This is a genomic window from Methanococcoides sp. DA23 (assembly GCF_057593895.1).
This window is the reverse complement of the sequence record NZ_CM172520.1, coordinates 747,750-978,435: the sequence shown is the minus strand read 5'-3', so window position 1 is coordinate 978,435 and position 230,686 is coordinate 747,750. Positions and strand designations below refer to the sequence as shown.

Here is a 230,686-nt window from a genome sequence, read left to right as displayed (position 1 = left end):
TCTTTTACTGGTGGCATTTGCAGCTATTCACAGCCTTACAGCAAGCCTTCCATTCAAAGGCATGATGTTGCGAATTATGGGTTCCGGGGCAGAAAGATATTATATGCTAGCATACAGCCTGATCTCAGTACTAACAGTATTGCCACTCGTATATCTGCTCTACAAATACCCGGGACCGATACTCTACATAATACCTTCTCCCTGGCGATGGCTCATGGTAGGTGGACAGTTGATCGGTGCACTCATTGGAGCCAGAGGTTTGCTAGATGCACCCCACAGATTCAAGATAAGAGCACAGTTATCTACACCAAATACTCCTGAAGCAGGTTCCCTGGATATTCAGGGCATTTTCCGATTCATAAGGGACCCTTTCCTGCTCTCAGGACTTATTATTATATGGCTTACCCCCTTTATGACCGTCAATCTACTCGTCATATACATTTTTTCCACCATATACGTGTATCTGGGTTCCCTACATGTGGAAAGAAGACTGGTGGCACGGTTTGGTGATGAATACCGGGAATACCAAAAAAGGGTCCACAGGATCATCCCTCATTTCAAAGGACAGTATTAAAAACGTATTGAACTTCTATTGACCTCCGACATTAAACACCAGCAACCTAGCTATTCAATAAGCTCAAATAATTATAGACACAACTATATTTATTGTATTCAGCCCACGTAAGAAACCAACATGAGCACCAAGACCAACTATTTCATCCGATCTGGAAGCATCTCATGGAGATCGAACCATATTGAAATCCTTCATAAATGAAATTTAATGGTTCATCCTTTTCCTGTAGAGCTATTGCATATATCATCGGCAGATAATGGTCAAGTGTCGGCACTGCAAGGGATGATCCTTCACCCATGTTCCAATGATCGATGAGATCTTTATGGTTCCTGTTGATCAAGTTCGATCTTACACTTTCATCAAAATTGACAGCCCATTCATAGGGTTCTGCATCAATGTCTTGAAAATCGATCAAACCCAGATTATGTACTATGTTACCACTGCCTATGATCAAAACTCCTCTTCTGCGCAATTGTCCAAGCTCAGCTGCCAGATCATAATGTTGCTGGATCAATTTCGGGTGCCATTCGTTGAAGGAATAGTCCAGGCTCATTTCAAATACGGGAATGTCGGCATTGGGATACATGTACTTTAAAACAGCCCAGGATGCATGGTCTATTCCCCACTCGTTATTACATTTAACCGGCGCCTTTTGCACAAGTTCCGTTACAAGTCTGGCTCCATCGGGTGACCCCTGACACGGATATTTAACCTTATAAAGCTCATCTGGAAATCCATAAAAATCATAGATAGTTCTTGGCCTTTCATTGCATGTGACACATGTACCATTTGTTAACCAATGTGCTGAAATGACCATTATTGCCCTTGGCCTTGGTAAATTCTTTCCAAGTTCTGTCAGTCTGTCTGTGAAACTATTTTTCAGAATGATATTCAAGGGCGAACCATGACCTATGAATAGAACAGGCATTTTCTCAGTTCCAGATAAATTTTCATTTATGCTCCCTTCCATTGTTTAACCCCAGTAAAATAGAAACTGCATTCTTTAAATATTTATTTCGACCGATCAATTGAGGTCAGTAAAGAGTTCTTTAAAACTGAATTATATAAACTATGCTTGAAAGAGCGGGATTTCAGAACCAATATTCACTATAATTAAGAAGAAGAACAAGACCTCAACAACTTAAGAGCCTGAAGAATATCAAGTTATTACCTTTAATGTGCAGAATTAATTGTGATCTTAGCTCATTAACCACCAAGATTATCTCTTATCAATAAGATGGGTCAGATAAATTCCACCGATTTTTACATTATAACCAGAGGTATAACGTGTCATTTGATAATTTAAATTTAATATTTCCGCTTCAGCGGGCATTGACCGAGGAAGGATATACAACCCCTACTCCGATACAGGAACTATCCATCCCCCATCTTTTGAATGGTAGGGACATGATAGGTATCGCTCAGACAGGTACAGGCAAGACAGCTGCATTCATATTACCGATCCTTCATAATATGTCTGCATCCCACAAGACAGTGAAGCCGAGAAGTCCACGAGTGCTCGTGCTTGCACCCACAAGGGAGCTTGCAGCTCAGATAGGAGATAGTTTTGCCACGTATGGCAAATACACCCGTTACAAGCATACAGTTGTATTCGGAGGTGTAGGGCAGACACCACAGGTAAAAGCTCTCTCAAAGGGTGTGGATTGCCTTGTAGCAACCCCGGGCAGACTACTGGACCTGATACAACAAGGCCACATCAGGCTTTCCAGTGTGGAGTATTTCGTCCTTGATGAAGCGGACAGGATGCTTGACATGGGTTTCCTCAACGATGTGAACAAAATTGTCGATATGCTGCCAAAAAAGCGTCAGTCCCTTTTCTTTTCAGCTACCATGTCCCCGGAGATATCCGCACTTGCCAGGAAGATGCTCAGCAATCCTGCACAGGTAGAGGTTACCCCACAGGCAACAACCGTTGAGCGCATAGAGCAGTTCATCTTTTTCGTGGATTCGGATAACAAGAACGAATTGCTTTTGCATTTACTAAGAGGCAAGCATCTGGACTGTGTCCTTGTATTCACACGTACAAAGCACCGTGCAAATAAGGTCACAGAGATGCTTAACAAGAACAATATCAATGCAGGCGCTATTCATGGCAGCAAGTCCCAGACCCACCGTACAAAAACACTTCAGAATTTCAAGTCCGGACAACTTCGTGTACTGGTTGCAACAGATATAGCTGCCCGAGGAATTGATATCGAGGACATATCACACGTGATAAACTATGACCTTCCGAATATCCCTGAAAGCTACGTGCACCGCATAGGACGTACAGCAAGAGCAGGAGCGGAAGGAACAGCTTACTCATTCTGTGCAGCTGATGAGCGTGATTTCCTTCGTGAGATCGAAAAGCTCACCGACATGGAGATAGAGGTCGCAGAGCATAGTTATCATTCCGAAAAGGCAAAGAATGCCACAGGTGACGACGCAAAGCCAGCTCCTAAGCAACAAAGAGGACGACCGGGAAGTGCAGGACCTAAAAGAGGCAGGGGCAAAAAAGGAGAAGGAAAAGGTAGAGGCAGTAAGAGTAGTACTGGCAATAAAGATAGTAAAAATAAGGGTGGAAGATCAGAGAACACCAATAAGGGCCAGGGTAAGAGTACTACCTCCAAGAAGAACTCAGGTCGAAATTCCGGTCGAGGCGCAGGTAAGCCCAAAAGCAGTCAGTAATTGAGCATTTTTTCAGTTCATGGATATATTCATGGGCTGAAAATGCCAATGTATGTTACTGACCTCATTCCAAAAAAAGAAAGTGATCTCAATGAGGTATATCATCCAGTTAGCCATAGTTCTTGCTATATGCTTTATGGGTGACATACTCCATGATTTCCTCAACCTCCCGATTCCCGGGAATGTACTGGGAATGATGCTATTACTGGTCTTTCTAATAACTGGAGTTCTCAAGCTATCCATGGTAGAGGATGTGAGCAACTTCCTGCTGAAGCATCTCTCATTTTTTTTCATCCCGGCAGCTGTAGGCCTGATTACCTCTTTCTCCATACTCGAAGGAAAATGGACTATCCTGCTGTTCATATCCATTATATCGACCTTCATCATTACAATTGTGACAGGTATAACAGTACAGATACTGATGAAAAGGAGACGAACTGTTGACTGAACTGATCTCTTATCTGGTGGGATCTCCGATCTTTGGCATAGGGATATCCCTACTAACATTCTATGCAGGCAGCCTTATCTACAAAAGGACAGGTTCCCCCCTGCTGAACCCACTTGTACTGAGCATGCTGATAATAATTGGCCTTCTGCTGAGCTTCCACATAACCTTTGATGATTACAACAGGGGAGGTCAATACATATCTTTCTTCCTTGGACCTGCCACTGTTATCCTGGCTGTACCCCTGTATAAGAAAATTGGCCTCCTTAAGGAGAATGTCATTCCAATAATTGCAGGGATCAGCGTAGGCTCTGCAGCAGGTATAGTAAGCATAATAGTCATGTGCAGGATGTTCGGGCTTGATGAGCTGTTGAGCATATCCATGATACCAAAATCAGTTACAACGCCCATAGGAATAGAGATATCAAACCAGCTTGGAGGTATACCATCCATAACTGTTGCAGCCATAGTCTTCACAGGAATAACAGGCGTTCTGATGGGACCACTGGTATGCAAATTGTTCAGAATAGACGACAAAGTGGCAGTAGGAATTGCCATAGGAACCTCGTCCCATGCCCTCGGTACGACCAAGGCAGTTGAGATGGGAGAGACCGAGGGAGCCATGAGCGGGATCGCAATTGGTATTGCCGGATTGGTGACCGTTTTCCTTGCTCCGATACTGGCTAAGGTATTGATGTGAGAGAAGTCAGTAGCTTTCAGATATTGTTTGAGGTCATTGAAACTGGATATGAAGGGATTTTGATCGTCATTCACCATTTCTAATCAAAGATGAGCTATTGAATTTGAGAGAACTAATAAACATATATATGGGGAAATAGTTGTTGAACAATGTTTTGTGGAATGCAAGCATGATAATTAAGAACCACACCTTTTTACCAAACTATCAAAAAGAGATATTCGATGAATCAACAAATATCGATCATCGAACCAATTTAAATCATTCATCATGTCGAAAAATCATTTCATTTTCTCGGACATAAATTTCATGCATTCGCTTGATTCCATTACAGGGAAACTATCGAAATAGCAGATATCCCTCCAAGGGAACATAGCAGCAGCATAAGCTTCAGCGTCCTCTGCATCATATACAAGGATGTGTCGGCAAGTAGATAGGTCCTCCCATTCACCGATAACCTTAATTCCTTCTGGATTTTCCCAGTTTGAAAAACGCTCTATAACTTCTTTCTGGTCCTTTGGCTCCCATGTGACTATGTCCATAAATAACATTTCTTAACACTCCCCTTTAATTCGCATATAGTTCATCGATTTGATCAATTACAACCGAAACCCCCTAGATTGCGGCTGAACCAGGTAAGGAAATTTCATGTCAGTTATCCCAAACCCACATAAAATAAAAACATTCTAACATATAGTCTTGTTGATGTAAAATATTTAGATGGTATTAAAAATTATAATTCAATGTATATTGAAATAAAAACCTTTTGAAATGAACAGGAAGGATATTGTTCAGAATAAACGACAAGGTAGCAGTGAAAATTGTCATAGGAACCTCATCCCATGCCCTCGGTATGACCAAAGCCGTTGAGATGAAAGAGACCGAGGGAACCATGAGCGGGATCGTAATTGGTATTGCCGGATTGGTGACGGTGTTCCTTGCTTCAATACTGGCCAAGCTCTTGATGTGAGATAAGTTAGTAGCTTTCCTATATTGTTCGAGGGATCTATCAAAGATATATATGTGGAAATAATCGTTAAAAAATAGATTGATCAACAAAATGTTGATCATGAACCAATTAAGATCATTTCATGTTTTCTTCTGCAAATTTTATAGCTTCTTTTGGATCCATTACAGGGAAACTGTCGATATAGCAGATGTCCCTCCAAGGGAACAAAGAGGCAGCATAAGCTTCAACATTCTCTACATCATATACCTGAACAATCCTACAGGTCGCGATGTCAAGCCATTGCCCGATCATCTTAATTCCCTCTGGATCTTCCCAGTTTTCAAAACGTTTGTGCATCTCTTCGTTGTCCTTTGGATCCCATGTAGTTATGTCTACAAATAACATTTCTTAACACTCCCCTTTAATTAGCATATAGTTCATCCATTTGATCAATTACAGCCGAACCCCCTAGATTACGGCTGAACCGGGTAACAGAATTTTATATCAGTTATCCTAAACCCACTTAGAAGAGAAACATTCTAACATATAATCTTGTTTATGTAAAATATTTAGATGGGATTAAAAATTATAATTCAAGGTATATTGAAATAAACCCTTTGAAATGAACAGGGAGGACAATATGCTTGTGTAGCAGATAGACAAAAAAATAGGGTTTCATTTGTCCGATCACATTATCCATATCTTCCTCCACATCAATTTTTACTATTACTTCATCTTCCTTTTTGTTACCAGGTTGTATATCAAAATTAATTAATAGGTTTAAAACATATTATTTATTACCGTGCCATAAATAGCACGGTGAGGCAGTGAATCAGAAGGTAGAACGCCATTGGGTATGAAAGCCCATAAATATTCAAAGTTTATTTGGCATTTGTAAATCCTTAAAAGGTCGACCTGAGACGGGGAGAATACAGTTGGGCAGGGTCGCCCAAAGATTGCCCGGTGCGGTCGGCAATTCGATCCCTGATCACTGCCATTAAATTACTTTTCTCACACATAAAGATCGAGAGTTATAAGTAACTCTAAAAAATCAAACTCCTAAAATTAATTATTAGCATCGCTTTTTTGTTTTGACATTCGCTTCAAACCATTCCTTATATTGTTGTGATTTCATCCGGCACATGATGATCAAATTTAGGTATGGACCGGAAATATCTCAATTTTGTAAGAGCTTGAGATTCGAATCATAGTAGTCTTACTAAATGGCGAGTATACAGTTAAATTCAAAAAAGTGAACTCAGCAAACTTATTGCAGTAATGAAGAAAATCCATTATTTGCCTGCGGAGAGGATTTGCCTTAAAATGAAGCATAATTGGATGTTTTTTATGTTTTAAGCTACTATTTAGAGTTTATTTACAATTTAGAGTTAATATATAATATTAAATTTGTATTAAACAAAATATATGCATTTATATAATTATTTATTATTTAATATTTGATTAATATTGTTTTTATCAATTTTAATCTGTACATTCATGAAATAATCTATTATAAGCATATATTTTTATCCTAAAAGTGCTTAAATTATGCCGAAATGTATCTTTTGACACAGTTCACAGATCAAGAGGGTAATGCCTGATGAAGAGTGAAGTAAAATACAATAACAGTAAAGACAAAAATAGGCCAAGATCACTTGGTCCGGTATCGCATCTGGAAGAACATGTAAATCCAGAATGGTGGAAAAAGATATTTAATTCTCTTTATCTTAAGACTGATTCGGACATGGTGGAAGATGCTTCCATAACCAGGCAAGAGGTCGAGACTTTCAAGACAATCCTCGACATAGCACCTGAAAGCCATGTCCTTGATCTGTGCTGTGGTCAGGGAAGACACTCCCTTGAACTTGTACGTAGAGGTTTCAGGAATGTGGAAGGTTTCGATAGATCACATTACCTCATCCAGAAAGCAAAGAACTCGGCGAAAAAAGAAGGTCTTGCTGCCAAGTTTAGGGAAGGTGATGCCAGAAAGACCCCATATGGCACAGATTCATTTGATTCCGTGATGATCCTTGGGAATAGTTTTGGTTACTTTGAGACCGCTGAAGAGGACCTGAGAGTTTTGCAGGAGGTCAGAAGGATACTAAAACCCCGGGGAAGGGTCCTTCTTGATGTTGCTGATGGTTCATACCTCAAAGATAACTACCATCCAAGGTCATGGGAATGGATCGATAAACACAATTTTGTCTGCAGAGAGAGATCTATCTCCCGTGATGACCAAAAGATGATCTCAAGAGAAGTCATTGTCAATGAAACATCAGGTGTTGTGGCTGATCAGTTCTATGCAGAACGTCTCTATACCGCAGAGACCCTCGTAGATCTTTTAGAAAAAGCAGATTTTACCAATATAGAAGTTATCGATTCCGTCAAGTATCAGACATTGAGGAACCAGGACCTTGGCATGATGGAAAAGCGTATCCTTGTCGCGGCATCTGCCCATAAAGAATGGACGGAGCTAAAGAAGAAGGTAAAAGAGCTTGATAAGAATGTCGTTGTGATCTTTGGTGACCCCAAAAAGCAAGATTTACTAAAGCCCTGCGGTATTTTTGATGAGGATGATCTCTACACCATTGACCAGCTAAAAGGGAATCTTAAAGATCTTAGTGGTTACTCGTTCAAATATCTGGATAACCACGATACGCTCATCTCCGATCTTTTAAAGTTTAAAGGAAAAATTGATTTCGTTTTCAACCTATGTGATGAGGGTTACAACAATGATCCAAGAAAGGAATTACATGTGCCTGCATTGATGGAAACTATCAACATCCCTTATACTGGCTCAGGCCCTCAATGCCTTGCTTTCTGTTACGACAAGTCACTCGTAAGGGGAATTGCCAAGGAGCTGGGTGTCGCGGTCCCTGAAGGAATGGTTGTAAAGGCTGAGGATAACCTGTTCAACCTCCCAATGGATTTCCCGGTAATCGTAAAGCCGAACTTCGGCGATTCAAGCTTTGGGCTCAACCAGCACAGTGTTTGTAACAGCCATGATGATGTGGTAAGGGCCATATATGAGATAAGGGAAGGTCTGGGTTATGATAAACCGATACTCATCGAAGAGTTCCTTACAGGAAAGGACCTGAGCATAGGCATCATAGGAAATCCGCCTGAAAACTATACAATACTCCCAATAATCCAGGAGGACTACTCTCAGCTACCCAAAGACATGCCCAGACTCTGCGGTTATGAGGCAAAATGGATCCCTGAATCACCTTATTGGAACATAAGGTCCGTGCCTGCAGATCTTCCTCCTGAAACAGAGGAGATCCTTATAGAGAGTAGCTTGAAGCTGATAAACAGGCTTGAGTGCAGGGATTATACTCGTCTGGACTGGAGACTGAACAGTGCAGGTATACCCAAACTCCTTGAAGTCAACCCTAATCCGGGTTGGTGCTGGGATGGTCATCTGGCTAAAATGGCAAAGATCGCAGGGATATCCTATGGTGAAATGATCGCACAGATACTGAATAGTGCAGATGAGAGGATAGTATCTTATAAGTGAGATCAATATGGCTCTCGGAATGATTTTAAGACCGGCATATACCGGTCTTAAAATCTTTTGCCATTCAATATTAAGCAGATGTTCCTTTTAAAAAATTATCCCACATATTCATAAGCTCGCATATATTTTTGATATATCGAGTCCTTTGTATGAGGGGGGACAAGTATAACACAGATTATCTTTATTTTATGGAATACACAACCTAATAATATAGGTGTATTTTTATTTTATAGGCTACAGTCAATGAAAAGTGACTGAAAGTATCCATATGATTCAATATCCATGTGCTTTTTTGTGCAAATTTTGGATGTCAAATTATAGATACTATTTTAAAGCCGAAACTTTACCCGTGGTTTTTCAATGGAAAAATACAGTAAGCAACAAAAAGAAATAGCAACAATGATAGATTCTGATGACTTTCTGGATAAGTGGAAAGATTGGAATTGGCAATTAAAACATTCAATTCGGGATATTGAAACTTTCGAGCGACTGCTTGGAATAAATTTTGAGCCACCTGAGAAAGAGAAGCTCAAAGAAACGCTGGAAAAATTCCCATTATCCATCACACCTTACTATCTATCATTGATAGATTCTGATGATTTCAGAAATGATCCCATTTTCCTCCAGGCATTTCCTTCACCTGAAGAACTAACTGTATCAGTGGACGAACTTGAAGATCCCCTTTCAGAAGATACAGATAGCCCTGTTGAAGGTATAACTCACAGATATCCTGATAGAGTTCTTTTCCACATAAGCAATGTTTGTTCCATGTATTGCCGCCATTGCACCCGTAAAAGAAAAGTTGGGGATATTGATTACATACCTGAAAAAGAGAAAATACTCGAGGGTATAGAGTACATTAGGAACACTCCCCAAATAAGAGATGTATTGCTTTCAGGCGGGGATCCTTTAATGTTGTCTGATGATTTTCTGGATTGGCTCCTTACTGAACTAAATAGCATCCCTCATGTGGAAGTGATCCGTATTGGCAGCAGGATGCCGGTTGTACTTCCATACCGAATTACAGATGAGCTTGTGGATGTTTTGAAAAAGCATCATCCTATCTGGCTAAATACACATTTCAACCATCCCAGAGAAATGACATTTTCATCCAGACAAGCGCTTAAAAGGCTTGCAGATGCCGGCATTCCTCTTGGAAATCAAACCGTACTGCTTGCAGGCGTAAATGATTGCCAGAGAATTATAAAGAAGTTGGTTCATAAGCTGGTCCAAAATCGTGTTCGTCCATATTATCTGTACCAATGTGATCTTTCAGAAGGCCTGTCCCATTTCAGGACACCCGTAGGCAAAGGAATAGAGATAATGGAAAATTTGATTGGCCATACAAGTGGGTTTGCAGTCCCTACTTATGTTATTGATGCCCCTCATGGAGGAGGAAAGATACCGGTCATGCCCAATTATATCATCTCCTGGTCGACAAATCGTGTTATCCTTCGCAATTATGAAGGTGTTATTACCACCTACAAAGAGCCGGAATCATACAAACAAATATATTGTGATCGAAATTGTGAAAAGTGCGATCTACAGCTTAAACTTGACGACGCTACAGAGTATAAGGGGATTGGCATTTCCAAACTGCTTGCGGATTATGATGACACCACAAGTCTTGTTCCTGAAGATAATGAGAGGATGGAGAGAAGGGTTTGAAGGATACTGTTGAGAAGATCGGTAACTCCATTATCCAGCATGGGAAGTATAATGATCGCATATATCTCATGAGATCGGATCCAGAAGACATACCTTCACTTCTGGATAAACTGGATGCTCTTGCAGAAAAGGAAAGCTATTCAAAGATATTCACAAAGGTTCCGGAATCTTACAAAGAACTTCTTTGTGATAGAGATTATCTTTGTGAAGCAACCATCCCACGATATTATGATGGGAAAGAAAATGCAGTGATAATGAGCAAATTCCTTGATGATAAGAGAAGCATTGACTGTTTGAATGAAATGCATGAAAATGTCATAATGACAGCTCTATCAAAAAGAAATGATCAACAGACCAATATTCCATCTGAATACTCGATCAGAATATGCGATAAAAGTGATATTGCGCAAATGGCCGATCTGTACAAGAAAACATTTGAGACATATCCTTTTCCCATACATGATCCCGATTACCTCTTAAGAACAATAGAGGATAATGTAGTGTATTTCGGAGCTTTCAAAGAAGAAAAAATTGTTGCACTCTCTTCTTCTGAAATAGAATACGGTCACTCGAATGTGGAAATGACAGATTTTGCAACATTGCCTGAATTCCAGGGAAAGGGCTTATCTTCATATTTGCTTAGAAAAATGGAAGATGAAATGAAAGCAAAGGGCATCAAAACTGCATACACAATTGCAAGAGCCAGCTCTTATGGAATGAATATTGTGTTTGCAAAATGCGGATATGAATATTGTGGAAGACTTGTGAATAATACCAATATATCTGGCAATATTGAAAGCATGAATATTTGGTATCGAAACATTCAGATCGATTGATATTTATTTATCGATCATCTTTTTTTCGTGTGAGAAATATCTCTTATTTCATTATTACAATTTAGTCTCCTTTTTTGTATTCATATTCGAGCCGTTCATAGTATTGTTGTGATCTCATACAACACATGATGATCGAATTTATGTATGGACAGTCAACATCTCAATTTTGTAAGAGCTTGAGGTCCGAATCATAGTAGTCTTACTAAATGTCGAGTATACAGTTAAATTCAAAAACATGAACTCTACAAACTTATATTAGGAAGAACTACAAATGTTCTTTGTTAATTGATATTAGCAAGGGATAGGGGGATGTGAAATATGCTCACATTAAAAGATTCCGTAACAATAGACCTACCTCCAGAAGTTATTTTGGAATGGCTTGATCATTTTTCAGAAAATTACACATCCTGGCATAAGGACCATATAAGTGCAAAATGGATCAAAGGGAAGAATTTTGAGAAGGGGGCGATCCTTTACGCTGAGGAATATCTCGACGGTAAACTGGAAAAATTAAGTTTTGAAATAACCAAATTCACAAAAGGTGAATTGATAGAATACAAAACCCTATTCCCACATTCCATTATTTGTCCATGCGGGTCTTTTTCCATAGAATCTCACAATAGTAATGGAAGTGTATTCACCGCCACCCTTTCTTTTCGATTTGGATGGTTGCTTTCAAAAATTGCTAAAAAAAGAGTTGATGCTATCAGGACACATATGAAAGAAGAGGGAGAAAATCTTAAAGAAATATTAGAAAAGTCAGGTAATTAAATCATTTTAATATTTTTATTTTTATTTATTTATTTTAATGTAACCAATGACACACCAAGAAATACTAAAAACCAACTTCTCAGGAAACTCGCCTGAAAATATATGAATTTGCTGTTTTTGTGTACCCTATTCCTTTCCCAAGTTTTTCGAGGTATTCTTTTGTTATCTGGATCTGCTTCTTCGGAATGAAATAGGATCCAAGGTTCTTTTCTGTGATGTGATAGTTACCATCTTTTACATAAACAGCAGCTATGAATTCATAATCATCATCTATGAATGCCATTCCGGCATCTCCGTGACTATTATTTGCAAGCAGGACCCCGCCTGTTCTCAGATATTTTTTACATGCCTGTGAAACAAAACCGGCATATTGTGAGATGAGTAGATCGTAACTCTTTTCTTTAAGATCAAGGGGTTGGGAATAATCAGACGATATGAAATGGAACACCGGATCCGTATCATAGGTCTTTTTCTTCGAGATCATATCAGCAACTGAGCTTTTTTGTTCAAAGAACTTCTTTGCTCGTTGATCACTATCCACATATACGACTTCAGAAATGAAAAAAGAAGGGGTTATATGAACAAAACTTCCCGGATAGAGAGCGTTATTAATGTTGAATCTGGATCTCAGGGATTTAAATAGATCTGCCCTCTCAAAATTATTGTCAACATAGAATTGTCTGTATAATCCTTGCACATCGACTTTCATATAGGTTATGAAGAGTTGTCATCTTATAAATTCGATCAGATTCTTTGAAGATCTATCTTTAATTTGAAGTCATGTCTCCATCATTGCCGTTTTTATGACCACGTCTGCTAGGACCTGAGAAGGATGTATCAATGGAACAGACACTTCTTCTTCAATTGAAACCAAAGAAAGTTCACTGCAACCAAGTATTATAGCCTCTGCCCCCTGTTCGGTCAGCGCTTCAATTACTTCTAAGATCTCGTCCCTTGAACTTCCAGATGTATATCCTGCTTTTATTCCCTGTTCACCATAAATTGAATTCATGACCTGCTCTTGTAGATCATCATCCGGAGTTAATATTTCGATCTCATTTATTGCTTCATGATATAGTCTGGTTTTCAGTGTGCCGGTAGTGGCCAATAAGCCGATCTTTTTAAGATCTGGAAATGCGTTAGAAATGTATGATGCCGTTTCTGAGATCATGTTTAGTATGGGTATCTTTGTGCTGTCCTGTAGTTCAGAATAAAAATAATGCATAGTATTACATGGTATTGCTATGAGCTCTGCACCAGCATTTTCTAAAATATGGATAGTTTTTTGTGCTTCAGCCACAGGGCTTTCCCCCATTCCAAGGATCGCTTGCGTACGATCTGGAATATTGGAGTTATTATCCACGATGATCCTTAAATGGTCCTGATCCTTCCTGGCAGGAGTGCTCTTGATCAGTTTCAAGAAAAAATATGCCGTCGATTCAGATCCCATACCACCTAAAATACCAACCGTTCTATCACTTGCTTTAGCTGTCATAATAACCCCCAAACTTCCCCTTTTGCCATATTTCCCAACTCGCCCAAATGCTTTAAGGAAAAATTAGATCTTGCAAAAGAAAGCTTAAATTAAATTTATGCCCATCCCAATGAACACAGTTTTAATTGGGCTATTAGCATAAATTGATTTGTATTTTTATCATCAACCACAAAAATACATTACCTCAATTTTCGAACCTATCTACTATATGTGAATTCAAACTAAAGGCCTCCAATGATCTCGAATTCTGCTTCAACCAGCATTCCGTGATGTCAACCACTTTTTCCACGGCATCCACTATTACGCTATCAGCAGTTGCTATTACTGCATGTGCTCCCACTTTCTTGAGATCGAGATCCACATGTTTGGAGGTCCTTGCATCTGCTTTGAATGTATGATCTTTGGACCTTTTGCGAATAAGCTCTGCAAGTATTCCACTATTGCTCATCTGGGAGTCAAGAAGGATGTTGGCTGACCTCACTTTCAAAGTCGAGAGTGTTGATAACATCTCATCGACTGCCATGCAAGTAGTATCCGTGATCTTGTGATTACTGAATATTCCACTTGTATCCCGCAGGAATCCATCGTCTGCAAGCCATAGGGGATTATTTTTGAGTGCGGTCTCTATGGTTATCAGGACATTATAGCCGTCAACAAAGACATCGCATCCTTTTAATTGGGAGCATTCGAGCTTCTTCTTGTTGCGTTGGTCTGCTCTTTTAGGTGAGAAAACAAGCCTTGTGAGTATTTGCCTTTCTGGTTCTGTTAATCGGTAATGGTTGCTCACAAAGGAAATTGCACTCTTTCTCTTATATCCTCTGGAGAGAAGATACCTTATGTCAATTGCAGGTTCTGAAAGCTTTTCTTTCAGCTGATCGGCTGGAAGTAATTGTCTATCAGACATTGCAAATAGTTTGCAAAGAGTAAGATTTATAGATGTCGCACACCAATCTATTATTTTGATGAATAGAGATGTTGATAGAGATGAGAATGACCAGCTTGGTGCAGAGATAGACCCTGCAGACCCATTGACTGAGCTCCAACTTCCAGAACCGGTCCTTACTGGCAACATTTCAATCGAACAGACCCTTACTCAAAGGCGGTCCGTTCGTTCCTATTCCAACAATGAGCTGTCTCTTTCGAATGTGTCCCAAATTCTGTGGGCTGCGCAAGGGATGACACAGGACATGTTCTTTAGGACAGCACCGTCAGCAGGTGCCCTTTATCCGCTTGAGGTATATCTGATCACTGGCAATGTAAAGGGACTGGACGTTGGTGTGTACAGATATCTTCCCTCCAGGCATTCACTGATACAGATCTGTGATGTTGACAGAAGGGATGAACTTTGCAGGGCTTCGTTGTCACAACCACATATAAGGGATGCTGCTGCGGCTGTCGTGATCGCAGCGGATTACTCACGCACAACGATAAAGTATGGAACACGCGGGATCAGGTATGTACATATAGAAGGGGGTTGCGCTGCTGAGAACATCTGTTTACAGGGAATGTCACTTGGCATTGGGACGTGTGTGACGGGTGCATTTGATGATGCGAAGGTTGCTTCTATCATTAATCTGCCAATCAATGAAGAGCCATTGCTGATATTGCCGATAGGGTATTTGTGACATCATACCTTACTCATGTACCTTATATACATCACTTCAATTTTATATATCATACAAATACTTTAAAACTTAAGCGATCCTATCTTACTATCGAAGCAAATACAGCACATCTTATCATTGAATATTCGCTGTAAAAAGATCGTTCCCGCTCGAACATTAAGATGATAAATAATACAACTCTAAAATGGAAGAGAAATATATAATTATATATTCTCTAACAAAAAAGGAAATGGGGCTTAGATGATCAATAGTGAAGATATCGAAACAATTATAAACAGCAGTCAAGCAGTCATATTCTTGTGGAGAACCGATGAGGACTGGACTGTTGATTTTGTATCAGAGAACATACTCCTATTTGGTTATGACATGGAAGAATTTGAGGATGGGAAATTAAAATATGCAGAAATAATCCACCCTGATGACATCGACCAATTAAAAGAGAATTTTTTAGAATATACTAACAAAAGCAAATGTGTGGGATTTACACGTCAGTATAGGATCATAACTAAATTCGGAGATGTACGCTGGGTCGATGAGAGATCACTGATAATACGAAATGAGAATGGAGATATAGATCACGTCCAGGGAATTATTTTTGATATCACAGAGAATAAAAGAACAGAAGAAGCACTACGTATCAATGAATTACGCCTGGAAACCCTTCTCAAACTTAATCAGATGAGTGCTCACTCAGTAAAAGAAATAATTAAATTCACACTTGAAGAAAGTCTCAAGATCACAGGAAGTGAATTTGGATACTTTGCATTGTTGGATCAATCTGAAGATATCCTTACAATACATTCCGTGGCTGGAACTGCGATCAAAAACTGCGATCTTAAAACAAACCAGCGAATTTATCCTGTTGAACAAAACGGATTATGGTGGGAAGCCATCAGACAAAGACAACCTGTAATTACCAACGATCCCCGTTCAAGCTCATCAAGAGGAATATACCCTGAAACGCACTTGGACCTTATCCGTCACATGAATGTTCCAATATATGACGGGCAGAAGATCGTGGCAGTCGTAGGAGTGGGAAACAAAAGGTCCGAATATGAGGATTTCGATGTTAAGCAACTGAAGCTGTTATTCGAAGATATGTGGAATATCATTCACCGTAAAGAACTGGAAGATGCCCTGAAATTGTTCTCGAAAGATTTTGAAAAAGCAAACAATGACCTGAGATCAATAAACAGCATCAAAAGGGAATTCATAGAGAGCAAGGAAGATCTATCCACTTTGATATGTGAAGGGAGTTTTGTAGAAAAAGAAACACTCAGGTCACTAAACGAGCAACAAAACAAAGCTGTGGAGATCGCAATAAAAAGCTCTGAAAAATTAAAGAGTATTGTTGATTCTTTATTATATGTAGACGTGGAACAATTTGGGAAGAAGAACTACAACCCATCCCAGGTAAATGTTCGTTCAATTCTTGAAAATGCTGAGATGAATGTTATTTTGAGGATCAATGAAAAGAACATAACATTAACAAAAAAAATACCTGATGAAATTACCACCATAACGGCTGATAAGGACAAAATTACAGAAGTACTTACACGAGTTATTGAAAGTCTTATACAGTTCATCCCTGAAAGCGGAAATATTAGCATTGAAGTATCTGAAGAAGATAATAATGTTAATTTTGACCTGAAAGATAATGGTTTTGGAATCCCGGAACCAATTATATCAAACCTGTTCATCAGATTTTACCAGATTCAAGAGGAAGACAGTTCTGTATCAAGCAAAGTTTATGAGGAGCTGAAATCAACGTTCTATCTGTGTAAAAATATAATAGAGACCCACGGTGGAGAACTCCGGGTCGAAAGCAAAGAAGGCCAAGGGACAGCAATTCACATCAGTTTGCCAAGAGATGAAACTTTATAAATATAACAATTGATTTAATTAATAATAAAGGGGTTTGCCATGACATCTGAATTAGTAAGTACTGTATTTTTATCAGAAAAAAGAAAAAAGATCCTTCTTATGCTGATGAGTGGACCAACCACAATAGACAATATAAAAGAATCACTTGAAGGTAGCACCAGCGCAATAATGGCTCAGGTAAAGATCCTTCTCGAACAGGGGCTTATTGAACAGAAAGGTGATGATTACAAACTGACCTACGTCGGACGAATTGTCCTTAAAAAAATAGCTCCATTGATTAAAACACTCAATGTACTGGAAGGGAACAAGGAATACTGGCGAAGCAGAGATCTAAGTGGACTTCCCGAATCATCTCTTGATAACATTGGAGACCTAGGAGAAGTGCTTATCCACGAACCGGATCTTAGCCATTTGTTCGAACCACCAAAACAATTGCTGCAAAGTCTAAAGCAAGCAGAAAACGTATTAACACTTTATTCATATTTCTGCCCTTCCTGTCCGTTAAACTATGCAGACCTAGGTAGAAGAGAAACAAACTTTACTCTCATTCTTACGAGATCAGTATACACAAGGCTAAAAGAGGAGTATGAAGAGCAATACAACACAATGATGCAATCAAAAAATTCAAGTTTGTATATTATTGAGGATGATGCAGCAAAACTGGGCGCACTTTCAATAACAGATGACCTTTTATTGATAGCATTTTTCAACAACGAAGGTGTATTTGACCATAAGAAATTACTTTGTTTCGAAGAAAGTGCACTTTCATGGGGAAAAGAGCTTTTCGAACATTATAAGCAAATTGCAGAAAAGATCAAATAAGCAAACTGGGATCCCCAGCATTTAAATTTGCTACATCTAATTATATTTTTCAAAAGCAGATATATGATCACGGTCGGAGCGGATCCGGCAAACTCAAATCATTTTTTAGCCGTGATCGCATTCTTACTTTTGATATTATCAACGCCATCATTTTTGTTCCTGCCTTTTTTTTTCACCACACCATAGTTCCTGAACATTGTGTCTTTGATAACTACAATTTGAATTGAAAATACACCATCGATAATACTACTGATAGCGATTTATTGTTAGAAATCGTTATAAGTATCTCAAATCGAATACTGTATATTAGTCAATAACACCGATCCAAAGATCATGTAATTGACACCACAAATCCTGGTGGTCATGGATGATATTTATGGACATATGAATAGCACCCTTCCCTGATCACCAGTACGAAGGAGGCATACTATGGAACAAAATGATGTGATCAATAATCTTACAGAAGCAGTTGTAACTGGCAAAAAAGATGATGCAATAAACTATGCAGAAAAAGCATTGGAACTGGGTATAGATCCATACATTGCAGTCATAGAAGGACTGGCAAAAGGTATGGAGATCATGGGAGAAAAATACGACAAAAAGGAAGCATACATGCCACAACTCATGATGGCATCAAATGCAATGTATGGTGGAATGGGCATTCTTACACCACATCTCAAAAAGGGAGAGGGAGAAAAATCAGCAGTTGTCATTATCGGATCAGTAGAAGGAGATGTTCACGATATTGGGAAGAATCTTGTAAAGACAATGCTGACAGCAAACGGATTTAATGCCGTGGACCTTGGAAAGGATGTAGAAATAAATGAATTTGCACAGGCAGCCATTGAGCACAAAGCAGATGTGATCTCTTTGAGCACCTTGATGACATCAACAATGGATAACATCGAAGCAACGATCAAACACATTCGCGACCAGGGTATCAGAGACAATGTAAAGATATTGATCGGTGGTGCACCTGTTACCAAAGCTTTTGCAGATGAAGTCGGAGCAGACGGAACTGCAACCGATGCCATGGAGGCTGCAAAGTTAGCAAAGGAGTTGATCACCGAACTGAATGATAACAGATGGAATTGAATTCGTTTGTTGATACTGTGATCCCAGAAGAAGGAATGTCGAGCAGATGACTACAGATCTGCCTGACATCCCTTCATCACCTTTAAAGGCACAAAATAATTAGAAAGATCAACAGACGATCCATTTCAATTTATAAAAGTTTGTTAGAAACAACGAAAGGATCATCGGTGTAAGATCAAGGAGTTCTGTTTATGAATGGATTACTTCCCCTGAGATACATTGAAAGCAAAAGCAGGATACTTGTCAATACTCCATTGTACTTTTGTCTGTTCATGCTTTTCACAATACTTGGCATTCTTGCATATTACATACTGACAAAAGATGAAATTACCCCTGCAATTATACTCTCTTTACTATGGATCGTTTTTTGGAAGAACAGCAAAACTGAAGGAAAAATATTCCTTGTGATAGCATCCGTTTTTGGTTACATACATGAATTATTGGGTGTACAATACGGATACTTCACATACCTCAGTGGTGCAATAGGAAATGTTCCGATCTGGATATTACCCGGTTATGGAACGATATTCTGGTCCTCCTACAATCTCTGGAAAATATTCGAAAAACAATATTCGAGATCCAAATGGTTCCATTTTACAGATCATTTTGTTATCTTAAGTTTTGTTCTGCTCATACTGGTAGACTACAGCTACTTTGATCTGACAAAGGACCCTCTAAACACATCTATTAAATTTGCAATTGTATTTATGCTGTTTAGGAATTTCAATATGCTAAGACTTGCATACTTTACAGGTTTCTTCACAGTCCTTACTGAAACTGCAGGAGAAACACTTGGAACATGGTCACATCCAACCTTTTCATTACTTTCCCTGATGGCAGGATACGTATTCCTTCTCTGGATATGCCTGTCACTGGCTGAAGTAATAGAAGCAAGGAAAGGAAAACATCATGGAAATTATCAACTGATAAATTGCATATCTGCATTGAAAGGATTTGTAAACGGACAGAAAGAATGGACAAAAAGAGAGGCAACTGCCGCATTTTTGTTAACATCATTCTATACTTTATCTTTGCTTGGGCTGACTGCAGTCTAAGAATTTTATTTTCCTGATAATGAGGAATGATCATGTGCTTGGAAATTCAACAGGTCTTTGAAATTCAAAAGAAGAATGCCCCCAACCTTGCACGAATGAATGCAGAGCAGCGGCTGGAACGTCTCAGACGCATCGAGAACTATCTTCAGGATGAGGAACGTTTAAGAGAGCTTTACAAAGCTATGTATAGCGATTTTCGCAAACCTGAAACTGAAGTAATAGCTACAGAGATCGGAATTGTTCAGGCACATATCAGTCATATAAAACGAAACCTTCACAAATGGATGAGAAATAAAAAAGTGCCCACGCCACTTCCACTTGTGGGAACAAGATCGCATATAAGATATGAGCCTAAGGGTGTTGTTCTTATCATAGCACCATGGAATTTCCCATTCAATCTTTCACTGGTGCCTCTTGTTTATGCCATTGCAGCCGGGAATACTGTCATACTGAAACCCAGTGAAATGGCTGCTCACACTTCAGCTTACATATCACTTATGGTGTATGAGCTATTTGACGAAAGTGAAGTCGCAGTTTTCCAAGGCAATGAATCAATTGCACAGGAACTCCTGGACATTCCTTTCAACCATATTTACTTCACAGGCAGCCCACGTGTTGGAAAAGTAATAATGTCCAGGGCTGCACGCCATTTGTCCAGTGTTACTTTGGAACTGGGTGGAAAGTCACCGGCAATCATCGATGAAACAGCAAATGTAAAGAAAATTGCAAAAAATCTTGTGTGGGCAAAATTTATCAATAACGGTCAGGCATGCATAGCACCGGATTATCTCATAGTCCATGAATCTGTCAAAGACTGTCTTGTAAAAGAGTTTGGAAAGGCATTGAACCAACTTTATGATCCGTCAGGAGATGGGATACAGAATTGTCCCGATTACTGCCGTATAATCAATGGTCATCACTACGATCGACTCCGTTCACTGTATAACGATGCATGTGAAAAAAATGCTCAAGTATTGTATGGTGGTGATTTTGATGATTCTGAACTTTATATTGCTCCTACATTATTAGACAATATTTCTGATGACATGAACATAATGCAGGAAGAAATATTCGGCCCTCTGCTGCCAATGATAACATACAGCAACAGGCAAGATGTGCATTCTATCATAGAAAACAACCCATCGCCATTAATTCTCTACATTGCTAGCCAGGACCAGGATAATATAGACTATTTTATGAACAACATTTCCTCTGGAAGCACTCTCACTAATGATTATATGCTCAGCTACAGCAATCCCCACCTACCCTTTGGAGGAATAAACAACAGCGGTATCGGAAAGACCCTGGGCTTCCACGGGTTTTTGGGATTCTCCAACGAGCGAGCAGTTATGCAGCGGAAATGGGGCTCAATGGGAATGTTATATCCCCCTTACACTGAAAATATCCAGAATATCTTAAAGATCGTCTACAGGTGGATGTGATCAAGATGGAACATCTGAACAATGATGGAAGGGAAGATGATCACAATGAAAGAACCGTCCTCATTACGGGAGGATCAAGTGGCATAGGGCTTGAGCTGGCAAAGCTGTTTGCTAAAGATGGTTATCAGTTGTTGCTAGTAGCAAAACCGGAAGAAGAATTGATCAATGCTCGCAAAATTCTGCAAAAGATCGATCCAGACACCCGAATCTTATTGAGATCAATTGATCTGTCTAAACCCGGAAGTTCACAGGAAGTCTATTCATTTTCAAAAGAGAACTGTTCCCGGATAGATGTATTGGTCAACTGTGCAGGATTTGGAACATACGGTTTCATAAATGATATAAACAGCCAGCGTGAGCACGACATGCTACACCTTCATGTACTGACACTCTACGACCTTACACGTCTGTATCTTAAAGACATGGTGGAACGCGATGAAGGTCACATCATAAATATGGCTTCCATATCGGCCTTTCAGCCAAATCCTAATTTTACGACATACGGAGCCAGCAAGAGCTTTGTCCTTCAATTTAGCCGCGGTCTGAATTATGAACTTCGGGAACGTGGTTCAAAAGTACATGTAATGGCGGTCTGTCCAACAGCGGTCAAAGGAACCGGATTCCAGAAAGCTGCCAGAATGGAGAAAACGAAAACTTTCAGTTCGTGGATGGCAACAACGCCTGAAACTGTGGCGCTCGATACCTACCGTTCAATGCAGAAAAAAAAGGACATGATCATACCGGGACGTGTTTTTCATTTGATACACATTATCGCCTCACGACTGCCGACAAAATGGGTGGTAAAACTTTCACGTTCTCAACTAAGAGAATAATAATCGCAAATTTGAAAAGAAGGGGAGTAAAATGGATGCAATAACAAAAGGAACAACAAATTGTATGGTTTGTGGTAATGACATTAGTTATCATGATCATACATGCAAAGCAAAATGCTATTATTGTGGAGCTGAAGAAGATACCTACATGTGCTGTGAAAGTGCACATTATGTATGTGACAAATGTCACAGCTCAGATGCATTGGAGATCATTGAAAGTGTTTGCATGAACACGGACCTGAAGAACCCGATACTGATCGCAGAAAAGATGATGGCGCATCCAAAAATACCGATGCATGGCCCTGAACACCACTCGCTTGTACCTGCTGCCCTTATAGCTGCATACCTGAATTTTGTAGGCCAAAAGGACGATGCCAAAATAATGGAAGGTATAAAGAGAGGGAAAAAAGTATCGGGAGGATTTTGTGGTTATCAGGGAGCATGCGGCGGAGGTATTGGAACAGGAATTGCAATAAGTGTTCTATTGAATGCTACACCACTAACCCCGAAAGAGCGTTCGCATGCAAACCTGGGAACTTCCAGAACATTGAAAGCAATTGCCGATGCCGGTGGAGCACGATGTTGCAAAAAAGCTACCAGGCTTTCTCTGAAGGAAGGGATGAGATATTTATCTGAACTATTTGGGATCAATTGGATAAATGAATTTGATACGAATGTTGAATGCCACTACACTCAATACAATGGACAATGTGACAAGGATTGTGTTTACAGGATAAGTGAACACAATAACTCATTTGTAATACCCATAGACACGAAAAACTGATCACTAAACACAATATGGATTGCAGACCTTTTTATCATTTTCGAAATTAACTTTATTTATTCCTATTTTTAATTGATATTTTTGGAACGGAACTAAAAAAAGTAAATTTTGCTCTCAAGCATTATCAGTTCTACTATCAGTTTTCAAAGAAAATACTTTTGTATAAATGACCGATGCGAGGATCCCACCTGCAAGTGGTCCGATCCAATATACCAGATGATCTGCCCAATGTCCCAGGACCAGAGCAGGACCAAATGTCCTTGCCGGGTTCATTGATGCACCTGTCAGACTTCCACCTACAATGATATCCAGGAATACAATAGCTCCGATGATGACTCCTGCATGCTTGGTCGAAGTTCTGTTATCTATAGCAGCTCCAAAAATAGTGAATACCAGCATAAAAGTGAGAATTGCTTCGATAATCGTGCCTGTAACGAAAGTTACATCTGATGCCAGAACTGTTGTTTCCAAAGTCATTCTTCCTGCATCTGAGGGAAATATATATGACAAGAAAACGCAGGCACCTATTGCCCCCATCAGTTGGGATACAATATAAGAGATAGTATTTTTCAGTTCAATTTGTCCTGTAACGAACAGCGAAGCAGTTACTGCAGGATTAATGTGGGCACCTGATATGTTTCCGATGGAATAGACTGCGATCATAACTATAATACCACATGCAGCTGCTATGCCGAAAATATCGAATGAACCGTGGAAGGGGAAATTCACATTTACTGAGCCAACGGCAACAAGCACCAGAGCGAATGTTCCTATAAATTCTGCCAGACTTTTTTCTATTGAATTTACCAAGAAAATCCCTCCATATTTTATGAAAGAACAAAAAATAACCTCGTAGTAAAATAAAAATGCTCATGTCTCCCAAAGGAGACAGAAAGCAACTCGACTGTTCTTGAGATGGATGAAATTGTCAGCTCAATTGCTAACTTTGTGATCATCCATCCTTTTCACATTCATTATCCTCTGGTCCAGAATAGCACCACAATCACATGATCCGTCATAGATCGCGGAAATATCACGTGTGCGATATCGTATTAGAGGCATGCACCTGCGCCTTAATGTAGTGACCACAAGTTCTCCCTCTTCCCCGGGGGGCAGGATCTCGCAGGTTTTTGGATCAATAACTTCTATCAGGAAATCAGGGTTATTCACATGTAAACCATCCTGCCCCTCACATTCAATAGCATTTGCCAGTCCAAGTTCTGTCATCCCCCACTGCCTGGCAGCCTTGCAGCCCCAAACACTTTCGATCACCATTCTCATGGTTTCAGTTAAAGGTTCAGATGAACAAATTATCTTTTTAATACCAAGATCCATTAGATCTTCGATCTTGTTTGCCGCTACTGAAAAATCATAGATGAACGATGATGTGCCGATAATTACGGTCGTCCCATGTTCTTTTATGGTGTTGATCTGGCTCTGTGCATCAACGGAATCATTTATCACAGAACGGAAACCTGCAAGATCACAGGCCCTGCTTAGAACAAGTCCGGGGTCCCAGGTTGCTGTTATTGTGGGATACATGATCTGCAAAGTGTCCTCATTGGAGTCCATTCCTGCCATCTTCAACCCGGAAATTACAGAATCAACGATCTCAAGCAACTCTCCCTGCGTATATGCTACTCTTTTTAACATATTTGTAGTTCCTGAACTTGTGAACTCACGGGCAATTTCCTTCCTGGAAACACAGAGAAAATGATAGGGATGGGATGCCAGTTGGTCCTGGTCGGTCAGAGGGATCTTTGCCAGATCTTCATATGTGTTTATCTGGGAGGATTCGAGACCTTCTTTTGCATACAGCTCCTTGTAGAACGGACTGTTCTCAGATGCATAATCCATCAGTTCCTTCAATTTCAGAAGTTTGTATGCTTTTATATCATCCCTGTCAAGATCTTGGCCATCAAACAGTTTTTTCAACTCTTTGTCTTTACCAATATCTTTTTTGATCTTAGCTACGCCCCACTGTTCCAATGGATTTCCATGTATGGTCTTTATTTTTCTGGAATCCAGCTTTCTTTTTGCTACATTCATTCGAATGGATGTACTGATCTTTTCAGGAAGATTCAATCTCATTACCTCCGTTACTATTATCAAATCACAACTTAAACTCCATAATTTCGATCAAAAAGAAATGGAGATATCAATCGTCCATTCCAATTACCTTGTTCTTGTTACGATACAGGAAATCACCATTACAATTGCTAAGATTGTAATTGCAAAAAGGGATCAGTTTTCCATCTTGTGTCACTACGTGTATGCAACAATTCTCAACACGTTCCTTTTCATATGACCACACATCCTGGAATGCCATTGTTGAAATGGTCAGGTATTTGTTCATGCTCATTTCAATAAAATCTGCCCAGCCACCGCTGGAGCGGCAGCAAGAGCTTTCCATGGGAATTGTTTCAAGTGAAATGGCATTATTCGGCTTTTCACAACAAGAGGACGAAACATCATTTTTACTGGCATTAGCCAACGATGTTTTGCTAAGAAGTTCACCACATGATGGCTTTGAAAGCGGTTGTTGATCCGGATTTGAACCTTTCCACCTACCCATTATCGATTTCTTGGTTTTGTTAGCAACATCTGACTTTGAGCTCATAGCACCCATTGATACATTTGTTAATGGTACAAATTTGTCATTATCAATAAGTGTTAGACAGGTTGCTCCACAGTGTGCGGTTGGCATCAAAGAAGGTGTGAAATTCTCTACTTTCAACTGCCCATCGGTTTGTGTCTCAATTTCTTCGAGCAATTCCAGAATTGTAGTCCTGCCTTCCATTTCAGCAGGAGACCTTCCGGAATAGAAGACCGGCTGGAAATGTACCCCTCTGACAGTTGGGACCTTTTGGCTTGCAAATTCGATTATCTTGCCAACTTCATGGAGGTTGTAGTTCTTTGCCACAAGAGGTACAAGTACAACCCCAATTCCGGCCTTTTCACATTTATTGATAACTTCAGCTTTTATATCAAACAGCTTTTTCCCGGTCCTCTGTAAATATACATCATCCGAAACACCATCAAATCCAAGATAAATTGCATCGATGCCTGCTGCTTTTATACGGTCGAAATAATCCTGGTCCCGGGCAATTCGACGACCATTGGTGTTCAGTTCAACATGTGAGATTCCAACTTCTTTTGCCATTTTGATGATTTCAGGCAGATCATTCCTTAATGTCGGTTCTCCACCGGAGATCTGAACACAGGTTGGTTCATTTGAACATGATCTTACTGCTTCGAACATTCCTCTTATCGTATCCATGTCCGGATCATTACTGGCATCAGATGTAGAATCTGCAAAACAATATGTACAGCCCAGATCACACCTGTCGGTTATTTCTACAATTGCAAGACAGGTATCCTGTTTGTGGGAGGGGCAGATGCCACAGTCATAAGGACAGCCTTTATTTACATCAGTCAAAGGTGCTTTAACTCTCGCCCGATCTACGTCGAAACACTCTTCCATCTTTAGGTAGTGGTCTACGTCCTTGGAAATGAGTGTAGTAAAACTACCATGTTCAGCACATTCTTTTTTAATGTATACTTTGCCATCCTCTACAAATTTGATACCCTCGATGGTCCTGAGACACTCAGGACAAAGGCTACCAACTGTACTAATTTGTTTCATCTTATCCCTCCCGGAGTTGTAGTTACACAGGTTTATCAGGCTCTTTTTTCTTCCAGGATGGATTCGGCTGTCTTCAGTGTCTTGGTAACGCCCTGAGTAATATAGATATCACCACATTTGGGGCAAACGATACCAGGCCCTGGTCTTGAAACATCCAGATAGGTCATATCAACATTCCTGTCCACTGCTTCTTCGTTACATTTGTGACAGGTCCATCCACTTTCGTCATCATATTCGACTTCAACGAAAGAACCACCGGTCAATCCGGCAACTTTCATCTTATGGGCATATGCGCTTTTCAGCTCAAATGCACCATTTGCGAGAGGAGAATAAACTGCATAGGTCGTCAGATTATCAGAATCGCCTCTTGCAATGAAAACTTCTCCGTCTGCATCCTTCAGTTTGTTACCACTGGATTCCGCACTCTCGATAATCTCCTGGATTTCTTCGATTCTAAACCCATTGTCTTTCAACAGGCTGTTCGTTTCATCAGATATATTTAGATCCATAGAATAACACTCCTTATCTTACCTTTTACACCATGTATTTCGAACATTAGAACTTCTCATATTTCCCGAAATCTTTTGCAGCTTTCACCAGTGCATGAACATTTCCAGGAGGAGCATTCGTTGGGCATTCACAGGAAGTTCCAATGATAAATCCTCTCGGACTATCCTTTCCTGCAAGGATCTGCTCTTTTGCCTGATCATATATCTGTTTTGGAGTACCACGATCTATCAACTTAGTATCAACTGTTCCAAAACAAGTACACCTGTTACCAAAGTGTTCGACAAGCTTTGATGCTGGGAAAATCTCATTACCGTCATATCCGATCTGAACAACAGTGAAAGGACTCATTGGAGCATCTTTCCATAGATCATAATCATCACTGTGATTTCCACAAAGGTGGTAATATATCCCAGGACCTGCACCTGCATTCATCATCTTTCGGACAGCTTTTGAGACTGGATTATAGCCGAATCTCTTGATCTGGTCCCTGTCCATCAGATCGCCACTTGCAATTACTGATCCTGTGATCATTACGTTTGCACCATAGCGGTTAGCTGTAGCTTTACAGGCATTTACCATGTGATCAGTAGCTTTGGATGTCAGCTTATCGACTAATTCAGGTTCAGTCATCATCCACATGAATACATCATCAATGGAAGCCCAATTTGTTGCCACTTCCATCGAGCCAGCCAGCTGAGTGATCGGAGCGAACATTTGAGGGAATTCATTTTTACATGTATCCAATGCTTCAAAATGTTTTGTCAGTGTAGGACCTTTTGCAAGATCTTCAGGGCTTAATACCTCAAAATTATCGACATCTGTAGCATCCTTTATTGGACGTTTGGTAATGCCTGGAGGTGCATTTGCCTGAACCTTCACTTTAGCTCCGTAATCTTCACCCCAATAATCCGCATAGAGGTAATGACCTACCGGAGTCACATCATACATTTCACATGTATGACAGACCATTCTCATTGCTTCTGCCGGATTTTGCCAAAAATAGCCAACGTTTTTCTTGAAAACGCTTGCTGCATGTGACAGAATTATCGGATCCACAATTATTCTTTCCGAGGGAGTATCTACAAACGGAGTAGTCCATAAATTCCCTGCATTTTCTAGCCAATCTTTATCCATTGGTGCATAATCTTCTGACGGCATGATTTTATCACCCAATATGTTTATATTTCGTATCAATAGTCTGAGTGGTAAATTTTTCCAAAGTTACCACTCACGATCACCGATGTTGTATCTTTCTTCGATCCATATCAATAGAATGAAGATGCTGTTCTATTGACTAATAATTGATATCTTACTGAGAACATATATAATAACCCGGAATTAGAAATCGACACTCCTCGCGTTGTCAAAGACCTGTTCCCGGTTCAAATTATGATCATTCAACAGCATGTATTCAGAAACTAAGCCATGTTAGAAAACCATCTGATGAAAAAAAATAACAGCTTTGATAATATCAAACCCATGAATACCTTAGGGTATAACATTTGGATCAATTGATCGATCTTATGAAAATAAAAAAACGAAAAAAGACAATATTACAAATATGCGGTCATAGTTTTGAATGTTCAGATAATGCACTCAAATCCAAATAATGTGATCAAAAGTTAATGTAATTTCATTCAGATATTTCTTGCAATCTCATTTGCATTTGTAATTGCCTTCCACAAATTTCCGGGTTCGCTTGAATCTCCTATAGAATATATTTCTTTAGCTGAATTCTCTTTCAGTAACTGGTTGAACAGGGAATTATTGGGTTTGCCGGAAGTTGCAAACAGAACAAGATCAGCATTTAGTTCCAGTTCCTCTACATTGCCAGGATCAAGATCTTTTTCAAACGGATTATTCACATTTTCAGGAATAAGTGCTTTCCATGGTGTATAGGGAGCTTTTCTACCTTTGTTCACAGCTAAATAGGCTTTATTTCCTGAAAAACGTATTACTTCCGAAGCATTATAAGCTTTGATAGGTGTTTTCAAGACATCGTCTTTTTTCCCGGAAGGTGAACCTTCTCCCATCATCATCCATAACATCTGGGATCTGTTCGCCATAACTGTCTTTGGGATCAGATCTTTGTTCTTCCCGACAACAACTACATTAAGGTCTTTTTCATAAGCAAGAGAATAGCCGACTTCACATCCCATAATTCCCCCACCTATTACCAGAACATCTTTCACACCATCCGGAATATCCATATCATTTTTAAGAAATTCGCGAACTTCTGCGTATCGGATACTTTCCAGACCTTCTATATTAGGTATTGAAGTTTCCAGTCCGGTACAACAAAGGATCACATCGAATTTATTGTTGATATCATCAGGAGTCACTACTTTATTGAATTCAACTTTAAGGCCATCCTCTATCAATAGATCGAGTTGAAACTGAAGATTCTCAAGGTAACGTCTGATATCATGTTTGATCCCCATTTTCCCGGCAAAATGAAGTTGACCCCCGATATGGTCCGTTTTTTCAAAAAGGGTTACATCATATCCTCTTTTGTGTGCGGTTATTGCAGCCTCACAACCGGCCGGTCCTGCGCCTATAACAGCAATTCTTTTCATAACATCCGTTCGGATCAATTTTTTGCAATCCTCAAAACCCGTATAGGGATTTACCGTACAGCAGGAATGACCGCCCATCTTGAACGATTCAATGCAGCCTTCCTGATCCCCGATGCAGTGTACTATTTCATTTACTCTTCCTTCCTTCACTTTCTTGGTCCAGTTAGGATCGGCCAGAAGGGGTCTTCCAAGCATAACATAGTCTGCCCATCCATTGTCCAGGACCTTTTCAGCAAATTCAGGTTTTCCCAGTTTCCCCACAGCTATCACTTTTGCATCGATGTTCTCTTTCCAGAAATAAGATCTCAATCTGCCAGCGAGTTCTTCAGCATAGATGGCATCATCAAAATATGCAGGAGGATGAGGCCAGAACCAGTTATCATAACAGCCTTTATCCACATCAAATGCATCCACTCCGGCCTCATGAAGTACTTTGCAAAATTCGAGCCCCTCTTCAATTCTGCGTTCCTTTCCACGAAATTGCTTTTTAAAAATTTCTTTACCATAACTTTCCTCTAAGGCCTGAGTAAGGTCGATCCTATATATTATGGGAAAATCTTCACCACATCTTTTTTTGATCTCCTTTACAACATCGATACCGAACTGGAACTTATTTTTGTACCTGCCTATCTTACGTCTGTTCCACGGATCAGAGGTTAGTTGGTCCATTAGGTAACCTTCATGTCCATGTATCTGGACACCGTCAAAACCAGAAACTTTTGCATTAACTGCACATTGACCGAAGCTTTTGACGATCTTTCTTATTTTTCTGTCAGATAGTGGAAAATGTGGGATCTGTGGAACGTAAAAATTCTTGTTAAATGAAGATGACCTTAAGACCTTCCCTTTCAAAGCAGGCTCAGGAGAACCAACCCTGCCAAGCCCGGCAGATAGTTGAATGAATATTTTAGAACCATAGGGTCTTACTGCAGAAGTCAAGTCCCTCCATCCCGAAAGACGAGTCCTTGAAGTGCCATCTATGCGTGGAAAATATGTAGTATCATTGTCTTCCGAAACGGTAGGGTCAATTCCAAAAGAGACGGGGACCAGACCCGTTATCAATAGACCGGTACCACCTTTTGCTCGCTCTCTATAGTAAGCGATCATCTTTTCCGTAGGACGCCCAATAGGATCAGCCATATTTATGTTGGCCATTGGAGCCATAATGACCCTATTCATCAAATTACATGTACCTATATTCGAAGGTTCGAACAATTTTTCAAAAGCCATCTGTTTCTTCCTACGTATTTTATGAAAATATAATTTGCACAGATATGTTTAAAATTAACTTCGAGGAAACGTGTTAGACGTAATATTACTTTGCATTGATCACTATTATATTAATGGTTTTGATTATATCAAAGGCTTTGATTCCCGAAGATGAGTCGTTATATATATCTCAACAAGCATTTTTTTCATTAGTGAATCATGTTTGTGAGGTAAAACAAATGGACATAGAAGAGAAGAAATTAATGGACGATATGAGTCGAGATGAAAGATATTCTGATGAATTAAAGCGAAGAGGAGTTAGTAAAAATCTGTTTGATGCGAACAGAATGATAACATGTCCGAAATGTGGAACATCTTTTAGTCTATTTTACTCAAGAGCAAAACTTTGTACCGGCTGTCCAAGTTCGATAACCGGATGTGAAAATGCACGTTGTACAAGTTGCGATAGTGAATTCCCATTGAATAATTTCATGTCTAAAAACTCTTCGAGGATAGCATCCAATTATATGGGATCTGTAGTACAACGTTATCAGGATACATTCGGATATAGTCCGTGGGAATGAAACATCATTTCCACAGTGCGAATTTATTATTAGACGAATCTGTAACAGAAGACTCGTCCTATTTTTATTTCAGTACACGCCCTTCAAAAACCCGGAAATGTATCACCTCCTCATATCTGATGAGAACTAACGTGCGATCGATATAGTCGAGGAGACAGACTTGAAGGTGTCTTGATCAGATAGAGCTTTAATTCAGATCATGACTTCGTCCTTTTTCTAAGAACTCTGCCTTATTGGCATATCATGGCCTAAGATGTTGATTTTGGATCGATGGCCAGAACAAATCAGGACTCCAGATCAATGTCTATAAAGGGGTATTTCAGTTACCGATGTTAGTAATGGTAGGAGTTCTGTATATCTGAAATAAGTTAACTATACTATCCCCTCAGTTCCATTAAAGTATAGTCTTAAGTAGAAAGGCTCTCAAATTATTAATTGAACATAGGGGGTATATAACTTTGCAAAAAGAAAAGGATAGTTCATCACTTCAGCCAGAACCACTACCTAATCCAGAACCGGAACCAGAACCTTCACCTGAACCAGTTCCATATCCCGAACCAACCAAAAAGCCACGGGATAAGAAGGATTGATCTAAATATCAGATATGGGGCAAAGACCTCTGTTTTAAAAGCTGAGATCATTGCTTACATGTAATGCTGTTGGAAAAAGCAGAGGTAATTTGAAGGTTTATAGCCATGATAAACAGAGTATATATTTCCCACTCAGAACAGGACAAAGGCCTGGCCCAGGAACTGGAAGATGCCTTGTTGGCGGTGAACCTGGAAAGCTTTTCATCTTCGCTCAACAAGGCCGAATCGCTCTCCGAGGCAGAGCTTATCAGCTTTGGTATTCGTCATTCGGACTGCATGATCGTCATTCTTTCAATGGATGGATTATTATCACCTAAAGTGAACCAGGAGATCGGTCTGGCTGTGGGTACGGATCAGTTGATCATTCCATTGTTAGAATACGGAGAGAAACTTCCGGTTTTAATAGGTCATCTGCCAGCCATAAGATTTTATAGGAATAACTATGAAAATGCACTGGGAGCGGTCATAAAGGACATCCGGCAGCTCACCAATCTGGAATGGCTGAAAATAAAATGTCCTCACTGCGGAGAGGAAATGACGCAGTACATAACGCCTCAGGAAGAAGTCGAGAAGGTTATTATCGAAGGTTCGGATCTTAAGACCATGTGCAGCTACTGTGAAAATGCTTTTTTCCTGGATCCAAGGACATTCAGACCTCGTTCCCCGGAAACTTTCTCACATGAGCATTCCGAATGAATGTTCTATCAATACTTTCAACCCCTTCAGATCAAACTATATCCTAATTTAGAGATCTCAACGAGCATAAAAATAAGGGTAAAATTACCCACAACCAACGGAACGATCATTTTACGGAATGGAAATCCCACTATTGCAAGTGCTATTGCGATCACATCACTTGGAAGAGGGGTCAATGAATAAAAGAAGATTAGCATCATAGTTATTCTGTCATCGATCCGTCCCATCCATTTTGTCAGGCGAAATATAGTACCTGCATATTTTCCCTTAACGCATTGCTTGCTTTTTGTACCCAGATAGTAGAATACCAGATCTCCAAAAGTAAGACCTAAGCTTGCAACTAATGCGATCCCGATCGAATTTACCCCTCCCAGAGCTATTGCTATCAAGGCCGTGTAGAATGTGGTGGAGGTTAATGTGGAAACTCCACCGATCATAGCCAGCAGGAAGACAAAAATGTAAACGTTGCGTACTCCCAGCCTTTCGACTATTTCTCCCGGAGGATGGTAAAAAAGTAGAATTGACCATGAAACTATGAATAGAACAATTAGCCCGAGTATCAGGATGTTCCTATTACCACCATGGTGAACAACTGTCCCAATTTCATGATCATCTCTTTTTGATGGGATCAGTGTTTCATTTTTTGCCTGCATTGAACCTCTAATAATTTGAACATTTCTATGTTGAGATCCTTTCTTTTTTATCCCGTGAAAAACATCTCTTATTCGATCATTAAAAGCTAGCATTGTTTTTAGCTACTTGTACAACTACACCAAAATATTTAGTACTTGTTAATCAGAATACAGTCATTTTCTTGTGTTTTTTGTTGGAAACATACACATGGACCTTATTATGATTAAATATATATAGGATCCTTCAGTTTTAGGAAAGAAGACCTAGACAAAGTCAGATCCTTTTTTGTTACCAGGTTGTATATCAAAATCACTTAATAGTTTTAAAACATATTATCTATTACCGTACCATAAATAGTACGGTGAGGCAGTGAATCAGAAGGTAGAAAGCCATTGGGTATGAAAGCCCATAAATATTCAAAGTTTATTTGGCATTTGTAAATCCTTTAGGTCGACCTGAGATGGGAGGATATAGTGGGGTAGGGTCGCCCAATGATTGCCCGATGAGGTCGGCAATTCGGCCCCTGATCACTGCCATTATATTATTTTTCTACTACACATATCAATTCGGTAGTCATAGGTAACTCAGAAAAACCACATTTATACAAATAATTGCCATTTTTAGTATTAATAGTATTTGGAACTCCAGCTTTAATTGCCTGTCCTGATACCAAAGAGATATTAATGAAAGTCCGAATTTGAAGGGATCGCAAAAGTAAAAGTGCTCCCTGAGCCCTCTTCACTATCAACCCATATATTTCCGCCATGCATCTCAACATATTGCTTAACCAGTGTCAATCCTAACCCTGTACCTCCATATTTTTTCGTAATTGAAGGATCAGCCTGTTTAAAGCTCTCAAATATTTCATCATGCATATTTTTGGGAATGCCTATCCCGCTATCAGATACAGAGATCTCCATCATATTATTATGATCAACCGCGTTGATCTATATACTGCCATTTTCAGGTGTGAACTTCAAAGAATTGCTTAGTAGATTATACATTATTTGTCTCATCCTTAGTTTATCAGCATACATTTCAATGCTTTCATACCGAGCTTGATTACAAATTTGAATGTTCTTTTTGTATGCCAGATGTTTTACCATCTCTTCGATCTCCATAAAGAAGATCGGTAAGCGTATCTTTTCATATTGAAGATAAGTTTTCCCATTTTCGATCTTAGCGAGATCAAGAATTTCATTCATCATTTCCAATAAATGCCTTCCACTGTTCAAGATATTTTCTGAATATTTGATCTCTTTTTCGTTCAAATTACCAAAGGGATTGGTATTTAGAAACTGCGAGAAGCCGATGATGGAATTAAGAGGTGTACGTAGCTCATGGCTCATATTTGCAATGAAATCTGATTTAATTTGGTTAGCTTCTTCAGCTTGTATCCTTGCATTTATCGCAATTTGAGTAATCTTACGTTCGGTAATATCCCTGGCGTCGATGATCACACAGGGATGACCATCATAGATGAATGACCTACTACTCAGTTCCACAGGGATCCTGGATCCATCTTTGTGAATGGCCTCTGTATCCAATATGAAAGATGTGTTATGTGATTGAACATTTTCATCATTGAGATCTTTTATTTTTAGAGGAGAAACATATAGATCGTGAATAGACATGTTCAATAGCTCACCCTTGCTATAACCCAGTGTTAATGAAGTTGTCATGTTTGCATTTACGATAGATCCATCCTCTTCAAAAATGACTATTGAACCATTGGAATTGTCAAAAATATCCTGAAAATTAGTACTAGATTCAGCTAATTTGAAAGATGCACTTTTCACCTCAAGATAAAGGAGATAGGAAAAAACAAAGAGAGAAGCTATTAAAAATATACCTGCTAAAGATAATTCATATATCCCATACTGATCATATACATTTAGTTCAAAGAAGATTTTTTCAAATAGATTAAATGTTGTAGAGATGATCCCAACAATTATGGTTAAAACTAAAATAATTAATATATCACGAACAACGATTTGTGGATTGTTATGTGTACCCATTGAATTTCCCAACAGCATATAGAGATATTATTATATTTATAATTATATGATGCTGTTATTCCATCCCTTTCACCAGAGTACACCCTTAACTAATTAATTTTAAATTTTCCGCTTCAAGCAAATTATGACCACAATCAGGAATGTACTTGGCTTTAGCAACTTCCCAGTTTACACTTCTATAAAAAAGATGCTCCAATCGCCTTCTTTATAACGAAGGTGTACTTTTATTAACGAATGGATTATGTCGGTTATTTCATTTATTCTTTTATCAAATTATTTGTTATTGTAAGCCCTATCACCGGAGTAATCACATTTATAACGCTAACCAATGGCTTGAGCTTAAGTGCAAAGAACGTAATTGCAAAAAAATCTGTTACATTGGCATTTTTTATTGCCTTATTCTTCATTATTACAGGAACCACGATCCTTGAGATTCTTGGGATCAGTTTTGATTCACTGAAAGTTGCCGGTGGCCTGTTACTTTTAATGGTAGCTTTTGATATGATGCATGCCAAGATCTCAAGACAAAGCATTACTGATAAAGAGATAGATGCATCCTATGAGCGTGAAGATATCTGGATCTTCCCAATTGCAATGCCTATACTGGCAGGTCCTGGTACCATAACAACAGCCATAATTCTTACAGAAAATGCGGAATTGGTTCAGCATAAATTGCTCATAACACTCGCAGTAGTACTAACCTATTCAATAGCCATGGTAACATTTCTCTTTTCCAGGAGAATACACAAAAAAATGGGATATAATGGAATGCTGGTGCTCACCAGGCTATTCGGTCTGTTCCTGGGTGCAATTTCAGTAGACATGATCGCCAGTGGGATCTGGGGACTTTATGTGAGCATGGCTTCATTGCCAGTTTGAACCTTTTCCTAATCTCTTTTATTTTAACTCAAAGTCTCTTTAGACCTTAAAATGTACCAGTATTAGTGTCGCTTTTAATATCAGATGCATCAGAGATCACATCCATACTATTAATTGGACCTGAATCATTTAGATTGAATCTGAACTTCACAATGAACATTACCAAGGATCATGCAAGGTCCTATAGAATATTGAAAACACTTGATCAAGTAGAATGTAGCTACCTTAATGAAACGCCAAAAATGATCCCACATAAGTGCTAATTGTCGTATCAATTTGAGTTAAAAGGAAAATGTAACATAAGGTTTTGAATCTCTTGCCCTGAATATATTCAGAAAGTATTATTAAGAAAATGTTTTACAGGAAAGCATTCCCTATGAACTGAAAGAAGCTCCATTGGAAATAAATGACTGATAGATCATTGGCCATTAAAAGAACTTTTATAATGTGAATAATATAAATAAAAGAGTAGTAAGGACAGATGTCCTTACTTCATTTCTTAATCTTCATTTTCATCTTTCCTTCTCTTCCAGATGACGATGAACAAACTACCCAGTATTCCTGCGATCAAAGGAATAAACCACCTAGAGCTTGTTGCCCTGCTTTCTGCAACTTCAATTGTATGATCCATATCTACTGGAAATTCCTCTTCGACATCATATTTCATATCGGTTTCCAGTTCTGTGACCATAAAGTCTCCATCATCTTTCTGCGGACTTACCGGAGGTTCTTCATGGTAATAGTTGAAACCACCACCACCGCCACTACCATCACTACTCGATTTTTTAAGACCTGTAGTGAAAGTACCGATCTTAGATGAATTATTGAATCCGAATATGTCGTAGCTTTCGACCTTGTAGTAATATAGTGTATTCTGCCCGAGGTTATCGAGTGTGATGCTATGGTCCACTGTTAATAGTGTTTTTGAAACACTCAGGGTCAGATCTGCATCCAGCCCATAGTAAACTGTGGAGTTTGCATTCTCGTTCGTATCCCATGCAATAGTTGCAGAATCATCAGATAGGGATGTTACGCCTACATTGGTTAGTTCCAGATCAATAGTATCGATACCATATATCGTCGTATCCGTCATCACAATATTTCCTGCAAAATCTTCAGCGCTTGCATTCAGGTAGTACATTCCTGATGGCAGTGATGTGAAGTTCACTGACAGGATATTCCCTGAATAAGATGTGGAATTGAACAGTCCTGTGCTATTGTACAGATTAAGGATGATGTTTGCTATTCCGAGATTGTCCGATGCTGTTACATTACTGAATATCCAGTCCTGCGGATGATTACCTTCTTCCAGTGTGGACGCATCAAATGTTATTTCAGGATCAGTTGTATCCAGCAATATTGCCCTTGTACCCGTATTGTTCACATTACCTGCAAGGTCCCAAACACTTGCGTTCATCTTATAGGAGCCATCAGCAAGGTCTGTGAAGTTAAAGGAATATGGAGATACATCTGAAGCACTGGAAGTGACCAGAACACTTTCATTGTACAGGTAGATAACAGAACTGTTGAGCAAGTTATCACTGAAACTGATATTGCCAAGTATCCAGTCCTGACTAAAATTACCTGCATCTGTTGTCCCATCATTGAAGCCTATCAACGGAATTGTGGTATCAATTGTAATGGTCAATGTTGAGCTGGTGTTGGCATTTCCCACCTGATCGAACACTGTAGAATTCAGGTAGTAGGTGCCATCAGAAAGTCCTGTGAAATTGTAGGTCAGGCTGTTACCACCTAATGTAGTGTTAGACCCTACCAGTGCAGTATCATTGTAAAGTGATATTGTCAGACTGCTAACTCCAGAACTGTCTGATGCTATGACATTGCCCAGGATCCAGTCTTGACTGAAGTTGCCTGATGGTGTTCCTGATCCATGGGTGATCGAAGGTTCAGCAGTATCCAGAAGAATTTCCCTCTCTATGTAATTGATGTTACCTGCAAGGTCCCAAGCACTTGCGTTCATTTTATAGGAGCCATCAGTAAGGCCTGTGAATTTGAAGGAATGGGGTGATACGTCTGAAGCATTGGAAGCAACCAGACCACTGTCGTCGTACAGTTGGATAGCAGAACTATCGATCCAGACATCACTGAAACTTATGTTACCAAAGACCCAGTCCCTGTTGTAGTTGCCTGCAACCGTGGCATCATCGTTGAAATCGATTAAAGGATCAGTGTTGTCTATTTTGATCTCAATGACATCACTTGTGCAGAGAAGTGAAACTGATTCATTCTCGCACGATTCCCATGTGATGTTATAGACACCATCTGCGAACAAATTGCTGTCAAAACCAACAGACAGAATATCCTGTGGAAGGTTATCATAAAAGGCAACGTTGCCTGTGATGTTGTTTAAGCTGACATTGGATACAAAAGCATCTCCGTTACTGTCAGTTATAGCAGCATTCACAAAGAATATGCCTGATATGCTGGCAGATGGTCCCGGTGCAATGATAGCTACATGGGGTGCTGTATTAACTTCGACAGGATTGCTCAAAAGGTATGGATAGCCGCCATTCTAAGAACTCGCTGCATCGTTGCAAAGGTTCCAGACCGAAGTGAAGTCCCAATCAGAATATGTAGATCGTGTCTTCATTTCAGCTGTCGTCTTGCCTGTACCACCAGCACTTGAAAGCTGACCAGAGGTTTGTTTATCCCAGTAACTTATGATGACAGAACCACCCTTATCCCCAACAAGGCCACCTACTTTAGAATCACCATTCACTTTACCAGCGGCATAACTATGAGTGATAGTACCATGATCAGAATGTCCAACAAGACCGCCGACTCGATCTTCACCAGCCACATTGCCGGTGGCATAGCTCTGAGTGATATCACCATGATCAGAATATCCAACAAGACCGCCGACTCGATCTTCACCAGCCACATTGCCGGTGGCATAGCTCTGAGTGATATCACCATGATCAGAATGTCCAACAAGACCGCCGACTCGATCTTCACCAGTCACATTGCCGGTGGCATAGCTCTGAGTGATAGTACCATAATCAGAATGTCCAACAAGACCGCCGACTCGATCTTCACCAGTCACATTGCCGATGGCATAGCTCTGAGTGATAGTACCAGAAGAATATCCAACAAGACCACCTACTCGATCTTCACCAGTAACTTTGCCGGTGACATAACTCTGAGTGATAGCACCACCAACACAATAAGAACTTCCAACAAGACCACCTACATAATTGTGAGCGTTAATATTGACATCTACCAAACCAACATTATTGATCTTGGAAGGTGATCTTATATATCCGAACAGTCCAACATGATCTTTGGAAGGTCTGTTAATATAAAGTTGGGTTATCTCATATCCCTGACCATCAAAAGTACCTTGAAATTTATTTGACTATTTTCCAATAGGCTCAAATCCTGCACCAGAGTTCCAGTTGATTGTACCACTGGCATCAATATCATTGATCAATTTGTAATTAGCCGACAGATGGCCACTTATGTTCTGAAGTTGATCAACTGTTGATATCTGATATGGGTTCCATTCAGTACCATTTCCTCCTGCAAATGGAGTTGCATTTGCGGTAAGGGACATCGATATAGCAATTAATAACAATAATGAACAGAAACCTATTTTATTCATATTTTCATTTAGTTTTTTCATAGTATTCCTTTCTAAATAAATTTATAAGATGATAAATATTAATCTATTATATTTATGTCCAAACATTATATATTATATTTAAACTTTTTTAATTTATGTTGGCCAATAAATGAAAAAAACAGCATTCAATCACATGAATATGGCAAGTCGAACTATGCAGCTGTTATAAATAAATTGCAAAAGTGAGCCGCGGTTGAGATGTTCTTTGATAAGAATTTCAAATGTAGTATACAAAATATAAAAAAGATTATCAGTTAAAGGATTACGAAAGTGTCATGAAGGGAATTCGCTATGATAGTGTTTCTGCGAAGACCATACGCAAATGGCATCTTAATTTTATGATTAAGGAAGGTGTTACCGAAAGTCTGGCAGACTTCATTCAAGGTAGAGCAGCAGTGACAGTTGGAAGTGCACATTATTTGAATAAGGTGCAGCAAGCGAAGGATGAATATTGCAGGATTAGGGAGAAGTTTTCCATATAATCAAAATGGAATGGGTTTAAATTTCACCTAGGGAAATGTTCTGGGTGGTACAGGAAGTATCCTAGAAGTATTTGAAAGACCCATTCGCCTGTACTACTAAGGTGTGCTCCAGCTACCATAGAAATATAAACCATCTGAATAAGGTCCAAAGGGCATCAGTGGAATACTCTAAGATAATAGATCAATTCCCAATATGATTGCACCTATCGAAAAACAAAATGTTATTCACTGAAATAAGATAGAAATACAAATAAAAATGAATTAAATCTTTGCTCACAGCTCTGGGATGTCACCGTGCCATAAAGAAAAATATTATTATATCACATATATAAATAAAAAAGAGTAGTAAGGACAGATATCCTTACTTCATTTCTTCATCTTCATCTTCATCTTTCCTTCTCTTCCAGATGACGATGAACAAACTACCCAGTATTCCTGCGATCAAAGGAATAAACCACATCGAACTTTTAACCCTGCTTTCCGCAACTTCATCTGTATGATCCATATCTGCTGTAACTTCCTCGTCCACAGGGAATTCCACTGCCATTTCAAATGGCAATACTACCACTGAGAATTCAGAGAATCCTGGTGTCATAACTGTGAAGTAGTAATATTCTTCATCTTCTGAAGAAGAAACAACATCAAGTACTTCCCAGTCAGTTGAATTATCACCACAATGGGTCACAATGGTGGTGGTCGGATCAAGCTCGTTCTGCTCATACCATACAACTGGGATACGAATGTGTATCAAAGCACTTTCAGTACTTCCGGGACTGTTAGTATCGATGGAAAAGAAACCATAGGTCTGTGCACCATTACCAATGAGCACCATTACATCGGATGGATCTTCCTAGGAGGAAGAGGAACTTTGCGTTATAATCACTTCCATTTCATCGACATTATTTATCATATCGATGTCCAGTCCTGTGACCATACAATCCACGCCCCCTGCGGAATCTGTTGTACTGACCTTTACCGTATCGCCTGCCTGAACGCTTCCTACATTTACTGCTTTTGTACCTTCGGAGAAAGTGCTACATGATTCATCATCACCCTCCGGGTTTTCCAGAGGTTCATCGAGGTAATAGTTCAAACCACCGCTACCGCCACTACTCCCACTAGTGGATTTTTTAATATCTGTAGTGAAAGTACCGATCTCAGATGAATTATTGAATCCGAACATATCGTAGCTTTTGACCTTGTAGTAATACAATGTATTCTGCTCGAGGGTATCGATTGTAATGCTATGGTCCACTGTAAATAGTGTTTTTGAAGCATTCAGAGTTAGATTTGCATCCAGCCCATAGTAAACTGTTGAGTTTGCGTTCTCATTCGTATCCCATGTAATAGTTGCAGAATTATCGGAGAGGGATACTACGCCTACATTATTTATTTCCATGTCAATAGCATCGATACCATACATCTTCGTATCCGTAATCACAATATTTCCTGCAAAGTCTTCAACGCTCGCATTCAGGTAGTACATACCTGATGGTAATGGTGTGAAGTTCACTGACAGGTTATTTCCTGAATAAGATGTGGAATTGAACAGGCCTGTGCTGTTGTACAGATAAAATGTGATGTTTGCTATTCCGATATTGTCCGATGCTGTGACATTGCCAAATATCCAGTCCTGCGGATGATTACCTTCTTCCAGTGTAGATGTGTCAAATGTTATTTCAGGATCAGTCATATCCAGAAGTATATGTCTGGTCTCGGTGTAATTCACATTGCCTGCAAAGTCCCAAACGCTTGCATTCATCTGATAAGAACCATCAGCAAGTGAGGTGAAGTTGTAGGAATTAGGTGATACTCCTGAAGTACTGGAATCAACCAGACCACTGCTGTTGTACAGGTAGATAGAAGAACTGTTGATCCAGGCATCACTGAAACTTATGTTACCAATTATCCAGTTCTGACTGAAATTACCGGCATCCGTGGTCTCATCATTGAAGGATATCACCGGCATTGTGGTATCCAGTGTAACAGTCAATGTTGAAGTGGTGTTGACATTTCCCGCAAGATCCTCTGCTGTGGAATTCAGGTAGTAGGTACCATCAACAAGTCCTGTGAAATTGTAAACTAAACTGTCACTAACTTCTGTGGTATTGGAATCTACCAATCCACTGATGTTGTACAGTGAGATTGTCAGACTGCTAAGACCATAACTGTCAATTGCAGTCACATTACCCAGGATCCAGTCCTGAGTTAAGTTACCGGATGGAGTTCCGACTCCGTGATCGATCACTGGCTCAGCAGTGTCAAGCAATATTGCCCTTGTCTCGGTGTAATTCGCATTACCTGCAAAGTCCCAAACGCTTGCATTCATCTGGTAATAGCCATCAGCAAGTGAGGTGAAGTTGTAGGAATTTGGTGAGATTCCAGAAACATTAGAACTGACCAGACCACTACTGTTGTACAGAGAGATAGAAGAACTGTTGATCCAGGCATCACTGAAACTTATGTTACCAATTATCCAGTTCTGACTGAAATTACCGGCATCCGTGGTCTCATCATTGAAGGATATCACCGGCATTGTGGTATCCAGTGTAACAGTCAATGTTGAAGTGGTGTTGACATTTCCCGCAAGATCCTCTGCGGTGGAATTCAGGTAGTAGACACCATCAACAAGTCCTGTGAAATTGTAAACTAAACTGTCACTAACTTCTGCTGTGTTGGAATCTACCAAGCCACTTGAATTGTACAGTGATATTGTCAGACTGCTAAGACCATAACTGTCAATTGCAGTTACATTGCCAAGAATCCAGTCCTGAGTGAAGTTACCGGATGGAGTTCCGACTCCGTGATCGATCATTGGCTCAGCAGTGTCAAGCAATATTGCCCTTGTCTCGGTGTAATTCACATTGCCTGCAAAGTCCCAAACGCTTGCATTCATCTGATAAGAACCATCAGCAAGTGAGGTGAAGTTGTAGGAATTAGGTGATACTCCTGAAGTACTGGAATCAACCAGACCACTGCTGTTGTACAGGTAGATAGAAGAACTGTTGATCCAGGCATCACTGAAACTTATGTTACCAATTATCCAGTTCTGACTGAAATTACCGGCATCCGTGGTCTCATCATTGAAGGATATCACCGGCATTGTGGTATCCAGTGTAACAGTCAATGTTGAAGTGGTGTTGACATTTCCCGCAAGATCCTCTGCTGTGGAATTCAGGTAGTAGACACCATCAACAAGTCCTGTGAAATTGTAAACTAAACTGTTACTAACTTCTGTTGTGTTGGAATCTACCAAACCACTTGAATTGTACAGTGATATTGTCAGACTGCTAAGACCATAACTGTCAATTGCAGTTACATTACCCAAGATCCAGTCCTGAGTGAAGTTACCGGATGGAGTTCCGACTCCGTGATCGATCACTGGCTCAGCAGTGTCAAGCAATATTGCCCTTGTCTCGGTGTAATTCGCATTACCTGCAAAGTCCCAAACGCTTGCATTCATCTGGTAATAGCCATCAGCAAGTGAGGTGAAGTTGTAGGAATGAGGTGATACTCCTGAAGTACTGGAATCGACCAGACCACTGCTGTTGTACAGAGAGATAGAAGAATTGTTGATCCAGGAATCACTGAAACTTATGTTACCAATTATCCAGTTCTGACTGAAATTGCCTGTATCCGTGGTCTCATCATTGAAGTCTATGAAAGGGACAGTGTTGTCTATTGTTATCTCGATAACGTTGTCCGCAGAGAGAAGTTCAGTTGACTCATTCTCAGAAGCTTCCCAGGTAATATTGTAGTTACCATCTGTAAACTGAGTGCTGTCAATTACAACAGAAAGGTTGCCCTGGAAGAGACCATCATAGGAAAGAACCTCAACTGAGGCATTGCTTAAACTAAAGTTGGAAAGGTAAGCATCACCATTGTTGTCAGTAACAGATGCATTTACGTAGAAACTACCAGAGATATTGGCATACGGCTCAGGTGCAATGATCGCCACAATGGGTGCTGTATTGATCGAATTGATATAAAACTCACTTATCTCAAAACCAGCAAAGTTCTCGTCTATTTGTACGAGGCTCTCATCGTCTTCCACTGTAACCCAGAGGTTGAAGTTGTATGATTCGCCTTGTGTCAGACCATCAGTAGTGAAATAGATGTAGGAGTTACCAATATCGGAGTTTGATACCAGATACCTTTCCTTCTTTGAATAGCACTCCGATATTTCAGTACAGTTGATGAAATATGTGGGTGTCTGTGATCCCGAATCTGAAGTGAAGGAACTGGTCATTGCGAGGAAATATCCAGTACCATTGTCGAGAATAACATTCTCAGTTGCCAGCAGATGGGTTCCTGATGAAAGAATGATGTTTGAAGTACTATCTGTGGAATCGTTTGAAACTGAGAAACTGGAAATTTCACTACCATTTGCATCTTTCAGATCGAAATCGAGAATTGTTCCGTTAACATCTGTATCAACAGAATTGCTTTGTGAGAAGATGCTGTAATTTGCAGCCATGGTCTCATTTGAATCCGCAAAGATACCGGAGACCGAACCCACATCATCACTATCCTCCATATACCTTGACCATGAGGGGGATAATACAGCAGAGTTCATTTCTTTATAGTAGTACTGAAGAGATGCTGCCTGTATTGATTCCAGAGTAAACTTGCCGATTACAAATGTTCCGGACTCAACCGTTTTGTTAACAGACCAATTGAATGAATCACTAAATGTAGAAGATGAATGAGTATAATCAACCTCTGTAAGCTGGTCCCTTACCTTATTCCCTTCTGCTGTGGTGAACTTGACAAGACTTATATCAATATCATTGACCTCCACAGCACCGTTTCCAGTCCTACTAAACTCGTATGTGATATTGTGGGTGCCAGGTGATGCAATGGAGAAACTGACAGGTTTTGTACCTGTGGACCCTTCATCGATATTAGACCTGTCTTTGCTGAGAGTCCTTATTTTCTCCTCAAGCACACTATCCCCATCTACAAGCACCTTGACCCAGACCTCATTGTCCTTTGCACCTGTAAGCTTCATAATGTTCATGGTGCTCATCAGTGTCAGATCGACATCCGACATAGAGGTGTTGAACTCCACATTGATGCCTTCAACATAGGTCGAGCTAGAGAACACGAAGTCAGTAGTGTTGAGGGGAACTGCGAGAAGAGAGGTTTTTGGCTCTGCAGGATTGCTAAAAAGGTACGGATAACCATCATTAGTACTCCCACCAATAGCCCAAACCGAAGTAAAATCCCAACCAGAATATGTGGATTGTGTTTTCATCTCAGCTGTTGTTTTACCTATAGCATCATCGGCACTTGTAGCTTGACCGGAGGTTTGGGTGTCCCAGTAGCTGTCTGTAACAGAACTAGGATCTACATTAATTCCGACAAGGCCACCTACACCGGTACTACCAGTAACGCTTCCGGTGGAATAACTCTGATTGATATCCCCACCAAAATTCAATCCAACCAATCCACCTATATTATCGTTACCTATCACATTACCAGTGGAATAGCTCTGAACAACCAGTGAAGGAGGCCAACCATAAGAGGTACCATCATTCAGGCCAACAAGACCACCCACATTATCGTTGCCTGTCACATTGCTGGCGGAATTACTCTGATAAACAGAACCAGCATTGTAACCAGTGAGGCCACCTAAATAATTGTTACCAATCACATAACCGTTTCCATAGCTCTGATTAATAGAACCATCGTTCTCCCCAACAAGACCACCTACAAAATTACTAATACCAGTCACATTACCGTTGGCATAACTCCGGGTGATATTTCCTTGATTTACTCCAACAAGACCACCTACTGTCTGAGAACCGGTAATATTGGCAGCTACCAAGCCAACATCATCAATTACTGCATCAAAGCTCGTATATCCAAAAAAACCAACAAATTCTGTAGTTGGTCTATTAATATACAGTCCAGTTATCTCATACCCCTGACCATCAAAGGTGCCTGCGAATTTATTTGAAAAGTTTCCAATAGGATCAAATCCTGCACCAGAGCTCCAGTTGAAGGTGCCACTAGCATTAATATCATTGATCAATTTGTAATTGGCTGACAGACTAGCATTCATGCCCTGAAGTTGATCAACGGTTGATATCTGATACGGGTTTCCGGCAGTACCATCTCCCCCTGCAAATGGAGTTGCAGTTGCAGGAAATGATATTGAGATCGTTATCGCTAATACCAGTAAACATAATAATGAGGGTTTAAGCTCAATTTTTTTAAAACATTTATAAAAAAGAATCATCTTGATCATCCGTTTTAATTACAATTATAATCGTATAAATTTTAAATACCATATAATAAAAATAATATATATTTTGTGAGCTTATTAAATTTGTGTAATTCAAATGTTAAAACAGTTGTATTTACATGAATATAGCTAGTAGAACTACAGCATTTAGAAATAAATAAAAATTTAAAGAGCTACGCTCAACACTTTACTAATAAGAAAACGAGACCATCAATTGATAATTTATAATCACAAAAACAAAGCTCTTCAACTCGAAAACCAAAAGAATAGAAGTGTGGTGGGCCCGATGAGATTCGAACTCATGATCCTCGCCGTGTAAAGGCGATGTCATAACCAACTAGACCACGGGCCCATTTGTGCAATTAACACATCATTATCCCTTCGCATGTAAGCAGTATGGGGGATGTGCAACTCCTTAATGGCATCAGTGGTATATAAGGTTTTCGTGGACAAGCAGGGATGTGCGTGAATTAATCCCAACCATTAATAAATAGTAGTGTATTATGATGAAATATGACCAATGAAGATGGAACAGATGAGATAAGAACTCAGAGCAAGCAGATAGAGGAGTTCAAGGTCGATCTCAACTACAATTCCCAGATGGGGCAGCTCCTTATATGGATGCCTGAGGGAGAACATGAGATGAGGGTTGTCGCAAAGGATAAGGAAAAGGGCCTTGAATGTGTTTTTGTCGAGATGCACCACAATGTTGAAGAGGGCAGAGAGGCCTATGAAAAACTTGACGATGCCCAGAAGATAAAAGACATGTTCGCCAGAACAGGCTTTGGGAAGATCTGCAAATAAATCTCAACTCAATACCTTAAATTACGACCGTTCACTACTATGTATCAACTACATTTTAATTGAATTCAAAAGCCAACGAGGGAGTCTCTCATATGCGAATAGGAGTTTACATCTGTCACTGCGGACTGAATATCGCAAGTGTCATAAACATGGATGCGCTGCACGAAAAAGTAGAACAGATGGAGGGCGTCGAACTTGTCAAGGACATACAGTTCATGTGTTCCGATGTCGGGCAGGATGCGCTCATGGACGATATTGAAGAGCACGACATCGACAGAGTACTCGTTGCCGCATGTACTCCAAAGCTTCACGAGAACACGTTCAAGAAAGTGCTGGAGCGGGCGGGGATCAATACCTATCTTCTTGAGATCGTAAACATCAGGGAACAGTGCTCATGGGTACACATGGACCATCATGATATGGCAACCCAGAAGGCCTTCGACCTCATCAAGATGGGGGTTGCCAAGCTCAGCCTTCTGGAACCTTTACAGATAAGGAAGACGAAAGCGAACAAGGACGTTCTCGTCATAGGTGGCGGTGTCGCCGGAATAGAAGCTGCCCTCACGCTGGCGGATTCCGGCACGCATGTCTATATGGTCGAAAAAGAACCCACCATTGGCGGCAAGATGGCATTGCTAAATGAGGTGTTTCCCACCAATGACTGTTCCATCTGCGTCCTCGCACCCAAGATGACCGATGTGCAGAACCACCCGAACATCGACCTGTTCACCTACTCCGAGATCAAGGACATCTCCGGGTCGGTTGGCAACTTCACAGTAAAAGGCATTCAGAACCCCAGATATGTGATCATCGACAACTGCAAAGGTTGTATCGATGAATGTTCAAGGGTGTGTCCTGTGGACATCTCCAATCCCTTCGACAGCGGTCTGGGGAAAACGAAGGCCATCAACATGCCCATACCGCAGGCCATCCCCCAAACAGCATTCATCAACAGCGATTACTGTGTGGGCTGCGGGCTTTGCAGACAGGCTTGCCCCGCAGATGCAATTGACTTTAACATGAAGGAAGAAGAGTTAAACTTCACCGTGGGAGCTGTCATAGTCGCAACCGGTTATCAGGGATTCGATGCAAAGCGCAAAGAAGAGTACGGCTATGGAGTATTCCCCGATGTCCTCACCAACATGGAACTGGAAAGATTGCTCAATGCTTCCGGTCCAACCCGTGGAAAAGTTGTCGTGCCCTCTACAAAGGAGACCCCTAATAAAGTGGCTTTCATACAATGTGTCGGCTCAAGGGACGAGACCGTTGGAAATCCCTACTGCTCACGCGTCTGCTGCATGTCCTCGATGAAGAACGCACAGATGATCAAAGAACGCTATCCTGACACCGAGGTCACCATTCACTATATAGACATACGTGCCGCCGGTGAGATGTACGAAGAATACTACATACGCTCACAGCTCATGGGTATCGACTTCATTCGCGGAAAAGTAGCAGAGATACAAAGAGACACCCAAGGGCAAATGTTGCTGAGATATGAGGATACCCTTGAATGCGCCGTCTGTGAAGAGAACTATGACCTTGTGGTGCTCGCAACCGGAATGGAACCCTGCGACACGACCGAGCCCATAGCTAGGACACTTAACCTCACAAAACGAACTGACAGGTTCCTTTCCATCGCACACCCGAAGATGCGACCTGTGGATGCACACATAAATGGAGTGTTCATCGCCGGTTGTGCCTCGGGACCAAAAGAGATACAGGTGTCCATTGCACAGGGGAGTGCCTCTGCAGCACGTTCCACACGCCTGCTTGCAAAGGGTGAGCTTGAGAATGACCCCTTCAGTGCATACGTGGATGACGAAAAGTGTATCGGCTGCCGTATGTGTGAGGACACCTGTAATTTCAACACCATCAGGGTAATTGACGGAAAAGCAGTGGTAGATGAGATCTCATGCCAGACCTGCGGCTCCTGCAGTGCCTCGTGTCCGGTGGATGCCATCGACATGCCCCACAGCACCGATGCCCAGATAAAAGCGCAGATCAGGGCAGCCCTTGAAGTAAAGGACGAGTTCCCGCTCATCATCGCCTTCCTTTGCAACTGGTGCAGTTACGCAGCATCCGACCTTGCAGGAACATCAAGGATACAATACCCCACCAACGTGAGGATAATCAAAGTGATGTGTGCAGGTCGAGTTGATCCCGACTTCGTTCTGGAGGCATTGCAGGGTGGAGCTGACGGTGTCATCGTTGCAGGATGTCGCCTTGGTGAATGCCATTACATCATCGGGAACTATGATGCAAAGCACAGGATGGAAAATCTCAAGGATGTGCTGGAGGAGATCGGACTCGACCAGAGAAGACTTCGTATCGAGTGGATCTCAGCCGCCGAAGGCGAGAGGTTCGCAAAGACCATCGAGGATTACGTGGATGAGCTGACAGAACTCGGACCGGTAGGTTCAGAGCTTCAGGGAGGAGATACGAATGAGTGATGAAGAAAAGTCCATGACCGTTTCAAAGGAAATGGACATCGAAGGAACTCACGTACTCTACAAACAGATATCCGACAGGTCCTCAAAGACACTCGACTATGATTACAAACGCTGTGTTGGTTGTGGCATCTGCGCAAGGATATGTCCAACCAAGGCCCTTGAGCTTGGCCCGATGAAAGAGATAGCCACAGGCCTTGATGCACCCCCGGTGATGATGGACCTTGAGAAATGTACATTCTGTTCGATGTGTGTCAACTTCTGTCCGGTGAACGCACTGGAAATGAGAAGCGAAGGGGACTTTCCGGAAGAGGACCAATACCCTCGCCTGGAACAGTTCGTCAGGATGAACGAGAAGTGTGTGCCATGCTCCCTTTGTGAGGCAACTTGTCCCGAAGATGCCATCGAACTGGAATACACCTTCCCGAAGAAAGAGGAGATCGCACCTCTGAAGGAAAATGCGGAAGGCGAGATAGAGATAGATACCGATAAGTGCAACCTCTGCGGTATATGTGCTCGTTTCTGTGATGCGTTCCTTATGCTAGAGAAGGACCCGACAGCGACCGACCCCATGCCTTTTGAACAGCTTATCATAGACGAGGATAACTGTGACTACTGTACGCTCTGCCAGGACATATGCCCTGAAGATGCCATCAGGGTCAAAGGCGAAAAGCCATGCGAAGCCCCTGAAGTATCAGGAAAGGTCACTGTGGATGATGCTAAATGCACCCGTTGTGGCTGGTGTGATGCAGTCTGTCCCTATGATGCGGTGGACATGCTCAAACCCTTCGAAGGCGACCTCGTGCTTGTCGAGAGCCACATCCAGAAATGCGATGCACAGGGCTGTCATGCCTGCTTCAACATCTGCCCCTCCCATCTTTGGTACGTGCCTGATGACGGAAAGAACATCGCGGCCGTGGAGGACCTCTGCACCTACTGCGGAGCATGTGTCAATGCATGCCCTGAGGATGTTATGAAGGTATTCCGCACAAAAGTAAGCCATACCGAGATCCCTGAAAGTCCCTGGGCCAACGAGTGGAAGGATGCAATCGGTTCCCTGCTGACAGAGGAGAGAAAGCACCCTGACCTCTCAAGGACCATTGAGGTAGAGAATGAGCCCATGAAGGAACATGTGGACATAGAGTTCCCCGAGGTCGATGAAAGGATGATGGAAGCGGTCTCGAAAAAACTGGAGCTTGCAAAAGATGCTCTTACTGACCCCAAGACCAGAAGGACACTTAACAAAGGGGAAGGCGATGACATCCACAAAGCTCTGAAGAAGATGAAGGATAAGGGGAAACTCTAACCCTCACCTTTATTATCGAAACAATACTTTTATAATGCCTTAGACGTTTTGTTGTCTAGATTATTACATCATTATTACGTTGTTATTACATTGATCATTGGTGATACTTTTATGAGCAGAAAGATCGACTACCGTGAACTTGGCTTAAAATGCGGACTTGAAATTCATCAGCAACTTGACTCTAAGGAAAAAATGTTCTGTAAATGCCCCACTACGATCCGCAACACGGATGAGTCGAACTTTGAGTTCTTCCGTTATTTGAGACCGACTGCAAGCGAGATGGGTGAGACGGACAAAGCAGCACTTGAGCAGACAAAGGTCAACAGGAAATACATTTACAAGGCCTACGATACCACATGCCTTATTGAAAATGATGAGGAACCACCAAGGGAACTGAACAAGGAAGTGCTTGATATTGCCCTGTCCATCTCAAAACTTATGCACATGGTGCCAGTGGAACAGCTCCACATGATGAGGAAGATCGTCGTAGATGGCTCGAACACCTCCGGATTCCAGAGGACAGCATTCCTGGCAAGTGGAGGATCCCTGGATACTTCTGAAGGCACAGTAGGAATTGACGTGCTCTGTGTGGAAGAGGAAGCCGCACAGAAGATAGAAGATGCTGGTGACTCCATAATCTATTCCCTTGACAGGCTTGGAATCCCCCTTGTAGAGATTGCCACCACCCCGGACATAATCTCCCCTTCACACGCAAGAGAAACCGCAGCTAATATCGGCATGCTGCTCCGTTCCACAGGAAAGGTCAAGAGAGGAATTGGGACCATAAGACAGGATGTTAACATTTCAATTGCAGAAGGAGCAAGGGTGGAGATAAAAGGTGTACAGGCACTCGACCTCATCGAGACCATCGTGGAAAGGGAAGTTGAAAGACAGGTCAACCTTCTCGAGATTCGCAGGTCCCTCAATGAGAGAAATGCCAGTGTTCATGATGAGATATTCGATGTGACCGAACTCTTCAAAGACACGGAATCGAAGGTCATCAAGAAGACGATAAAGAAAGGAAAGGTATTTGCTGTTCTATTGCCTGGTTTTGCCGGACATGTGGGAATGGAAGTACAGCCAGGAAGACGCCTTGGCACTGAATTCTCCGACCGTGCAAAAACATCCGGTGTTGGCGGCATATTCCATACCGATGAACTGCCAAACTACGGCATTACTGAAGAAGAGGTCACAGCACTGCGCGAATTCGTTGGTGCCGGCGAAAATGATGCAGTTATAATGGTGGCAGATAAAGAAAAGCGTGCCAGGGGTGCAATGGAAAGCGTACTTATCCGCGCCGCTGAAGCACTTGAATTTATTCCCGAAGAGACCCGAAAGGGGTTACCTGACGGGAACAGCGCTTATATGAGACCCCTTCCGGGTGCTTCAAGAATGTATCCCGAGACCGATGTACCACAGGTGGAGATAAGCCGCGAATATTTCGAATCGATCCCTGTACCGGAACTGCTTACCGAGAGAGCTAAACGTTTCAGCAAGGAATATGGACTTAATGGAGAGCTTGCGGAAAAGATCGCATATTCACAGGACCTGCCGCTGTTCGAAGAGCTTATCGCCAAATTCAGCGGGGACAAGATAATTACGGCCACGCTCATCGTTCGCACGATCACAGGCACGGTCTCCGAGCTTAAACGTGATGGTGTTGATGTCGAGAAGATCACAGATGAACACTTTAAGCAGATGTTCGAGGTCATAGCTTCAGGAGAGGTCGCTAAAGAGGCAATCGAGAAGATCCTACGCCATGTTGCTCAAAGGCCGAATTCCGTTGTAAAGGATTCACTGGAAGAACTTGGACTGACAGGGTCTGATACCGCCGAGATCGAAGCGTTCATTGAAAAGCTTGTGGAAGAAAGACAGGATTTCATTAACGAAAAGGGCGCTGGAGCAGTTGGACCACTCATGGGACTCGTAATGGGAGAGTTCCGCGGAAAAGTGGATGGTAAAGTTCTCAGCGAACTTTTGAGACAAAAGATTAATGAGTTCCTCAATGCATAATACTACTTATGGTGACGTGTATGCATAATCAGAGAAATTTGATTATCGGATCAGCAGTGATACTTTTTGTGGCATTATTGTCACTTCCTCTTGCAGGAGCGGTCACCGTAACGGATCATTACCAGCTTACCGAAGGTATCAATCAGGTAGCCCCTGCATGGAGTCCTGATGGCGATAGGATAGTATATTCTTCAGACCAGACCATCTGGACAATGAATACTGATGGCACGGATAAGAAAGAGATATATGATAGTATCGTATGGGATGGGGAACCCGCTTACAGTACCGATGGCAAGCGTATTTATTTTGCATCGGAGCATGTCAAGCCATACTCCCCTAGATTCATCGGCATCCATGTAATAGACATTGACGGACTGAAACGCACACAGATCACTAAAAATGCTGATATGAGAGCACCAGCTGTGAGTCCTGATGGTAAACAGCTCGCTTATCTATCAAAACTTTCCGGTAACTACGATATCTGGGTAATGGACATCGATGGAAGCAATCAAACGCAGATAACAGACTCTAATATCGATGAAGATGCACCTGCCTGGGCTCCTGATGGAGAACAGATAGTATATTCACTTGAAGGAAATATCTGGATAATCGACACAGGATCGAAGGTCCCAGCCATTCTGAAAGATAATTACTACAATAGCTACGACCCCGTTTTCAATCCCGAAGGAACTAAGGTGGCTTTTGTTTTAGAAACGAATGGTGCAAAGGATATCTACATGATGAACGCTGATGGAAAAAGAACGAAGCAACTTACTTTTTCAGATCAGGATGAGATAGACCCTGCATGGAGTCCTGATGGGAAAAGTATAGCATATTCCTCAAATAAAGCTGGTGAGTTCAATATATGGAAAATGGAACTTTTAATGACAGAATCAACCATTCCTGACGAACCTGAATATATTGAGGAGGAATACGTAGTAGATAATAAGAATCCCATCATTGACAATCCTATCATTGAAAAACTGGAAGACTTTGGAGAATCATCACCATTAGGACTACTTTTAACAGCTTTTGTTCTGGCTGTTGCACTAGTTATCATGATCACTATGCATTTCATGAAAAGGTTGTGAGGACAACTCATATCATTCATTTTTGTGCCCTCATTGAGGTTTATTAGCATACTATATCATTCTTTTTTAAAATTTTTCAATATCCATTATAATCATGCCAGAAATACAGTATAGATACATCTGGTCTTGGAAACGCAGCTGGATTCAACTTTAATTTTCATATTTATTTATCAGGATAAGCGATAGGTATATACATTTTCTTTATTGGAGCTTACAGAAAACATGGGAAGATCATTGTGTAAAGAAGTACGGAGATAAAGTAAAAGAGATGTAGTTCAAGGCATTGATTCACAACTTTAGCAGATATGCCAAAATTGTGTTTTAATTCATTTGAAAAGACCCACAGGACAAAAACACAAGTACATTTATATACTGACAGTATCTTTACGAAGCTCAGCTAACATTAATAAGATATGTCTAAAGGATGTATCTAATGGAATTAAAGAACATTACCATAGAGCACTTTAAAGGACCAGTTCCGAGTGATCTAAAGAAGGTTTTGTAGCAATTGTAGTACTTCCAATTGTCTTTGTAATGGCTTCTGGCTTGAAAGTGTTGATAGACCTTTATAAGGCCATCATTGGATGTATGCTTGTTTTTCCATTGATAATTCAAAGTATTTTATTTCCACATGAATATTCACAAGTTTTCACCATCCGGACCTACGTTTTTCGTAAAGCTCACCCAATTTATTCATTGGGTCTTCAATTTCGAGAGTTGGTGGAAATTACAGGTACATAGTAATTTTTAAAATGGGATGATTATGGCATTTATAGAAAAATTAAATAAAGATCAAGTAAATTTCAAAAATGAGGTCCTATCCGGACTGACGGTTTCATTGGCCCTGGTGCCTGAAGCTGTAGCTTTCTCAATTATAGCGAATGTCAGTCCATTGGTCGGACTATACTCTGCATTCATCATTGGATTAATAACCGCGATATTCGGTGGCAGACCGGGAATGATCTCGGGTGCCACAGGTGCAATAGCAGTTGTAGTTGTGGCCCTGGTGATACAACATGGAGTTGAGTATCTTTTTGCTGCTGTAGTTCTGATGGGAATTATCCAAATGACCATTGGAGCCTTGAAATTGGGTAAGTTCATTCGGCTTGTACCCCATGCTGTGATGTTCGGATTTGTAAATGGACTGGCCATAGTGATCTTCATGGCACAGCTTGCCCAGTTCAAGTTCAATGACATCAATGGGATAGAGCACTGGTTAGGTGGACAGGCACTTCTGATAATGTTAGGCTTTGTAGGACTGACCATGGCCATCATCTATTTGTTGCCACGTTTCACAAAGGCAGTTCCATCTTCACTGGCTGCGATCATAGTAGTTTCGGCCATTGTGATAATTTTCAAGATCCAAACAAGAACTGTTGGAGATATTGCATCAATTGCAGGCGGTTTCCCGGAGTTCCATTTGCCAATGGTACCACTGAACTTGGAGACGATAAAGATCATTTTCCCATATTCGCTCATAATGGCGTTGGTGGGATTGATCGAAAGTCTATTGACACTGACCGTTATCGATGAGATGACAGAGACCAGAAGCCGAGGAAATAAAGAAAGTGTTGCACAGGGTGCTGCCAATCTCGTTTGCGGTTTCTTTGGAGGTATGGGCGGCTGTGCAATGATAGGACAGAGTCTCATCAACATAAATTCAGGTGCAAGGAACAGGGCATCAGGTATCGTTGCAGCCGTTGGTCTATTACTTATCGTGCTAGTAGGTTCACCTCTTATCGAAAAGATACCAATGGCAGCATTGGTAGGTGTGATGTTCGTGGTTGCTATAGGAACATTTGAATGGGCATCATTAAAGATATTCAGAAAAGTGCCCCTTACAGATTTCCTTGTGATGGTGGTCGTTGCAGGTATAACCGTTATCTACCACAATCTTGCAGCAGCAGTGATCGCAGGTGTCATCATTTCCGCATTGGCCTTTGCCTGGGAACATGCCAAACTTGTGCGTGCAAGAGAGATGGTCGATGATAATGGGATCAAGCATTACGAATTCTTTGGCCCATTGTTCTTTGGTTCAGTTACTGAGTTCCAAACTAAATTCGACGTGATAAATGATCCCGATGAGATAATCATCGATCTCAAAGAATCAAGGGTAGTTGACCATTCTGCCATCGAAGCATTGAACAAGATCACTGAACGCTACGCCAAGGTTGGTAAAACGGTCCATCTGCGACATCTAAGCGAAGATTGCAGAGTACTGTTGGACAATGCATCTGCCATAATCGATGTCAATCACTGGGAAGACCCGCACTATAAGGTGCCTTCCGATATACTGGGATAAGGCGTTGTGGGTGGACTAAGTTTGCCCACAATAGATTAAAGTTAAATTCAAATTCTCTTTCAATAGGATCATGTCAGTTCGATGAGCATGGTCTGATCGAAAGACTCTTTTATCTTATTTTATTGCAGTTGTTCAAATTCTATGATCAGGATAGTTTTTATTAGCCCATTCGAAAATGGATGCTTCTATCAATTTTTTATTTCCTGCATCCATTCGTTGTCCATCTTATAATTGTAATTCAGATTGCGATCTGCATATTTGTCATATCTTCAGGGTTCAAGTGGTTTTTAATCTGTTTTTACATTTCTTATCTTTTTAATTTTAGAGATTTTCTTTCCAATTTTGAACATTACTTCATCGAGGCCGTTTCCTCCAAGTCTGTTTTTAGATAGCTTGCAAGATCATCACTGATACAGATTTTATCCGAAGATGGAAGTATATTTCATGGACTAGCGCATATTCTGGCATGTAAATATAATGTCTGAACGCTGCTCAGAGTAGTGGCAGCAGTATTGAAAAACATTTGTATTTAGACCAAAAATTTAAGTTGGTGTTCTCAAAATAAAGTATAAATACTATACAATATCATAAAGTAGTGTAATATGATCGTGGGGATACACCAGCCAAATTACCTGCCATATTTTGGCTTTTTTGATAAGATAAAAAAATGTGATGTATTCATTATCTATGATGATGCCCAGTTCAACAAGAGCGATTTTCAACACAGGAACCGGATACGCATATATCATGGTTGGAAGTGGCTCACGGTTCCGGTAGAAAAAACCCACATCCCAATTGATCAGATCAAGATAAATAATGATATTAAAATAAGTGGTATGGAATGGAGTGAAGCACATTTCAAAGAGATACACGAAAACTACAAAAATGCCCCTTATTATCACTAGTATAAAAGTGAAATTCAGGAAATATACGAACAACCATTTGATCATCTAATAGAATTGAACATGAAATTAATCGATTTTATTATAAGGTCTTTTGATATTGATACGGAGATCGTTTATTCAAGTGAGTTTGGTTTCAGTTCCAGATCTACAGAAAAGATTGTTGATCTTGTGAGGGAAGTTGGAGGGGATGCTTACCTCTCCGGATCCATGGGCAAGGATTACCTTGACTTTGGACAGTTCGGCGATAACGATATCCAAGTGTTGTTCCAGGAGTTTGAGCATCCTGTCTACCAGCAACAATATGGCGGATTCATACCGAACATGTCTGCAATAGACATACTACTAAACAAAGGTCCGAAAATCGATGAACATGCAAAAGAAACAAATTAAAACAATATTCTTTGGTAATAATCATCTTGTTTTAGATCATCTCATCAAAATAGCAGACTTAGTAAGCATTTTTTGCAGACCACAGGGTACAGACGACGATAATATATTCAAAATAAAAGAACTTGCAAAAGAGCATTCGATATCTGTCTACCAACCAAATAAGAAGGACCTATATAATTATGTTTCATATATAGAAAATTTGGACGTTGATCTTATCGTGGTATGCGGCTACAAATATATCATCCCAGAAGAGATATTTGAAATTCCAAAGTATAAAACGATAAACATCCATCCTTCTTATTTACCTGCATACAGGGGACAGCATGTCATCAATTGGGCAATAGTCAATGGGGAGAAAGAAACAGGTGTGACAATTCACTACATTGATAAGGATATTGATACAGGAAATATAATAGTGCAGAAGAAAGTTCCAATATTATTTGAAGATACTTCACTCACACTTTCTGACAATATATATTCTGAAGCATGTAAATTACTGGGATCTGTAATAGATCGGATTGTTTCTGGAGAAACACTCCATACCAAAAAACAGAATGATACAGAATCTACTTATTTTAAACCTCGGACTCCGGAAGACGGTCGTATTGACTGGAACATTGATGGGGTAGAGATCTATAATTTAATAAGGGCTCTTGTTAGACCCTGGCCAGGTGCATATAGTTATATTAAAGGTAAAAAAATTATCATATGGGATGCTAAATATGAAAAAAAATTGCTCAACTATGAACTTGGTAAGATAATCAATATATGTGATTCGACCCTAATAATATCTGTGAAAGGTGGGCAGTTGATAGTTAATGATTATGCAATTATCGATGAAAATGACAATATTATCCACTTAAGCATTGAAATTGGAAATGAATTAGAATAAAAGGAAGTAATAATAATGAAACCTACAATTCTTGCTATGGGTGCCCATCCTGATGACATGGAACTTGAAGCCGGCGGAACACTTGCCAAATATGCAAAGAAAGGATATAATGTAAATCTTCTTATCCTTACATCTGGCGGTTATACTGATATGAATGGAGTCAGCTATCAAAATGAAGAACTCAGGGAGGAGGCAAGAGAGTGTGCAAAGCTCCTTGGTATTAAAGAGCTTTTTTTCTTTGATCATCCCACCAAAGATCTTCGGGTAAGTGGTGAGGTCATAGGTCAGGTTGATGATCTTGTTGATCAGCTGCACCCTGATATTTTCATATCGCATCACCCATTTGACTCTCACCAGGACCATAAAGCTGCAGCTGAGATCATGTTTGCTGTATCCCGGCAGGGACGGGTCAGGAATGTGCTCAGTGGTTCCACTTTGCCATACCGTCCTAATGTTTTTGCTTTCAGACCTCAATTCTTTGTTGACATCAGCGAAACGATTGAAATTAAGCTGGATGCTATTCGAAGGTACAATTCGCAATATGAAAAGTTTGGAAGTGAAACCCTCACAGAACGTGTGAAGGCAATGGCAAAGACTCATGGCTGGGCTGTGAATTGTGATTACGCTGAATGCTTTGAGATCATACGAATGGATGACAGTCTATGGGTATAAGAGATTACATACTGATCACACCGTGCAAGGATGAAGAAGAAAGTCTTCCATAGCTTGCAGAATCTGTGATCGGTCAGGAAGTAAAACCTGTTTTCTGGCTTATTGTAGATGATGGAAGTACAGATCGGACTCCTGATATATTGCAGGAACTCGTTTCAAAGCATAATTGGATAAAGACCATAAGATTAAGTGAAGAAAAAAGAGACCTGGGAGTACATTTTGCTCATGTGTGTAGAATAGGTTTCAGTCATGCGATCGATCACTGTTTGGATAATAACATAGAATACGGCTATATTGGTCAGCTTGATGCAGATGTTATCCCTGAAAAGAATTATTTTGCATCGTTGATATCCGAGTTTGAAAGCAACAAGCTTCTTGGCATATGTAGTGGCCATATCGGAAATATTGTGAATGGTGATATAGTCTGGAGTAATATAGTAGAGGATCTGCCTTCAGGAGGGGCGCGTCTTTGGAGAAAAGAGTGCTTTGAAGATACGGAAGGATATCTTCTAACGTGTAGCCCTGACAGTGTATCAAATGTGAAAGCCAAATTAAAAGGATGGGATAGGAGACAGTTCTCGTATGTAAGTGCTGTATCAAGCAGACCATACGCAAGTGCAGGGGGACAATGGAGGGGGTACAAAATATTTGGTGCTAACAATTATTTTATAGGCTACAGTCCACTACATGGTTTCTTAAAAGGAATAACACTTCTATACAGCAAGAATGGCTATCACAAATCCGGCATAGGTATAGCTTATATATTGGGATATTTCTCAAAATATTTCAAAAGAGAACCTCGGATCGATGATAAAGAAGTTCTCGATTATTATCAGAATAAGAGGTTGAAGGAGATATTATGTTCAAAGGTATTCTGTAGAAGAACAAAGTGACACTTTTTGTACTACTCTGATTATTTCAGCGGATTGTTACATCAAACACTGAAACTGTTTTCTCCCCATAGTGAAAAGATCGAGACAAATACTATTGATTCGAGTGGATTTACGAGTGTCATTGTGGTTACTATTATGCTTGGATAACAGAAAGAAAGAAGATCAAAGGTAAATACCGTAGAAAAATGATATGGGAATTTGATGAGGAACTCTATCATAATAGAGATCTGGTAGAAACGAGGTTCTCTGTCCTGAAAAAAATATGGTGAAGAAGTTAGAGCAAAAAGTACTGGAATCAAATAAAAGAGATCAAATTCAAGTTATTAGTGCATAACCTTGACAGTATGTCAGAGTTATATTTATTGTTCAAATGAGAATTTCTACAGAGCCCTTTTTCTTATACTATCAACATTATTATTCAGAAGTTTCATATCAAGCAGTTCGAACTCTTAAGAAAAGTACATTTATAGTTTCAGGAACTTTCATCCCACCATGAGTGCAGGTAATACCAGAGCAAATATTAAAGTTGGAGCAAATGTAGGCATCGTCTTAAAGAACGATCAACGGTCCGGCAAAATAACTCAAGGCATTGTAAAGAGAATTCTGACCAAGTCGTCCACTCACCCTCACGGAATAAAGGTTCAACTGGAAGATGGTCAGGTTGGAAGGGTAAAAGAGATCAAAAACTAAAAAGAAGACCAAAAAATTGGTCAGATCGATAAGTTACATCAGTAACTTAGATCAGCATCTTCCCTCTTTGCCAGTCATTGATGATCTTGATTGCGATCCTCATTTCGTCCACTTCCCCACCCTTTTTAAGGCAATTACCCTTTAGACCGATGAGCCCTAAGACCTTTTCAGGATCATTATCCTTTATCTCTATATTATAGAACTCTTCAAGTACAGACTTATTATTATCACAGATGTGTGCAACGATCTTCATGGCCACTCCTATGGGATCATTCAGGTGAGTAGCATCTTTAACTCCAAGAAGACCCTGTCTGTACTCATCATTGTCACCAAAGGGTATGACACCAGGCGTATCAATGAAAACTATTCGGGAACCTGCCTTTACGATCTGTACTCCCTTTGTGTGTCCGGATATTGAAGACGTACCAGCTTTGTTCTTTCCGGCTACACCATTAATGACCGAGGATTTACCGGTGTTCGGATAACCAAGAGAACCGATCATAATATTGCGCCCCTGAATGTCGGCGATCTCAAGGATCTTATGCCTCAACATGGTCGTTCCATACCTTTCCTTACTGGAAACAAAGACCGTTGGTGCTACCTTTGATAAACGGGATTTAGCTTTCTGAAGAGTTTCCTTTGATACAAGATCACATTTGCTGAGAACTATTATCAGTGGCTTACCTGAACGCTTAACATCACGCTCAACCTCAGTGTTTCTAGTCTCATCCGGAAAACGAGCATCTACGACCTCAAGAAGGATATCGGCCTGCTTTATGACATCCTTTACCATCAACTTGTAACTTGCCATTACCTGTCTTACAACATTAGGCTATAAGGATGTGTTGAGAGGTTAGTCATATTTTCAGGTATTCTGGAGTAATGAATAAAAGATATGACCTCACACCATAACGCTTGATCACACTTCATTCAGTACCCCCTCGCTTGACCTCACTTTATAAAAGACAAGCTCAATCCTTTTTTGTCGGCCGAATATAACATCAATTCATCCCACCTCTTTTGCAGCTCACACAGATGCTCAAAGGGATCAATGTCGGGAATTGCATCAGTGATCACAAGCTCTATGTTCCTGAGAGCTTCTTCGCTTCCCACAGTATCCCCTTTTTCCAGATATTCTTCAGACAGCAACCTGCAGGACTTCCCGATCTTTTCTTCAAGATCATCACCAAGGAAACTTCCGGGATAACAGCTCAGATCATCCACAGCCAGTATACTCATCCCCTCGGTTTCTTTCTGGCTCATGAGCTTTGCCCGCTCATAGACAAACCTGTAAATATCCTCCCTTACCCTTTTCCACGTTGGATGGGATTTGGCAGGAGGCAGGTGCTTGATGGCTAGTTCGTTATCAAGGAGGAAGGAATGCCCGAACATTCTTGCATTTATGAGATAATCGATGTCCTCACCCCGTGGCACCATCGGATCGAAAGGAACTTTCATGAACAGATCCCGGTGAATTACCATATTCCCCCCAAAGACGAAAGGTGTATCCTTGAGCCTTGGGGATCTGCCTATAACCTCGTCAAAGGCTTCGTTCATGCAGATGTTCTTATCCCAGTATTTGGTCCAGGGATTTTCAGGAACCCCAACATGATAATCCCCGTCAGGCTGGAGATAGTAACCAGCAACAGCATTGATGAAGCTGCCCTCATGGTATTTTCCTATGAATTCCTTTGCCTTGGATATGAATTGCGGGTCTTCGAAAACCTCATCGTCATCGATAAGAAGTGCAACATCTGAGTCCATTATGTGTGGAACAAAAAGACACATGTTCCTTATGTTGGAATATCCCGTGAGTGAAAGCAGATCACAGTATTCCCCCATGCCATCCTTTTTCAATTCCTCATGTAACTTTTCCAGATGTGATGGTCCGAACATATGAACCTTGACATCAGCATTCGAAGAGGAACTGATGATATCCCTTACCTTCTGCTCGACCTGCTCCACGATCTCCATATTATTTGGAGCCGCCAGCACCACCAGTTCAAAATCCGTATCTTCAAGTATAGCCAGACTCTCGATAGCCCTCCCAAGCGTACCCTCAGAGTCCAAAGGCGTGGCATGATCATATACAGCATCCCCTTCAAGCCAGCCTACGCTACATTCCCTTCCCCAGTAACTGGGAATGACCATTGTTAGTTTCAAAATTATTTATCCCCCGATATTAATTTGTTTGAATACTAATAATATTTACGCTAAATTATAAGGTGATAAAATATAATTGCTTTTGTTTCTTGGTTAGTTTTATGTTTATTCTTAAATCTGACAAAATTGAATGAAATGGTAAAGTTAAGAGAAATAAGTACATTTATTCATTTACTTTATTTTTAAATAGTATTGGAACGTGTCGAAATAAGATGAGTCTGTTTGATGATATAGGAATAATAATTTTATCGGAGCCATTAGTCACATTTATAATGGGATTATTAGTCTCACTTTTACCTACTTATTTCGGATACCGCCTTTCAAATAAACACTGGCTGCTGCAAATGAATCATAAAAATTACAGTATTGAAAGAGGGTTTGATTTTGAAATTGCAGCACTTGGAGAACTTATTGAACCATTGTTAGACAAGTTTGAAAAAAATGGAACGTTAGGAAATGTTTACATGTTGAATGACATTGCTAAAGAAACGAATCCTGGTTTGAGTAAAGTTAAATCAGTATATGATAAAGATGGTTTATTTTTTTATTTTCGCAAAGAGATATATAATTTTGATGATGATTTAGTACGAAATTTTATTAAATTCTACGGAAATATACTTCAAGCAGATAAATATTACCAAATAATTTTAAATTCAAAGAATAAGGTTGAAATATTGAAGGTGCAGGATGATTTCATTCATCAATTGAAAGAAGCATTTACTCTAATTCCTAATTTACGTTCATCATTGAAAGTTTATACTAAAGAATAAACTCTTTTATGGCTACTAATTTTAACCTTCCTTCTAAAAATATCAAATATTAGAGATTTACAATTGTGCATTAAATGTAAATAATAGGGAACAGGTCTATTGATACAATCTAAAAGATATTGATGTATTTTTTACAATGGAGGAAATATTTTTGGAAAGAAAATCGGTTAGATCCTCAAATGTAAAATCAATAGGATATGATGAAGATGCTTGTATATTGGAAGTAGAGTTCAACAAAGGTTCTATTTATCACTACCATGGGGTTCCTCTTAAGCTTTATAATCGGCTAATGAATGATTCTTCAAAAGGAAGATTTATGAAAAACAAGATAAGATATAAGTACAAAAACAGTTGCATCAAAAAATAATTGAATCGTGAAGGGTACTTAATTTTTACATTCCTAATGTAGAACTGCTAAACTTAATAGTGGTGCTATTACTCGCGTTTATCTGCATTTATAGTTTATTTTTAACCGGAAGTCGTTTAAATTTAACATTTTCTCTTTTTGTCAAACTTGAAATTAGGAAAAAGAATTCTACAGATCTATTACTTAATATGTTCAGTTCGAGAATCATAATTAACTTAGCTATGTTTATTCGATCAAAAATAGGCTATGTAGAGTTCCAGATCATTGACTGAACCCTACTTTTAATTGTTCGATGCGGTTTTGTCTCACTTATTCCGTTGTGTCCTTACTCAATACACGTCCTGTCGCCTTTTCTTTCCTGCTTCTTGTCTCCGTTGCCATCTCTATATCCATGTCCAAGTCTAAGGGAGTTGTCATTGATACCATCACCATCTTCGTCTATGAAGTTATCACATACAACGTCACCATCTATGAAATTGTCACATACACCATCGGCATCTGCGTCTATGAAAGAGTTCATGCCTGCTCCCCTTTCCTGGCCTGCAGCCATGGCAGATACTGCTAAAAGACTGACCAACATGAATGCCACAGCAATCACACTAAATGTTTTTATTTTCATTATTTTACCTCTTTTTATATTCCTATTTGCATATTTCAAGGTCCTAGCTTCTCGTTTTTCTGGCGGTACATCCGGCCTGAACCTGCAATTTCCATATTATCAGGGGAAAATATAAACATACTTTATTTCATGAAACTTTTATGTATACTTTCAGGCAAAATAAATCATTTAATACTTTATTTTGAATTATATTGCTTTATCATCCTTTAGATAAATTTTTAAAAGGATTAATATGAATCCTCTTGAGAATAGGGTTTCTACAGAGCCCCAATTTCATCTGTAGGGACATCATACACCATTACAACCTCTGATACAAAGAAAAAAGATTAATGATCCGCGAGAGAATAATAAATGAGAAGAGCGAGAATGTGGAAACATGTCGCCCCCCTTAAAGTCAATTCAAATGAGATTCAATCTAAAGTTGATTCGATCTCGTGGACCCACTCGACCTCAACTCCAGCATTTGAATGATGTTTTTTGACGGCTTCTTTATTTGGTGCATCAACAACGCACCAAACCTTATCATCTTCCTTATTAAAGAAGATCTCATGATGCAATACCCCGAATTCATCCCTCGGCTCATTCTGCATTTTGCGAAGCATCTCTGGTGTCATAGACCCCATTTTATGTTGATCGATATATCTTGTCATTCCATTTCACCCCCCGTTCATGAAAGTGGGTATACTCTACCCCCAAAATTAATTTGAACTCTTGAAATATAGCAGTTTCGCTCTCACATTCTATTTTTTAAAAATATATTAACTTGATCAAAAATACAACTCGAAGATCATCGAGGCACATATATATTTCATCTGTCCCACTCCTCATCAAAATTTCCCACGACCCACCTATAAATAGACAAATTCATCATAACCCTTATAAACCATTCATGATATCTAATCGCAGGTTCAGATGATGAATGCGGTAATAGGATTAGAAGATGGAACGTTTTTAAAAGGTACCGGTTTCGGTGCTGAAGGTATCGTTTGCGGAGAGCTTGTTTTCACTACTCAGTACACAGGTTATGAGGAATCACTGACAGACCCTTCATATAGCGGTCAGATCTTGATGTTCACATATCCTCTTATCGGAAATTATGGGGTCAATGATGAGACCTTCCAGTCCGACGGTGTAAAGGCCGAGGGCCTTGTTGTAAGGGAAGCATGCCCGTCTCCAAGTCACCACCAATCCATGCGTAATATCTACAAGCTGATGGAAGATGAGGGTAAGCCCGGAATATCCGGAGTTGACACCCGTATGCTTACCATCGGCACCAGAGAGCATGGTACCATGCGCGCTGCACTTATCAATGGCAGTGACGATGGTGAAGAGGCTGTAAGGCTGGCGAGAGCGCAGCCGGATATATCCAGTCTCGACCTGATCTCAAGGGTTACCTGTAAAGAGCCCTACACCATAAAAAGTCAGGTCAATACCGGTGACAAGAAAAATGTCGTGCTTATCGACCTCGGAATGAAGAGGAACATTTCTACAAGTCTATTGAACAGAGGCATTGATGTTACAGTGGTACCAGCTACCACACCAGCTTCTGTAATTCAGGAATTTAACCCTGATCTTTTATTCCTGTCCAACGGACCAGGTGACCCACAGAACGCAACTGCAGCCATAGACGCAGTAAAAGAAATGGCAGGAACTGTTCCTATTGCAGGAATATGCCTTGGCCATCAGATCATTGCAAGGGCACTTGGAGCTGACACATACAAGCTCAAGTTCGGGCACCGTGGAGCAAACCAGCCGGTCAAGGACCTTGAAACAGGAATTGTACACATAACATCACAGAATCACGGATTCGCTGTGGAAGGAGATTCCTTCGATGACACCGATGTAACTGTCACACAGATCAACACCAATGACAGGACCGTGGAGGGCATCGAGCAAAAGGACCTCGATATATTCAGTGTTCAGTATCATCCAGAAGCACATGCTGGACCAAGAGATACAGAGAAGATCTTCTTTGGAAAAGTAATGAAAGCTATGGGAGGCAGGGTATAATGGCAAAACGAAACGATATAAAGAAGGTCCTGCTCATAGGCTCCGGTCCGATAATGATCGGACAGGCAGCAGAATTCGATTTCTCCGGAACTCAGGCTTGCAGGTCATTGAGAGAAGAAGGATACAAGGTAGTCCTTGTGAACTCAAATCCGGCAACCATCATGACAGATCCGGAAATGGCAGATGCTGTTTACATCGAGCCGCTTGAAGCAAAGATAATCGCCAAGATCATCGAGAAGGAAAGACCTGACAGCATCATTGCAGGTATCGGCGGTCAGACAGGCCTTAATCTCACAAGTGAGCTTGCTGAGATGGGTGTGTTCGAGAAGTTCAATGTCGAACTGCTTGGAACATCCCTTGAAGCTATCAAGAACACAGAGGACCGTGAGCTCTTCAAGAACAAGATGGAAGAGATCGGTGAGAAAGTGCCCAGAAGTGTGGCAGTATCCACACTCAAGGAAGCTGAAGAGATCATCGATGAGCTCGGATTACCCCTTATCATACGCCCTGCATACACCCTTGGAGGAGCAGGTGGCGGTATCGCATACACAAGAGAACAGCTTCTCGAGATATCCGAAAGAGGCCTGCGACGCAGCAGGATCAATCAGGTCCTCATCGAGGAAAGCGTTCTCGGATGGAAGGAATTCGAATACGAGGTCATGCGTGACTCCAACGATACCTGTATCGTTATCTGTAACATGGAGAACCTTGACCCAATGGGAGTTCACACCGGTGAGTCCATTGTGGTTACCCCTTCACAGACGCTTAACGATATCGAACACCAGATGCTTCGTACAGCAGCTATAAAGATCATACGTGCTCTCGACATTGAAGGTGGATGTAACATCCAGTTCGCTGCCAAGGACGGAGAATACAGGATCGTGGAAGTGAATCCACGTATATCAAGATCATCCGCTCTTGCTTCAAAGGCAACAGGTTATCCTATCGCAAGGGTCACAGCAAAGATCGCAATTGGAATGACACTTGACGAGATCCTCAATGATGTCACCAAGAAGACACCTGCATCCTTTGAACCTACCATCGACTACATTGTCACAAAGATCCCAAGATGGCCATTCGATAAGTTCGTCACCGCAGACAAGACACTCACCACCGCTATGAAGAGTACCGGTGAAGTGATGTCCATCGGACGTACCATCGAGGAATCCCTTCAAAAAGCTGTCAGGTCCCTTGATATCGACATGAAGTTCGGTAACAAGACCTGGGAACAGGCAGAGGTCATCACCCTTTTGAAGACCCCTACAAGCGAAAGACTGTTCGTTATCTTCCATGCACTCAATACCGGAATGAGCATAGAGGAAGTATCTGAGCTCAGTGGCATCGATGTCTTCTTCATCGAGAAGATAGACAACATAGTCAAGATGGAAAAGAAGCTTGCAGCAGAACTTTTCGCTGGTGAGCCGGACATCGCTCTCTTAACAGAAGCAAAACGAATGGGATTCACAGATGAACGCATCGGCCAGATGACAGGAAAGAGCCGTGAAGAGATCAACGATCTCCGCCGTGCTAACAACCTAACTTCGACCTACAAGATGGTCGATACCTGTGCTGCAGAATTCGCTGCAGAGACACCTTACTATTATTCATGCTATGAAACGATGTGCGAGGATGTACCAACCGACAGGAAGAAGGTCCTCATCCTCGGTGCAGGCCCTATACGCATCGGTCAGGGTATCGAGTTCGATTACTGTACTGTCCATGCTGTGACAGCTATCCGTGAAGATGGAATTGAAGCACATATCGTGAACAACAACCCTGAGACCGTTTCAACCGATTACGACACCTCCGACAAGCTGTTCTTTGAGCCGCTTACACTGGAAGATGTCATGAACATAATCGATCGTGAGAGACCCTATGGTGTACTGGTACAGTTCGGTGGACAGACCTCTGTCAATCTTGCACTACCTCTCCAGAAGGAACTCGCACGCCGCACTGATCTCGACACGATCATTATGGGAACATCCCCTGAGGACATCGATATGGCAGAGAACAGAGAAAAGTTCAACCTGATGATGAGCGAACTCGGTGTTGCACAGCCTGAAGCAGGCTATGCGACCTCACAGGAAGATGCTATCGAGATAGCCAACCGTATTGGATATCCGGTACTTGTCAGGCCATCATACGTACTCGGCGGACGTGCAATGGAGATCGTCTATGAGCAAAATGACCTTGAACGCTACATGAGGGAAGCAGTAAGGGTATCCCCTGAACAGCCAGTACTCATCGACGACTTCCTTGAAGGTGCGGTCGAGATAGATGTGGATGCGGTCTGTGACGGCAAGGACGTACTTATCGGCGCGATAATGGAGCACATCGAAGAGGCCGGCGTACACTCCGGGGACTCAGCATGTGTCATCCCGCCACGTTATCTTTCAGAGGAGACCCTCCAGACAGTACGCGAATACACACGCAAGATATCACTCGCACTCAACGTTAAAGGACTTCTCAACATCCAGATGGCAGAGCAGGACGGAAAGGTCTACGTGCTTGAAGCGAACCCTCGTTCCAGCCGAACCATCCCATTCGTATCAAAAGCAGTGGGACTTCCACTTGCCAAGATCGCTGCACAGGTCATCATCGGCCACTCCCTTGAAGAACTGGGATACGCACAGCAGGACGAGTTACCTGTCAAGCACTATTCCGTCAAGGAAGTGCTCTTGCCATTCGATAAATTGCCTGGAGCAGACCCAGTCCTTGGTCCGGAGATGAAGAGTACCGGAGAAGTAATGGGCATAGACTATGATTTCGGACGTGCTTTCTTCAAGGCACAGCTCAGTGCAGACAACCTGTTGCCCCTTAGCGGATATGTTTTCATGTCCATAAAGGAAGCAGACAGGGAAGAATTTGTTGAGATCGCAAAGAAGATGCAGGATGCCGGACTTAAGCTCATAGGTACCAAAGGGACTGCGAACTACCTGGCAGAGAAAGGTATCAACATGGAAGCGGTCATGAAGTTGCACGAAGGCAGTCCTAACGTCATAGACATGCTGCGCAGGGATGAGGTCGGACTTATCGTGAACACTCCAACAGGAAGCCAGTCACGAAAGGACGGGTTCCAGATCCGCCGTGCTGCAGTGGACTTCAAGGTGCCATACATCACCACGGTACAGGCAGCAAAAGCAGCCGCTGATGCTATCACATCTATGAAAACAGGTGAGATAACCATCAAGTCCATCAATGAATATCACAAAGAGATCAAGAACTGATCATCAATTACAAGGAAACAATATCATGTCAAAGAAAGTAGCACTTGCGTATTCCGGAGGACTGGACACATCTATCTGCATCCCTCTTCTCAAGGAAGAATACGGATACGATGAAGTAATTACAGTGGCAGTCGATGTGGGACAGCCAAAGGAAGATGTTGCACAGGCAGAAGAGAAAGCACAGAAGATCAGTGACAAGCACTTCACGCTTGATGTTCGTGAAGAGTTCGTGAACGACTATATCTTCCCGCTTATCAGAGCTAACGGCGACTACGAAGGCTATGTCATGGGAACATCCATTGCACGCCCGCTCATCGCTAAGAAGGTAGTCGAGATCGCTAAACAGGAAGGCGCAGTTGCACTTGCACACGGTTGCACCGGCAAAGGCAACGACCAGCTTCGTTTTGAGGCAGTGTTCAGGCTCACCGACATGGATGTCATCGCACCCATGAGAGAGATGAACCTCACCCGTGAATGGGAGATCGAATACGCTAAAGAACATGGCATACCTGTGGGAGTCACCACTGCAAAGCCATGGAGCGTTGATGAGAACATCTGGAGCAGAAGCATCGAAGGCGGAAAGCTCGAAGACCCTGGATATATCCCACCTGAAGAGATATACAAATGGACCACAGCTCCGGAAGACGCACCTGACGCACAGATCATCGAGATCGGATTCGAGAACGGTGTACCTGTATCCCTCGATGGCCAGAAGATGGGCGGTGTCGAACTTATCGAGAAGATGAACGTCATTGCAGGAGCGCACGGCGTAGGTCGTACCGACATGATCGAGGACCGTGTCCTTGGACTCAAGGCACGTGAGAACTACGAGCACCCTGCAGCAACAGTTCTGCTTGCAGCACACAAGGACCTCGAGAAGCTCGTGCTTACCCGTGCAGAGCTCAAGTTCAAATCAGCAGTTGATGAACAGTGGTCTGAGCTTGCATACTACGGCCTCGTGGACGAACCCCTCTACGATGACCTCAATGCGTTCATTGACAAGACACAGGAACGTGTCGCAGGTACAGTGACAATGAAGCTCTACAAAGGTAGCGTCCTCGTTCTTGCAAGGACATCCCCATATGCCCTTTACTCAGAAGAACTTGTATCCTTTGATGGTACAAGCATCGACCAGAAGGATGCCGAAGGGTTTGCCAAATATCATGGATTCCAGGCTCGCCTGTACAGAAAATTCGTAGTCAAGAACTGATCATATTGCACGTATGCGAATCCCGCATACGAACTTCTTTTTTCTTTTATTGTTTTTAATTTGATTCGGATCGTTCTAAATTTAATTCAAAACTCTTCGGTGAAAACATACCCCATATTTAAGATGGGGTGTACTGTACTAAATAAAAGGGCTCGAATCTGATCCCTCGCACAACAAATCGGGGATATATACAACGTGAAAAATGGCAACGCTAAAGTTTTAAATAATACACACCACAATATGTAATTTATGAAATATAAAGTCCATCGCATAGATGTCAAGAGCGATAATATGCAGGATTATTTGGAACAGTTTTTAAATAACCTTGATGGAGAAGTAATTGCAGTAATTCCAAATGTTAAACCTACTTTCCAACTTATGGGAGCAACAGCTAAAGTAGACTTTCTATTAATTGTGGAAAAAACAGGACAAAAATAAACATGTAGCAATTAGAAGTATTGCAGCATTAATTTAAGGAAGGATTTGAAGGCTTGCGGAACTGAAGCTTTTAAAAGATGAATATAAGAAAACATATTTAAAAAGTAGTTGTTTTTGTACTAAGTTTTTTTAGACTATTATCCCCAACTCCCCAACCTCTCCCTCACATGAGCATTGAGAGTAAACGGCTTATCACCCATAGTATTCTGCTTCATGTAATGCAAAGTACCTTTCGAGAATCCAAGTTTCTTCCATTTAAGGTCTTTAATATGCTCCAATTACCAAAATATGATACACATTCACTTATATATTTTCAAGCATATTCTGAATTATATTGTATTGTTTTAAGTTAATTCTTAGACCTTCAGTAATCATCCATTCAAAAAACCATCGAGCCTTCTGATGCCTTCCTCGATATTCTCAAGGCTGTTCGCATACGAGAACCTGATATAGCCTTCCGCACCGCTGCCAAAATCAATTCCCGGGGTCACAGCCACCCCCGCTTCGTTCAATATCCTGCGGCTTAAGTCCAGAGAATCCGAACCGAACTCACGTGCATCGGCAAGAACATAGAAAGCACCCTTTGGCTCGTAGCCTATACTGAACCCGATATCTTTCAGGCGTTTCAGGAGATATTTTCTGCGCTCATCATAGGTAGCCACCATGGTATTCACATGGTCCTGTGGGCCTTCAAGGGCAGCAATACCCGCTTCCTGAACGAAACTATTGGCACAGATGAAGAAGTTCTGCTGTAATTTCTGCAACACCCTCATACAATCAGGCGGAGCTATCAAATAACCAAGCCGCCAGCCTGTCATACAGTACTTCTTCGAAAAACCGTTAAGAACGAACGCATTATCAGTATATTCAAGGATGCTGTGGTCCTCGCCCTCATACACGAGCCCCTGATAGATCTCATCCGAAATGATAGGAACATCACCAGCAACCTCAGCGATACCCTGCATCTCCCTTGAAGACATGACATAGCCCGTGGGATTTGAAGGACTGTTCACAAGGACAGCTTTCGTATCTTCGTTCATATTCTCGGAGACAAGTTCCGGTGTCAGTCCGAACCCGTTCTCCTCAGAAGTATATGCAAAGTTGGGAACAGAACCAAGAGCTGTCGCAAAATTCGGATAGCACGCATAATGAGGGTTTGGAAGCAATACCTTATCGCCCTGGTCCAGAAGGGCCATGAAACTTAGCATAAGAGCAGGACTGGTACCGGAAGTTACAAGCACCTGTTCGGGAACCAGGTCGAGTCCGAAGCGGTTATTATAATCATCGACTATCGCAGTCCTGAGTTCGTAAATGCCCTGACTGTGAGTATATCGTGTCTTGCATGAGGTCAAAGCCTGATGAGCGGCCTCACATATATGTGGGGCTGTTGGAAAGTCAGGCTCCCCGATCTCAAGATGCACTACATCCTTACCTTCATGCTCCAGCTTCTGTGCACTTTCAAGAACTTCCATCACATAGAACGGAGGAATATTGACCGATCTTTTGGATAATGACAAAGGGCTCATATTGACAAAGTCTCCTGTTATTAAAAAGAATAATGTATTGCTGATGAGATGATATTTAAGGATGTCTTTATGCCATCAATTCGAAAAAGACATTATATTAAGGAGTAGGATATCACTCCTCTCCACAATACTCCTTAACATCAGCAAGACATGCCTCGTATAATTTTTCCCTGAGATCAGGCACAGCAGAAAGGGCCCGTGTCCAGTCTGGCATCAGTACATCAGAAGGATCATGCCTGTAATCATCACCGGCATTTCTTATCACGCGTGCGAACATATCCACATACGTCTCTTCCTCATGCCTGTTATAATAAAGCCCATTGCAAAGAGCATCCGCATGATACCTGCGGATAAGGTCCTGACCTAATCGTTTATATCTGACATGTATCCCATGGAGATATGCCTCTGAAATGCGGTTATCCGTAGACTCTGTAACAACGCGCATGAATGTCGTGAAGATATCACCCACCATCTTGCAAAGACCTTCTGATCTACTTGCACCCAGTTCCTGATGCTTGTGGTCATAATAGCCCAGATCGATCTGACATATCTTTTTTGTTGTAGCGTTCCTGTAAACCTCTGCAAGAAGACCAACTTCAAGACCCCAATCAGCAGGGATGCGTATGTTCATGGCAAGGTCACTGGTCATAGCGAACTCCCCTGCAAGAGTATACCTGAAGGCAAGGAAATATCTCAAAATATCTGCTTTAGACTCGGATTGCAAAGTATCGAGCAAAGGCCGGACAAAAAGCCTAAAAACGCGCCCATGCATGGCCATGCCATCCATATCTATCCTTGCATAGAAACCTTTATTGAAAAAGAAATTAAGTTCGGTCTCGACAATAGGATAAAGGAGCTTTGCCGGAAAATCCACCGAATATGTCACAATGTCCGCATCGTGGTAAGCAATAGCATACGAATCAAGAGTTGCTATGCCAGTAGCTATCCAGACATCCTTTCCTTTTCCCTTAAAGGATGTAAGATCAATACCTTTCTTTTTCATATCGAAAATGATATGCTGTATCCTTGGACCATCGCACCATACAATGATATGTGGTAACTTAAGGTCTTTAAAATATTCGACCACATGCACATACTGTTCAGTGTTTTCAGCCGCCAGAGCGATCACGACCTGACTTATATAAGTGCATTCATTAAGGTCCGCGATTATCTTTTTGAGAGGCGGGTTCTCAACCTCCTTATAAAGAATAGGAATGATAAGTGAAGCCGGTCTTTGTACCTTTAGCTCCTCTATCCTCCTAACAAGCTTTTCTTTGTCGATACAAAAATCATGAATCGTTGTAATGTATTCTTGGTAAAAATCCATTTAACTCCCCGAATAGCGAAAGCATCCATAATTCAAGAGCTAACTCCCATGTAACTCTTTATAAGGATGCCAACCCCCAGATTGACGATATTAAGGAATATAATGTTAATGACTAGAGTATCTATATATAGGACATACAATATAAGCTTTTATAACAAAGGGATTTTCAAATTATATTATTCAGTATAAGCAGCAACAACAGACACTGCACACAGAATATTTGCCGGGGGGCGTATTTTGAAACACATCATATTTACAGATCTTGATGGCACACTGATAGACCATGACACATACTCATACGATGCTGCAAGACCAGCACTTGATCTCTTAAAAGAGAAAGAGATACCATTAATATTCTGTACGAGCAAGACACGTGCAGAACTTGAAGTATATGTTGATGAACTTGAATGCCACCATCCGTTCATATCAGAGAACGGAGGAGCAATTTTCATACCAAAGGATTATTTCAGCATTGAGCTGAAAGAAGCACATGAGATTGGTAATTATAAGGTCATAGAATTTGGAACATCATATACAAAGATAAGGGAAGTTCTTGAAGATATCCGCAAGAAGACCGGTTTTAAGATAACAGGATTCGGAGATCTCGATGCTGAGGGCGTGAGCAAGGACACGGGCCTTGACGTCCGATCTGCAAAACTTGCCAAAATGCGGGAATATGATGAAGCATTCCTGCTTGAAGAAGATGAGAATGCAACTGCAAAGGTCATCGAACTGATACAAGCTGCCGGACTGAACTATACAAAAGGGGGACGCTACTGGCATATCATGGGAGACAATGACAAAGGAAAGGCCGTCAGGGGTTTGACTGAGGTCTACAAGCAACAGTTCACAGATATAATCACAATAGCATTAGGAGACAGCCTGAACGATCTTCCCATGCTAAAAGCCGTGGATATCCCATTCCTTGTACAAAAACCGGATGGTAAATATGATCCATCGATAATACTGACAGAGATAAAGCATGCTGAAGGTATCGGGCCTATCGGCTGGAACAATGCGATAATGGACCTCATCGGAAAAGAACGATAACATTTGAGCATACTTGAGAATAAAGGGGGTAATTGATTGATACGTGTTGAGAATATGATCTCAAAGGCCTTTTTATTGGGCATAATCGAGATGGTGGACAAAGACGGGCTGGAAGAGACAACTGACTGGCTCCAAAAGATAGGGATTAAACTTGCAGAGATACAAGGACCCGGATTTGAAGGTGCACGTGAAGATGATATCAATTACGTACCACTCTGCCCGTTCTCCAACATGATTTTGGATTTCATCCAGATGTATGGTGAGCGTCCTTCACAGTTCACCGAACTTGTAAATCTCTCCAACAGGAAAATGGAGGAAGCTGAAAATGGATGGAAATATCCGGCACTTACAACCGTCACCGGGATCCTTTATCACAGTTATACCACAAAGCGTGCTGAGCTCGCTGGTGTCGAACTTCTCAATGTAGGCGCAAAATGCCCTCGAACACATAATAATGTGTATAACGAAAAAGCCCTTGAAAGGGCCGGGATGAATAAAGAAGAAGTGGACAAATATCTCGAAAGATCATATTACGTTAGCAAGATCCAATATCCTGACAAGGAGTGAGACCATTGAATCTGATCGAAGCAGAAAGGCTTTACGAGAACAGCGTGAAGATATTGAAAAACAACCAGCATGAGAAAGGAGGATTCTATGCAAGTCCTCCAGGCACACGTTACCCTTTCATTTACCCCAGGGATCACTCCATAGATATTCTGGGATGCATTGCATCAGACATGATGGATGAAGCAAAGAAAGGACTTGAATTTGTACTTAATTCCCAAAAGCCTCTTGGAGAATTTTCTCAGAGATATGATGTCGATGGAAATGATGCCAGCTATAAAGACCTTCAGATAGATGGAAATGGCCTGGTCCTTTATTCCATGGGAAAATATTTTGAAGCTACTGGCGGTATGTTCTTTGAAAAACTGGCAGACAAAAATTTCGTTGAAAAACACTGGGAGACCATTTCAAAGGCAGTCGAATTCATTCTCATGAACAAGAACGAAGAGGTCGACCTCATACATACCATAAACAGCATTCACGAATATCCGGCATACGAGCATGGATTCGAGATATATGCGAATTGTGCCTGCTGTGCCGGAATACAAGCTGCGGTGAAAATGGGAGCAGCTTTAGGGAAGGATGTTACCACATGGGAAATGGAAGCTGAAAAGATAAAAGAGGCGATCCTTACCCGAATGTACAGTCCCAGAAGGCGATCGTTCATCAAGTGCATACGTGTAAAAGAAAAGAACAGCAACCCTATCGGTTACGATGCTTTTGCATCCAGTGTCATTGATGTTGATGTTGTCGAATATGCTCCTGCCTACTTTGGTATCATTGAACAACAGGATATCAAGAACCGTTATACTGTCAGGAGGATCCATGAAAATCTCTGGGATAAAGAGATTGGCGGATTGAACCGCTACCCTGAGATGTGGGGCAGGAACAATGGCGGATATGGACCATGGTGCCATTTTACCTGTCAGCTGGCAAGCCATTACACTGCCATTGATGACCAGGACATGGCAGAAATGTATCTTGGCTGGGTGGTCGATATGGCTCACAACTATCTCCTGCCTGAACATATTTCAACCATAGAACGTTTCGAGATGTGGTTAGAGGATTATACCAATGCGAAGATACTGAGAGATAGTAAGCTGACCATGATAGAGAATGTGCGCAACCACCCCAAATGGAAGGATGGTATGGCATATGTGACCATTCCGCTTATCTGGCCGCATGCCGAATATATCAGAGCATACAAAGACTACATTGAAAAATTTGGATAATACCTTTTAGTAAAGGGCATGCTTTCATCATCTTCATAATGTAAAGAATTGCATGCCACTGTTTTTCTCTTTTTTGTTTTCCAAAAAGCCTATTTGGTCAGAACCCTCTGTAACCTTCATATTGTCCAAATGTTTGCAGATCATAAGAAAAAGTTCAATCCATTATCTCATCTATTGGAGATATAAGACTGAACTTTTCAACATCAAAGAGCCCCATGTCAGTAAGCCGTAAAGAAGGTATTACCGGAAGCGCTATGAAAGAATGTGTAATAAATGGAGCAGGAAGGGTACAACCAATCTCTTTTACTGCTTTATGGAGATCATTAAGCTTCTTTTCAACCTCCGAAGCAGACAATGTGCTCAACAGACCTGCAAATGGAAGTTCGAGCTTTTCCACGACCTTGCCATCACTTACCACACATATCCCACCGTTCATACCACGTATTGTATTGGCACACAATGCCATGTCCGAATGATCGACACCTGTGACTACCAAGTTGTGACTATCGTGACCTATGCTTTGCCCGATGGCTCCGCTCTTGATACCTATACCTTTGATGAAGCCTGCACCAATGTTCCCATTCCTTCCATGCCTTTCAATTACAGCGACCGAAAGTACATCATTCTCAACATCAGGCATCAATATACCATCCTCATCCGAACGCAATACAAAGGTCTCTTTCTCAGTCACGATAAGGTCAGGAACTACTTTGATGACACACACCCTATGGTCCTTGTCCGCATTGGACCTTATCTGCAGGTCTGATGCAGTAACTTGATCGAATTCCACAGTATTGAAAACCGTATCCGGATATTCATAAGAAGGAACAAAACTTTCCACTGGTCTGCCATATGCATAGACCGAATCGATAAGGAATTTTTCAAGATCGTCCAATACGATAATGTCAGCCTTTCTTCCCATGGAAAGCGAACCGACAACATGGTCCACACGATAATGTTTCGCAGCATTGATGGTACACATGGAAATAGCATCCAGAGGTGAAAGTCCCAGATCCATCGCCCTTCTGACGATCACATCCATATAGCCTTTCAACAGGTCAGATGGGTGCTTGTCATCCGTCACAAAGAAAACATTTTCAAGGGAAACACCATCCTCGATCAGGCGAGGAAGGAATTCATCAAGTGATCTTGCAGCCGAACCTTCCCGTATCATTAGTTTCATCCCAAGACGCAGCTTTTCAAGAGCTTCTTCATATTCAATGGATTCATGGTCAGTGGATATTCCGGCACACATATAGCCGAACAACTGCTCCCTGGAAAGTGCAGGACAGTGCCCGTCAACGACCAACTTTTCCTTGAGTGCTGCCCGTATCATTGAAAGTTTTGTCTTATCGCAAAAAACAACTCCGGGATAGTCCATCATCTCACCAAGTCCAACAACGTTCTCATTGTTTATCAGGGATGTAATGTCATCAACATTTATGGAAGCCCCAGCAGTCTCAAAAGAAGTTGCAGGGACACAGGAAGAGACAGCAACAAAAGCATTTAGTGGAAGGGTAGACGCTTCCTCGAGAACAAGTTCGATACCGCCCCTGCCAAGAACATTAGCTATCTCATGAGGATCGATCACAACCGACGTAGTTCCATGTGCCAGTGCTGGTACTGCAAACTGGCTTAAGGTCACCATACTGGATTCAAAGTGAACATGACCATCCATTAGCCCGGGACAGAGATAACGATCGGTCACATCGACCATTTCGGTCTCATCGCTTTTAAGGGATGAAACATCCCCGATGCCAACGATGTAGCCATCCTTTACTGCAATATCCCTATACAGTATCTCTTTTGTGTTGACATTGATCAGAAGACCACCGAAAAATATAGTGTCTGCCTTGACCTTGCCAGTGGCCGCAAAGACTCTGTCCCTTATATCCATAACAAAATCCATGGATTTACAAAGTATAAGGATATTGCGGCAACAATAAAAAAAGAACAAACATTTCATTTCCAGAACTGCTTGTTCTTGGCATAATTCCTTTCAGCAGCCATGATATCCCTGTAAAAGGTTTCCTCATCCACCCGCATCTTCTCGATGACCCTTGAAGCTGTCTCGGGACCAACACCCCTGCTTGCAAGCGCAATGACAGCAAGTTTCCCACTGGCCATTACGATATGCGAATTACGATAGACCTTCTGGATGCGTTTCACGTCCTCTTTTGCGGTCACCTTATCCTGTTTCCTCACAAGCTTTATCTCATCCTCTTCCCAGGGTTTGAGAGCAGCTATCATTTTGGAATCACACACCGGACATATTATCTCGTCAGGTACGTTCATCACTTTTCTTCGGGACACCCATTTCTTGCAATTGACACAGAAAAGGATGATGCGATCATGCATTATCCTGTCCTTTAATGCAAGGACGATGGACCTGTCCGCTTTTTCCGGTGCCACAAGGTCACGTTTCATTGCAAATCCCGCACCTCCGATGGGAGTTGGTACAGGACTCGAGAGGATGATAATTTCCTCGGAAGCTATCAGACCCAATACCTCTGAGGCTTTATCCACATCGAGCATGTTGTGGAATATCTCACGTATGACCTCATCATACATGGACGTGCCCTTGTAGATCTCGAGGAGCTTCTTCATACTGATACGATCATAATCGATCTCACGGCTTAACGCACCGAACTTCCGTGCCACATGGACCATCTTCCATTTCATGACCGAGGTGTTCTTAAGGGTCATCTCGATGATCGGCTCGATGTGCTCAGGCTGTATATCGTAGATCATCTCCTGAATATGCAAGGCTTTCATGCGCTTTGGAAGCTGCAACCTTATCCTGTACGGATCGACCTCCTGACCGACACTGCCACCAAAACGGGCAGCCAGAAGGGAAGTTATCACCTTTCCAAGCGTTTCGTTGACATTGTGTCCGAAGCAGGAATTGATTATTACGGCCTCACCTTCATCTTCGATCACGATCGTATCATTATCAGGAAGAGGACAACCTTTAGAGATGTGTTCACGCACAAGTTCGATGATAGTAAGTGCACTGGGAACGTCCACCGGATAGTCTTTCATGAGGTCTTCAACGATCTCATTATCCTCTTTTCCATCATGAATAAGGAACGAGATCTTGAAACGTATCCTACCTACTTCCTGCGCAACATCGAACGGAACAGGGATCTCCTCGCCTACCCAGCTTGGGATCTCGCCCATGGTCTTGATTGGCTCTACCTTTATCCTGTCCCTGTCGGTATTCATCTCGATAACACGCCACATTTCGCCTTTCGTGATGAAGACCGCGCCGGGAGATGCGAAGTTCACTACAAATGCCTCATCCAGCACCCCCACAGACCTGCCGGAGACAATATCGAATATCTCGAACTTCCTTTCATCCGGTATCATGGAAAGGTTGTCATAGTAATACTGCCAGCTTTTCTTTCTCCTGCTGATGGTGTTAGAACCTTCCTCTCGCCAGACCATACGATATTCGGTTATCTGTTCGATAACACGCTTTAACTGTTCAAGGGAAAGATCCCGATAAGGATATGCCCGTGCCAGAATGGAATGTATCTTTTCGATCTCTACATCTCCGAAATCGATCACCATTCCGGAGATCTGGTTTGCGACAACATCAAGGGAACCCGTATGAGGTATTATGTCCTCGACCTCTCCCCGCAGAGCTGCTTTTGCTATGGCCATGCTTTCCGCAATGTCATCGGCCCCCATTGTGAGGATAGTACCCCGGGATATTTCGTGTATCCTGTGGCCTGCACGCCCCACACGTTGCAACAGTCGGGACACCTGTCTGGGAGAACCATACTGGACAACGTGGTCAACTTTACCGATATCAATACCCAACTCCATTGATGAAGTACAGATGAGTCCCTGGAGGTCACCTGCTTTGAAGGATTCCTCGGCCTCAATTCGGGCATCCACTGAAAGAGAACCGTGATGGACACCAATTGATGCTCCGAGCAATTTGAATCCAGATGCCAGTGCTTCGGCACTTTGTCGTGTGTTCACGAAGATGAGGGTCGATATATGAGTTTCAACGATCTCCCTTATGCATCGAAGATGGGATGCGAATTCCGGTTCACATCCTATCTTCCTTCCGATGTCGAGGTCTTCATCTGTGACCTGCGGATATATGATGTTGAACTCAAGGAGGCTTAACATGGAAACCTGTACGATGGAAACATCCCTTTTCGCACCTGCAAGAAAATGAGCGACAACATCGGGATTGCCCACTGTTGCCGACAGGCCGACCCTCTGGAACTCGCCGGATATTTCCACAAGACGCTCAAGTCCCACAGATAGCTGAGCACCCCGCTTGGATGAAGCAAGCTCGTGTATCTCATCAATAACTACATAGCTGACACATTCGAGGTTCTTCCTCAAACGCGAACCTGTGAACATTGCCTGGAGGGTTTCAGGCGTGGTTATTAAAAGGTCAGGTGGGTTTTTGGATTGCTTTTGCCTTTGATACGGAGTAGTATCCCCATGACGTACCTGCACATCAATACCAAGCTCTTTTCCCCACCACTGTATACGTGAGAGCATATCACGATTGAGTGCACGCAGCGGTGTAATATAAAGGGCGGACATGCCGACACGACTCCCCTCGCTCTTGCGAAGGATGTGATCGAACATAGGAAGCACTGCTGATTCGGTCTTGCCTGAACCTGTGGGAGCTATCAGGAATGTGTGTTCTCCTGCAAGGATGTGAGGGAAGGACATTTCCTGAGGCTGTGTGGGTGCTTTGAATCCCTGCTTCTCGAGAGCCTTTAAAATTGCAGGGTGGAAGTTGTCGAACATGTTATCGAATTTCATTTACCAACCTCTCCCGAACGTTTTTTCCTTGACCGTCTTTTACCAGTTCGTGGCTTTGTTTCCTCAAGTTTCCGAATATTCTTCAAAATTCCAAGATATGTCCCATCAAGTAAGTATATTTCGGAATTGTCTAGCTTGACTGCCCCTGAAGAAAAGATAGGACCTAAGAGATCATCCCGTACAGACTCATTGAAGGCCACACCACCACAGAGCTCGTTGAATGCAGGCACCACCAGAACCTCAGGATCAGCCCAATTACCGCTTTCCTGGTCAAAGGAAGAACTTTTGAAGTGGTCCATGAATACTTCCTTTTTGAAGTGTGTCTTTAGCCAAACCTGTTCGACCACTGAATAGCCCATTGCATCGGTAAACCGTACAGTCGGGTGATTGTGAGCCACAATGATCTTTTCTGCAGAGAGAATTTCAACCGCTGGCCATGTGTGGCCATGGAAGTAGCCCACACCATCGATGATGGTACCCCTTGGAGAATGGAGTTTTACATCACACCCTTTGGGAAGTAAGAATTCGATGCCCCCATCGTGATTGCCGGGAAAGACATCAACTGTTGCTTGCTCTGCAAGAGTACTGATGAAGTAGGGCATCTCGTCCCTCTCCTGCCACGAGACCTGAGGAACATTGTGCTTGATGTCACCGAGAAGAATTATGTGATCAGGAGATATCTGCTCAACAAGGCCCATTATGCGTTCAAGGCGTTGCTCTATCTGACTGGGTATGGAAAAACCGCTCTTATAAAGGTCCCACTCGATACCCAGATGGATGTCTGCCAGAACAAGGGATGTGAACTCTCCTGATACCACAAGTGCAGGTTCATCAATGACAGGGTCTACTGAGATCTCCATATTCATGTTTTCCTTTCTTTGCCCAACGTGTCAACCTGCTCCTGAAGTTGTTTTATCATGGACTGCATTTCATGCATTTCTTCATGCATCTGTACAAGCCGGTCATACATAGGACTTCTACCATCCTTGACAGCCTGCTCCTGCGAGAACTTTTGCTTGCTTGGAAAGATATAGACATAGGTTAGCCACATTCCGATAAAGGCGACAACGAACATTCCCCCAAGGAATAATATGTATTCTGGAAATAGTGTCCTGAACAATGTGTCGTTCGAGCTGTAATACTGTATACGGGTTATCATGATGAAGTTCAGGAGGGAGAAGAGGAACATGGTCTCGCCTACGAGAATGAGGAGACCGCCAAGGCGGGTGGATGTTGATCTTTGTTGGGGGATCAGGCGGGATAGCATGGTGAGGTTCACCTTTTGTGGAAGTTATGCATTATAGAAGAATAAGTAATATGTTATTGTGAATGACAACAATAATAGATTGAATTACGTTATTATTAAAAGTATTCCAGAAAATCATAAGGAAATACTGACTTATTATTTCTCCGATAAATAGTAAACAATTCAATAATCAAAAAAATATGATGGTGATTAAGAAATATATCACATTTAGAAAGGAGACAAGGATAAAAAAACCATCATTTTATTTATCCAATTCGATCTTCAATAAGTTTTACCATGAATTGGGTTCCATCTTCCAGCTCTTTAAGCATTCTCCCCCTCTTAGTTCCCCACTTATTTTTGAGGTCTTTATCAGAGATTAGCTCAATAGCTTTTTCTAACGCTTTTTCCTGAGACTCTACATCGTTCTTGAAATTGAACACGAGACCATATTCTGCTTCTTGATGATTGGTATATCCTCTTCCACAGAAATCGATAAAAATAGCAGGTGTACCTAACACAGCACATTCCGATGCCATAGTTGAACTCTCGCCCATAAAAAGAGTTGCATAATTCATTAGATAATGCATATCGCTTGCAGGTAATTGTATTTGATATTTACGAAGATCTTCTGGAAGTTCTTTTTCCGACGAGATGAAAACTTTCCCATACTTTTCCAGTTCCCTCACGATCTTTCTTTTCATAGATAAGGAAAAACCTTTGTTGGATTGATCATGAAGTGCTTCCCAGGATACAAACCTCAAAATTGAATATGTTTCATCCTCAGCAAGTCCAAGTTTTTCTAAAATAGAAGGATCGGGTTGAAAATGGTTCGGATGGAGGTAATTGAGTTCAAAATAACCATTGTAATGTATCTGTTTTTTTCCAAGATCGTCCCAATAACCTTTTTGAGTTACGATGTATTTTGTGAAAGGGAAAGTTAGATAATGGACCTGAGTCGCATGTTCAGTGTCTTCAAAAATAAAATATGGCTTTCTGAATAAAAAACTAATATGTGCTAAAGATGGAAGGGCTTGCCCTATAAAAACATCCGGTTTAAAATCCCTTACAACATTGTATGTATTCAGTTCAAGTTTGAGCAAAGATAATAATTTCTTAAGAAATGTTGGTTTGTTCTCACCGATCTGAACATAATCCAGGTTGAAATCATCCAGTAATTCATTATTGTTGTCTTTTTTTATTAAGACTATTTTAATCTGATGACCTCTCTTTTCCATTTCATTAATGAAATTTTTGAACATGTAAACATGTTTAGGATGAGAGATTCCAACCAGTATATTCATTTTATATTCCTTTTCTCAATATTGAGATTTTTCTTTATTCAACCTTATTTTAGTGCTTTAGAAACCTATTGTTATTATTATGTACATTTCTACTTGAAATAACTAATCACTGCGAAAAGTCAAAAATAATATATCCATTTTTTTGATAAATTTTAGCAGCGGAATTTAAAGCAATAAAATGAAGAGCGAGTAGATAAAAATAGATGATAACCAGTAATTATAAATTACCGTCTTCTAGCAAATAGCAGCACCAACATCGACAGACACACAATAAAGGCTGCATTCTGATCAAGGCTTTCATTCTCTGCAGGAGCATCATCAACCTCTGTTCTTTCAGTTATATCATCTGAGCTAACTCCAACTATCGCAAATGGTGAAAAAACAGAAGTCTCTGCTTCAAAGACGACATAACTACTGCTCTCACTGATCTTCTTTGTTGAAAGGGACTCCCACATACTCTGATCATAACGATACATCATTATAGAACTATCAGAGATATGATTACCTTCAAGCCAGGACCTATTTACCTTAAAACCAACAACGGCATCCTGTATATTACGTTCTATGGCATAACCGGGTTTCCCCACCCATATATTCAGATTCTTGTAGACTATCCCAGGAGGGGGAGATGAGGCGAGTGTAGATGTTTGCTTAAGGACTTCAACAGTTGCTATGACATTACCGGCGTTTGTGAGAGAACTATAGTTAATATATGTAATAGGATTTTCATGCTCAACGAACTGGTAGGAAATTTGAGAACCAAGGTACACAGACTGACTGGATTTTTCTACGACCTCAACTTCCTCATATGATCTACTTGTTGTGCCAATTGTGACAACCCCATAATTGGACCCATCACTGTCTCGATCAAGGATTGTAGATACATTGGAAGGAGATGTACCAGATGTGACCGTAATTGCCCCATTGACAACATCAATCGGGATGATCAGCCCTTGATTATCACTAACCACAACGTTAGATAGTTCCAAAGAACTTGTACCAGATACATTGCCAGCGGTCATCTGGATGATAGCAAAAACTTCCGGTTCTGTGACACTTGTCTTGTCCAATATCAAACCATAGACAGAATCAATTATTCCATTTGAGCTATCTATCACACCGGGATCAAACCAGACAAGTGCACCATCCTGTCTTAAGAATTCACCTTCTGAGACCTGAACCGCTTTGACCAGTTTACTGTCATAAGATAGATCGAACTGCATACCAGCAACCGGGAGGTCTGGCTGCAAATAGATATTCACAACAAAGTTCTGCCCTTCTTCTACTGATTGAGATGTGGGCATGATGCTGATTTCTGTAGTTGCACTGGCAATTCCACTAAGGCAGGCAATCGTAAATAGAGAAAAAAGGAGGAGGGAATAAAATATACTTTTCCCAGAGATGAAAATATACTTTCTTATCGGAATCCCCCACATTTATTAATCCATATGCGATAGAACCAGCATCAGATCTAGAACATTTACAATATTATCCTGATTCACATCCCATAGTGGATAAGGATATGTTGTGACCTCATCGAAATGCTGCTGAACTAAGCCATAATCACTGTAATCAACCATATTATCCTGATTGATATCGAAAACCACAATAATGACCTCGGTGTTTATTATTTCGAGATCAACAGCATTACCAGTTGGATCGCTGATAATGACATCTTTTAGGACTAGATCTGATTTCCCACTTGCCTGTTCATTTGCTGTTGCTGTGATGCTGGCAAAAGTTGCTGGTGTTGAGATATCTGCCGCACCTAGAATACAACCGTATGCATCATTGAGCAGACCCGAATTTACAGAACCGGCAACAAAAAATGTCCCCATACCACTTTGTTTGAACAAGTTGCCTTCGTTTACCTCTGTGATCTGGACCTTAGAACTATCGAAAAGTAGATCAAACTGCATTCCTGCAATATCAACATCCGGAGAAACAAACACTTCAATTGTGAAAGTTTCCCCAGGTTCAACGACCTGTGATGATGGTTTTAAAACTACATCGGAAGCAGCTGCAGAAACGTTGCTAAGAGCTGCAAACAATGTTATTATAATAACTACCATGAATACGTTTTTTATGCTAAACATGTTTTCCCCTTTATTTGAAATAACTTTGAGGACTTGCTTATAATCAATCAAATTTAAATCCCCAATTTATCATTGTGTTGGTGATATATAAACATTGTGAAAAACTAGTACCTGTCATACGCATTATCATTATGATGCAGGGGGTCGAATTAGACTGGTTTTCAATAGGCAGAGAAATGAAATTACATAGAACTTGCGACTAATGTAATTAAAAAATTAATATAATTTTACATGAAAATAATTACATTATAATTAAAATGAAAAGAAAATTTATGAAAATCCAGCAGTCGAATTGACAGATGGTAAAAAGAATAAAAGGAGATGCAGAATATGCATCTCATTCTACTGTTTCACCGAAGTGATGTGCTACGAGGGTAAGATCCTGGATGTTTACTTCACCATCCTGGTTTACGTCCCAGACAGTATCTAAATTTTGACTGCCCATATTCTGACTCACCAGAGTAATATCCAGAATATTCACCACACCATCCTTATTCACATCCCACCGTGGATGTGTAACAGGTGTTATGTTGTCCGTAGCTACAATGATCGCATCACCCCAGTTGTTAGGCGCATCATTGGTTGAGCCTGTTAGACTGCACGAGTCAAAATACTGACGACCATCGAACCCATTATCCCGATCGTTTATTCCAACGTTCAAGCCAACAGCACCATTCGAAGGATCACCGCCAACATCAGTCCAAGGGATTGCAACTTCTATCACGTAACCAGTATCCGTGTCACTTTCGTCACCATTGCTACCCAACAAAGTTATGCCTGTCATTATGCCACTGGTATACGAGAGATCCTTGCCGCCACCAGTACCCACTTCATCGATTACTGCACCATTCAGGTTAATGATAAAGTGATAGTCATCTGACTGCATCACACCAGCATTATCGTGCTGTGTGTCAAGGAATATCTCTACACCATCATCTAGATAGATATGGCTAACCTCATCCTGGCCGGAAGCCTGAAGGTTCGTATCAGTTACCTCAAAGGCAAGGTACAGGTAATTGTCATCATGTTTTGCCTTAACCACAGCGGTATTGTCTTCCCCAGGATTTCTGTTAGTTGAGCCAGTCAGAGTCATACCGGTCACATCCTGCCAGTCGCTCAGATCACCGTCTACAGTAGCATCACCCTGAACTATGTCAAGTGACTCGATGATGATAGGTTTGTCATTGATAGTAACGGTACGAGTTGACGTTACCTGATCAAGACCATCACTTACAATTGTTTTGATCGTATGAGCACCAGAACTTGTGCTGTCAGTGTTCCATATATAGTTAGAAGAAGTGCTGCGAATAACCCCATCGATCAGTATGGTATAGCTCAATGCATCCCCATCAGCATCGGATGCAGTTACATCGAAGGAAATAGAATCACCTTCATCAAAGACTGCATTGTTTGCTGGTTTGAATGTAGTGATGACAGGTGCATGGTTAACATCACCCATGGTTGTTGTTACTACTACAGTGACAGTATCAGAGTCTGTGTTACCGTCAGCATCTTCCACAGTAAGAGTTACTTTATAGGTACCTGCAGCATCATAGGAATGCTGCACAACAGCACTTTTCGCATCTTCCTGGAGTCCATTAGAAGCATCGAAATCCCATGCATAGGAAGCAATTCCCTTGTCATCTGATGAATCTGAACCATCAAAGGATATAGTTTCACCAGTAACAACTGTCATGCCAGAGCCAGCATTAGCAGTTGGTGAAAGATTCGATGGAGCTGACGAAACCTCTTCTACGGAGAAAGAATGTACAGACCACTCGGAACTCGCAAACTTGATCTGACCTGAAGAATCTGCCTGTTTTGAAACAAAGTCAGTACCATCCATTTTGACGTTATAATAGCGGTTTGGTCGCAGGTCACCTACAGTGAACACCACATTGTCCCCATCGGTGGATTGGGCAGTGAAATCTACGAGTACATTGCCCTGTGGAAGAGATGTATCATATTTGTTCACTTCTACATTTACAGGTCCCTTAGTCGGATGAGCATACATCGGATACGTGTTTACTGTCAAAGTCCTATCACGGGATTCAACATTGATAGATGAACCATCAACATCAGATACAGTAACAGATTCGTCATCACTGACCATAATGGCATTGGACGAATCTACTACAGAGATAGCACCAACCGGGTAAACGCGGAAAAGGAATGTTTTGCTTTGCTCACGTGGCAAATTGTCTCCAAGTATTATTGGGTTTTTAAAAGTACCACTGTATATCCAGAAATCATAATTTCTGACATTCGATAAAGTATTATCAGTAATGTAGATATTCTGATATATTGACTCCTCACCCCAGAAAAGGACACCATAGTCAACATTTTTTAGGACATTATTTCTAAAATATATATCGTAAACACGAGCATTCTTGTCATACTTTGCGTCGTTAAATGAGGACAACATTAATGCTCTGCCATTTATATCCTCAAACCTGTTATCTTCTATAACGACATTTTCTGAATTATAAATTTCCAGAGGTCTTGGCTGATCATGGAAATAGTTATTGCGTATCATTATGTTGTCAGTATCACCATTATGTAAATACAGCCCAACCTGTTTCAGACCTGAATAATCAGATGTGAAATAGAGTTCATTGTCTTCAACTATTACATCATTTATTCTTGTATGAATGTCGAGCAGATTATGACCAGCGTTAGAGATCTTATTGTTCCTGATAACATGATTATACATTATCTCTGTACCCATCTGATTAAAATAATGAATTCCATGTTCAACACAATTGGTAATAACATTATTTTCTACTAAGGTATCACTTGTATGTGTACGGAAATCAATTCCCTCAAGGTCCATGTTCGAAAACTCAGAATTTCTGATAACAAGATGGCTATTATGTTCAGCAAGATAACCAGTATAACCATTGGTAACAGTTATTCCATCTATCGTGATCCAATCTTGATAAGATGTCTTGATCATAGCTGCTCCTGAGGGACCGTTGGTCATAGTTGGGTTTCCATTGTATGCTTTCACCGTAACAGGATTACCAGGAGTACCCTCCAAACCGTGTGCCGTAAAATCCAATATTTCTCTGGACCAGGTTCCGTCAGACATGTATAAAGTATCACCTGCGCCCATTAAGGATAGAGCATGATCTAAAGTTTTTACAGATTGTTCATGGGTCAGACCTGTGTGTGCGTCATCACCCCAAGTAGCAACATAGTAGTCAGTTGCACTTGCTGTACCGGACAAAGCTAATAGTATACAAACTGCATAAAGAATATTTCGTAAAAAATATCTAGAATTCTTCGTGCCTTGTAAAAAGCTATGTTTTGTTTTCTCGGAATTTATTTCGTTTTTACGATTCATCATGTAATTCCCTTAATAAATTATTTATTTGTAAATAATAAAACAGAATTGTGGACATACTTATAATTAGTATGGCCATATTTTGGAGAAAATTGACCACGGTCCAGACAAAATGTGAACGGAACATGGCAGACATAACTTTCTTCGCCAAAGATCGCATAAGTGTTAGTCTCGTAATTAGTATTTAAATTAGTAAGAACCATTGTGTAGGTTCCTACTTCTTTATAGCTATCATGCAAAACCATACCAGTGATATCTGGCAGAAGTCCAACATCAGATTCGAAATTCCATATATAAGATATGATGCCGCCGTCATCATAGGAACTCGAGTCATCGAAAGATGCTGTCTCGCCAGGAACGATAGATCTGTCTGAGCCAGCATCGGCGGTCATTAAAAAATTTGAGGAATAAGTAGTTTCTTGAACAGAGAAAGAATGTTCCCTTGACAACTCTGAACTTGTAAACTGGATCTGACCCGAAGGATCTGCCTGTTTTGAAGTAAGATCAACATCATCCATTTTGATGTCATAACAGTGATCTGGTTGCAGGTCATCAACAGTGAACACCACACTTCCCCCGTCAGTTGATTTCGCAGTGAAATCTATGAGGACCTCACCTTGTGGAAGAGAGATATCATATTTGTTCACTTCAACATTCACATGCCCCGTAGTCGGATGAGCATATATCGGATACTTGTTAATGGTCAAATTACCATCAGAGTATTCAACCTTGATCAATGAAGCATCAACGCTACATACGTTAATAGATTCATCCTCGCTGAACATGATGGCATTGGAAGAATCTATTAAAGAGATAGTATCACTGGGATAAACGCTGAATGTGAATGTTTTACTTTGCTCGCGTGGTAAATTACCTTCAAGAGTTATTGGATTCTTAAAAGTACCACCATGGATATAGAAATCAGAGCTCCCTATATTCAGTAAAGTATTATTGATAAAGTAGATATTCTGATATATCGAGTCCTCTCCCCAGAAAAGGACAGCATGGTCAGCATTGTCTATGATATTGTTTCTAAAATATATATTGTGAACACGAGCATTCTTGTCATACGATCCGTCGTTAAATGAGGACAACATTAATGCTCTACCACTTATATCCTCGAATCTATTATATTCTATAAAGACATCTTCTGAATTTAAAACTTCCAGAGGTCTTGGCTGATCATGGAAGTAGTTGTTGCGTATTGTTATGTTGTCAGTATCACCATTATGTAAATACAGTCCAACCTGTTCCAGACCTGAATAATCAGATGTGAAATAGAGTTCATTGTTCTCAACTATTACATTACTTATCCTTGTATGAAGATCGATCAGATTATGCCCAGAGTTAGAGATATCATTGTTCCTGATAACATGGTTATACATTATCCCTTCATCCAACTGATTATAATAGTGAATGCCATGTTCACCACAATTGGTAACAACAGTATTCTCTACTAAGGTATCACTTACCTGCCTCCAGAAATTAATTCCATCCATACGCATGTTCGAAAAAGTACAATTTCGGATAACAAGGTGACTATTCCATGAAGCATGATACCCATTATAACCGTTGGTAACAGTGATCCCATCTATAGTGATCCAGTCTTGATAGGACGTATCGATCATATTCACTTTCGAGGGACCGTTGCTTAGGGTTGGGTTTCCATCATATGCTTTTACTGTAACAGGATTGCCAGATGTGCCCCCCAGATCATGCCCCACAAAATCCAATACTTCCCCATACCAGGTTCCGTCAGACATGTATAGGGTATCACCTGCAACCATTAAGGATAGGGCATGATCCAGGGATCTTACAGATTGTTCGTGCGTTAGACCTGTGTGAGCATCGTCACCCCACGTGGCAACATAATAGTCAGTAGCATATGCGCTATTCGATAAAGCTAACAAAATAAAAACAGTACAAAAGACATTTATTGAAAGAGATTTTACTGTACTGATGTTTTGTATTGATCGAAAACATAATATTTCAGAACAAAATACAGGTTTGTTATATCTTTTCATAATAACCCCCAAAAAGGCAAGAGTGTCCATAATCAGGCTATTTTCACCTACTTACAACTCATAAAAAAATGTTGGTAAACAATATAATGGTTTTTGTATCATCCCTGGATTCATAGCTTTTGAAATATAATTTTCGACTATTAACGCATATTCAATCGACGAATAGCGTACAAAGTTATTTAATAAAAAGGTTCCTATTAAAAAATTAGTTTTAAATGTTTAGATATATTAAGAGTCATATTTCATATTCATAAAAACAACATCATCCGCCGAAATATCTATTAAGAGAAGCAGCTTGACCTCTGTGATAAATATACATTAGTTGTTATTAAATTAGCTCTTTATGGCCAAAAATCAATTCATATACCATTAAGGTTGACATAAATGTATTTTTTGATTTGAATCCCCTACTTTCTAGTATAATGTCAAATTTGAAATCGACATTTTAATGAATTTTTAGACATATTTTCAACTATCAAATTCATATTTTTCCAACATATGAATAGCTATACAATAAACCCAATGATAATAGCACCACAAATTCCCCAGTCCGACCACACCCCCAAGTTTTCATAGTGCCTTTTTCCACAATAATTACAAGAGACAGGATATTGGACCTGCTAATTCAATATGTCAAAGTTGGAACTATGCCATTGTCCTTAATTTGAGTTACATTTTGCACGACTCAAACAGACTAAGCGCACATATATTAGTATTGAAAATCAAACTTAGAATGTAATGTATTGATCATCGGATATGTCCAATCATTCGGAGGTAGTTACAAATGAAGAAAATAGCAGTCATAGGATCAGGTAACGTTGGCTCTACCACTGTTCAGCGTCTTGCTGAACTTGAGCTCGGGAACATTGTTATGACCGATGTCGTTGAGGGTCTGCCCGAAGGGAAAGCACTTGATATTATACAGGCCGCCCCTGTTCTTGGATACAATGTGGACATATTGGGCACGACCAATTACGCTGACATTGTGGATTCTGATGTTGTTATCATTACCGCAGGAATAGCCCGAAAAAAGGGAATGATGCGTGATGACCTGATGAATATAAATGCAAATATCATAAAAGATGTATCTGAAAACATTTCGAAATATGCACCTGAAGCCATAGTTATCACGGTCTCCAATCCACTTGACGTAATGACCTATGCCACACAGAAATATACAGGACTGGAAACTGAACGGGTATTTGGAATGAGTGGAGTACTTGATTCAAGTCGTTTTGCAGCATTCATTGCAATGGAACTTGGAATTTCAGTACAGGATGTTTCTGCACTCGTACTTGGAGGACATGGGGATTCCCTCGTAGCACTACCACAATATACCACAGTATCAGGAATTCCGATCTCAAAAATGCTTCCAGAAGAAACGATCGATAGGCTGATACAGCGCACCATCAACGCCGGAACTGAAATTGTTGAATACCTTAAGACAGGCAGTGCTTTCTATGCCCCGGCAGCAGCCATTGCCACCATGGTAGAATCCGTGATAAAAGATCAAAAACGAGTTCTTCCTGCAGCCGCTTATTTGCAAGGAGAATACAACGAGAGCGACTTATATCTGGGAGTACCTGTGATATTAGGTAAGGACGGCGTGGAAGAGGTCATCGAACTTGAATTGACAGAAAGCCAGCAACAGGCATTTTCAAGATCTGCTAAGTCTGTGCACGAAGGGATAGCAAAGTTAAAACTGTAATGTAAAAGGATATAGATATCCAGGTTCAACCAAAGGGATTTGAATTGATAGTACTATCAAGATGACCATATTCCTGTGTGGCTGATGCTTTCTGCATATGTTGTACTTAATGAAGATATTCAAAAATAGAAAACTAAAAAGAGATTAATGGATAATTAGTCAATTATCCATATTTTGATCCTGCTATTATCATAGATACTTATCTTTTTCTCATACACTGATTCAAATACAGGTTCAGGATATTTAGTATCCATTATAAGGTAAGAAAGATCATATTTGCTATATAGCTCTCTGGAAGATCTGTAATCTATATCTTCCTGTATCAAAACCCAATTGATACTTCCATCTGTTGAATGAAAATCTCCTGCAAAATAGGGATTGTCAAAATAATATGAACTGGACAATGGAGACCTCTTTTGCACATCAATTTCTGAAAAATTCACAAATCCATACGTTAAAGCTGATATCGAATCTAAAAGTACCCTTGGAGTTCCATCTGATATGGCCATAAACCGACGCATTGTTCTATCACCGTTACCGAAAGCTCCGGCTGTGTCATTAATATAATGATTGGCCCATTTTGCAGAAACATATGTCTTGTCATCCATCACCCATTCTTCCGCCGCTTCGCCAGTACGCCAGTGATTATAAAAGCCCGAAAATGATACCGAACAGATAAGTAATAATATTGCGAATGTCTTGAAATATTTGGATGGCACATTGAGGACATTAGTTAGAGCAATGCTAACCAAAAATATTGAGAAGAGCAGATAAACAAAATGCCCATAGATATCAGAATATATAATTGGCAAAAGGAATGCGGATAGCAATAGAATGAATGCCTCTTCTTTTCTCTTAGGCTGTTTCAACAACATGTAAACCAGGCCACCAAAAACCAATAGGGTCAATGGTCCCACATGTCTTACTTGAACTATCAATATTTCCAGTATCCAATCATACCTGGAACCTGCAAAAGGTACCAGGCTTCTTTTGAAAAAAGGAAGCATCATGAAGAACAAAAACAATGCACTGTACCCCATTGTCTGAATATTGGAAGGTATTTTTATTCTGTTTCTGGTCAATAACAGGAATACCATCAATCCAAGGGATAATGCTGCAAAGTAAGAAAATTTATGAATGCTAAATAGCAAAATTAATAACATCAGTAACAGAGCACCTATCTTTAGCCTTGAACCGTTCGAAAATTTCAATAGCAAATATAAGAACAAAGGGAATAGTGCAATAAAAGGACCCCTTGTACTGACCTCCCATGTAGTAAAGATCAATACACCCTGGGACACTGAAAAAAGAAGTGCAAATACATATTTAAAGACTGAATCTGGATATATCATATTTCCAAGTAAATAAGAGGCAAATAGACCAAAAAGGCCCAATACTAAAGAGAAAACTAAGATCGTGATTTCCATATCAATATTTGCAAGTTGGGAAATGCCAGACAAGAAATACGGGATCCCACTTGCATATGACAATGGGTATAAGCCAAAGATGGAAAGCCAACTTTCCCACCAGTTGGCCTGCCCATACATCGTGATCGAGTTGGCAAGGGAATGAACAAAAAAAGAATCGCTCCCTTTTTCATGAGGGATAGAAGGGATCCTTATCACTATGTTCAGCACTATAAGAAGTGCAAAAATTATCACCTTGTTTTTCGGTGGATTATCTTTAAACATAATACCTCCTTCAGCCTGGTATTCCTGTAATAGTCGATAACTTCTTTATCATCAATTCTGGGTGCTCTTTTAACATAATCTGTGAAGTACCCTAGCATATAGGGTATGCCAACACCATTTTTATGAAAATCATCATTGCTCCATAAAAGTTTTATCCCTTTTAGTAAAATATGCAACGGAGTGAATCCGATGTGATAATTGTTGGAACCCATTTTTTTGTATCCGACCCATTGACCTTCAGCACCTGCAAATGGTCTTAAAGATACCATTTTTACGTCATCGAACTTTTTTGTTTCCCATCCCCTAAGTTTAGCTTTTACAATAGCAATACTGTCAGGGCTACAGGTTAAAAGATATCCACCCGTCTCTTCAAAGCATTTTTTATTCCATAGCCTGGCACCACCTGTTGGCAGATCTTCACGATCCCTGTCCCACAGTATTTTACCATTAACAGTAGAGCCTATCCGGCCACTACAGATGCCAAGTTTAGGATTCATTTCAAGCTTATTCATTAAATATTCAAAATAATTATCATCAAGTACAACATCTGAATCCGCGACCCCTATATGATCATATGCGATATTGTGGTTATCACAATATTCCAGTGCATGATCGAAACCCACTCGATAAACATGTGCAACGTGGATTCCCAGATCTCTTGGAGTTTCATCCAGTCGTACGGATCGGATCCATTCATGGGACGTGGTAAGTTCTTGTAATATTTGAGGAGTTTTATCCGTACTACCATCATCGACTATTACCCATAGCTCTGGCCTCACCGTTTGGTTGATAACCGACTCTGCAAGTTTTGGTAAACTGTATTCTTCATCTTTACAAGGCGTCACCAAAATATATGTTCTCATACTCATATGTCATTTATCCTTATAGCCTAAAAGTCATATATATATTCGAATTACCTTAGCTACCACAGATTTCAGCCATAGATCATAGACATACACTCCACCCTCCTTCACCAACAAAATTTCATTGATGAATGCAGGATCATTGTTTCCTCGAATGTCCAGACAGTCATTAATGCAATAATCCCCATTGTTGCAATAATACTTGTTCCAATTATAATTATATCTTCAAAACCCTTCTTATAGTTTTGGTTTCCTCACTTGAGAATATCCGTAATACTACTAAAGCCACCCCATAAGTAAGTGCTCCTGAGATCACTATTAAAAACAGGTTGATGTTTACAAAATTATTCAGATAATAAACAGGCATAGCCATGAGCAAGCACGCCAGCATGGGCTTAACGAATATCCTGAATATCCCTGGAGTGACTAAATTTGTGGAAACAAAATAAAGACTCATAAATAATAAGAGCAGTTCTGTTACGACCGTTGTGATACTTGCTCCATAATAGCTATACTTAGGGATTACCAAGTAATTGAGTAATATATTTGCCGCGACACAGACACCCATACTCAAAGTGTTCAATCCTTGTTTATTAATTGATGTTAACAGACTCGTTAAAGATAAATTCACAGATACGAGAAAAACCGACCATATTAGTATTTCGAGTGCAACTATTGAACCCGCAAAGGATTGATCATAAATAAGGAGTATGATCCGATCAGCGATAAGAGCAGTTCCCACGGTAATTGGCAGCATAAGTATTACTAGGAACTTAAATCCCATCTCATAATATTTTACCAAAGTGTTATTTGAGCTTGTAAATGCTTTTGACATAACAGGAAATAATGAGATAACGATTGCATATGGGATCAAACCCAATGGTTCACATAATTTGTATGCAGCCGAATAAAGTCCTACGGCATGATCACCGATCATCATGGAAAGCATCAGTACATCTATTCGATGGTATATTATGAGGAAGACACTGGAGAATGCGATTGGAAGAGCTTCTTTGAACAAACGTTTCCACAATGCGAAATCGATATCGAACTTGACCCTGACAAATCTTTTCACAAAGAAATAATTTAATAAGGCTTTCAATACCTCTGAAAATAAGAATACAGCCATTAACTGATATAGGGTGCCATTTATAGTAATTATGAAGAAGATCAGAGAAGCAGAGACTATTTTAGTGATCAGTTTTGCTACTATGTCGTATTCCATTTTCAGCGTGGTTTGATACACCGAACGGCAGTTATCACTAAATGACATGAACAGTAGTGTGAATGATATCAGATACACGTATGTGGTCGTGTCTACCGGATAATCCATCAATGATATGATTGATATTGACAGAAGAATAGAAAATACAGAGAGTATTATTTTAATAATATATGCATTTCCAAGCATCTTTGACATGCTTTCAGTGTCTCTTGACATCTCTCGCACAAGTATTTCACTGAGTCCAAAATCAATAACTATGCCAAAAAATGCAATGTAGGCAAACACGAAATTGTATTTCCCAAAATCATCGACTCCCAAGTATTTTGCGAGATATATCACAACAACTAAAGAGATCAACCTGAAAAGCAGATTACCCACCAGCAGGATACCTGTATTTTTGGCTACCTTATCAATTGTGCTCAATATTTCACCTGTTATCTAATTAATGATCTTGGCTCTTAATTACTGAATTGGAATCCGTATCGATAATAGTTCACTCAATGTCCAAATTATGATAGGTAAGCTTTTCAAGAGATTCGTAAACGTTGGTAAGTCCTTCTACAAAAAATAACCAGCACATACGATCTTAAAGAAGAACATTATAATATTTTACAATATAATTCATAACACTTTTTGCACAACTTGAAAGTAAGGGGTTTATTTATTTTTGTATATGTACCATAGTTTACTAATGTTCCTCCAAATTGTTTTTTGAAATTTCGGACAGTATACTTTACCTTCGGACTGCCAGCACCTCCAAAATCAAACGTAGAGTAACCGTTCTTAGCACCCCATGATAGTATATTCCAGACTAAATATTCATTAGGATGCAGATGTAAGTATTTACGTGATGAACACGCATACCAATCATAAATGGTATTATTATAATTAAGCGTAAGTATTCCAGCGATTGGTAAACCATCGTGAATTGCCAGATAGATCTTAGACAATCCTTTTGGCACTAGTATGTTATAGACGTTATAGAACAACTTAAAATCTTTAACTGGTATCTTGGCAGTTTCTGAAGTTTCTGAAAGAAGCTCATAAAAACTTTTTAATTCGTCATAATTTTCTACTTCCTTGATCACCACATTATTTTTTTGAGCTTTTCTAATACCATTACGTTTCTTTTTTCCCAATGAACTCCATAACTCCTCCTCGGTTCGGTTCAAGTCAATTAAAAAATTTAAATTGTCCTCGTAATTATAATCACATGAACATAATAGATCTGACATGGCAGCATTAGAGTTTGAATATATTCGATTGTAAAGGGATCCTCTTTTAGTAATTTTATCATGCTTGTTAATTAGTTCAATGGCTGCACTTTTTCCACATTCGCTATTTACCCAGAGGGGAGCATCACGAATAGTTATGTGGGAAGAAAAGTAACCAATTTCACTTATTTCTGTAAATTTGATGCTGACCAGCGATGCCAGAATTTCATCGTTATCATCAACTGCCACCAAAGCCAATGGTTCACAATTAGGCACATCATGATAGATATCAAGCATGTGACCTGTTTGGAAAATAGTAGCATACTTATTTTTAGAGACAAACTTATTTAGCATGTCCTTTTCTGGTTCTATTATGCTAAATTCTGTCATTGAACTCCCTTTTGGTCATGAAACTCAATGGTATCAACAATAAAATCGACAACGTCTATAGTGTCGCTTAACATCTCGTCTTTTTTTGATCTCCATACATCTTTACTTGATCCATTTCCCAGTATCTCTATCGCTTTTTTCAGTGCCAGACCCTTATCAGGAATCGTATAAACAAGTCCATATTTTTCCTCAAGCTCGTTGAGATAACCCCTTTGATTATTAGAAACGTAAATAGAAGGAACTCCAAGTACAGCAGCTTCCGAAGCCATAGTTGCACCTTCACTAATGCACAATGCAGCATGATAGATTATATTGTGCAGGTCTTTGGGGTCCATTTCAAGTTGATAATCCCTAATTGTTTGCCAATCTGATATCTCAGAGGAGATGATCACTTTTCCAAACTTTTCAAGCACAGAGATATATTCTTTTAATTCTTTTTCCGCCTTGAAATTAAAACCTTTTGCATGTAGATCATGATGTGAGGAGAGAGCAGATAGACGAACCAATATATATCCTGCTTTTAAACCATATTTAGTCAACACATTCTCATCGGGTTTAAAATATTTGGGATGAAGGTATGCTAGCTCATAATAGCCCCTGAAACGTGTCTGTTTTGGTCCGAGGTCCAGATAGAACGACGTCGATGTGTAGATCCGATCTGTAAATGGAAAGGCAAGTTTTGTGACCAGACCTGCTATTTCAGTATCTGAAAATGCCAGATGCGGCTTCCCCATCAATCTGCTAACATGTGCCGAATAAGGAGAACCCGGGCTTACAAAAATATCAGGCTTGAACTGTCTTGCCATTTTGTACAAAAGTAGATCATTAGCAAGAACACCGAAAGCTTTGCCCGGCATTGTCTTATAATATTTGCAGAGTTTATATTCAAAACCATTCTCTTCCAGCATTTTCCTGGTGCTTTCTTTAGCCCGTGCAAAGATCTTAATTTTATGTCCCCTGTCCTGAAGTAATCGAATCACATTACTGAACACATTTACATCTTTAGGATGACCAATATCCAATAATACATTCAATTCGCATCCACCTCTTTCAGCTTCTCTGCAGGAACACCTGTTACAATAATGTAATGATCAATGTCCTTTGCAGCAGCTAACCCTGCACTAACTAGCCCCAAACCAACCACATGCCCAGTTCTAATAGATATATTTGGCAGCATAATTGCCCCCGATCTTAAGGTTACCTAATATATGATCTTGCTCTTTATAGCTTTTATAGATGGTCCATTTTTGACAAAAATGGGCCTGAGGTAGTTACAAAGATAACAACTGGTCATATGGAACCCCTACCATACAACAAGATGAAACCAATCAAGTCGATTGTATATAATTGTTAATTCCCTCTAATATATATGTTATCCCCAACATGGCAATTACATGCTCTTAACAATATGATCCTAAACTATTTAATAGGAAATCTCGTAGCAATCATTATTTCATATTATTGAGAACAAATCTCATCAAATACAATTTTTTATGATCTTACATATATTATCAAGTTCTTTTTTCCCCAAGGTATAATGGTTAGGCATAACAAGTAGCCTCTTTGCTACATTTTCAGTGGCAGGACAATCCCCCTCATACCCATAACTCAATTTTGCTATTTCTGGTGTCGCACTAAACAGCATGATCGTATCAAACCCTGCTTTTCTGAGCGCTTCACTCAAATTGTTCCTTACAGAAATGTTTTTAAGCTGTATTGGAAAAAGGAAATAATTACAATAGGTTTCCGAACGCTCAACTGGAAGTATTAGATCAAGATCTTTTAGTTGCTCTATTAAATAAAGGGAATTATTCCGAGTTTTATCCACTTTTTCCTGAAAGTCCTTTATTTTTTTTGTAATAACATGAAGATCCGTATTCCTGATCTTTGTTTTACTAAATGAGCGTTTGTTCATAATATCAACCTTTTCTTCGATCCTACTACCAAGTGGCAAAGAAAACAACCCAAACCAAGGTCTGTGATACAGTAGTGAGCGTGCATACGTTATTGTTGCATGCTTGATCTCGTCAGTAATTGGAAGAACTGGTAGCTTTCCAATCTCATTCTCTATATTTGATGCAAGCTGAAGATCCTTAGTAGTGATCATTCCACCCTCACCTGCAGAAATATATTTCCCAGTTCTGAAACTAAAAAATCCAGCAGTTGCAATTGTTCCAACAAGCTCCCCTTTGTACCTGCTCAACAATGCATGGGCACAGTCCTCGATCACCGGTTTGTCCCCTGCAACCTTCAGTATACCCTCAAGGTCAGCAGGACGACCTAAGGCATGGACCACAACAACAGCAGCAAGATCATCTATTTTTTTATTCAGATCTTGTGGATCAAGAGTATAATTATCAGGTTCAATGTCAATAAATACTGGATTATGCCCAGCATGTATTATCGCATCGAAGTCACTTGGGCACGTATATAAGGAAACACCAATGTTTGAGTTCTCAGGCAAATTAAGAGCTTTTAAAATTATATAAAGGGAAGTGCGACCGCTATTTGTGTAATTGATGGATACATCTGCAAATAGATCTGTTATCATGCCAACATCTGATCTTTTATCTAGATGTAACATTGATGATAGGAAATCCCCAGTATAATAGTCAATGTTAAATCTGGGAATTAATCGAGGATCGGGTTTAATCGAATTCATTTTTAATATTGGTTTTAGTTCAATTTTATAAGTATATATCGATGTTAGAATTGCCTGCACTTCAATTTCCTGTATATACCATACCCAACTTCAGCAATTCTATTCTTGAACTTGTCATGTGTTTTCTCATACCTACCGAAATTCACTTCCTTTCCGCCAAAGCGTCTTTTGAATTCCCTTACACCGTATGGCTTGCTCGGATGCCCTGCACCACCAAAGTCAAATATCTTATATGCACCAGCATTTTCTTTGAGAACGCACCAGACAAGCGCTTCGTCCACATACTCCACCTCTTTTTTTGATCCTGCATACCAGTCATACACCAGCTCATTATATTTGAGCACTATACGAGTACCTACAGGCATCCCGTCCTGAATCGCGATATAGAAATCAGCCATACCTGTTGGCACAAATAAATTATATACAGCCCTGAATAAAGAAATATCTGCAATCGGCATTCGAACATTCCTATAAGTTTGTTCAATTAAATTATATGAATCTACCAATTCACCATCATTCTCGATCTTCTTAATCTCGATACCAGCTTTTTCTGCTCTGTTGATACCTTTTCGCCGTGATTTATGAATACTTTGCCACACAGTATCAGCAGTCCTATCAAGGTCGATCAGATAGTTCAGATGCTCACTATATGTATAACCCAGAGATTCCAGCATCTGTTTAGATCCGTGTGTATCCCATATGTTGCGGATCTGGGTATATATTGCCTTCTTTTTCATCAAGACATTATATTGGCCCATCAAAACAGAAACTGCCTCAGCACCATCTCTACTTTCAGCAGCAAGAGGTCCTCCATGTATCACAGAACGTGCTGAGAACGAACTTCCAATTCCACTAATTTCACATATGACAGCTGCCTGTACTACCGCTAAGATATCTCCAGACACAGAATCTACCGCAGCCAACGATACAGGTTCATAGTTCTTTGCCTGCCTGTAGACCTCGACCATCTCAGTGGTTTGGAAGATATTGCCATGTGGGTGTTCGCTCACGAAATTGTCCCACTGGAGCTTATCGAATGAATCTGTGATCTCGATCATATATCAGCACACATCCCCACAGTATCACAAGGACTTCCTATTCCTGTACCAGACAATTCCAGCCTTACCGATATTTTTGATGTTCTGCAAGAGGATCTCTTTTGTCCATCCAAAAGTATCGTCACACCATCTGTTAGGATGTGCTAGGATGCACAACTGCGGGACCTCTTCACTTTTGACAAGTTCGATCAAATCTTTCGTAGAGGCTATCTTCCCAACAAAGCCGGAATTTGCTCCTGATCCACCAGAATTCAGCACATCCTTAACACGAATGTTCATATCTGCCCAGGTCCTGCCAGTGTCAGTAAGGTACATTACCTTATTGTAGTCTATAGAAAGATAGGGTTCACCCAAGATCCCGAAATCCCGGAAATCGTATTTCTTCCAGATATCACGATTCAACCACTGAGACAAGGGATTTCCATGCATGCAAACCGTAGTTACTTCTTCCACATCTCTCAATTCATTCAGTTCCTGTTCGAAGATATTGATGGCTTTTTCCATATCTCCCTTAGCCTTATCCAGAACTTCATAATGGAACCCTATTTCATGTCCCAGATCTGCAATCGCATGCATGTAATCTGGTTTAAATACTTCATCGGTATGTCTGAAGTAATACGTAGACCTAATGCCATATTCATGCTCAAGTTGTGCCATATCAAGCGAACGTTTCACAGCACGATCCACATCATGGCGAAGAATTACACATCGATCCGGCGCGTATTTGAGATAATCGCATACAGAGGTTGCAGTGTACTCCGTATTAGTGATGGCTTCAAGTAATTGTCCGTACATTGATAATGTGAAATCTCTCACAATTATTTACCCCCCAATGAACAAATATTATATTTCACAATTGAACTGTTCAAACGATAGAGATCGAATGATCAAATATTCATATTTTAAATTAGCTGTTTCTAGTATTTATATATGCACAGATGTTTTAAAGTTAAACAATGCTTGAAAGCATAAACAGTACTTTAATATGCAGTAATTGACAAGTAAAACATATAAATGGTAAACGAAAATAAGACTGTATTTCTCATGCTCCTTATACTTTCATTGTTCACAGGAGCTACAATAGAGTTCAGCGAAGGCTCTACGTATGCTGGCATATTATTGATCTTAGCTGCCGCAGCTCTGGTCACACGCATACATCTGACAGAGACCAGAACAATAGAAAGTTCAAAATTGTACATTTCCATAGGTACTTTCATTGCTTTTGCGGATCTATTTTATAACTTTAGGACCAATAGCCAACTTGGCACACTTGATACTATGGTATTCTTCTTAGGGATATCACTCATAGCTTTTGGAATTAACAATCCCCAACTTCGCCGTATGGGAGAGTTTGGTGCATACATAGCAGGCATATTTACTTTTTTGTACTTGATATTCTATACATTGTTTGGTGCATTAGAAATCAACTTTTTCCATCTGTTCGATCATTACTTTGTTCTATTACCAACAGTAACTGTCATTAAACTGGCAGGAATACCCATTGAAGTAGTTGCGACTGAGACTGTGAAGCTCAGTGGTGTTGAAGATATGACCATAGTGATAGGCGGACCATGTTCAGGATTATATTCAATGTTCCTACTGGTAGGAATTGTTGCTGGTTATAGTCGCATAGAAAAAATGAATTTTAGTAAGACATTATATTTGCTAGGATTTGCTGTTGTGGTTGCCTATATCGCAAACCTTGTGCGAGTAATAATCCTTTACATAGCTGCATACTCATATGGAGCTGAGGTTATGATGTCGGTCCACACACATATAGGATGGATCATTTTTGCTATCGTTGCAGGTGGTATAATGTACATCATGAATCTAAAACAGGAAACAGAATAAATCAGAACAAACTCTAGATCTGTTTTCGATAACACATCTAGTTTTGTCCTGAAAATCAAAATGAACAATGAGATCAAATTGATGATTGTAGATCCTGCCTTAGATCGCATATAGAAATTATTAAATCATTATGTTACATATACCTCTATGAAGATCATGTCATCGGCCAAGTTAAGATACGTGGAAGAAAAGGATTTTGCAAAGATTGCTGAACTTCTGGCAGAAGGGTTCCAATCAGACTCAACTGATGTCTGGACAAATCGTATATATACATGGTGGGTAGAGAACCCGAGCATGAATCCAGGGATTCCATATGGTTGGGTTGTCGAAAAAGATGGTGAGATCGTTGGGTTCTTTGGAAATATTCCTGTGAAATATCAGATCAACGGGTCAGAGGATATAGCTATAGCAGGCACGCCATTCTATGTAAAACCTTCAATGCGCGGAATGACAGGTATACAGCTACTGCATGCGTTCGCCAGGCAAAAAAATGTAAAACTATTACTCAATAATAGTCCAAATGAAGCATCATATGGAATTTTTAAAAAATTTGGTTTTGAAGACTATGAGATCCCTTTCGATGGCATTGAATACTTGTATGTACGCGATTATGGAAAAATGCTTGATTTTTTTATTAAAAAAAGTGTTAGATCACAACCAAAGTTGTCCATACTGAAAGCTCTATTAGTCCCTACAAAATTGATATCACCTTTTATTAGATTGATAGAAGATAAAAGAGCAGATCAGAAAAAGCACAATAACTTCATTTGCTCGTTGTGTAGTGACTGTAATGAATCGTTTGCAGAACTCTGGTATAATAATCGGAAAGAGGGCTTAACAACATTATATCGGGATGTAGAAACATTAAGATGGTTATTTTTCTCAAAGGCTTTTGCTGGCAGAAGACACGTTATTAAATGTATAAACTCACAGAACGACAAACTCGTTGGATACTTTGTATTTGATATAACATACAAACATGATGTCAAAGTCATGCAATTAAAAGATGTATATGTCCCAAAATATGATGAGGGAATAATTAGATCAGTTATCCCTTTTGCAAAAATTCTAGCAAAAGAACATGATGTTGCTACAGTGAGTTTCTGGCCAATTAATGAGGAAATGAATGAAATATTGAAAAATAAGATCAAAATAAAAAGGTCGAAAAAGATCCCATACTTGTATAAATTCGTTAATACTGAAGATAAAGGCAATGAAAGAACCAGTAAATCTGAACTCTTGCTGTCTATTTTCGATCCAAATAGAGGAGTACTGTAAAATCTGTATGGAAACTTAAAAAATATACATCGATTTCCGCTGACATACATTGATCTGAGTAGCGATGAGAATGCACCTGCGAAAACATTGAAATTACTTTAGATAAGGAAATTGATCTCACTGATATCAAACATCAAGAATTTCTTATTAATAGCAGATACATATTATCTGTTGCCTTTACTTCAAATAATTACAAGATCAATACAAGCTATTTTTAAAAAAGCATGTAACCATTAGATGGCGAAAAACTCATAATAAGTATATAAGTATTAGTTTCTGAAAGTTATAAATAGAAATTAATAATAATTTCAATTAAAATATTATAGATCGCTCTTCAACAGATAGAAGAAGTTGTTTAAAATAACAACATATTATATACGATTAAAGTTATTTTGCTTATGGGGAATTTGATCAAAAGGCTATGAAGCAGAAAGTATTCCTTATACTTCTGGGACATGGTTTTGTTGGATCAATGCTGCATTATTATGCTCTTTGAATAATTAACAAGTTGGTTGGTGCGATACGTATGGAAGAAATTAAAGAAGATGTGATGGCATACTTGCAAAACAAATCATTTATGGACAGTGGTACGAAATTAAATGATGATGATTCTTTAACTATGAAAGGCATCATCGATTCTATTGGATTGATCGAATTAATAGATTTTATTTCTGAAAAATATTCCATCGATATTCCTGAAGACCTATTGACTCCTGAAAATTTTGATTCGATCAATGGAATTGTAAATATTATCCAAAAATTGACAAAGTGAGACCATGAGAATTGATGAATATGTTGCAAACCATGCAAAAACAAATCCCGAAAATATTGCTCTGGAAGAGAAAGACAGATCTATCCCTTATGGCATTCTTGATGAAACTATAAACACTATAGCATCAGAAATAGATGATTTTGATAATTGTAAATTTGCTATCCTTGCCGAATCAGGTATAGAATATATTCAGGCCCTAATGGCAATTTATCGGTCGGATAATATCGCCGTACCTCTCCCGGTGGAACTGACGGAATCCAACATTAGAGAGATACTTAATAGTAACCAGATAAATAATATTATTGTCACGGACCAGCAATATTCGAGATTTGGAAATGCTTTCTTTGAAGGATTCACCACTGTGATCCATATTTCAAACGATTCCTCTGTGAAGAATTTACGTAAAAAGATCATTAGTGAAAACAATAATGAGCTATTAAGGCTCATAATGTACACATCCGGGACAACCGGAACTCCAAAAGGTGTCATGCTAAGTGATGAAAATCTAATAGCAAATGCAAATTCTATAATAGAAGTACTTAACATAACACCGAAGGACAAAGCTGCACAAGTGATATCTCCGCACCATGCTTTTGGAAATTCAATAATTAATTCCCAGCTGATCGCAGGCGGTTCTATCAAGATCGGCGGTCTTACTTTCCTCGAATCAACCTTTAAGCTTATAGAATCGGGAGTGACTATATTTTATGGAGTTCCAAGTACCTACCGCATCCTTCTGAAATATCCTTCCAGCTTCCAGAGATCATTCAAGAACGTCAGACTTGCTGCTTCTGCAGGCGGCGCCATGGAAGAAGAGATCATAGAAAAGATCAAGCAATTGAATGACAAGATCGAAATAATCCCTATGTATGGACAAACGGAAGCAACAGCAAGACTTTCCTATCTTCCATCAGCTGACCTGGAAAAATATCCTGATACAATAGGCAAACCAATTCCAGGAGTTGAACTTGACGTTGTTGATGATAGTAAAAAAACAGTTGCTTCTGGAGTTACAGGAGAATTAATTGCCAGAGGTAAAAATATACTGATAGGTTACCTTAACGATGAGGAAGCTACCAGTAAAAAGATCATAGATGGTTGGATGTATACTGGAGATCTGGCACAGAAGTTACCAAATGGTTACTTTAAATTGTTAGGTCGTAAGGACGATCTGATCAAAGTTGCCGATCATCGTATAAATCCAAGAGAAGTGGAAAAATATATTGGCAAAAAAAATGAAGTATCGGACGTATTCGTCGTCCCGGTTGATCACGAGTACCTGGGAAATGCTATCAGTCTGATGGTAATTCCAAATCAAAATACAGAAGTTGAAGCATTATATGCATTTTGTAGGAAGAACCTGCCCGGTTTCCTGTGTCCACTGGAAATTATTCTTATCGAGAACTTACCACTAAGCAAAAGTGGAAAAATATCTAACAGGTCTATAATAGAGGGGTATCAAAATGTCAAAGCTAACATGTAAAAAATGTATTTTAGATTCAGACATTCCTGGTATCACAATAAACGAGGAAAGTGGCCTTTGTCAGTTCTGTGAGAGCTATAAACCAATGTCTTCAGAAGAAAAAACGAAGTATTTGGAAATTATAGGAAAAATGCTTGAAGAGAACAGTGGAAAAGGAGAATATGATGTCATTTTTGCACTTTCCGGTGGAAAGGACTCTTCATATGGACTTTATAAACTTAAAAAGGAATACCCATTCCTGAATATACTTGCAGTTCAATTTGATAATGCATTTATTTCAGACACTGCTATTGCTAATGCAAAAAAGATGTGTGAGATAGTGGGATGTGACTATTTCAGGCTTACCATGGAAGAGAAAGCACTTTGCAATACATTCCGAAAAGCAGCCGGATCAATCAACGCATATTCAAAATTTGCCAGATATCGAGCCAGCGACATATGTAACACATGCATTAGTATCATCAAACAGAAACTGATAGAACAGGCAATTGTCCATAAAGCACCATTCATTGTCTTTGCTTTCACATCAGGACAGGCTCCAAATCCAATAATTGACCTAAAACCCAGTTTCATAAAGTGGTCCAGGGATCTTTTTGAGAAGCAGCTCCAAAATATCGGTGTAGAGGACAAGGATGAAGATTTCGTTTTAAGAAATGAGATCATAAGCAGCATCGATAAAGACACAAATCCAGTTATCTTACACCCAATGTGCCTGTGGGATTACAATGAAGACAAGATAATTGAAAAACTAATAGACCTCGGATGGATGCCTCCAAAGATCAATGACAGCAATTCAACAAACTGTCTTTTGAATGCATTTGCCTGTCAGAATCATATCAATAAATATAACATCCACCCATATGCTTTCGACATAGCAGGCCTTGTGAGAAGCGGGGATATGACCAGGGAAGAGGGATTGGAGAAATTGAATAAAGAACTGTCAGAGCCATTGAAGGAAATGGCTGCAAAGAAACTCAATATGGACCTGGAATGAACTTCCATACAAAACTGGAAGTACAGATACTAAACCAGATAACAGCATAAAGTGAAAAGTAAAAATTATTCCAGGGGGATATTATGATCATAATTGATGAACTGAACAAAGATACAGAAAAGAACGCCTTAAAGATCAGAACCTTTATTAAAAGAAAAGTTCAGGATTTTAAGAAAAAAGGAGTTGTTGTAGGAGTTTCAGGTGGAATCGATTCTGCAGTCATACTCACACTGGCCGTTCAGGCTTTGGGTAATGAGAATGTTTATGGATTACTACTTCCTGAAGAAGAATCAGCCACAATCAGCACGGAACTTGGAGCAAGACTTTGTGAATCATTGAATGTTTCCTATGAAAAGGTCCCAATCACACCAATATTGCAGTCACTTGACATATATGGTGAGAAGGATAGGATCATAAAGAGAACCTGTCCGGAGTATGATCCGGATATCCATAAGACCTCACTGGTCCTACCTGCTCTCTTAAACAATGATATGTTAACCATACCATCCATAAGACTGGTAAAAGATGGTGAAATAATTGCAGAGAACAGGTTGAAGGCAAAGGACTATCTCGAACTTATAGGGATCCAGAATGTGAAACAGAGATCCAGAATGTTGATCCAATATCTATACGCTGAAAAAAGTAATTATATTGTATGCGGTACCACTAACAAAACAGAATTTATCCTGGGACAGTTCGTAAAATATGGCGATGGTGGAGTAGATATCGAACCTCTGGCAGATTGTTATAAAACTCAAGTATATGCATTAGCAGATCTACTTGACGTGGATAAAGAGATAATAGAAAGGCCACCAAGCCCAGATACATGGAGCCACTATACATCTGATGAGGATTTTTACTGGCGCATGCCAATTCAAATTATGGATCAGCTATTATACTCACAGGAATATGCCCTGCCCATTGAAATGATAGAAGAGAACACTGAACTGTCAGAAGAATCAATCGATAAAGCAAAAAAACATATTGACAGGGTAAGAAGTGCAGCCAATTATAGTGTGTCTCCACCAGCTATATGCTATCTTGACAAATGATATTGCATTTATGCCAAGCGATACCAGATCATTATGATTCGAACTTTGAACTGCTTAAAAAGTGGAATTTAAAAATGCTCAAAGATAAAGTAGTACTGATCACAGGAGCAAGCCGCGGGATTGGAAGAGCTACAGCACTACTAGCAGCAGAGAATCGTGCACACGTGATCATTAACTATCACAAAAGTGAAGATAAAGCAGCCGAACTTGTAGACATCATTAATGAGAAAGGACTTCATGCTACCATGATAAAAGCAGATGTTTCTGTTGAAAATGAAGTCAAAGACATGTTTGAATCTATTAAAAAACAATACTTCAAGATCGACATACTTGTAAATAATGCTGGAATAATGAAAAATAATTATTTGATGATGACAAGCACTGAGTTATTCGATAATATTATTGACGTTAATTTAAAAGGGACTTTTTTATGCAGTCGATACGCTTCTAACATTATGAGGAAGCAGAGATCCGGACGAATAATTAATGTATCATCCATAATTGGATTGAATGGAAATGCCGGACAAACAGCATATTCAACAAGCAAAGCAGGAGTCATTGGATTTACAAAGTCTGCAGCAAAGGAACTTGGAAGATATGGAATAACAGTTAATGCAATTGCACCAGGCTTTATTGAAACCGACCTGACCAAAGATATTAAAGAGGAAATTAAAGAAAAAATAATCTCTGACATAGCTCTTGGTAGGAGTGGAACTCCAGAAGATGTTGCAAAAGTGATTTTATTTTTGAGTTCAGAACTTGGGGACTATGTAAGTGGACAGATAATCGGAGTGGATGGATGTCAAATAATCTAATCGTATTCCCCATAAGATAAAGTCTGTACCTACTGAATTTGAAAAATGTTACGATGATCCCAAGCTTATTCTCCCCTAGAATCTAGCTTGATCTTGAATACTATGAACTCAATGATGATGACTGAAATAATAAACGCCATATAAACACCGGTGATCATTGAAACCTCCTGGAAGTCAAAATCCCGTATCCAGAACACATCCAAAATGATGATCCCAAAAAGCACGATTGAGTATGATACAAAGCTGAAGAGCAGTGACAATTTCCATTTATTCAACAGGTCCATACGTAATAGCCTCCATTATACCTTTTTTGATGCTTCCTTCAATCGATTAGATCTACTTTCCAAAGACGGATGGGTATTGAACAGTAATAAATGGATATCATACAACTCTGTAACATGTAATACATTGAGAGGGAACATGTGAGCGTGTCCAGGATTTACACCTACTGGATTCAGATCGACCTGATGTTTCAATCGTTCCAAAGACTCAACCAGCATCTGAGACTTTCCAGTAAGTTCTACAGCAATTTCGTCGGCCACATGCACCCTTGAGCACGTAACTAGCAACTGTGCAACCAATGCTGCAGGTGGAGTTATCACCCCCATTGAAAGGAAACGAATGAATCGGGGTGCAGGATCATAATTCTGCCCAAAACCCATAAACAATGCCCCCCACAATGCAAGTGTGGATACAGCTGCAAAGGAACCTGCGAAAAGAGCAACAATGGTATTTAATGGGACGTCACCATTCTTAATATGACCAATCTCACGTGCAAACAGGATCTCAAGCTCAGATATATCAAACATAGCCATTGCCTCACTGGACAACGCAACAGCGTGTCTCCCACCTGTACCTACCGTGAAGATCAAAGGTAGAGGATGATCAAACAGATACATATCAGGAGGTGATATTTCTGCTTTTTTAGAAATATTCTCCAAGGAACCCACTTTTTCTGCACGATACCATCTAAGAAGGATCTTGCCACTGTAATGGTAGAGAACATAACTTAAAAATAAGAACACTGATAAAGAGACAGCACCAGCAATATCCCCAAAGATCAAGAAAACTATCGCAGGAACAGGTATTGAAAATAGAACAAAAAGGAAGATAATCTTTACTTGATTGTTAATGGATACTCCCCACGAGTAGTTTATAGTAGTTTATAGTAGTCTATATTACAATTGTAATTCATGCTTTAAAAGGTTTCTAATGAGATCTTAAAAATAAGCATGGAAGACCGTTACTCCTATTAAGGAACATATTTTGTGTTTGCCACCGGAGAACAATTCAAGAAAACAGTTATATCTTTTAAAATCGTATTTCTTATAGATGTTCAAATCTGATAAGTGTGTATATAAGCAGGATCTGATAGCGGTTATTATCCTGGCAATACTTGCAGTGATATTTACCCTAATTCCGCCACTTAACGAGACTCCACTGCGGGTAGTCTTTACCCTGCCTCTGGTATTTTTCATACCTGGTTATGCATTTATCGCCATGATGTTCCCAAAACGAGACATCAGCAACATCGAACGTTTTACATTGAGTATTGCATCCAGCATAGCCATAACGGTCTTTGATGGCTTTGCATTGAGCCAGACAGAATGGTTGTTCAGGCCATATTCCATATCAATATCATTACTTATAATAACGGTCATTTTTATCGCGCTTGCATATCCTGCCAGAAGAAGGCATCTGGAAGAAGAACAATTCATATTTTCAGTTCGCGGATCCATAAGCTCCATGAAATCAGATGATGAGAATATTCCTGGAAAGGACCGCATACCACCTGAGATAGAGAAAGCACTAATTTTCGCACTTGTGGTATCCATTATCATAGCAGCAGGGATGCTCGTCTACGCAAAGGCCACACAGGAAGAAGAACAGTTCACAGCACTGTACATACTCGGACCTGAAGGAATGGCTGAGAACTACCCCACAAACGCATTCCTCGAAGAACCCATTACAGTTACCGTTGGAATCGAGAACTATGAGAAGCAGGATGTGAACTACATACTTCAAACACAGCTTGATGGCAAAGTTCTTCAAACGTTGAACGTTACATTATCTGATGGAGAAAAGTGGGAAGATGAACTGACATACCATCCCGAACAGATGCGAATGGGACGATCTAAACTTGAATATGCACTTTTCAAGGAAGAGGTATCATCCAATCCATATAGCTCTGTAAATCTGCAGATAACACATGAATATCCAATCGAATATTTGCAGGAAACGGCAGTAGGAGAGGAAAACAGATCAATGGGTCTCCCCCATGTGCTTGAGAACTATGACATGGAACAAAACACCAGTTGGAGCTTTAAGACCACAGATGCGAACTTCAGCGGAGCATATGTTAATGGAGAAGGAAGATTTGAATCCCAAGGATTTGTATTCAAGCTTCCATACGAAGGAAGATCACCATATTACAATGGACAATATTATGAGATGTCCCAGAGCATCAGATCGGATAAAGAGGAAACTGTTGTACTTTCACTGTTCGTGAAGGACACATACAAACCCAGAATTATTGATATTAATCAGACACAATTCAAACAGATACTTATCAACGATGTATTAGTTTGGGAGACTGGGGTCGGTGGAGATTATAATTGGCAGCATGTCCATTTACCAGTAATATTGAACGAAGGAAATAATCTCATAACATTAAGGACCATCCAAAGAGGCAATAACGATGTCCATCCTGTAGAAGTAATATGGGACGAAGTAACAATACTTCCAATCTCTGAACTTTCACCTTACTCTGAGAACAGACTTCTCGAACTCCATCCTCCGCGATCAGAAATGGTTCCATTGCCAACAACCGTAAATACAGCCGATTTTAAAGTTGAATGGAATGGCACAGATATTGGAAGCGGTATTGAGTACTATCTTGTGGAATATAGTACTGATGGAGAAAACTGGCAGACCTGGTTATCCGAATCAAATGAAACTTCCGCAACATTTACGGGAGTTAATGGAAATGATTATTATTTCCGCATCAGAGCAAGAGATGCAGTTGGAAACTGGGAACGTCTCCACGATACACCGGACACCAAAACGACTGTAGATATAACATTTCCGGATTTTGTTGATGCTACATCACTAAACCCATCAACTTGAACAGCATCGTTTATTGTGAAGGTGGATTTTTAAATTTTTTTTGAAAATGCGGGCACACAAATACTGGCAATTATCCAAATAAATGTACCTCATCATTATCAACGTGACAACTTCTCCACAGATTCACAATGCTTAAATATAATATATTCCAAAAAATTAGTTATAAATCGTTAAAATGGGGTGGTATAATCATGAAAGGGAAAATCTTACTATACCTAATAGTAGCAATTATAGCCACATGTGGTACAGCAATGGGTTATGGGGCGGACCTATGGGATGAAACCGGGACATCAAGTTTGCCACATACGGTTATTATCCAGCCAGGTGAATCATTAGTAATGAGTTACCACATGGAGGATATCGCGAACCTAAATGAACCCTTGGTCTACGAATACGCTGTTTCTGTCAGATCCGGCTCAGGCAGCACTAATGATATCGAGATCATATATCCACATCATGTGACACCAACATCAGACCCATTTGTTGATGTAGGTAATATAACCATTACCAAAAAAGCAAGTGCACCAATGGACACCGTTTATACGATCCAGATCAAGGCGGGTCCACAGGGAACAGGCGCAGTAATTGACGCTGCTTCAAGAACGAACGAAGTCCCAGAATTCCCAATAATCGCACTCCCAGTAGCAACGATCATTGGCCTGGCATTTTTCCTTCGACGCCGCAAAGGAGAGTAACCTTTCTCATCTCCAATTCTCTTTTTTCTTTAATTAACACAAACCTGAATACATCCCCTGATCCTAAACTACCATTGTACCTACTCAAACCTTTATATTCTCGAAGGCCAATCTAACACCGATCAGCTATGGAACTTGAGAAGCTACTTGAAAAATTATCCAATGCACATGGAATATCAGGGTATGAGAACAACGTCAAACAGATAATGGAAGACGAGATCACGCCATACGTTGATGAGACCAGAACGGACAAGATGGGAAACCTCATCGCCACGAAAAAAGGTGAGGGACCCACGATCATGCTGGCAGCACACATGGACGAGATCGGCCTGATGGTGCAATACATTGATGACAATGGCTTCCTGCACTTTGTGACGATCGGTGGCTGGTTCGACCAGACCCTCCACAGTCAGAGAGTTGTGGTCCACGGAAGCAATGGTCAGCTCACAGGCGTTATCGGCTCAAAACCCCCGCATGTTATGAAAGAGGAGGACAAAAACAAACCGGTCAAGGCAGAGGACATGTTCATTGATATCGGAGCAAAGGACAAAGAAGATGCCATGAAGATGGGAGTGGATGTAGGAACCGCCATATCCATGGACAGGGATTTTGCAACCCTCGCTAACGGCCTGGTCACTTGTAAAGCATTCGACAACAGGGCAGGAGTCACAATGCTCATCGATGCCATGAGGCAGATATCCGAGACTGGAGTTAATGCAACCATACATGCTGTTGGGACAGTTCAGGAAGAGGTCGGGCTCAAAGGTGCACGCACATCTGCCTTTGGACTTAACCCGGATGTTGCCATTGCAGTAGACGTCACATTCCCCGGAGACCATCCAGGGATAAGCAAGAGCGATTCTGCACTGGAAATGGGAAAAGGTGCCGTTATCACAGTCGTTGATGCTTCCGGCAGAGGACTTATTGCAGACAGGACAGTGGTAAAATGGCTAAAAGAGACCGCTGAGGAGAATAAGATACCATACCAGCTCAATGTAGGCGGCGGTGGAACTACCGATGCGACCGCAATACATCTCACAAGAGAAGGCATCCCATCAAGCACGATCAGCGTGCCTACGAGATACATCCACTCACCTGTGGAGGTCTTGTCCCTTGAGGATCTAAGATCCTGTGCCGATCTCATAGCAAAGGCTGTTCAGAACATCGATAAGTATTTCTGATAAATATATCAGAATACTCTTTTTCCTTTTTTTAAGATAATTTGTTTTGTATCTCTTTGGAATTGACGTACGCCAATGCATCATCGAATTTTCTAATATTGAACGAAATACAGGCAACTATAGGGCATACGCAAATTAACCCACACCAAAAAGACTAAAACCAATAGGAGTATTATTTTGGCTGTTATAGTCAGCGGCATGCGTCTATAAATAATATCTTTATTATTAGTGATAAATATACAGATCGCTGATGAGAAAGGATAGATCATTAAAACTGAAAAACTAAAAAATAAACTGAGGGATTGCATTATTTGAAAATATCCGGTTTTTGGACACAACATTAAGAGACGGTGAACAGACACCTGGTGTCGCACTGAAAACAGAAGAGAAGGTATGGATAGCACGCAAGCTTGATGATCTGGGAGTAGACATCATCGAAGCTGGCTCCGCCATTACCTCCGAAGGCGAACGCGAAGCAATTCGTGCTGTAGCCGCAGAAGGTTTGGATGCAGAGATCTGCAGCTATTGTCGTATCATGCAGCAAGATGTGGATTTCGCATTAGAATGCGATGTGGATTCAATTCACCTTGTGGCGCCAGTATCTGACCTACATATCAGTGTGAAGCTGAAAAAAGACAGGGAAGCATTGAAGGAAATGGCATTAAATGCCGTGGAATATGCAAAGGACCATGGTCTTATAGTGGAACTTAGCGGAGAGGATGCTTCAAGGGCAGACTTAGACTTCCTGAAGGACCTATACAGATCCGGTGTGGAAGTGGGTGCTGACAGAGTGTGTTTCTGTGATACTGTGGGAATGCTTGTGCCTGAAAGAACAACCGAGATATTTAAAGAACTATCATCATCCATTGATGTACCAGTGGCCGTTCACTGCCACAACGACTTCGGTCTTGCGGTAGCGAATACGGTAGCAGCGCTCAATGCCGGTGCAAGAGAAGCACATATGACGATAAACGGCATCGGTGAAAGGGCAGGGAACGCAGCCCTTGAAGAGGTTGCCATGGTCCTTGAATGGCTCTATAAACGCGAGACAAGCATCAAGACCAATGAGCTTTACAAGGTCTCAAGGCTCGTAAGTCGTCTTACAGGACTTGCCGTTGCACCGAATAAGTCACTTGTAGGCGGAAATGCATTCACCCATGAGGCAGGTATCCATGTTCACGGATTGCTTGCAGACACTTCCACCTATGAACCGATAACTCCGGAGAGTATCGGACGTGAAAGACAGATAGTGCTTGGAAAACATGCAGGAAAGAGTTCCGTTACACTTGCACTGAAAGAGCAGGGGCTGGATGTGGATGATTCACAGCTCAATGAGATCGTCTCACGTGTGAAAGAACTAGGAGACCACGGAAAACGTGTCACCGATGCGGATCTCCAGACAATTGCGGAAACCGTGCTTGACATATACCGCGAATCAAAAGTAAAATTAGAGGATTTCACCGTCGTATCCGGGAGCAGAGTGACTCCAACCGCTTCTGTAAGGCTTTCAGTTGACGGAAAAGAGATCGTTGAAGCAGCTACCGGTGACGGACCTGTTGATGCGGCTTTTGAAGGGATCCGCAAAGCGGTCTCTGGTGTTGCTGACATCCATCTTGAGGAATACCATGTCGATGCCATCACTGGCGGCACGGATGCACTTGTGGAAGTACTGGTAAAACTTTCGAAAGATGGGAAAATGGTCACCTCACGGGGCGCACGAACAGACATAATAATGGCATCTGTAGAAGCAGTTATAAACGGTATCAACCAGCTTATACAGGACTGAGAAAAAATAATTTATGATTAATAATTGAAAGATGTCGATATATGCAGTCAGTATTGATGATAGCTATTGAATAATATGATAGCACCCTATTGACAAAAACATATCGAAAATATCTTACCGATCAACTAAAAGGAAAAGATAGCATGGCCGGAAAACCAGAAAGAATGACAGGCGCAAGAGCATTCGTCGAGTGCCTGTATCGGGAAAACGTCGAGATCATTTTCGGATATCCAGGCGGCGTGCTGCTCCCTATCTATGATGAACTTTATGATGCACACCTGCACCATCTACTCGTCAGACACGAGCAGGCAGCAGTTCATGCAGCCGAAGGATACGCAAGAGCCACAGGTAAAGTCGGTGTCTGCCTCGCAACATCGGGCCCAGGAGCAACGAACCTTGTCACAGGTATTGCGAACGCATACATGGATTCAGTTCCAATGGTAGCTTTCACAGGACAGGTACCAAGCTCAATGTTAGGCAATGATGCATTTCAGGAAGCTGACATCACAGGCATTACAATGCCCATCACAAAACATAATTATCTCGTACAGGACGTAAAGGACCTGCCAAGGATCATCAAGGAAGCATTCCATATTGCTTCCACAGGCAGACCCGGACCAGTACTCATCGACATTCCAAAGGACATCACGACGGATGAGATCGACTTTGTATATCCTGACACGGTCGAACTGCGTGGATATAAGCCAACGTTCAAAGGAAATGCACAACAGATAAAGAGAGCTGCATCTGTCCTTAAAGGTGCAAAACGACCTGTGATCTATGCAGGTGGCGGTGTGATAGGATCAGAAGCAAGCAAAGAACTGCTGGCATTTGCCGAGAAGATCAAAGCACCTGTTACGACGACACTTACCGGTATCGGGGGATTCCCGAACGATAATGAACTTTATCTTGGGATGCCTGGAATGCACGGCACGAAATATGCGAACTATGCAATTCAGGAAAGCGATGTTCTCATAGCAGTAGGTGTACGTTTCGATGACAGAGTAACCGGAAAGACAACATCTTTCGCACCGAATGCAAAGATCATCCACATTGATATCGACCCTGCGGAAATATCAAAAATCATAAAGGTAGATGTCCCGATCGTCGGCGATGCAAAGCAGATCCTAGGATCACTTGTCAAGCAGGTTTCCGAATGTGATACCAAAGAATGGCTCGACAAAGTCGATACATGGAAACGGGATTTCCCGTTGTTCTATGTCAACAGGGATGATGTCATCAAGCCACAGTACATCCTCGAACAAATAAGCGAGGTATGCCCTGATGCGATAATCGTCACTGAGGTCGGACAACACCAGATGTGGGCTGCCCAGTATTTCAACTACAAGGAACCTCGTACATTCATATCCTCAGGCGGACTCGGAACAATGGGCTATGGTTTCCCGGCAGCCATTGGTGCCAAGCTCGGTAGACCCGACAAGATCGTTGTCGATGTTTCCGGTGACGGTTCTTTCCAGATGAACTCACAGGAAATGGCAACCATTGTACAGAACAACATCCCCATAATCATTGCAATTTTCAACAATGGTTATCTTGGAATGGTCAGACAATGGCAGGCATTGTTCTTCGAACACCGTTATTCACACACCACCATTGAGAATAGCGTAGACTTCGTCAAACTGGCAGAAGCCTACGGTGCAACGGGAATACGCGTAACAAAGCCATCCGAAGTGAAAGCCGCCATCGAAAAAGCAGTTGAGATCAATGGACCGGTACTTATCGATTTCATCATCGAGCGTGAGGAGAATGTATCACCAATGGTCCCGGCAGGTGCTGCAATAAACGAAATACTCGATCTGGAGGAGACACAATGAGACACACACTTGCAGTTCTGGTAGAGAACAAATACGGAGTACTGGCAAGGGTCGCCGGGCTCTTTTCACGCCGTGGTTTCAACATTGACAGCCTTGCAGTGGGCATCACCGAAGACCCTACGATCTCAAGGATGACCATCATCGTCAGTGGTGATGATCACGTGCTTGAACAGGTCATGAAGCAGCTTAACAAGCTCATCGATGTCATTCGTGTGGTCGACCTCGGTTCAGAGGAGTTCGTTGAGAGAGAACTTGCCCTCATTAAAGTTAATGCCGATGCCAACAATCGTGCAGAGATAATACAGATAGTCGATATCTTCAGGGCAAGGATAATCGATGTTGCTTCAAAGTCATTGACCATCGAAGTTACCGGTGACGTTGAAAAGATAAAGGCTATTCAGACATTGCTTAAGCCATTCGGTATAAAGGAAATGGCAAGGACCGGAATAGTAGCACTTAACAGAGGCTCAAAGAGCCCATAATCGATCATTCATATTTAATATTTTCAGAATCAGGAGAAATAAACATGGTAGAAATGTTCTATGACAAAGACGCCGATCTTGGCGCACTTAAAGGTAAAACAATTGCTGTAATGGGCTATGGTAGCCAGGGTCATGCTCAGGCACAGAACCTTCACGACTCCGGCCTTGATGTCGTTATAGGTCTCAGAGAAGGAAGCCGCCGCTGGAAACAGGCAGAAAATGATGGCCTTAAGGTCATGACTGTAGCAGATGCTGCAAAAGCTGCAGATGTTGTCCAGATCCTCCTTCCTGATGAGATCCAGTCAAAGATCTATTATTCAGAGATCGAGCCAGGACTTGAAGCAGGAAATGCCCTTGTGTTCTCACACGGATTCAACATCCACTACAACCAGATCGTACCATCAAAGGACCTTGATGTCTACATGGTAGCACCAAAGAGCCCAGGTCACCTCGTAAGAAGGACATACAATGAAGGAGCTGGCGTACCAGGTCTTATCGCAGTCTACCAGGATGCAAGCGGAAATGCACGTGAAATGGCACTCGCACACGCAAAGGGTGTCGGATGTACAAGAGCCGGTGTCATCGAGACAACATTCCGTGAAGAGACAGAAACCGACCTTTTCGGAGAGCAGGTCGACCTTTGTGGCGGTGTCGCAAGTCTTATCAAGACATCCTTCGAAGTTCTCGTAGAAGCAGGATACCAGCCAGAGATGGCATACTTCGAGACACTACACGAGCTCAAGCTCATTGTCGACCTCATCCACGAGGGCGGTCTTGAGAAGATGTGGTATTCAGTCTCCAACACCGCAGAATACGGCGGTCTTACAGTAGGCCCACAGGTCATCAACGAAGAGTCCCGTGAAGCAATGTACATTGCACTCGAGAGGATCCAGAACGGTGAGTTCGCACGTGAGTTCGTCCTTGAAGGACAGACAAACCATGCTGTACTGACCTCCATGGAACGCCTTGAAAGGGAACACCCTGTAGAGGTCGTTGGTAAGAAGCTCAGGGCAATGATGCCATGGCTTAACAGCGAACTCAACGAAGAGTAAGCTTATAGTATAAACTAGATCATTTTTCAGGACATCATGTCCTGAAAACCTTCTTTTTTAGTGATCCCTATGTCAACTATCATAGAAACCATTCTGAACCGTCGAAGTGTCAGGGAATACACCGATGAGCCGGTCAGTGAAAAAGACATCAATACCATCCTTGACTGTGCCAGATGGGCGCCATCAGGTCTTAACAACCAACCTTGGAAATTCATTGTTGTACAAGATGAAGACACCATCAAGAACCTGGCACAATGCACCCATTACTCGACCATTGTACTAGGGTCAAAAGTATTGATCGCAGTCTATCTTGACAATTCCGAAATGTACCACCATGACAAAGATGTGATGGCCATCGGAGCATCGATACAGAACATGTTGCTTGCCTGTGTCGAACTTGGACTTGGCTCAGTATGGCTTGGCGAGATCCTCAAACAGGCGGAAAAGGTCAATTCGATCCTTGAGGTCCCGGAAAGTTATGAGCTTATGGCAGTGATAGCCATTGGAAAACCTGTGGAAAAGGAAAGAACGTCCAGCAGGAAAAGCATTTCAAAACTTACTTTCGAAAACAGATTCGGCAACAAGTGGACAGGTTCGAACTGAACCCTCCACAGATACATTCACCCAGAAGAAACTAAAGTAACAATAATTGCCGTCTTATTTTTTCCTGTAACTGCTTCGCATCTGTGCTGCAACCTCACATTTACGATTGGCACAATATTCCTTGGCATCCTTACCCTGTTCTTTGACACGCAACCATCGCCAGCCACATCCTTCACACACCTTATCGGTGATGGTCAGCCTGCCGTTCTTTGGAACAGACTGGGTATGACCACAACGTTTTGTACAGCCAAGGAAACGTGAGTCCTTGGTGGTGATAAGAAATGTCTGACCATCGCAGGCAGGACATGCACCCACCACTTCCGGAGGATAACATTCCTTTTCCATATCACATGAGAAACACGGACCAATACCCACAGCCCAGAAATATTTGCTCCCCACCTTCAAAACAGCGGCTCCGCCTTTCTTGCACGTACGGGACCTCTGCACGGCCAAAGCACCTGTTTTCGGCAAAGGGAAAGTGTTCTTGCACTGCGGATAGCCAGTACAACCTACAAAACGACCTTTGTCCGTAGTGACGATACGAAGCACCCGCTCACATTCACTGCATTTACCAATATGGTTCTTCTTATCAGCCTCGACCGCTTCATCCGTAATTGTCCCTGCTATACGAGTGACCATAAGATCGCGATTGCTCAAAAGCTGTGAATACATCCCCTTGATAAGCGAAGTACCCTCTTCAAGGGCCAGCTCGAACTTCTTGTTCCCGTCCTCGACATCCTGTATGAGGGATTCTATGCTTGAACGGATATCAGGTTTCACAAGGATGGGGACGGAGCTGTTCAGTGCATCCATCAAAGTGAAACCAGTATCGAGTATGGCAATGGTCTTCCCTTTGACCTCGAAATAGCCACGTTTCTTGTTGGTCTCTATGTGGCTCGGAGCAGTTGCTTTGGTACCAATGCCATGCTTATCCATGAGCGTAAGGAGCTCGGCCTCGGTGAGCCTTTTCGGAGGTGTTGTCTGTGACTTTATATTAGTGATCTTCTTGACATCGAGAACCTCATCCTGATCAAGATTAGGTAATATCTTATCCTGTGGTTTCTCAAAGGGATAGACAGCAAGCCATCCGGCGTTCTTCTGTATCGAGCCCGTGGAATCGAACAGTTCGTCTTCCATGGTGATCTCGAAGCGTGTCTTTTCAAATACAGCCGGCGGAAGCAAGTTCGCAATGAAATGTCTTACAATAAGATCATATACATCCCATGCACGCGGCATCTTGACAGCTCTTTCGACCTCCATGCGTGAACCTGCCTTGATGGGATGGATAGGCGGGTGGTCATGCCCATCCTTCTTTCCATTACGGGGGACTATGGCCTTTTGTGACAGTAATAGCAATGCAAAATCCTGATAGTCCCCTTTAGTAAAGCCTTTGAGTATGCTGGCGAAATCCATATCATCGGCATACATGTTCGTCTCTGTCCTAGGATAGCTCGTAAACCCTGAAAGATAAAGCTGTTCAGCGATCTCAAGAGCCTGATCAGGACTCACACCCAGATATTTCGATGCACGTTTTAGGAACTCATTGGTGTTGAGCGGGAAAGGAGGATTCGTATTCATCTCCTTTACTGTCTTCTTAGAAATGACAGCGTTCTTGCAACCCTTCAGTTTCTTGAAGATCGCATCTGCTTTTTCTTTATCATAAATGTGACCACCGCGGTGCAACCCTATGATATCAGCACCTTTTCCAGTGAACACTCCCTCTATCTTCCAGAAATCTCGGGAATCGAACTTACGGATGGCAAGTTCACGTTCATAAACAAAACCACATGTAGGTGTCTGACATGGTCCGATGGAGAGAACACCTTTGGTCCTTGCCCGCTCCCGCACAGAAAGGGTCACGAATCGAGTAAAGGATGCACCCATCTTGAGATCAAGTATCTGCCTTGCCTCTGCGGACATAGCCATATCCTCATCAGGCTCCACGAGGTCATTAAAGGCCTTTTCGATCTCACTTTTGGAAAGGGAGGAAAACCGTGCACGTTTGACCGTTGCATCGGATACTTTCTCTGCAATGGACTTCGCCTCGAAACCAATATTCTCCCCTTCCCTGTCAAAATCGCAAGCAAGCACAAGAAGGTCTGCACCCTTGGATATCTTCATGATGGCACTGCCAAATGATACTTTGGTGATCTTCTTCAAAGGATCGGTATCCAAAAGAACAGCGGGGTCCACATCCCTCCAATTGCTAAACTCTTCGGGATAATCATAGCCCATGATATGACCCGCAAGTCCCATGATCTTCCAGAGAGAACCGTCCCTCTGGAACTCATATACAGAAACACCATCCACGATGCTTCTTTTTGCGGAGCCTCCGGACAGTATGGTCGATATCTGTGCAGCGGCCTTGTTCTTCTCGGTGAATACTACTGTGGTCATGGATAATTGAGTGGATAAAGTAGTTCAAATAGCGATACTGTTCCTAAAAAAGGTATGACATTACATAACGCTAACACTACATTAAAGTTATCTGGTAGTAGAAATGAGAAAATTACAGAAAACGAATAAAAATATAGGTGAACAAAAGGTTCACCTTACTACCAGAACTTCCACAGGAGAATGACGTAATACATTTTCCGCCACACTTCCAAGAAGCAATCGTGTCAGACCAGTCTTACCGAGAGTTCCCATTACGATGAGGTCGATATCGTTATCCTGTGCATATCTGATGATCTCTTCAGCAGGATGACCTTCAAGCAGAACGGGTTCTGCATCCACGCCATTTATTTTGGCGACTTCGACAATCTCGTTCACTGCTTTTGTAGCCTCTTCCCTCATTACATCAAATGGTACTTCCCATCGCATCATCCTTGAGCCTATAGGCATGGAAGAAGCGGGATGTGTCGGAAGGACACAGACTGCATAGACCTTTGATCCAAGTAGTTCTGCCAGGTTCATTCCTGAAAAAATAGCATTCTTTGCATTATCAGAACCATCGGTAGCTATCAATATTTTCTTATAACTTTTACCTGCCATGTAATACCCCCAGTAATACATAGGTGTTCTTTAAAACATATTCACCCAACTAAAATATACTTTTCAATAGTATATCAGATTTACTAAAATGTCCTGAGAAAGTTCGGCCACAGGAATATGAAACATATATATGCACCTGTGCTGTATTGCAACTACAAACAAGACTTGAAAAATAACATATTAAGCTACAGATCATTATGCCGGAGTAACTATGACATTAATGGAAGATGCAAGGAAGGGACTGATCACTCCTGAGATTAGAAGTGTGGCCGAAGTTGAAGGGATAGATGCAGACCTGGTAAGGTCCTGTGTTGCAAAGGGACTTGTGACCATCCCAAAGAACATCAAAGGTAAATCCCGTGCATTTGGTATCGGGAAATATATGAGTGTTAAGATAAACGCCAATATCGGAACCTCAAGGGATTTTGTGGATATCGATGACGAGGTCGATAAAGCAAAAGCAGCGGTAGAATACGGAGCAGATACCCTTATGGACCTGTCTACCGGAGGCGACCTCGACCTGATACGTTCAAGGATAATGGATGCAGTGGATGTGCCTATTGGAACCGTACCAATATACCAGGCAGCAGCATCACATAAGACCGTGGTCGATATGACATCCGATGACATGTTCAATGCCGTTCGCAAACATGCTGAGGATGGGGTCGATTTTGTCACCATCCATTCAGGTGTCAATTATAATGCATTGGAAAGGCTCAAAAAGGGTGACAGGATCACAAATGTGGTCAGTCGTGGCGGCTCTTTCACCATTGCATGGATGATACATAATGAGCAGGAAAATCCTTACTATGCTGAATATGACTACCTTGTGGAGATAGCAAAGGAATATGACCTGACCATAAGTCTTGGCGATGGCATGAGACCAGGTTGTATCCATGATGCATCCGATGCACCAAAGTTCATGGAGTTCATCACCCTCGGAGAACTTGTAAGCAAAGCAAGGGAATCAGACGTGCAGACCTTTGTGGAAGGTCCGGGCCATGTACCTTTGAACGAAGTAGAGCTTAGCGTGAAGGCCATGAAAGAATTGTGCCACGGTGCACCTCTTTATCTGCTCGGCCCTCTTGTGACCGATATTGCACCAGGCTATGACCACATAACCGGAGCTATCGGAGGCACACTGGCAGGAATGTGCGGAGCGGACTTCCTTTGCATGACAACACCGGCAGAACATCTTGCATTACCAACCATAGAGGACATACGCGAAGGTGCCATTGTCACACGTATCGCTGCACATGCTGCCGACCTTACCCGCGAGGGACAGAAAGAGAAGGCACGTGAGCTGGATGACAGGATGGCACATGCACGTGCCGACCTCGATTGGGAGACCCAATACGAAGTTGCCATCGATACTGAAAAAGCACGCAAGATAAGGGAAAGCCGAAATACCGGAACTGATGCATGTTCCATGTGCGGGGATCTCTGTGCCATGAAGATAGTCAAAAGTGCACTTGAAGAGAGCAGGCAGAAAGACAATTGATCTTCCTGTAGCTCTTTCTTTTTTTCAATTACTGAAATCTAAGACCTTTTGCACTTTTCTTTTTTTATATCCATTGCTAATTTTAAAGGACGCTTTTGCCAAAATGTCGGAAAGTATATATAGAAATATGAGCATAGACAATCCTGTCGATAAATAGACAGGATTGTGCATCACATGGAAGAAAAGGTATTGAACAACCAGACCGAACAAAAAATGAAAGACTTACCCGATGCGGTCATGGAGACCATTGGTCTGAAAAAAAGCTATTATCTGTCCGACATGGAAGTACCCATCCTTCATGATATCAACATCACTGTGAAAAAGGGCGAGTTCATTGCGATCATGGGACCATCGGGTTCTGGCAAAAGCACTCTTATGAACCTGCTTGGATGTCTTGACAGGCCAAGTGGGGGACAGGTCCTTGTCATGGGCAAGGACATAAACAGCATCTCTGAGAGTGAACTTGCAAAGCTTCGGGGATTAGAGATCGGTTTTGTTTTTCAGAACTTCAACCTTGTTTCAAGACTTACAGCTTTACAGAATGTCCTTTTACCAACACACGCTAACCGCAGAATTGATGTCAACGTGAACCAACGTGCGAAACAGCTTCTGGGACTGGTAGGACTGGATGACCGCATGGAACACAAACCTACTGAGCTTTCAGGTGGACAATCACAGAGGGTCGCTATTGCAAGAGCCCTCATTAACGAACCTGCCATCATTCTGGCAGATGAACCTACGGGGAACCTCGACTCGAAGACAAGTGTCGAGATAATGGAACTCTTTTCCGAGCTTCACAGGAATGGAAGCACGATAATAATGATAACACATGATCCTGAGACATCAGCATATGCTGACAGGACCATCCATGTGAAAGATGGCTATATAGAGAATAATTAAGGTGATGACATGGGAAATGATAATTCGAGAATAACGAAGGAAATAACGGTCTTTGCAGTTATGATGGTCCTTTTGATAATGGTAATGCCTTCCGCATCTGCACAGGAGAGCAGTGTAACAAGCCTGGATATCAGCGTTCAGAAATACGAACCATTTCCGGCAGAGATAGGACAATATGTGGATGTGTGGGTAAAGGTGGAGAACTTCAGGTCAGGACAGTCCGATGACGTGACAATAAAACTTGTGCCTGAATATCCATTGTCCCTTGATTCTGAAAAAAATGCTGAGAATAATATAGGCATACTTTCACCGGACAGTGCATCTGTGCAGGAGTTCCGCCTGTACGTAGATGAGAATGCAAAACCCGGGACAGCTTCCTTTGATGTGTATTACAGAGGCACGGATAACAGTCCCTGGATAAAGGACACTTTCAAAATAAAGGTCGGTTCCACCACATTTGATAGTAAAGGCACTCTTGAGCTTACTGAGACCACATCCACCCCGGATATGTTCAGCCCGGGAGATAAAGGTACGATAAGTTTCAAATTGACAAATACAGCATCAGAGAACACTATCAATTATGATGGAGAGGATTATGACACTAACGCACGCATCCAGTCGGCAAGTCTTACAGGTGTTGACAGCATCAAGGTCACCAGCGGCGTTCAGGAAGCCGGTATAATCGGTCCAGGTAACTCGGTCACCCTTACATTCAATGTAGAGGTTCCGGAAGATGTCCAGGAAGGAACATACTATCTTGACCTTGCGATCATTGGTAATTCATATTCCTATAACAACATCTGGAGAGTACCTGTCACCATTGACAGTTCATCCCTGAAGATAATCCCCTCAAAGTCCATGACATTAACGAACAGTGAAGGGAAGATACAATTCGATGTTGCGAACCTTCACCAGAACACGATATCCTCTGTGAGTGTAAGACCAGTGGCAGAAGGGATCAAATTCTCACCTGCAGAATATTTTATCGGCTCAATGAAACCGGACGAGCTTTTTACAATTGAATTTAACGCTATTGCGGAAGAGGAAAGAGAACAATCTTCGCTCACCCTTGAAGCAGAATACAGGAACGGGTTTAACGATCACACAACTTCTGCCAATGTGGGAAACCTCGAGGTAATTGAAGAAAAGCCAGATACCAGCACTGGCAGTACAACTATTGCTTTCGTAATTTTGATAGTGGCAGCAGCAGGGATTTTCGTTTACAAGAAAAGGAAACAGGATTGAGCGGAGTCAGAGGTACTATCAAAAGGAGATAATACAATGGTCGATCTGAAGCAGTCACTTGAAATCGCATTGGGAAGTATTTTTAGCTCCAAGCTTCGTTCCACATTAACAACTCTGGGGATCGTGATAGGGGTAGCTGCTGTTATCGCCAATGTTTCCTTAGGTGCGAGCTTTAACCAATATTTTGATGAAGAGATAGGAACGATAGGCTCGAATTTCATCTATGTGGGTGCAAATGAACCAAACACGTTATTTGATAACGAACTGGAAGTTGTCAGGAAAACACCAGGAGTGCTGAGAGCTTCACCCATCAATGAACAGGTCGCAGAAGTCACTTATATGTCAGATTCGCGGAGAGTGACAATTACGGGGGTCACAGGCGACTATGATGAGGTCGCCAACATTGGGCTTAGTGAAGGGAACTTCATCAAAGACAATGATCAGTATGTGGCTGTGATAGGTTATGAGGTATCTGAAGATACGTTTGACCGAAAGTTATCGAATAAGAATTCGATCGAGATCAATTTCCGAACACGTGATGGAGAAGAGATAACACAGACATTCCAGGTCAAAGGTATTGTCCAAAAATCCGAACCAAGCTTCATAGCAGGAGGGATGGTACCCGATAAAAGGATATTCATTCCAATATCGACCATGAACGAGATCCTCTCGGTCAGTGATTATTCCAGCATATTCGCCGAGGGAGAATCAATTGAGACGGTTACCGAAACATCCGAGGAGATCGATAAGAGACTCGGAAGATATATGGGGATCTCATCAAGGGATATGGAAGAAGATGATATCAAACCTTATTTCATCGTAGACCAGCAGGAGTTGCTTGAGGAAGCGGGCTCCCTTTCAAGTGCTCTATCCGGACTGCTGACAGCAGTTGCATTCATTTCACTTGTTGTAGGGTCCATCGGGATCATGAACATCATGCTTGTCACCGTTACCGAACGTACATCGGAAATAGGTTTGATGAAGGCTATAGGGTACTCCAATTTCGATGTTCTTACGATGTTCATCGTCGAATCAGCGGTCGTGGGAACTATCGGTGGCGTCCTTGGAGTGATACTTGGTTGTGCTGGAGCCTATGGGGCTGCAGCTTTCATGAACCTGCCAGTGGTGCTTCCTGCATCAAAGATATTCGCAGGCTTCGTCGTATCCATATTCGTAGGTCTGATCGCCGGAGCATATCCTGCGAACAAGGCTGCTAAGATGAAACCGGTCGATGCATTGAGACATGATTGAAAGAACGAAACTCTAAAATGCAAAGGAGAAGATAATATGATCGATAGCTGGATTTTCTTCCCGGTACATTTTTTGCTGTTCCTGCTATTTGCAGGGCTTGCGATAGGTGGTACCATTTTCTGTATATGGATGCTTATCGATTGTATCATGAACGAGCCATCGAAGGGAAATGACAAACTTATATGGGTCATTATTATAGTATTTGCACAATTATTAGGTGCACTGACATACTTCATTTTCAGAAGACAAAAACGCAATGCGGATTCTGATGCAGCGGATGTATGATACGAATATTATCGTGATAAAGGAGAATGTTCAACATGGGTCTAAATGATATAACAAAATGGATACGTGATTTCTTCGGAGTGGTCACTAAAGGACAGACCTATCTGAATCTGACGTACCTTTTGTTCACATTCCCCCTCGGAACAGCTTATTTCATATTCCTTGTAACCGGACTTTCCATGGGTCTAGGTCTATCCATAACTCTGATCGGACTTCCGATCCTGATATTGATGCTCGTTGCATGGTGGGAACTTGCCGCGTTTGAAAGACAGCTTGCGATCTGGCTTCTGGGAGTGGACATACCACCCATGGAAAGCCGCGGGATGGGAAAAAAGAAGAACTTCGAGAAAATAAAGGGCTATATACTAAATCCTGTGACATGGAAAGGGCTTCTTTTCCTCTTTATTAAGTTCCCATTGGGGATATTTACACTGATAGTCTCTTTCACACTGATAGTAATAACTCTTGCTTTTATTGCAACACCCTTTGTCTATAAGCTTACTGACGTCGGATACAGTATTGGGAGCAGTACGGTAGTTATCGATTCTTTTGCCGGTGCTTTGCTGATGATGGCCTTCGGGGTACTTATAGGAATAATTTCACTGCATGTTATGAATGGGATGGCAAAACTTTCAGGTATTCTTGCAAAGAACCTGCTTGGAAATGCAAATTCCGATATGACCAATGAAAAAGATTACACCAGTTTTGAAGATTTCGAACTGGATGAAGCAGAAAGTGGAAATGATGAACAAGAAGATGAAACAAAAGCTACAGGGTCCATCGGGAAGGTCGCACCCATGGATGCAGAGTATATCGAAGAATACGACAATGGTATTCAACAGGAATAATGAACGTTGAGTTGAAAGATAGAAAAGAAAAGGTCAGAGTTTCATTTTTTCAAGCCGTCCGTAGAAATCAAGGATATGATTAGTAAGTTCACTGTCAAGGTTCAGACTGAAAGTTCTTATCTGTTTCCCAAGACGCTTTTCAATGACGATGTTCGAGTTGAGAAGGGGTTCAATGACCCGGGCAACGCTTGAGTGGGACAGACCGGTCTCTTCCGCAATACCGGAGAGATAAGTAGATTCCCCTTTATGCTGAATTAGGTTCTTCAGAACCGTTATCTGTGCAGTCTTCCCAAATATTTTCTCAAGAGCGTCCATTGACATCACCGTTAAATATACGATAATAATTTATAAGGCTTTCTCATAATTGGCTATTGATACAATATATGAGTGGACCTTATCATATTTAGAAAGGCTTTAATAATATCATCCATTTATGTTTAGATACATTTGAAAGTTGTGGTATATATGGAAAGAGAAACGCTTGAAAAAGACATACTGAGACTTCTCGAACAGCAGCCTGAGATCAGTGCAAAGGAGATAGCAGATCAACTTTCGGTTTCTGAGGACATGGTGGCCAAGACCATTGAGAGCCTGTCGGATACAAGACAAAAGGTCCTCATTGTGGATGATGAGCCGGATGCCGTCATTGCTACCAAGAGAGCCCTCGAAGCAGACGGATACAATGTCATTGAAGCGAACAACGGAAACATGGCCTTTGATGTGCTCAAGTCCGATATACCCGATGTGATCCTTCTTGACGTCATGATGCCTGACATGGATGGCTTTGAAGTCTGCAGGAGATTGAAAGAAGAACCTCTCTATGAGAACATACCTGTGATCATGCTCACAGCAAAGGGAGAGATCAATGACAAGGTAGAGGGTCTGGATATTGGTGCTGATGACTACATGACCAAGCCGTTCAATCTGAAAGAGCTGAAAGCAAGGATAAAGACTGTGTTGAGAAGAACACAGGAGTAACTTTTTTAACGCACTTATCGTGCTGACCTCATATGTTTGCCACAAAAAGCAGATGGAACGTTATCATCGTTGTAATGATAACGATGCTTTTCATTTCTTCTATCCTTTTTCTGGGGATCAGGGCAAATACAGAGGTAGAAGATCTTTTTGTTGAGATGTTCACCCGGGAACAGACCAGCCAGGCACAGCAGATATCGACCGGGATCACCACGTTCCTGAACGAAAAGGTCACAATGCTTGAGATAATCTCAAGGAACCATAATAACATACCCGATGATAATTTCAATACCATTTTTTCGATAGTCTATAACGAGTCGGAAGGCTTCCATGCTATCGAATACATAAACAGTACAGGCATAATCGTCTCAGGATATCCGGAGGAGAATGTGCCTTTCGGATACGACCTCTATGAAAATGATAAGTCTGATGCCTTTGAAAAAATAAAAGGTACAGGTGAGACCTACATCACAAATCCACTCACTACTTTAGAGGGTGAACTTGCGATATATGTGTGGATACCCCTTTATCTTAATGATGGCAGTTTTGAAGGGGCCATAGTTGCCATAATAGAGATAGACGAAATAACGAAGCAGACCATAAAAACGGAATATGAATCAGGATATATTTATCTCATCGACGATAATGCAAAGCTGCTCTACGATAGTTCCGATGATCATCTCGTAGGAAAGAATTATTTCAATATCATAAACGAGCCTGACCACAGACGGCTTGATATCATCGGCATGCAGACAGAGGGACTTTCAGGTAGCGGACAATTCTCTGAGAGGAACAAGAATGGTTTCCTCGAAGAGAAGATAATCTCCTTTGTACCTGTGAACTGGTATAACCAGCAATGGTCCGTGGGTGTCGTTACTCCATTGTGGTATGTTGGGTCCCTTATACAGTCGGTCTATGTCAAGCAGGGCCTTTTCGCAATGATCTCCATTGCATTCATCCTCTTTATCAGTGCATTTGTCGCTCTGATACTGTTCTCCTGGAACAAGACCCTTGAGGATGAGGTGAAAAGCAAGACATCAGAGCTGGAAAGATCGAACGATTATCTCCAGAACGCTAACAAGAAATTAAAGGAACTTGACCGTCTGAAGAACGATTTCGTTTCAATGGTCTCCCATGAGCTAAAGACCCCGCTGACAGCCATGAAGACCTCCAGCGAGTTCCTGAGGGAAAGCGAATGCAACCAAGAGATCAAGGAAGAGATGCTGGACCTTATTGTAAGGAACATTGACAGACAGGCGAGAATGGTCGATGACCTGCTGGACATATCCCGCATAGAATCAGGAAAGATGAAATTCACACCTGAGGATGTGAACATCAAAGAGATAATCGAGATTGCCCTTCATACTGTACAAAAACATTCCAAGGATAAGAGCATAAAGATCATGGTGAACTGCCCGGAAGATGTGCCGGTCATCAGGACGGATAAGGACAAGCTCATAAGGGTCTTTGTGAACCTGCTGACAAATGCGATCAAGTTCACACCCGAAGAGGGAGAAGTGAGCATCATCGTGGAAGATCATGATGATCACCTGCAGACAAGTATAAAGGATAATGGCATAGGCATCTCCAAGGAAAAACGCGAGAAGATATTCGACAAGTTCTATCAGGTGGACAGCACTGCCACAAGGAAGGCAGGAGGCACAGGACTTGGGCTTGCGATCATTAAAGGCATTATCGAGGGACAGGGTGGAAACATTTACCTTGACAGCGAGACAGGCAAGGGCAGCACATTCACTTTCAGATTACCGAAAGAGCTGAAAGAGGACGATTTCACCGAGATTGAGGGAGCTTAAGTGAGGAACATGAGAGTAAGAACAGCATTATTGATGGCCTTTGTTCTTTTAGTGGCGATCGTTTGCAGTGGATGCACATCCATTGAACTTGAAGGAGCGAGCGTAGAGGATGAAGATATTGCAGAATATGCCGAGCCCATAGCAGAAAATACCCTTCAGGGTCTTAATGAGAAGAACTATACCAAGTTCTCTGCCGATTTTAGTCCAACGATGAAAAAGGCCATTCCTGAAGACCTGTTCCTGGACCTTGTGGACATTGTTCATGATGAGGTTGGGAACTACACTTCCAAGGAACTTGTCGAGATAACTGCTACTGACAGACATTTTGCCGTTGTCTATAATGTAGCATTCGAAAAGGAACCAGAAGGCACCATTCTTCGATTGATATTTCAGGAGAAGGACGGCGAAAGAGAGCTTAAAGGTATATGGATCGATTCTCCAAAGATAAGAAAACGAGTGGCCCTTGAAAGATAAAGTCCCTCACTTTTTACTTTCATACCTCACTTTTTCTTTACACCCGTTTGATCTTATTTCACATTACAGCACGAAATGTCATGCCATTTCTTTTAAATTACACACACCGATCTTGCTCTGTTCTTACGAAACTGATCTTCAATATCTCTCAAAAATTAGATTAATAATTAGTATCAGAACCAAATTGAAAAAGAGGAGTTCGAGGCAGAGTTCTCACCCTACCCCGATACACGAAGGAGGAGTTAAATGTACACCAGTCAAGAACTTTGAGCTGGAAGAGGGAGTATGGTGGTTTGTGTGTGGTTCAAGAGGTAGTAACTTATCCGTTTTTCAAGAAACTGCCCAGAGTTCTAGTCCGATGTACAATTCTCTAAATACATGAATAATACATAAACCTTTCCATAAATAGACAGGTTCTTTTATATATTGAGTCCATAAATACTAATATAATCATAAAACTACCACAGCCCCCGTTAAACTTATAGCCCATCAACTCCATTTAAGCTCTGTAGTGCCTGAAAATAGACTTATATTGACTCAGGAACTATTTTAATTCAACATGGGCTCGTGGTCTAGCTGGTTATGACGTTGCCTTCACACGGCAGAGGTCGGGTGTTCGAATCTCCCCGGGCCCATCTGGTTTTTCTGATTCGCTGCATGGCGGTTTTTCTAAGTCGATGATCCTTTGCTCCAGCGAAGCTAGTCTTGCTTCGAGGTCTGAGTTGGTGGTGGGTTGTACAACTACGTTGCCATCGAAGTCTTCGTCTAAGGAGATCAAAAATAAAGGTTTTCCATTGTGCTCTGATTCAAAAACGTACGCAACCTCGCCTGCAAGGTGTGCATGTGACTGCGGCAACCTAACCATTGGATACACCACGTTTGCTTTCGGTTTGTGCTTTATGACCTTAAATTTACCTATTGATAGTGATTTCGATAGGATTTATACAGAGCCATTATGTTAGATAATTATATATGCTTTCCAAATATACTCTTTATTATAAATAATTATATTTGGGAAGTGGTATGTTGGACTATGAAATAGGTTTAAAGAACTCCTGGAATGTTGTGAAAGATAACCTCGTAACATTTATAGTTGGTTTATTGATAGCCGCCCTAGGCTCAATATTGATAGTTACCATTGCACCTCTTGCCTATGGATTTACTTCCATGGCAGTAAAAGGAGCAAGGGGAGAACAAATCGAGATATCTGATGTCTTTGTAGGTTTCAACAAGGACGATTTTATCAGAAGCTGGACATTCATGCTGATCTATATTGTGATCGTCGCAATACTCGGGCAGATAGCATCCATACTCAGCACAATAGTAGGAATACTGTTCATGTTTACAATGCCATTGCTTGTCATTAAGGGATATGGTGGCATTGAAGGAATAACAGAAAGCATAGAGATTATAAAGACAGTTCCTGTTGAAAGTATAATCGTTTATGTGATCATGCTTGTTCTCAACATGATCGGTGCACTCCTTTTGGGAATTGGCCTGCTTGTGACAGTACCTATCAGTACAGTATTCTTGGCAAACGCAACATTCGAGCTTTCCGGAGAATAAGTTAAAGTAAATAGTATATAGGCTCTGTAGAAAACCTACTTTGCATTTTATTTGAGGATTTCTACAGAGCCGATATTCAGGTCATTTTTATATTTGTTGTACCATCATTTATTATAGGAATTCTAAAATAAAATATAGTCCCGACTCCAAGTTCCGATTCGACCCAGGTCTTTCCGCCATGAAGTTCGACAAAATCTTTTACAAGGGCAAGACCAAGTCCGGTTCCAGTCGCCTCTTTTGAACTGAATTTACCTACTTGTACAAACGGATCAAAGACTTTTTTCAAATCCTGCTTCAAAATACCTTTACCAGTATCACTGACACTTATTACAGCATCATCCCCGGTACAAAGAGCAGTAATGCTCACTGTTCCTCCGGGTTCTGTAAATTTTAATGCATTGCTTATCAGATTGAGCAATATTTGTGTTAATTTCATTTTGTCAGCATCAATGGCAGTGCTACATTCCGTAGCATCATAAATAAGTTCTAAATCCTGTTTCAAAGCAAGTGGCATGGTTGTTGAAACAACCTCATGAAAAAGAGTGGAGAGTTGGACCTTCTCCAGATGTAGTTCCATTTTACCAGATTCGACCTTGGATAGATCAAGAATGCTATTAATAAGCTCAAGCAGATGTTTTCCGCTTGAATGAATGTTGTCTACATACCTCTGTTGTTTCTCGGTCAATTCACCAAAGGTCTTCATCTCCAGCATTTCCGAAAAACCTATGACTGCATTAAGCGGAGTGCGTAACTCATGGCTCATGTTCGCAAGGAATTCACTCTTTGCACGATTCGCTTCTTCTACGCGAATTTTCTCTTCAAGCATATTCTCAGCCTGTTTACGATATTCGATATCTCTGGCAATGATCATGGTAGCCAATCTGCCATCATTATCGATAAGGGAAGCTGACATATCAACTGTCAGTTTGCTGCCATCTTTGCGTATAAGTTTTAGTTCATAAGTGGAAGGTACATCCGGGTCATTTGCCATACGTTTGTAATTAATTCTCGCCATCATGAGTGCACATTCTTTTGGAACATAATTAAAAACAGAAGTGTTCACGATCTCATCAAGTTCATAATTCAACATTTCTGCAAATCGGATGTTTGTAAAAACGATTACTTCATCCTGAACAATTCCAATTCCATCCATACTTTCCTCAACAAGTGTGGAATATCTTTTCTTAGCCGATCTCAATTCTTCATTTTTGCCAACTAATTCAACAGTTCTTTTATTGACAGTTCTTTTTAGTACAATAGAATTTACCATAAATAGGAACAGGGAAAAACCTGTAGCTCCCATTACCCACTTGATCCATTCTGGCAATTCATAATGTGTGTTGGTTGCAAACCATTTATCTTCCAGCTGATAGTAAATTGATTCGTTGTCTGCTTGAAATTCTATCATGTTGGAATTGATCGCTTCAATGATATCTTCATTTTTGCCTTCAGTAGTTGCACAATAAAGTGGGACTGGGTATGATTCGATTGCCGTTCGTTTAAATTTAATCCCATAATTTTCATGTGTGAGAAAAATTCTGTCCATTGAACCTGCATCAACTTGTTTCTCTTCTATTAAAACGCGTACATCGTCATAATCATCAACTAGGACTATCTCACAATTGATCCCATAGATCTCAATTTGGTCAATAAACCATAGAGCATAATATGAATCGGTGACAGCTGCAACTCGTTTGCCTTCAAGATCACGAATATATACGATGTCTGAATCCTTTGGAACAAACATCAGATCCCAGAATAGACCCAATGATTGATTTGTATAATCTAAGTATGTGTCACGTTCATTCGTATAAACTATCGATATTATTAGATCAGCATCTCCGTTCTTTACTTGTTCAAGGCATTCACTCCATGGAAGAAGTGCGAACTCAAGATCCCAGCCTTCGTCTATAGCTATATATTGGATAAGTTCAACGGCATACCCTGTAATATTTCCGTTCTCATCTACAAATGTCATAGGTTCAAGTTGTTCTATAACAATTTTGATCGTTTCATTCTCTTCTTTTGCATCACATGGACTTGAAAACAGAATCAAGAGTAGAATCAGAGCTATGAGGAAATGATGGTAGGAAAGATAATTATTTAGTGAGATTATATTTCTCATTGGTATGCTTACCTATTACTATGACAATTAAAATCGAAGTTAGCGTATTAAAAAAGTATGATAAATAGTTTTTGCTCAAGTGAAGATCTTACACCCTTCTCAAAAATCTGCCAGACTCTCGGTGACACTTGCTTGGACTAAACATGTTGAGGCAACCGCTGCAAGGATTTATTTCAAGGATGATAAGTTCAATTTCATTTGTAGCTAGAGGCAAGAATATAAGCTTTCGAGACCTATTCTTTTTTAGCAAACTTTGGGGAGGTTGTAAGAGATGCTAAAAGAAAATTCAAACAGTAAACTGTTTTACGTTGTACTCGCCCTGTCAATAGCTCTTGTACTAATGGCTGCAGCTTTATTTGCAGGCTCAGGTACTTCTGTGCAGGGAGTTTCAGAGAATACAATTCAGATGAGTGGAAGCGCTGAGAAAAAAGTAGTTCCTGATACTGCATCAATAAGTATAGGTGTAGTAATCGAAGCAGATACTTCACAGGAAGCATCCGAGGAAAATGCAGCTATAATGACAGCTGTTTTGCAGGAACTTAAGGATCTCGGTCTGGAGGATAAGGATATTAGGACGTCATATGTATCTGTTTACCCCATCTACAATTACGATGGTGTGCGCACAATCGAAGGCTATTCTGCATCCAATAATGTAGAGGTTACAACTACCGATCTTGAACTCCTGAGCGATATTATAGACAAGTCTGCAGCGGCCGGGGCAAACCAGATAGGAGGCGTGTCTTTTTCCGTTTCTGAGGAAATACAGAAAGAGCTTCGTGAAGAACTGATTGATGAAGCGGTAGAAGATGCATCCTCAAAAGCCGAGATACTTGCTGACAGCCTGGGTGTCAGTATAGTTGGTGTACAGACAGCATCAATAAGTGATGGTTTCAGTCCACGTATTTTCTTCGATGTAGCAGAAGCAGCTATTGACGAGGAAGTCGGAGTTTCCACACCAATCCTGCCAGGAGAATCAACTGTCTCAATGTCAGTGAATGTAATGTATTTGATAAGGTAATTTGTACGTGTGTTTTATGCTTGAACTGTCATGCTGCTGCACTTTATTCAGATAATGTGCACTTCCAACTGTGGTTGCAGCTCTACACTGAATGAAGTCAGCTACACATTCAATATTAAAATGGAACAGTTGCTAGATGTATAGTAAGGTAGAATGCATGGTACGTTTTTACCTTACTATTTATATCATTTTTTAATAATACAATGTACTGCACTATACTCTATACATGAGAAGTGTTCCAACTGATCCATGCGTTCCAGATTTGGTAAACTCTGAACACCATACATGAATTATTCAAAGTTGATTTGAATCATATCGGAAACTTATCCAGTACTCGATCATATTGAAGGGTGGCTTGATGTACTTTATTCAGGTAATGGGCGCTTCCAACAGTAATTGGTGATCTACCCTGAATAAAGTCCGCAACACCCTCACCAACACCTGCTTGGACTAACATGTTGAGATGCCATTTGCGAGTGGTCTTTGCAGAAACACGGTCGTGGCGAATCTTTTCAGTAATGTTGTAATAACATCTTGGCTTACCAATCGATTTTAGCTCTGGAATAAATGAAGTTGGAAAATACACATAAAATGTCTTTTTCTTGCCTTCAGAGAATGATGAAGTCGGATAATGTCCAACATCTTATGAATGTGTGTAGCTCTATTTCCAGAATAAGCAAGCAGACAAAATACTGGTTTCAATACTTCAGGACAAGCATTGTAAGCCTCTTTGATCTCTTCATCGGTGACATAGACCTCCACAACTCCCGATTTTCTAATCTTTATGAATCGTCTCCACCTGTCGATGTTATAGCCTACTACATCTTCGATCTCTTCATCTTCGCAAAAGTTAAACAAATTACGTAATCCACGTGATCCCTTGTCTTTCAACTTCAATTTTCGAAAGTCTTTTGGTTTATGTACTACATTGTTTTCAAAGAAATTAATCAGGCCACTCCAATAACCTTGCTTAGTTTTCTTAGATACATCTTTGAAATTCAACCATTCTTGAAATGCATCCTTAGAAGTGTTCCAGAAATCATTGAGGCATGTATCCTGTACAAGATCAGTAGTAGTTCCTAATGTTTGACTCGGCATTCCGAAAGAAGAAATTGTTGCATTTTCGACATCAGGCAGCTTCACACGGCAGAGGTAGGGTGTTTGAATCTCCCGGAGTCCACTATCGTTTTTATAATTATAATCGGTTTTTTCATTATCATTGAGGTGGTGAGCTTAGCTCATCACCTCGACACGCGCTCCAGAAGCGTGATCGGGGTTATGAATCTCCCCGGGCCCATCTGGTTTTTCTGATTCGCTGCATGGCGGTTTTTCTAAGTCGATGATCCATTGCTCCAGCGAAGCTAGTCTTGCTTCGAGGTCTGAATGAGGCGGTATTTTTCCCTACTTAATGGTTTATGGGAGATGCCTAATTACTAAAGTCAAAAACTTTCTTTTAAATAAATAAGTGGAATTGAAGTATCAACCTTTCTTTGTCAAACCGTACAAAAAACACAGTTATCCGAGTATTATAAATATATATGTGGCTTTATTATTATAACGATCGTATAATGTTATAGTAGCAATCATATATATGCAGATTTGCAGTATTCGACACAAATCAGATGATACAGGTATAAATTTAGAGGATGAATACATATGGTTGTAAGCGATATAGTTCTTGAAAGCATCCGATTAATTATTCTTTTAATTATAATCATTCATCTGTGGAACGTGGGCAAAAACAGAAAAGAACTTTTGGGACACGGATGGAATCTTTTTTTCACTGGATTTCTTCTCCTCTTATTTGGAAATGCACTTGACATAACTGATAATTTCGAGTCCTTAAACCGTTTTGTCATTATTGGGGATACTGAAATAGAAGCTTTCCTGGAAAAAATGGTAGGTTTTCTCGGAGGATTTTTGCTAATAGCAATAGGATTGATCAGATGGATTCCTGCCATCACAAGTGTGGATCAATTGCAAAAGGAGATTGATAAGCATGAGAAAACAGGACAAATGCTTAAAAAAGAAAGAAATCTTGCACAAAATTATCTTGATATTGCAAAAGTAATTATCGTGGCCATAGATTCTGATCAAAGAGTTACACTTATAAATAAAAATGGATCTGAAGTATTAGGATATAGCAAAAAAGATATTATTGGCAGAAACTGGTTTGATACATTCATTCCAGAAGAGAGCAGGCATGAAACTAAGTCTGTTTACGAAAAAATACTGGCAGGGGATATTGAATCAGTTGAACATTTTGAAAACACAATTTTAACCAAAAATGGTAACAAAAAAGTAATCAGATGGAACAATGCTATTCTAAAAAATGAAGATGGAAATATTATCGGTACCCTTAGTTCAGGAGAAGATATTACCAAGCGCAAGAAGGCAGAGGTGGAATTGAGAGAAAGTGAACAGAAATACTCAAACTTGGTAGAAAAAGGAAACGATGGTATTATTGTCATTCAAGATTATATCGTATATTTTGCGAATTCAAAGTTTGGTGAGATTACTGGCTACACAAAAGAGGAATCAATAGGAATCCCACTTTTGGACCTTGTCTCTGAAGATTACAAGGAACTGGTAATGGATAGATACGAAAGGAGAATAAAAAACGATCAGACTATTCCACACAGACATGAATTAGATTTTTTATCGAAGGATGGCAAGAATATCCCAGTTGAGTTAAATGCCTCTTATATTGAATACGATGGCAAGCCTGCAGTTATGGCCATCATAAGAGACATCACTGAGCGGAAGCAGATAGAGACTGCTTTACAAAAATCTGAACAAAAGTTCAGAACACTTTTTAATAATTCTAATGATGGAATCTATCTGCTCGACATGAAATCTAATATCCTCGAGGTTAACCAGAAAGCCTGTGAGCGTTTAGGTTACAGCCGAGATGAACTATTGCAGATGACGCCAAGGGATTTTACCAATGAGGAAGACATATCAAAGGTTCCTGAATTAAACGAACAATTATGGCTAAAAGGGAATGTGCTCTTTGAAACAATTCATTTTAGAAAAGATGGAGTTCCAATCCCAGTTGAGTTAAGCATCCAACTATTAGATTATCAAAAAGAAAAAGCTATGCTTATCATCTCTCGAGATATTACTGAGCGCAAGAAAGCACAGGAAGCAGTGCTACAAGCAAAATTTGCTGCGGAAGCTGCCAGTAAAACCAAGAGTGAATTTATTGCAAATATGAGCCATGAGCTACGTACGCCTCTAAATTCGATCATTGGTTTTTCAGATGTGATTTACAATGAAAGTCACGGCGCTTTGAATGAATCTCAGAAGAAATACGCATCTAATATTCTTAGAAATGGGAAGAATCTTTTGAATGTTATCAACAATATCATATCCATCTCAAACATCGATAACAGGAAAATGGAACTTCATATTAATGAATTCTTTGTATCCGATACTATTGATGAAGTAGAAGCATTGATGATGCCTATTGCATCACAGAAGGATATTGACCTTACATGTAACATCGACATTGAAGCACCTACCATAAAAGCAGATGCAATAAAATTCAAGCAGATCCTTTACAACCTCGTGAGCAATGCCATTAAATTCACTGATCAAGGAGGATCAGTGACTATCGGAGGTGAAATATCAGAGCACATTGTGCATATTTATGTAAAGGACAATGGCATCGGAATTTCACCAGAGAATCAGGATAAATTGTTCAACCCTTTCTTCCAGACGGATTCTTCAACTACAAGAGAGTTTGGAGGCACCGGTCTTGGCCTTGCACTTGTCAAGAAGTTTATTGAAATGCATGACGGGCAGATCTGGGTCGAAAGTGAAGTTGGAAAAGGAAGTACGTTCACATTTAGAATTCCAACACATTTTGAAAGCACATCCTTTTGATTTATATTATATCGAATGTAATTGATCTAGTAGACAGCATTTGCATTTTGTTAGTCCCTGATCAAAGGGACTCACTCTTTTTCATCCTCTCCGCCAATGCTGCATCAACTGCCTTGGCAATACCATCATCAATGAGAGTCTCCATCACATGAGTATTGAGGGTAAACGGCTTATCCCTTTTAGCTTTCTGTTTCATGTAATGCAAAGTACTTTTAGAGAATACCATTTTCTTCCATTCAGCATAAGGCATGTCAATGATCTTCTTCCGCAACAGATTCAATTACACATGAAATCGATCTATTACCTTAGCATATTCAACAGATGCTCTCTGAACCTTATTCAAGTAATGTGCACTGCCAATATTTGTTGCAGATCTACCTTGAATGAAATCAGCGATGCCAGCCTTTATCATCATATTTAACTACCATTTGCGGATGGTCTTTGTAGATACACGACCGTGGCGAATCTTTTCAGTAATGTTGTAGTAATATCTTGGCTGGCTTTTTCCGGGTCTTTGTTGCTGTCATCTAAACAGGCGAAGCATCACGATCATATTTAAGGAATTTTGCCCCCTCTCCACAAAAGCCAAAACATAAATAGCAATTCCCCCCAACCCAGGACAAGGCTAATTGCCACATCGAAGTTGGAAAAAAGAAATTTACCAAAATAATCTATCAGATAGCTTAAACCTGTAACTATCAACAAGACACCCAGGATTCTGGGAATGTAGTCTGATCTGAAAACTAAATAACCCAGAAGCCCAAGATGAAGCCCAAAAAATACTAAGCCAATAGCCCAACCATCACGAAATGCATTGAGAAATAACATTACCTGAGCATGCAACTGATCGGTTCCAAATACTTTCAGGTAGTCAGCATCACTTAAAAGTAGCAAAACAATAACAAGAAAAATCAGACTGAACGTTAGAATTGTGGCATACACCAACCTGAACCATGCCATAAGCAACGAGAGACTCTTGTTTACTGGTTTGAGTAAAACATAAAGTGCCCAGGCCACCAACACATCAAGAATGATCACGATCATAAAGCCACAAATAGCCATGCGGAATAGCCCCTCATTGGCCATGATATTGTTTGCTGTTTCCGTGGCATCTCCCGGCACAATAAGGCCCTGAAGAGCAAAAATATCAGCGAAGATAAAGACTATGGTCATGGCAAGTAAGCCGAAGCCTGCGACTATCGCAGCTTTACGTTGTGATATATCGGCCATACAGTTTGTCACATAAGTTTCCCCAATTTGTTAGGTATCGTTATTATGTTCTAAAGTTATGACTACATGACCCTTTTTGTGCCCATTTTCAACATATCTAGGAGCTTCGGCAATTTGTTCCAGCGGATAGCGTCTATCTATGACCGATCTTATCTTTCCCGCCTCAATAAGTTCTTTGAAGAAAATCAGACGCTCTGGAATTGGCCTAGGTCTCCATTGCCATAGGTTTCATTCTTTGCCATATTCGCCAATATCAAGAGTACCCAAATAGGTCTTCGATCTAACATACCTGAATGTTTCCAGTTCTTCTTTTTCGAACTTGGCACGTTTCTCAAGAGCTTCTATGCTTGGCCATTCCTCGACCCCAATATAATCCCACTCTTCGTTGGACCAACGGCAGTCGACAAGCATCGTTTGTTTCATCCCGAGCTCATCCATATTCTCGCGGTCCTTACGCATGAACTCCATCTTCCCCCCTTCAGAGAGGTCAACAAATGCTTCCTTGATCTTAGCGAAATACATTCTGATGATAGGTTTTGTCTCATCCATCTTACCACTCCCTCCACCTGATCTGAGCAGCATAACTGCTCATATAAAAAATGGGACATAACATACATATAAAGTTTACGAACTAAGCCTGAACCCTAAAACATCTCTTTTAATAATTCCCTGAAAAGGACTTTATCCAACACCAAGGCTTTTGCCAAACTTCTGCCGCGATCTAGGATACATGTTACCACCATGATTTTAAGTGAAAAACGCAAGGATACGACCTTTCTCCCATCCAAGTGCTTTTTCGGAAAGAAGGATAGATCGAATTTAGGACATTAAATAGGTCATCAAGGTGAGTACAAAATAGGAAGTTGAAAAATGAATTAACTTAAAGTTGAGATATTGGTCGAATTTACCGCACCCAACGTTACTATATTTCACATATTTTAGTAGATGTACTAATTTGATCTATAAATTCAAGATAGATCAAATACAACCGAATTTTTGAGCATATTATTAGATCGTGCAAATGCTTCTAAGGCCTCCTCATGACGACCCAAATTATCAAGAACTTTACCTTTGCTAAACCATAAAGTAGCATTATCTGGATCCAGTTCTATTGATCTATTAAAAGCTTCCAAAGCCTCCTCATAATGACCCAGGTCATCAAGAGCATTCCCTTTATCAAACCATAACGCAGCGTCATTTGGCTCTATTTCTATCGATGTGTCAAAAGCTTCTAAAGCCTCTTCATAACGCCCTAAATTGCCAAGTATAGCGCCTTTATAGAACCATAAAGCAGCATCATTTGGCTCTAGTTCTATCGATCTGTTAAAGGATGCTAAAGCCTCCTCATGACGATCTAAGTTATCAAGAGCTTTACCTTTGTTAAACCATAAAGCAGCATTATCTGACTCTAATTCTATTGATCTATTGAAAGATCCTAAAGCCTCTTCATCAAGACCTAAATTGCCAAGGATAACGCCTTTTTTAGACCATAAAGCAGCATCAATTGGCTCTATTTCGATTGATCTATTTAAGGCTTCTAAAGCCTCCTCATGACGACCCAAGTTATCAAGAGCTCTACCTTTGTTAAGCCAGGAGCCAGCATTATTTGGATCTAGTTCTATTGATCTATTGAAAGCTTCTAAAGCAGCTTCATGATCGCCTAAATTACCAAGAGCCTTACCTTTGTTTAGCCAGGAGACAGCATTATCCGAATCTTGCTCTATTGATCTCTCTGAAGCATCTGAAGTTCTAGGTCCAGTAGTTTTGTCTAAAGAAATAGGATCAATTGTTTCTCGTTCTAACTTTGGCATGAAGTTCTGACGCTCCTTTTTACTCTTTCATTCACATTTATTGTATAAACTGCACATAATAAAATACTAAGATCAAAGCAAGATCTTACAGTATGAATTACAACTTACTATTTTCATATATAAATGGTTCTATAAATTATTACATTAGACCATGGTAAAACTAATTATAAGAACAACTATGAAGAATATGATACAGAATAAGCATAATATCTGCATATATATAATCTGTTTTGTATGGAAGTTGGATTCACACAGCAGAGGCAGGGTATTCGAATCTCCCGGAGTACAATTTACAGATAGTGATTTTAGTAGGAAATTGAGCTGTTTTCTAGTGTGATAAGACTCTCATCTCGAGGTTTGAATTATCATTTTTTTGTATACAGCAAAATAATCTGATAATAGTTATAGCACCCACCCCGCCATATTTCCACATGCATGACGATTTATAGAAATGATTATAAATCTATAGATGTTATGTTAATTAGCCATTTTGAATTATTCTATAACAAATTATTGAATACGTAGAAAGATACTTGAAGAATAATAGGATGATGCCAACTAAATAATGGCTTCGTGTATGGGGAAAAATGCTGTATTTTTGTAAAATACAACTAAATCAAGAACCGTTTTATTAATTTTGACTGCCAGAGTCGGGTTAAATTGAAAAATAAGAACAGGCTGTGGCAATTAAAACTTGGAGGAACAAATGATTTCTAACTACAAATACAAACCCAGGATATATTTTGTTGCGACCTTTATCACAACCTATGCACTCTGGTTTGCAGGGGCTTATGTAAGTTTTCAGGATGGTAAAAGCGGGCTGTACTTGTTACTTATGCTGCCCGGACTGATGGCGCCTTTTCTGATCTCACTTGTTATGGTCTTTAAGTCAAAAAATTCAGATTTAATAAAAGATTTTATCAACCGGCTTCTCAATCCCAGATTAATACAGCCAAAAATGATACCGGTATTTTTATTGATAATGCCGCTCACTGTTCTGGCATCCATCTTTCTTTCGCTTCCATTAGGGGAATCGATATCGCAGTTTCAACTTGCAGAAGGTTTCTCTTTTTCAGGATTTGTTCCTGTGTTGTTTCTTCTTGTGCTTGCCGCAGTTTTTGAAGAGCTTGGGTGGAGAGGATATGCCTTTGACAGCCTGCAGAGCCGGTACACCTACCTTAAAGCATCGGTTATTTTCGGTATACTCTGGTCGCTCTGGCACTTTCCACTGATATTTGTCAATAACTCCTATCAGTACGAGATCTTTCACGAAAACATCTGGTTTGGTGTGAATTTTTTTGTCAGCATCATCCCCATGGGAGTGCTTATCAGTTGGATCTGCATTAAAAACGGAAAAAGTATACCTGCGGCAATCCTCTTTCACTTTATTATTAACATCTCGCAGGAGGCACTGAATATGTCTCAGACGACAAAGTGCATTGAAACTGCGGTCCTCATTGTTATTGTCGCAGTTATTATTACACGGGACAAAGAGATTTTCTTTTCGAAAGAGCACCTTGCTGCTGAAACTAACTGATGGTTCAGATACAGATTTTTTATGAAAAGGAAAATGGCAATAAATGACAAATGAACCCAATGATCTATATTCCAAATTCCTTTTTATCTGGTTTGGACAATTCATCTCAATCATAGGTACTGGCCTTACTATTTTTTCCTTGGGAATATATGTATATCAACAAACCAATACAACTTCAAGCTTTGTCTTTATACTTATGTGTGCTTTTTTACCACCCTCCTTACTAAAACCGTATGGAGGTATATTGGCAGACCGTTACGACAGACGCTTAATGATGATAATCGCTGATCTAGGGGCAACGCTTGGGCTTATCTTCATATTTTTAATGATGCTAAAAGGTAATATTGAACTTTGGCAAATTTATCTTGGGATTGCAACTAGTTCAATTTTTTCAGCTTTCCAGGAACCAGCCTATAAGGCCTTAATTACTGACCTTCTACCCGAATATCAATATGCTAAAGCAAGTGGATTAATGCAATTAGCAAGTTCGGCTCAATATTTAATATCCCCATTTTTAGCCGGAATATTATTAACAATAATTGATATTGAATTTATTTTTTTAATCGATATTATCACTCTCTTAATTGCCAGTTCTATTGTTATCTGGATAAGAAAAACCTTAGGCGAAATAACAATAAAGCAACCAAAACAAAACATCATAGCTGACTTTAGAGAGGGTATTCAAGAATTTTCAAAAAATAGGGGCGTAGTTGATTTAGTTATTACTACCATGCTCATACTTTTTTTTGTGGGATTGCTTCAATCTCTCTTTATTCCAATGCTACTGAATTTAACAACAGTTAAGGCAGTGGGAATATCTCAATCGATCTGCGCATCAGGCATACTAATTGGAAGTTTGTTTATTGGATTATTTGGCGGCAAACAGAAACACACTAAAACATTATCTATCTCACTATTCATATCAGGCATATTTTTTGCCAATCTAGGACTCTCAACAAATATGGTCTTCATCACTTTAGCAGGATTTATGTTCTTTACCACTTTGCCTTTTATCAACACCTCTATTGAAGTTTTAATTCGAAAAAATATTGACAACCGAAAACAAGGCCGTGTTTGGTCAATTATTTCTATGATCACTTATCTTGGCTCCATCATAGCTTTTGCCGTCGCAGGTTTTTTAGCAGATCATATTTTCAATCCACTTTTAGAAGTGGATGGTTTGCTGGCTGAAAAAATTGGTTTTATTGTTGGAGTGGGAGAAGGTAGAGGAATTGCCTTAATGTTTATAATCTCTGGATTAATGATTTCTATGATTGCTTTGTTGATTTGGCGAAATGAAAAAATAAAGATATTAGAAGATATTGAAATTTAAGACAGTATGTAAACTTAGTGAAAGTAGCACTCCGTTTTTGCATTATTTATAATAGATAGAAAGATATGGAAAAATGAACCTGAATATTAACATGAACTGAATTTATCACAAGGAATTCCCCATACAATCTAAGAGATTGGCGGTTTTATAGAGTCTGATAGATATGCTCTTTTAGCCGTATCTCCAGGATCTGCATGTCCTCAAGTGGAACATTAAAATGAAATCCCCTCAGAAAGAAGAGGAACATTAAAACTAAATCTGCTGCCAATACCAAGTTCACTTTCAACCCACACATTACCGCCGTGCATTCTTATTAGCTTCTTGACAAGTGCAAGACCAAGCCCTGTGCCTGCAAACCGGCGGTTCGAAGCTGAATCTACCTGCGTAAAGGGTTTAAAAAGATCACAAAAGGCAGATTCCGGTATTCCGATACCGTTATCTTCAACTTTGACAACTAAATTGCCAGCATTATGTTCTGCCCGGACCATTACCTAACCACCTTCAGGTGTGAATTTTATAGCATTGGATACCAGATTGAAAAGGACCTGTTTTAATTTCAGCTTGTCAGCATGGATGTGAATATCATCAGCTTCTATACTCATATTCAAGCATAAATTTTTATTTTGTGCAAGAGGAGAAACAATTGATCCCACATCATTCAACAGATCTACAACTAAAATATTTTCAGTCTGAAGCTCCATTTTATCAGCCTCTATCTTCGAAAGGTCCAGAATATCATTGATAAGAGACAGCAAATGTTTACCACTTTTAGATATGTTGTTTATGTATCTTGTTTGTTTTTCATTGAGGGATCCCACATCAGTATAAATAAGAGAATCTGAAAAACCAATGACCGCATTCAGAGGAGTTCGAAGCTCATGGCTCATATTAGCCAGAAATTCACTCTTTGCCTTGTTTGCAACCTCAGCAACCAGTTTAGCTTGAATTACCATAGCTTCGGCTTTTTTCCTATCAGTGATATCGACAATGATCCCCTGGAAGTGAGTTGGATTCCCTGAATTATCGGTCTCTATCAATGACGTTTCATTGACCCAGTGAATGTTACGCTCACTGTCCAGTATCCTATATTCTTTTTTAAATTCATGGCTCTTGTTTTTGATGCATTCTGAAAGGGATATCAAATAATCATCAATATCCAATGGATGAATTATATCCCTATAGACGAACTTATGAGATGTCAGATCTTCTGCAGAGTATCCAAACTGAGATATATTATCTGATACGAAGTCAATTGGAAAACCATTTTCCGAATTTCTGAGGAATGCAACCACCGGACTTTCCCTGTAGATAGCCTTCAGCTTTTTTTCTTTCTTCATCAATTCCGGAGAAGAACGCAGGTGTTTCCTGTACTTTTTGCTAAGAAGGTCCACCAGATATGTCCACATTCCATTCTTTTTCAGTATGGTGTTCCCCCTATCATCCATCAGATCGAAAACTTCAGAAGAGGAAAAAGATTCCAGAGGGCAAGTGAACAGGGTTGTAAGCTCGATAGCTGAAGTTGAAGAGATTATCAACTCCCTGCAATGTCTGAGAAAAGGAAGCATTTGGCCTTTTTCTGCAATAAGATCGATATTGACCCGCAATCCATTGAATCCATTTGTAATAGCATATTTCTGCTTATTTTCCAGAAATTCCAGTATAGCATTACAAAATGTCTCAGCATTGGAGAGTAATGCAGGATCTACAAGGACATGATCGAAATTAGATGAACATGATCCATGGTCAATAAAGGTCATTCTTTCCTCTAAAAAATCGTATAAATGTTCACATTCTTTTATCCCAGGAGTTATCCAGATACAAAGATCATTACAGTTAGAACCTGAATTTAAAAAAGATGAAACAAAATCAAGCACATCATCATCATTTTTGTACACAAGCGTAATATGCCCACCATGTGGAACTTCTGATATAGAGAGATCCATTTTTCCGAAATATTCTTGCATGCTACCACCAACCGGATCTTTAATCGCACAAATTTCTGGATGAATAAATTATGAAATACTAAAAGGCTAAAATTGAACAACTTAACTTTACATATATCAAGTTTGACTGTACTTGTAATATAATATATAAATATTGTCATTAACAATCATTTATAAGACTCAAACACAAATAATACAAGGACCCCATTGGAACTGATGCTAAACATAGTCTCCCGAAATTCTAATAACCGATACAAACCATCCCCACCCCATGACCCTTTTATCCCAAAATGAGCTAAGAGAACTTGTGCTTGCAAACCCGCCACTCGTGGAGAACATGATCGACATGGATACCCAGCTTCAACCTAACGGTGTTGAGATGACACTAAAGGAAATAAGGAGCATTGAAGGTCCGGGTGCGATTGATTTTGATAATTCAGGCAGGAGACTTTCCGAGGGTGATACGATCGAGTTCAATGGGGACGGATGGATACACCTTGAGCCAGGGATATACAAGGTATTATTGAACGAGATAGTGAACATACCAAAGGACCTTGCAGCAATAGCAAAACCAAGATCGACACTGATAAGGTGTGGAGCAACCCTTGAGACCGCTGTCTGGGATGCCGGATACTCAGGAAGGAGCGAGTGTATGTTAGTTGTTCACAACAAGGACGGGTTCGATCTTAAAAAGGATGCAAGGATAATGCAGCTTCTTTTCTACCATCTTCACACAGAAGTGGAAGAAGGCTATAGCGGACGTTATCAGAATGAGAACATCTGAAATTCAGATGTTTTACGTTGCAGTCACCAGAAAAGATATGTAATACATACGCCATCTCCCATAACATGAGCGAAATTGGCAAATCTGTCAGGATGGAGCGTATATTCGACAGAAATACTGGTAATGCAATTATTATCCCAATGGATCACGGCGTAGGTGCAGGGCCTATCAAGGGCCTTATAGACATGCCTGCGACCGTCAACAAGGTAGCAGAAGGCGGTGCAAATGCAGTACTTGGTCACATGGGGCTTGCAAAGCACGGTCACAGAGGCTACGGCAGAGACGTAGGACTTATTATTCACCTCTCCGGTTCAACATCCCTTGGACCTGACCCCAACCACAAGGTACTGGTAACCAGCATGGAAGAAGCTATCAAAGTTGGTGCAGACGCTGTTTCTGTGCACATCAACGTTGGCGCAGAAGATGAAGCTGAAATGTTGAAGGACCTGGGTTTTGTTGCTAAGAAATGTGATGAATGGGGAATGCCCCTTCTTGCAATGATGTACCCAAGAGGTGCAAAAGTGCCATCAGAGCATGATGTGGAATATGTGAAACACGCAGCAAGGATCGGTGCAGAACTTGGCGCGGACATCGTCAAAACCAGCTATACCGGGGACCCTGATTCATTCAAGGAAGTCATAGCTGGATGTCCGGTACCTGTCGTTATCGCAGGCGGACCTCAGATGGATACCGAAAAAGATATCCTTCAGATGGTGAGCGATGCCCTCAGTGTAGGCTGCAAGGGTGTAGCAATGGGCAGGAATGTGTTCCAGGCAGATGACCCAACAAGACTCGTCAACCTTCTCTCAAAGGTCATCCACGGCGGAATGAGCGCTGATGAAGCTTTGGAAGATTGATCTGTATTAATTGAAAGAGAACGGCCGGACATTCCGGCACTATTTTTTATTTTCGCATCATTTGTTGCATCGAAATTATAGCTTTTTGAAGGATCCTGATACAGCATCCAATTTTAGCTAAAGCTCCTAATATGTAATTGTAAAAAACAAGTAGACGGAGTAAAGCTAGATAAAAGGAAAAGAATTAGCGCAAGACCGTGATGGAATGATCAAAAAAAATCAGTTTGTGGTGGTGGTGGTACGATATGATTTTTATCGGCCTTGCTTATGTTATACAATGTAACAACCTGTATATAAAGATTGTCACAGGTATAATCATCATAATGATGTGTTCGAATGGATCGAAATAACAGACCACCCGGCATTTTTGATTAATATATAAATCACTGTAACATCTTACATAGAGGTTTTTAGACCAGCCATACAGCTTTCAAACTAAAGATCCTGATATACAATAACAAAAGAACAAGGATCCAATGGTAGTAGGTAGTAAGATCAGAGTATACAGAGCATTCAACATTTGAAAGGAAAAGAATTATAGCAAGACCGTGATGGAATGACCAAAAAAAATCAGTTTGTGGTGGTGGTGGTACGATATGATTTTTATCGGCCTTGCTTATGTTATAGAATGTAATAGCCCGTATATAAAGCTTTTTATTATTATCATCATTATGATAGATTTGTTTTGTGGGAAATACAAATATCAAACAAAAGATATCACGATAAGATTAAATGTAATGTAAATATCGAATGTATCATATTTAGCTTCCACACATCAAAATAATCACTAACTTTAAGAGGATCTATCATGGACAGGTATGAACAGGTAATTGAACTGGCAAAAAGAAGAGGCTTTTTATGGAATTCCTTTGAACTCTACGGCGGAGCTGCCGGATTCTATGATTATGGACCCCTTGGATGCACTTTAAAGAGAAGGATCGAGCAGATCTGGCGTGAACTCTATGTGATCCATGAAGGGTTCATGGAGATCGAAACCCCAACCGTTGGTATCGAGGATGTCTTTGTTGCATCCGGCCACGTAGGAGGCTTTTCAGACCCGCTCTGCGAATGTCAGGAATGCGAGGAAGCTTTCAGAGCAGATCACCTTGTCGATAAGATAGTAGAGGTCGCAGATGCATTGAGCAACGAAGAACTTGACAGACTCATAGAGGAGAATGATATAGGCTGTCCTGAATGTGGAGGCAAGCTTGGAAAGGCCTATGAGTTCAACCTTATGTTCAAAACGAATATCGGCCCTGGTACTGGAAGGCAAGGTTACATGCGTCCGGAAACCGCACAGGGAATGTTCATTAACTTCCAGAGGCTTTCCAGATATTACCGTGACAAATTACCCTTTGGTGCGACCCAGATAGGAAAATCCTACCGTAATGAGATATCCCCAAGACAGGGGGTCATCAGGCTGAGGGAATTCACACAGGCAGAAGCTGAGATATTCACCCACCCCAAAGAGAAAGGGCACCCCAACTTTGAAAGATTTGCAGAGGTTACCCTGAACCTCTATTCAGATGAAGCACAGGAGAAGGGTGCCATCGAGCAGATGACGATCAGGGAAGCGGTTGAGAATAACATAATTGCACATGAGTTCCTTGCATATCATATCGCACTCACGAACCATTTCCTACAGCGAGTGGGCATAGCTGCTGACAAGCTCAGGTTCAGGCAGCACCAGAAGGACGAAATGGCACACTACGCCATCGATTGCTGGGATGCCGAGATACTGACCGACAGGTTCGGCTGGATAGAGGTGGTCGGCATTGCAGACAGGACAGACTTCGACCTGAATGCACATGCAAAGACAAGCGGTACCGAACTTGAGATCCACATCGAATATGATGAGCCGAAGATGGTCGAACAATTCGTTGTGAAACCGGACATGGGCAAGCTTGGACCATTGTTCAAAGGAAAAGCAAAGGCTGTTGCGGATGCACTAAAGGAATTGAGTGAAGAGGAACTTAGCAAGGACGAGATCAAAGTGATCGTCAATGGAGAAGAGTTCACAGTACCTTCCGAAATAATCAGCTATGCACAAGAGACCGTAAAGGTCAGCGGTGAAAAGATAGTACCTCATGTCATCGAGCCTTCTTACGGTATAGACAGGATACTCTACTGTACAATGGAGCATGCGTTCGATGAAGAAAAAGTGGAAGCTGAAGGCGATGAAGAGGAAGAGGAAAGAATGGTCCTCAGGTTCAGGAACGAAGTTGCACCTGTACAGGTTGCCATCCTCCCCCTTCTTACAAGGGACGAGCTTATCGAACCTGCAAAGGCAATAGCACAGAAACTTCGTGAAAGAGGCTTACTTGTTGCCTACGATGATTCAAGAGCGATAGGTCGCCGCTACCGCAGGAACGATGAGATCGGAACTCCATATTCCATCACCATCGATTACGATACCCTTGAAGACAATTCCGTCACCATAAGGGACCGCGATACAATGAAACAGGTCAGAGCATCTGTAGAGGGTATCGAGGACTCGATCTACGACCTTGTCTATGGAAAACTGGACCTTGAAAATGCGGGCGTGAGCATCTAATACTTTCACACCGCTTGCCTCATATTTAAAAGGGTTAAGAACAGTATTGCCTCAAGCAAATTTCGAACCTATAATAAATATGAGCGAACACATCAAGCACCCACTGGTCAAGCCCGATACAGTCGAGCAGCGATTGTATCAGCTTGACCTTGCCGGAAAGGCACTATCAGCACCAACACTGGTAGTGCTACCCACAGGTCTTGGAAAAACCATAGTCGCCCTTCTTGTCATAGCTTCACGCCTGCAAAAGACAGGCGGAAAAGCACTGATATTATCCCCCACAAAACCTCTTGTAGAACAGCATGCCACTTTTTTGAGAGCCACACTGAACATCCCTGAAGATGAGATATTGACCTTCACAGGTGCAGTAGCGCCTGAAAAAAGGGAAGATCTCTGGAAGAAGGGAAAAGTTATCATCTCCACACCACAGGTAATTGAGAACGATATCCTTACCAAGCGGATAAGCCTTGAGGATGTTTCCCACATCACGTTTGATGAAGCCCATCGAGCTGTTGGCAATTATGCTTATACATATATAGCCGAAAGATACTTCGAAGATGCTAAAGACCCGCACTGCCTTGCGATAACTGCAAGTCCGGGAAGTTCTGATGAGAAGATAAGTGAGGTATGCACGAACCTATACATCAGTTCGGTTGCAATAAAAACAGAAACAGACCCTGACGTAACACCCTATATACACAAAAAAGAGGTAGAATGGAATCATGTGATGCTGCCTTCTGAGATGAAGGAGCTGAAAATCCTTCTGGAAAAGGTTCTCGAGGACAGATTCCAAAAACTAACAGAACTTGGATATTCCATCCCGTATGGCAAGAAAGCTTCAAAAATGGACCTGCTCGGGCTTCAGAAAAAGTTACAGGGACAGATCAGAGAAATGGCCGAACCTGCAGTCTACAGCGCCCTGTCGATCCTTGCAGAGGTAATGAAGGTCAGTCATGCTGTGGAGATAGTGGAAACACAGGGCATCGAAGCACTTAAAAAATATACAGCCCGACTTGAGAACGAGGCCACCTCCAGAACAGGAAGTAAGGCTTCAAAAAGGCTTTCTGATGACCTTTATATGAGGCAGTTGTACAAAAGGCTCGAAGAATGTACCACAGAACATCCGAAACTTGCCGTTGTAAAGGATATCGTCTCAAAGGAACTAAATGGCAAACCCGAATCCCGTGTCATCGTTTTCACGAACTATCGAGATACATCTGAAATGGTGACGAACGCCCTCTCCGAAATAGAAGACATAAGGCCTGTCAAATTTGTGGGGCAAAGTTCCAAGTTCCGTGACAAGGGGCTTACCCAAAAACAGCAGGTCGAGATCATAGAGAAGTTCAAGGCCGGAGAATATAATGTCCTTGTGGCAACATCCGTTGCAGAAGAAGGACTTGATATCCCTGCCACAGATCTTGTGCTGTTCTATGAACCGGTCCCTTCCGAGATAAGAAGCATACAGAGAAAAGGCAGGACCGGAAGGAAGCACGAAGGACGTGTAGTAGTACTTGTTACAAAAGGAACCCGGGACGAGACATACTACTGGAGCTGTACGCATAAAGAAAAGCGTATGCAGAGCAATATGCAGCACTGGCAGGAGAACATGTCGGATTTGAACGGGGCAAACACTGAAAATGGCAGGACCGGCATTTCAAGTGAGTTCAGGGGTGGGAAGGAACAACAGACCGGACTTTCAGATTTCTCTGACGAGGAAGTAACGGTGGTCCTTGACCAGAGAGAGATCAGAAGCACCGTTGCACGCAGTCTTGAGAAGCTTGGGCTCAACATAATTGTAAAAACACTTGAGGTTGGGGATTATATTGTAAGCGATAGGGTGGCCATCGAGCGCAAGAGTGCCGAAGACCTTGTCAATTCCCTGCTTGACCGCAATATATTCAGGCAGATATCCGACCTTGCAGGAGCTTATGAAAAGCCCATACTTATCATCGAAGGGGAAGGTCTGTTCACCACAAGGATGATCAACCCCAATGCCATCCATGGAACACTTGCTTCATTAGCACTGGACTTTGGAGTGTCCATTCTTCATACAAGAGATGCAGAGGACACTGCATCCCTGATCGGCATACTGGCAAAGCGAGAACAGATAGACGAAAAACGCAGTACCAGTATCCACGGAAAAAAATCTTCAATGCTGTTATCACAACAGCAGGAATACATCGTATCATCCATCAGTGATATCGGACCTAACGCTGCAAAGCATCTCCTTGAACACTTCGGAACCGTAGAAGGAGTCATGAAAGCAGAACTTGAGGAATTGAAGGAAGTAAAGAACATCGGACCGAAGACCGCAGGAAAGATGCGGGAAATACTTAGCAGCAAGTATAAAAATTGAAAAAGAAAGAACAACCGGAAATACCGGTTTTCTACCATTGAGTTATGAAAAGTCTATTTTTAAGAAGCTTATTTCAGTCTTTCAAGGATGTCAAGACATCTATCCATAATATCGAGATATTCCCCCATCCTGCGAGGATCGGTCTCGACCTGAAGCAGACCAGCAATGTGCCCTATTTTCAATTTCAGGCTTTCTGCAACTGAGCCCAGACCTTCGATGGGAGCCACAGCCAAAATTTGCCTTGGCATATCATCATGAGAAAGTCCTTCTGAACGAACAACAGTTTGTTGCCCAGGAGCTTTGGAAGGTACAGGGACATCATCCACTTGAGGAGCTTCATCGAGTTCATTTCTAGTCAATGAAACCTGTTGCTCTGCGTTTTGCTGTTGACCGGAATTCACATTGCTGTCCCTACACAAAGGACAAAGTACTTCTCCCTGGTATCTGAACATTGGAGCACCGCATGTAGTACAATGCTGTGCAAGCATAGTACCGCCCATTTCCAGCAATCTTGATATCTGTTTTATTTTATCGTCACTATCGCTCATTTATTCACCTTTGATCACTATATGAATGAAAGTCTTTTTATAGGATATAATAGTTAGGGGTAATACAACATAAATTCTTATTTTATCATTAAACCATTATTAAGGTGATCCAAATGTTAGGTGCCAGCGAACCTGAAGACGTCATTAAACAATGCACACAGGTGTTAGAACATATCGCGAACGACAATTCCGTACCAAGGAATATCAGACGTTCCGCAAACGACATCCTTGCAACTTTGAAAAACGAAGCAGAACCCCTTTTCCTGAGAACATCATCCAGTATTTCCATACTGGAAGACATCAGCAACGACCCAAATATTCCATTACATACAAGGACACTTATATGGAATGTTGCAAGTCAGCTTGAGACTATCCCTGTTGACGAGTGATCGTTTACGATCCGACAAAGAACATTCTGATCTAACGATCAGATTTTCCTTATATTTTTATTTGTATATATTCAATACACTGCACATTTTTGATCGATAATATCCATTCAATGACCTGACGGGCTGTTCATCGAACGTAACTATAAAATGTGTTGATACATCTTTATACCTGAGCTAATGATTACGAGCACCTATTAAAAATAACGAGATTATACCATGAAATTCGATCCTGAATCCATAAAGAAAGCTGCTAAGGAAGACTTTGATTCTGCATGGACAAGTGGCAAGGACCTTATCAAAAAACCAGGTCTGAACCAGCAGTACCCTCATACATCATTCAACTTCGGAAAAGCACATCCTGTATATGATACGATAGCAAAGCTCAGAGAAGCTTATCTTCGCATGGGCTTCGATGAGATGATGAATCCGCTTATCGTTGATGAGAAAGAGGTTCACAAACAATTCGGACATGAAGCATTGGCAGTCCTTGACCGCTGTTACTATCTTGCAGGACTACCAAGACCAAACGTAGGCATCTCCGACCAGCGCATTGCAAAAATAAAAGAAATGCTTGGCGGTATCGATGATGAAGGTATCGAGACCATAAGGAAGGTGCTGCATTCCTACAAGAAAGGCGAGGTAGAAGGAGATGACCTTGTCCCCGAGATCGCACTGAAGCTTGACGTATCCGATGCGCTTGTTGTCGAGATGATAGACCAGGTGTTCCCGGAATTCAAGGAACTCACCCCACAAGCCACCACCAAGACACTAAGAAGCCATATGACATCAGGATGGTTCATATCACTCTCAGGCATTCTTGAGCGTTCCAGACCACCATTCCAGTTATTCTCCATCGACCGTTCTTTCAGGAGAGAGCAGCAAGAAGATGCTTCACGTCTCATGACATATTATTCAGCATCCTGCGTCATAATGGATGAAGATGTCACAGTGGACCACGGAAAGGCCGTTGCTCAGGGATTATTGGCACAGTTCGGTTTTGAGAAGTTCATGTTCCGCCCGGATGAGAAAAGAAGCAAATATTACGTACCTGATACCCAGATAGAGGTCTTTGCATACCATCCAAAGCTTGTTGGCTCCAATACCAAATATTCTGATGGCTGGATAGAGATCGCGACCTTTGGCATCTACTCACCGACAGCACTTGCTGAATATAACATTCCATGCCCGGTCATGAACCTCGGGCTTGGTGTTGAAAGACTTGCCATGATACTCCATGATTCCACCGACCTTAGAGGTATGACATATCCACAGATACCACAATACGCTGAATGGGAACTAAAGGACAGCGAACTGGCAAGAATGATATTCGTTGACAAACTTCCAGAAACCCCTGAAGGGCAGGAGATCCTTGAAGGCATAGTCAGACAATGCGACACGCATGGCTCAGAGCCAAGCCCCTGCGAGTTCCTTGCCTGGGAAGGTACACTCAAGGGTAAGAAAGTAAAGGTGTCTGTCATAGAACCTGAAGAGGACACAAAGCTTTGCGGGCCTGCAGCTTACAATGAAGTACTTGTCTATGAGAACGATGTTCTTGGTCTTCCTAACAACAAAAAATGGAAAAAGGCCTTTGAGAACCATTCTGCAAGGACCGGAGTGAGATTTATCGAAGCTTTTGCAGCACAAGCAGCAAAAGAGATCGAGGAAGCCGTGGAGAACGGGGAAAAAGAGTGCGAGACAAGGGTCAGGATAGTCAAGGTACCTTCTGAGATAAACATCAAGCTCGACCCCCTTGCCCAGAGATACATCACCGGCAAGAAGCAGAAGATCGATATTCGCGGACCTGTGTTCACCACAGTGAGAGCAGAGATCGAATAAATCAATTGAGGGGAAAAGCACATGTTCACAGAGATAGCTAAACTGATGGATGACGGAGAACCCGTTTGCGTTACCTTTCAGGAAGGCGATATCGGAGAGGAATATGAACTCCTCTATTGTGAGATGATAACAAAAGCACGCAAGGGAGAGATCTTCCTTGCTGCTTCCCAAAGCTGCCCCCCCGGAAAATATGTTCTGAGCACATCCGAGGATAAGCCGGATAAATACTATTTGGCATCAGGACGTTATATTGATGCAGAAACTGCACAAAAGGCAGTATCTGCACTCCCCAGGATAAAGAAGGAATATGACCACATCAAAATAGAGCCGCTGTCAGAGAACAACGGCGAGTTCGATGTGATCATTCTCTACCTAAAACCCGAAATGGCCATGAGGGTCGTTCAGGCATTAGCATATAATGATGGACAGAGGGTATCCATCGACACGTTCGGTGCAGCATCCATTTGCGGAGACTGTACTGCCCTTACTATTGAGAAAGGTGTCGGATTGTCCTATGGTTGCAAAGGTTCACGCAAGCATAGCGAATATAACGACAATGAGATACCCATTGGCATCGATCGAGAGAACGCAAATAAAATAGAGAAGGGATTAAAGAATATCCCTCAGACACGTCATTGAATCAGCGTGCTTCATAAAAACAGGTCTGTTCTGCATCCACAAGTGTGATTTTACCCAACTCATTTGAAAGTATGTTATTTATGCGAGCCACTCCAATGAACTTCAGTTGAAGGCGGATCATCATAGACTCATGCTCTTCATAAAAAGTATCATTCCCTGTGACGGTCCTGTGCGTTGATACCTGGTGTTTTACAACCTGTGCCACTACACCCGGAGTTCCACGCATTACATCCTGTACAGACGTACGGGTCACAAAAATATGATCACCCACATTGATGCCCAGTGTTGTGAAAAAGTTCTGGGGACTTCTTATCTCGATAGTGCGTAACAGATGGGTTTTCAAGTCAGACAACACAATATCTGAGATCCCCGTAAGTGCGACGTATTCCATACCAGATCACCCATACATTGGATATTCCTTTCGTGGTGTTGTTGTCTGTTCGCTTGACCTTACATCCTCAGCAAGTTTCTGCATTTCGATCTCTATTTTCTCTGCCTGTTCGATGAGATCATCCGTATCTATCGAAAAATCATACAGGGAATTTAGAACATCGACAACTACTGCTGCAGCCCTTGGATCAGGATTCTGCGTCATTGTTGCGCCCAGCAGACTGATAGCCGGAATATTTTGCATGAAACATTCTGCCATCACACTGCCCGAAATACCGGAGATCGTACCCATCTGGAAGATCTCCACATGCTCCCTGATACGCTCAAGCATTTCTTCAGTTGTTGCAGCTCCGAACACTTTATATTCGTCACTCATGGTAGCAATGCCTGCAATAGAGACAATTTCTTTTACACCTATGGATTTTGCCCATCCGACAAGTGCCTTGCTCACATCATAGGAAACAGAAGGATTGATAGGAATATCCGAGACCACCATGATGGTGTTGTGTTCCACATTCTCATAGATCCTTACAGGCATGTTCACCAGCCCTTCATACAGAACGGCTATAGGCGGAAAATAGCGAGATTCAATGGAACCTATATATTCCATATTTAGTTCTTCAATTATTTGCTGGCTGGCAATATTGCCCACAAGACCAATACCCGGAAAACCTTCTATCAGGATAGGGTCCTTTGATTTTACCGGCCTTGTTATTATATCTACATCGATAGCGTCGTAATCTGTTTCTGACAAAAGAATCACCCAATGAGAATATTAACCCCTTAATTCACTTATTATATAATTAGAGGATACTCATAGATAAGTACATCGTCTTATAAAGAAGAAAACGACATAATTAAACCAGATGATAACAAAATATATGCAAATAACAGAGAATGCATACGAATAATGGAGGAATATTATGGAAAGACCTATACTATATTTTGATGATGTTGGTAAACAGAATACCGATGATGTTGTGAAAGTCGCGGCTTCCAGGGCAGAAGAGCTCGGGATCGAATATATCATACTTTCAAGCACTGAAGGTTATACTGCATTGAAGATGGCGGAAGCAGTAAAGGGAAAGAATGTGAAGATAATCGCAATCAGTCATCAGTATGGACTCCGAGAAGATGGAAAGTGGGAGATGGATGAGGATAATTTAAAGAAACTTCAAGAAATGGGAGTAATTGTTACAACCCAGTCACATATGTTCTCAGGCGTAGAGCGTGCCATTTCAAATAGACTGGGCGGCGCAAGTCGTGCAGATGTGATCTCTGACACGCTGCGTGCTGTCTTTGGCAAAGGTTTCAAGGTAGCCCTTGAAGTTGTGATGATGGCTGCAGATTCAGGCCATATACCAGTATCAAAGGATACAGAAGTGATCGCCATTGGTGGTACACGCCAGGGTGCAGATGTAGCACTTGTTGTAAGACCAGCACATTCACAGAATTTCTTCAACATGCAGGTTCGTGAGATACTGGCAATGCCACGTGAAAAAGAAGAACCAAAGTAAATTCGGACGGTATCCTTAATGGATGCCTTTTTTTATTTAAATAGTAATTAGTCCTGAGTTACATCATCACTTTTATCATCATTTTCATCTTCACGGCAATTGCATTCCTTTTCATCAGTATTGCACTCATTTTTGTCAGTATTGTGCGCAGGAGATGAACTCTTCTTCTCGGCATGCATAAATGAAGCGGTCTTGAGCTCCATTGCGGTGAGTACAATAAGAAGCACAAATGCGGCAATTGCGATCGCAGCGGTTGTTAGTGCGTCCATGTAAATATTAAAAAAAGAGAAGTGTCAAAAAGACACTTACTGTGGTTTTTCGTACAATGCAGTCTTTGACAGGATATTGCCTTTCTTTGCGTGTGGCTCCCTGAGGACTGTATCGTTTGATTTCTCGATCTCACGTGCGTCGATAGCGAGCTGTGCTGCTGCGCGCATCATTTCGTGAGCTGTTGCTGTTGTGAGTGTTACCTGCTCGATCTCCTTCATCATGAAGCATGCTGGGAAGTTGATCTGTGCTACCTTGTCAGCCATGTGGAGTGCTGCAAGTGCTTTTGCTTTTGCGTATGGGTTGCTGAAACCTGCACGCTCGATACACTTCTCTGGCTTTGCGAGAATGTGTGGAAGGACGATCTCCTTACCCTCATCGACCTGTGCGGTGACGATGTCAAGCTCTTCCTGAATGAGTCTTACAACACCACAGGTTGAGAGTACTTTCATTGCATCAGCATTGAAGGATGCCATTTCCACAGAGTCGAGGAACTCTCTCTTTGCGCCGATGAGTGGGTCCACGGTCATGATGATGTAACCGAAACCTGCGTCCTCGAGTGCCTGTCTGTCATCCTTTTTGGTTGGACCGTCAGAGATAACGATGCATGGAACATCTTTATAGATCTCACGTGCAGCGGTTGGACCTGGTGCACTTGAGTTAGGGCTGATCATTACATAGAAATCAGCATCCCATTCTTTAAGTGCAGCTGTCTCTGCAGCTTCGTCTTTGCCCATCTTAGGACCAGTTCCGAATACACGAACACTGATACCTTCTCTTGCTGCTATCTCATCCTGTACGAGGTCAATGACCTGACTCATGCCGAGGTTGCCTAACTTAATAAATCCTATTTTTGCCATAGTAGATCACATTACTGCAAGTACGGGGTAGCATATAATATTTTTGATTATTGATCGATCGGGTAATGGTATTTCCTGCATAGTCCTACGATTCACCCATAGACCATATTATAAATTAAAAAGTTAATTTTAAATAGTAGTAAGTAGGTAAACACTTTCTTAGTACCGTGTAAAACATACACATAATTGGATCAAAGGAGAAAGAGAATTGAATTCAAAAATAGAAATCACCGAAAACCAGATAACACCCTGTGAGAACAGCTTGTTAAAGGTTAAAGCAGGGCCAGGAGATGAATGAAATGGTTCTGGAAGCAGGAGACACTGCATTCATTCTGATATGCACCGCCATGGTCATGCTCATGACCCCGGCATTGGGCCTTTTCTACGGAGGGATGGTGAGAAACAAGAACATCATCTCCATGATAGCCCTCTCGTTCATCTCACTGGCCATCGTTACTATACAGTGGGTAACCATAGGCTATACTCTCTCCTTCGGACATGATATTGGAGGATTGATCGGTGGGCTGGACCACATTGGTCTGAAGGGAGTGGGAATGGATGGAGATGGGATACCGGACATGCTCTTCATGGCGTTCCAGCTTGTATTCGCAGCCATAGCACTGGCAATCCTGACATCAGGAGTGGCAGAAAGGATAAAGCTCAGTTCATTTATCGTATTTGGGCTTCTCTGGACGACCCTCGTATACGACCCCCTTGCTCACTGGGCATGGGGAGGCGGCTGGGCACACAACATGGGAGCACTGGATTTTGCAGGAGGAACAGTGGTCCATATCAGTTCAGGATTTGGAGCACTGGCACTATCATTTGTCATAGGTAAGAGAATAGGATTCGGCAAGTACAGTATGGAACCTGAGAACATTACCACCACTTTGCTTGGCGGGGCATTGCTCTGGTTCGGATGGTTCGCTTTCAATGCAGGAAGTGCCCTTGCAGCAGATGGTCTTGCAGCAAACGCTTTCGTGGTCACACTGATCTCTGGTGCATCAGGAGCCCTCACCTGGATGGGAGCCTCATGGATAAAAGGTAAGCCAAGTTCACTGGGAATGATCAGTGGAGCTATTGCAGGACTTGTTGGCATCACCCCAGCATGTGGATTTGTAGGACCTCTTGCAGCCATAGTCATTGGAGGTACCGCAGGACTGTTATGTTACGGGACTTTGCTTTTCCGTATCCACAAGAAGTTGGATGAAAGCCTTGATGCATGGGCGATCCATGGAGTGGGAGGGCTTTTCGGAGCACTTGCCACAGGTGTCTTTGCTGTCGCAGCCATTGGCGGGGTCGATGGCCTGATATACGGAAATGTAGGACAGTTCATTATACAGGGAATTGATGCATTCGTTGCAGTTGGATATTCATTCGTTATGACATATATACTTGCGAAGATAATTGACAAGACCATCGGTTTAAGAGTTACCGAAGAAGAGGAATATGTAGGACTGGATGTTGCCCAGCACGGCGAATCAATGGAGCTTTAAGGTGATCTCATGAAGAAAATAACAGCCATCATAAGACCGGAAAAACTGGAAGCGGTCAAAGAGGGCCTTGCTGAAAAAGGATTTAACGCAATGACCATCTTTGACGTTAAAGGCAGAGGTGAACAGAAAGGGATATGCCTCCAGTTCAGAGGCAAGCGGAACCTTATCGACATGATCCCAAAGATACAGATCGATATCGTTGTAAAGAATGATGAAGTTGAAACTGTGATACAGACCATTAAACAGGCCGCACGTACCGGAAAGATCGGAGACGGCAAGATATTTGTGTCACCTGTGGAAATGGTAGTGGGAATAAGGACAGAAGAATATATTGCAGAATAAATCGATAGAAAGGTTCCTTAATATGGAACCTATTTTATCCTTTTGATAGATGTTATAAATAATTGATCGAGCTCCAAAAATAGAATGACGATTTTCAAGTCATAAACGATCGATCTGACAGAAAATCATTGCAATCTTTTTCAGAAGCCGACCTCTACCCGAAAAGGTTAAAAGCAATGTAAGTAATTGTACTCCAATCTCAGTACATTCCATTATTACTGATTCGTAATCAGTATCTTAAAGTATAAGGTATGGTCAAGTGAATTCCAGCAACAACATTTCTAAGAGAACTTATTCAAAGCTGATTGTTTTTGATATGGACAGCACCCTCATAGATGCGGAAAGCATAGATGAACTTGCACGTGCTGCCGGCGTTGTGGATAAGGTATCCGTCGTAACTGAAAAAGCAATGAACGGAGAGATCGATTACAATCAAGCCCTTAAAGAAAGAGTTGCACTTTTAAAAGGATTGAAACTTGAAAAAGCAATGGAAGCAATGAATTCCATGCCCCTCATGCCTGGAGCGGAAGAGCTCGTCAAACATGTAAAATCCCTTGGATTCAAGACCGCAATACTATCAGGTGGATTTACACTTTCCACTGACAGAATTGCAAAGTTACTTGATGTGGATTATGTGTTCTCCAATATATTGGAGATCGAAGACGGGTATCTTACAGGCAGGGTTTCCGGACCAATGACTGAAAATCTTTCAAAGGAAAAAGCTTTTGTAAAGATAACAAAGGAAAATGGTCTGAAACCTGAAAACTGTATTGTTGTTGGCGATGGTGCTAACGACATATGCATCTTTAAGATAGCAGGATGTGCAATTGCATTTAATCCAAAACCAATTCTGCGTCAATACGCAGATGCGGTCATTACCCAAAAACACCTCAGGGACATTATTCCAATAATAGATTCACTTGACTTGGAGTAAGCCCTGCGTATCGTGCATTAGAAATGCATGAAATGCCAGCTTTTTTGCTGGAGCGGGAGGATTCATAGAGCATGATGAAAGAACTGAACACAAAGAAGCAGGATTTAAAGTCTGCGTCCGAAGAGTACAAAGAGAAACGAAATGCATTGAACGCAGAAGCAAGCACTCTAGCAGCGAAGCGCAATGATCTCAACAAAAGCACAAAAGAACTTATCAATGAAGCCCAGGAATACAAGAAGCTTCGTGATGAGAACAATGAGCAGGTAAAAGAGAACAAAGCAAAACGTGACGAGATCAATGCAAAGGCTAACGAAGTATTCGCAAAAGTCGATGCGCTGCGTGCTGCAAGTAATCTTACAGGTCCATCCATAAAGGATATCCGCAAGGAGATAGACCGTCTCGAATTCACACAGCAGACAGAAGTACTCACTCCTGCAAAGGAGAAGGACCTTGTCAGCAAAATAACAGAACTTCAGAAACAATATGTTGTCAAGAAGGACCAGCTCGAGAGCAACACCGAGCTTAAGAACCTGTTAGATGAAGCACAAGCTATCCGTGATGAGGCTTCCGAATTCCACAATGTCCTTTCAGAGTACGCACAGAAAGCTCAGGAGTATCATGACAAGATGATCTCCACATTCAAAGAAGCTGACAAGATGCGTGCAGAATCTGACGCTGCTCACAAGCAGTTTGTCGAGTTCCAGGAGAAAGCTGACGAACAGCACAAACTGTTCATTTCAGCACAGAAAGAGATCAGGGACATCGACAAAGAAGTTCGCAAGATGCGTAAGGGAGAGACCGACGGAAAGAAGGTCGCATCAATGGAAGATGTCAGGAAAGATGCTGCAGACCTATTTGAGAAGTTCAAATCTGGTGAGAAGCTCACCACAGAGAACCTCATGACACTGCAGAAGTCCGGCATGCTCTGAACAACAAAAGTAATTTTACTAATGAGGGCAGGCTTTGCCCTCAATTTTATTATTGACTGTTTTAACCTTATTTTGCCACTTTTCTATGATCTAATTGATAAATAGCTTGAGCTATCATCAATAACAGATATTAGACCATATTCAGATCGAGATAATATAGGCGATCAGCCAAGAGGTATCCATAAAATACTTGAGCTTGAATTGTTATTAAAACTCGACAAAAAAATAGAAAAACGTAGCCTTGAAAATATAAAAAATACAAGGTCAATCAAAGTTATGCAATTTCCTGAACTCAGGGTCTCTCATCAAGCAGATACCCCCGTTATAAGTAGAATCTTTGCGAATCTTTCGCCAGACATCAGCAAGTTTGTCCTGATCGATATTACCAAAGGACAAAGGCAGACACGCACATGGGAAAATATCCCCTTCTGGAGTAATGTGTAACCATTTTCTGCCTGCAAAACAGCCCATCTTCTTAAGGACATGCGGGATAGGGAACAGTTTTGGACCATCCATTTTTTCAGCCCTTTCTACGAAAGAATCGAATTTCTTGTGGTCTTCTAAGCTCATCAGGCCATCCGAGTTGTCCATCCACCTTCCAGTAGGGACTATCTCGAAGAACGAGATCTCATGTACACCCATCTCAGTTGCCAGAGTGTAGAAATCATCCAGTTCATCAATGTTGTTAGGAGAGATGACGACATAGATATTAACAAGCAACCCGGAATCCAGTGAATTCTTTATCCCTGCAATGGCAGAGTTGAAAACGCCTGAACGGCCACGCATTGAATCATGACCTGCTTCATTTGAACTGTCAAGACTGACGCTGATCATATCAAGACCGGCTTCCTTTAGGGACATTGCTTTCTCAAGGGTCAGTCCGACACCTGATGTGAACATGCCAGTAAGTGCCTTTTCCCGGTCCACATATTCGATGAGCTCTTCGAGACCATCATAGGTCAGCGGTTCACCACCATCAAAGACAATGAAGGTTGAACCTAGGCCAAGAACCTGATCAATGACGTTCTTTACAGTTTCAACAGGTAAAGTGGCTTTGTTCTTCGTATCAGGGAGAGCACAATGGAGACATTTATTGGGACATTCCTCCGTTATTGAAATAGTAACCTGTTCAGGAACCATTTTTCCCCTTATATATCCCATCTGGCTTGACACGAGTCGGTCAAAGGCTTTGCTTGGAATAGGAGGCATCCATGTGGAGAAGATAAGTTCATCCTCTTTTATAACAGCGGGCTTCTTACCATCGAACAGGTCCATCATATCGGAAGTGAGCGGTTTTATAGCCCTTGATGCGACTCCTGAAGTGTGCATTTTTAAAAGACCGTCATCTACTGTAGCATAGACCTTGAAGAACGGGTTCTTGTAGAAATAATATCTTTTACCAGAGTCCATAAGTTCACTTGCTCCTCAAAAGTGCCTTATAAGAAAGGAAGGAACGAGGGTCTTTCTTCAACATGAAAAGTCCAAGTTGCATACACTTATGCGTAGAATTACCTGAAAGGAAGGAAAAGTCCTCACCTTCAAATGTCTTCATTAGCCTATCGATCTCGCGGTCCTCCATCTTGCGAAGGGTCTCAAGACCTATACGACCAAGAACGTACTCAGCCCTGTATTCAGTGTTCCACTTACTCCGATATTCAGAAAGGACCTTGGCTGAAACGTCGCCTTTAGCAATGGCATCAGCGGCAACATCACCACACATCTGACCAGCATGCATGCTATAGCCAATACCGGACTGGCCTGCAGCCCCACCCACGAGCATGACACCATCAGCATGCATCTGTTTGGGTATTGTGACGATTGGGTCTCCGCCAACTGCCCTTTCATGGATCACAAGATCATCTATGCCTTTAAGTGTCTTGAATTTCTCCACCCACCTGTCAAAGAATGGAGTCACATCTTTTCCGTTCCTTCTGACATAGACACCGAGGGTAGCAAGGTCCTTGCCACATGGAGAATATGTTGATTTCCAGCCGGGGCAGTGGTTACCAACATAATATTCGAACATATCCGGTTCGCCTATGCCATCGGCCTCTACGAACGCTTCCATTGCCCATGCGATATCGTTGGAATACTTCATGGGCTGAAGACCGAGAAGACCTGCAAGCTTTGAGTTTATACCATCTGAGACGATGACCATCTTACAGGTCAGCACCCCATCGTTCGTACTGAGCGACATCCCATTGCTGTTCCTTAAGATGTTGTGTACATCGACACCCATACGCATCTCAACACCGGCATCCTGGGTCTGTTTGGCATAGAATTCATCGAATTTAAGACGGTCAAGGAAATAAGCAGGAGCTTCTATGGCAACCCTGCCACCAGATGGTGCTACCAGATATGCTCCATTCATATTCTTCATAACATAGCTCTGATCCACCACTTCGCCTGCTCTGTCGAACATTCCTTTAAAGAAAGTATTAGCAGGGTGTGTGGGATGTCCAATAATTTCCTTTTTATCAATGAGAAGGACCTTCACACCTTTTCTCGAAGCATTGCGTGCAGCCATAAGTCCTGCAGGAGATGCACCGATCACAATAATATCAGCATCCATTTCTATTACCTCCGATCACCAAAGAATTCCCGCATAGGAAGAAACACCAATGGAAAGGATCACATCGAGTATGAGTGAACCAAACATCACACCTCTGTACCTGGAACCCTGAAGGAACAACCTACCTCCGCGTTCAGGAAGAGGATTTTTCACAAAATCAAGTGCTTTTGATAGCATCCATATACCTGAAAGTATGGCACCTGTAAAGAAGACAGGACCAAGTTCTGCAGTTATACCAATGGCCATTGATGCGAGGATACCAATTACCCAGCATGCAAGGATGAACTTGGATGTTCTGGGCACCCCAAATGTCACAGGGAATGTGGGTGCACCTTTTTCACGGTCACCTTCAACATCCCTGCACACTCCTGAAAGTGTGAAACCCCAATCGGCAACACACATCATTATGAAGAAGAATATTGCAGGTAATGGCAATATTACACCATCGTTTCCTCTGAGTATGCCAGCAGGATCGAAAGCAAGCCATATGCCTACCGGAACAAGCCCATATGCTATTCCCACGGGTATGAAGCTTAAAAAGGTCATCCGCTTTGCGAACATTGAATATATGCTAATGGTCGCCACTGCGATGACAAGTATGAACAGAGATTCGGGATTTAGATAGAATGCTGCCACTGCTGCTACGAAGAAAAGGATGAGTGAATACGTCAATCCATTTTTCCGGGATAATGTTTCAGATGCCAGTGGCCTGTCAGGCAGGTTTATCTTATCGATATCCACATCACAGCAATCATTATACACATAAGAGCTTGTGATGGCAGCATATCCGCCTATGACAGCAATTATGAAGGGAATGAGCGGAGGCAGTGCAGATGTGGCAAGATAAGATGCCAGCAGTGCACTCGATGCCGGAAGGGCAAAGTCCATATCCGCTATCTCCGGCCTTAGCAGTTCTAAGTAGGGGTTGCGCGTTTTTGATCCTGTTGTTGATACCAAATGAATCACCAATGATGAGATCTTTAATTATCGTTTTTAATGAACATCAAAGAATTACTCTTTGACGTCCGCGATCTTTTCCAGTTTTTCAAATAGAGGATGTTCAAGCTCTTTTCCCTTTATGAAAGTAAACTCTGCATCGGGATTCAATTCGATGAGCCTGATAGTATTTTCAAGGGCCTTGCCTAACGATTCTATATCGGTGTCTTCGACCACTTCCGCATTGAACGGATATACTTCGGAAAGTTCAGCAGGGAATGTACCGAATGGTGCTTTGAATATAAGGTCATTCTCAGATTCAGGATAGGTCCTCATTGAGAACGGTCTGATCACAGCAGTGCCTTTTATTGTGAAGCGCTCAAGCCTTTTGGAGAATCTTAGGACTTCCGGCCTTTGTGAGGATTCGGGGCCACAGTAGAAGAACGTGGATTTGGATGCAGGGTCGTATTTTTCGATCCAGTCAGAATGCGAGTACATCCTTTTCAATGCTTCGAGCATCCTTGGATGGCTGCGGCATCTCAGTTCCACAAGTTCCAGCAGGTTGCCTTCTTTTATGGATTGCTTTATGAGGCGAATTTCCTCAAATGTCACATAGAGGTTGTGCCTTGCCAGAAGATCACTGCAATCGTCGGCCTTTTTGACCTCTTCTGCTGTGTGTGAGACACATATGGGGCAGGAACATGGAAGATAGCTCAGGTTATCAATATGATATGTTCCTTTGGAAGTGATGTATCGCCTGTCCTTTGCATAGAGTGCATAAGCTGCGGAATCGAAAAGGTCGCATCCAAGTGCTACTGCCAGAGCGAACATCATTGGGTGACCGGCACCAAAAAGATGAACGGGCACGGTTGGGTCAAGGCCCTTTTTCGATGAGACGATGACGTCAACAAGTTCAGCATAGCGATAGGATTCCATCAGAGGAACGACTGCACCAAGGGGATATACATCGAATTTGTGTTCACTGATGGTACTTGCACATTTTTCACGCAGGTCAGTATATGTGGAACCCTGAACAGGGCCTGCAAGAAGCATCTCGTCACCTACCATGCTGCGTGCTTCGATGAGACGTTCAATGGTAGTTTCCAGTTCTGATTCCGCACGTGACCTAGGTACATCCGGAGGAGTAGGTATGTCAAGAGGGACACCAACATCAGATCCAATCGTTTTTTGGAACTCGATGATCTGTTCATTGGTTACCTCGATGTCCCCGTATACCGAAAGCTGGAAAGAACCGGAATCGGTCATTATAGGGCCATCAAAATCAAGAAGTGAATGCAGACCGTCCTTAAGGGCTTTTTCCCGAAGCTCGTCTCTGCGTGATATGATGTAGGAGTTAGTTATTAACATCTGGGCACCGAATTCCCTCATTTCGGAAGGTTTTATGACCTGAAGGTTCGGGTTTATTACAGGCATGACGGTGGGAGTTTCCACAGTTCCGTGTGGCGTTTTTAACTTCCCAATGCGTCCTGCTGCATCTTTGTGGGTAATCTCGAATATCGATGACATTTGAGCATTAGATATTGGCTGATATTATATATTTGTATTTCATCACTTTTTAGATGAAATTTGCCAGTATCTAATTTAAGCTCGTTATGTTCAATTTATTTCAATTTGAAATTATCTCGGAGACCTTTTCAAATGCTTCTGCCACATCGGATTCTGATACTTTCAAACTTTTGTTCTTGGCTATACCCAGCTCTGTCAGTATTATATGACGGTCAATGTTTATGTTTGAAAGTTCAAGTGCCTTTTTAGTGCATTCCAGCGGGCACCCGTCTATTGCGATTATCCTGTCACAGCCTCCTGCTGATCTCACAAGACCAGATACTTTTCCGCCAATACCCACTGAGCACATCATTTTCCCAACTTCCCTGTCATTTAGTTCGATAACCACCTGATTGGAAAGCTGACCAACATTGGAAGCACCGGAGCATGAGAATAGTCCGACATTACCGGAACAGCATGCACATTTTATATCTTCCGCCATTATTAGTTCCACCTGTATTTACTCGGTGAGCCATTCCTTTACTTTGTCTTCTGAAGGGATCTTTCCTGCGATCTTAACATCACCATCGATGACAAGTCCGGGAGTTATCATTACACCATAGTCCAATATTTTGTTTATATCTTCAACTTTGGTTATTTCGGCACTAATGCCATTATCATTAACTACTTTTTCAACCAATTCTTTTAATTTGTTGCATTTTGCACAACCTGAGCCAAGTACTTCTATTTTCATATCTAAACCTCTTAATATTTTTGAATGATAAACGTATTTTAGAGTTTAATTATTTTCTCAATAACCCCTTTTCAATATATCCACGAGTTCATCTGCATGGGGCATATTCTCCACTATCCGCTGACACACCATGTCCAGATCATACTCACATCTGATCATCTGTACCGACTGCGTTTGCGTATCAAATACAGCACAGCTTGCACGCACATCCCCATCCCTTGGCTGGCCCACAGAACCCGGATTTATTATTGTCACATCCCCTACATGCCTGATGAAAGGAATATGAGAATGACCAATTATAATAAGGTCCGCATCCACACCTTCGATCATCTCAAGTACACCTTCTTCAGGAGTATCAGGCTTAATGTATTCATACATGGACCTTGGGCTTCCATGAGCAAAATGCATCTTTTTCTTTCCAGCTCTCTTTTCAATATAGAGTGGTAGCCCCCGGAGATAATCCATATGATCGATGCTGAGCTGATCCCACGTGTATTCCCTGGTAGCGATGGAGAGGTGCTTGTACTTGTACCCACATCCGCAATCAACCCTTGAACCCACTGCATTGTCATGATTACCTTTGATCGTAGCTATGTTCTCATTTTTGATGAGATCGATACATTCAGAAGGATCAGGACCATAGTCCACAAGATCGCCCAGGCAGATCACTTCATCATGAGGAACGGAAAGGACGGCATCAAGGGCATCTTTGTTTCCATGGATGTCCGATATTATCAAGAGTTTCATTTTCTTCACCCCATTATTTGAACATATGCTTTGTCTTCAGACATATGCTTACAAGTCCGAGCATCACAGGAACCTCTATGAGTACTCCCACAACGGTCGCAAGTGCTGCACCCGAATTTATTCCAAAGAGCATTGCTGCGACTGCAATTGCAACTTCGAAATGGTTCGAAGCACCAATTAATGCTGTTGGTGCTGCATTTTCATAAGTCATCCCAATCACTTTAGCAATGCCATATCCAAGGAAGAATATGAAGAATACCTGAAACAGAAGGGGAACTGCGATCATCGCTATCACAAGTGGCATATCAAGGATCACATCTCCCTGAAGTGAGAACAAAGCGATCAATGTGACCAGTAGTGCAGTGATAGAGACGTTATGCATTACAGGTGAGAAACTGTTCTCGAACCATTCCTTTCCTTTGTTTGCCAGCAGATAATTTCGTGAAAGGTATCCTGCAAACAGAGGCACGCCTACATACATGCTTACAGAAAGCAGAATTGTTTCCCAAGGAACCACGATATCACTTATGCCAAGCAAGAATCTCGCAAGGGGTGCATATAGGAAGAGCATAACCAGGGAATTGATTGCAACCATTACCAATGTATGACCCTGATTACCCTTTGCAAGATATCCCCATACAAGTACCATTGCAGTACATGGAGCGACACCGAGCAATATCATTCCTGCTATGTATTGTGAGATCTGGAGCTCTGTGAGATAAGGAGCGAATACATTTGCCATGAACAGCCATGCAAAGAAGAGCATGGTAAAGGGTTTTACTGCCCAGTTGATAATCAATGTAGTTAGTACAGGTTTAGGGGTCTTTCCTGCTTTTACGACCTGCTTGAAATCGATTTGAACCATGATCGGATAGATCATGAAGAAAAGACAGATAGCAATTGGAATTGAAACTTCATATACCTGCATCGAATCCAGTGTCCCGGAGATCTGTGGAAAGATCCTACCAAGAGCAATGCCAATGACTATACATGCAAAGATCCATACGGTCAGGTATTTTTCGAAATATCCCAGCTTTTTTTCATCACTCATTATAATCCCCCAACCTTTATCTATTTTTGAATACGATTGATACGATCATCCGATAACGTAACCAAATCCAAGTCCTGCAAGTGTAGCAATTACCACTACCAGTATTATGTATGAAGCCCCTCTTTTTGCACCCATTATCCTGCTGATAACTATCATGTTCGGAAGACTAAGTGCTGGTCCTGCCAGAAGCATTGATAGTGCCGGACCTTTACCCATGCCAAGAAGTGTAAGAGCACTGATAATCGGAACTTCGGTAAGTGTAGAGAAGTACATGAGGGCTCCCGAGACAGATGCTATCAGGTTTGATGAGACAGATTCACCGCCAACGAACCGGGCAACATATTCTGATGGAAGAACTTCCACAATTACCCCTGCAAAGAACACACCGATCAGAAGAAGAGGTGTGATCTGTTTTACAAGGAACCATGTCTCCCCCATCCATGAAGAGAGCTCCTCACGGGTGAACCATTTGAAAGACAGATAGATAGTAACAGCTATCAGAGGAACAAGTATTGCTGCCATCATCGTCCATGCAGTGAATATCTCCGGAACAACAAGGATTCCCATAAGCAGGATGAACAACATTGCACTGTTCTTGTGTTTTTCTTCTCCGAAAGTGGTGATCTTCTTTCTTTCCACATTGCCCCTTTCAAACATCGATGCCATTGTAAGTCCGACAACAATGGATAAAGAGACAGCAACAACAGCCCTTGCCAAACCCAGATCATAGCCAAGGATCTTGGCAGTATAAACTATTGCGAGTATGTTAATGGCTGGTGCAGAGAACAGGAATGTAGTTGCAGGGCCAATCCCAGCTCCTCTTTTGTAGATCCCTGCGAATAGTGGGAGTACGGTGCAACTACACACAGCAAGGAGGCATCCTGAAGCTGCAGCTATTGAGTACGATACATATTTTGGTGCATCTGCTCCGAAGAACTTCAATACTGACTCTTTAGAGAACAGTGAAGCTATTGCACCTGCAAGGAAGAATGCAGGTATCAAGCATAGAAGCACATGCAATGCAAGGTAGTTCTGAACTGATTGAACACCTGCATTCATAAGATATAGTAGATAATCAGGGGACATAATTTCAAATAATGTTGAAATACTATATAAGCATATCTATTTCAACTATTATTGAATTGCTGCAAAAGATTCAAAATGACCTAATAGATATTAAAGTGAAGTACTTCCAGTCAAGATCAAAACTGCAAAATATAATCATGAATCGAAACATATCAGAAAAATAAAGTCAAAATTAATGATCTAGAACCAGTTAAAGAAAAGCCAATTAATAAGAGTGAGCATAGCAGCGATGCAGATTTCCCGAAGACTCTCGTACTTCAGTACAGTAAGCAACGTGGGCAGGCTTATCTTCTGTGTTCGGATGGGAACAGGAGTTGCCCTGCCGCTATGGCCGCCATACTCTCACTATTATCAATGAATGAAGCCAAGGTCCGGATTCGAACCGGAATGGTATCGCTCTGCAGGCGATTGCGTAGCCGCTCCGCCACCTTGGCAATTAGGAATGTAGTCTCTAGTAGGTGAAACATGCATATAAACTTTTACCTTGTGACAATAATTGATACTATGAAATGAGGTACGATAGATAGCATGATAAGTTAGAAATGAAATTAATGATCGTTGAAAATGCTGAAAATTAGAGTCACGACTATTGAGTTAAAAATCAGTCAAGAAAAGATTTGGATAGAGTGAGCATAGCAGCGATGTAGATTTCCCGAAGACTCTCGTACTTCAGTACAGTAAACAACGTGGGTAGACTTATCTTCTGTGTTCGGATGGGAACAGGAGTGGCCCTACCGCTATGGCCGCCATACTCATTCAAATTAACGGATTGTGATCACGTATATTGTATTACATATCAGATTTCGCCTGGACAAAGCGAGACAGATGAGGCACGGATATTAGTAAATGCGGACTGAACACCTCGTTGCCTTGGTGCTTACATCCCATTCCTATCGATCCGGTCTTTTACCGGAATCCTTAAAGTGGTCTCTTTTTAGGTTAGATTTCGAGCTTAGATGCATTCAGCTCTTATTCCTTAGCGCGTAGCTGCTCGGCAGTGCCTTGTCAGACAACCGATCGACCAGTGGCGCCGTTGCTCTGTTCCTCTCGTACTAAAAGCAACTTACCCTCAGACCACATACACCTCTAGTAGATAGTAACCGACCTGTCTCACGACGGTCTAAACCCAGCTCACGATCTCCTTTAATAGGCGAACAACCTCACCCTTGGCTGCTGCTGCACAGCCAGGATGGAAAGAACCGACATCGAGGTAGCAAGCTGCCGGGTCGATATGTGCTCTTGCCGGCAACGACTCAATTATCCCCGGGGTAACTTTTCTGTCATCTTTAGCCCGCACCAAGCGGGACATAAAGGTTCGCTAGAACCGACTTTCGTCTCGTGATCCACTACTGTGCTGAATCACGTCAGGCTAACTTATGCTCTTGCACTCTTCAGTAGGTTTCCGACCCACTTGAGTTAACCATTGCGCGCCCTTGATATCTTTTCAAGGGCGTCCCGCCCCAGGCAAACTGCCCACCTATCGGGGTCCTCCTCACGGAGTGAGGGTCGTAACTTTGGAAGGGTAGTGTCCCAATTGCGACTCCACCGATGCTGGCGCACCGGCTTCGACGTCTCCTACCTACACTGTACATCCAAAATCACAACCCAGCGACAGGCTGCAGTAAAGCTCCACGGGGTCTTCACTTCCCCCTAGAGGTCTCTAGACTCTGCACTAGAATGTAAGCTTCACCGGACTCTGGCTAGGGACAGTAGAACTCTCATTGATCCATTCATGCAAGTCGCCAATTAAGCGACAAGGTACTACGCTACCTTAAGAGGGTCATAGTTACCCCCGCTGTTTACAGGCCCTTCTTTCCGTTGAACCGAAGTTTCAGGTACCTGCACTGAGCAGGATTCAGAGATCGTACTAGCCCTTACGGGTTTGCGATCTCCTATGTTGATATTAGACAGTTAGAGTTCCCTGGTCACTGCGACCTGCCGTCTTCACGGCAGGCACTCCTTCTCCCGAAGTTACGGAGCCAATTTGCCGAATTCCCTTAGCCAAATTATTCCGACACGCCTTAGCCTTTTCAGCTAGGGGCACCTGTGTCAGATCTCGGTACGGATATTCAACTCCCTTTTCACGGGTTCCGGGGTGCAGCCGACTTTCGTCATAACATATTCGTCTGCTTCTCGCCATTACGGCTCTCCACAGATTTAGATGCTTAAACGGCGCGACAGCGCCGCTCAGCCTGCCCCAAAACGTCAGTTTTATTGTTGAATAGTACAGGAATATTAACCTGTTTCCCTTTTGATGTACTCGAATTACGGTACAACTTAGGACCGACTAACCCTCGGCTGACGATCATTGCCGAGGAAACCTAGCCCCTTCGGCGGTTAGGATTCTCACCTAACTATGCTGCTACTATTACCAGGATTTTCGTTTCCGCTCGGTCCACAGGACTTCACAGCCCTGCTTCTACCCAAACGCAACGCCTTCCTACAAGATTACCTTTCGGTACTCCGTGGTATCGGTGGTCGACTTGAGCCCCGTCCATTTTCGGGGCCCCAAACCTCGACTGGTGGGCTGTTACGCACTCTTTAAAGGATAGCTGCTTCTAAGCTAACCTTCCAGCTGTCTAGGGCTTGGGACGCCCTTTAGTATTAACACTTAGTCGACACTTAGGGACCTTAACCACGGGCTGGGTTGTCTCCCTTACGGACTACAGGCTTACCCCAGTAGTCCGGACTCCAACCTTCTACGACGACGGTGGGTTCGGAGTTTGACAGACGGGTGAGGAATTTCTTCCCCAGGACCATCAATCAGTGCTCTACTCCACCGACTATCTCCAGTTAGGTCATGCTACGACATGTTTCGGAAGGAACCAGCTGATGCCGGGTTAGATTAGCCTTTCACTCCGAGACGCAGGTCACACGAATGATTTGCAGATCAATACCGCTTGCGGTCCTCCACGTAGCTTTCGCCACGCTTCAACCTGCCCACGCCTAGATCACCCGGCTTCGGGTCGTAACTTAGTGACTCCACGCACTTGTATACGCCGCGTCTCACCCGTAAAGGTTGCACGCATGTTGCTTTCGCTTCGGCTTCCCAGATAAAAGGTTAGCCATCGCCACTTAGTTACACTCCCTGGCCCGTTCTTCAAAACGTATGATATGACATCGGCATTGGAACTCGTACTACAACCTCGCGGTTGATTCCTTCGAACCAAAGATCCTTTCATGCCATATCGCTCCATCACCATCAGGTTTCAGGCACTTTTAACCTCCCTTTTGGGGGTACTTTTCAGTTTTCGGTCACCCTACTATTTCGCTATCGGTCTCAAGACGTATTTAGTTTTGGAAGTTGGTGCCTCCCAAATTCTCGCGTGATTTCCAACACACGATACTCAGGAACATTTCCAATTCCTCTTTTCATTGCTTACGTGACTATCACACTCTATGGTCTAACGTTCCAGAAAAGTTCAGCTAAGAAAAGGTCGGAATCTTAGAAAGTTCCTACAACACCACATCTCCCTCACATTACTGGAGGGATTCAGTTTGAACTGTGCCGTGTTCATTCGCCATTACTAACGGCATCTCTTCGATTTCTCTTCCTGCCCCTACTAAGATGTTTCAATTCGGGGCGTTCCCGATCATTACTGATCAGCACAAATGTGCTAAGAGGTCTCATTAGGAAATCCCAGGTTCATAGGTTCCATGCACCTACCCTGGGCTTATCGCAGCTTGGCACGTCCTTCATCAGCGCTTGAGCCGAGCCATCCACCTGACGGCATAATTACCAGAGTCCATCTCACTTTGTCCAGTGAGCGTCTGATATGTAATATTTATACATGATCTCATAGCACCTGATATGGGGTATCAGGCACATCCATCCTTCCCGGGCAACGTTACTTGCCTGGTGCACTTGATGATTGTGAATCGTAAATGATCCAATGGACGTGTAGGGATTCGAACCCTAGGCCTCCGCCTTGCAAAGGCGGCGATCTTCCAACTGATCTACACGCCCTCACGAACTGTGTTTCATTGAAAGTGGTTTGTTGAATTTGACAGTTTATCGATTTCTGACTGATAGCGGTGATCCGCTTTGTGCGGATCTTGCTTAGGAGGTGATCCAGCCGCAGATTCCCCTACGGCTACCTTGTTACGACTTAACCCCCCTTGCGAAATTTAGGTTCGAACACGGCACTAAGTCCGTGCCCTCACCCATACCTCACTCGGGTGGTTTGACGGGCGGTGTGTGCAAGGAGCAGGGACGTATTCACCGCGCTATGTTGAAACGCGATTACTACGGATTCCAGCTTCACGAGGACGAGTTACAGTCCTCGATTCGAACTACGGTTGGGTTTAAGAGATTACCATCACCTTTCGGTGTAGGGACCCATTGTCCCAACCATTGTAGCCCGCGTGTAGCCCGGGAGATTCGGGGCATACTGACCTACCGTAGCCCGCACCTTCCTCTGGTTTAGCACCAGCGGTCCCCACAGAGTACCCATCATCCCGAAGGACATGCTGGCAACAGTGGGCACGGGTCTCGCTCGTTGCCTGACTTAACAGGATGCTTCACAGTACGAACTGACGACGGCCATGCACCTCCTCTCAGCGATTCAGGTAAAGTCTTTAGCTTGACCTACATTTTGCTGTCGCCCCCGGTGAGTTTTCCGGCGTTGAGTCCAATTAAACCGCAGGCTCCACCCGTTGTAGTGCTCCCCCGCCAATTCCTTTAAGTTTCAGCCTTGCGGCCGTACTTCCCAGGTGGTTCGCTTCACGGCTTCCCTACGGCACCAGAAGCGGTCGCACCGCCCCTGACACCTAGCGAACATCGTTTACGGCTGGGACTACCCGGGTATCTAATCCGGTTCGTGCCCCCAGCTTTCGTCCCTCACCGTCGGACCCGTTCTGGTAAGACGCCTTCGCCACTGGTGGTCCCACAGGGATTACAAGATTTCACTCCTACCCCTGTAGTACCTCTTACCTCTCCCGGTCCCAAGTCTGACAGTATTCCCCGGAAGCCTAACAGTTGAGCTGTCAGATTTCCCGAAGAACTGATCAAACCGGCTACGGACCCTTTAGACCCAATAAAAGTGATTACCACTCGGGCCGCCGGTGTTACCGCGGCGGCTGGCACCGGTCTTGCCCGGCCCTTGCTAACACATGCCGTTTACACATGTGGACAGCCAACATAAATGCTGGCACTCGGTGTCCCCTTATCGCGGTTTCCCGCATTGTAAAGTTTTCGCGCCTGCTGCGCCCCGTAGGGCCTGGATTCATGTCTCAGAATCCATCTCTGGGCTCTTGCTCTCACAACCCATATCCGTCGTAGGCTAGTAGGTACGTTACACCCACTACTACCTGATAGACCGCAGATCCATCCTTAGGCAACCGAAGTCTTTTGGCCAAAAAGCATTCCAGCATATTTGACCTATTCGGAATTATCTCCAGTTTCCCGGAGTTATGCCGAACCTAAGGGCAGGTTATCCACGTGTTACTGAGCAGTCCGCCATGTTCACGAAGAACATATGACTCGCATGGCTTAGTCGAACACCGATAGCAGTAACCTCTGGCAGGATCAACCAGAGTTTGTTGTTAAAGCACACTAATTGGAAGTTAAACTTAAAAATTGTCGGAAAAGAACACTCTAAAGTGAATTAGAGAGTTACTTATTCATGCACAATTTCGATTAGTTCTCGATAGATAGATTTACACTATCAGTCAGAATTAATCGAACTGCCAAATTCAACGTCAGACCGAAAAAGCTCCGGTCTCCACCAATGATCTTGAATTGAAGGTGATTAAAATTCCGCGCATTGTGCGGAACAGTAAATATGTTTTCTTTGTATATAAGGGTATTGATTCCTTATAAACCTCGTAACTCACAACAACAAGCTACAAAGCAATATCTGCACAATTGCAGCCTGCTTATTCACTCGCCTTGCGAGAACTCCTAATTGTAAGGAGTGGTATATAAGGGTATTGATTCCTTGTACACTTTATAACTCACAACAACAAGTTGCAAAGCAATATCTGCGCCATTGCAGTCTTGCTTATTCACCCGCCTTGCGAGAACTCCTAATTGTAAGGACCGATATAAATACATATCGTAAGCAATGAGTTTTGAATGCTTGTAAATATAAAACAAAGTCAAAATTAACAACAGCCACACGAACATAACAAACATATCCCCCGATCATAAACAAACCTTAAAAACTGGAGCATACGCAACCTTTAACAATAAATGCTACATAGGTAGCAAGGTATATTGGACGAGATCCAAAGCTGAATTAAATTTGCACAAGATATCAATAAATAGGGATGAAGAGCAACGCAAAGAAGCAGAGAAGTACTTGCGACCATTGAGAACATCCCAGACACAAAACATGTCAAATTCAGATACTTGGATGAGAACGTCAGTATGGAGCGCATTCATAGAGCAATGAAAAAATTCCTAAAAGGTCGATCATGAAAGAAGGGAAAGAAGGACTGGATACTAAAGTAAAGCGTCTTGACACCGCTGTTGATAAATTACGCATAAGACGCAAAGACAGCAATACACTGAAAGTAACTGAAAATGTATTCGATGATGCAACTCTAAAATCCCTATATACACTATCTAATAAAGGAATAGTACAGGCACTTGGCGGATCCATAAGCACAGGGAAAGAGGCAAATGTATTCCTCGGAGAGGGAGAAGAACACGACATTGCCATAAAGATATACAGAATATCCTCCAGCACATTCAGGTCAATGGAAGACTACATCCTCGGAGATCCGCGCTTCACTAACATCCGACACAACAAAAGGGACATCATCTTTGCATGGACCAAAAAGGAATTCCGTAACCTCATACGTGCAAATGAAGCCGGCATACGCGTACCCGTACCCATAATCACAGAAAGGAACATACTTATTATGGAGTTCATGGGTGAGAACGAAAGACCATTCCCCGCTTTAAAAGATATAAAGCTCGAACTTGAAGATGGTAAACAGATATTCGAAACTATTATAGATGACATGCACAAGCTCTACACTAAAGCAAGTCTTGTACATGGGGATCTTAGCGAATACAACATACTCATCGACACCAATGACCTGACACCCATAATGATCGACATGGGGCAATCAGTGACCCTGGAACATCCACGAGCAGATATATTCCTAAAAAGAGACATTGAGAACATACTAAGATACTTTAAGCGTTTCAAAATTGATGAGACTCCCGAAAGCGTTTACGAACGCATAAAAAATGCAGGGAACGAAAACTAAAAAGCGCAAACTATAATTACAATAATCAGCAGGTAGACCATATGACCCATATCAAAGTACCCCAGGACAGAATCGGCGCAATAATCGGCCCACAAGGCACCGTCAAAAAAATGATCGAAGAAAGATCCACTGCAACACTTAACATCGACAGTGAGAACGGTACAGTCGAAGTAATAGCAGGAGATGACCCTGTTGGTGCAATGAGAGCAGCAGATGTTATTCAAGCAATAGGCAGAGGATTCAACCCCGAGAAAACGTACATATTCTTTGATGACGACCTTATAATGCTTGAAATAATCGATCTTTCCCAGACCGCATCCACTTCAAAGGAATTACTGCGCCTCAAAGGCAGAATAATAGGAAAAGGCGGAAAGACACGAGAAATAATAGAAAGTCTCATAGGTGTCAAAATGTCTGTATATGGAAAAACAGTAAGTGCAATAGGCCATCCAGACCAGATCCTCATCGTAAGGACAGCGATGGATATGCTCATCGGTGGTGCAACCCATGGTGCAGTATACAGTTTCCTCGAAAAGAAGAAACAAGACCTTATGCGCTCACAGCTTGACTCATACTAAAACTAAAAGGATGACACTAATAGTGATCATCCACCTTTAACATTCCTGGAAAAATAGGGAGATATCCATGAGTGAACAAAAGAACATAGTCGAAACAGCAATTGAAATGGGAGATTTCTCGACACTTATAAGTGCCGCAAAAAAGCTTGGACTCTCCAATAAATTCAGTAGCGAAGGTCCATTCACAATTTTTGCCCCCATTGAAAGAGCATTTGAACCAATTCCTGACAGTGTGATCGAGGAAGCTTTTGATGATCACGAGTACCTAATGGATATTATAAACTACCATATTGTTGAAGGAAAATACCTCACATCCGACCTTAAAAATATCCAAGCACTTACTGCACTCAATGGAAAAATACTCAAAGTCTCAAACAATGGAAAGCTCCTTATCAACGGTATCGAAATAAAAAAGGAAGATATCGAATGTACAAACGGAGTGATACATGTGATCGAGGAGATCCTTATCCCATAAGCTCATTTTAAAGGCAGCATCACGTGGACCTTAGTACCCACACCAACCTCACTTTCCACCCACATCTGACCTTCATTGAGGTTTACCAGCTTTTTTGTAAGTGCAAGTCCAAGTCCCGTACCGCCATACTTTCGTTTGGCAGAACCATCAACCTGATAGAACTTATCATAAAGATGAGGCAACTGCTCCCGAGGGATCCCAATGCCATCATCCCAGATCACAATATGTGCCATATCCCCAATAGCACTTACCTGAACCCCGACCTAACCACGATCGGAAGTAAACTTGACAGCATTTGTTAAAAGATTATGCAATATATGATTGAACTTTATCTTATCCGCACGGATCGGTGGGAGCTCAGGATCCACATCACAAACAAAAGAAAGACCCTTTAATAAAATTGAATGCATAAGAGAGTCCTTGACCTCCAGAACAGAATGCAAGATACTAAACTCCTCCACATGTACTTCTGCATTCCCGGCTTCGATACTCGAAATTTCAAGGATCTCATTTATGAGTTCCGAAAGATAATTACCACTATTTGAAACATTCTGAAGGTATCTCCTCTGGACATCATTCAGATCCCCACAGCGGCCATCCAACAATATCTCGGAAAAGCCAACAATGGAATTCAACGGAGTTCGAAGTTCATGACTTACACTAGCAAGGAACTCGCTCTTAGAACAATTTGCAGCATCAGCCATTGACATTGCACGCTTTAAAGCATCATCCGCTTTTTTCTTTTCAGCTACATCCTTCAGTGCAACAAAGATGTAAGAAGGCATATTATCATCATCAAAGATAAGATCACATTCAAGGATCGCCGGGAAGATACTTCCGTTCTTCCTCATATGCCACACCTCTTCGTCCACACAGCAATCTGAATTCAGAAGATTACCCAGAAGGTGCTTCAAGCGCGGAACTTGACTTTCATCATAGAACATCAAGAAATGAGTTCCAAGGAGCTCCTCCACAGAATAGCCATGAAGTTGAGAAAATGCTTCATTCACATATATGATATTTCCATCTATATCAAGTATAGAGATCCCATAATTTACCTTATCCGATATCGACTTGAATATATTGAGATCATTCTGAACAAGCTTCATTTCAACGAATGTACGTAAAGACCGAGTGACCGAATCCACAAATCCACCATCATTCTGGAACTTATCACCACTACCATCAGGAGTATCCCCAGAATACCAAACCTCGAAACTACCATGGACAATATCATCAACGATTATATCCGACTTACATTTCCAATTCGAATCGATGAAAAGCCCAGCCTGGAAAACATTGTCCTCATAAATAAGGCGACAACCGGTAACTGATCGACCCCTCATATCAGAAAGAACAGTGTCAACTACCTTCCGAAAACCCTCATTCAAAGAAGGAAGAACATTTAATATGCTTGAAACCTTAAGCAGACATTCAAGATCATACCCCTGTTTATTCAGATCACGTTTCTGCATTTCCAGAGCATCATTAACACATCTGCGTTCGGTGATATCAGAGAATGTCATTGCGAATTCACCACTACGGGGACAGAAAACATTCACCTCATAAAAACGATCACCAAAAAACGAATAATCATCAAAATGAGCACTCTCGCCGGTCAGTGCTACCTTTCCATATTTATCAACCCATGAGACATCCATATGAGGGAAAATATCCAGAACACTTTTTCCGATGACATCGTCTTTCTTCAGGCCAACGATTCTCTCAAAAGCCGGATTAACGTCAAGGAAACGATAATCTATCGGAACTCCACCCCCATCGCAAATGATCTCATGCAAAGCGTATGCGCACACCATTTCATTAAAGATCTGTGGATATGCATCAATTCTGCCATAACCATCAGAAAGCCACTGCTCTGAACGACCAGGATCTCGATCAACAAGATCTAATATTGCATCTGAAGTCTGCTTTAATTCCCTTTCAGAAAACATTCATAATCCACATTGCACTTTTTACATCAACGACTACATGAACAATAGTTATTAGTTCATATTGACATCCATACCGTACATACCACAGCAGGCAATATTACCTAAGTGCATGTGAACCTTTTGGTAATATCAGGCACACATCTAAATATATTAGTGATCAGGAGAGAGGTTTATTTTAAATTCTTTGAAATTTTTTTAAATCGATAATGAATAAAAAGCATAAATGACAAAGATCCCCGAAGGAAGTTTGTCACCATCAAATAAGGTCATCCATCTTCAAGAAGTTCATCAACTAATTCAAGAAGGTCCTTTACCACCAATTTTGAACTTTCATCGATTCCAAGAGCGAGATTATTGACACAAAACGGACATGTTGTCAACAACACATCGGCAATCTCAGCCTGACCCACACGCTTAGAAGCAATATTTCCGGAAATTTCCGGGAACTGTGCCCTTACGCCACCACCGCCGCCACAGCAGCGTGCAGATTCCCTGCTATCAGCCATCTCCACAAATTCAATATCAGGGATCTTATTGATGACATCCCGGGGTGCATCATAGATACCAAGATGTCGGCCAATATGACATGGGTCATGATATGTCACAGTTTTTTCATAAGGCTTAAGGGGCAGCTCCTGTTCGCTCAACCACTCAATGAAATGCAGAGCCTTGAACGGCAATTCCATGAATTGCGGATACTCTTTCCTGAACATCCTCAAACAACCAGCACATGAGAACAGAACTATTTCTGCACCGGTCGCTTCGATCGCTTTGACATTGGCCTCTGCCTGTCGCCTGATATTGTCATCAGAAAAACCAAGCCTTCCAAGAACACTGCCACAACATACCTCATCAAGCAGCGTATAATCCGCCCCAAGCTTTTTCAATATAGAGATACCTGCCTCTGCAGTCCCCTTATTCCTATAGGCTGCACTACAACCAGTAAAATAAGCGATCTTTGCCTTGTGTGGTTTCTCACCAAACATCTCAAGCCTACTCTTCCCCTCCCCGAAAGGATTACCCAGCATTGCAATAGATTCTGCGATCTTACGATGAGTAGGACTCATAATATCTGAAGCCACAAGGTCCTTCCTTACAGCCTCCACAACCCCCACAACATCTGTTGAAGAAGGACACCTACGAGTACAATCCGCACAGGTCGTGCACTGATACAGCCTCTCAACAACAGACTCATCCGGTTCGATATCGCCTGAATAAAGTCCATAGCAAAGTGCCATCTTACCCCTTGCCACCGAAGAATCCCACTCGACATCAGCAAAAATAGGACATACATCCTTACAGAACCCACACTGAGTACAATTGACCAGTTCCTTTTTCCACTTATCCAGATTATCGGTTCGCATTCACTCATCCTCCACATGATATCGAAGACGCGCAATGAAATTTTCATCCCAGTCCATTATCTTGTACGGGTTCATAATATTGTTCGGATCAAGCCCTTTCTTGATCACCTTCATAACCTCAAGGCTTGATTCCCTTTCCCTAAGGAAGAATGGGGCTTTCGTCATCCCAACACCATGCTCACCGGTTATCGTGCCACCAAGCTCCATGACCTTCTCATAGATCTCCGAGACCGCCTTCTCCGCCTGATCCCAATGTGACTGCATTGTCGGGTCCATCAGGACCTTCGTGTGCAGATTGCCATCCCCGGAATGACCATAACTTGCAATAATAATATCATATTTATCCGAAATAGCCTGAAAAGCCTTCACAGCTTCCGGCACCTTGCTCATGGGTACGGCCATATCATCGGCAAGCATCACTGTCACAAGGTCATCATGGTACTTTGACAAAGCAGGTATCATCGCCTTCCTGCCCTTCCATAATTCCTCTTTCCGCTCGGCATCATAAGTAAAATCAACAGATATGGAACCGGACCCCTTACAGATCTCCGTCACTTTCCCGATCTGATCCTTCACATCATGAGAACTGCCATCGACCTCTATCAACAGTATTGCCTCTTCATCGGGAAGTCCAAGACATACAGCCTTGTTCACCGCTTCAATACAAACACGGGACATCAATTCCAGCCCGGAAGGAATGACAGGATAAGCAATGATATTAGAAACGCACCTGCCCGCATCTTCAAGTGTCTCAAAAACAGCCACTGCAACCGCAGTAGCTTCTGGAAGGGGAATGATCCTGAGATTTACCTCCGTGATAATACCAAGCGTACCCTCCATACCGCACATCAGCTTTTCGAGCTGGTATCCGGCAGAGTTCTTCAATGTCCTTGACCCGAACCGTGCAATTTCCCCCGTAGGAAGGACAACTTCCATTCCAAGAACATAGTCCCTTGTAGCACCATACTTCACAGCATTGCCACCGGAAGCATTCGTAGCCACCATGCCACCAATGTTCGCAACGTTCCCACTGGAAGGACCCGGTATGAAAAAACCGTATTCCTTAAGTTTAGCGTTCAGGTCCTTATGGATAACCCCGGGCTCAACGACCACATACAGATCCTCAATGTGAAGCTCTTTGATAGCATTCATCCTTTGAAGGTCCATGACAACCCCTGCTGCAACAGGTACACTATGCCCGCAAAGAGCAGTTCCTGCACCCCTGGGCACTACAGGGAAGAGAAGCTCATTTGCAAGTTTCACTACACCTGCCACCTCTTCAGTGTTCTTTGGCCTGAGGACAGCATCGGGCATGCTGCGGTGTATTCCGGCATCTGTGGAATAGGCATACAGTTCCGCAGTGGATGTGCTTATATTCTCATCCCCCACAACTTCCCGAAGCCTGTCGATGATCTGTTTTTCCATTTTTACTCCTGTTCATTCAATAAGTGGAATAGTAAGACTTCCCTGAGGAAGGATTATCGCATAAGGTTCTTTACCCTCTGCTTTTATAGTAGCCACCGCTTTATCAAAAGCCTTCTGGATGCTTTCCTGAGGCTCAAGTTTTGCACGGAGCAGTATTTCGTCATCAAGGTCAGAAACTGCCCACATCTTCGCCATTGTACCGATCTGTGCCATTCTCGCAGCCTTGTGGAAACCAAGCTTATAGCATTGCGAGGTCTTTTCCATGACATCCTCACATGTAGCAGAGGAACTCAGCAGGTTCAGGAATGTATCCTCCCCCACCCCATCACGACATTTTGAGACCATGATAATAATACCACCCTCCTCAAGAGCAAGCCTTCCATTCTCAAGGGCTTTTTGCGACTGGTAAAGATCGATATCCATAGGATACGGAGCAGCGGTCAGTACGATATTACCTTTTTTAGTGGCACTGGTACAGAATACCTCATTTGCCTTTTCCACGGCTGCATCAAAGGACTTGAAAAGGTCACCTGCAGACATCGCATAAAGCCCATGGTCTGCAGTCAATATAGTCTGTATGGAAAATATATTGAGATCACTAAGAACTGCCATGGCATCGGTCATATCCTCTGCCACAGGGTTGCCCTCAAGAGCAAGGGACTGGGCCTTATTTGAAAGAGCATGCTTGTGATTCATCTCGATCGTCTTAAAACCGGCAACTCCGGGAAGGAAGGCTTTCCTGCCACCGGTGTACCCTGCAAAATAATGTGGTTCGACACTACCTATAACAAGGATGTTACCTGCTTCCCTTACCATCTTATTGATGTACATCTCTGTGCCGTTAGAGGAGACACCAAGATATTCCATATCCTCATCTTTCCTTGCATCGTGAACATAGATGGAATCTTTGAACTCATCATACAGGTTTCCGAAAATAAATCTGAACTCATCTTCAGTGGGTCCCCTGTGTGCACCTGTAGCAATTATGAACTTCACATCAGGATGAGAACGTAAGGTATCCTGCACCTCTTCAAGAACCCGGGCAGTAGGCGTAGGCCGTGTGGCATCGTTCACAATAACGAGCATTTTGTCGGCATTGTTCGCAAATTCCTCGAAGGGTTCCATTTCAACAGGGTTAGAAAGAGCTTCTAAAATTATGCTGGACTCGTCCCCTACTTCTGGTTCGTTGGGGGATAAGACCTCATGAGGAATGGTCACATCGATATCAACAAAGTCTTTTCCATAGGGGATCTTTACATTCATTATTGTTGCTCCTTTTATAATATGTCTGAACTTTGTGGTGTATATGAACCATTGTAAGTGAATTTAGTATAAAAATGCTAGTGAAATGAGGAATTATTGAATAGGGAATTTTTAGGCAAAGAATTTCTACAAAATCCTAGGTTAAAAAAGATAAAGGTGAGCAACACTTAAAGTTTGCTCAACTCAACGACCCGTACATCCGGCACCACATCCCTGAACATATCCACAGTTCCCGGATGACAGGTAAAATAAAGCACCTGATTCGACAAGCTCAGCTCATTGATAGAACTGATCGCATTCCTGCTACGTACCGGATCGAAATTCACAAGAATATCATCGAACACTATAGGCAAAGACTCGGAATGCTTACCAAGCTCTTTAATGAAGCCGAACCTCAAAGCAAGATAAAGCTGTTCAGCCGTACCCCGACTTAATTCAATTATATCCTTACGTTTTCCTGCTCCATCTTCAACAAAAATAGCAGAAGACCCAAGTGGAGAATACAACCTTTCATACTTCCCACCGGTAATGTTGGAAAAGAATGACTGGGCCTCAGTGATAACATCCGGCTGCCTTTCCCTCTCATACCTCTCCATTGCCTTTGAAAGAATATGTTGTGCAACGGAGTATGTTGCCCATTCCCTCGACCTCTCAGTAAGCCCTTCTTTAAGAGATTCAAGTTCCAGACGCAATGCAGAACCTTCATTATAACCCTCAAGCTGCTTTATCTGGTTCCTGATACTTCCCTTCTCATCGTTTAAAGCCTCGAGTCCATCATCGACCTCACCTATCAAACCAACAACTTCGAGCTCTTGTGCATTCAACAAGTCTAATTTTGAACCATTAAGCTCATCCACGATCTTCAGATGTTCATCATCGTTTCCGGAAAGTTTCCTCACATGCGACTCAGCGATCTCATAGCCACTTCTTGCTCGAACAAGTTCATCCCAGACCTTCGCATTACTGACAAACTCAGCCTCGGTCTCAGAAAACCCTTCCTTAAGAAGAACGGACATATCGTTCAAATACCCCAAATGCTTATCCTCATCATCCTTAAGGTTAAACACAAGACCATCCAACTCAGATACCAGGCCATCCAGCCGGTTCTTCTCACTTACTGCTTTCTCAACATCATCCCGAAGAAGCTCCAGCTCCGTATCAAAACCAAGCCCCGATTCCTTTCTCCCACAAACATCAAGGACCGAACGGATCTTGCTCCCATACAACTCTATCGAGCCATCATAGGATCCGATCTTATCGACCAGGCCCTTGATCTTATTCTGAATTTCGTAACAATTCCTAATCGAAGTGAAAATATCAAGAATTCCCTCAGTCGTCATCTCAGAAGAAAGGTCATACCTTGCAAGCCACTCCTTCCACTTACCCAGAACAATATCCCTTTCAGCTTCCTTTTCCTTAAGATCAGTGGTCAGCACATCTGAACGACCAACCAGCTCATCAAGGTCCTGTTTGATCTGTTCCACTTTCCCGGTCTTCGCAAATTCCGCATTCACATCATCCCGCAACTTCAGAACATCCTGATCAATGGAACGTCCCGAATTCTCACGTTCACACATATCAAGCAGCTTCCCAGCATCCACCTCGAACTCTTCAACAGACCCCTCGCAACTTAATAGCTGAGACTGAATATCACCGATGGAAGCAAGCTTATCCATCCCCTCTCGAATAAGGGCAAACTTATCAGGCATATCCTCAGGAGCAATATCCGCATCCAGCTCATATGAAATAAGCCACTCTTTCCACTCGGCTTGAATTTCCCGATAGAACTCTCTCATATCGTTAAGTTTTGATTCAAGCGAAGCATACTGTTCAAGAGATGCGACCCTTTCCTTCTCGAATCCATCCCTCTGCGACCTAAGATCAGAAACCGACCTGATACCAAGAGCATATTCCTTAAGCTCATCATACCGAGCTTCAAGTACAGACCTTTCAGGTATATCTTTAAGATCACAGGAAATAGCATCATCCAACATCTGTTCCCTTATGGACCTTATCTCCTGCACCACCTGCTCTTTTGCATTTCCTGATCGGGCAACCCCCACATCATCCACAGGAAATGTTGAACTTTTACCTGCATCCCTCACAGACACAGAGTAAATAACAGCCACAATGAACAGACAGATACATGCAACGATACCTCCCTGCAATTCATCATACACATAACCAGCCACCAGCCCGGCAATACCCATGACAGCAAAGACCCCTGCAGGCCACATCGGCATCTTCTGATTTGTTGCAACAGGCATTTGCCCCATCATTGAAGCAAGATTCTCATCCCTCTCCAAAGATTTAAGGTCCATTTCCTTCTCCTTAAGAGAAGAGTATCGGCCCTGCAAATTCTTCAACGATGCAAGCATCCCACGAAGCTCGGCCTCAGGGATATGCACATCAATTGTATTTATCTTAGCATCGATCCCATCTATAATGCCATCGATCCTGGTAATGTCATTCTTTAACCATTCAAGCTGCTTCTCAAGGTCACGTATATTCAATTCCGTATCATTAAGACCAGCCTTCATAGAGCTGACATGCTCCCTCAAACTGCTGGAAATATCGAAATTGTCCAATATAGATTCATCCCACTTACTTCCAATATCCTGCAAAACACTAGCAAGCTCTTTCTTCTTAACATCAAGCTTGATCCTGAGAGAAGTTATTTGCTCAGTATTGGAACGATAACCCGTCACACGATCAGCCATATTCAGAATTGCAGACCTTTGCAGCAGTATCTTGCCATAAACAGTTTCTTGCGTTTGGTCCTTTTTCGAGATAGAATCCTCGATCGATCTGAGTTCCTGACGCAGGACCTTTATCTCGCCATCCAGGGTATTTAGTTCACCATGGCGCTTGCGTACAGCATCTATTGCAGGTATGGACCTGTCGAACCCATTCAACTTATCTTCATCCCAGTCAGGCCCAAGTTCCTGAAACATAGCTCCGAGTCTTTTCTGCTCCCCCTTTAATGAAATCTTCAGGTCTGGAAGCTCGGCCATTTCAGCCCTGTATTTCCCGATACCTTTGCCCAACTCGAATATAACATCCTTCTGTGCAAGCAGACCCTCATCAACCAGAATATTGCCCTGTTGCTTTAGGTTCCTTTCAATGGAACTGTTCAGTCCAGCAATGCTTTCATCTATATCCTTTATCCTCTCTTTGATGCTCTCATATCGATTAAGCCCATTGTCAGGAAAACTTTCAAGCTTGGGAAGGTCTTCGAGTTTGCTGGCATGGATCTGAAGTTCCACCCAATCATCCCACACCGACAAAAGAGCCTTTATATGTTCCTGTTTTTCCAAAAGAACTGACTTTGTTTCCTTGAGCTCACTTATCTTTTTTTCCTTATCACCGATATCACTATGCAACAGATCATAGGCATATTGTCCATCTTCGATATCCTTTATGTTCTGCTCGATATTATTGATCCCAGTAAAAAGAGTATTTATCAGTGGCTTCTTTCCAGAGGGTTTGAACAGGTCCCCTTTTTTAGTATCACAAAATCTTTGTATGGAAGATATCGAAGCGGCACCAATGCCTGTTCCTGCACTATACAGTTTTCCACTGATGGAATCTCCGTTCAGTCTATTGAAATCCTGCAGTTCGTCCAGACCAAAAGCATAGACGTTCTCAAAAACATCCTTGTCTGCATTGCCGAGAAGCTTTGCAAGTTCTGCCCCATCTCTGATAGTACCGTCTGGAAGAAAGATTTTCAGACCATCCTTTGCATATCTTTCGATGGTATACACATCCCCATCATCGCCGTAAACAGAAAGTCTTCCGCCATGCTGCCCACCCTTGAACGGAGGGTAATGATTGCACTTGCTTCTCTTGTCCGGGAAGCCAAAGAGCGTCCTCCTTATGAATGAAAGCAAAGTGGATTTCCCGGCTTCGTTCTCACCGTGCAGCACAGTCAATCCCGTACCCAGATCATTAATGGAAAGGTCATTGAACTTTCCAAACCCATCTATGTTCAGATCAGTTATTCTCATACTCACCCTCAGGGATCAAATTGTTCAGAAGCAATTCTTCTGCATTCCTTGCGATGCTGACAAGTTCATCGTCATCAAATGTCCTTAGAATGTGTCTTATTTTTCCTTTTCCAAAAAGGGTATGTAGAGGTTCATCAAGTTCTTTAAGTTCATCAGGGTCAGAACAGATCTCATCGGTTATGCTCAATATATCGGAAATGAAATTATCTCTGCTTAAAAGGTTCTCGCGCTCGAACGGGAAAGATGTTTCGTCCTTCAGCCTTTCTATCCAGACCGAACCCGGACCGACATCATAGTTTTCCCGCAGATGTTGCACAATATCGTTCAAAAAGTCCTCTTTCACCAGAAGTCGTTTTAATGGGCTTCTGCCCTGAAGTCTGAACCTGCAGATGACATACCTGCCCTGTGCGATCTCAGAGAGCTTTTCCATACTATCTTCCAGTGCTCCGATCAGATCCGCTTCTGTTTCAAGCTCTTCCACAGATATTTCCTCGATGTACCATCGAACAGAATCCACAGGTACAAGATCGACCTTTGTATCACCTTTATTATTCACTTCCACCAACATGCATCCCCGCTCCCCCAATTCCCCGGGATCTCTTCCCTGCGGATTGCCGGAATAGACTATGTGAGGTTCGGTTTCCAGTACCTGTGGGTAATGTATGTGTCCAAGTGCCCAATAATCGTAATTTGTTTCTTTAAGGTCCTGCATAGTGCATGGTGCATAAGGGTCATGACCTTCACCTGAGCCCACCGTGCAGTGGAGCATCCCTATGGTGAATGGAGAACCTGATTCCTTTTGTTGAAAACGCTTTGCAAGGTTTTCCTGAATGTTCTTTGTGCGGTAACTGATCCCATTGATAGCAGCGATCAATTTGCCGTTCTTTTCCACGAAAACGCTTTCTACATCATCCCCACTGAAAACTTTAACATTATCAGGCCATTCCAGACTTGCAGACCATCCATTCAAAGGGTCATGATTCCCATGTGTTATGTATGCTGCAATGCCTGCTGCTGAAAGCCTTTTAAGTCCTTCGAGAAATTTTAGCTGGGCATAAAGACTTTTGTCAGCACTATCGTATATATCACCGGAAATTAAAAGAAAATCAGCATTCTTTTCAATACAAGTATCAATGATATTGTTGTAAGCAGCAAATGTAGCCTTTGTCATCACATCACTTAATTGCGGATTTATCTCTGAAAGCCCATGAAAAGGACTGTCCAGGTGAAGGTCCGCTGTGTGTACAAAGATGAGATTTTCATTATCTTTGGGGTTTGAGCTTTTTTTTGCAGTCATGTGAAGGACCTTTCAGAATTTTTCTAATATTATTAGATAGATGATTATTATTTAAAAGTTATGAAATTGTATAAGCAGAGTGGCAGTAATACTGATTAGAACTCAATGAGATCTTTGGAAGTAAATAAGGCTACGTGAAAAAAATGATATTATTCCGGCTCTGTAGAAATCCTCGATATTCGGACACTAATCCAATTTGAAAAGATTATGGGATGTGTTGCATGATGTTGGAATATAATTCCAATTCCAGTCTATATATGTTGATTTTGATAGGTTTTCTACAGAGCTATTTTTTGCATTAATGAAGTACTTTTTTAGTTGAAATGTCCCAATACGAAAAAATTGATTCTTAAGTATTGATTAAAAAAAAGACATCTGAATGCTCAGATGCCATTAGATCAGATGTTAGTATTTCTTGCGCTGCAGGAAGAATACCAGTCCAATTATTAAAGCTACTGGCAGTGCAACTGTTGGAAATTCGGGGATCTCCTCCTTGTTGACGCTGTAATTTACTATCAGCTTGCTGTAGTCGAGTTTCACAGCCCAACACTTGTCCTCACCGTTAGTAGTGTCAATATCAAGGAATACATTCATTTCCCCATCAGCCATCAATGAAGGGTATATATCAAATTCTGTTACACTCCATACATCATCAGATCCCTGAAGTGGACCAATCGTGAATCCATCTGCTTTGATGTTATCAAATTCTTTAGGTGAATCCACATCCCCTGCCCTGATAATGAGCTTCACAGAATTGATGGTTATACCCGGGTCTGCAAAATTCGGAAATGTATGGTTCCAGCCATAGTCCTCATACCCCCAACTATATTCTTCAAAACCAAATCCTAAAGGTTTAACATATTGAGGTGGAGTACTTTTTTTGTCTACTATTTGAGTAAATGTGAACGTCCCATCCCCATTATCAACAGAACCATCAAATGTAGCTGGCATTGGACCTACCACCATGAAAGGCTGCGAAAGGTGCTCAGCAAATGCAAGTCCGGGGTCTGTACCAAGATCATTTTCTTCCAAAGCTGCAGCAACACCACTTAATGAAAAACATAATATAACCAACAACACCAATATTTGATATCTTGTTTTCATTCATACCAACTTCCAGATATCTGGATATTAAACATAGACACTATCCGCAGGTGAGACTTGGAGAATGCTTTAAACTGGCAGTAAAGCATAAGGGCTAACATAAACGGCAATCCATATCGTTCATATTGCCCCCCAGACGATAATCACCACTCAGTAGAATATACTTTTTCACGTTATTAATAACTTATCCCAAAAATATGAGAAGTATGAAGGATGAAATATAGTAACGACTATATATTTCAATGAATTGCTTTGTATTAAATGGAAAATATTGGGGTTTTCAACCCCAAGTACTAAGTTATCGGAAAGAGAAAACTCTTCAATACAGAACCCACATAAATCTACTTATTAGGAACATCTGATTTGTTTTCTTGGTAATTAGCTTTAATACTTACTAATTAGCGATGGAACTGCCAATCCCATACTCGATTACTTTTACAGGATAAAGGAGATAAATATCGATATGAGGTGTTGGCACTCTAAATATCCTCTTGATCATTAGCTTGAAAATTAAGAGGATTTCTACAGAGCCAGAAATACCCATTTTGAAAATTGAATATTGCAGTTAATATTTATTTTTTCAATTTTCTGAGAAGGTATTTCCTTTTGAAGTATACCAACAGCAAGATCAACACTCCGACTACAAGTGTAATCTTTGATAAAAATGTGGGGACACCTATTTGATTTGTACTTGGAACCTCTGTATTTCCGTTTGAATTCCCATTTTCAATTGTTGAAGATGTCAATTTTGCAGGCTCCTTTATAACTACTGGAGCTTCCTTTTCCTCCCCAGTTATCGCAAATGGTGAGAAGCCAGGCGTCTTTGCCTCAAAGTAAATGTATGAATCATCTTCTCCAACCTTCATGGTATTGAGGGCATTCCATTTGCCTTCACTGTGGCGATATAATGTTATTGAACTCTCATCAATGTCGTTCTCTATCAACCAGGCTTTTGCTACACTGAAACCTATTACAGGATCAGCAATATTGTCTTCAGTAGCAAATCCTGATTTACCAACCCAAATGTTAAGGTTGCTATAGACAACACCTGGAGCACTTTCATCAACCATTGCAGATCTGCTCTTAAGCACTTCAACAGTTGCTGAAACCCTTCCGTAATTTCTCAATGCAGAGAAGTTGATGTACTCAATTGCATTCTGCTCGTCATCGAATGCGTAACTGATTGCAAGTCCACCTACGATGTCCTCTGTTTTCACATTCTTAAGTGCGATATTCTCAAAGGCTTCGCCGGTTGCTCCACTTCCACCACCGCCACCACCGCTGCTCTTAGAGGGGGGTGGAGAGGTCCGTGTGACATTTATGGAAGTTGTGTTGGTGTTCCCTGCTGAATCTGTGACGTTTGCATAAATTCTGTTGGTACCTGCAGACAGGTCTACTGTTTCTATGAAGGTTCCATTGAGTCCTTCAAAGGAGTTTTCAATTCCGTTAACCGAAACAGATGCAGGGGATCCAGTACCGTTAGCAATACCTAAGATGGGCACTGACCCAGAGTCTGTGGAATATCCATCCGCAGGTGAGGTTATGGCAATAGTTGGTGTTGAATTGTCTATGGTAAATGCCCAGCTATGGCTCATGAAGTTGCTGTTGTTGTCAGTAGCATTGACCATGACATCTATGGTCTGGTTGTGGGCAAACTGCACAACTGTAATATTTGATATGTTATAGCCCTTTGATATCGATGTGTTCGTGAGATCAACTTCAGTGCCATTAACCATCATTGAAATGCTGCTCTTGTTCACACCGGATGCGTTATCTGCGATATTTACGTAGATCGAGGGCTGTGTATCATTGATATACGAACCATTTGCAGGGATATTTCCAAATGCATAAGGTGATGAGGTGTCATTTATGTTGATCATGACTGTGTCAGGATCTCCATAGTTGCCTGCTGTATCATTGTATTGTATGGTATAGTTGAAATCTCCCAATCCGATGCTTGTATTTACCGGGATGCTGAGATTGCTGTCATTTGTCCACTGCTGTGGCGAAACTACCTCAGTTCCATTGAGCAGGACCCAGTAGTATTCCGGGTGAAGGTCGAAGAGTTTCCAGTATGTGAAGTTTGCAGTGCTGTTTGCTGAAAACTCGAGGTCTGCCGGTTTTGTCGATGTGGGCTTTGTTGCATCTACGATAAAGGACCACAGGTAAGTGGCACTAACACTGAAATTGTTTTCCGCACTTACTGATACATTTATTATGCCATCGGGGTATGGCTGGGAGGTTATATTCCCTATCCTGTATCCGTTGTCGATCGTTGCATTTGTAAAGACCACGGATGAACCGTTGATCATCATATTGAAAGCATCTGGATTTAGACCACTTCCCCCATCGGTTATATTGACAGCTACATTGGTGTTATTGTTGTTAGTGTAAGAGCCATTGAGTGGGAACTCATCCGAGAACAAAGATGGATTTGTTGTTTCGTTGTACGCATTCAACGCGTCGGCTCGACCGTAGCCATATACATTATCAAATCCTATATCCCCAAGATCGATCGCAGAGGAATACAGAATTTCCCTTATCTCATCTGCTTTCTTGTCAGGCGAAGCAGACCAGATCTGGGCTGCAATGGCTGCGACATGGGGTGCTGATGCACTGGTTCCGTAGAATGGATTCACAAATCCAATCCCTGTAACGGACACACCATCAATTCCTACGATGTCAGGTTTTGAACGCAAAACCTGTGAGGGGTATGAAATTGTAACTGGACCCTGGGATGAGAAGTATTCTATCGTTTCAGGAGTTGTTGCTCTGACGGCCCCCACAGCGATTACATCTGGAACTGCAGGGTGTCCGAAGATTGAATCTGCAACCGTTAGGTTACTATTTGAAATTGAGACACCATTTCCCGGATATATGTAGAGTTCAAGTATTTTTGAAGCTGAATTATTGTAATTCTTGACCTTTATTGTAGTATTGAATGTTGGACCAGATGGATTTGAGAGTTCAAAGTATTCTATTGGATCATCGTCCCCATTTTGAGTGTTGTTGCTAATTGCTAAAATACCTCCATTGTCCTTATCAAATAAATATAGGTCATAATCGTTCCCTGATAAACCAAATTTGTCACCCCATTGAAGTACAATTCTTGCGGTTCCATTTGGCGAGAGGGTAAGCTCAAAGGATTTATTATGAAAGTCAGTCCCATCGTCTGAATATTCCTCCTGGTAATGTCTACTAGCTGAATTCCCTGCAGAGGATACATAGATAACATCGTTGTTAGCGATTACATCAGCAATATGTGATGCAACCACTCCGTCTTCGAAAAAAGGCTCTGTTATCCAACCTATATCATCAACTATAACATCGCACCCTGCATCTACGAGTGCGTCAATTCCAGAGTTGAAGGCAAGTTGATTACCACCCAGGTCATGGAAATAAAGTTCAGCCCCAGGTACCATGTCATGGATGATCTCGAGCATTGCGGTACCCTCATCGCCACCATATGTGTTACTAAGTACTGTTATACTTGGCAGGTCTCCAAGGGCTCTAGCACTTTCCCAGCTATCTACTCCATCGGAGATCACTCCTATCTTCATCCCTGTCCCGTTGTAGGAGTAATTTGTCCTGACCAGATCGGTCCTGTGGATCGCATCCCCTTCCGTGGTAACCGAACCCTTCCTCACCTCTGGTGGCAGGACTGTTCTTATGTTCCTCACATCTTCAATACCTGCCAGCTTTTCCAGGTTGCCGACTTCTACCCATACAACAGCAATTTTGTTCTTGGCATCCCTGTCTGTTATGCTCCATACATAGGGTTCGATGTTTTCAATGATTGATGATGGATTGAGATAGATGTAGGCATAGACCAGATTATCAGGAATTTGGGTATCAAGGTTTCTGGAAATAAAGTTTGTAGAACTGAATTGAGCAGGAGTATTCATCTGCAGTTCAGTAATTTTTAGTTCTTCATCAGGATCGTTCTCGTTTATCAGTTTAAGGAGATCAGTGCTCAATTTTTTTTGGGCATCCGTCATACTGGATTTAGAGTCTTCTATCTGGGCTATACTTTCAAAAGTAGATGTGTACTCTGCCTTAAAGTACACATCAGCAGAATTATTTTGGAGATCTGTGTCTGTTGCATGACTTATCCCAATTGAAAGTAGTATTAAAGAAATGATCCCCAGGTTGAATATAAGCTTTTTAATCTTCATCTCAGATCCCCTTTTCCAATAAACATGACTATTTAATGACATTATTATATTAAATATATTCTATAGTTAGTACCATATTCAATTTTCTCATTTCAAAAATCTAATACAATCCCACACAATAATTTACATAGAGTGGAATGAAATTAAAAGATCTTTCTGATGAACAATAGAAATTTATTAAATCTTTTAGTCGCCACAAATGAAGAACATTAGAAGAAGAATTTTGGTGATCATAGACAAAAATGTAAAAAGGGGGTAGTGTAGTGTACTGCATCCACATTTTAGTTAGTCTCAAGAGCTACAAGAGAAAGGCCTAACTTCTTTTCCAGTTCTTTTACTTCGTCAACAGCATCTTCACTCAGTGATGCATATTTGGTGCCCTCATCAGAAAAAGCAATAATGGTTACACCAAGTTTCTTTTCTGTAGCATCGATGGCATCCATATTTTCTTTACTTAATTTTGAGAATGTCCACATATTTCATCACCATATTTTATGCATACTTACTAACTAATATGCATTTCCATTTTTTTAGAAAGTTGTATATTTACTAATTTATAGATTATATATTTTAAAATGATTTTTAAAATATACGAAAGAATTACGTGGTATTTTCAAAACACAACAAGTCAGAGATGTAAACCTCTTAAAAAAATCACGCACTTTAAACTAATTATAAAATTACTAACTTTCAGATTTTTATGTTTCATTGTAGCCACATACACATTAGAAATTGTTAATTCAAACATCGGCTATAAGTAAGAGTGTCAAAAGCCCAAGATCCTCTTTTTATGGCATGCACATAATCAATTATTGAGAATCCAGCACTTCGATAACCAAAACAAAAAAAGAAAAGGACACTTCGACAACATTATCGAAGTGCTACTAAATTGATATTGGATCCTTCGTCTCCTGAAACCAATATATATGGTACCAGCTACCGCCAGTACGAACAATGTACCAGCGACATCAAGCACCTGAGAAGGATGAAGACGTTGATACTACGATCAGGCGAGATCGAAGCGGTCAAGGTTCATTACCTTGTTCCACACCGCTACAAAGTCGTTCAGAAACTTCTCCTGAGAGTCCTCACATCCGTAGACTTCTGTCAAGGCCCGGAGCTGGGAGTTCGAACCGAAGATGAGGTCGACACGGGTGCCGGTCCACTTGAGTTCGCCTGTTGCGCGATCACGGCCCTCGAACACATCATCCGAGGTTGCCTTCCACTCTGTGCTCATGTCAAGCAGATTCACGAAAAAGTCATTGGTGAGCGTCTCCGGCCGCTTGGTGAAAACGCCGTGCTGGGACTGTCCGAAGTTGGTATTCAAGACGCGCATACCGCCTATGAGAGCCGTCATCTCAGGAGCGGTCAGTGTCAGTAGTTGCGCCCGATCCACCAGCAGTTCCTCTGCCGATACAGCGTATTTGGTTTTCTGGTAGTTGCGGAACCCGTCTGCTTTCGGCTCGAGTACACTAAATGACACAACGTCGGTTTGCTCATCTGACGCATCCGTGCGTCCCGGCGTGAAGGGAACGGTCACATCGTGACCGGCATTCTTTGCCGCTTGCTCGATACCTGCACATCCACCCAAGACGATCAAGTCGGCAAACGAAACCTTCTTCCCGCCTGACTGAGCGTTGTTGAACTCCTTTTGGATCCCCTCAAGGGTCTCAAGCACAGTCGCAAGTTGTTCAGGCTGGTTGACTTCCCAATATTTTTGCGGCGCAAGACGAATGCGCGCCCCGTTCGCCCCGCCGCGCTTGTCGGAGCCGCGGAAAGTGGACGCCGATGCCCAGGCTGTCGAGACCAGTTGAGAGACAGACAGTCCCGAGGCAAGGATCTTGCTCTTGAGGTCTGCGATATCCTGAGATTCGATCAGCTCATGATCCACTGCAGGAACCGGGTCCTGCCAGATCAGTTCCTCTCCCGGGACCTCCGGGCCGAGATAGCGGGAGCGAGGGCCCATGTCGCGGTGAGTCAGCTTGAACCAGGCGCGTGCGAAGGCATCTGCGAACTCTTCCGGGTTCTCGTGAAAGCGCTTAGCAATCGGTTTATAGATCGGATCCATTCTCAGCGATAGGTCCGCAGTGGTCATTATGGGTGGTTGTCGTTTGGACGGATCGTGGGCACCCTGTACGGCATTCGCTGCAGCCGGGTCGGAGGGAACCCACTGGTAGGCTCCGGCAGGGCTTTTGACCAGATTCCAATCATATCCGAACAGGGTATCGAAATAGCCCATGTCCCATTTGGTAGGGGTCGGGTTCCAGGCTCCTTCAATGCCGCTGCTGATCGTATCGTCGCCCTTGCCGCTACCGAAGCTGCTCTTCCAGCCGAGTCCCTGCTCTTCGATGGGGGCACCCTCTGGCTCGGGTCCCACATGTGCCGCATCGCCAGCGCCATGACACTTGCCGAAGGTGTGCCCGCCGGCGACCAAAGCGACGGTCTCTTCATCGTTCATGGCCATGCGCGCGAAGGTCTCTCGAACATCACGGCCGGAGGCTACCGCATCCGGTTCACCGTTCGGCCCTTCCGGGTTCACGTAGATGAGACCCATCTGCACGGCTGCAAGAGGATTTTCGAGCTCCCGGTCACCGGAGTAGCGCTCATCGTCAAGCCACTCGCTCTCAGTTCCCCAGTAAGTATCCTCTTCCGGCTCCCATATGTCTTCGCGCCCGCCACCGAAGCCGAAGGTCTTGAATCCCATGGACTCAAGCGCGCAGTTTCCTGCCAGGATCATCAGATCGCCCCAAGAGATCTTTCTGCCATATTTTTGCTTGATCGGCCAGAGCAAACGGCGCGCCTTGTCGAGATTTACATTGTCCGGCCAGCTGTTGATAGGCGCAAAGCGCTGGTTGCCGGCCCCTCCGCCCCCACGGCCATCGCCCATGCGGTAGGTGCCTGCGCTGTGCCATGCCATCCGGATGAAGAGTCCCCCGTAGTGACTGTAATCGGCCGGCCACCAGTCCTGCGAGTCGGTCATCAGCGCATTGAGGTCCTTTTTCAGAGCCTCCAGGTCGAGTTTCTTGAATTCCTCAGCGTAGTTGAACTCTTCGCCCATCGGATCGGACTTGGAAGAATGCTGGTGCAGAATGTTAAGATTCAACTGATTCGGCCACCAGTCCCGGATCGACGTGCCACCGCGGGCAGTAGATCCCATTGCCGGTTTCTTGCTATCTTCATTCATAATGTATTCTCCTTTCTCAGGATATTCTGATCATCAGCGACCGATATTCCAAATGCAGTAGTTAGTACCTTCGAAGGTTTCTCTTTATCCATTAAATTCCACCCCAATTTTTTGCAGATAGACACTTGAATAAACTATCAAGTCATGATTAAGCTAAATTTTTGATTATGCCCCCGCAATTAAGAAAATTATGTTCTTTGAGAATAAATAGATTGACACACATCTAGAATATATTTGAGTTACATTTCTCTTTTATTTCAGCCTATATAGTCACCAAAACCGTGGAAGGGATTTCTACAGAGCCCATATGATGTTGCTTATATGAGTTTAAACTGAAAGTGGCAGAATACTTAATTTACTTTTTATAGAACTACGTGTTACGAAATGATAAATTATTAATACTATAATTGCTTCATTCTGAGTATGACTTTTGATGATAAAAGTGTTAAGAGTGAAATTGCAGACAAATGGGATGTCTCTTCGCAGACCTATGATTCCCATCATGGTCACGGTATCAAAAGTGATACAGAAGCAAAAGCATGGAATAAACTGTTCACCGACCATCTTCCAAAAGGCAAACTCGAGATACTCGATGTTGGCTGTGGTACCGGGGAATTGAGCATTCTCCTGTCACAGATGGGTCATCATGTAACAGGAATCGACCTTTCTGAAAACATGATGGAAAAAGGCAGGGTAAAGGCACGTTCCAAAGGTCTTGATATTACTTTTATAAAAGGTGATGCTGAAGCACCTCAGTTCGAGAACAAGTCTTTCGATGTTGTTTTTAACAGGCATCTTCTCTGGACACTTCCAAACCCGCAGCGTGCTTTGAACTCATGGCAAAACGTTCTGAAAGAAGGAGGGCATGCTGTGATAATCGATGGTGTCTGGGATGACCGGTCTCTTGACACAAGAGCAAGGAGATTTGTGAGCAATCTCGCAACAATGTTGCTCGAGCGTCAAAACCCTTGGGAACACTATTATTCTGAGCAGATAAAGGCACATCTTCCGAATGTAGGCGGCACTCCGTCAGAGCGTGCACATGGTTATCTTGATTCTGCAGGGTTTGGAAAAATAAATTGTGTGGACCTCAGGCATATACGCGATATCCAGAAGATGCACATGCCTTTCAGACAGCGTATTTGTTACAATTATGATTATTATCTGATATCTGGTCAGAAATAAATTTTTAGGAGAGTTTATATGGAAATGACAAAAAACAAGTTATTTTTGTTGGTTGTGGGCATTCTTGCCTGTTCAGTTCTGCTGTCAGGCTGCACTACGACCGAAGCAACAGATAATGAGGACGTAATGGTTTTGGGTGAGATGTGGGATATTGATAACATCGACCCTGTAGAAGACGGGACTATAATATGTGAAAAGGCACCTGTTGTGGAAACACTGGTTGCTGCAAATCCTGACTTTTCACTAAAACCGGCCCTTGCAACTTCGTGGGAAGCTCTGGATGGTATGACCTGGAAGTTCGAGCTGAGGGATGATGTGTATTTCCATGATGGGACTCACATGACCGGCAAAGATGTAAAAAAGTCTATTGAAAGGTCTATTGAACTTGACTCCAAGCTTGATTCTATGCTTGTGATAAGTTCTATTGAAGTAGTAGATGACTATACTCTTATCATCGAGACCAGTAAATTGAATCCCATCCTTCCGGGTGTATTGCACTATCCTGATACAGGCATTATCAGCATGAACTCACTGGATGATGCTGGCAAATTTGTAAAACCGATAGGTACAGGTCCTTATGTCTTTGAGTCCTTTGATGAAGTGACCCATACACTTACAATTGTCAAAAATGAGAATTGGTGGGGTGGTGAAGTAGGTCTTGACAAGTTGGTCCTTAAGAGCATCTCTGATCCTAACACAAGGGCGATGGCAATAGAAAATGGTGAGCTTGATTTTACTGTGGATGTTCCTTATAGTGAGACCGACCGTATCGATGCCCTCGAGGGTATCAATGTTGAGAAGTACCAGACACCGCGTGTCTATAAGATAGATGTTAATCTCGCACATGAGCCTATAAACGATGTTCGTGTAAGGCAGGCTATCTCATATGCTATCGACAGGCATGGAATTGTAGAACATGTTCTCTACAATGTCGGTGAGCCTGCAGCAGGTCCGTTCCTTCCAAGTATGGTCTGGGCTAACAAAGACCTTAAGCCGTATGTGCAGAACTTTGAAAAAGCGAACCAGTTACTTACCGAGGCAGGTTGGGTGGATACTGATGGTGATGGTATTCGTGACAAGAATGGCAAGTCACTTGAACTGAACCTTATGACCTATGGTGAGAGACCGGGACTTCCCCCTATGTCAGAAGCTATAGCTGCACAGCTTAAGGAAGTTGGAATTGATCTAACTCCCGAGGTGCTTGAGTTCGGTGCGATAATGGACAACACGAAAAGCGGTAACTGGGATCTTTATCTCGGAGCTTACAATATAGCAATGGTCCCTGATCCTGAGTATGTTCTGACTAACTGGTATTCCAGCACTGGTCCTGATAATGGACCTGGTTATTCCAATGTTAAAGTGGATGCACTTATCAAGGAAGCAAAAAGCATCTCCGATGTGGAAGAGCGTTACAAGAAGTTCAACGAGGTTGAAGCTATTGTCTATGAGGAGCAGCCTATCATCCTTGTTGCTTACTACGGATGTGCGGTTGTCAGGACCGATGCGGTGAAAGGATATTCTTTTGATCCTACCGCACATGACTATCGCATCAATGCGGATATGCATCTCGAGAACTGAAGTGGAACATGGAGTTTCAGAATATATCTGAAACTCCTTTTTTAATCAATTGGCAGGTATTGCAGATGTATAGATATGTTCTGAAAAGGACTTTTTTTATGTTCGTTACTGTCTTTGCAGCATGTGCATTGACATTCCTACTGATGAATGCTATTCCGGGTGCTACGCCGGAATTGATCTTGAAGCATACGTTTGTGGGCCTTGAGGAAAGTGCTACTGAGGTACAGATAGCGGAAGTTTCTGAAAGGTATGATCTGAATTCTCCTCTTTATATACAGTTCTTTGAATGGGTCAAAGGGGGTATTCTTAGTGGTGATATCGGTACTTCGTATGTATATGGTCAGCCGGTGATGCATTTGTTAATGTTGCGGCTTCCGGGGACTGTTATTCTGGCTTTGTCAAGTATGGTAATTGCAGGTGTGTTTGGTGTGTTCTTCGGAGTGTATTCCGCATTACACGAAAACAGGTATGCAGACCATTTCTTAAGGGTTGTAAGTCTTTTTGGGGTTTCGATGCCAGGTTTCTGGGTTGGTTTGCTCCTTATACTGATATTTTCGGTAAAGTTGAAGATGATACCTGTTGTCGGGTACGGAAGCATTGAAAATCTGGTACTTCCGGCATTTGCGCTTTCGATACATTCGATGGCATCTATTATGCGTGTCACAAGGGTGAGTTTGCTTGAAACCTTCGGTGAAGATTATATCAGGTTTGCAACGGCCAAAGGTCTTCCGCTAAAGACGATCGTCACAAGACATGCATTAAAGAATGCCATGCTCCCCGTGATAACTGTATTTGGTTTCCAGATGGGTCATCTGCTCGGGGGGACCGTTATTATCGAGGAGATATTTTCCTGGCCCGGAATTGGCAGTTTGCTTGTGGATTCGATATTTGCCAGGGATATTCCTGTTGTACAGGGGTGTATCACAGTAATCGTAATGATGTTCCTGCTTGTCAATTTCTTTGTTGATATCTCATACACTTACCTTGACCCAAGGATAAGGTACAATTAATTCCGGTGGTGGCTGATGAACAATTACATAAAACGTTTCTCTAAATTAGATATATTCGGGAGCGAGGTCGCAAAAGAAGTCATGAAAAGGACGGATATGAAAATATCGTTGTTGCTGCTTTTGTTATTCCTGGCAGTTGCTTTGACATCGCCGTGGATATCCCCCTATGATCCCAATGCACTGGATCTTGAGAATAAGAACCTTGCACCTTCGGTCGAACATCCGTTTGGAACCGATTATCTTGGAAGGGATATTCTAAGCAGAATATTTGTAGGGGCGACCACCTCCCTTTCAATTGCTGTCGGCGTGGTTTCGGTTTCCGTTGTTTTCGGTGTGGTCATTGGTTGTGTTTCCGGCTATTATGGTGGTTTGATAGATGAGCTACTATGCCGCGTCATCGACCTGTTCCTGTCTTTTCCCGGCATCATTTTCGCTTTGGCGATAATGGGGGTTCTGGGGTCAGGTAAGACCAATCTTATGTTCGCATTGGCAGTTGTTCAATGGGCTAGCTATGCTCGACTGATGAGGGGTCAGGTCCTTTCTGTCAGGAAGAACGAGTATGTCCTTTCTGCAAAGGTGATGGGTGCAGGGGATGCCCGCATAATCTGGAAGCACATCATTCCCAATTCCATAGCTCCTGCTATTGTGTTGGCAACCATTGATGTTGGGCATGTGATCCTTTCGATAGCGGCTCTTAGTTTCCTCGGAATCGGGCTTCCTGCAAATGTTCCTGAGTGGGGTGCAATGCTAAGTGCAGGAAAGGAGTTCATGAGGGTTTCGCCTTCACAGACGATATTTCCGGGTCTTGCGATAACGGCGATAGTTGTTATTTTCAGTATTTTGGGTGATGGTATGAGGGATATTCTGGACCCAAATGATAAAGGGAGGAATCTATTTTGAGCACTTTGAAAGTCGAGGGGTTAAATGTTGATTTTTCGACAATGCATGGTGATGTGAAAGCTGTCAACAATGTCTCTTTCGATGTGAAAAAAGGGGAATCGTTTGGCATAATAGGCGAAAGCGGCTCGGGCAAGTCGGTCGTCGGTCATGCTATTCTTCGCCTTCTTCCTGATTATGCAAATGTGAATGGAAGTGTTTTCTTTGATAGCAAGGATATTTTTTCACTGAATAACAGGGATATGAGAAATATACGTGGCAGGGAAATTGCACTTATTCCTCAGAATCCTTCAAGTTCATTGAATCCTGTCATAAGGAATGGGATACAGGTCGAAGAGGTCTTTGATGTGGAAGGTACCTCTCGAAAGAAGGGGATGGAAAAGGCTCTTGGTATCATGAGACGTTTGTCACTTAATGATCCTCTGGGGATATGTGAGCGTTATCCGCATCAGCTTTCAGGAGGCATGAAGCAAAGATTGCTTGCCTCGATTGCTTTATCAGCGACTCCGAAATTGGTCATAGCAGATGAACCTACCAAAGGATTGGATGAGAAGGCAAGGGATGGTTCTGTGGAACTTTTCAGGAAGATGCGGGATGAGGTTGGTTGTTCAATGCTTATTATCAGTCATGACCTTGATTTCGTGTCAAGTGTATGCGACAGGGCGGCGGTGATGTATTCAGGTGAGATCGTTGAGATAAACAAGACGGAGAATATCCTTGAGGTTCCGCAGCATCCATATACGCGTGGTCTTGTGAATGCTCATCCGAGAAATGGTCTTGTGCCACTTGATGGATTGAGCCCGAGCAGGCTGGATCTTCCGGATGGGTGTTTTTTCGGACAGCGTTGCAAGCACCATCATGGGGATTGTGAATCACATCCTCAAATAAGGTCGCATGAAGGGGGTATTGTCAGATGTCACCTTTATTAAAAGTAGAGGATCTGTGTAAATCCTATGATTTTGTCAAGGTGTTCGAGAATGTCAATTTCAGTGTGCATAAAGGTGAGACACTTGGTTTGTTCGGCAGGAGCGGTTCAGGGAAAACAACAATTGGAAGGTGTATTGTAGACCTTGAAGTGCCTGATTCGGGTGATATCTTTTTTGAAGGGAAGAGCATTCTTTCGATGAACAGGCAAAGCATGTCTAGGATAAGGCCGAAGATACAGATGTTATTCCAGCATCCTGAGACTTCCCTTGATCCTCGTATGAAAGGGATGGACAGTATAATCGAACCGTTAAAGTTGCATACCGATCTTTCAATGGATCAGATAATGGAAAAGGTAGATGATCTCATTGAACTTGTCGGATTGCGCAGGGAACATTTGGCACGTTACCCGGGACAGTTGAGTGGTGGTGAGATTCAGCGCATTGTACTTGCCCGTATTATTTCTATAAGTCCTTCGTTCATTGTTGCAGATGAAGCTACTTCAATGTTGGATGTTTCTGTGCAGGCACAAATATTGAGACTTATGGAAAGGATACAGGAGGAAACAAGTGTTTCCTATTTGCTTATCTCACATGATATAGATGTGCTGAAAAATGTCTGCGATAGGATAGCTTATCTCGAAAATGGTACGATAACAAGAATAGAAAGAGTTTAATTTGAGATAATCAAATTAACTTTTCGCTTTAAAAGCATAACTCTTTTTTCAAGAACATTGGAGGTCATTTTAGGCACACTTATGTATTACATGTATATACTAAAAAATGTACAGGCAAATGAAATATACTCACATCGTTTTGGACGGAATCTATACCAGTGACAATCTTGCTAACTATCTGAATACAGATAACGTAGAAAAAGTCCAATTTTTGTATTTCCTATATACCCCAACTTACTGTTCGAGGATTAAGATTTGAACTCAGAGTATATTATGATAAAAATAAAAAGTGAAGGGGGCTTTTAACCCCGTGATTTGGAGCCGTCGGAGAGATTTGAACCCTCGGCCTGCTGATTACGAATCAGCCGCTATACCGCTAAGCCACGACGGCGTTTCAATCTTATACCTAATAAGGATTTAACGATATAACCATTTCGCCCAGAATCAGTTAACACGGACCTCTATACACACATTATACTGATGAGGGGCATACGATCTCACAGTCCTGCATTCCAGAACTTCTATATCCCGGCCCGCTTTCTCAGCGGCATTTGAGATCAGCTTGATAGAACCATCATATAGGTCGTCCTCGTGGGTCATTCCATAATAATGGATCACACCACCTGAAGCGGTAACAAAAACAGCGGCATCAAGAAAAGCATCCGCACTATGAGGTAGGTTCATGATCACGTGATCACCCATGCCTTCGTAATTTCTTACGATCTCATTGGCATCGCCTTCAATGACCTCGATATTATCGACCGAATTGAGTATTACGTTCTCTTTAAGGAAATGAATTGCATCCGGATTCTTATCCATGGCAATTACCCTCTTACATTTTTTTGCAATGGGAATGCTATAAGGGCCGACACCTGCGAACATATCCACCACCACGTCATTCTCACGCACCTGTGAAACAATGCGCTGGCGTTCAGTGGAAAGTCGGGGAGTAAAATAGGCGCGTGAAAGATCGACATGATATTTACATCCATGGTCCTTGTGCACAGTATCAGTGCGACCATCACCGGCTATCACTTTGAACCTGCGGGTCCGGAATTCACCTTCAACTGCTGAGACTGCACCAAGCACGGTCTTTACATGGCGATGGATCTCCAGGAGAGCCTTTCCTATCTTCTCAGCATCAGCTTCATCAGCTTCATCAGCTTCATCAGCTTCGATGAGTGCAATGTCACCCACCACCTCATACGAAGGGGTAAAACCAAGAATATCCTCAAGCGTCAGGAACTTGTCATGGGACTCGAACTCCCGCTCATCCTGTCGTGCTTCTGCCGGCAAGAGTGCCATCTCCTCAGAAGAGAGCATCCTGTAAAGCGGGAGGCATAGATCTGCATCCACTGAAACGATCTTCAGGGTCTTATCGAGCAGGTCAAGCTCCAGAATTACCTTTCTAACAGGTTCACCTTTATTCTTCGGGATCAAAATACACGGATGTTTCAAAGCTATATCTCCTAACGATCAAAATACCTCATCCAATGGCGAACCAGCCACCGAACAATATCAGGAATATCCCGCATGATACAAGAATTTGCTTGTATGTCCTTTGGGAGAACATCCCTCTGCCCCTGCTAAAGGAAAGCGAAACTGCAGTGAACCAGCCAAGGTCTGCAAGCCAGTGGCCAATGATAAAGAATACCACCGCCAACATCCCAATTTTATAACTTTCAATTACAAGAGCACTTCCAGCTGCCAGCCACCAGATCCAGAAATAAGGATTTGACACAGATGTTACAATGCCGGCGACCAGTGAGTTCGATTGCACCTTATCCTGAGCCTGTGGATCATACGAAGTCTTTCGTGCGCCCATGATGGTCATTATGCCGAAAACCACTAGTGCCAGACCACCGGCCACTGAGATGAATGCCATCTCCTGCTCACCGATAAGAGTGGTCAGTCCGAAAAGAATGAGAACAAGCACCAAAGTCTCGATTATCGCATGGCCGAGAAATACCTCAGGTCCTGCCCTCCAGCCTTTTTTCAGGGTGCCATCAATGGTCACAAAAAGCATAGGTCCCGGTACAAGAGCACCAGTAAGTGCTACGATGAAACCAATGGAAAGCATCTTGAAAAGTTCCAGCATGAGCATAGAGATACAATGGTCCTATATAAGCAAGACGATATAGAAAAAGATAGAACCACAAAGGCCACATCAGCGCCTTTGCAGTTCCCGTAGAACAATATCAGAGAATTATCTCGATATCCAATTCTTCTGCAAGTTCCTTATACCTGTTACGTATAGTGACCTCGGTCACTCCGGCAACATCTGCAACCTCACGCTGGGTCCTGCGTTCGCCACACAGGATGGAAGCGATATAGATAGCTGCTGCCGCTACACCAGTAGGACCACGCCCACTTGTGAGCTCTTTCTCAGAAGCCTGACGAAGGATCTCCACACCTCTTGATTGTACCTCACCCTTAAGGTTCAGACCTGAGCAGAACCTTGGAACGTAATCAATAGGTGAAGTTGGCATCAGTTTAAGCGAAAGCTCACGGGAGATGAAACGGTATGTCCTTCCGATCTCTTTCCTGCTTACCCTGGAAACCTCTCCGATCTCGTCAAGGGTACGAGGTACACTGCACTGGCGACATGCTGCATAAAGTGCAGCCGCTGCAACACCTTCAATACTCCTGCCACGGATCAGGTTCTTGTCTACCGCTTTTCTGTAAACCACTGCAGCGGTCTCACGAACAGTACGTGGAAGACCTAATGCAGATGCCATACGATCAAGTTCGGATAGTGCAAAAGCAAGGTTCCTTTCAGTAGCATTGCTTACTCTTATCCTACGCTGCCACTTTCTCAACCTATAGAGTTGTGCACGGTTCTTGGAAGAAATTGATTTGCCATAAGAATCACGATTCCTCCAGTCGATCATAGTAGAGAGACCTTTATCGTGGATCGTGTAGGTCATAGGTGCACCAACACGAGAACGCTTCATACGCTGATCATGGTCAAAAGCACGCCACTCAGGACCTTCATCAACGAACTCGGCATCCACAACAAGACCACAGTCAGCACAGACCAATTCCGCGCGCTCATAGTCTTGTTCAAGGCTACGACTGCCACATTCAGGACACTCGACCACCTTGTTCTCGACCTCTGTAGTCTTTTCTTTCTCCTTACGTGCTTTGATCATAGCACGTATCTTCTCTCTCTCTGAAGTATCAGAATGTCTTACTCTTTCAACTTCCACCATATTATCATTGCCTCGGTTTTACCAAAAAATTTTTATGCATATCCACTTTATGTTTAAGTGAATTGCCATTCATTTCACGTACAGCTTTTCATTAAGATACTTTCGAAGGTCCGATGCGCTGATATCACCTGTGACCTTTATACTAATATAAGGAGAAACGACAGGGCCGATAACACCAGTAACCTTACCGATACGTCTCACGGATTTATCCACAACGGATAAATTAATACGTGGAAGGTTCTTTAGCGGTGTATCTGGTCCAATGTTGTCCCCTCTAACAAGTAACCCATTGTGTGCAACGGTCTGCACAACAGTTCCAAGTCGTTTCATATGCTTCTTACCATAGATATATAAATTAATTAGATGATATATATACATACAGCATTTAGTATATATAGTTTTCGCAATCTCTTTAATAATCCAATTTCCATTTATAAAAAAGAGAATCATTGAATATTCCTAAAAACATGTCATTACCACCGTATCTTTGTAAAGATGCATACCAAGAATGACAAGATAAACAAAGAATGCATCAACTACAGGAAACTGAATGAGAGCCTAATGTACATATAAGATCCTATAGAAAACTTCATATCAGTACTTCACTAAGCTTCCAAACCCCATAATTGCCCCACATGCAAATTAGTCATTTGAGGATTGTTAATTTTGTCGAAAAGAGGTTACAGATCTTTTTTGTACATTAGAACTGGAATGCTTAAAGTAGTTGTCAACCAGTCCTTGTGGAGAGGTTAACGTTTTGCTTTGAATCTAACAAGCTGACTTGAAAATGAATAGAAGTGATATGTTTCCTAAGATGATGTGCACCCAGCACACTGATCCGGTATCGAGATACATACCAATTCAAGAGGAAGTGAATGAATTTTCACTAAAATATGAATGTGAAGAATAATGCCGGATCATGGTCATGATGTCAATTGCAGAAAGTAACTATAATTCCCGCGAGTTCTCGAACACATAGGACATAACAGAATTGATACATCCAGTGACAACTGAATTGCTAAAGAACACTGTCCTTAAAAGGAAAATAATTAAGATTTAAAGAGTATTTTCAGATGTATTTTTCCACACAAATTATATAAATACGGTAAATTGACGGTATCAATGACAACACTTAAGAGTAATCAAACAATAAACGGCAATGTCGTCTAGATATGTCCAATGAGATACATGTCCGTATAACTTCGGGCAATGAAAATAATCTCATTTAAATGACATGATCATTGCAAGCATTAAACGCTATCCAAACCCTTAATCAAATATCTTCCAGTGGGAGGAAAACTTAGTGGCAGATAATAAATTTGTGTACATTTTCGGAAACAACGAAACTGAAGGCAAGAACAGTATGAGAAACCTGCTTGGGGGCAAAGGTGCCAACCTCGCAGAAATGTCAAATCTGGGAATTCCAGTGCCAGTTGGCTTTACGATCACAACGGAGGTCTGTACGCTCTATCTTAAGAACGGGCAGTACCCTTCAGGCCTTGAAGAACATATCGATAACGCTATCAAACAACTTGAAAGTACAACAAAGAAGAACTTCGGGGACCTAAATAACCCACTCCTCCTTTCAGTACGATCAGGTGCCCGTGTATCTATGCCGGGAATGATGGACACCGTCCTCAATCTTGGCCTTAACGATGATTCTGTGGTCGGACTTGCTACTAAGACCGGAAACGAACGATTCGCTTATGACAGTTATAGAAGATTCCTCACGATGTTTGCTAACGTAGTGCTTGATATCGATCATGAAAAGTTCGAGTCCGCCCTTTCTTCAAAGAAGAAAGACAAATGCGTAAAGCAGGACAACGACCTTGAAGTGGAAGATCTTAAGGAACTCGTTGAAAAGTTCAAGACGATCATCAAAGATGAGACCGGAAAGGAATTCCCTCAAAATGCAAGGGAACAGCTCCAGATGGCCATCGATGCAGTGTTCGGTTCATGGAACAACCAGCGTGCTAAAACCTACAGGAAACTGAACGGTATCCCAGGAGAATGGGGAACCGCAGTCAATGTACAGAGCATGGTCTATGGCAACATGGGCGAGACCTCCGGAACAGGGGTTGCGTTCACAAGAGACCCAGCAACAGGTGAGAAACGTTTCTTCGGAGAATACCTCATCAACGCACAGGGCGAAGATGTGGTTGCCGGGATCAGAACACCACAACCTATCAAGGCTCTCAAGAACACTATGCCTAAGGTCTATGACCAGCTCGTTGATATCTACATGAAACTGGAGGACCACTTCAAGGACATGCAGGACATAGAGTTCACCATCGAGAAAGGCAAACTGTTCATGCTTCAGACAAGGACAGGAAAGAGAACGGCAGCAGCAGCCATTAAAATAGCTACTGAAATGGTAGAAGAAGGCCTTATCGATAAAGATACTGCACTCTCAAGGATCGAACCTGAGCAGATAGACAGACTTCTGCATCCGAACATCGACCCTACCTCAACATACGAAGTAATGGCAACAGGACTTCCTGCATCCCCCGGAGCAGCTGTCGGAGAGGTCGTGTTCACAGCCGAACACGCTGAAGAGATGGCAAAGAATGGTGAGAAGACCATCCTCGTACGTGCAGAGACATCACCTGAAGATATCGGCGGAATGAACGCTGCAGAAGGCATACTGACAGTTCGTGGTGGAATGACATCACACGCCGCAGTTGTCGCAAGAGGCATGGGTAAACCATGTGTTGCAGGATGCGGTGAGATAACCATCGACATTAAAGAGAAGACCTTCAATGTTGGTGATTACACCGTCAAGGAAGGCGACATGATCTCCATTGACGGCTCCACAGGAAATGTCATCTTAGGAGAGGTCGAGCTGATCCTCCCAGGAGTTACCGATGAACTTGAGACCATACTCAAATGGGCTGACGAAGTACGTACCCTTAAAGTAAGGACAAATGCCGACACACCACATGATGCTGTGGTTGCACGTGATTTCGGTGCAGAGGGAATTGGATTGTGCAGAACAGAGCACATGTTCTTCGGAGAGGACAGGATCCCTGCTGTGCGTGAAATGATAATGGCCGAGGATATCGAGTCCAGAAAAATGGCGCTTAAGAAGCTCCTGCCAATGCAGAAAGAGGACTTTATCGGCATTTTCAAAGCAATGGAAGGATTCCCGGTAACCATCAGGTTACTTGACCCACCCCTCCATGAGTTCCTGCCAGTCCACGAAGAAGTCATGGATAAACTCAGGGAACTCGAATCTTCTAATGCACCCCAGAAAGAAATGGAGAGGGTAAAGAAGATAGGCGAGCGTATCGAATATCTGAAAGAGATAAACCCAATGCTCGGACACAGAGGATGCCGCCTTGGTATCACATATCCCGAGATATATGAAATGCAGGCACAGGCTATCATCGAAGCTGCATGCGAGCTCTCAAAGGATGGCATGAAGATAGTACCAGAAATAATGATACCTCTCATAAGCCATGTAAAAGAGCTGGAGTTCGTCAAGAAACATGTAACAACCGTCGTTGAATCTGTGATGGAGGAAAAGGGAATTAAACTCGACTATATGGTAGGCACCATGATAGAACTGCCAAGAGCAGCCCTCACCGCAGACCAGATAGCAAAGGAAGCAGAGTTCTTCTCCTTCGGTACCAACGATCTGACGCAGACGACCTTCGGGTTCAGCAGAGATGATGCAGGTAAGTTCTTGCCATCCTACCTTGAAAGCGGTATCCTTGAGGATGATCCGTTCGCAGTGCTCGACCAGGATGGTGTCGGTCAACTTGTGAAGATAGGAATAGAAAAAGGACGTGCAACAAGACCTGACATAAAGATAGGTATCTGTGGAGAACATGGCGGAGAACCAAAATCCGTGAAGTTCGGACACAATGTCGGACTGAACTATGTCAGTTGTTCACCATTCCGTGTGCCTATTGCAAGACTTGCAGCCGCACACGCGGTCCTTGAGAACAAACAATAAACAGCATCAACAATACCGTGTTGAAATACACGGTATTGATAACTTTTTTTATATAGGATCAATACCGTTTTGATCATAGGATAAATTTAACCCTTACCTGACAGGTTCTAATATAGAAATATGTAAAAATAATTTGTTGCTAGGGAAAACAACAACCTGTTGAAAAAAAGAGAATGAAAGGAACTTAACCATCCAAAGATGGAAATGCTCCAAAATGACTTTCGTACCTGACGACCATATCATCCCATGTTGGAAGATCAGTCTGGCACCCAACGGTCCCTACTGCAAAGGAAGCAACTGTTGCACCTATTCTGCCACATGCATCCAGAGAATAACCACGCCTGTATGACACAAGGAAACCCGCGCGATAAGCGTCCCCCGCACCTGTAGGGTCGAGTGCCTTTACAGGAACTATAGGAATTTCATATTCGGCATCCGTAGTGAATATCTTACTCCCATCAGCATCGTAAGTGACAACGACAACATCGATCTGCGCCCTGATATCCTCAAACGTGCTTTCTGTCATCTCACAGACCCGCTTTATCTCATGCTTGTTAGTGAAAAGAATATCAGTGTTCTCAAGAACAGTTTCAAGGTTCTCCCTTGAGTAGGTAATAAGGTCCTGTCCCGGATCGAACGACACGAACCTCGCTTTTTTCGCCATCTTTGCATTGAAATTAGACTCAGAGGTAGCAAGGTGGACAAAATCCACTTCAGGAGGTTCCAGCTCTTTCAGTTTTGCAGAAGCACCCCAATAGAAGTAAGTGGACTGATTATGAAAAGGATCAGTAAAAACATACGCTGCAGTTCCCTTTTCTCCTTTAAGCCTGAAAAGCAGGGAAAGATCTACACCTAAAGACTCAAGGTGGCCCTCGTAACCAGATGTCGAAAAATCATCGCCCACAGCAGATATCAACTGGGACTTCCCGCCAAGGATCGCAATGGCTGCAACGATATTAGCCGCTCCACCACCGTAGAACCGCTTATAGTCCACAATAGGATAGGATTCATTGGGACCGGAAATACCTTCTACATCAAAAAGAAAGTCTATCGCGGCGTGCCCCACAACGGAGATGGAATCAGACATCTTCCAACTCACCTCAGTCGAACTCTTCAACGTCCACAACGTTCAGAGGAACATCCGTAAGTGCCTTTCCAATAACGGATTTAGCGATCCTTGAAGCATGTTCATCACTTTCAGCATCGAACACCTTCATCTCAAGAACAAGACCAACGAGCGCGGTGTTAGCTGCAATGAAAACACTGCCAAATGGCTCACTACAGGCAGGACAGTAAGTAGTGCCCACATCGACCTCTACAAAGTCAAGCTTTTTTGGGTTCAGTCTTTTACCAGCTTCCGAGATGGCTACCCCAATAGCATCATCCGCTGTTTCTACATCTCTTACCAACCAAGCCGCTTCAAGTGTAACATGATAATTTGTCATCGTTTGATTCTCTCCAAATACTGTATCTTTAAAACATTCATTGTTTTCTATTTAAAATGAAATTATTGAATTATCATCATATTGTGAACAACACATCGTCATCAACATCGAACACACCAAGACGTGCGCCCGCATCCAGCCATGCATGCCCATAACTGAAACATATAAGCGCATTCACAGAGTCTTCAGACTTGATGAAATGTATACCGTCCTCATAATAGGAGCGGGCCATATTCTTGTAATCCTCAGCCACCGTACGCATGTGTGAATTCTCGATAGGGCTTATATCGGCTTTAGCAAGAGCTTCTCTTAACAACCGTTCATACCTTTCGACCTTTTCAACCAGATCTGCTGCCACAATTACACCACTATAAGTACTGCCTTTATAAACCCATCCGTTGAGACATCACTTTTCCGAACCGAATATCTTCTTGAAAAGGCCACCGCCTTCTTTCCCAACCTCTTTGGTAGGTGTCCTTTTGGGAGGCGGACTGGCCGAGGGAACTTTCTGCTCCACAGATGCAGGCTTTGGAGGAGAGGGACTTGTTTTCTTAGAAACACGTATAGCAGGCTCAGGAGATGCCTTCTTAGAGCTCTTCAACACATTGACAGATTCACCGCCGTGCTTTGACTTTCTCACTCTGATATCCACAAGGACCGGTCTTTCAATATCATTACTGACCAGCATGGCGACACCCGGCGGCAATCGCATAAGTTCGTCCTCCACGAAAGAATTGACCCCTTCCAGACCCTTACTAATGGATTTCAGGTCGTTTGGATTAGTGACCTTCATGATGACCTGCGTGCCACATTGTGAAAGGACGTTCTTGTCGATCCTTGCCGGACGCTGGGATATCACCATCATTCCAAGACCGAACTTTCTCCCTTCCGATGCGATAGTACGCAGAACCTCAGAACTTACGGTCTTGCTGAATCCTCTTTCAGGTGCGAAATTGTGGGCTTCTTCAACCACAAGCATACCCGGAGGGATAGTGTTCAGCTTACGTGCCTCGAAAAGCGCACTGCAAAGGCGTGCAACTATCATACTCTGAAGTTCCGGGGGCACACCCTTGAAATCGATGACCGATGCCTTACCATTGTGCATAAGCTCATTGAGCTCAGTGGGAGAGGAAGAAAGAATATCAGAATCGCGAATATCCTCAAGTACACCCATCACATTCCAACGAGCCTTGCTCTCATTGTTCCCGACCTCGAAGATAATATCATCAAGAGTGTAGGTCTCCATCTCAGCCCGCAGTTTCTGTATGGCCTCATAGAGAATACCGATATGAGTTGCCGTGAAGTTATCAGGGAAGATAGCTGTCAGGTCCTTTGCTGTCAGATTGTTACCGTTCAATCTGAAAAGCTCATCGGCATTAGGATTTATCACTTTGTTAGCAGGAGTATAGATAGTAACTTCAGAACCATAGCCCTTGGGAGATATGCCGAATTTTTTAAAACCATCATTTTTCGAAGAAGGGTTCTTCATTGAAGCATATTCACTATGAGGATCGATAATCAGAAGGGGAACTTTACGATCAAGCAGTTCCTCGAGCAATACAGCAGCAGTGTATGACTTACCACTACCCGTCTTTGCAAGGATACTGACATGTTTCTGAACAAGGCTGTTCACACTAAGATGAACGGGAATGTCCGTACCATCCAGCATTCCAATGTACATCTCATTGCCTGAAAGACCTAATGCTGAGCTTATAAGGTCATTGTCTGCCGGGAAAACATCATCTCCAGGGCTGAACGGGGTCTTGGGAGACCTAAGAAGACCTGATGGGTCACGACTTCCTATGACTGTAGCCTCTGCAACTATGCGATCTGACCTTTTATTTGTCTTACTTTCCTTTTTCAGTTCTTCGAATACCTTCTTTGCCTCATCGAAAGAATGTTTGTTATTGGCTACATCACTTGACCTTTTGATGGATAACACCTGACAAAGCACCCAGCCATCCGACTCGTGCCATGCCTTTACATATTCCCCTCGATGAACGGCAGTACTGTCTGAAATAAGGAAGTTAAAACCAAACGAACCGGTCTCACCTGAAATAATTCCTACTGAACCGTGCATTTTTACTCTCTCACGAAAAAGGGTGCTTACGATTTATATCTATTGTGCTTTATAGACAAACGGATATTAATAAAATTAAAAAGAAGAAAGTGATTCACCATCAATCAACATTCTCAAGGATCCCTTCAGGTGCACCAGCAAGCTTTACAAGGGCTTCTGCTTCGACAAAATGCAACTCTGCCGGGATCACGACTATATGGAGCGGTCCCCCAAAATCATAATCCCTGAGAGCTTCAACATAGTCCGCTTTCACCACGGGTGATGGTGAACCAGCACGAGCGATCCCTACTGCGAGGCGATCGTTCATAACACCTTCACCAAGTTTACCCTCGACCTCAAGCAGGATCTCCATTGCCTGGTTGACTGTCATGTAGCCTTTGTCCTTGTCTATGTCAAGGAAAACAGCCGTATGGAGGCCTGCCTCGATGTTCTTCTTGATAGTATCATAAGGGGTCTGAGATACCACCCTTACCCCACGACTGCTCACATAAGGATGGGGTATAGTGACGGATTTACCAAAACGGTAGTTCTGGAGGCCGGAAAGTCCGCATATGGCAGATGCAATGGAAGCTCCGTGTACAAGGGTCGTCTCGATGCCCATGGCCGCTGCACGCAGACGCAGGTCCACATGTGTTGTGGACACCATGGTATCCCCACCTGTCAAAAAGACGACATTACTGTCCTTCGCATCGACCAACCAGTCCTCAGCATGTTGCTCCACATCTTCCCTTGAGAGCAAAGTTATCTTCTTTTCATAGAGCTGCTCCATCTTTTCGAGATCGGTTCCCATGAGAATGGAAGTATAGAACTCAACATAGACCTTGTCAGCATTGTGTATCTTTTCAAGACCTTTTAAGGAAATATCCTTTTCATCGAACAGACCAAGTCCTATAAAATCAAGCATAATATGGTAAAAATCAGCTTGTATGTTAAAGTTTTTGAATATACAGCATAAACTTAGGGGGACTATTCGAAACGTATTTATAGAACCATACACAGTTAGTTTCATTCATATTTAATAAAACCACTATACCAATTCTTATAATTAAGACTATCAGGAGGTTCAGATTCTATGGCAGGACTAGGTCAGCCAACAATTATAGATCCAAGAAAGGAACATACACAGGGCAGGGATGCACTCCACATGAACATTGCAGCAGCAAAAGCAGTTGCAAATATAGTAAAGACAACACTTGGTCCAAAAGGAATGGACAAGATGCTTGTCAATGGTGTGGGTGACATCGTACTTACCAACGACGGCGCAATGATCTTAAAGGGTATGGAGATCGAACATCCAACCGCTAAGATGATCGTCGAAGTTGCAAAGACCCAGGAAAACATTGCAGGAGACGGTACAACTAGTGCGGTCGTTCTTGCCGGTGCACTTCTTGAGAAAGCAGAAGCGCTCATTGATACCGGCATCCACCCTGCAGTTATCGTCAAAGGATTCCTAGAAGCATCTGGCAAGGCAATGGAATTGCTCGACAATTATGCAGTACAGGTCACAAAAGAGGACAGGGACGTCCTTGTTAACATTGCAAAGACCTCCATTGCAGGCAAATCCTCAGAAGCTTTTGCTGACCATATCTCAAACATTTGTGTTGATGCTGCACTCGAAGTCGAGGAAGATGGAAAGGTCGACCTCAACAATATAATGCTCACACAGGACCCTGGAAAACAGATAGATGAGACCGAGTTCCTTGAAGGTATCGTTGTCAACAAGGCACGCCTTCATTCAGCAATGCCTGAAAGGGTAGAGCAGCCAAAGATCGTTATTCTCGCTGCAGACATCGCTGTCAACAAGACAAGGAACAAAGCATCTTTCCAGATCGATTCAGCTGAGAAGATGCAAGAGTTCATTGAGCAGGAAAAAGCAGACTTTGAATCAATGCTCAACAGGATCCTTGATACCGGAGCGAACGTCATTATCGGTTCAAAGAACATTGACCAGGTCGCAATGGACTATTTCCAGAAGAAAGGTGTCTATGGTATCAGGCGTGTAAATGAAGACGACATTAAAGCGATCTCAAGAGCAACCGGAGCACACATTGTCAAGAATATCATGGACATCTCCGAGAAGGATATTGGAACTGCAGAGCTCGTTGAACAGATCGGTGCATTCGACCTTGGTAAGACATACATCAGAGGTTGCAAGAACACCAACACCATCACCATCCTCCTCAGGGGAAGTACGGAACATATCACCGATAACCTTGAACGTACAATGGATGATGCACTCAACGTTATCAAGAACACCATCGAAGATGGTATGATCGTTGCAGGCGGCGGTGCTTCCGAGATCGAGGTAGCACAGGGACTCAGAACCTATGCAACCAGTGTCGGAGGACGCGAACAGCTTGCAGTCGCAGCATTTGCTGAAGCACTTGAGAGCATTCCAAGGGAAGTTGCAATAAATGCAGGTATGGACGGTATTGACACCATCCTCGCACTTCGTGCAAAACACACCGAGATAAAGAACGCTGGTCTTGATGTTTACTCAACCGAGATCATTGACACTCTCGAAAAAGGTATTGTTGATTCACTCAGGGTAAAGAAACAGGCCATCAAATCCGCTTCCGAGGTTGCCAACATGGTATTACGTGTTGACGACATGCTCAAAGCAAGAAGGCAGCAGATGATGGATGTGAACCCTGAACACAACATCCACAACTACGACGCAATGGGAATGTAAATGGATAGTAAGGGAAACCTTACGATCCATAGAATTTTTTATAGTCTTCTATTGCTTTTTTAGCCACATTGGGATAGCGTTCCATCATATATTCGATGAAACCATCCCTTGACCGGCACTCTTTTACAACGCGAAGCATCTTCGCAGCAAACTCTTTCGAGCTTTGATCAGACCTTTCGATCTCAAATGTCAGACACAACGCTTCCACCGGAAAATGATCCCTCCTGATATGAGGGGAAACCGAACCCATCAACACGTTATTTTCCAGAACACTGAATCCGGGCACTCCTATTTCATTTATCCTTGTGCTTGAGACCAATTTATGGAAATTTTCCGAAGAATAGGAATGTAACTCGACATACATATCAGGCCGATATGCCTTCACTACATCAACTATAAGTTTACCCATGCTTTTATAATAATCCCCGTCCAGCGTGGAAATATATTTACCCCTGCTGACCACAGGCAGTATAGCAAGAGTGCCTGATAACGGACGCTCAATATTCAACAGCACATCCGAAGTATCCTGCCATTCCTGCCCATGAAGTCCGGCAACAAAAAGACGAAATGGACGACCTTTACCATATATCTTGAGAAGCATTGCAGACCTCCTTTATCTTGTTAAATATTGACCAGCACCAACATTTATGCAATAAAATTAATGACCGATATAACGGTCGAATGTTAGTGATCGATGGTCGAGAAGGCATTAATAAGGTCGAATGGCCGAACAATGGTCGAACGAAAGATCAATCCGTATCCTCGATCTCCCCGATCTTACGTGCAACCACGTAGATCTCCTGCTTCTTGGATTCGATCACGTTCTGAATTTCAAGTCCAAGCCCTTCCATGATACTGATCAGAGGTTCTCTCTTGATCCTTTTTGAGACCTTAATCACCTGAAGCAATCGTCCATTCAATTTAAGCAATGGAAGCACACGCCTAAGAGCTGTCAGGGAATCTTCCGGTTCAAGGGTCATATCGCTCAGGATGACATCCACAGGCTCCGGCGCCATGGTCTCGAGAGGGAAGGTGAAGACATCACCGAACATGACCGAAACATTACTTCTTTCATGAGCTATTTGACCAAGCTCTTCCTTGAAATCATGGCTGAACTCCAGCCCCCTCACATCAGCTGCGATCTCAGATGCAAATACAATAAAACCGCCTGCACTTGAACCCAGATCAAGGACAGAGTCGCCTTCCTTGATAAGGCCGGTCTCATCCTGTATACCTTTTAACTTGAAGTATCCCTTCGGCATATCAAGACCCTCATCCACTTTGACATCATCATCAATAGAAACATCTTTAGAAGGCTTTGTTACAACAACACCATCGATCTTCACATGACCTTCAGTTATAGCCTTTTTAGAACGACCACGTGACTTAAAAGAACCCATTTCAACAAGATATGCATCCAACCTCATAAATTAATGAAGGCAAGGCAACTATAAAAAGGTAACAAAGAAAAAAAGGAAAAGAATGAAGGATTCAGTCAAAATTATAAGTGCAGGAAACCCCGTCCGTCCTGAAACACCCATTACATGATACACATTTCACCCGGTCGCTACCTTCCCTAAGGTTCACAACAAGGTCAGGTTCAGCAATAAAAGGCCTGCTTAATGATATCATATCAGCATATCCCCTTAACATGGATTCCATCACGGCCTTTGTACGAATTCCGCCCACAAGTATGACAGGTATCTTCACCGTATCACGGATCATTTTGGAATAACGCCTGAAATATGCTTCCTTTTCCTCAGAATCTATGCCCTTCTGGGACATCACCGGACCTGCTTCGAATATCCCGCCACTTACCTCGATGGCACACACTCCAGCTTTTTCAAGAAGGCTGGCGATCTCCACACATTCAGGAGCATCAAGCCCGATCTTACCTGAGAATACGTCAAAACCATCTGTTGCATTCATCTTCACCATGATAGGGAAGTCCTTACCGACCTTTTCCTGAGTTCTTTTAACTATCTCAGTGACTATCCTTGCCCGATCCTCCACAGACCCACCCCATTTATCAGTCCTGCGGTTCGTATAAGGGGAAATGAAACTGCTCAACAGGAAGCCATGAGCACAGTGGATCTGAACACCATCGAATCCTGCTTCCTTTGAACGTCTTGCAGCCTCTGCAAAGTTCTCAATGGTATCAAGGATGTCCTCTTCGGTCATCTCCACAGGAACTTTACCGGAAGCTGGATCTTCAACTGCTGAAGGAGATAAAAGAGGAACACCTTCTTTTACAAGAGATTGCCTGCCGCCATGGACTATCTGTATGAATATCTTACTGTCATACTTGTGGACCCTTGACACAATTTCCTTATAAGGAGCAATGAACCTGTCATCATAGATGCCCTGCTGCCTTTCATCGCTTTGTCCCTTTACATCCACGTATGAATAGCCCGTAATGATCAAGCCGACATCTTCCCCGGCAAGGTCTTCATACATGTCCCCTATCCCTTTGGTCACAGTCCCATCCAATTCGGCCATTCCCTCATTGGTCGCTGAACGCACAAAACGATTCTTTACAGTCAATCCTGCTATATCTATAGGTTCAAAAAGCATGCATCCTAATCAGCCACTATTCGTTAATAGGTTTTGCTTAAGTAGGGTAAGGTATTCAGTCAAGTGAAGCTCTGATCGCATCAACCCTTTCTTCCATCATCTCGTTTCGCATCTTGTACATCACAAGAGTGATGAAAAGAAGGATAAATGCGACAACGTTCACCACTAATGTCAGTTGCAGAGAAGTACCTTCAAGCCCCCCACCGCCTGAACCTGAAGTGTCACCGAACATCAAAGGGTGGGCTGAACGCCACAGGCGTATGGATAAAAAGCTCAGCGGAACTGAGATAAAGCCGAGTATTCCGAAAACAGATGCTAAACGTGCACGTTTGTCCGCACCATCCACTGCCTGACGAAGCACAATATAAGCAACATATACCAGGAAAAGGGCAAGAGATGTTGTAAGTCTTGGTTCCCATACCCAGTACCATCCCCATGTAGCCTTGGCCCAGATGGAGCCGGTTGCCAGAACAAGGAACGCAAAAATGACACCCACCTCAGCTGCCGAGCGGGAAAGGATGTCATAACTATACTTACCAGTCCTCAAGAACAGAATGCTGGAAACGAATACCACAGTAAAGGCCAGATAGGAAGTGATGGCTATGGGCATGTGGAAATAGAAGATCCTGAAGCTCATATCAAGGGTTTCCCCAGAGGCACCTTTCATATCCGGAAGATAGAAAATTATCATGCCAATGGCTAGCAACATGGTCGTTGCGGACAGAACTGGCAGGATCTTATCTCTTAATACCCTTTCCGACATTGGAAACCTCGATGACTAATATAGGAACGATGTAAGTAGTACATCTCCCCCGATATATAAGTTTTAATCCTGTATGACATACTCGAACACAAGCTGTGCCACAAGGAAGAAAACGATATCATATACAAGCAGAAGACGTAGTTCCTGAGTGATATCAATATAGGATGCGCCCAGGAGTATGCTTCCGGTTGCCATCACAGCCGGGATGAGAGCAGGAAGCACCAGAGGCAATAACAGCACAGGAAGTAATATTTCCCGGGTCCTCGTGTTCACCGTCAGAGCTGAAAGCAGTGTTCCCACACAGACAAAACCCACAGTACCAAGGACTATTATGATACCAAGCCAGAAAACTCCTGTTATGCTGTAATTGAACATGATGGCAAACAGAGGTACAGTGATGATCTCGACCAGTAGCATAAGCACTAGGTTCGCCATCATCTTTCCAGTGTATATGGCACTCCTGCTTATGGGACATAATTTCAAACCCTCGAGACAACCGTTTTCCAGTTCTGCCACGAAGGAACGTGAAAGCCCTATGGAACCTGCGAAGATGAAGGCTATCCAGAGCACACCCGGAGCGACCATTGCCACATCCTGAGAAGAGCCGAGTATCGGAGCAAATGTGATGCTGAACACTACTATGACAAGCAATGAGAAAAGGACCATTGAATTGAGCATCTGCTTGGTGCGGAACTCCTCTTTGAGGTCCTTTGCTGCAATATGAAAAATGCGTATCATGATAGCTCCGTATTAAAAGATGTCATAGTGACCCCATATCAAAAAGCATCATTTCCACCCACTTGTGACGAGTATATGTCCCTCAGCTCTTCCGCTGAAGCTATTTCAGACATAAGGCTGTCAAAGACGATACTTCCCTTGTCAAGTATGATGACACGGTCACACATATTGTACGTTCTGCTGATGTCATGGGTTATCATCAGTCTTGTGGTGTCATTCGGGTTGAGTTCCAGCAAAACCTTCTCAAATGTGTGGGCTGCGTGCTGGTCAAGCCCTGTATAAGGTTCATCCAGAAAAAGAATTGAAGGCTCATGTAAAAGTGCCCTTGCGATGGAAAGGCGCTGCTTCATACCCCTGGAAAATGTGGATATACGATCATCTGCCCTCTTAACGAGCTCGACCTGTTCTAACAGTCCATTGATGCGAGCTTCAAGCTTCTTACTGTCGATACCATACATATGTCCAAAGAAGCGCAGATTCTCCACGGCTGTCAGGTCGTTGTAGAGATATGTTTCATGGGAGATGACACCTATGATAGCCCTCAATGAACCCTGGTCCTTTGAAATATCCTTGCCATTGACCATTACAGTACCCTCTGAAGGAGAGGAGAGGGCTGACATGATCTTTACAAGGGTTGTCTTGCCTGCTCCGTTAGCACCCAGCAGAGCTACGAACTCCCCTTTTTTTATGTCCAGATCAATGTCTTTTAGTACAGTCATGTTGCCGAACTTCTTTGAGACATTATTGAGAGACAGTATAGCATCCATCGGAATAAGATTACGTTCTGTATAAATTAACGTTTTGATGAAAACGCCTTTTCAGTCGATGGTTGAAGCCATCCATCAATCATATCGAACTGAGTAAATCACAAACTGGTGCAAGATCGCTATTATAGGCTTTGACCATAAAATGGCCCACTTCAGGGTCAAAAACAATAAATCGATAGCAACATACATTATAATCGACCACAGTGATATTTTATATATAATGTTGGAAGAGTATATATTAAGAAATACTCAAAATTATCGAAGATTGTTACCGACAAATGGTTGCATTATATTTGATTTTCAAAGATCGTAGGGAACTTAGCGAAAAGATCCGAACTGAGGTGAATAAAGAATGAATCCGAATACAAGACCTATATATTTGCTCTTACTGGTTTTTGCAGTTATCTTAACAGGCATCTCTACTGCCGGAGCACAAAGTTCTGGTGATATATGTGTAAACGCAGAGATACAGGAAATAAATCCCAGTTCAATAGGTATCGATGAAGAGTTCACCCTGGGAATTAATATTGAGAGCTGCGGTTCCATAGCTCCTGAAGACATTACTTTTGAAATAATCAGCATCCCCCCGGATATCATAGTTACAGAAGATCTGGTCACTAAAATTTCTAAATTGTCTTATGGTACAAGCGAAAGGCACCTGGTATACCACATGAGGACAACCACTGATGCCAACCCTGGCGCCCATATAATAAAGATGAAATTAACATATCCAAACAAGGACTTAGAAACAACAAAATATTATGAAGTTGAGATCCGGGTAATAGGTGAAGATGCCGAACCAAGGATAGCTTCTGTCAAAACCAGTCCTGAATATATCTATGAGGGAGATACAGTTGACTTAAGATTAGGCATAGAGAACTTCGGGGAAGCAATAGCAAAGTCCGTGTCGGTTAGCCTGGACCATGAATTTAAGGGAATTAAGAACTCTACAATTGGAACCCTTGGTATGAATGGCACTCAAACTGCATTGTTCAAGTTCAAGGCAGACAGGTCAGGAGAGTTCGAGATACCTGTTATCATTTATTATGAAGATGATTTTGGCAAGCAAAAAGATGAATATGACATTACAATAACCGTGCTTGATCAAAAGGGGAGTCTGAACCTTGCATCGGTAAAGGTAGACCCCGTCCTTCCTTACATGGATGAGACTGTGGAATTGACCATGAGGATAGAGAACTCCGGTGACAGGACAATAAATTCAATAAGGGTCTATGCTGACCATCCATTCAAAGGACTAAAAGAATCCTTTATAGGAACTCTTGATCCAAATGAGGATGGACCTGCAGTAATTACTTTTATAGCTGATCAGGCAGGGGAATACGAGATCCCTGTGACAATTACATATAGTGATGATTTTGGGGAAGAACAAATTGAAACCAGCATCAATGTTATTGTCCTGGAAAGTAATAGTGGAGTAGGGACAGCTGCGATCGTATTGATAGTCTTAGCGGTTATTGGTGGACTTATCTACAATAATTACAGAACAAAAAGTTCAAAGGATGAGATAATCAAGCAGTTAATGGAAGGCAGTAACAGTTCTACTGACGAAGATGAAGAATAAGAGGTCTCCAATATGATAAACGATATCAGGGTAGGA

General features: G+C 41.9%; 195 protein-coding genes, 5 tRNA genes, 4 rRNA genes and 4 pseudogenes (2 of these 208 only partly in view). 99 read left to right on the top strand and 109 right to left on the bottom strand.

Going from position 1 to position 230,686, the window contains the following annotated elements:
• A protein-coding gene (locus tag AC20MK_RS04860; RefSeq protein ID WP_487357062.1) for a methyltransferase family protein crosses the window boundary here: on the top strand, positions 1-574 show its 3' portion. It extends 26 nt beyond the left edge of the window; the window shows 574 of its 600 coding nt (coding positions 27-600); its start codon lies off the left edge, out of view; it ends in the stop codon at positions 572-574.
• 142 nt (positions 575-716) lie between these two features.
• On the opposite strand, the gene ygiD is transcribed toward AC20MK_RS04860, so the two are convergent.
• Complete coding sequence (ygiD, locus tag AC20MK_RS04855) at positions 717-1,544, bottom strand: 4,5-DOPA-extradiol-dioxygenase (protein WP_487356857.1); 828 nt, start codon at positions 1,542-1,544, stop codon at positions 717-719.
• Between the two features lie 317 nt (positions 1,545-1,861).
• Here ygiD and AC20MK_RS04850 point away from each other — a divergent pair, with 317 nt between their 5' ends.
• The 3 genes from AC20MK_RS04850 to AC20MK_RS04840 all read left to right on the top strand — a co-directional run bounded on the left by AC20MK_RS04850 (position 1,862) and on the right by AC20MK_RS04840 (position 4,407).
• On the top strand, positions 1,862-3,262 hold the full coding sequence (locus AC20MK_RS04850) for a DEAD/DEAH box helicase (RefSeq protein ID WP_487356856.1): 1,401 nt from the start codon (positions 1,862-1,864) through the stop codon (positions 3,260-3,262).
• 91 nt (positions 3,263-3,353) lie between these two features.
• The gene (locus AC20MK_RS04845; RefSeq protein ID WP_487356855.1) at positions 3,354-3,710 is read left to right on the top strand and encodes a CidA/LrgA family protein; all 357 of its coding nucleotides are present in this window, start codon (positions 3,354-3,356) and stop codon (positions 3,708-3,710) included.
• A complete protein-coding gene (locus tag AC20MK_RS04840) occupies positions 3,703-4,407 on the top strand; it encodes an LrgB family protein (RefSeq protein ID WP_487356854.1) in 705 nt (234 codons plus the stop codon). The genes AC20MK_RS04845 and AC20MK_RS04840 overlap by 8 nt, the downstream gene beginning before the upstream one ends.
• Positions 4,408-4,685: 278 nt before the next feature.
• On the opposite strand, the gene AC20MK_RS04835 is transcribed toward AC20MK_RS04840, so the two are convergent.
• Positions 4,686-4,955: a DUF3303 domain-containing protein gene (locus AC20MK_RS04835; protein ID WP_487356853.1), complete on the bottom strand. Its 270-nt coding sequence runs from the start codon at positions 4,953-4,955 to the stop codon at positions 4,686-4,688.
• Between the two features lie 236 nt (positions 4,956-5,191).
• Here AC20MK_RS04835 and AC20MK_RS04830 point away from each other — a divergent pair, with 236 nt between their 5' ends.
• The gene (locus tag AC20MK_RS04830) at positions 5,192-5,374 is read left to right on the top strand and encodes an LrgB family protein (protein ID WP_487356852.1); all 183 of its coding nucleotides are present in this window, start codon (positions 5,192-5,194) and stop codon (positions 5,372-5,374) included.
• Positions 5,375-5,488: 114 nt separating this feature from the next.
• Here AC20MK_RS04830 and AC20MK_RS04825 read toward each other — a convergent pair whose 3' ends face one another.
• Entirely contained in the window at positions 5,489-5,758 is a 270-nt protein-coding gene (locus tag AC20MK_RS04825; protein ID WP_487356851.1) for a DUF3303 domain-containing protein, read from the bottom strand.
• Positions 5,759-6,953: 1,195 nt separating this feature from the next.
• On the opposite strand from AC20MK_RS04825, the gene AC20MK_RS04820 reads away from it, so the two are divergent.
• The 4 genes from AC20MK_RS04820 to AC20MK_RS04805 all read left to right on the top strand — a co-directional run bounded on the left by AC20MK_RS04820 (position 6,954) and on the right by AC20MK_RS04805 (position 12,145).
• Complete coding sequence (locus AC20MK_RS04820; RefSeq protein ID WP_487356850.1) at positions 6,954-8,870, top strand: methyltransferase domain-containing protein; 1,917 nt, start codon at positions 6,954-6,956, stop codon at positions 8,868-8,870.
• 360 nt (positions 8,871-9,230) lie between these two features.
• Positions 9,231-10,538, top strand: a complete 1,308-nt coding sequence (kamA, locus tag AC20MK_RS04815) for a lysine 2,3-aminomutase (RefSeq protein WP_487356849.1) — start codon at positions 9,231-9,233, stop codon at positions 10,536-10,538.
• Entirely contained in the window at positions 10,535-11,374 is an 840-nt protein-coding gene (gene ablB, locus AC20MK_RS04810) for a putative beta-lysine N-acetyltransferase (RefSeq protein ID WP_487356848.1), read from the top strand. Before kamA ends, ablB begins: the two co-directional genes overlap by 4 nt.
• 318 nt (positions 11,375-11,692) lie before the next feature.
• Entirely contained in the window at positions 11,693-12,145 is a 453-nt protein-coding gene (locus AC20MK_RS04805; protein WP_487356847.1) for an SRPBCC family protein, read from the top strand.
• Positions 12,146-12,224: 79 nt separating this feature from the next.
• Here AC20MK_RS04805 and AC20MK_RS04800 read toward each other — a convergent pair whose 3' ends face one another.
• The 3 genes from AC20MK_RS04800 to AC20MK_RS04790 form a co-directional block, all read right to left on the bottom strand.
• Complete coding sequence (locus AC20MK_RS04800; RefSeq protein WP_487356846.1) at positions 12,225-12,854, bottom strand: hypothetical protein; 630 nt, start codon at positions 12,852-12,854, stop codon at positions 12,225-12,227.
• A 69-nt stretch (positions 12,855-12,923) separates the two neighbouring features.
• Positions 12,924-13,640, bottom strand: a complete 717-nt coding sequence (gene cuyB, locus AC20MK_RS04795) for a cysteate racemase (protein ID WP_487356845.1) — start codon at positions 13,638-13,640, stop codon at positions 12,924-12,926.
• A 184-nt stretch (positions 13,641-13,824) separates the two neighbouring features.
• Complete coding sequence (locus AC20MK_RS04790) at positions 13,825-14,544, bottom strand: DUF434 domain-containing protein (RefSeq protein ID WP_487356844.1); 720 nt, start codon at positions 14,542-14,544, stop codon at positions 13,825-13,827.
• 58 nt (positions 14,545-14,602) lie between these two features.
• Between AC20MK_RS04790 and AC20MK_RS04785 the strand changes: the two genes are divergently transcribed.
• The 8 genes from AC20MK_RS04785 (at position 14,603) to AC20MK_RS04750 (ending at position 23,180) form a co-directional block, all read left to right on the top strand.
• The gene (locus AC20MK_RS04785; RefSeq protein ID WP_487357061.1) at positions 14,603-15,265 is read left to right on the top strand and encodes a SagB/ThcOx family dehydrogenase; all 663 of its coding nucleotides are present in this window, start codon (positions 14,603-14,605) and stop codon (positions 15,263-15,265) included.
• A 240-nt stretch (positions 15,266-15,505) separates the two neighbouring features.
• A complete protein-coding gene (locus AC20MK_RS04780; protein ID WP_487356843.1) occupies positions 15,506-17,149 on the top strand; it encodes a sensor histidine kinase in 1,644 nt (547 codons plus the stop codon).
• 39 nt (positions 17,150-17,188) lie between these two features.
• Complete coding sequence (locus AC20MK_RS04775) at positions 17,189-17,971, top strand: helix-turn-helix transcriptional regulator (protein WP_487356842.1); 783 nt, start codon at positions 17,189-17,191, stop codon at positions 17,969-17,971.
• A gap of 429 nt (positions 17,972-18,400) precedes the next feature.
• Positions 18,401-19,066 carry a corrinoid protein gene (locus AC20MK_RS04770; RefSeq protein WP_487356841.1) on the top strand — a complete coding sequence of 222 codons (666 nt, stop codon included), beginning with the start codon at positions 18,401-18,403 and terminating at the stop codon, positions 19,064-19,066.
• A 191-nt stretch (positions 19,067-19,257) separates the two neighbouring features.
• Complete coding sequence (locus AC20MK_RS04765; RefSeq protein ID WP_487356840.1) at positions 19,258-20,121, top strand: hypothetical protein; 864 nt, start codon at positions 19,258-19,260, stop codon at positions 20,119-20,121.
• Positions 20,122-20,153: 32 nt separating this feature from the next.
• Positions 20,154-21,563, top strand: coding sequence for an aldehyde dehydrogenase family protein (locus AC20MK_RS04760; RefSeq protein ID WP_487356839.1), 1,410 nt, complete (start codon positions 20,154-20,156; stop codon positions 21,561-21,563).
• Positions 21,564-21,568: 5 nt separating this feature from the next.
• The gene (locus AC20MK_RS04755; RefSeq protein ID WP_487357060.1) at positions 21,569-22,396 is read left to right on the top strand and encodes an SDR family NAD(P)-dependent oxidoreductase; all 828 of its coding nucleotides are present in this window, start codon (positions 21,569-21,571) and stop codon (positions 22,394-22,396) included.
• Between the two features lie 31 nt (positions 22,397-22,427).
• Positions 22,428-23,180 (top strand): DUF5714 domain-containing protein, encoded by a 753-nt coding sequence (locus AC20MK_RS04750; protein ID WP_487356838.1) that lies wholly within the window; start codon positions 22,428-22,430, stop codon positions 23,178-23,180.
• 114 nt (positions 23,181-23,294) lie between these two features.
• Here AC20MK_RS04750 and AC20MK_RS04745 read toward each other — a convergent pair whose 3' ends face one another.
• The 6 genes from AC20MK_RS04745 to AC20MK_RS04720 form a co-directional block, all read right to left on the bottom strand.
• Entirely contained in the window at positions 23,295-23,990 is a 696-nt protein-coding gene (locus AC20MK_RS04745; RefSeq protein WP_487356837.1) for an MIP/aquaporin family protein, read from the bottom strand.
• A gap of 123 nt (positions 23,991-24,113) precedes the next feature.
• Positions 24,114-25,271, bottom strand: coding sequence for a phenylacetate--CoA ligase family protein (locus tag AC20MK_RS04740; protein WP_487356836.1), 1,158 nt, complete (start codon positions 25,269-25,271; stop codon positions 24,114-24,116).
• A gap of 67 nt (positions 25,272-25,338) precedes the next feature.
• Positions 25,339-26,826 carry a radical SAM protein gene (locus tag AC20MK_RS04735; protein ID WP_487356835.1) on the bottom strand — a complete coding sequence of 496 codons (1,488 nt, stop codon included), beginning with the start codon at positions 26,824-26,826 and terminating at the stop codon, positions 25,339-25,341.
• Between the two features lie 35 nt (positions 26,827-26,861).
• Entirely contained in the window at positions 26,862-27,335 is a 474-nt protein-coding gene (locus AC20MK_RS04730) for a DUF7479 domain-containing protein (protein WP_487356834.1), read from the bottom strand.
• Positions 27,336-27,381: 46 nt separating this feature from the next.
• Entirely contained in the window at positions 27,382-28,494 is a 1,113-nt protein-coding gene (locus AC20MK_RS04725; protein ID WP_487356833.1) for a uroporphyrinogen decarboxylase family protein, read from the bottom strand.
• 479 nt (positions 28,495-28,973) lie between these two features.
• Positions 28,974-31,142 carry an oxidoreductase gene (locus AC20MK_RS04720; protein WP_487356832.1) on the bottom strand — a complete coding sequence of 723 codons (2,169 nt, stop codon included), beginning with the start codon at positions 31,140-31,142 and terminating at the stop codon, positions 28,974-28,976.
• A gap of 218 nt (positions 31,143-31,360) precedes the next feature.
• Here AC20MK_RS04720 and AC20MK_RS04715 point away from each other — a divergent pair, with 218 nt between their 5' ends.
• The 3 genes from AC20MK_RS04715 (at position 31,361) to AC20MK_RS04705 (ending at position 32,991) form a co-directional block, all read left to right on the top strand.
• Positions 31,361-31,705 carry a hypothetical protein gene (locus AC20MK_RS04715; protein WP_487356831.1) on the top strand — a complete coding sequence of 115 codons (345 nt, stop codon included), beginning with the start codon at positions 31,361-31,363 and terminating at the stop codon, positions 31,703-31,705.
• A 458-nt stretch (positions 31,706-32,163) separates the two neighbouring features.
• The gene (locus AC20MK_RS04710; protein WP_487356830.1) at positions 32,164-32,295 is read left to right on the top strand and encodes a hypothetical protein; all 132 of its coding nucleotides are present in this window, start codon (positions 32,164-32,166) and stop codon (positions 32,293-32,295) included.
• A 105-nt stretch (positions 32,296-32,400) separates the two neighbouring features.
• A complete protein-coding gene (locus AC20MK_RS04705; RefSeq protein ID WP_487356829.1) occupies positions 32,401-32,991 on the top strand; it encodes a toll/interleukin-1 receptor domain-containing protein in 591 nt (196 codons plus the stop codon).
• Positions 32,992-33,017: 26 nt separating this feature from the next.
• Here AC20MK_RS04705 and AC20MK_RS04700 read toward each other — a convergent pair whose 3' ends face one another.
• From AC20MK_RS04700 to AC20MK_RS04690, 3 genes are all read right to left on the bottom strand, one after another.
• Positions 33,018-33,644 (bottom strand): hypothetical protein, encoded by a 627-nt coding sequence (locus tag AC20MK_RS04700; RefSeq protein ID WP_487356828.1) that lies wholly within the window; start codon positions 33,642-33,644, stop codon positions 33,018-33,020.
• Between the two features lie 660 nt (positions 33,645-34,304).
• Positions 34,305-34,547, bottom strand: coding sequence for an ATP-binding protein (locus AC20MK_RS04695; RefSeq protein WP_487356827.1), 243 nt, complete (start codon positions 34,545-34,547; stop codon positions 34,305-34,307).
• Between the two features lie 24 nt (positions 34,548-34,571).
• Positions 34,572-35,654, bottom strand: coding sequence for a PAS domain-containing sensor histidine kinase (locus AC20MK_RS04690; protein WP_487356826.1), 1,083 nt, complete (start codon positions 35,652-35,654; stop codon positions 34,572-34,574).
• Between the two features lie 222 nt (positions 35,655-35,876).
• On the opposite strand from AC20MK_RS04690, the gene AC20MK_RS04685 reads away from it, so the two are divergent.
• Positions 35,877-36,521 carry a MarC family protein gene (locus tag AC20MK_RS04685; RefSeq protein ID WP_487356825.1) on the top strand — a complete coding sequence of 215 codons (645 nt, stop codon included), beginning with the start codon at positions 35,877-35,879 and terminating at the stop codon, positions 36,519-36,521.
• Positions 36,522-37,020: 499 nt separating this feature from the next.
• Here the strand turns inward: AC20MK_RS04685 and AC20MK_RS04680 are convergent, their stop codons facing one another.
• The 3 genes from AC20MK_RS04680 to AC20MK_RS04670 all read right to left on the bottom strand — a co-directional run bounded on the left by AC20MK_RS04680 (position 37,021) and on the right by AC20MK_RS04670 (position 40,164).
• Entirely contained in the window at positions 37,021-39,033 is a 2,013-nt protein-coding gene (locus AC20MK_RS04680) for a fibronectin type III domain-containing protein (RefSeq protein ID WP_487356824.1), read from the bottom strand.
• A 21-nt stretch (positions 39,034-39,054) separates the two neighbouring features.
• On the bottom strand, positions 39,055-39,765 hold the full coding sequence (locus AC20MK_RS04675) for a GLUG motif-containing protein (protein WP_487356823.1): 711 nt from the start codon (positions 39,763-39,765) through the stop codon (positions 39,055-39,057).
• 132 nt (positions 39,766-39,897) lie between these two features.
• Positions 39,898-40,164, bottom strand: coding sequence for a hypothetical protein (locus AC20MK_RS04670; RefSeq protein ID WP_487356822.1), 267 nt, complete (start codon positions 40,162-40,164; stop codon positions 39,898-39,900).
• A gap of 275 nt (positions 40,165-40,439) precedes the next feature.
• Between AC20MK_RS04670 and AC20MK_RS04665 the strand changes: the two genes are divergently transcribed.
• On the top strand, positions 40,440-40,646 hold the full coding sequence (locus tag AC20MK_RS04665; RefSeq protein WP_487356821.1) for an integrase: 207 nt from the start codon (positions 40,440-40,442) through the stop codon (positions 40,644-40,646).
• 361 nt (positions 40,647-41,007) lie between these two features.
• Here AC20MK_RS04665 and AC20MK_RS04660 read toward each other — a convergent pair whose 3' ends face one another.
• The 3 genes from AC20MK_RS04660 to AC20MK_RS04650 form a co-directional block, all read right to left on the bottom strand.
• Positions 41,008-41,478 carry a PGF-pre-PGF domain-containing protein gene (locus AC20MK_RS04660; protein ID WP_487356820.1) on the bottom strand — a complete coding sequence of 157 codons (471 nt, stop codon included), beginning with the start codon at positions 41,476-41,478 and terminating at the stop codon, positions 41,008-41,010.
• An 18-nt stretch (positions 41,479-41,496) separates the two neighbouring features.
• Positions 41,497-46,899, bottom strand: coding sequence for a beta strand repeat-containing protein (locus tag AC20MK_RS04655; protein ID WP_487356819.1), 5,403 nt, complete (start codon positions 46,897-46,899; stop codon positions 41,497-41,499).
• Between the two features lie 272 nt (positions 46,900-47,171).
• Positions 47,172-47,248: transfer RNA gene (locus tag AC20MK_RS04650), tRNA-Val, on the bottom strand.
• A 161-nt stretch (positions 47,249-47,409) separates the two neighbouring features.
• Here AC20MK_RS04650 and AC20MK_RS04645 point away from each other — a divergent pair.
• From AC20MK_RS04645 to AC20MK_RS04620, 6 genes are all read left to right on the top strand, one after another.
• On the top strand, positions 47,410-47,700 hold the full coding sequence (locus tag AC20MK_RS04645) for a hypothetical protein (protein WP_487356818.1): 291 nt from the start codon (positions 47,410-47,412) through the stop codon (positions 47,698-47,700).
• A gap of 92 nt (positions 47,701-47,792) precedes the next feature.
• Entirely contained in the window at positions 47,793-50,153 is a 2,361-nt protein-coding gene (gene hdrA2, locus AC20MK_RS04640) for a CoB-CoM heterodisulfide reductase HdrA2 (RefSeq protein ID WP_487356817.1), read from the top strand.
• Complete coding sequence (locus AC20MK_RS04635; protein ID WP_487356816.1) at positions 50,146-51,456, top strand: 4Fe-4S binding protein; 1,311 nt, start codon at positions 50,146-50,148, stop codon at positions 51,454-51,456. Before hdrA2 ends, AC20MK_RS04635 begins: the two co-directional genes overlap by 8 nt.
• Positions 51,457-51,567: 111 nt before the next feature.
• Entirely contained in the window at positions 51,568-53,469 is a 1,902-nt protein-coding gene (gene gatE / locus AC20MK_RS04630) for a Glu-tRNA(Gln) amidotransferase subunit GatE (protein WP_487356815.1), read from the top strand.
• Between the two features lie 68 nt (positions 53,470-53,537).
• Positions 53,538-54,560: a DUF5050 domain-containing protein gene (locus AC20MK_RS04625; protein ID WP_487356814.1), complete on the top strand. Its 1,023-nt coding sequence runs from the start codon at positions 53,538-53,540 to the stop codon at positions 54,558-54,560.
• A 763-nt stretch (positions 54,561-55,323) separates the two neighbouring features.
• Positions 55,324-56,862, top strand: coding sequence for a SulP family inorganic anion transporter (locus tag AC20MK_RS04620; RefSeq protein ID WP_487356813.1), 1,539 nt, complete (start codon positions 55,324-55,326; stop codon positions 56,860-56,862).
• Between the two features lie 272 nt (positions 56,863-57,134).
• Here AC20MK_RS04620 and AC20MK_RS04615 read toward each other — a convergent pair.
• Positions 57,135-57,248: pseudogene (locus AC20MK_RS04615) on the bottom strand (ISNCY family transposase); the annotation flags it as partial.
• 216 nt (positions 57,249-57,464) lie between these two features.
• Between AC20MK_RS04615 and AC20MK_RS04610 the strand changes: the two are divergent.
• The 6 genes and pseudogenes from AC20MK_RS04610 to AC20MK_RS04585 all read left to right on the top strand — a co-directional run bounded on the left by AC20MK_RS04610 (position 57,465) and on the right by AC20MK_RS04585 (position 61,304).
• Positions 57,465-58,157, top strand: a pseudogene (locus AC20MK_RS04610) (WbqC family protein).
• Complete coding sequence (locus AC20MK_RS04605; protein ID WP_487356812.1) at positions 58,138-59,049, top strand: methionyl-tRNA formyltransferase; 912 nt, start codon at positions 58,138-58,140, stop codon at positions 59,047-59,049. The pseudogene AC20MK_RS04610 and the gene AC20MK_RS04605 overlap by 20 nt, the downstream one beginning before the upstream one ends.
• A gap of 15 nt (positions 59,050-59,064) precedes the next feature.
• Entirely contained in the window at positions 59,065-59,721 is a 657-nt protein-coding gene (locus AC20MK_RS04600; RefSeq protein WP_487356811.1) for a PIG-L deacetylase family protein, read from the top strand.
• 65 nt (positions 59,722-59,786) lie between these two features.
• Entirely contained in the window at positions 59,787-60,614 is an 828-nt protein-coding gene (locus AC20MK_RS04595) for a glycosyltransferase family 2 protein (protein ID WP_487356810.1), read from the top strand.
• 15 nt (positions 60,615-60,629) lie between these two features.
• Positions 60,630-61,002, top strand: a pseudogene (locus AC20MK_RS04590) (IS5/IS1182 family transposase); the annotation flags it as partial.
• Positions 61,003-61,106: 104 nt separating this feature from the next.
• On the top strand, positions 61,107-61,304 hold the full coding sequence (locus tag AC20MK_RS04585) for a YwbE family protein (protein WP_487356809.1): 198 nt from the start codon (positions 61,107-61,109) through the stop codon (positions 61,302-61,304).
• 46 nt (positions 61,305-61,350) lie between these two features.
• Here AC20MK_RS04585 and AC20MK_RS04580 read toward each other — a convergent pair whose 3' ends face one another.
• Both AC20MK_RS04580 and AC20MK_RS04575 read right to left on the bottom strand, forming a co-directional pair.
• Positions 61,351-62,115 carry a GTPase gene (locus AC20MK_RS04580; RefSeq protein WP_487356808.1) on the bottom strand — a complete coding sequence of 255 codons (765 nt, stop codon included), beginning with the start codon at positions 62,113-62,115 and terminating at the stop codon, positions 61,351-61,353.
• 140 nt (positions 62,116-62,255) lie between these two features.
• Positions 62,256-63,467: a glycosyltransferase family 2 protein gene (locus AC20MK_RS04575; RefSeq protein ID WP_487356807.1), complete on the bottom strand. Its 1,212-nt coding sequence runs from the start codon at positions 63,465-63,467 to the stop codon at positions 62,256-62,258.
• 212 nt (positions 63,468-63,679) lie between these two features.
• Here AC20MK_RS04575 and AC20MK_RS04570 point away from each other — a divergent pair, with 212 nt between their 5' ends.
• Positions 63,680-64,237, top strand: a complete 558-nt coding sequence (locus AC20MK_RS04570; protein ID WP_487356806.1) for a hypothetical protein — start codon at positions 63,680-63,682, stop codon at positions 64,235-64,237.
• 136 nt (positions 64,238-64,373) lie between these two features.
• Positions 64,374-64,604 (top strand): KTSC domain-containing protein, encoded by a 231-nt coding sequence (locus tag AC20MK_RS04565; protein ID WP_487356805.1) that lies wholly within the window; start codon positions 64,374-64,376, stop codon positions 64,602-64,604.
• A 325-nt stretch (positions 64,605-64,929) separates the two neighbouring features.
• Here AC20MK_RS04565 and AC20MK_RS04560 read toward each other — a convergent pair whose 3' ends face one another.
• Both AC20MK_RS04560 and AC20MK_RS04555 read right to left on the bottom strand, forming a co-directional pair.
• On the bottom strand, positions 64,930-65,223 hold the full coding sequence (locus AC20MK_RS04560) for a hypothetical protein (RefSeq protein ID WP_487356804.1): 294 nt from the start codon (positions 65,221-65,223) through the stop codon (positions 64,930-64,932).
• A gap of 410 nt (positions 65,224-65,633) precedes the next feature.
• Positions 65,634-65,873 (bottom strand): nickel-binding protein, encoded by a 240-nt coding sequence (locus tag AC20MK_RS04555; RefSeq protein ID WP_487356803.1) that lies wholly within the window; start codon positions 65,871-65,873, stop codon positions 65,634-65,636.
• 262 nt (positions 65,874-66,135) lie between these two features.
• On the opposite strand from AC20MK_RS04555, the gene carA reads away from it, so the two are divergent.
• The 4 genes from carA to AC20MK_RS04535 all read left to right on the top strand — a co-directional run bounded on the left by carA (position 66,136) and on the right by AC20MK_RS04535 (position 72,108).
• Positions 66,136-67,233 (top strand): glutamine-hydrolyzing carbamoyl-phosphate synthase small subunit, encoded by a 1,098-nt coding sequence (gene carA / locus AC20MK_RS04550; RefSeq protein ID WP_487356802.1) that lies wholly within the window; start codon positions 66,136-66,138, stop codon positions 67,231-67,233.
• Entirely contained in the window at positions 67,233-70,460 is a 3,228-nt protein-coding gene (gene carB / locus AC20MK_RS04545) for a carbamoyl-phosphate synthase large subunit (protein WP_487356801.1), read from the top strand. Before carA ends, carB begins: the two co-directional genes overlap by 1 nt.
• Positions 70,461-70,485: 25 nt before the next feature.
• The gene (locus AC20MK_RS04540; RefSeq protein WP_487356800.1) at positions 70,486-71,670 is read left to right on the top strand and encodes an argininosuccinate synthase; all 1,185 of its coding nucleotides are present in this window, start codon (positions 70,486-70,488) and stop codon (positions 71,668-71,670) included.
• Between the two features lie 249 nt (positions 71,671-71,919).
• Entirely contained in the window at positions 71,920-72,108 is a 189-nt protein-coding gene (locus AC20MK_RS04535) for a hypothetical protein (RefSeq protein ID WP_487356799.1), read from the top strand.
• 371 nt (positions 72,109-72,479) lie between these two features.
• Here the strand turns inward: AC20MK_RS04535 and AC20MK_RS04530 are convergent, their stop codons facing one another.
• Together AC20MK_RS04530 and gpgS are read right to left on the bottom strand one after the other, a co-directional pair.
• Positions 72,480-73,634: a pyridoxal phosphate-dependent aminotransferase gene (locus AC20MK_RS04530; RefSeq protein WP_487356798.1), complete on the bottom strand. Its 1,155-nt coding sequence runs from the start codon at positions 73,632-73,634 to the stop codon at positions 72,480-72,482.
• A gap of 112 nt (positions 73,635-73,746) precedes the next feature.
• Positions 73,747-74,961 (bottom strand): glucosyl-3-phosphoglycerate synthase, encoded by a 1,215-nt coding sequence (gpgS, locus tag AC20MK_RS04525; protein ID WP_487356797.1) that lies wholly within the window; start codon positions 74,959-74,961, stop codon positions 73,747-73,749.
• A gap of 237 nt (positions 74,962-75,198) precedes the next feature.
• Here gpgS and mpgP point away from each other — a divergent pair, with 237 nt between their 5' ends.
• Genes mpgP through AC20MK_RS04510 form a run of 3 tightly spaced genes read left to right on the top strand, consistent with a single transcriptional unit; the run spans position 75,199 to position 77,807 of the window.
• Positions 75,199-76,011 carry a mannosyl-3-phosphoglycerate phosphatase gene (gene mpgP, locus AC20MK_RS04520; protein ID WP_487356796.1) on the top strand — a complete coding sequence of 271 codons (813 nt, stop codon included), beginning with the start codon at positions 75,199-75,201 and terminating at the stop codon, positions 76,009-76,011.
• A gap of 36 nt (positions 76,012-76,047) precedes the next feature.
• On the top strand, positions 76,048-76,578 hold the full coding sequence (locus tag AC20MK_RS04515; protein WP_487356795.1) for a hypothetical protein: 531 nt from the start codon (positions 76,048-76,050) through the stop codon (positions 76,576-76,578).
• A gap of 5 nt (positions 76,579-76,583) precedes the next feature.
• On the top strand, positions 76,584-77,807 hold the full coding sequence (locus AC20MK_RS04510) for a glycoside hydrolase family 15 protein (RefSeq protein WP_487356794.1): 1,224 nt from the start codon (positions 76,584-76,586) through the stop codon (positions 77,805-77,807).
• A gap of 154 nt (positions 77,808-77,961) precedes the next feature.
• On the opposite strand, the gene ade is transcribed toward AC20MK_RS04510, so the two are convergent.
• From ade to AC20MK_RS04465, 9 genes are all read right to left on the bottom strand, one after another.
• Complete coding sequence (ade, locus tag AC20MK_RS04505) at positions 77,962-79,716, bottom strand: adenine deaminase (protein WP_487356793.1); 1,755 nt, start codon at positions 79,714-79,716, stop codon at positions 77,962-77,964.
• Between the two features lie 53 nt (positions 79,717-79,769).
• Positions 79,770-82,604: a DEAD/DEAH box helicase gene (locus tag AC20MK_RS04500; protein WP_487356792.1), complete on the bottom strand. Its 2,835-nt coding sequence runs from the start codon at positions 82,602-82,604 to the stop codon at positions 79,770-79,772.
• Entirely contained in the window at positions 82,601-83,464 is an 864-nt protein-coding gene (locus AC20MK_RS04495; protein ID WP_487356791.1) for a metallophosphoesterase, read from the bottom strand. The genes AC20MK_RS04500 and AC20MK_RS04495 overlap by 4 nt, the downstream gene beginning before the upstream one ends.
• Before the next feature lie 2 nt (positions 83,465-83,466).
• Complete coding sequence (locus AC20MK_RS04490) at positions 83,467-83,871, bottom strand: hypothetical protein (RefSeq protein WP_487356790.1); 405 nt, start codon at positions 83,869-83,871, stop codon at positions 83,467-83,469.
• Positions 83,872-84,116: 245 nt separating this feature from the next.
• Positions 84,117-85,154, bottom strand: coding sequence for a DUF354 domain-containing protein (locus tag AC20MK_RS04485; RefSeq protein ID WP_487356789.1), 1,038 nt, complete (start codon positions 85,152-85,154; stop codon positions 84,117-84,119).
• A gap of 224 nt (positions 85,155-85,378) precedes the next feature.
• Positions 85,379-86,458, bottom strand: a complete 1,080-nt coding sequence (locus AC20MK_RS04480; RefSeq protein ID WP_487356788.1) for a PGF-pre-PGF domain-containing protein — start codon at positions 86,456-86,458, stop codon at positions 85,379-85,381.
• Between the two features lie 135 nt (positions 86,459-86,593).
• On the bottom strand, positions 86,594-87,301 hold the full coding sequence (locus tag AC20MK_RS04475) for a cohesin domain-containing protein (protein WP_487356787.1): 708 nt from the start codon (positions 87,299-87,301) through the stop codon (positions 86,594-86,596).
• Positions 87,302-87,587: 286 nt separating this feature from the next.
• A complete protein-coding gene (locus tag AC20MK_RS04470) occupies positions 87,588-90,479 on the bottom strand; it encodes a sugar-binding protein (protein WP_487356786.1) in 2,892 nt (963 codons plus the stop codon).
• Between the two features lie 137 nt (positions 90,480-90,616).
• Entirely contained in the window at positions 90,617-92,359 is a 1,743-nt protein-coding gene (locus AC20MK_RS04465) for a right-handed parallel beta-helix repeat-containing protein (protein ID WP_487356785.1), read from the bottom strand.
• A 1,045-nt stretch (positions 92,360-93,404) separates the two neighbouring features.
• On the opposite strand from AC20MK_RS04465, the gene mdh reads away from it, so the two are divergent.
• On the top strand, positions 93,405-94,328 hold the full coding sequence (gene mdh, locus AC20MK_RS04460; protein ID WP_487356784.1) for a malate dehydrogenase: 924 nt from the start codon (positions 93,405-93,407) through the stop codon (positions 94,326-94,328).
• Between the two features lie 155 nt (positions 94,329-94,483).
• On the opposite strand, the gene AC20MK_RS04455 is transcribed toward mdh, so the two are convergent.
• The 9 genes from AC20MK_RS04455 to AC20MK_RS04415 form a co-directional block, all read right to left on the bottom strand.
• Positions 94,484-96,019 (bottom strand): hypothetical protein, encoded by a 1,536-nt coding sequence (locus tag AC20MK_RS04455; RefSeq protein ID WP_487356783.1) that lies wholly within the window; start codon positions 96,017-96,019, stop codon positions 94,484-94,486.
• Entirely contained in the window at positions 95,986-96,888 is a 903-nt protein-coding gene (locus AC20MK_RS04450; protein ID WP_487356782.1) for a glycosyltransferase family 2 protein, read from the bottom strand. Before AC20MK_RS04450 ends, AC20MK_RS04455 begins: the two co-directional genes overlap by 34 nt.
• Positions 96,889-97,099: 211 nt before the next feature.
• Positions 97,100-98,530, bottom strand: coding sequence for a flippase (locus AC20MK_RS04445; RefSeq protein WP_487356781.1), 1,431 nt, complete (start codon positions 98,528-98,530; stop codon positions 97,100-97,102).
• Between the two features lie 176 nt (positions 98,531-98,706).
• On the bottom strand, positions 98,707-99,711 hold the full coding sequence (locus AC20MK_RS04440; protein ID WP_487356780.1) for a lipid II:glycine glycyltransferase FemX: 1,005 nt from the start codon (positions 99,709-99,711) through the stop codon (positions 98,707-98,709).
• Positions 99,708-100,745, bottom strand: a complete 1,038-nt coding sequence (locus tag AC20MK_RS04435) for a DUF354 domain-containing protein (RefSeq protein WP_487356779.1) — start codon at positions 100,743-100,745, stop codon at positions 99,708-99,710. The genes AC20MK_RS04440 and AC20MK_RS04435 overlap by 4 nt, the downstream gene beginning before the upstream one ends.
• On the bottom strand, positions 100,742-100,888 hold the full coding sequence (locus AC20MK_RS04430) for a hypothetical protein (protein ID WP_487356778.1): 147 nt from the start codon (positions 100,886-100,888) through the stop codon (positions 100,742-100,744). The genes AC20MK_RS04435 and AC20MK_RS04430 overlap by 4 nt, the downstream gene beginning before the upstream one ends.
• 300 nt (positions 100,889-101,188) lie before the next feature.
• Entirely contained in the window at positions 101,189-102,433 is a 1,245-nt protein-coding gene (locus AC20MK_RS04425) for a DegT/DnrJ/EryC1/StrS family aminotransferase (protein ID WP_487356777.1), read from the bottom strand.
• Positions 102,418-103,431: a lipid II:glycine glycyltransferase FemX gene (locus tag AC20MK_RS04420; protein ID WP_487356776.1), complete on the bottom strand. Its 1,014-nt coding sequence runs from the start codon at positions 103,429-103,431 to the stop codon at positions 102,418-102,420. Before AC20MK_RS04420 ends, AC20MK_RS04425 begins: the two co-directional genes overlap by 16 nt.
• A 24-nt stretch (positions 103,432-103,455) precedes the next feature.
• Positions 103,456-104,247, bottom strand: coding sequence for a polysaccharide deacetylase family protein (locus tag AC20MK_RS04415; RefSeq protein ID WP_487356775.1), 792 nt, complete (start codon positions 104,245-104,247; stop codon positions 103,456-103,458).
• A gap of 198 nt (positions 104,248-104,445) precedes the next feature.
• On the opposite strand from AC20MK_RS04415, the gene artC reads away from it, so the two are divergent.
• The 7 genes from artC to AC20MK_RS04380 all read left to right on the top strand — a co-directional run bounded on the left by artC (position 104,446) and on the right by AC20MK_RS04380 (position 111,676).
• Positions 104,446-105,282 carry an archaeosortase C gene (gene artC / locus AC20MK_RS04410; protein WP_487356774.1) on the top strand — a complete coding sequence of 279 codons (837 nt, stop codon included), beginning with the start codon at positions 104,446-104,448 and terminating at the stop codon, positions 105,280-105,282.
• A gap of 147 nt (positions 105,283-105,429) precedes the next feature.
• Complete coding sequence (locus AC20MK_RS04405) at positions 105,430-106,560, top strand: GNAT family N-acetyltransferase (RefSeq protein WP_487356773.1); 1,131 nt, start codon at positions 105,430-105,432, stop codon at positions 106,558-106,560.
• A gap of 526 nt (positions 106,561-107,086) precedes the next feature.
• A complete protein-coding gene (locus AC20MK_RS04400; protein ID WP_487356772.1) occupies positions 107,087-107,332 on the top strand; it encodes an acyl carrier protein in 246 nt (81 codons plus the stop codon).
• 4 nt (positions 107,333-107,336) lie between these two features.
• Positions 107,337-108,815, top strand: coding sequence for a class I adenylate-forming enzyme family protein (locus AC20MK_RS04395; protein ID WP_487356771.1), 1,479 nt, complete (start codon positions 107,337-107,339; stop codon positions 108,813-108,815).
• On the top strand, positions 108,796-109,809 hold the full coding sequence (locus tag AC20MK_RS04390) for an adenine nucleotide alpha hydrolase family protein (protein ID WP_487356770.1): 1,014 nt from the start codon (positions 108,796-108,798) through the stop codon (positions 109,807-109,809). Before AC20MK_RS04395 ends, AC20MK_RS04390 begins: the two co-directional genes overlap by 20 nt.
• Positions 109,810-109,892: 83 nt before the next feature.
• Positions 109,893-110,861, top strand: a complete 969-nt coding sequence (gene nadE / locus AC20MK_RS04385) for an NAD(+) synthase (protein WP_487356769.1) — start codon at positions 109,893-109,895, stop codon at positions 110,859-110,861.
• Positions 110,858-111,676, top strand: coding sequence for an SDR family NAD(P)-dependent oxidoreductase (locus AC20MK_RS04380; protein ID WP_487356768.1), 819 nt, complete (start codon positions 110,858-110,860; stop codon positions 111,674-111,676). The genes nadE and AC20MK_RS04380 overlap by 4 nt, the downstream gene beginning before the upstream one ends.
• A gap of 65 nt (positions 111,677-111,741) precedes the next feature.
• Here AC20MK_RS04380 and AC20MK_RS04375 read toward each other — a convergent pair whose 3' ends face one another.
• Positions 111,742-111,960 (bottom strand): hypothetical protein, encoded by a 219-nt coding sequence (locus AC20MK_RS04375; protein WP_487356767.1) that lies wholly within the window; start codon positions 111,958-111,960, stop codon positions 111,742-111,744.
• A gap of 15 nt (positions 111,961-111,975) precedes the next feature.
• Positions 111,976-112,617 (bottom strand): M48 family metallopeptidase, encoded by a 642-nt coding sequence (locus AC20MK_RS04370; protein ID WP_487356766.1) that lies wholly within the window; start codon positions 112,615-112,617, stop codon positions 111,976-111,978.
• Between the two features lie 391 nt (positions 112,618-113,008).
• Here AC20MK_RS04370 and AC20MK_RS04365 point away from each other — a divergent pair, with 391 nt between their 5' ends.
• The 8 genes from AC20MK_RS04365 to AC20MK_RS04330 all read left to right on the top strand — a co-directional run bounded on the left by AC20MK_RS04365 (position 113,009) and on the right by AC20MK_RS04330 (position 122,436).
• On the top strand, positions 113,009-114,802 hold the full coding sequence (locus AC20MK_RS04365; protein ID WP_487356765.1) for a DUF1616 domain-containing protein: 1,794 nt from the start codon (positions 113,009-113,011) through the stop codon (positions 114,800-114,802).
• Positions 114,803-114,993: 191 nt separating this feature from the next.
• Complete coding sequence (locus tag AC20MK_RS04360) at positions 114,994-115,497, top strand: PEF-CTERM sorting domain-containing protein (RefSeq protein ID WP_487356764.1); 504 nt, start codon at positions 114,994-114,996, stop codon at positions 115,495-115,497.
• Positions 115,498-115,625: 128 nt separating this feature from the next.
• On the top strand, positions 115,626-116,678 hold the full coding sequence (locus AC20MK_RS04355; RefSeq protein WP_487356763.1) for a M42 family metallopeptidase: 1,053 nt from the start codon (positions 115,626-115,628) through the stop codon (positions 116,676-116,678).
• Positions 116,679-116,979: 301 nt separating this feature from the next.
• The gene (locus AC20MK_RS04350; protein WP_487357059.1) at positions 116,980-118,464 is read left to right on the top strand and encodes a (R)-citramalate synthase; all 1,485 of its coding nucleotides are present in this window, start codon (positions 116,980-116,982) and stop codon (positions 118,462-118,464) included.
• A gap of 143 nt (positions 118,465-118,607) precedes the next feature.
• On the top strand, positions 118,608-120,299 hold the full coding sequence (locus AC20MK_RS04345; RefSeq protein ID WP_487356762.1) for an acetolactate synthase large subunit: 1,692 nt from the start codon (positions 118,608-118,610) through the stop codon (positions 120,297-120,299).
• Positions 120,296-120,781 carry an acetolactate synthase small subunit gene (ilvN, locus tag AC20MK_RS04340; RefSeq protein ID WP_487356761.1) on the top strand — a complete coding sequence of 162 codons (486 nt, stop codon included), beginning with the start codon at positions 120,296-120,298 and terminating at the stop codon, positions 120,779-120,781. The genes AC20MK_RS04345 and ilvN overlap by 4 nt, the downstream gene beginning before the upstream one ends.
• 44 nt (positions 120,782-120,825) lie before the next feature.
• Entirely contained in the window at positions 120,826-121,833 is a 1,008-nt protein-coding gene (ilvC, locus tag AC20MK_RS04335; protein WP_487356760.1) for a ketol-acid reductoisomerase, read from the top strand.
• Positions 121,834-121,902: 69 nt separating this feature from the next.
• Positions 121,903-122,436 carry a nitroreductase family protein gene (locus AC20MK_RS04330; protein ID WP_487356759.1) on the top strand — a complete coding sequence of 178 codons (534 nt, stop codon included), beginning with the start codon at positions 121,903-121,905 and terminating at the stop codon, positions 122,434-122,436.
• 54 nt (positions 122,437-122,490) lie between these two features.
• Here AC20MK_RS04330 and AC20MK_RS04325 read toward each other — a convergent pair whose 3' ends face one another.
• Complete coding sequence (locus AC20MK_RS04325; protein ID WP_487356758.1) at positions 122,491-124,833, bottom strand: DNA topoisomerase I; 2,343 nt, start codon at positions 124,831-124,833, stop codon at positions 122,491-122,493.
• A 150-nt stretch (positions 124,834-124,983) separates the two neighbouring features.
• Positions 124,984-125,430, bottom strand: a complete 447-nt coding sequence (locus AC20MK_RS04320; RefSeq protein WP_487356757.1) for a universal stress protein — start codon at positions 125,428-125,430, stop codon at positions 124,984-124,986.
• Between the two features lie 211 nt (positions 125,431-125,641).
• Here AC20MK_RS04320 and thiC point away from each other — a divergent pair, with 211 nt between their 5' ends.
• The 6 genes from thiC to AC20MK_RS04290 all read left to right on the top strand — a co-directional run bounded on the left by thiC (position 125,642) and on the right by AC20MK_RS04290 (position 131,460).
• A complete protein-coding gene (thiC, locus tag AC20MK_RS04315) occupies positions 125,642-126,931 on the top strand; it encodes a phosphomethylpyrimidine synthase ThiC (RefSeq protein ID WP_487356756.1) in 1,290 nt (429 codons plus the stop codon).
• Between the two features lie 174 nt (positions 126,932-127,105).
• Positions 127,106-127,831: an ABC transporter ATP-binding protein gene (locus AC20MK_RS04310; RefSeq protein WP_487356755.1), complete on the top strand. Its 726-nt coding sequence runs from the start codon at positions 127,106-127,108 to the stop codon at positions 127,829-127,831.
• 9 nt (positions 127,832-127,840) lie between these two features.
• The gene (locus tag AC20MK_RS04305) at positions 127,841-129,076 is read left to right on the top strand and encodes a COG1361 S-layer family protein (RefSeq protein WP_487356754.1); all 1,236 of its coding nucleotides are present in this window, start codon (positions 127,841-127,843) and stop codon (positions 129,074-129,076) included.
• A gap of 36 nt (positions 129,077-129,112) precedes the next feature.
• Complete coding sequence (locus AC20MK_RS04300) at positions 129,113-130,327, top strand: ABC transporter permease (RefSeq protein ID WP_487356753.1); 1,215 nt, start codon at positions 129,113-129,115, stop codon at positions 130,325-130,327.
• Between the two features lie 36 nt (positions 130,328-130,363).
• Complete coding sequence (locus AC20MK_RS04295) at positions 130,364-130,612, top strand: PLDc N-terminal domain-containing protein (protein WP_487356752.1); 249 nt, start codon at positions 130,364-130,366, stop codon at positions 130,610-130,612.
• Positions 130,613-130,647: 35 nt separating this feature from the next.
• Positions 130,648-131,460, top strand: a complete 813-nt coding sequence (locus AC20MK_RS04290; protein WP_487356751.1) for a sensor domain-containing protein — start codon at positions 130,648-130,650, stop codon at positions 131,458-131,460.
• A 33-nt stretch (positions 131,461-131,493) separates the two neighbouring features.
• Here the strand turns inward: AC20MK_RS04290 and AC20MK_RS04285 are convergent, their stop codons facing one another.
• Positions 131,494-131,775 carry a MarR family transcriptional regulator gene (locus AC20MK_RS04285; RefSeq protein ID WP_487357058.1) on the bottom strand — a complete coding sequence of 94 codons (282 nt, stop codon included), beginning with the start codon at positions 131,773-131,775 and terminating at the stop codon, positions 131,494-131,496.
• A 150-nt stretch (positions 131,776-131,925) separates the two neighbouring features.
• On the opposite strand from AC20MK_RS04285, the gene AC20MK_RS04280 reads away from it, so the two are divergent.
• From AC20MK_RS04280 to AC20MK_RS04260, 5 genes are all read left to right on the top strand, one after another.
• Positions 131,926-132,438 (top strand): response regulator, encoded by a 513-nt coding sequence (locus AC20MK_RS04280; protein ID WP_487356750.1) that lies wholly within the window; start codon positions 131,926-131,928, stop codon positions 132,436-132,438.
• Between the two features lie 32 nt (positions 132,439-132,470).
• A complete protein-coding gene (locus AC20MK_RS04275) occupies positions 132,471-134,249 on the top strand; it encodes a sensor histidine kinase (protein WP_487356749.1) in 1,779 nt (592 codons plus the stop codon).
• 9 nt (positions 134,250-134,258) lie between these two features.
• Positions 134,259-134,723, top strand: coding sequence for a DUF3887 domain-containing protein (locus AC20MK_RS04270; protein WP_487356748.1), 465 nt, complete (start codon positions 134,259-134,261; stop codon positions 134,721-134,723).
• A 561-nt stretch (positions 134,724-135,284) separates the two neighbouring features.
• Positions 135,285-135,358 (top strand) — tRNA-Val (locus AC20MK_RS04265).
• 388 nt (positions 135,359-135,746) lie between these two features.
• Positions 135,747-136,289, top strand: a complete 543-nt coding sequence (locus AC20MK_RS04260; protein ID WP_487356747.1) for a hypothetical protein — start codon at positions 135,747-135,749, stop codon at positions 136,287-136,289.
• A gap of 76 nt (positions 136,290-136,365) precedes the next feature.
• On the opposite strand, the gene AC20MK_RS04255 is transcribed toward AC20MK_RS04260, so the two are convergent.
• On the bottom strand, positions 136,366-138,414 hold the full coding sequence (locus AC20MK_RS04255; protein WP_487356746.1) for an ATP-binding protein: 2,049 nt from the start codon (positions 138,412-138,414) through the stop codon (positions 136,366-136,368).
• Between the two features lie 271 nt (positions 138,415-138,685).
• On the opposite strand from AC20MK_RS04255, the gene AC20MK_RS04250 reads away from it, so the two are divergent.
• A complete protein-coding gene (locus tag AC20MK_RS04250; protein WP_487356745.1) occupies positions 138,686-139,432 on the top strand; it encodes an SIMPL domain-containing protein in 747 nt (248 codons plus the stop codon).
• Positions 139,433-139,742: 310 nt separating this feature from the next.
• Here AC20MK_RS04250 and AC20MK_RS04245 read toward each other — a convergent pair whose 3' ends face one another.
• Complete coding sequence (locus AC20MK_RS04245) at positions 139,743-140,018, bottom strand: integrase (protein WP_487356744.1); 276 nt, start codon at positions 140,016-140,018, stop codon at positions 139,743-139,745.
• The gene (locus AC20MK_RS04240; RefSeq protein ID WP_487356743.1) at positions 139,985-140,575 is read right to left on the bottom strand and encodes a hypothetical protein; all 591 of its coding nucleotides are present in this window, start codon (positions 140,573-140,575) and stop codon (positions 139,985-139,987) included. The genes AC20MK_RS04245 and AC20MK_RS04240 overlap by 34 nt, the downstream gene beginning before the upstream one ends.
• Positions 140,576-141,088: 513 nt before the next feature.
• Here AC20MK_RS04240 and AC20MK_RS04235 point away from each other — a divergent pair.
• Positions 141,089-143,320 (top strand): PAS domain S-box protein, encoded by a 2,232-nt coding sequence (locus tag AC20MK_RS04235; protein ID WP_487356742.1) that lies wholly within the window; start codon positions 141,089-141,091, stop codon positions 143,318-143,320.
• A gap of 61 nt (positions 143,321-143,381) precedes the next feature.
• On the opposite strand, the gene AC20MK_RS04230 is transcribed toward AC20MK_RS04235, so the two are convergent.
• The 6 genes from AC20MK_RS04230 to AC20MK_RS04205 all read right to left on the bottom strand — a co-directional run bounded on the left by AC20MK_RS04230 (position 143,382) and on the right by AC20MK_RS04205 (position 146,361).
• Complete coding sequence (locus AC20MK_RS04230; protein WP_487356741.1) at positions 143,382-143,591, bottom strand: hypothetical protein; 210 nt, start codon at positions 143,589-143,591, stop codon at positions 143,382-143,384.
• Between the two features lie 9 nt (positions 143,592-143,600).
• Positions 143,601-143,732, bottom strand: a complete 132-nt coding sequence (locus AC20MK_RS04225) for an integrase (protein WP_487357057.1) — start codon at positions 143,730-143,732, stop codon at positions 143,601-143,603.
• Positions 143,733-143,875: 143 nt separating this feature from the next.
• Positions 143,876-144,550, bottom strand: coding sequence for a DUF4386 domain-containing protein (locus AC20MK_RS04220; RefSeq protein ID WP_487356740.1), 675 nt, complete (start codon positions 144,548-144,550; stop codon positions 143,876-143,878).
• A gap of 30 nt (positions 144,551-144,580) precedes the next feature.
• Positions 144,581-144,736 carry a zinc-binding dehydrogenase gene (locus AC20MK_RS04215; RefSeq protein ID WP_487357056.1) on the bottom strand — a complete coding sequence of 52 codons (156 nt, stop codon included), beginning with the start codon at positions 144,734-144,736 and terminating at the stop codon, positions 144,581-144,583.
• Positions 144,737-144,778: 42 nt separating this feature from the next.
• Positions 144,779-145,099 (bottom strand): hypothetical protein, encoded by a 321-nt coding sequence (locus AC20MK_RS04210; protein ID WP_487356739.1) that lies wholly within the window; start codon positions 145,097-145,099, stop codon positions 144,779-144,781.
• Positions 145,100-145,518: 419 nt separating this feature from the next.
• Positions 145,519-146,361: a tetratricopeptide repeat protein gene (locus tag AC20MK_RS04205; RefSeq protein ID WP_487356738.1), complete on the bottom strand. Its 843-nt coding sequence runs from the start codon at positions 146,359-146,361 to the stop codon at positions 145,519-145,521.
• A gap of 706 nt (positions 146,362-147,067) precedes the next feature.
• Between AC20MK_RS04205 and mmrce1 the strand changes: the two genes are divergently transcribed.
• Positions 147,068-147,898 (top strand): MmRce1 family CPBP family CAAX prenyl protease, encoded by an 831-nt coding sequence (mmrce1, locus tag AC20MK_RS04200; protein WP_487356737.1) that lies wholly within the window; start codon positions 147,068-147,070, stop codon positions 147,896-147,898.
• Between the two features lie 43 nt (positions 147,899-147,941).
• Positions 147,942-149,231 (top strand): MFS transporter, encoded by a 1,290-nt coding sequence (locus tag AC20MK_RS04195; protein ID WP_487356736.1) that lies wholly within the window; start codon positions 147,942-147,944, stop codon positions 149,229-149,231.
• 212 nt (positions 149,232-149,443) lie between these two features.
• Here the strand turns inward: AC20MK_RS04195 and AC20MK_RS04190 are convergent, their stop codons facing one another.
• A complete protein-coding gene (locus tag AC20MK_RS04190) occupies positions 149,444-149,719 on the bottom strand; it encodes an ATP-binding protein (protein ID WP_487356735.1) in 276 nt (91 codons plus the stop codon).
• A 3-nt stretch (positions 149,720-149,722) separates the two neighbouring features.
• On the bottom strand, positions 149,723-151,195 hold the full coding sequence (locus AC20MK_RS04185; RefSeq protein ID WP_487356734.1) for a histidine kinase dimerization/phospho-acceptor domain-containing protein: 1,473 nt from the start codon (positions 151,193-151,195) through the stop codon (positions 149,723-149,725).
• A gap of 250 nt (positions 151,196-151,445) precedes the next feature.
• On the opposite strand from AC20MK_RS04185, the gene AC20MK_RS04180 reads away from it, so the two are divergent.
• The 4 genes from AC20MK_RS04180 to AC20MK_RS04165 all read left to right on the top strand — a co-directional run bounded on the left by AC20MK_RS04180 (position 151,446) and on the right by AC20MK_RS04165 (position 157,725).
• Positions 151,446-151,958 (top strand): deoxyuridine 5'-triphosphate nucleotidohydrolase, encoded by a 513-nt coding sequence (locus tag AC20MK_RS04180; RefSeq protein WP_487356733.1) that lies wholly within the window; start codon positions 151,446-151,448, stop codon positions 151,956-151,958.
• Between the two features lie 65 nt (positions 151,959-152,023).
• Complete coding sequence (locus tag AC20MK_RS04175) at positions 152,024-152,815, top strand: 2-amino-3,7-dideoxy-D-threo-hept-6-ulosonate synthase (protein ID WP_487356732.1); 792 nt, start codon at positions 152,024-152,026, stop codon at positions 152,813-152,815.
• An 808-nt stretch (positions 152,816-153,623) separates the two neighbouring features.
• Entirely contained in the window at positions 153,624-155,369 is a 1,746-nt protein-coding gene (gene glyS, locus AC20MK_RS04170) for a glycine--tRNA ligase (protein ID WP_487356731.1), read from the top strand.
• A 79-nt stretch (positions 155,370-155,448) separates the two neighbouring features.
• Positions 155,449-157,725 (top strand): DEAD/DEAH box helicase, encoded by a 2,277-nt coding sequence (locus AC20MK_RS04165; RefSeq protein ID WP_487356730.1) that lies wholly within the window; start codon positions 155,449-155,451, stop codon positions 157,723-157,725.
• A 68-nt stretch (positions 157,726-157,793) separates the two neighbouring features.
• Here the strand turns inward: AC20MK_RS04165 and AC20MK_RS04160 are convergent, their stop codons facing one another.
• A complete protein-coding gene (locus tag AC20MK_RS04160) occupies positions 157,794-158,273 on the bottom strand; it encodes an Sjogren's syndrome/scleroderma autoantigen 1 family protein (RefSeq protein WP_487356729.1) in 480 nt (159 codons plus the stop codon).
• A gap of 113 nt (positions 158,274-158,386) precedes the next feature.
• Here AC20MK_RS04160 and AC20MK_RS04155 point away from each other — a divergent pair, with 113 nt between their 5' ends.
• The 3 genes from AC20MK_RS04155 to AC20MK_RS04145 all read left to right on the top strand — a co-directional run bounded on the left by AC20MK_RS04155 (position 158,387) and on the right by AC20MK_RS04145 (position 161,137).
• Positions 158,387-158,662, top strand: coding sequence for a stationary phase-response protein (locus tag AC20MK_RS04155; protein ID WP_011499015.1), 276 nt, complete (start codon positions 158,387-158,389; stop codon positions 158,660-158,662).
• Between the two features lie 216 nt (positions 158,663-158,878).
• Positions 158,879-160,498 (top strand): O-phosphoserine--tRNA ligase, encoded by a 1,620-nt coding sequence (gene sepS / locus AC20MK_RS04150; protein ID WP_487356728.1) that lies wholly within the window; start codon positions 158,879-158,881, stop codon positions 160,496-160,498.
• A gap of 21 nt (positions 160,499-160,519) precedes the next feature.
• Positions 160,520-161,137 carry a DUF169 domain-containing protein gene (locus tag AC20MK_RS04145; protein ID WP_487356727.1) on the top strand — a complete coding sequence of 206 codons (618 nt, stop codon included), beginning with the start codon at positions 160,520-160,522 and terminating at the stop codon, positions 161,135-161,137.
• Position 161,138: 1 nt separating this feature from the next.
• On the opposite strand, the gene AC20MK_RS04140 is transcribed toward AC20MK_RS04145, so the two are convergent.
• Complete coding sequence (locus AC20MK_RS04140; RefSeq protein ID WP_487356726.1) at positions 161,139-161,528, bottom strand: DUF473 family protein; 390 nt, start codon at positions 161,526-161,528, stop codon at positions 161,139-161,141.
• 6 nt (positions 161,529-161,534) lie between these two features.
• Positions 161,535-162,281, bottom strand: a complete 747-nt coding sequence (locus AC20MK_RS04135) for a proteasome assembly chaperone family protein (RefSeq protein WP_487356725.1) — start codon at positions 162,279-162,281, stop codon at positions 161,535-161,537.
• 169 nt (positions 162,282-162,450) lie between these two features.
• Between AC20MK_RS04135 and AC20MK_RS04130 the strand changes: the two genes are divergently transcribed.
• Complete coding sequence (locus AC20MK_RS04130; protein ID WP_487356724.1) at positions 162,451-163,044, top strand: pyruvate kinase alpha/beta domain-containing protein; 594 nt, start codon at positions 162,451-162,453, stop codon at positions 163,042-163,044.
• A gap of 47 nt (positions 163,045-163,091) precedes the next feature.
• On the opposite strand, the gene AC20MK_RS04125 is transcribed toward AC20MK_RS04130, so the two are convergent.
• Together AC20MK_RS04125 and AC20MK_RS04120 are read right to left on the bottom strand one after the other, a co-directional pair.
• Complete coding sequence (locus AC20MK_RS04125; protein ID WP_487356723.1) at positions 163,092-163,313, bottom strand: hypothetical protein; 222 nt, start codon at positions 163,311-163,313, stop codon at positions 163,092-163,094.
• Positions 163,314-163,349: 36 nt separating this feature from the next.
• Entirely contained in the window at positions 163,350-164,171 is an 822-nt protein-coding gene (locus AC20MK_RS04120) for a F420-dependent methylenetetrahydromethanopterin dehydrogenase (protein WP_487356722.1), read from the bottom strand.
• Positions 164,172-164,470: 299 nt separating this feature from the next.
• On the opposite strand from AC20MK_RS04120, the gene AC20MK_RS04115 reads away from it, so the two are divergent.
• The 4 genes from AC20MK_RS04115 to AC20MK_RS04100 all read left to right on the top strand — a co-directional run bounded on the left by AC20MK_RS04115 (position 164,471) and on the right by AC20MK_RS04100 (position 167,872).
• Complete coding sequence (locus AC20MK_RS04115) at positions 164,471-165,667, top strand: ammonium transporter (RefSeq protein WP_487356721.1); 1,197 nt, start codon at positions 164,471-164,473, stop codon at positions 165,665-165,667.
• A 9-nt stretch (positions 165,668-165,676) separates the two neighbouring features.
• Positions 165,677-166,009 carry a P-II family nitrogen regulator gene (locus tag AC20MK_RS04110; protein ID WP_487356720.1) on the top strand — a complete coding sequence of 111 codons (333 nt, stop codon included), beginning with the start codon at positions 165,677-165,679 and terminating at the stop codon, positions 166,007-166,009.
• A gap of 316 nt (positions 166,010-166,325) precedes the next feature.
• Entirely contained in the window at positions 166,326-166,943 is a 618-nt protein-coding gene (gene serB / locus AC20MK_RS04105) for a phosphoserine phosphatase SerB (protein ID WP_487356719.1), read from the top strand.
• A 71-nt stretch (positions 166,944-167,014) separates the two neighbouring features.
• Positions 167,015-167,872: a coiled-coil protein gene (locus AC20MK_RS04100; RefSeq protein ID WP_487356718.1), complete on the top strand. Its 858-nt coding sequence runs from the start codon at positions 167,015-167,017 to the stop codon at positions 167,870-167,872.
• A 264-nt stretch (positions 167,873-168,136) separates the two neighbouring features.
• Here AC20MK_RS04100 and AC20MK_RS04095 read toward each other — a convergent pair whose 3' ends face one another.
• The 15 genes from AC20MK_RS04095 to AC20MK_RS04025 all read right to left on the bottom strand — a co-directional run bounded on the left by AC20MK_RS04095 (position 168,137) and on the right by AC20MK_RS04025 (position 182,062).
• Complete coding sequence (locus AC20MK_RS04095; RefSeq protein ID WP_487356717.1) at positions 168,137-169,282, bottom strand: radical SAM/SPASM domain-containing protein; 1,146 nt, start codon at positions 169,280-169,282, stop codon at positions 168,137-168,139.
• Positions 169,283-169,286: 4 nt separating this feature from the next.
• Positions 169,287-170,444, bottom strand: a complete 1,158-nt coding sequence (locus AC20MK_RS04090) for an NAD(P)/FAD-dependent oxidoreductase (RefSeq protein ID WP_487356716.1) — start codon at positions 170,442-170,444, stop codon at positions 169,287-169,289.
• Between the two features lie 15 nt (positions 170,445-170,459).
• The gene (locus tag AC20MK_RS04085; RefSeq protein ID WP_487356715.1) at positions 170,460-171,401 is read right to left on the bottom strand and encodes a UbiA prenyltransferase family protein; all 942 of its coding nucleotides are present in this window, start codon (positions 171,399-171,401) and stop codon (positions 170,460-170,462) included.
• 54 nt (positions 171,402-171,455) lie between these two features.
• The gene (gene tgtA, locus AC20MK_RS04080; protein WP_487356714.1) at positions 171,456-172,907 is read right to left on the bottom strand and encodes a tRNA guanosine(15) transglycosylase TgtA; all 1,452 of its coding nucleotides are present in this window, start codon (positions 172,905-172,907) and stop codon (positions 171,456-171,458) included.
• 100 nt (positions 172,908-173,007) lie between these two features.
• Positions 173,008-173,388 (bottom strand): putative zinc-binding protein, encoded by a 381-nt coding sequence (locus tag AC20MK_RS04075; protein ID WP_487356713.1) that lies wholly within the window; start codon positions 173,386-173,388, stop codon positions 173,008-173,010.
• A gap of 18 nt (positions 173,389-173,406) precedes the next feature.
• Positions 173,407-173,640 (bottom strand): thioredoxin family protein, encoded by a 234-nt coding sequence (locus tag AC20MK_RS04070; protein ID WP_487356712.1) that lies wholly within the window; start codon positions 173,638-173,640, stop codon positions 173,407-173,409.
• Positions 173,641-173,697: 57 nt separating this feature from the next.
• A complete protein-coding gene (locus tag AC20MK_RS04065; RefSeq protein ID WP_487356711.1) occupies positions 173,698-174,387 on the bottom strand; it encodes a metallophosphoesterase family protein in 690 nt (229 codons plus the stop codon).
• A 13-nt stretch (positions 174,388-174,400) separates the two neighbouring features.
• The gene (gene arsB / locus AC20MK_RS04060; RefSeq protein WP_487356710.1) at positions 174,401-175,438 is read right to left on the bottom strand and encodes an ACR3 family arsenite efflux transporter; all 1,038 of its coding nucleotides are present in this window, start codon (positions 175,436-175,438) and stop codon (positions 174,401-174,403) included.
• 45 nt (positions 175,439-175,483) lie between these two features.
• Positions 175,484-176,524 carry a permease gene (locus AC20MK_RS04055; RefSeq protein ID WP_487356709.1) on the bottom strand — a complete coding sequence of 347 codons (1,041 nt, stop codon included), beginning with the start codon at positions 176,522-176,524 and terminating at the stop codon, positions 175,484-175,486.
• Between the two features lie 218 nt (positions 176,525-176,742).
• Positions 176,743-176,863, bottom strand: a 5S ribosomal RNA gene (gene rrf, locus AC20MK_RS04050).
• Positions 176,864-176,886: 23 nt separating this feature from the next.
• Positions 176,887-176,958 (bottom strand) — tRNA-Cys (locus AC20MK_RS04045).
• 196 nt (positions 176,959-177,154) lie between these two features.
• Positions 177,155-177,275: ribosomal RNA gene (gene rrf, locus AC20MK_RS04040) — 5S ribosomal RNA — on the bottom strand.
• Positions 177,276-177,344: 69 nt separating this feature from the next.
• Positions 177,345-180,272: ribosomal RNA gene (locus AC20MK_RS04035) — 23S ribosomal RNA — on the bottom strand.
• A 146-nt stretch (positions 180,273-180,418) separates the two neighbouring features.
• Positions 180,419-180,491 (bottom strand) — tRNA-Ala (locus AC20MK_RS04030).
• Positions 180,492-180,586: 95 nt separating this feature from the next.
• Positions 180,587-182,062, bottom strand: a 16S ribosomal RNA gene (locus tag AC20MK_RS04025).
• Together the 16S, 23S and 5S rRNA genes with 2 tRNA genes alongside form the textbook arrangement of a ribosomal RNA operon.
• 879 nt (positions 182,063-182,941) lie before the next feature.
• Here AC20MK_RS04025 and AC20MK_RS04020 point away from each other — a divergent pair.
• The 3 genes from AC20MK_RS04020 (at position 182,942) to AC20MK_RS04010 (ending at position 184,798) form a co-directional block, all read left to right on the top strand.
• Positions 182,942-183,745, top strand: a complete 804-nt coding sequence (locus AC20MK_RS04020; RefSeq protein WP_487356708.1) for a serine protein kinase RIO — start codon at positions 182,942-182,944, stop codon at positions 183,743-183,745.
• 41 nt (positions 183,746-183,786) lie between these two features.
• Positions 183,787-184,323 carry a KH domain-containing protein gene (locus AC20MK_RS04015; protein WP_487356707.1) on the top strand — a complete coding sequence of 179 codons (537 nt, stop codon included), beginning with the start codon at positions 183,787-183,789 and terminating at the stop codon, positions 184,321-184,323.
• Positions 184,324-184,390: 67 nt separating this feature from the next.
• A complete protein-coding gene (locus AC20MK_RS04010; protein WP_487356706.1) occupies positions 184,391-184,798 on the top strand; it encodes a fasciclin domain-containing protein in 408 nt (135 codons plus the stop codon).
• 2 nt (positions 184,799-184,800) lie between these two features.
• Here AC20MK_RS04010 and AC20MK_RS04005 read toward each other — a convergent pair.
• The 11 genes and pseudogenes from AC20MK_RS04005 to katG form a co-directional block, all read right to left on the bottom strand.
• Positions 184,801-185,043: pseudogene (locus AC20MK_RS04005) on the bottom strand (ATP-binding protein); the annotation flags it as partial.
• Positions 185,044-185,061: 18 nt separating this feature from the next.
• Entirely contained in the window at positions 185,062-186,750 is a 1,689-nt protein-coding gene (locus AC20MK_RS04000; protein ID WP_487356705.1) for a PAS domain S-box protein, read from the bottom strand.
• A gap of 266 nt (positions 186,751-187,016) precedes the next feature.
• A complete protein-coding gene (locus AC20MK_RS03995; protein WP_487356704.1) occupies positions 187,017-188,114 on the bottom strand; it encodes a (Fe-S)-binding protein in 1,098 nt (365 codons plus the stop codon).
• A complete protein-coding gene (locus tag AC20MK_RS03990; protein ID WP_487356703.1) occupies positions 188,115-189,539 on the bottom strand; it encodes an FAD-binding oxidoreductase in 1,425 nt (474 codons plus the stop codon).
• A gap of 12 nt (positions 189,540-189,551) precedes the next feature.
• On the bottom strand, positions 189,552-190,802 hold the full coding sequence (locus tag AC20MK_RS03985) for a nickel-dependent lactate racemase family protein (protein ID WP_487356702.1): 1,251 nt from the start codon (positions 190,800-190,802) through the stop codon (positions 189,552-189,554).
• 167 nt (positions 190,803-190,969) lie between these two features.
• The gene (locus AC20MK_RS03980; RefSeq protein WP_487356701.1) at positions 190,970-194,809 is read right to left on the bottom strand and encodes an AAA family ATPase; all 3,840 of its coding nucleotides are present in this window, start codon (positions 194,807-194,809) and stop codon (positions 190,970-190,972) included.
• Entirely contained in the window at positions 194,796-196,106 is a 1,311-nt protein-coding gene (locus AC20MK_RS03975; RefSeq protein WP_487356700.1) for a metallophosphoesterase family protein, read from the bottom strand. Before AC20MK_RS03975 ends, AC20MK_RS03980 begins: the two co-directional genes overlap by 14 nt.
• A 405-nt stretch (positions 196,107-196,511) precedes the next feature.
• On the bottom strand, positions 196,512-197,138 hold the full coding sequence (locus AC20MK_RS03970; protein WP_487356699.1) for a PEF-CTERM sorting domain-containing protein: 627 nt from the start codon (positions 197,136-197,138) through the stop codon (positions 196,512-196,514).
• A 644-nt stretch (positions 197,139-197,782) separates the two neighbouring features.
• Positions 197,783-201,385 carry a PGF-pre-PGF domain-containing protein gene (locus AC20MK_RS03965; protein WP_487356698.1) on the bottom strand — a complete coding sequence of 1,201 codons (3,603 nt, stop codon included), beginning with the start codon at positions 201,383-201,385 and terminating at the stop codon, positions 197,783-197,785.
• 281 nt (positions 201,386-201,666) lie between these two features.
• On the bottom strand, positions 201,667-201,861 hold the full coding sequence (locus AC20MK_RS03960) for a hypothetical protein (protein WP_487356697.1): 195 nt from the start codon (positions 201,859-201,861) through the stop codon (positions 201,667-201,669).
• A 530-nt stretch (positions 201,862-202,391) separates the two neighbouring features.
• The gene (gene katG, locus AC20MK_RS03955) at positions 202,392-204,569 is read right to left on the bottom strand and encodes a catalase/peroxidase HPI (protein ID WP_487356696.1); all 2,178 of its coding nucleotides are present in this window, start codon (positions 204,567-204,569) and stop codon (positions 202,392-202,394) included.
• A 423-nt stretch (positions 204,570-204,992) separates the two neighbouring features.
• On the opposite strand from katG, the gene AC20MK_RS03950 reads away from it, so the two are divergent.
• From AC20MK_RS03950 to AC20MK_RS03925, 6 genes are read left to right on the top strand one after another with little or no spacing between them, the layout of a single operon-like run.
• The gene (locus tag AC20MK_RS03950) at positions 204,993-205,754 is read left to right on the top strand and encodes a class I SAM-dependent methyltransferase (protein ID WP_487356695.1); all 762 of its coding nucleotides are present in this window, start codon (positions 204,993-204,995) and stop codon (positions 205,752-205,754) included.
• 18 nt (positions 205,755-205,772) lie between these two features.
• On the top strand, positions 205,773-207,332 hold the full coding sequence (locus AC20MK_RS03945; RefSeq protein ID WP_487356694.1) for an ABC transporter substrate-binding protein: 1,560 nt from the start codon (positions 205,773-205,775) through the stop codon (positions 207,330-207,332).
• An 8-nt stretch (positions 207,333-207,340) separates the two neighbouring features.
• On the top strand, positions 207,341-208,342 hold the full coding sequence (locus AC20MK_RS03940; protein ID WP_487356693.1) for an ABC transporter permease: 1,002 nt from the start codon (positions 207,341-207,343) through the stop codon (positions 208,340-208,342).
• Positions 208,343-208,357: 15 nt separating this feature from the next.
• Positions 208,358-209,242 carry an ABC transporter permease gene (locus tag AC20MK_RS03935; RefSeq protein WP_487356692.1) on the top strand — a complete coding sequence of 295 codons (885 nt, stop codon included), beginning with the start codon at positions 208,358-208,360 and terminating at the stop codon, positions 209,240-209,242.
• Positions 209,239-210,168, top strand: coding sequence for an ABC transporter ATP-binding protein (locus AC20MK_RS03930; RefSeq protein WP_487356691.1), 930 nt, complete (start codon positions 209,239-209,241; stop codon positions 210,166-210,168). The genes AC20MK_RS03935 and AC20MK_RS03930 overlap by 4 nt, the downstream gene beginning before the upstream one ends.
• Entirely contained in the window at positions 210,153-210,839 is a 687-nt protein-coding gene (locus AC20MK_RS03925) for an ABC transporter ATP-binding protein (RefSeq protein ID WP_487356690.1), read from the top strand. The genes AC20MK_RS03930 and AC20MK_RS03925 overlap by 16 nt, the downstream gene beginning before the upstream one ends.
• Before the next feature lie 316 nt (positions 210,840-211,155).
• On the opposite strand, the gene AC20MK_RS03920 is transcribed toward AC20MK_RS03925, so the two are convergent.
• From AC20MK_RS03920 to AC20MK_RS03900, 5 genes are all read right to left on the bottom strand, one after another.
• A tRNA-Thr gene (locus AC20MK_RS03920) sits at positions 211,156-211,230 on the bottom strand.
• A 53-nt stretch (positions 211,231-211,283) separates the two neighbouring features.
• Positions 211,284-212,297 (bottom strand): class I SAM-dependent methyltransferase, encoded by a 1,014-nt coding sequence (locus AC20MK_RS03915; protein WP_487356689.1) that lies wholly within the window; start codon positions 212,295-212,297, stop codon positions 211,284-211,286.
• 28 nt (positions 212,298-212,325) lie between these two features.
• The gene (locus AC20MK_RS03910; protein WP_487356688.1) at positions 212,326-212,937 is read right to left on the bottom strand and encodes a LysE family transporter; all 612 of its coding nucleotides are present in this window, start codon (positions 212,935-212,937) and stop codon (positions 212,326-212,328) included.
• 100 nt (positions 212,938-213,037) lie between these two features.
• The gene (locus AC20MK_RS03905) at positions 213,038-214,051 is read right to left on the bottom strand and encodes a transcription initiation factor IIB (RefSeq protein ID WP_011499054.1); all 1,014 of its coding nucleotides are present in this window, start codon (positions 214,049-214,051) and stop codon (positions 213,038-213,040) included.
• Between the two features lie 69 nt (positions 214,052-214,120).
• A complete protein-coding gene (locus tag AC20MK_RS03900; RefSeq protein ID WP_487356687.1) occupies positions 214,121-214,381 on the bottom strand; it encodes an H/ACA ribonucleoprotein complex subunit GAR1 in 261 nt (86 codons plus the stop codon).
• A 973-nt stretch (positions 214,382-215,354) separates the two neighbouring features.
• Here AC20MK_RS03900 and ppdK point away from each other — a divergent pair.
• A complete protein-coding gene (ppdK, locus tag AC20MK_RS03895; RefSeq protein ID WP_487356686.1) occupies positions 215,355-218,009 on the top strand; it encodes a pyruvate, phosphate dikinase in 2,655 nt (884 codons plus the stop codon).
• A gap of 184 nt (positions 218,010-218,193) precedes the next feature.
• Here the strand turns inward: ppdK and AC20MK_RS03890 are convergent, their stop codons facing one another.
• From AC20MK_RS03890 to dph5, 5 genes are all read right to left on the bottom strand, one after another.
• Positions 218,194-219,096: a carbohydrate kinase family protein gene (locus tag AC20MK_RS03890; RefSeq protein ID WP_487356685.1), complete on the bottom strand. Its 903-nt coding sequence runs from the start codon at positions 219,094-219,096 to the stop codon at positions 218,194-218,196.
• Between the two features lie 13 nt (positions 219,097-219,109).
• On the bottom strand, positions 219,110-219,454 hold the full coding sequence (locus AC20MK_RS03885) for a DUF555 domain-containing protein (protein WP_011499058.1): 345 nt from the start codon (positions 219,452-219,454) through the stop codon (positions 219,110-219,112).
• Between the two features lie 76 nt (positions 219,455-219,530).
• Positions 219,531-219,812 carry a DUF357 domain-containing protein gene (locus tag AC20MK_RS03880; protein WP_487356684.1) on the bottom strand — a complete coding sequence of 94 codons (282 nt, stop codon included), beginning with the start codon at positions 219,810-219,812 and terminating at the stop codon, positions 219,531-219,533.
• Positions 219,813-219,860: 48 nt separating this feature from the next.
• Entirely contained in the window at positions 219,861-221,534 is a 1,674-nt protein-coding gene (locus tag AC20MK_RS03875; RefSeq protein WP_487356683.1) for a helicase HerA domain-containing protein, read from the bottom strand.
• Positions 221,535-221,634: 100 nt separating this feature from the next.
• A complete protein-coding gene (gene dph5, locus AC20MK_RS03870; RefSeq protein ID WP_487356682.1) occupies positions 221,635-222,438 on the bottom strand; it encodes a diphthine synthase in 804 nt (267 codons plus the stop codon).
• Positions 222,439-222,606: 168 nt separating this feature from the next.
• Here dph5 and thsA point away from each other — a divergent pair, with 168 nt between their 5' ends.
• Positions 222,607-224,226 carry a thermosome subunit alpha gene (thsA, locus tag AC20MK_RS03865; RefSeq protein ID WP_487356681.1) on the top strand — a complete coding sequence of 540 codons (1,620 nt, stop codon included), beginning with the start codon at positions 222,607-222,609 and terminating at the stop codon, positions 224,224-224,226.
• 19 nt (positions 224,227-224,245) lie between these two features.
• Here the strand turns inward: thsA and AC20MK_RS03860 are convergent, their stop codons facing one another.
• The 6 genes from AC20MK_RS03860 to AC20MK_RS03835 form a co-directional block, all read right to left on the bottom strand.
• The gene (locus tag AC20MK_RS03860; protein ID WP_487356680.1) at positions 224,246-224,827 is read right to left on the bottom strand and encodes a DUF2119 family protein; all 582 of its coding nucleotides are present in this window, start codon (positions 224,825-224,827) and stop codon (positions 224,246-224,248) included.
• A 148-nt stretch (positions 224,828-224,975) separates the two neighbouring features.
• Positions 224,976-225,653 (bottom strand): S4 domain-containing protein, encoded by a 678-nt coding sequence (locus AC20MK_RS03855; protein WP_487356679.1) that lies wholly within the window; start codon positions 225,651-225,653, stop codon positions 224,976-224,978.
• A gap of 64 nt (positions 225,654-225,717) precedes the next feature.
• The gene (locus AC20MK_RS03850) at positions 225,718-226,800 is read right to left on the bottom strand and encodes an oxidoreductase (protein WP_487356678.1); all 1,083 of its coding nucleotides are present in this window, start codon (positions 226,798-226,800) and stop codon (positions 225,718-225,720) included.
• Positions 226,801-226,855: 55 nt separating this feature from the next.
• Positions 226,856-227,563, bottom strand: a complete 708-nt coding sequence (locus tag AC20MK_RS03845; protein WP_487356677.1) for a cytochrome c biogenesis protein — start codon at positions 227,561-227,563, stop codon at positions 226,856-226,858.
• Between the two features lie 63 nt (positions 227,564-227,626).
• Positions 227,627-228,301: a heme exporter protein CcmB gene (locus tag AC20MK_RS03840; protein WP_487356676.1), complete on the bottom strand. Its 675-nt coding sequence runs from the start codon at positions 228,299-228,301 to the stop codon at positions 227,627-227,629.
• A gap of 38 nt (positions 228,302-228,339) precedes the next feature.
• Positions 228,340-229,068 carry an ABC transporter ATP-binding protein gene (locus tag AC20MK_RS03835; protein WP_487356675.1) on the bottom strand — a complete coding sequence of 243 codons (729 nt, stop codon included), beginning with the start codon at positions 229,066-229,068 and terminating at the stop codon, positions 228,340-228,342.
• Positions 229,069-229,420: 352 nt separating this feature from the next.
• On the opposite strand from AC20MK_RS03835, the gene AC20MK_RS03830 reads away from it, so the two are divergent.
• Together AC20MK_RS03830 and AC20MK_RS03825 are read left to right on the top strand one after the other, a co-directional pair.
• Positions 229,421-230,650 carry a COG1361 S-layer family protein gene (locus AC20MK_RS03830; RefSeq protein ID WP_487356674.1) on the top strand — a complete coding sequence of 410 codons (1,230 nt, stop codon included), beginning with the start codon at positions 229,421-229,423 and terminating at the stop codon, positions 230,648-230,650.
• 12 nt (positions 230,651-230,662) lie between these two features.
• Positions 230,663-230,686 carry the 5' end (the start) of an ABC transporter permease gene (locus tag AC20MK_RS03825; protein ID WP_487356673.1) on the top strand. It continues 1,188 nt past the right edge of the window, so 24 of the gene's 1,212 nt are visible here — the first part of the coding sequence; it begins with the start codon at positions 230,663-230,665; the stop codon falls past the right edge of the window.

What these genes read in the sequence shown, in the direction of transcription:
- AC20MK_RS04760 (WP_487356839.1), top strand. Translation starts at nt 20,154, where the DNA reads ATGTGCTTGGAAATTCAACAGGTCTTTGAAATTCAAAAGAAGAATGCC.
- AC20MK_RS04020 (WP_487356708.1), top strand. Translation starts at nt 182,942, where the DNA reads ATGAAAGAAGGGAAAGAAGGACTGGATACTAAAGTAAAGCGTCTTGAC.
- AC20MK_RS04705 (WP_487356829.1), top strand. Translation starts at nt 32,401, where the DNA reads ATGATAAACAGAGTATATATTTCCCACTCAGAACAGGACAAAGGCCTG.
- AC20MK_RS04845 (WP_487356855.1), top strand. Translation starts at nt 3,354, where the DNA reads ATGAGGTATATCATCCAGTTAGCCATAGTTCTTGCTATATGCTTTATG.
- AC20MK_RS04360 (WP_487356764.1), top strand. Translation starts at nt 114,994, where the DNA reads ATGAAAGGGAAAATCTTACTATACCTAATAGTAGCAATTATAGCCACA.
- AC20MK_RS03950 (WP_487356695.1), top strand. Translation starts at nt 204,993, where the DNA reads ATGACTTTTGATGATAAAAGTGTTAAGAGTGAAATTGCAGACAAATGG.
- AC20MK_RS03910 (WP_487356688.1), bottom strand. Translation starts at nt 212,937, where the DNA reads ATGCTGGAACTTTTCAAGATGCTTTCCATTGGTTTCATCGTAGCACTT.
- AC20MK_RS04120 (WP_487356722.1), bottom strand. Translation starts at nt 164,171, where the DNA reads ATGGCAAAAATAGGATTTATTAAGTTAGGCAACCTCGGCATGAGTCAG.
- AC20MK_RS04235 (WP_487356742.1), top strand. Translation starts at nt 141,089, where the DNA reads ATGGTTGTAAGCGATATAGTTCTTGAAAGCATCCGATTAATTATTCTT.
- AC20MK_RS04600 (WP_487356811.1), top strand. Translation starts at nt 59,065, where the DNA reads ATGAAACCTACAATTCTTGCTATGGGTGCCCATCCTGATGACATGGAA.
- AC20MK_RS03980 (WP_487356701.1), bottom strand. Translation starts at nt 194,809, where the DNA reads ATGAGAATAACTGATCTGAACATAGATGGGTTTGGAAAGTTCAATGAC.
- AC20MK_RS04280 (WP_487356750.1), top strand. Translation starts at nt 131,926, where the DNA reads ATGGAAAGAGAAACGCTTGAAAAAGACATACTGAGACTTCTCGAACAG.
- AC20MK_RS04100 (WP_487356718.1), top strand. Translation starts at nt 167,015, where the DNA reads ATGATGAAAGAACTGAACACAAAGAAGCAGGATTTAAAGTCTGCGTCC.
- mmrce1 (WP_487356737.1), top strand. Translation starts at nt 147,068, where the DNA reads ATGATTTCTAACTACAAATACAAACCCAGGATATATTTTGTTGCGACC.
- thiC (WP_487356756.1), top strand. Translation starts at nt 125,642, where the DNA reads ATGACATTAATGGAAGATGCAAGGAAGGGACTGATCACTCCTGAGATT.
- AC20MK_RS04450 (WP_487356782.1), bottom strand. Translation starts at nt 96,888, where the DNA reads ATGAGTATGAGAACATATATTTTGGTGACGCCTTGTAAAGATGAAGAA.
- AC20MK_RS04275 (WP_487356749.1), top strand. Translation starts at nt 132,471, where the DNA reads ATGTTTGCCACAAAAAGCAGATGGAACGTTATCATCGTTGTAATGATA.
- AC20MK_RS04115 (WP_487356721.1), top strand. Translation starts at nt 164,471, where the DNA reads ATGGTTCTGGAAGCAGGAGACACTGCATTCATTCTGATATGCACCGCC.
- sepS (WP_487356728.1), top strand. Translation starts at nt 158,879, where the DNA reads ATGAAATTCGATCCTGAATCCATAAAGAAAGCTGCTAAGGAAGACTTT.
- AC20MK_RS04495 (WP_487356791.1), bottom strand. Translation starts at nt 83,464, where the DNA reads ATGGAGATCTCAGTAGACCCTGTCATTGATGAACCTGCACTTGTGGTA.
- AC20MK_RS03965 (WP_487356698.1), bottom strand. Translation starts at nt 201,385, where the DNA reads ATGAAGATTAAAAAGCTTATATTCAACCTGGGGATCATTTCTTTAATA.
- AC20MK_RS03890 (WP_487356685.1), bottom strand. Translation starts at nt 219,096, where the DNA reads ATGTCTGATTCCATCTCCGTTGTGGGGCACGCCGCGATAGACTTTCTT.
- AC20MK_RS04330 (WP_487356759.1), top strand. Translation starts at nt 121,903, where the DNA reads ATGTCAACTATCATAGAAACCATTCTGAACCGTCGAAGTGTCAGGGAA.
- AC20MK_RS04480 (WP_487356788.1), bottom strand. Translation starts at nt 86,458, where the DNA reads ATGCCCACATCTCAATCAGTAGAAGAAGGGCAGAACTTTGTTGTGAAT.
- AC20MK_RS04820 (WP_487356850.1), top strand. Translation starts at nt 6,954, where the DNA reads ATGAAGAGTGAAGTAAAATACAATAACAGTAAAGACAAAAATAGGCCA.
- AC20MK_RS04130 (WP_487356724.1), top strand. Translation starts at nt 162,451, where the DNA reads ATGGAAAGACCTATACTATATTTTGATGATGTTGGTAAACAGAATACC.
- AC20MK_RS04380 (WP_487356768.1), top strand. Translation starts at nt 110,858, where the DNA reads ATGATATTGCATTTATGCCAAGCGATACCAGATCATTATGATTCGAAC.
- AC20MK_RS04010 (WP_487356706.1), top strand. Translation starts at nt 184,391, where the DNA reads ATGAGTGAACAAAAGAACATAGTCGAAACAGCAATTGAAATGGGAGAT.
- AC20MK_RS04110 (WP_487356720.1), top strand. Translation starts at nt 165,677, where the DNA reads ATGAAGAAAATAACAGCCATCATAAGACCGGAAAAACTGGAAGCGGTC.
- AC20MK_RS04390 (WP_487356770.1), top strand. Translation starts at nt 108,796, where the DNA reads ATGTCAAAGCTAACATGTAAAAAATGTATTTTAGATTCAGACATTCCT.
- AC20MK_RS04140 (WP_487356726.1), bottom strand. Translation starts at nt 161,528, where the DNA reads ATGGAATACGTCGCACTTACGGGGATCTCAGATATTGTGTTGTCTGAC.
- AC20MK_RS04095 (WP_487356717.1), bottom strand. Translation starts at nt 169,282, where the DNA reads ATGGACTCTGGTAAAAGATATTATTTCTACAAGAACCCGTTCTTCAAG.
- AC20MK_RS04725 (WP_487356833.1), bottom strand. Translation starts at nt 28,494, where the DNA reads ATGCCGTCAGAAGATTATGCACCAATGGATAAAGATTGGCTAGAAAAT.
- AC20MK_RS04490 (WP_487356790.1), bottom strand. Translation starts at nt 83,871, where the DNA reads ATGCTATCCCGCCTGATCCCCCAACAAAGATCAACATCCACCCGCCTT.
- ade (WP_487356793.1), bottom strand. Translation starts at nt 79,716, where the DNA reads ATGGATTTTGTTATGGATATAAGGGACAGAGTCTTTGCGGCCACTGGC.
- carB (WP_487356801.1), top strand. Translation starts at nt 67,233, where the DNA reads ATGGCAAAACGAAACGATATAAAGAAGGTCCTGCTCATAGGCTCCGGT.
- AC20MK_RS04485 (WP_487356789.1), bottom strand. Translation starts at nt 85,154, where the DNA reads ATGAATATACTGGTTGGAATCTCTCATCCTAAACATGTTTACATGTTC.
- AC20MK_RS04530 (WP_487356798.1), bottom strand. Translation starts at nt 73,634, where the DNA reads ATGAGCCCTTTGTCATTATCCAAAAGATCGGTCAATATTCCTCCGTTC.
- AC20MK_RS04075 (WP_487356713.1), bottom strand. Translation starts at nt 173,388, where the DNA reads ATGGCGGAAGATATAAAATGTGCATGCTGTTCCGGTAATGTCGGACTA.
- AC20MK_RS04180 (WP_487356733.1), top strand. Translation starts at nt 151,446, where the DNA reads ATGACCCTTTTATCCCAAAATGAGCTAAGAGAACTTGTGCTTGCAAAC.
- AC20MK_RS04835 (WP_487356853.1), bottom strand. Translation starts at nt 4,955, where the DNA reads ATGTTATTTATGGACATAGTCACATGGGAGCCAAAGGACCAGAAAGAA.
- glyS (WP_487356731.1), top strand. Translation starts at nt 153,624, where the DNA reads ATGGACAGGTATGAACAGGTAATTGAACTGGCAAAAAGAAGAGGCTTT.
- dph5 (WP_487356682.1), bottom strand. Translation starts at nt 222,438, where the DNA reads ATGCTTGATTTTATAGGACTTGGTCTGTTCGATGAAAAGGATATTTCC.
- AC20MK_RS04145 (WP_487356727.1), top strand. Translation starts at nt 160,520, where the DNA reads ATGTTCACAGAGATAGCTAAACTGATGGATGACGGAGAACCCGTTTGC.
- AC20MK_RS04430 (WP_487356778.1), bottom strand. Translation starts at nt 100,888, where the DNA reads ATGCTGCCAAATATATCTATTAGAACTGGGCATGTGGTTGGTTTGGGG.
- AC20MK_RS03940 (WP_487356693.1), top strand. Translation starts at nt 207,341, where the DNA reads ATGGAGTTTCAGAATATATCTGAAACTCCTTTTTTAATCAATTGGCAG.
- AC20MK_RS04310 (WP_487356755.1), top strand. Translation starts at nt 127,106, where the DNA reads ATGGAAGAAAAGGTATTGAACAACCAGACCGAACAAAAAATGAAAGAC.
- AC20MK_RS04455 (WP_487356783.1), bottom strand. Translation starts at nt 96,019, where the DNA reads ATGTTTAAAGATAATCCACCGAAAAACAAGGTGATAATTTTTGCACTT.
- AC20MK_RS03855 (WP_487356679.1), bottom strand. Translation starts at nt 225,653, where the DNA reads ATGAGGTTGGATGCATATCTTGTTGAAATGGGTTCTTTTAAGTCACGT.
- AC20MK_RS04635 (WP_487356816.1), top strand. Translation starts at nt 50,146, where the DNA reads ATGAGTGATGAAGAAAAGTCCATGACCGTTTCAAAGGAAATGGACATC.
- AC20MK_RS04720 (WP_487356832.1), bottom strand. Translation starts at nt 31,142, where the DNA reads ATGGCTTTTGAAAAATTGTTCGAACCTTCGAATATAGGTACATGTAAT.
- AC20MK_RS04785 (WP_487357061.1), top strand. Translation starts at nt 14,603, where the DNA reads ATGAATAGAGATGTTGATAGAGATGAGAATGACCAGCTTGGTGCAGAG.
- hdrA2 (WP_487356817.1), top strand. Translation starts at nt 47,793, where the DNA reads ATGCGAATAGGAGTTTACATCTGTCACTGCGGACTGAATATCGCAAGT.
- AC20MK_RS03995 (WP_487356704.1), bottom strand. Translation starts at nt 188,114, where the DNA reads ATGCGAACCGATAATCTGGATAAGTGGAAAAAGGAACTGGTCAATTGT.
- AC20MK_RS04695 (WP_487356827.1), bottom strand. Translation starts at nt 34,547, where the DNA reads ATGATGGAGATCTCTGTATCTGATAGCGGGATAGGCATTCCCAAAAAT.
- AC20MK_RS04420 (WP_487356776.1), bottom strand. Translation starts at nt 103,431, where the DNA reads ATGATCGAGATCACAGATTCATTCGATAAGCTCCAGTGGGACAATTTC.
- AC20MK_RS03840 (WP_487356676.1), bottom strand. Translation starts at nt 228,301, where the DNA reads ATGATACGCATTTTTCATATTGCAGCAAAGGACCTCAAAGAGGAGTTC.
- AC20MK_RS04355 (WP_487356763.1), top strand. Translation starts at nt 115,626, where the DNA reads ATGGAACTTGAGAAGCTACTTGAAAAATTATCCAATGCACATGGAATA.
- AC20MK_RS03985 (WP_487356702.1), bottom strand. Translation starts at nt 190,802, where the DNA reads ATGAATGTAAAGATCCCCTATGGAAAAGACTTTGTTGATATCGATGTG.
- AC20MK_RS04365 (WP_487356765.1), top strand. Translation starts at nt 113,009, where the DNA reads ATGTTCAAATCTGATAAGTGTGTATATAAGCAGGATCTGATAGCGGTT.
- AC20MK_RS04290 (WP_487356751.1), top strand. Translation starts at nt 130,648, where the DNA reads ATGGGTCTAAATGATATAACAAAATGGATACGTGATTTCTTCGGAGTG.
- AC20MK_RS04665 (WP_487356821.1), top strand. Translation starts at nt 40,440, where the DNA reads ATGAAGGGAATTCGCTATGATAGTGTTTCTGCGAAGACCATACGCAAA.
- AC20MK_RS04755 (WP_487357060.1), top strand. Translation starts at nt 21,569, where the DNA reads ATGGAACATCTGAACAATGATGGAAGGGAAGATGATCACAATGAAAGA.
- AC20MK_RS04295 (WP_487356752.1), top strand. Translation starts at nt 130,364, where the DNA reads ATGATCGATAGCTGGATTTTCTTCCCGGTACATTTTTTGCTGTTCCTG.
- AC20MK_RS04125 (WP_487356723.1), bottom strand. Translation starts at nt 163,313, where the DNA reads ATGGACGCACTAACAACCGCTGCGATCGCAATTGCCGCATTTGTGCTT.
- cuyB (WP_487356845.1), bottom strand. Translation starts at nt 13,640, where the DNA reads ATGACAGCTAAAGCAAGTGATAGAACGGTTGGTATTTTAGGTGGTATG.
- AC20MK_RS04440 (WP_487356780.1), bottom strand. Translation starts at nt 99,711, where the DNA reads ATGACAGAATTTAGCATAATAGAACCAGAAAAGGACATGCTAAATAAG.
- AC20MK_RS04780 (WP_487356843.1), top strand. Translation starts at nt 15,506, where the DNA reads ATGATCAATAGTGAAGATATCGAAACAATTATAAACAGCAGTCAAGCA.
- AC20MK_RS04740 (WP_487356836.1), bottom strand. Translation starts at nt 25,271, where the DNA reads ATGAGATTGAATCTTCCTGAAAAGATCAGTACATCCATTCGAATGAAT.
- kamA (WP_487356849.1), top strand. Translation starts at nt 9,231, where the DNA reads ATGGAAAAATACAGTAAGCAACAAAAAGAAATAGCAACAATGATAGAT.
- AC20MK_RS04750 (WP_487356838.1), top strand. Translation starts at nt 22,428, where the DNA reads ATGGATGCAATAACAAAAGGAACAACAAATTGTATGGTTTGTGGTAAT.
- AC20MK_RS03875 (WP_487356683.1), bottom strand. Translation starts at nt 221,534, where the DNA reads ATGCACGGTTCAGTAGGAATTATTTCAGGTGAGACCGGTTCGTTTGGT.
- AC20MK_RS03900 (WP_487356687.1), bottom strand. Translation starts at nt 214,381, where the DNA reads ATGAAACGACTTGGAACTGTTGTGCAGACCGTTGCACACAATGGGTTA.
- katG (WP_487356696.1), bottom strand. Translation starts at nt 204,569, where the DNA reads ATGAATGAAGATAGCAAGAAACCGGCAATGGGATCTACTGCCCGCGGT.
- AC20MK_RS04585 (WP_487356809.1), top strand. Translation starts at nt 61,107, where the DNA reads ATGAGTGCAGGTAATACCAGAGCAAATATTAAAGTTGGAGCAAATGTA.
- AC20MK_RS04560 (WP_487356804.1), bottom strand. Translation starts at nt 65,223, where the DNA reads ATGAAAATAAAAACATTTAGTGTGATTGCTGTGGCATTCATGTTGGTC.
- AC20MK_RS04565 (WP_487356805.1), top strand. Translation starts at nt 64,374, where the DNA reads ATGGAGGAAATATTTTTGGAAAGAAAATCGGTTAGATCCTCAAATGTA.
- AC20MK_RS04730 (WP_487356834.1), bottom strand. Translation starts at nt 27,335, where the DNA reads ATGGATCTAAATATATCTGATGAAACGAACAGCCTGTTGAAAGACAAT.
- AC20MK_RS04070 (WP_487356712.1), bottom strand. Translation starts at nt 173,640, where the DNA reads ATGAAAATAGAAGTACTTGGCTCAGGTTGTGCAAAATGCAACAAATTA.
- AC20MK_RS04670 (WP_487356822.1), bottom strand. Translation starts at nt 40,164, where the DNA reads ATGAAAAAACTAAATGAAAATATGAATAAAATAGGTTTCTGTTCATTA.
- AC20MK_RS04800 (WP_487356846.1), bottom strand. Translation starts at nt 12,854, where the DNA reads ATGAAAGTCGATGTGCAAGGATTATACAGACAATTCTATGTTGACAAT.
- AC20MK_RS03925 (WP_487356690.1), top strand. Translation starts at nt 210,153, where the DNA reads ATGTCACCTTTATTAAAAGTAGAGGATCTGTGTAAATCCTATGATTTT.
- AC20MK_RS03830 (WP_487356674.1), top strand. Translation starts at nt 229,421, where the DNA reads ATGAATCCGAATACAAGACCTATATATTTGCTCTTACTGGTTTTTGCA.
- AC20MK_RS04000 (WP_487356705.1), bottom strand. Translation starts at nt 186,750, where the DNA reads ATGTTTTCTGAAAGGGAATTAAAGCAGACTTCAGATGCAATATTAGAT.
- ilvC (WP_487356760.1), top strand. Translation starts at nt 120,826, where the DNA reads ATGGTAGAAATGTTCTATGACAAAGACGCCGATCTTGGCGCACTTAAA.
- AC20MK_RS04790 (WP_487356844.1), bottom strand. Translation starts at nt 14,544, where the DNA reads ATGTCTGATAGACAATTACTTCCAGCCGATCAGCTGAAAGAAAAGCTT.
- AC20MK_RS03960 (WP_487356697.1), bottom strand. Translation starts at nt 201,861, where the DNA reads ATGTGGACATTCTCAAAATTAAGTAAAGAAAATATGGATGCCATCGAT.
- AC20MK_RS03945 (WP_487356694.1), top strand. Translation starts at nt 205,773, where the DNA reads ATGGAAATGACAAAAAACAAGTTATTTTTGTTGGTTGTGGGCATTCTT.
- AC20MK_RS03975 (WP_487356700.1), bottom strand. Translation starts at nt 196,106, where the DNA reads ATGACTGCAAAAAAAAGCTCAAACCCCAAAGATAATGAAAATCTCATC.
- AC20MK_RS04015 (WP_487356707.1), top strand. Translation starts at nt 183,787, where the DNA reads ATGACCCATATCAAAGTACCCCAGGACAGAATCGGCGCAATAATCGGC.
- carA (WP_487356802.1), top strand. Translation starts at nt 66,136, where the DNA reads ATGATGAATGCGGTAATAGGATTAGAAGATGGAACGTTTTTAAAAGGT.
- AC20MK_RS04775 (WP_487356842.1), top strand. Translation starts at nt 17,189, where the DNA reads ATGACATCTGAATTAGTAAGTACTGTATTTTTATCAGAAAAAAGAAAA.
- AC20MK_RS04715 (WP_487356831.1), top strand. Translation starts at nt 31,361, where the DNA reads ATGGACATAGAAGAGAAGAAATTAATGGACGATATGAGTCGAGATGAA.
- ygiD (WP_487356857.1), bottom strand. Translation starts at nt 1,544, where the DNA reads ATGGAAGGGAGCATAAATGAAAATTTATCTGGAACTGAGAAAATGCCT.
- AC20MK_RS04620 (WP_487356813.1), top strand. Translation starts at nt 55,324, where the DNA reads ATGGCATTTATAGAAAAATTAAATAAAGATCAAGTAAATTTCAAAAAT.
- AC20MK_RS04735 (WP_487356835.1), bottom strand. Translation starts at nt 26,826, where the DNA reads ATGAAACAAATTAGTACAGTTGGTAGCCTTTGTCCTGAGTGTCTCAGG.
- AC20MK_RS04250 (WP_487356745.1), top strand. Translation starts at nt 138,686, where the DNA reads ATGCTAAAAGAAAATTCAAACAGTAAACTGTTTTACGTTGTACTCGCC.
- thsA (WP_487356681.1), top strand. Translation starts at nt 222,607, where the DNA reads ATGGCAGGACTAGGTCAGCCAACAATTATAGATCCAAGAAAGGAACAT.
- AC20MK_RS04660 (WP_487356820.1), bottom strand. Translation starts at nt 41,478, where the DNA reads ATGGTGCTCATTGGTAATGGTGCACAGACCTATGGTTTCTTTTCCATC.
- AC20MK_RS04765 (WP_487356840.1), top strand. Translation starts at nt 19,258, where the DNA reads ATGAATGGATTACTTCCCCTGAGATACATTGAAAGCAAAAGCAGGATA.
- AC20MK_RS04175 (WP_487356732.1), top strand. Translation starts at nt 152,024, where the DNA reads ATGAGCGAAATTGGCAAATCTGTCAGGATGGAGCGTATATTCGACAGA.
- AC20MK_RS04805 (WP_487356847.1), top strand. Translation starts at nt 11,693, where the DNA reads ATGCTCACATTAAAAGATTCCGTAACAATAGACCTACCTCCAGAAGTT.
- AC20MK_RS04055 (WP_487356709.1), bottom strand. Translation starts at nt 176,524, where the DNA reads ATGTCCCCTGATTATCTACTATATCTTATGAATGCAGGTGTTCAATCA.
- AC20MK_RS04160 (WP_487356729.1), bottom strand. Translation starts at nt 158,273, where the DNA reads ATGAGCGATAGTGACGATAAAATAAAACAGATATCAAGATTGCTGGAA.
- AC20MK_RS04090 (WP_487356716.1), bottom strand. Translation starts at nt 170,444, where the DNA reads ATGGATGCTGATATTATTGTGATCGGTGCATCTCCTGCAGGACTTATG.
- AC20MK_RS03885 (WP_011499058.1), bottom strand. Translation starts at nt 219,454, where the DNA reads ATGACAAATTATCATGTTACACTTGAAGCGGCTTGGTTGGTAAGAGAT.
- AC20MK_RS04285 (WP_487357058.1), bottom strand. Translation starts at nt 131,775, where the DNA reads ATGGACGCTCTTGAGAAAATATTTGGGAAGACTGCACAGATAACGGTT.
- AC20MK_RS04210 (WP_487356739.1), bottom strand. Translation starts at nt 145,099, where the DNA reads ATGGATGAGACAAAACCTATCATCAGAATGTATTTCGCTAAGATCAAG.
- AC20MK_RS04375 (WP_487356767.1), bottom strand. Translation starts at nt 111,960, where the DNA reads ATGGACCTGTTGAATAAATGGAAATTGTCACTGCTCTTCAGCTTTGTA.
- AC20MK_RS04300 (WP_487356753.1), top strand. Translation starts at nt 129,113, where the DNA reads ATGGTCGATCTGAAGCAGTCACTTGAAATCGCATTGGGAAGTATTTTT.
- AC20MK_RS04325 (WP_487356758.1), bottom strand. Translation starts at nt 124,833, where the DNA reads ATGACCACAGTAGTATTCACCGAGAAGAACAAGGCCGCTGCACAGATA.
- AC20MK_RS04395 (WP_487356771.1), top strand. Translation starts at nt 107,337, where the DNA reads ATGAGAATTGATGAATATGTTGCAAACCATGCAAAAACAAATCCCGAA.
- AC20MK_RS03905 (WP_011499054.1), bottom strand. Translation starts at nt 214,051, where the DNA reads ATGGTGGAAGTTGAAAGAGTAAGACATTCTGATACTTCAGAGAGAGAG.
- AC20MK_RS04155 (WP_011499015.1), top strand. Translation starts at nt 158,387, where the DNA reads ATGTTAGGTGCCAGCGAACCTGAAGACGTCATTAAACAATGCACACAG.
- AC20MK_RS04065 (WP_487356711.1), bottom strand. Translation starts at nt 174,387, where the DNA reads ATGAAACTCTTGATAATATCGGACATCCATGGAAACAAAGATGCCCTT.
- AC20MK_RS04645 (WP_487356818.1), top strand. Translation starts at nt 47,410, where the DNA reads ATGACCAATGAAGATGGAACAGATGAGATAAGAACTCAGAGCAAGCAG.
- AC20MK_RS03860 (WP_487356680.1), bottom strand. Translation starts at nt 224,827, where the DNA reads ATGCTTCTCAAGATATATGGTAAAGGTCGTCCATTTCGTCTTTTTGTT.
- AC20MK_RS04205 (WP_487356738.1), bottom strand. Translation starts at nt 146,361, where the DNA reads ATGCCAAAGTTAGAACGAGAAACAATTGATCCTATTTCTTTAGACAAA.
- AC20MK_RS04605 (WP_487356812.1), top strand. Translation starts at nt 58,138, where the DNA reads ATGCAAAAGAAACAAATTAAAACAATATTCTTTGGTAATAATCATCTT.
- AC20MK_RS04535 (WP_487356799.1), top strand. Translation starts at nt 71,920, where the DNA reads ATGAAATATAAAGTCCATCGCATAGATGTCAAGAGCGATAATATGCAG.
- AC20MK_RS04305 (WP_487356754.1), top strand. Translation starts at nt 127,841, where the DNA reads ATGGGAAATGATAATTCGAGAATAACGAAGGAAATAACGGTCTTTGCA.
- AC20MK_RS04320 (WP_487356757.1), bottom strand. Translation starts at nt 125,430, where the DNA reads ATGGCAGGTAAAAGTTATAAGAAAATATTGATAGCTACCGATGGTTCT.
- AC20MK_RS04270 (WP_487356748.1), top strand. Translation starts at nt 134,259, where the DNA reads ATGAGAGTAAGAACAGCATTATTGATGGCCTTTGTTCTTTTAGTGGCG.
- AC20MK_RS04500 (WP_487356792.1), bottom strand. Translation starts at nt 82,604, where the DNA reads ATGAAATTCGATAACATGTTCGACAACTTCCACCCTGCAATTTTAAAG.
- AC20MK_RS04465 (WP_487356785.1), bottom strand. Translation starts at nt 92,359, where the DNA reads ATGTCTGACGGAACCTGGTATGGGGAAGTATTGGATTTTGTGGGGCAT.
- AC20MK_RS04260 (WP_487356747.1), top strand. Translation starts at nt 135,747, where the DNA reads ATGTTGGACTATGAAATAGGTTTAAAGAACTCCTGGAATGTTGTGAAA.
- tgtA (WP_487356714.1), bottom strand. Translation starts at nt 172,907, where the DNA reads ATGTCATCGATATTCGAGATTACCCACAAAGATGCAGCAGGACGCATT.
- AC20MK_RS04400 (WP_487356772.1), top strand. Translation starts at nt 107,087, where the DNA reads ATGGAAGAAATTAAAGAAGATGTGATGGCATACTTGCAAAACAAATCA.
- nadE (WP_487356769.1), top strand. Translation starts at nt 109,893, where the DNA reads ATGATCATAATTGATGAACTGAACAAAGATACAGAAAAGAACGCCTTA.
- AC20MK_RS04770 (WP_487356841.1), top strand. Translation starts at nt 18,401, where the DNA reads ATGGAACAAAATGATGTGATCAATAATCTTACAGAAGCAGTTGTAACT.
- artC (WP_487356774.1), top strand. Translation starts at nt 104,446, where the DNA reads ATGGTAAACGAAAATAAGACTGTATTTCTCATGCTCCTTATACTTTCA.
- gatE (WP_487356815.1), top strand. Translation starts at nt 51,568, where the DNA reads ATGAGCAGAAAGATCGACTACCGTGAACTTGGCTTAAAATGCGGACTT.
- AC20MK_RS03845 (WP_487356677.1), bottom strand. Translation starts at nt 227,563, where the DNA reads ATGTCGGAAAGGGTATTAAGAGATAAGATCCTGCCAGTTCTGTCCGCA.
- AC20MK_RS04540 (WP_487356800.1), top strand. Translation starts at nt 70,486, where the DNA reads ATGTCAAAGAAAGTAGCACTTGCGTATTCCGGAGGACTGGACACATCT.
- AC20MK_RS03935 (WP_487356692.1), top strand. Translation starts at nt 208,358, where the DNA reads ATGAACAATTACATAAAACGTTTCTCTAAATTAGATATATTCGGGAGC.
- AC20MK_RS04700 (WP_487356828.1), bottom strand. Translation starts at nt 33,644, where the DNA reads ATGCAGGCAAAAAATGAAACACTGATCCCATCAAAAAGAGATGATCAT.
- AC20MK_RS04685 (WP_487356825.1), top strand. Translation starts at nt 35,877, where the DNA reads ATGGATTATGTCGGTTATTTCATTTATTCTTTTATCAAATTATTTGTT.
- AC20MK_RS04580 (WP_487356808.1), bottom strand. Translation starts at nt 62,115, where the DNA reads ATGGCAAGTTACAAGTTGATGGTAAAGGATGTCATAAAGCAGGCCGAT.
- AC20MK_RS04195 (WP_487356736.1), top strand. Translation starts at nt 147,942, where the DNA reads ATGACAAATGAACCCAATGATCTATATTCCAAATTCCTTTTTATCTGG.
- AC20MK_RS04185 (WP_487356734.1), bottom strand. Translation starts at nt 151,195, where the DNA reads ATGCAAGAATATTTCGGAAAAATGGATCTCTCTATATCAGAAGTTCCA.
- gpgS (WP_487356797.1), bottom strand. Translation starts at nt 74,961, where the DNA reads ATGGATTTTTACCAAGAATACATTACAACGATTCATGATTTTTGTATC.
- AC20MK_RS04165 (WP_487356730.1), top strand. Translation starts at nt 155,449, where the DNA reads ATGAGCGAACACATCAAGCACCCACTGGTCAAGCCCGATACAGTCGAG.
- AC20MK_RS04570 (WP_487356806.1), top strand. Translation starts at nt 63,680, where the DNA reads ATGAGTCTGTTTGATGATATAGGAATAATAATTTTATCGGAGCCATTA.
- AC20MK_RS04190 (WP_487356735.1), bottom strand. Translation starts at nt 149,719, where the DNA reads ATGGTCCGGGCAGAACATAATGCTGGCAATTTAGTTGTCAAAGTTGAA.
- AC20MK_RS03850 (WP_487356678.1), bottom strand. Translation starts at nt 226,800, where the DNA reads ATGCTTTTTGAACCTATAGATATAGCAGGATTGACTGTAAAGAATCGT.
- arsB (WP_487356710.1), bottom strand. Translation starts at nt 175,438, where the DNA reads ATGAGTGATGAAAAAAAGCTGGGATATTTCGAAAAATACCTGACCGTA.
- AC20MK_RS04220 (WP_487356740.1), bottom strand. Translation starts at nt 144,550, where the DNA reads ATGGCCGATATATCACAACGTAAAGCTGCGATAGTCGCAGGCTTCGGC.
- AC20MK_RS04225 (WP_487357057.1), bottom strand. Translation starts at nt 143,732, where the DNA reads ATGATAAAGGCTGGCATCGCTGATTTCATTCAAGGTAGATCTGCAACA.
- AC20MK_RS03990 (WP_487356703.1), bottom strand. Translation starts at nt 189,539, where the DNA reads ATGGAAAAACAGATCATCGACAGGCTTCGGGAAGTTGTGGGGGATGAG.
- AC20MK_RS03835 (WP_487356675.1), bottom strand. Translation starts at nt 229,068, where the DNA reads ATGGATGCTATACTGTCTCTCAATAATGTCTCAAAGAAGTTCGGCAAC.
- AC20MK_RS04825 (WP_487356851.1), bottom strand. Translation starts at nt 5,758, where the DNA reads ATGTTATTTGTAGACATAACTACATGGGATCCAAAGGACAACGAAGAG.
- serB (WP_487356719.1), top strand. Translation starts at nt 166,326, where the DNA reads ATGGACAGCACCCTCATAGATGCGGAAAGCATAGATGAACTTGCACGT.
- AC20MK_RS04405 (WP_487356773.1), top strand. Translation starts at nt 105,430, where the DNA reads ATGAAGATCATGTCATCGGCCAAGTTAAGATACGTGGAAGAAAAGGAT.
- AC20MK_RS04255 (WP_487356746.1), bottom strand. Translation starts at nt 138,414, where the DNA reads ATGAGAAATATAATCTCACTAAATAATTATCTTTCCTACCATCATTTC.
- AC20MK_RS04655 (WP_487356819.1), bottom strand. Translation starts at nt 46,899, where the DNA reads ATGATCAAGATGATTCTTTTTTATAAATGTTTTAAAAAAATTGAGCTT.
- AC20MK_RS04555 (WP_487356803.1), bottom strand. Translation starts at nt 65,873, where the DNA reads ATGACAAGATATATCGATCAACATAAAATGGGGTCTATGACACCAGAG.
- mdh (WP_487356784.1), top strand. Translation starts at nt 93,405, where the DNA reads ATGAAGAAAATAGCAGTCATAGGATCAGGTAACGTTGGCTCTACCACT.
- AC20MK_RS04345 (WP_487356762.1), top strand. Translation starts at nt 118,608, where the DNA reads ATGGCCGGAAAACCAGAAAGAATGACAGGCGCAAGAGCATTCGTCGAG.
- ilvN (WP_487356761.1), top strand. Translation starts at nt 120,296, where the DNA reads ATGAGACACACACTTGCAGTTCTGGTAGAGAACAAATACGGAGTACTG.